Below are 225,235 nucleotides of genomic sequence, written 5' to 3'. Positions count from 1 at the left end.
GCATAGTGCCAGGTGGCGGGCGTGGCGAGGCCGCTGTCGATGGCCGGCGGGTTAGCGCCACAGGCCGTGAGCAACAGGCACACACTGAACGCTGACAGTTGTGGAGTGAGAGATCGTTTATTCACTGGTCAACGCCTTAACCGGATCGAGCCGGGCAGCTTTACGGGCCGGCATGAAGCCGAATACGACGCCGGTAACCAGCGCACAGCCAAACGCGCCGAGCACCGCCACCAGGGAAAACTGCACCGCCACTTCAGCCAGCACCAGCACGCCGCCCACCAGCAATGCCAGGGCAATACCGAACAGGCCGCCGACCACCGAGAGCATCACCGCCTCGGTGAGGAACTGGCGCAGGATGTCGCGCTGGCGCGCCCCGGTGGCCATACGGATGCCGATTTCACGGGTGCGTTCGCGCACGGTCATCAACATGATATTCATCACGCCGATGCCGCCCACCAGCAGGGAGATCGCCGCAATCGAGCCGAGCATCAGCGACAGGGTGTTCTGGGTGCGGGCTTCGGCCTGAATCATCGCGGCATTGTTGGTCAGCTCGTAGTCGCGCTTGCCGTTGTGCAGCTTCAGCATCAACTGGTCGATGGCGCGTTCGGCTTCATGCACCTTGCGTGCATCGGTGGTGGCAATCGCCACGTATTCGGGGTTGTAGCTGCCGAACAGGCGGACACTGGCGGCGCTGTAGGGAATGGCGACACGGTCGTCACTGTCCTTGTTGCCGGAGCTGGAGCCTTTTTCCGCGAGCACGCCGACCACCTGGAAGGGGACGTTCTCGATCAGGATGTACTGGCCGATAGGGCTGGCCACGTCCTTGAACAGTTTTTGGCGGATGCGCGCGCCGATCACGGCGACCGTGGCGGCGGCGCGTTCGTCGGCCTCGGTGAAGTAGCTGCCCTCGACCACCGGCCAGTTGAAGATCTCCGGGAAGTTGGTGTCGTTGCCCCCCACGTAAGCCATGTAGTCGACGTTGCCGAAGCGCACTCCCGCGTCGGTGCCGTTGACCGGCATGATGCGCTTGACCTGAGGCAGCGTCGCCAGGGCCGCGACATCGTTGAGGGACACGATACCCAGCGGCGTACGCGGGTTGGGCGAAGATCCGCTGAGGTAGATGATATTGGAGCCGAATGCGCCCATCTGCGCCATGACCTGGCGCTTGCTGCCTTCGCCCACTGCCAGCATCACCACCACCGACGCGACGCCGATGATGATGCCCAACAGCGTCAGCGCCGTGCGAAAACGGTTGATCCACATCACCCGCCAGGCGGCCTGCACGGCATCCAGCAATTCGGCTTTCCAGGCACCATTGTGCTCGGCGCCGTCGACCAGGCGTTGGCGCAGGTCCACGGCGTGCAAGGCGCCGGCCGCCACGCTGGGTGTGGCCGCGCGGGTGTCAGCCGAATCGCTGATGATCTGGCCGTCGCGAATCTCGATGATGCGGTTGGCTCGCGCTGCCACTTCACGGTCGTGGGTAATCAGAATGACCACATGGCCCTGGCTCGCCAGTTCGTCGAGCAAGGCCATAACCTCGGCGCCGCTATGGCTGTCGAGGGCGCCGGTGGGTTCGTCGGCGAGGATGATATGGCCGCCGTTCATCAGGGCGCGGGCGATGGACACCCGTTGCTGTTGCCCACCCGACAGCTGGTGCGGCCGATTGCCGGTGCGCTCGGCCAGGCCCAGGCGGGTGAGCAGGGCGCTGGCGCGGGCATGGCGTTCGGCGGCGCTGATGCCGGCATAGATCGCCGGCATCTCGACGTTTTCCTGGGCGGAGCCTGAGGGAATCAAGTGGTAGCCCTGGAACACAAAACCGAAGGCTTCGCGGCGTAGCCAGGCCAGTTCGTCGCTGCCCAGGTGGGCGACGTTTTCCCCGGCGAACAGGTAGTCGCCCTCGGTGGGGCGGTCGAGGCAGCCGAGGATGTTCATCAGCGTCGATTTACCCGAGCCCGACGCGCCGACAATGGCGACGAACTCGCCGGCATGGATCGACAGGTCGATGCCGCGCAACACATCGACCTGCGGGCTGTCGCCGCCGCCGTAGGATTTGCGGATGCCTTTGAGTTCAATCAGGGGCGTGGTCATTTCAGCCCCCATGGCTATCAACCGGGCCGATCAACAGGTGGTCGCCCTCGCTCAACCCCTCGAGCACTTCCACCCGCAGGCGGTCGCTGATGCCCAGGCGCACTTCACGGTCTTCGATGGCTCCGTTTTTGGCGACCACCCGGGCGATTTGCGCTGCGGAGCCGGGCACGCTTTGCAAGGCGGCGACGGGTACGGAGAGGGCGTCCTTGACTTGGCTGGCGACGAAAAAGACCTGGGTGGTCATCTCGGCCATCAGCGCGTTGTCGGCGTTGTCCACGTCCAGCAGCACCGTGTACAGCACCACTCGGCCAGTGCCGCTCTTGCTGGTGCTGCTCGGGCTGCCGCTGCCCTGGGTTTCGTTCAAGGGCTTGGGCGGGATCGGCAGGATTTGGCGCACGGTGCTGGTCCAGCGCCGGCTGCCACCGCTCAGGGTGGTGAAATACGCGCTCATGCCGGGTTTGACATGGCCGATGTCGGCTTCGGAGACTTCCGCCCACACCGTCATGGGCGACAGCTTGGCGATGCGCAGGATCAGCGGGGTTTGCTGTTGCGCGTTGAGGGTCTGGCCGACGCGTGCATCCACGGCCACCACGGTACCGGTCATTGGCGCGTAGATGCGCGTGTAGCCCAACTCGGCTTCATCGCTGCGCAGGCTGGCCTGGGCCTGGCGGATCTGTGCCTGGAACATCTGGACCCGCGCCTGGGTCGCGCTGAGTTCCGCCTTGGCGGTCTGCACGTCTTCCTCGCGGGTGGCGTTGCCGGCACTCAGGCGCTGCTGACGCTGGTACTTCTGATGGGCCAGTTGGTGCTGGGCTTTCTGCTCCTGCAACTGGGCCTGCAGGTTTTCGATGGCATAGCGGCTGGCGTCGAGCTTGGCTTTTTGCGTGGCGGGGTCGATCTCCACCAGCAATTGGCCCTCTTGGACCTGGTCACCGGCCTCGACGTGGATTTTGCGGATCTGCCCGGAGGCTTGGGCGCCGACGTCTACGTAACGTCGCGGTTGCAGGGTGCCCAGGGCGGTGACGCTGTTTTCGATGTCGGCGCGGGTCACGGTGACGGTGGCCAGGGCGTCGCGGCCCGGCGTCAGGCCCTGCCAGGTGGCAAACGCAACGATGGGAATCAGGCACGCCACCACAAGCAGGGCGCGTCGGGCAGGTCGAGGGCGTTTCATGGGTAGCTTCCAGCCAGGAAAGTTCGGGGCGCAGTCGCGCAGAGCTGACAGGTAAACGAGGAAAATGCTCCGGAATTTAGGCTGTTACATAAGTAGTTACAGCGCGAATTGCGAAAAAAACCGACCGCTGATGAGAGAGTTCTTTAAAAGTAGATGAGAATTACTATAAATTGCACACACTCAAACTGCCATCATCGGTGATGGCAAAACCGCCAATGATTGCGGGCGCATCCAGGTAAGGGGATGCGCTCTTGGGTTTTTCGCGAGCAAGCTCGCTCCTACAGGGGCCGGGTGTCGTTTGTACCAAGGCCGTGGGGTCAGGAGTCATGTTGGAAAACTACTATCGCGAGCTGGTGTGTTTCCTCAACGCCAAGCTGGGCAACCGTCAGGTGGCCGAAGATGTGGTGCATGACGCTTATGTGCGGGTGCTCGAGCGCGCAAGCGACACCCCGATCGAACAGCCCCGCGCCTTCCTGTACCGCACCGCCTTGAACCTGGTGATCGACGGCCATCGGCGCAACGCCGTGCGCCAAACCGAGCCCCTGGAGGTGCTGGACAGCGAAGAGCGCTTCGCCGCCTGTTCCCCCCACGCCAGCCACGATCAGGGCCAGCGCCTGGAGATGCTCGAGCGCGCCTTGGCCGAGCTGCCGGTGGCCTGTCGCGATAGTTTCCTATTGCGCAAGCTCGAAGGCCTGTCCCATGTGCAAATCGCTGAACGCCTGAACATTTCCCGCAGTCTGGTGGAAAAACACATCGTCAATGCGATGAAGCACTGCCGGGTGCGCATGCGCGAGTGGGAAGCGCACTGATCGGCTGTTAGTTAAATTTTATTTCACTGTCCTCGTTTCCTATCAACACACGGCCTGTTGTTCAGGCCATGAAGGTATTCCCGCCCCACCGCCATGGGGCTTATCCAGAGGACACTGGAATGACACAGGCAATTGCTTCGCCCGCGGTTCATGACCTGATCGGGATCGGTTTCGGCCCTTCGAACCTGGCGCTGGCCATCGCCCTGCAGGAGCGTGAAAAGGCCCAGGGCAAGCTGGACGTGCTGTTTCTCGACAAACAAGCCGACTACCGCTGGCACGGCAATACCCTGGTGACCCAGAGTGAACTGCAGATTTCGTTCCTCAAGGACCTGGTGACCCTGCGCAACCCCACCAGCCCGTACTCCTTCGTCAACTACCTCAAGGCCCACGACCGCCTGGTGGACTTCATCAACCTGGGCACCTTTTACCCTTGCCGCATGGAGTACAACGACTACCTGCGCTGGGTGGCGGGGCAGTTCCAGGCCCAGGCCAACTACGGCGAGGAAGTGCTGGCCATCGAGCCGATCCTGCATCAGCAACAGGTCGAGGCGTTGCGCGTGATCTCCCGTGATGCCCAAGGCGAGCAGCATGTGCGCACCACCCGTTCGGTGGTGGTCAGCGCCGGCGGCACACCGCGCATCCCCGAGGCATTCAAGGCGCTCAAGGGCGATAGCCGGGTGTTTCACCATTCCCAGTACCTGGAGCGCATGGCCAGCCAGCCGTGCGTAGACGGCAAGCCGATGCGCATCGCCGTGATCGGCGGCGGCCAGAGCGCGGCAGAAGCTTTTATCGACCTCAATGACAGCTTCCCGTCGGTGCAGGTCGACATGATCCTGCGCGGTTCGGCGCTCAAACCGGCCGACGACAGCCCGTTCGTCAACGAAGTGTTCTCGCCGGCCTTTACTGACCTGGTGTTCCAGCAAGTCGGTGCCGAGCGTGAGCGTTTGGTCGCCGAATACCAGAACACCAACTACTCGGTAGTGGACCTGGACCTGATCGAGCGAATCTACGGGATTTTCTACCGCCAGAAAGTCTCCGGCATCGCCCGCCAGGCGTTCCGCACCCTGACCGTAGTCGAGAAGGCCACCCCAGGCCCGCTGGGTATCGAACTGGCCCTGCGCAATAGCGCCACCGGCGAAACCAGCCTCAACCATTACGACGCGGTGATCCTCGCCACCGGCTACGAGCGCCAGATGCACCGTGAACTGCTGGCGCCGCTGCAAGCCTACATGGGCGACTTCGAAGTGGCACGCGACTACCGCATCGTCACCGACGAGCGCTGCAAGGCTGGCATCTACATCCAGGGCTTCAGCCAGGCCAGCCATGGCTTGAGCGATACCTTGCTGTCGGTGTTGCCGATTCGGGCGGATGAGATTGCGGCGTCGTTGTATGCGCTGGACCATCATCGTGGCAAGGCGCGTTCGGTGCAGGACTTGCTGCTGGCAACCGCCAGCTGACCGATCCGCTTATTGTGGCGAAGGAGCTTGCTCCCGTTCGGGTGCGTAGCGCCCGCAAGCTTTTGGGGCCGCTTCGCAGCCCAGCGGGAGCAAGCTCCCTCGCCACAAGAGCTCGCTCCTACAGACGGCACTTGTGACAAAGTGTGGCTATTGGTACTGTACAAAAAACCAGTATCGGTAGCCCTCCATGCAGTTGATCGAAAAACTCAGCATCCTCGCCGACGCCGCCAAGTACGACGCGTCCTGCGCCAGCAGTGGCGCGCCCAAGCGCAGTTCCGAGGGCAAGGCGGGGCTGGGTTCCACCAATGGCATGGGCATCTGCCACAGCTACACGCCCGATGGCCGTTGCGTGTCGTTGCTCAAGGTGTTGCTCACCAACTTCTGCCTCTACGACTGCCAATACTGCGTCAACCGCCGCTCCAGCGACGTGCCCCGTGCGCGCTTCAGCCCGGAGGAGGTGGTCACCCTGACCCTGGATTTCTACAAGCGCAATTGCGTCAGTGGGCTGTTCCTCAGTTCCGGCATCATCCGTTCGTCGGACTACACCATGGAGCAACTGGTGCGGGTCGCCAAACTGCTGCGCGAAGAGCATGACTTTCGCGGTTATATCCACCTCAAGACCATCCCCGATGCCGACCCGGCCCTGATCGCCGAGGCTGGCCGTTATGCCGATCGCCTCAGCGTGAATATCGAACTGCCCACCGACGCCAGCCTGCAGACCCTGGCGCCCGAGAAGCAGATCGGCTCGATCAAGCAGGCCATGCAGACCATCTACACCGGCGAACAGACGGTGCTCAACGAACCCCGTGCGCCACGTTTTGCCCCGGCCGGGCAGAGCACGCAGATGATCGTCGGTGCCGACGACACCGACGACAGCACCATCCTGCACGGTGCCGAGGCGTTGTACGGTAATTTCAAGCTGCGCCGCGTGTATTACTCGGCGTTCAGCCCCATCCCCAACAGCCCGAAAAGCGTACCCCTGGCCGCGCCGCCCTTGATGCGCGAGCACCGCTTGTACCAGGCTGATTTCCTGCTGCGCAGCTACGGTTTCAGCGCCAATGAGCTGTTCGCCGGCCCCGGTGACCTGGCACTGGATATCGACCCCAAGCTGGCCTGGGCCCTGGAGCATCGTGAGGTGTTCCCCCTGGACCTGAACCGCGCCGAGCCGACCCTGATCGCACGTATTCCCGGCATCGGCCTGCGCACCACCCAGCGCCTGGTCGACCTGCGCCGTGAACGCAAGATCCGCTTCGAAGACCTGGCGCGCATGCGCTGCGTGCTGGCCAAGGCCAAGCCGTTTTTCATCACCAGCGACTACCACCCGCAGCAGGCCGACAGCACCAGTGTGTTGTTGCGCGAACAATTGCGTGACCGTCCGCAGCCGCAACAGATGGGGCTGTGGGGATGATCAGCCTGGAGTGCGACAACCTGTTCAGTACCTGGCGCGAACAGGCCCGCTGGTTGCTCAGCCATCAGGTCGACCCCAGCCAGGTCAGTTGGGGCGAGGTGCAGGCGGCGGACCTGTTCGCTACCGATGAACTGATCCCACCAGGGATGGGGCCGTTTCAGGCGCGCATACCCAAGGCGTTGTTGCAATTGTTGGAGTCCGCTGCCTGTTATCACGGTGATCAGCGCTGGAGCCTGTTGTATGAAGTGCTGTGGCGGGTCAGCCATGGTGATCGCACGGCCATGCTCGCGGGTGACAAGCTTGGCAGCGAATTGCAGCGGCGCATCAAGCAAGTCAGCCGGGAAGCCCACCACTTGCATGCGTTTGTGCGCTTCATCGCGCTGCCGGACGGGGCCGGGCCGGAACTGCCGGAGTACGTGGCCTGGCATGAGCCGGCCCATGACATTCTCAAGAGCGCCAGCGAGCATTTTATCGGGCGCATGGGCCGCCATCGCTGGATGATCGCCACGCCCCTGGACGGGGTGTATTACGACGGCGAGCAATTGATTCATCAGCGCCAGTGCCCCGAGGCCTGGCAGCAACTGGCACAGAATGTTGAAGATCCCCACAGTGCGATGTGGTTGACCTACTACAGCCACATCTTCAACCCGGCGCGGCTGAACCCCAAGGTGATGGAAGGGCATTTGCCCAGCCGCTTCTGGAAGAATTTGCCGGAGGGCAAGTTGATCCCGGGGCTGATCAGCGAGGCGCGTACGGGCAAGCAGAAGGATGGGCAGGCGAAGCTGGTGGGTGCCAAGCCAGGCAAAAGAATTGCAAACCCGGTCAATGTGGGAGCTGGCTTGCCTGCGATAGCGGTCGACCCGTCAGATGTGGGGTGACTGATTGATCGTTCCCACGCTCTGCGTGGGAATGCCACCCTGGACGCTCCGCGTCTGCTCTTGAAGTTGTGACGCGGAGCGTCATTGGATGCATTCCCACGCAGAGCGTGGGAACGAGCTAGCTGGTTCAGGCCAGTTCGGTCGCGGTGTTCTTGACCACCGCCAACTCCGGATGCGCCACCAGCTTATCAATGTGCAACTCATCATTGTTCAACCAGTTCTCGGTCAGCACCCGGTAATGCTCCATATCCCGGCAGCGCATGCGCAGGCTGTAGTCGAACGGCCCGCTGATCAACTGGCATTCGAATACCTGCGGGCAGGCTTTCACGCAGGCTTCGAAGGCCTTTTGCGCCGAGCGCCCGCTTTGGTTGGACAGGGCCACCAGCACCAGCAGCGACAGCCCCGGTGAGACCATCTGCACATCGATGATCGCCCCATACCCACGGATCACCCCGCGTCGCTCCAGCTTGCGCACCCGCTCCAGGCAGGGCCTGGGGGTGAGGTGCACCAATGACGAGAGCTTTTCGTAGGTGATACGCCCCTGATGCCTGAGTACGTCGATGATCGCTTCGTCGATGCGATCCAGCGTAGGGGAAGAATGGGGTCCGTTGGCCTTGGTATCCATGAGTTCACTTCAAACGGTTAGAAAGAAATTGCTGCAAGCGTTCGCTGGTGGGATGGTCGAGGATCTCGGCGCCGCCGTGTTCTTCGACTTGGCCCTGGTGCAGGAACAGTACTTGGCTGGACACCTGGCGGGCAAAGCCCATTTCGTGGGTGACCATCAGCATGGTACGACCTTCCTCGGCCAACGTCTGTATGACTTTAAGCACTTCTCCTACAAGCTCCGGGTCCAGGGCCGAGGTGGGTTCATCAAACAGGATGATCTCCGGCTCCATCGCCAGCGCTCGCGCAATCGCCACCCGCTGCTGCTGGCCACCGGACAGGAACGCCGGGTATTGGTCCGCCACGCGGCTCGGCAGGCCGACCTTGTCCAGGTACAGCCGCGCACGTTTCTCGGCTTCGGCGGCGCTCACGTTCAGCACCCGGCGCGGGGCCATGGTGATGTTTTCCAGCACGGTCATGTGGCTCCACAGGTTGAAGTGCTGGAACACCATGGCCAGGCGCGTGCGCAGGTTTTGCAGTTGCGCCTGGTGCGGCGCGCGGGTGCCGGCGCGGCCTGGTTGCATTTCGATGCTGATGCCGTCCAGGGTGATCACCCCGGCGTCAGGCTGTTCCAGAAAATTGATGCACCGCAGCATCGTGCTTTTGCCCGAACCGCTGGCGCCGATCAAGCTGATCACATCGCCCTGGCGTGCGTTGAGGGACACGCCCTTGAGCACTTCGTGTTCGCCGTAGCGTTTATGGATACCTTCGACTTGCAGCTTGATGGCCGCCGTGGCGGTGTTGCCGACGGGTACATCCATTGGATAAGCGGCCAGGGCCTGCGCGGACTGATTCATGGGTTAGCCTCGGGTAGGAACAAGAAAGCGCATCCAGCGACGTTCGGCCAGCCTGAACAGGCCCACCAGTGCAAAGGACAGCAGCATGTAGAGCAGGGCGGCGATGCCGAAAGCCTGGAAGGTCAGGAACGTCTCGGCATTCGCATCGCGGGCGACCTTGAGGATGTCGGCGACGGTGGCGGTGAACGCCAGCGACGTGGCGTGCAGCATCAGGATCATTTCATTGCTGTAGGCCGGCAGGGCGCGACGCAATGCGGCGGGCACGATCACAAACAGGTTCAGCCGCCAGCCGTGCAGGCCATAGGCGCGTGCCGCTTCGATCTCGCCATGGGGAATGTTGCGAATTGCCCCGGCGAAGATTTCCACGGTGTAGGCGCAGGTGTTGAGCACAAACGCCAACAGCGTGCAGTTCAGCGCATTGCGGAAAAACTGGTTGAGCAGGGCGTTGTCCTGCACCACTTCCAGGCTGTACAGCCCGGTGTAGCAAATCAACAGTTGGATATACAGCGGCGTGCCGCGGAACAGGTAGGTGTAGACCTCCACCGGCCAGCGCAGCCAGAAATGTTCTGAGACGCGTGCCAGCGCCAGGGGGATCGACAGGCCAAAGCCCAGCACTACCGAAATAATGAACAGCCACAAGGTCATGGCGACACCGGACAGGCCGCTGCCATCGCTGAACAGGTAGGCCAGGCCGTATTGCTGGAACAGTTCGATCATCGCGCCATCCCCTTGATGCCCAGGTTATAGCGCCGTTCCAGGCGCTTGAAGATGCGGTTGGAGAGGGTAGTAATCACCAGGTACACCAGGCCCGCGAGGATCAGGAAGTACAGCGGCTCGCTGGTGGACTTGCCGGCGTTCTGGGCGGCCTTGACCAGGTCTGACAGGCCGATGATCGACACCAGCGCCGTGGACTTGAGCAGCACCAGCCAGTTATTGCCCAGGCCCGGCAGGGCAAAGCGCATCAGTTGCGGGAACAGCACCAGGTGAAAGCGCTGCCAGCGGCTCAGGCCGTAGGCGGTGGCGGCTTCCAGTTGGCCCGCCGGCACGCTGAGGATCGCACCCCGGAAGTTCTCGGTGAAATATGCACCGTAGATAAACCCCAGGGTGATCACCCCGGCGGTAAACGGGTCGATTTCAACGTAGTCCCAGCCGAACGCTTCGGTCAGGTCGTTGAGCCACAGTTGCAGGCTGTAGAAGATCAGCAGGATCAGCACCAGGTCCGGCACGCTGCGGATCAACGTGGTGTAGAGCGTGGCCGGCACGCGCAGCCATTTGACGCTGGAGAGTTTGGCACCCGCGGCGACCAGGCCCAGGGTAAGGCTCAGGGCCAGGGCGAGGAACGCCAGCTTGAGCGTCATCCAGGCACCCTGGGCCAGCATGGGGCCGTAGCCTTGCAGGTTGAGGAGGTCGTTCATGGGGAAGATCTCGAAGGAGTGCACGGATTTACTGTGGGAGCTGGCTTGTTGTGGCGAGGGAGCTTGCTCCCGTTCGACAGTGCAGCTGGAGCCGGATTTTTGGGGGCGCTTCGCACCCCAGCGGGAGCAAGCTCCCTCGCCACAACAAGCCCGCTCCCACAGGGGCACGGGTTGCCGGTTACTCGTTGTAGATGTCCTGATCGCCGAAGTATTTCTTCTGGATCTGGGCGTAGGTGCCATCGGCCTGGACGGCGGCGATGCCCTTGTTGATCAGCTCACGCAACGCCTGGTCGTTCTTGCGCAGGCCCATGGCGATGTCCAGAGGCAGGGTCGGGTCCTTGAAGGCCGGGCCGGTCTTGAAGTCGGCGCCTTCGGGCTTGGACAGGAAGTTGAGCTGGGCTTCGAGCTTGTCCGTCAGGGTGGCGTCGAGGCGGCCGTTTTGCAGGTCGGCGTAGTTCTGTTCCTGGGACTGGTACGCCTTGATCTGTGCACCGAGCTTGGCCAGGTGCGCGCGGGCATAGGCTTCCTGCAACGAGCCTTGCAGCACGCCAACCTGCTTGCCGTTCAGCGACTCGGGGGTGTCACCGAAGGTGGCGTTTTTGCGGGTGATCACCGAGGTGGGGCTGAGGAACAGGCGGTCGGTGAAGTCGATGACTTTCTCGCGGGCCGGAGTCACGGCCATGGAAGACATGATCGCGTCGAACTTGCGCGCACGCAGGGCCGGGATCATGCCGTCGAATTCGTTGTGCACCCAGGTGCATTTCACTTCGAGCTTGGCGCAGATGGCGTTGCCCAGTTCGATATCGAAACCTTGCAGGCTGCCGTCGGCGGCGACGGATTCGAAGGGCGGGTATTCGGGGAACACGCCAAACCGGATTTCTTTCCAGTCCTGGGCGTGGGCAGCAGTGGCGCACAGTGGCAACAGCAACGCAGCGAAGAGTGATCGCAGAGGAGTCATGTGTCGGTCCCTATATTTTGTAATTGATGTCAGGGGCAGTGAATAACTGGGAGCAGAGAATGCTTCATGATGGTGCGTTTTTTGTGTCGTTTACCCCCTGCGCAAAGCGCAAATTGCGCTGTTAATACAGGCAATGCAGCGGAATCGGCTGTGACACCGGCAAAATCGGCTTTCAACCCACCCGAATCTGGCCTGCCCTGGGCGCAAAGCGGCAAGCCAGAGCGGTTTCAGGCGCGCTTTTTATGCTGTACCACAGGTTGCTGGGCCAGGCGTGCAAACAGGTCTTTCGGGTCGGCCAGGTCTGGCACCAGCTCCAGCTCGCTGCCCACATCCAGGGCCTTGGCCACGTCCAGTACATAGCGCAGGGCCGAATAGTCTTCGATAGCAAAACCCACCGAGTCGAACAGGGTGATCTGGCGTTCATTCTCGCGGCCCGGCTGTTGGCCGTTGATCACTTGCCACAGCTCGGTGACCGGCGAATCTTCCGGCATGTGCTGGATTTCGCCTTCGATGCGGCTTTGCGGTTCGTACTCGACGATCACCCTGGCGCGCTCGACGATACGGCGGTCCAGCTCGGTCTTGCCCGGGCAGTCACCGCCCACGGCATTGAGGTGCATGCCTGGCTCGATCATCTCGTCAGTCAGGATGGTGGCGTAGGCCTTGTCTGCAGTCACGGTGGTGACAATGTCCGCGCCTTTGACTGCCTCGGCGACGCTGGCGGCCAGGATCACCTTGATCGCCGGGAACGCCTTGAGGTTGGCGGCGAGCTTGGCGGTGGCCTGGGGGTCGATGTCGAACAAGCGGATTTCAGTAATGCCCAGCATGGCGTGGAAGGCCAGTGCCTGGAATTCGCTTTGGCAGCCGTTGCCGATCAGCGCCATGCTGCGGCTGTTGGCGCGGGCCAGGTAGCGGGCGACCAGGGCCGAGGTGGCAGCGGTGCGGATCGCAGTGGTCAGGGTCATCTCCGCTAGCAGCACCGGTTTGCCGGTATCGACGTCGCCCAAGGCGCCGAATGCCATCACGGTGAGCATGCCGGCCAGGGTGTTTTTCGGGTGGCCGTTGACGTACTTGAAGGCGTACAGCGAAGCGTCGGACACCGGCATCAGCTCGATCACGCCATCCGGTGAGTGGTTGGCCAGGCGCGCGCACTTTTCGAAATCCTGCCAGCGCAGGTAGTCGGCGCGAATGTAGTCGGCCATCTCGGTGATACAGGTTTGCAGGCCTTTTTGCGATACCAGGTAGCTGAGGTCGTTGACGTCGATATAACGGGTCATGGCAGGACTCCTTATTGAAATGAGGGACGGGCCGGCAGATGCACTTCGGCCAGCATGCAGCGGGCACTGCCGCCGCCGATGCGTTCGATGTTGTCGATATTCACCACCACCGGCCGCGTATGGCGTTCCACATGCTGACGCTGCGCCGGATGCAGGGCGCCCCAGGCACTGGCGGACATCACCAGCAATGGCTGGCCGTCCCGGTCGTGGACCTCCAGCATGTTGCCGGCGAAGGCTTCCAACTGGTCGAAGTCCAGGCTGAGGATGTCCTTGCCGGTGTCACGCAGGGAGCGTTCCAGGGCCAGGCGCTCGCTGTCGTCGGGCAGGGCCTGCAGGCACACCACCGCGAGGTCGCGGCCAACGCTCATCATCACGTTGCTGTGGTAGATGGGGGCCTGGTGACGGTCCAGGGCGTGGAACACGCAGAGTTGGTAGTCGAGGCGTTCGGCAAACTGGCGTAGGGCCGCGTGGTGGGTGCGCCCCGAATGGCACGCGTAGCTGATGCGGTGCTGGCGGTCGAGCACCATGCTGCCGGTGCCTTCCAGGAAGATGTTCTGTTGTTCCAGGTGGCTCAGGTCGATGGTGGTGTTGATCGCAAAGCGTTGCTCCAGTACTTGCAGCACGCCCTTGTTGCGCTCCAGTCGGCGGTTCTGGCCTTCCATGGGGTAGAGCACCAGGCTGCCGTCGGCATGGCTGCTCCACCAGTTGTTGGGGAAGATCGAGTCGGGCGTATGAGGCGCCGGCGTGTCCTGCACCACCAGCACCTCCACGCCATGCTGGCGCAGGGTGTCGACATAACCGTCGAACTCCTCCAGCGCTTTGTGCTGTGCACTGAGCGGGTCCAGCGGCGGGCGTTGGAAACGGTTGTTGATCGCGGTATCCGGGTTGAAGGCAAAGCGCGCCGGGCGGATCATCAGGACGGTGTTGGTGGTTTGCATGGGGGCACGGGTCCGTTGGGGATCTTGTGCCGCTATTGTGTGCGTTGCGGGGAAAGGATCCCGGCTGAAACAGCGGGGTGGCTCAGCCAAGAAAGCTGAAAACGGGGGTGGCGCAGCCGAATCGGCTGTCAGATTGAAATACGATCAACCTGTGGGAGCAGGCAAGCCAGCTCCCACATTGGTATTGTGGTGATTGTTATCGTTGTGTCAGCCAGGAGGAACCATGTCTACCGCTGTTCGCCTTGCCCAACCTTCAGATGCCGAGGGCATCAGCCAGGTCATCCTGGCTGCGCTGCACAGCAGCAACGCACGTGATTACCCAGCAGATGTGATTGCGCGGGTTGCCAGCAACTTCACCCCCGACGCGGTAATGGCGTTACTCCAGCGGCGTGTGGTGTTGGTGGCGACTCAGGATCAACTGATCGTTGCTACGGCCGCACTGGACGGCAACGTGGTGCGCTCGGTGTTCGTCAACCCGGCGCTGCAAGGGCAGGGCATTGGCCGATTGTTGATGATCGAGATCGAGCTGCGCGCCCGTGAAGCCGGCGTGACGGTGCTGAGCGTGCCGTCCTCGCTGACGGCGCAAGCCTTCTACGCCAAGCTGGGTTTTCACAACGTGCGTGACGTGTACCACGGCAACGAGCGCACGTTGGTGATGGAAAAGGCGCTGTTGTCCCGCCACCCCATCGGGCCGTATCGCGACCGTCAACACCGTGCCCAGGTGATTGAGTTATGGCAGCAGGCGTTTGGCTATGACACCGCGCATAACCTGCCGAGCCTGGCGATTGATAAGAAACTGGCGGTCAATGACGGGTTGTTCTTCGTTGCCACCGACAACAAAGCCGTGATCGGTACGATCCTCGCCGGCTATGACGGGCATCGTGGCTGGTTGTATTCGGTGGCGGTGCATACCGACTATCGGCGCCATGGCCTGGGGTCGTCGCTGGTGCGCTATGCCGAACAGGCGTTGACAGCGCTGGGTTGCATGAAAATCAACCTGCAGATCACCGGCGGCAATGACGTGGTGGTGGGGTTTTATGAGGCGTTGGGGTATGGGGTGGAGCCGAGGATCAGTATGGGCAAGAAGATTGCCGAGAATATTACGCCACGCTCATGAAGGTGCAGAAACCAGTGTGGGAGCTGGCTTGCCTGCGATAGCGATAGGCCTTTGATCGTTCCCACGCTGCGTGGGAATGCCGCCTGGGATACTCCGCGTCCCGCCGGACAACAGGTGACGCGGAGCGTCAGGGGATTCATTGCATTCCCACGCGGAGCGTGGGAACGATCAAGCGGAGCGTGGGAACGATCAACCAGCCAGCTCCCACGGGGTTTTGTGGTGTCGCTGGCTTTTGTGGCTGTCAGACCTTGACGATCCAACCCGCTGGCGCTTCCACGTCACCGGTCTGCACACCGGTCAGCTCTTTGTAGAGCTTCTGGGTGATCGGGCCGACTTCGGTCTCGCTGTGGAACACGTGCAGCTTGCCGTTGTACTGGATGCCGCCAATAGGCGAGATCACGGCAGCGGTACCGCAGGCGCCGGCTTCCTTGAATTGGTCCAGCTTGTCGATGAACACTTCGCCTTCTACCACTTCCAGGCCCAGGCGGGTCTGGGCCAGTTCGATCAGCGACAGGCGGGTGATGCCTGGCAATACCGAAGGCGACTTCGGCGTGATGAACTGGTTGTCGTGGGTGATGCCGAAGAAGTTGGCCGAGCCGACTTCTTCGATTTTCGAATGGGTCATCGGGTCCAGGTAGATCGCGTCGGCGAAGCCGGATTTCTTCGCTTCCGAACCCGGCATCAGGCTGGCGGCGTAGTTGCCACCAACCTTGGCGGCACCGGTGCCTTGCGGCGCGGCGCGGTCGTAGCCGGAGATCTGGAAGTTGTGCGGCACCAGGCCGCCCTTGAAGTAGGCACCGACCGGGATGCAGAACACCGAGAAGATGAATTCCGGCGCGGTACGCACGCCGATGTTGTCACCGGTGCCGATCACGAACGGGCGCAGGTACAGCGCGCCGCCACTGCCGTACGGCGGGATGAAGCGCTCATTGGCCTTGACCACTTGTTTGCAGGCGTCGATGAACGCGTCGGTCGGCACTTGTGGCATCAGCAGGCGGCCACAGCTGCGCTGCATGCGGGCGGCGTTCTGGTCCGGGCGGAACAGGTTGATCGAGCCGTCCTTGCAACGGTAGGCCTTCAGGCCCTCGAAGCATTGCTGGCCATAATGCAGGGCAGTGGAGCCCTCGCTGATGTGCAGCACATTGTCGTCGGTCAGGGTGCCAGCTTGCCATTCGCCGTTCTTCCAGACCTGGAGAAACCGCTTGTCGGTCTTGATGTAGTCAAAACCCAGCTTGTCCCAATTGATGCTCTCGTTACCCATGACACCCTCTATCTCTGGTCAAGTCGGATTTTTTTCTGGATGGCGCAACAATACTGCATTCTTGGCCGGTGTGGGAGCAGGGCGGTGGACCATTCAACTCTGCATTGGCTGATCCACCGCTATCGCAGGCAAGCCAGCTCCCACACTTGGAACGTATTCCAATGTGGGAGCCGGGCTTGCCCGCGATGGCCTCGCCACGGCTTTACAGGTGCAACGCGTGCCCCAATGCCCGCAGCGCGGCTTCCTGCACCGCTTCACCCAGGGTCGGATGGGCATGGATGGTCCCGGCCACATCCTCCAGGCGCGCGCCCATTTCCAGGCTCAGGCCAAACGCAGTGGACAGTTCCGACACCCCAGCCCCCACCGCTTGCCAGCCAACAATCAAATGATTGTCACGCCGCGCCACCACCCGCACGAAGCCGGCCTTGGACTCCAGCGTCATGGCCCGGCCATTGGCGGCGAACGGGAAGCTCGACACAATGCAATCCAGGCCAGCAGCCTTGGCCTCGTCCGGGGTCTTGCCGACCACCACCAGTTCCGGGTCGGTAAAGCACACCGCCGGAATTGCCGCCGGGTTGAATTCGCGGGCCTTGCCGCTGATCAGTTCGGCAACCATTTCGCCCTGGGCCATGGCCCGGTGCGCCAGCATCGGCTCGCCACTGAGGTCGCCAATGGCGTACACGTTGCGCATGCTGGTCTGGCAGCGGCTGTCGATCTTGATCGCCGCGCCGTTCATGTCCAGGTTCAGCGCTTCGAGGTTCCAGCCTTGGGTGTTGGGTTTGCGCCCCACCGCGACCAGCACCTGGTCGGTGTCCAGCGCCAGGGCGTCGCCATTGGGTGCACGTACTTGCAGCTTGTTGTCGGCAAAGCCGGTGACGCTGTGTTCCAGGTACAGCTTCACGCCGAGTTTCTTCAGGGATTCAGCCACCGGCAGGGTCAGCTCGGCGTCGTAGGCCGGCAGGATGTGCGCCTGGGCCTCGACCACACTGACGTCGGCACCAAGCTTGCGGTAGGCAATCCCCAGTTCCAGGCCGATATAACCACCGCCCACCACGATCAAACGTTTGGGTACATGGGTCGGTGCCAGGGCTTCGGTGGACGAGATAATCGGCCCGCCAATCGGCAGCATCGGCAGGTTGACGCTTGTCGAGCCGGTGGCCAACAGCAGGTGTTCGCACTGGATGCGTTGCTCGCCCGCCTCGACGGTCTTGCCGTCGATGACTTTGGCCCAGCCATGGATCACCTGCACCTTGTGTTTTTTCAGCAGTGCGGCGACGCCGGTGGTCAGGCGGTCAACGATGCCGTCTTTCCATTCCACGCTCTTGCGGATGTCCAAAGTCGGTACATCCACCTCAATGCCCAACTGCGAGCCCTGGCTATGGTGCACGGTTTGCTGGAACTGCTCGGCCACATGGATCAGCGCCTTGGAGGGAATGCAGCCAATGTTCAGGCAGGTGCCGCCCAGTGCTTGGCCTTCCACCAGAATGGTGGGGATGCCCAGTTGGCCTGCGCGAATCGCCGCGACATAACCGCCGGGGCCGCCGCCGATAATCAGCAGCGTGGTGTGCAATGTCTGAGTCATGCCCTTACTCCAGGAACAGGCTGGCGGGTTGTTCGAGCAGGCCGCGAATGGCCTGGATGAATTGCGCCGCGTCCATGCCATCGACCACGCGGTGATCGAAAGAGCTGGAGAGGTTCATCATCTTGCGCACCACAATCTGGCCCTTGATCACCATCGGCCGCTCAACGATGCGGTTGACGCCGACGATGGCCACTTCCGGCAGGTTCAGCACTGGCGTACTGACGATGCCGCCCAGGGCGCCAAGGCTGGTCAGGGTAATGGTCGAACCGGACAGCTCTTCACGGCTGGCCTTGCCTGTGCGTGCGGCATTGGCCAAACGCGCGATTTCTTCGGCAGTGCCCCACAGGCTGCGGGCTTCGGCGTGGCGCACCACCGGCACCATCAGGCCCACGTCGCTCTGGGTGGCGACGCCCACGTGCACGGCACCAAGGCGAGTGATGACCTGGGCTTCGTCGTCGTAACGCGCATTGATCTGCGGGAAGTCGCGCAAGGCTACCACCATGGCCCGCACGATAAACGGCAGCAGGGTCAGCTTGCCGCGTGTCGCACCGTGCTTCTCGTTGAGGTGCACGCGCAACTCGTCGAGGGCGGTGACGTCGATCTCTTCCACGTAGCTGAAATGCGCGGCGCGGCGGGTGGCGTCCTGCATGCGCTGGGCGATCTTGCGGCGCATGCCGATCACCGGGATCTGGTGTTCGTCAGTGCGCTCGGCATGCGGGTTGGCGGCGCTGGCGCCCGTTGTCGGGCCCTGGCGCAAGTAAGCCTCCAGGTCTTCATGCAGAATCCGGCCCGCAGGCCCTGTGCCCTGGACCAGGCGCAGTTGAATCCCGGCATCCAGCGCGTGTTTGCGCACGGCAGGCGAGGCCAACGGGCGTTCGCTGGCTTCACGGGCCACGGGCGCTTGCGGCGCTTTCACTACTGCAGCGGGCTTGCTTTCTACCGGCGCCTGTACCGGTTTGGCTTCGGCCAAAGGTGGCGCGGCCTTCGCCGGCTCGGCAACCTCCGGCATATCCTTGGTATTGCCTGCGCCTTCCACTTCAATGCTGATCAAAATGCTGCCCACTGCCATGACCTCACCCGGCTCGCCGCCGAGGGAAATCACCTTGCCGTGGACCGGCGAGGGAATATCCACCATCGCCTTGTCGGTCATCACATCCGCCAGCACCTGGTCTTCAACCACCAAGTCGCCGACCTTTACATGCCATACCGATAATTCAACTTCCGCGATGCCTTCGCCAATGTCCGGCATCTTGATAACGTGCGTGCCCATTCAGACCTCCATGACCCGTTTCAACGCCGCGCCCACTCGGGACGGCCCTGGGAAATACGCCCACTCCTGCGCGTGCGGGTAGGGAGTGTCCCAACCAGTGACGCGTTCGATCGGCGCTTCCAGGTGGTGGAAGCAATGCTCTTGCACCAGCGAGACCAACTCGGCACCAAAGCCGCAGGTGCGCGTGGCCTCATGCACCACCACGCAACGGCCGGTCTTTTTCACCGACTTGACGATGGTCTCCAGGTCCAGCGGCCACAGGCTGCGCAGGTCAATGACCTCGGCGTCGATGCCGGTTTCTTCAGCGGCGACTTGCGACACATACACGGTGGTGCCATAGGTCAGCACGGTCACGGCCGAGCCTGGGCGCACGATGGCGGCTACGTCCAGGGGCACGGTGTAGTAACCGTCCGGCACCTGGGCTTGGGGGTGTTTGGACCACGGCGTTACCGGGCGGTCGTGGTGGCCATCGAAAGGGCCGTTATACAGGCGCTTGGGTTCGAGGAAGATCACCGGGTCATCGTTTTCGATGGAGGCGATCAGCAGGCCCTTGGCGTCATAGGGGTTGGACGGCATCACCGTGCGCAGGCCGCAGACCTGGGTGAACACCGCTTCGATACTCTGGCTGTGGGTCTGGCCGCCATAGATGCCGCCGCCGCAGGGCATGCGCATGGTCAAGGGCGCAGTGAACTGGCCGGCCGAGCGATAACGCAGGCGTGCCGCTTCGGAAATGATCTGGTCGGTGGCGGGGTAGACGTAGTCGGCGAACTGGATTTCCGCTACCGGGCGCAGGCCGTAAGCGCCCATGCCCACGGCCACGCCGACGATGCCGCTTTCCGAGATCGGCGCGTCAAACACCCGCGAGCTACCGTACTTGGTCTGCAAGCCTTCGGTGCAACGGAACACGCCGCCGAAGTAACCGACGTCCTGGCCGAACACCACCACGTTGTCGTCACGCTCAAGCATCACATCCATGGCCGAGCGCAGGGCCTGGATCATGGTCATGGTGGTGGTGGTCATGGCGGTTTCCAGTTCGATACTGTTGTTGTGGTCGTTCATGTCACACCCCCAGCTCTTGACGCTGGCGCTTCAAGTGCTCCGGCATCTCTTTATAGACATCCTCGAACATGGTCGCGGCGCTTGGAATCTGGCCACCGGCCAGGGTGCCGTACTGTTCGGCTTCTTTCTGCGCCTTGACCACTTCGGCTTCAAGTTCTGCACTGACCGCCGCGTGTTCCTCTTCGGACCACTGGCCAATCTTGATCAGGTGCTGCTTGAGGCGGGCAATCGGATCGCCCAACGGGAAGTGGCTCCAGTCGTCGGCGGGTCGATATTTGGATGGGTCATCGGAGGTGGAATGCGGGCCGGCGCGGTAGGTGACCCACTCGATCAGGGTGGGCCCCAGGTTACGGCGCGCACGTTCGGCGGCCCAGGCCGAGGCGGCGTACACGGCGATAAAGTCATTGCCGTCCACGCGCAGGGAAGCGATGCCGCACCCGACGCCGCGTCCGGCGAAGGTGGTGGCTTCACCGCCAGCGATGGCCTGGAAGGTGGAAATCGCCCACTGGTTGTTGACCACGTTGAGGATCACTGGCGCGCGGTACACGTGGGCGAAGGTGAGGGCGGTGTGGAAGTCCGATTCAGCAGTGGCGCCGTCGCCGATCCAGGCCGAGGCGATCTTGGTATCGCCCTTGATCGCCGAGGCCATGCCCCAACCCACGCCCTGCACGAATTGGGTGGCAAGGTTGCCGGAAATAGTGAAGAAGCCCGCCTCCTTGACCGAATACATGATCGGCAATTGGCGGCCCTTGAGCGGGTCGCGCTCGTTGGACAGCAGTTGGCAGATCAGGTCCACCAGCGGCACCTCGCGGGCCATCAGGATGCTTTGCTGGCGATAGGTGGGGAAGCACATGTCGTCGATATTCAAGGCCAGGGCCTGGGCGCTGCCGATGGCTTCTTCGCCAAGGCTTTGCATGTAGAACGACATTTTTTTCTGACGCTGGGCGACCACCATACGGTTGTCGAAAATGCGCGTCTTGAGCATGGCGCGCATGCCTTTGCGCATGATCTCGGTGGAGACACCTTCGGCCCACGGGCCCAGGGCCTGGCCCTGATCGTCGAGCACACGGATCAGGCCCTTGGCCAGGTCGGCGGTGTCGGCGGGCTCTACGTCGATGGCGGGTTTGCGTACCAGGCCGGCGTCGGTCAAACGCAGGTAGGTGAAGTCGGTCTTGCAGCCTGGGCGACCCGAGGGTTCGGGAACGTGCAGGCGCAGCGGTGCATACGGCTGGGTCATGGCTTTCTACGCTCTATCTTGTGAATTTCTTGTAGTGGGCGCGCTAGCTGACAGTCAGTCTTCGGATAGAAGAAATCTTGTCCTACAACAATCATAGGCGTGGCGTAGAAGAATATTTATCTCTGTTTCATTGCGTCGCCGGCCATTTGCGGATAAAAAAACTGCATAAACATAATAAACAGGTGATTTTGTCTCATGCGCAAACTGGACCGTACCGATATCGGCATTCTCAACGCCCTGCAGGAGAATGCCCGGATCACCAATGCCGACCTGGCCCGCTCGGTCAACCTGTCGCCCACTCCGTGTTTCAACCGGGTCAAGGCGATGGAAGAACTGGGGCTGATTCGTGAGCAGGTCACGCTGCTGGATGCTGATCTGCTGGGGCTGCACGTCAATGTGTTCATCCACGTGAGCCTGGAAAAACAGAACGAGCTGGCGCTGCAGCAATTCGAAGGGGCGATCTCGGATCGGCCTGAGGTGATGGAGTGCTACCTGATGGCCGGCGACCCGGACTATTTGATCCGCGTGTTGGTGCCCACGATCCAGTCCCTGGAGCGCTTTATGATGGACTTTTTGACCAAAGTGCCTGGGGTGGCGAACATTCGCTCCAGCTTTGCCTTGAAGCAGGTGCGCTACAAAACCGCGCTGCCGTTGCCGGCCAACGGCATCAGCCTCGGTTCCTGATTCAACACGGGACAAAATGTGGGGCTTGCCTGTGATGACGGCACCCCGCGATCCAACTGTGGGAGCTGGCTTGCCTGCGATGGCGGCCTGACAGCCGACGACTACCTACCTGACACCCTAACGATCCAACTGTGGGAGCTGGCTTGCCTGCGAAGACGGCCTCACAGTCAATGCAGCTGGATTGTGTACATATCCATTCCTGCGGTAACGGCCACTTAGGGTTCCGCCCTGACGGCGGCTCACTTTCGAAAAGCGCGAAAGTAAGCAAAGCGCTCTTGCCCCACCACTCGGCACCTCGCTTAGGCTCGGTGTGCCCGTAATTCGCCAGTGATTTGGGGGGCCGCCGCCACGCGCCATCCATGGCGCGGGGCGGCTAAACCGGCATCCCTGCCGGTTTACCCCCCAAATCCCTGTCGAATTCCGGCCAGCGTGGTTTAACGGGGCGCCTAAGATCAAAAGCAGATCAAGAGCGGCTCGCTTCGCATCGTGGTTACCGTTGGTCGGTATAGAGCGGTATATCGGGCAAATGGGCCAACTGACCCACCGCTATCGCAGGCAAGCCAGCTCCCACAGCGGATCGGTGCTTCTAAAGTTGGTTGAGGGGGATTTTCAGGTACGTCACGCCGTTCTCTTCTGCCGGCGGCATATTTCCAGCCCGCACATTTACCTGGATCGCCGGAAGCAACAACGTTGGCATGCCCAATCCAGCATCACGCTGGGTGCGCATCTGTACAAACGCCGCTTCATCCACCCCATCATGCACATGAATATTGCCCGCCCGTTGTTCCGCCACGGTGGTCTGGTACCTGGCCTCACGGCCTTCAGGCGGATAGTCATGACACACATACAGCCTGGTATCGGAGGGGAACGCCAACAGCTTGCGCATCGACGCGTACAACTGCCGCGCATCGCCGCCGGGGAAGTCGCAGCGGGCGGTGCCGACGTCGGGCATGAACAGGGTGTCGCCCACCAGGATCAAGCGGCCGTCGATCAAATAGGCCATGTCGGCGGGGGTGTGTCCAGGCACGTGCAACGCCTGGGCCTTCAAGTTGCCGATATGAAAGACTTCATCCGGCGCAAACAGGTGATCGAACTGCGAGCCGTCCACGCGAAATTCCGGCTCGAGGTTGAACAGGTTCTTGAACACGCCCTGCACCTTGCTGATCGACTCGCCTATCGCGATCTTGCCGCCCAAGGTGCGGCGCAGGTAGGGCGCGGCGGACAGGTGGTCGGCATGGGCGTGGGTTTCCAGCAGCCACTGCACGTGCAGGCCATGCTCGCGCACAAAGGCAATCACCTTGTCGGCTTGTGCCGTATCGGTGCGCCCCGAAGCCGGGTCGTAATTGAGCACCGAGTCGACGATGGCGCAGGGGCCGCCATCGGCTTCATAGACGATATAGGTGTAGGTCGACGATGCGTCATCCAGAAAGGCTTGAATCAACGCTGGCATGGCGGCTGTCTCTGCTGAAGAAAAAAGTGGTTACAATCAGTTTACATTTACACATAATGTTTTGAGCTTAAGTGACTTAAAGGACCCGAGGCAAATGGAATCTACGTTGAGTGAGGGCGAGGTCGCCCAGTTGCGTGCATCGGCGTCCAAGGCCTGTGCCTTGCTCAAGGCCCTGGCCAACGAAGATCGCTTGTTGATCCTGTGCCAGTTGACCCAGGGCGAGCGCAACGTCGGCGAGCTGGAAGCCCTGACCGGCGTACGCCAGCCCACCCTGTCACAACAGTTGGGCATCCTGCGCGATGAAGGGCTGGTCGCCACCCGTCGGGAAGGCAAATACATTTTCTACGGGTTGGCCAGCCACGAAGTGATTCAAGTGATGAAAACCCTGTCCGGGCTGTATTGCGGCGCGGTCATCAAAAGCTGGGCGTGACGCCATCCGGCAGCGACCCTTGTGTGCATTGACTCAAAAAGGCAGTAGACAATGACCGAACAACACTGGGGACCCACCATCAGTGGCGATATCGTAGTCATCGGCGGCGGCTCGGCAGGCATCGGCCTGCTGGCCAGCCTGCTCAAGCGCGACCCGCAGCTGAACATCACCCTCATCGAACCTAACGACTACCACTGCTACCAACCGGCCTGGACCCTGGTCGGCGGCGGCGCTTACGACCTGCACAAGACCCGCCGGCCCCTGGCCGATGTGCTGCCCAATGGCGTCAGCTGGGTGCAGGCCGCCGTCAGCGAACTGTTGCCCGATGAAAACACCCTGGTGCTCGACAGCGGCCAGCGCGTCACCTGGAAGAACCTTATCGTCTGCCCTGGCCTGCGCCTGGCCTGGGAAAAAATCGAAGGCCTGCAAGACACCCTTGGCCAGCACGGTGTCACGTCCAACTACAGCTACGAGCATGCCGCGTACACCTGGCAGTTGGTGCAGCAGCTCAAGGGTGGCAAGGCGTTGTTCACCCAGCCGGCGATGCCGATCAAATGTGCCGGCGCGCCGCAAAAAGCCCTGTACCTGTCTTGCGACCACTGGCTCAAGCAGGGCGACCTCAAACACATCGACGTCGAGTTCAACCTGGCCGGTGCGGCGTTGTTCGGTGTGCCAACCTTTGTGCCGCCGCTGATGAAGTACGTCGAAAAATACAACGCTCGCCTGGCGTTCAACTCCAACCTGGTGAAAGTCGACGGCCCGGCGCGCAAAGCCTGGTTTGAAGTCAAAGACGCCGAAGGCAACGCGACGGTCGAAGAGAAAACCTTCGACATGCTCCACGTCGTACCGCCGCAGTTGTCCCCGGACTTTATCCGCCAGAGCCCGCTGGCCGACGCCGCCGGCTGGTGCGAAGTGAACCCCCACAGCCTGCAACACCTGCGCTACCCGCATATCTTCGGCCTGGGCGATGTGTGCGGCACCACCAACGCCAAGACTGCTGCGGCGGTGCGCAAGCAAATCGTGGTGGTGGCCGAAAACCTGCTGGCCCTGCGCAAGCAGGCACCTTTGCCGCTCAAATATGACGGCTATGGTTCCTGCCCACTGACGGTGGAGAAGGGCAAGGTGGTGCTTGCCGAGTTTGGCTACGGCGGCACGTTGCTGCCGACCTTTCCCCTCGATCCCACGCAAGCACGCCGTTCGATGTGGTTCCTCAAGGCCACGCTGCTGCCTTGGTTCTACTGGAATGGCATGCTCAAGGGCCGCGAGTGGCTGACCCGTCTGAGCAAGGTGGACTGAATGCTGCTGGCCAGTGTGTTGGGTGTATTGATGGGCCTGGTCATGGGCCTGACTGGCGCGGGCGGCGGCATCCTTGGGGTGCCGGCGCTGGTGCTGGGGCTGGGCTTGACCATGACCCAGGCCGCGCCGGTGTCGTTGCTGGCGGTGGGCGCAGCGGCAGCGGTTGGTGCCATTGATGGCTTGCGTCATGGCTTGGTGCGTTACCGTGCGGCGTTACTGATCGCCTTGCTTGGCGCGCTGTTTTCGCCGTTGGGCGTGTTTGTCGCCCACCAACTGTCGGAACCGGTGCTGATGGGGCTGTTCAGTGCGCTGATGGTGCTGGTGGCCTGGCGCATGCTGCAACGGGAAAAGCGCGAGGCCGGGCCGAGTGACCATGGTGCGGCGTCGTGGGGCCAGAAAAACTGCATGCTCAACCAGCAGACCGGTCGCCTGGCCTGGACCGCCAAATGCAGCGCCACCCTGGCGGCGTTGGGAGCGGTGACCGGCGCCGTTTCAGGTTTGCTGGGCGTGGGCGGCGGCTTCCTGATCGTGCCGGCGTTCAAGCAACTGACCGACGTGCAGATGCGCGGGATCGTCGCCACGTCGTTAATGGTGGTCAGCCTGCTGTCGCTGATCGGCGTGGCCGGTGCGTTTCATGCGGGCGTGAGCATCGAGCCGGTGGGCTGGGTGTTTATTGGTGCGAGCGTCGTCGGCATGTTGGCGGGAAGGCGGTTGTGTTCGGTGATCCCCGCGCGGGTGTTGCAAGTGGGGTTCGCCAGCCTGTGTGGAGTGGTGGCGATTGGGATGCTAGCCAGCGCGTTGTTCTGACGCTGTACCTGTGCACTGTCACGAAATCTTGTACTTGGTCAGGAACCTCCTCATTGAGCGCTGACACTCAGTGAACGGCCGCAAGCGCCGAAACGCGCTTTTGCCTGGATGATTCTTCGACTATGCACAGGCGCTTTATGACAATTACCGCAGCACATACGCATTTTTCGCTTCCCTTGGCAGCAGCTGAAAAACGGCCACCGCTTGTGGCCGATGACCTTGAACCGTCGTTGACGCCCCAGCGTCCCAGCCAGAATTTGCCATTACCCAACAGTCCTGTCTTCTCACTGGGCCATTTGGGCGGGGCATTATCCTGGCCAAATCCCTTGAGTGCAGACGAGCAGCGGCGCTTGCGCCTTGCGACGATGAATTACGCACACCCTTTGGGCGACCAACCGCTGGTGATGCAAACCAAGGGTGGCGTACTGGAGTTTCTGCGGTATCGCCAGCCGCTGCCGGCAGAAGTGGGGAGCGACCCGGCCAAAATACTCGAAGCGCTGGTCAATTCCCCGCAAGGGCAACGGATGGGCAACGCGCTGCAGCAAACAATGCAGGGCATTGACAGCGAAAGCAGCGCGAGCGATTACCTACTGGCCGCTATCGCACTGCAGATGGACCCTGAGTCGATCACCGCACCCGATTGCAACAGCGTCGCTGGGTTTGATCTGGGCGGTGACACGCATGGGGGACACGACGCAGCCACGGTGGTGGCTGGCTTGGCCGAACATTTGAGTCGTACTGGCAAAACCAGTGCTGCACTGGCAAGTGTCGGCGCGTACCTGTTGCTGGCCAAGTCGGCGCCGCAGTTTCTGATCAAAGACATTCCTGCGACGGTGAAAGTCGGCAGCCAGGCATGGGCCAGCCTGGCGATTGCTGCGATGACGATTGAGGCGCAGACGCCGGGCAAAGTCCCCGGCATGACGTTTGCCCAGGTCATGAGCGAGGCGCAAGAAGCACGGCGGGTTGACCCAGGAGTTACCCAAGCGGCAGAGACGGTGGCATTGCTGGACTGGGCCGTGGCCAGTGGCGTTCTCACAAAAAGACAGAATGGCGACTATCCACCCGCGCAACTTGAATCGGCAAGGGCCGCATTCAACGCCCAGCTGGACACCCGGCTCACTGCCTCCCATGCACTGGATAAGGCATTGCCCACGCGAAAAGAGATCGCCCTGACCAAGCTCAAGGAGCGATTTGGCGACCTTGGCGCGTTTTTCGAGGAGAAAGTATTTGCTGTCGATCAGCACTACGTGAAGATTGAAGGGGGAGGTATTTCGCTCTTGGATGTCGCCATGGACGACTGGCTGGAGTCCCGGCCTTTCAAGGCGCACGAACCCAGCAGCTCACTCAAGGGCAACGACCTGCAAAGGGTACTAACGAGTTTGAACGCCAATCGGCAATTTGGCGTGCCGGCAGAATTCGAACGGCAGTTCAGCCGTGCAATGGAGGAAAAAAAGGCCGCCGTCAATACAACGGTCAGGCACATGATCTCGCAACTGCCCTTACAGGATCGCAAGCATTTCGAGTTTGGAAAGGTCAGTTTTTTCCAGGAAGGCTCATACGTCATGGATGGGCATTTCAATAATACGTATGCTCAAAATGAACCAGGGCTGCTGGTCAAGACCGAGCTGCAAGGCACGTCGCACGCCTACGTCATCGACTTCAATAAAGGCACGATTGAAAAAACGAGCCTTTACAGTACAAAGGTTAAGGAAGACAGGGATGGCAACAAGGTTTCGACGACCAAAGTATTCACGCCCAGCCATAAAGCCGATGATCTGGGACGTGAGCGACCGCTGAATAACGCGCCTTGGGATAGCTTTACCAGCGCTCGATCCCATGGGATTGCCACGGCGTTTGTCGAACACTTGGACCTCGACGATCCCGCTATCAAACAGCAGGTCCGTGGGCAAACCGCCTTGGACAAGGCGAACGCACAGCTGAGCGAGTTTTTGTTGAACCTGATCCCGTTCAGGTCCGCCATTGTCAATTTTCAGAACGGGCAGTATGGCGCGGGTGCTTTTGACCTCTTGCTGGATGTATTCGGTTTTCTTACCGCCGGCACCGCCACCGCAGGAAAGTTGCTCAAGGTCGGCCGTTCTGCGTTGTCTGCCGGGGCCAAGGCATTGCGGGCGGTCAAGGTCATCGGCGTGGCGGCCATTGACGTACTCAACCCCGTCGGCGGGGTGGGCGATTTGCCCAGGTTGGTGGGTAGCGCTGGTCTCTATGTATTGTCCAAAGGCGTCAAGGCCGTCAACAAGCTCAGGGGCGCCACCGGCAGTTATGACGTGTTGAAGGCGATCAGCAAACAGTACGAGGCCGCCGCAACCGGCACCGTGAAGGTGGCAGGCCAGACGGTGGAGGGGGCCGCGGTGCTCAAGGGTGGCAAGTGGTATGCATTCGATGCCGACGCGATGCGGCCTTATGGCGGCCCGCTCGATGAGTTCAAGGCCGCAACCCAGGCTGTCGACGGTGAGGTGGACACTGCGAGCTTCGATGGGCCAAGTGAGCTGAGCCATGAGCTGTTCGGGCACTTCAAAGTGCCTGAATCCAAAATCGCAGGGCTCACACGCAACAGCCAGGGCGTATATGTGGCAGCCGATGGGCACTCCTCGCACATACGCCATACCGACAGCAACGGTGACACAGCGGTGTATGAGGTGCGCCAGGTGTCGCGCACGGAAGACGGCACCGTGCAGGCCCGGGTTTATCACAACAACCGGCAAACCGAGTTGTTGGTCCAGCATGTACAGGGCGACGAATGGCAACGCCTGGGGGCACCCGGCGGCGGGCAGATCACTGCTGAGCACTTGAAGGCCTGGGAGGCCTTGTCGCCGCAGGAGCAGATAAGGCTGACCCGAAAGGGCTTTGCCAAGCAGAATAAACTCACACAGAAAACCTTTGAGTTTTTCGTAAAGCCAGACGGTCAGTTAACCGATAGCGGCGTGCTCGTGCGTGATCGCCCTGCCAACGCATTCACCGCAAAGGTGACCGAAACGCATGTGCGTGAGTGGAAAAACATGACCCAGGCGCAGCGTGACGAAATGACCCAGGAGGGGTTTGCTGTTCTTCATAACCTTCGGCCGGGTACGTTCAAAACGTATGCGCGCAAGGACGGTACCCTGATGACCCGCGGGGAAACGCTGATCAACTCCTCTGTTCCCACCAAAAGTAACCAGATTACCGATGATCATTTACGCCAGTGGGATGAGCTTTTCAGGCAACCAGGCAACTCATTGACGTCAGCGCAGTTCGTGAGCCAGCACGGGCTCAGCCAACGTAGCTGGGCGCAGTACGTCAACGCGGACGGCTCGTTGAAGGGGGCGGGCGCGCAGCGTCTGGAACGCGCACTGCAAAGCGCCGCACGGGCGTCCGCTGTTCAGGCCCAGACCCCCATGGCCGATCATTTGCGCGCTTGGCAGGCGTTATCATTGGAGCAGCAGCAAAGCCTTACCCCCGCAGGCTTCGCCCGGCAGCAACATCTGCACCCGAAAGTGTTCAATCGCTATGTAAAACCAGATGGTCAGTTGACCGCTATCGGCGTGGCGGTGCGCGACCGTGCACCCAATACGCCATTTTATACCGTGACTGAAACCCATATCCGTGATTGGCAAGACATGCCACAGACGGAGCGTGACGAAATGACGCTCGAGGGGTTTGCCGAGCTTTATCACGTTAATCCAGGCTCGTTCAAAACCCATGTGCGGCGAGACGGTACATTGGGGCCGGTCGGTAGAGAACTGATGGACAGGGTGGTCGGTATTGCCCCTAACAAGATTACCGACGACCACCTTCGCCAGTGGAAAGCCTATTTCGAGGACCCGAATAATGCGATCACGCAAGCGCAGTTCACAAGCGAGAACGGGCTCCATCCAGCCACTTGGAGAGACTGGGTCAACGCTGATGGTTCCTTGAAAAAGACCGCCAGCGAACGCCTTGAGCGCGCCGCACTGGGTCCGGTCACCCATGTTCCCAGGGCGCGCATGGAGTTGATCACGGCTGGGCATTTGCGCGAGTGGGAGGCGTTGCCGCCCGCGCAGCAACGAAGCCTTACACGCAGGGGCTTTGCTCGCCAGAAACATCTATCCCCGAGAACCTTTGAGTATTACGTGCAGCCTGACGGCAAACTGAGCCCTGCCGGTGTGACGGTGCGCGACCGCTCTGCCAACATGGCGGCGGGCAGGGTGACCGAAACGCATATCGATAGGTGGCAAAAGCTGACGCAGCAGGCGCGTGAGACCATGACCATGGAGGGGTTCGCCGTTCAGCATAACCTGAGTGTGCATTCGTTCAGAGCGTATGTCCGTCCTGATGGTGGCCTGTCGGCGGCCGGCGAAGCCCTGATGAAGAATGTAACCGATGGCGCCTATCGCAGGATTACCGGTGACCTTTTGCGCCAGTGGCAAGCGCTTGCCGAGAGCGCAGACAACTCCGTCACGCAGGCGCAGTTTGTGCAACAGCACAGGCTTAGTCCAGACCTCTGGAGTAAGTACGTGAGAGCGGACGGCTCGTTTACAGCGAACGCCTCGCAACGTCTGGGACGGTTACAGCAAGGCACTGGGCCGCGCCCCGTTCCTGGGCAATCGGTTACGGATAGTCCACGAAAACGCCCCGCATCAGAGCCCTTGGACCCGCCACCATCAAAGGTCGGCGCCGGCACAACGCAAGGCCTGGAGGCCCCAGCCCCCGCTTCGACAGTCCCGCCCGTGGTGATCAAGGTTGAACCTAGCGATTTCCCGACATTGCCTCGTCATCAGATCGACAACACGCTGCCGATTCTGCAGGACCCGGTGAACCCCAGAATCAGCTTGACCCAATCACTCGAAGGCCCGATCGATGACATCCGCATCTCCCACTGGAATGGCGTGCTCGATGGGCTTGATAGCCCGACTAAGGCGAGGGTTTCAGCACAGATCAAGGCGTCGATCAAAGACTGGCTGCGCACCGAAGGCCAGCATCAGACCCGATTTGACGATGCCCTGGAGGTGGTCACGCCGTTGGACGATGGGGGGCCGGCTCGCGGTGCTTCGGTATGGGCGCGGCGCGATATCCCCCAATTTGAAGTGCTTGGCCCTTATGCAGGCAAATACCATGCAGACGAAGCGTCACTGTTCGAGGAGCAGCGCAAGCAAGGTTCGCGGGCTGTAATGACTTACCTGTTCGGTACGCGCTCGGGTACCCGGACGGTGAGCGGCCTGCACACTGGCAACACCCTGAGCCTGATCAATACCTCGCAACTGGGCGAGGGGCCTGCGTGGATGTCCAACAATGTCGTGTCCATCGCGGTCGGGAAAAACCTGACGTTCTATGTGGCGCTAAAGGACATCAAGAGAGGCGAGGAGCTACTGCTGGACTATGGACCGTTCTATAAGCCGGTGCCTGATATAGCGATCAAGCCGGACCCTGATCGCTGAGTTCAAGCGCTGGGCGAAGGGGCAAGACAAATGATGCCGGGCAGTGGGCGCCATTTGACTGTGCCCCATTGACGATCAATTGCGTCCTCAAGATGGCAACATGAACGCCTCTCAGGTTACTGTTCCTCTGTGTAACGGATTCACCGGCCTTGCACCCCGGCTTACCAAGGTCACCGAATGGATAAATACACCCCCCACACCTGGCAACCCCACGAGCGGCCGAGCCTGCCTGGCTCGCCGTCGACGCCGCTGCATCCTACGCGTAAGCGCTGGCTTTTCGCGCTGGTCGGCGTGCTGGTGGCAATCACCGGCGGCTTGGGTAACGCCCTGGTCATCGCCAACCTGCAATACCTGCAAGGCGCCCTGGGCGCGACCACCGCGGAAATGGCCTGGCTGCCCGCCGCCTATGTAATGACCAACGTGTGCATGAACCTGCTGCTGGTAAAGTTTCGCCAACAGTTCGGCCTGCGCGCGTTTACCGAGGTGTTCCTGGTGCTCTACGCGCTGGTGACCTTCGGCCACTTGTTCGTCAATGACCTCAGTTCGGCGATTGCGGTACGGGCCGCCCATGGCATGGTGGGTGCGGCGCTGAGTTCGTTGGGCTTGTACTACATGATCCAGGCCTTCCCGGCCAAGTGGCGTTTGAAAGCTTTGGTGTTGGGGCTGGGTACCGCGCAGTTGGCGCTGCCCCTGGCGCGGCTGTTTTCCGAAGACTTGCTGCAAATCGCTGAATGGCGCGGGCTGTATTTGTTCGAACTGGGCCTGGCGCTGATCTGCCTGGGCTGCGTGTTCCTGCTCAAGCTGCCGCCGGGCGATCGCTTCAAGACCTTTGAAAAACTCGACTTCCTCACCTTCGCCATCCTCGCCAGCGGCGTGGCGTTGCTCTGTGCGGTGCTGTCCCTTGGGCGCATCGATTGGTGGCTGGAAGCGCCGTGGATCGGCGTGGCCTCCGCCTGTTCCCTGGTGCTGATCATGGCGGGGCTCGCCATCGAGCATAACCGCAGCAACCCGATGCTGATGACGCGCTGGCTGGGCAGCGGCGTGATGATCCGCCTGGCGTTGGCGGTGGTGCTGATTCGCATGGTGCTGTCCGAGCAATCCACCGGTGCGGTGGGGTTCATGCAGATGTTGAACATGAGCTACCAGCAGATGCACACCCTGTACGTGGTGATGCTGGCCGGGGCGATTGCCGGGCTGGTGGTCAGCGCGCTGACGATCAACCCGGCGCATTTGCTGATGCCGCTGATCATTTCCCTGGCGCTGATGGCGACAGGTTCGGTGATGGACAGTTTTTCCAGCAACCTGACCCGCCCGCAGAACCTCTATATCAGCCAGTTCCTGCTAGGCTTCGGCGGTACGTTCTTCCTGGGGCCGACCATGGTGCTGGGCACCAAAAACGTACTGACCAACCCGCGCAACCTGGTGAGCTTCTCGGTGATGTTCGGAATCTGCCAGAACCTTGGCGGCCTGATCGGTGCGGCGTTGCTGGGCACTTTCCAGATCGTGCGCGAGAAGTACCATTCGAGCATGATCGTCGAGCACCTGACCCTGATTGACCCGCTTGTGGCGGCGCGGGTGCAGAGTGGTGGGGCGGCCTATGGCAAGATCGTCGCTGACCCGGAACTGCGTAACCTCATGGGCATCCGCAGCCTGGCCACGGCGGCCACCCGCGAGGCGAACGTCATGGCTTACAACGATGTCTTCATGCTGATCGCGATTATCGCGATCCTGACCATGCTGTGGATCTTCACCCGCAGTCTGTGGTTGATGAGCACCACCAAGGCAATTCCTCCTGTTCAACCCAGCGGCGCAACTTCATGACTGAACCTTCAACCACCACCACGACCGCCATCGCCGCCACGCCGGAAGGCAGCACGCCCCCGGGCGCAGTGCCTACCCAATTGCGGCCCTTGCGCGTGCGCATCATCTCGTCCCTGGGCTTTGCCGCCATCGCCATCATCGGTGTGCTGATCGTGCTGTACGCCTGGCAACTGCCGCCGTTCAGCAGTGCGGTGGAAACCACCGAGAACGCTTTGGTGCGTGGGCAGGTGACGATTATCGGCCCGCAGCTCAGCGGCTATGTGTTCGAAGTGCCGGTGCAGGACTTCCAGTACGTCAAGACCGGCGACCTGCTGGTGCGCCTGGATGACCGTATCTACAAGCAACGCCTCGACCAGGCCCTGGCGCAACTGGCGGTGCAGAAGGCCTCGTTGGCCAACGTGGTGCAGCAACGCAACAGCGCCGAAGCGACCATCAAGCTGCGCCAGGCCGCGCTGGTCGACAGTCAGGCCCAGGCACGCAAGAGCACTGCGGATTTGCGCCGCAATGAAGAACTGATCAGTGACGGTTCGGTGTCCAAACGCGAACTGGACGTGACCCGTGCGGCCAACGCACAGACCATCGCTGCCGTGGCCCAGGCCCAGGCCAGCCTGGAAATCGCCCGCCAGGATTTGCAGACGGTAATCGTCAACCGCGGCTCCCTGGAGGCAGCTGTCGCGAGTGCCGAGGCGGCGGTGGAGTTGGCGCGCATTGACCTGTCCAATACACGCATCACGGCGCCACGGGATGGTCAGCTCGGGCAGATCGGCGTGCGCCTCGGCGCCTACGTCAATTCCGGCGCGCAACTGATGGCGCTGGTGCCCAAGCAGTTGTGGGTGATTGCCAATATGAAAGAAACCCAGATGGACAATGTGCAGGTCGGCCAGCCGGTGACGTTCACCGTGGATGCGCTGAACCACCGCAAATTCCATGGCACGGTGCAGCATATTTCCCCGGCCACCGGTTCCGAGTTCAGCCTGTTGCAGGCGGACAACGCCACCGGCAACTTCGTCAAGATCGCCCAGCGGGTGCCGGTGCGCATCATCGTGGACCCGGACCAGGCCGAGAGTGAGCGCTTGCGGCCGGGGTTGTCGGTGGTGGTGAGTATCGATACGGCAGGGCGCCTGAAAAACAGCCCACCCTGACGTTGACGCATCCTCTGACTGTAGGAGCGAGCTTGCTCGCGAAAAACGTCAACAATAACGCGTGTTTTCTGAATGAACGCGGCGCCTGTGAGTTTTTCGCGAGCAAGCTCGCTCCTACAGTTCAGGCATTTGGAGTGCATTTCAGGTTGAATGCCAGGTGGGTTGACTGGCCTTGCTCCAGCAGCTTAAGGCCAGGCTTGCCCGCCAGGTGATGGGCATTCACCGGATGGCTCACCGGCTCGATGCAGAAAAACTCCAACCCCGGCGGGCAGTACAGCAGGAAGTAATCGGCGCCGCTGGCCTGGCATTCGAGGCAGTAGCCAAGCTCCGGTTGTTCGATCACGCAGTGCCCATCCCAGCCGCAAAAGCCGTTGTCCACCAGCCCCTCTGGCAATCCTTTGAGTTGCCGGAAATCCCAGGCTTCGGTAACAGGTTCCAGCCTCGTGGGCAGCTTGGCTGCATCACTCATCCACACTTGCCTAGCCTTGGCCTGCAGCCGCGTACCCGGCCGGCGCGGCAAGTACGGATGCAAGCCCAGCCCATGCCAGGCGGGTTGCTCGGCCAAGTGAGTTACACACAATTGGATATTCAACTCACCGTTGTTCAAGCGAAACCGCTGGCGGGCGTGATAGGCGAAGGGCGTTTCGCAGCGCAGCTCCAACACCACTTCATGTTCTGACTGGCTTGTCACCTGCCATGCCTGCTGCCAGGCCGAACCGTGAATCGGAAACGGGTCAGTGAGGCTATTGGGTGCCAGTGCCAGCCAGCCATCGGGGTTGTCGAAGCCGCCGTGGGCGATGCGGTTGGACCAGGGCGCTAATGGATAGCAGCCCAGCTTGCCCGGCAGCCCGGTATTGATCGCGTGCTCGTCGCTGTGCCGCAATAGCGGTTGCCCGGTGTCGCGTACCGTCCAGTTGACGAGGCTGCCGCCGATGGCGGGGGCGAGCACCAGATGGGTGAATTGATCTGTAAGCTCAATCACGATTGACCTGCCTAGTGAAGTCAAAACAAACACTGAGGATTCAACTGTGGGAGCTGGCTTGCCTGGCGATAGCGGTGTATCAGTCATGAATGCGTTGACTGACAGATCGCTATCGCAGGCAAGCCAGCTCCCACATTGGTTTGCCTTTACAGCACCAAGTGGGGCAACCACAGCGACAACGCCGGAACGTAGGTCACCGCAATCAGCACCAAGAACAACACCGCATAAAACGGCAGCAGGGCCTTTACGGTTTTCTCGATACTGGTCTTGCCCACCGCCGCGCCGACGAACAGCACCGCGCCCACCGGCGGGGTAATCAGGCCGATACCCAGGTTCACCAGCATGATCATGCCGAAGTGGACCGGGTCGACGCCGATGCCCAGGATCACCGGCATCAGGATAGGCGTGAGGATCAGAATCAGCGGCGCCATGTCCATCACCGTGCCGAGCAACAACAGCATGACGTTGATGCACATCAGGATCACGTAGCGGTTGTCCGACAGGGTCAGGAACAGCGTGGTGATCTTCGCCGGGATCTGCATCAGGGTCATGATGTAGCCGAAGCTGGCGGCGAAAGCGATCAGGATCATCACGATGGAAATGGTGCGCACCGTGCGATGCATCAGCTTGGGCAGCTCGCGCCATTTGTAGTCGCGGTAGATGAACATGGTCACGAAGAATGCCCACAACACCGCAATCGCCGCCGACTCGGTGGCGGTGAAGATGCCCGAGAGGATGCCGCCCAGGATGATCACCATGGCCATCAAGCCCCAGAGCGCATCGGCGGCGATCTTCAGCGCCTGCTTCAAGGGGATGACTTCGCCTTTGGGGTAGTCGCGCTTTTTCGCGAAGATCAGGCAGAGCACCATCAGGCACGCGCTCATTAACAGGCCCGGCACCACACCGGCCATGAACAGCGAGGCGATGGAGACGGTGCCGCCTGCCGCCAGGGAGTACAGCACCGAGTTATGGCTGGGCGGCGTCAGCAGCGCCTGCACCGAACCGCTGACGGTCACGGCGGTGGCGAATTCGCGCGGATAACCCCGCCGTTCCATTTCCGGAATCAGCACCGAACCGACCGAGGCGGTATCGGCCACGGATGAGCCGGAAATCGCGCCAAAAAACGTCGAAGCCATGATGTTGACCAGGGACAACCCGCCACGCACAAAGCCCACCAGCACCCCGGCAAAGGCCACCAGGCGCCGCGACATACCGCCCTCGGCCATGATCGCCCCGGCCAGCACGAAGAACGGAATCGCCATCAGCGAAAACTTGTTCACCCCACCGGCAATCTGAATCATCAGGGCCTGGAACGGGATATCGATCCACCACGCGCCAATCAGCGCCGACAGCCCCAATGCATAGGCCACCGGCATGCCGATCAGAATCAATACAACAAAGCTGCCCAAGAGAATCAATGCGTCCATATCAGGCGGCCCCTTCGTTTTCTTCAACCAGGTCGAAACGCACCACCTTGCGGTTGCTCTGATCACCGAGCAGCAGCTTTTCGACCACGAACACCAGGGTCAGCACGCCGCCAATGGGGATCGGCATATAGGTGATGCCCACGCGCAGGGTAGGGATGGCGCTCATGAATTGGTTCCAGGTGGACAGGCACAGCTTGGTGCCCCAAATCGTCATGAACACGCAGATGGTGCCCATCAGCAGTTGCGAGAGGATGCCGACGAGGCGGCGTTGGGCAGGCGGCAAGCGGTCAGTGATCATCGCTACCGACATGTGCGCACCGGCACGATAACTGGCAGCGGCGCCGATAAAGGTGAACACCAGCATCAGCAGGATGGCGGTGGGCTCCGGCCAGCTGGAACCGGTGCCGAGGGCGTAGCGGGTGAAGATACCCCAGGGAATGATCAAGGCGACCCCCAGGACGGAAAGACCGGCTACCCAGATGCAGGTCATGTAAAGGCGGTCATTGAAGCGCAGCAGTAAAGTCTTCATGGCGTTCACCGTGACCGGGCGCGTCGATGCCGACCGCGCCGGGCCTTATGCAGGGGCAGGGGAGGTTATTGAACCGCGTCGATGCGCTTGATCATGTCCGCATACGGCGCACCGTATTTGGCACGCACCGCCGCAGTGGCCTCATAGAAGGGCTTTTTGTCGACAGTGATGAACTCCACGCCGGCCTTCTTGAGTTTCTCTTCACTGCTGGCGGACTTGGCGTCCCAGAGCACGCGCTCATCAGCCTGGGCGGCCTTGGCGGCGGCCTTGACCATGTCCTGCTGGGCGGGGTCGAGCTTGTTCCAGGTGATTTTCGACATCACGATGGGTTCAGGCAGGATCAGGTGTTCGGTGAGGGTGTAGTACTTGGCGTTCTGGAAGTGGTTGTGTTCCAGCAAGGTCGGCGGGTTGTTTTCCGCGCCGTCGATGACCCCGGTCTGCAGGGCGCTGAAGATCTCGCCGGTGTCCATGGCAATGCCGTTGGCGCCCATGGCGTTGAAGGCTTCGATGAAAATCGGGTTGCCTTGCACGCGGATCTTCATGCCCTTGAGGTCTTCGATCTTGCGCACCGGTTTCTTGGTATAGAGATTGCGCGTGCCGCCATCCATCCAGGCCAGGGCCACCAGGCCGAACTCGGAGTTGGTGATCTTGGCGAGGATCTCGTCGCCAATCTCGCCATCGATGACCTTGCGCATATGCGCCTGGTCGCGGAATACGAACGGCAGGTTGAACACGTTCACGTCCGGCACCACCGGGCCGACGATGCCGAGGCTGACGCGGGTCATTTGCACGGCGCCGACCTGGGCCTGTTCGACCACTTCCTTCTCGGAGCCCAGCACACCGCCGGGGAAATACTTGAAGGTCAGCTCGCCGTTGCTCGCCTTGGTCAGGGCCTTGCCCATGTTTTCTTCTGCGACAACGGTGGGGTAGCCAGCGGGGTGGATGTCGGCGAACTTGATTTCCAGCGCGTGGGCTGCGCTGCTGAGGGTGAAGATTGCAGCGGCGAGCAAGGTGCGTTTGAAGTCCATGGAAGTCACTCCTGTCTTGTTATTGTTGTATTCAAGGCACAGCGATTAAACGATGAAGCGGGGTTCGGGCAGTCCTTGGACGCCGGGGTTGAGGGCGAACACGCCACCAGACAGCGACTGTTCACTCGGGTCGTCGCGGATGGAGGTGACGTACAGAGTGTCCAGGCGGCTGCCACCGAAGGCGCACATGGTGGGTTTTTTCACGGGCACGCTCAGGGAGCGGTCCAGGCGACCGTCCGGGGTGAAACGGTGAACCAACCCGGCGTCGTTGGCGCATATCCAGTATCCGCCCTCGGCGTCCACGGCTGCACCGTCGGGACGCCCGGGGAAGTCGTTCATATCAATGAACAGGCGGCGATTGGACGGCGTGCCGGTCTCGATGTCGTAGTCGAACGCCCAGACCTTTTGTACCTTCGGGTGCGAATCGGAAGCGTACATCGTGCGACCATCGGGGCTGAAGGCCAGGCCGTTGAGGGTGATGAACCCCTCCAGTAGCGCGTGGGGCGCAGCCCCGGACCCATAGCGATAAAGGACGCCTTCGGCGGCATTCAAGCCCATGTCCAGCACCATGCTGCCGGCCCAGAAACGGCCCTGGCGATCGCAGCGGCCATCGTTCAAACGCATGTCCTTGCGCGAATGCTCGATGCTGGCCAGCGGCACGGTGTCGAGGCTGCCGTCGTGGTGGGGCGTGAGTTGGAAGAAGCCGGTTTGCATGCCAGCGACCCAATTGCCTGCCTGGGTGCGCGCAATACAGGCGAGCATCTCTGGGGCTTTCCACGCCGCCAGATGGCCGGTGGCGGCGTTCCAGCGTTGCAGGCCGCCGTTGGGGATATCTACCCAATACAGGGCGTTTTCTTCGGGCACCCACACCGGGCATTCGCCCACCGCATTGCGGGCATCGACAATCAGTTCAGCAGTCATGGTCATTCCCTTGGGTTGCGGGGCACTCAGTCACCGAACGGCCCCGCCGCGCAGAACGCACCGCCCTGGTAGACCTTGGCCGGGTCATCGGCGGCCATGGGCGGTTGGGTTTCGACCTGGGCGCGGAACACTTCGGAGCTGTCTTTGGGGGCAAAGCCCAGGTGCGCGGCGTAGCGGTTGTCCCACCAGGTGTCGAGGTTGGCCGACATGCCGTACACCACGGTATGGCCGACGTTGGGCGTGTACAGCGCGCGTTCGAGCAGTTGGGTCAGGTCGTCGAAACTCAGCCAGGTGTGCATCATCCGGCGGTTCTGCGGTTGCGGGAACGAGGAGCCGATACGGATGCTCACGGTCTCGATGCCATAACGGTCGAAGTAGAAACTGGCCATGTCTTCGCCGTAGGACTTGGACAGGCCGTAGTAACTGTCCGGGCGGCGCGGGGAATGGGCGTCGAGTTGCTCGCCCTGTTTGTAGAAACCGATCACGTGATTGGAGCTGGCGAAGATCACCCGCTTGACCCCGTGGCGGCGGGCCGCTTCGTAGATATGGAAAATGCCGCTGATGTTCGCGCCCAGCACCTCTTCGAACGAGCGCTCCACCGAAACGCCGCCAAAGTGCAGGATGGCGTCGACGCCCTCTACCAACTGATGCACGGCGTGTTTGTCGGCCAGGTCGCAGGTGTGTACCTCTTCGCGAGCGTCAGTGGCGGGGGCCATTTCAGCGATATCCGAAAGGCGCAGCACCTGGGCATAAGGACGCATGCGTTCACGCAGGACTTTGCCCAGGCCGCCGGCGGCACCAGTGAGCAACAGACGGTTGAAGGGAGCGGGGGTGGTGGTGGTCATGGGCCTTCCAGATTTTTGTTGTAGGTTGTCGTATGACTATGGGGAAATAGTGTTAGGGATTCCTGGTGTTGTCAACGTCCTTCCAGGCACATGAGATCAAAGGTGGGAGCTGGCTTGCCTGCGATAGCGGTGAGTCTGAAAAGGATGTGGTAACTGACCCACCGCTATCGCAGGCAAGCCAGCTCCCACATGGATAAGTGGCACCTTAGAGATCGGATTTGCCTTTGCAACTACAACAACGAAATCGGATAGCTGATAAAAATCCGGTTCTCATCGAACTCGTTATTGCTGAAATCCCGACGCATGGTCGAGTTGCGCCACTTCACATTGAGGTTCTTCAGCGCACCGCTCTGCACCGTGTAGGCCAACTCCGACTCACGCCCCCACTCCTTGCCGTCGGTGATCGCCCCGGTGTGTACATTGCTGCCGCTGATATAGCGGTTCATCAGGGTCAGCCCTGGAACGCCGAGCACCACAAAGTTGAAGTCGTGGCGCACCTGCCAGGACTTTTCCTTGGCGTTGTCGTAGCTGGCGTTGTAGCTGTCGTTGGCCAGAGTGCCGCCGCTGGTGCCGTTGATGCGCATCCAGGCGCTGTCGCCGCTGAGTTTTTGCAGGCCAACATAGAAGGTATGGCCGTTGTATCTGGCCGAGAGCAGGGCGAACAGGGTCTTGTTATCGAGGTCGCCGGCCAGGGCGCTGCCGTCTTCCTTGCCGTTGAAGAACCCGAGGTTGGCGCCCAGGGTCCAGTCTCCCAGCGGCTGGCTGTGGGTGAGGTTGAGGTACTGCTGTTGGTAGATATCAGTCAGTTCGGCGTACCACAGGCCGACCTGGGTACGTTTGTCGTTGAAAGTGTATTCGCCGCCGCCGAAGTTGAAACGGTCCGAAGTGAACGCGGCTTTGCCGTTCATGAACATGTCTTCCATGCTCGCGTCGTTGCGCGGGCTGTTGCCGCGAAACTGGCCACCGTAGAGCGTCAGGCCGGCGATTTCATTGGAGGTGACCTGGCCGCCACGAAAGGTCTGGGGCAGGGAGCGGCCATCATCGGAACGCAAGATCGGCAGCACCGGCATCCATTCGCCAACCTTCAACTCGGTCTTCGACAGCCTGGTTTTCAGCGCGACACCCAGGCGCCCGAAATTGTCGGCGGGGCGGCCATCGTCATGCACCGGCAACAGTTGGGTGCCGGCGGTGCCTTTGCCGCCATCAAGCTTTTGCGAATACAGGCCCAGCACGTCAATCCCGAAACCGACCGTGCCCTGGGTAAAGCCGGACTTGGCATCAAGGATAAAATTCTGCGCCCACTCTTCGGCCTTGCCCTGGGGGTTGGTCGGGTTGGTGAAGTTGCGATTGAAGTAGGCATTACGCAGGTTGAGCGTGGCCTTGGCGTCGTCGATAAAGCCTTCGGCGTTGGCACCCAGCGGCAGAGTGACGGCCAGGCTGCCGAGGCCGAGAAGGCCCAGGCGAGTGCAGGAATGACGGGCGGATTGACTCACAGTGAGGCTCCCTTTGTTTTGTTGTTTTTATTATTTGTCATACGTTGTCGTACAACATTGAGCGCGATATTTGCGAGGTTTTGAGGGCGTGTCAAGCGGAAGTTATACGATGACTTGGGTGAAACGATTCAACGCAGCGGCACGGTCGCCCCCTGTAGGAGCGAGCTTGCTCGCGAAAAACGTCAACGATAACGCGTGCTTCCTGAATGAACGCGGCGCCTGTGAGTTTTTCGCGAGCAAGCTCGCTCCTACATTGATTGCACTGCACAAGACTTTTCAGCCAGCCATGACCATCGGCGGCAGGGTGCCAAGCAGGGAAACCGCAGCCACTGCTGCAACGCCCAACAGCCACTCCATCATCACACTGGCTCTCAAACTGCCCAGGCGTTGTTCGCAGCGCTTGATACGCAACCGGTTCAACAGCGCCAACCCCAGCATGCCCAGCACCAGCCCCACCTTGATCAGCAGGATCAAGGCGAAGCCCTCGAACAGCGGCGTGGGCCACAGTTGCCCGGTGAGCACGCGCACGTTGATCAGACCGGTTACCAGCAGGCCGCCGACCAAGCCATATCCCACACCACTGAAGCGACGCAGAATCGGCTCCAGGTGGTGGTCTTGCGCCTGCCGGAGGATCAGCACCAACACCAGCAACCCACCGAGCCAGGCCCCAACGCACAGCAGGTGCACTACCTGGTTAAGGATCAGCAACCGCCCACTCAGCCCATCGAGCATGGCGCCATGGCCTACAGGGGCCAGGGTCGCCAGCAGCAGGGCGAGCAGCGGCAAGCGCAAGGCCGGCCAGGGCTTGATCAGCACGATCACCAGCAGCAGGTTCAGCAGCAGATGCCAGGCCCATACCTGGCCAAAAAAGGTCTTGCCCAGCACCAACTGCACCGTGGCCGGTTGCAGCGCCGACTCCCAACTGCCGGCCATGCTGGCGGTGATCAACAGCAACCACACAACCCCGGTGAACAGCCCCAAGCCGGCCAGGCCACGGGTGATGCGCAGCAATTGCCGGTCCAGTGTCGGCTGCACATGAGCGCCGAGCAGCCAGGGCCTGAATACCCAGGCCCCGAACATTAGCAACACGACGCAAAAGTGCAGGAAGCGGCACAGCACCAGCAGGGTTGCCATGGGTTATTGGCCGACCTTGAAGCTGTAAGTGCCTTCGCTTTTGTGAGTGTCGACGGACACTGCATGCCATTCGACTTTATAGGTGCCGTTTGCCAGCGCAGCGGCAGGCGTGACCACCAGTGTCTTCTTGTCGGCGTCCGGAGTTTCCAGGCCCTTGATGGCGATTTCGGTGCCGTCCTTGCTCAGGGAGACCTTGGTGAAGGTGGCTTCGACGCCTTCGCTGAAGGTCAGACGCAGGTCTTTGGGTGCGGCGACTTTGCTGTCAGCCGCAGGCTCCGCGCTCTTGAGGTGGGCGTGGGCAAACGCCGTGGAGGCGCCCAGCAGGGCAGTGAACAGGACAGCAGCGGTCAGGGACTTCTTGAGCAACATTGTTCAATACCGATCAGAGGATAGGAGCCGGCAGTGTACGAAGTTTCGGCTTGGCCTGTCGCCCCGATCTAGAGCCGGTGGTAGTCTTTAGGCCGTGTTGTTGTCAGGGAGCCCTTATGGGCAATCACAAGATCGGAATTCGTCGGGTCAACGTCGAGAAAATCCTGCTGGCGGCGGAGAAGGTCTTCGCCAACAAAGGCTATGGCAGCACCGCCATGGCAGACATCGCCGAAGAAGCGCAACTGCCGCGCTCCAACCTGCATTACTACTTCACCACCAAAAGCGAGCTGTACAGCGCGGTGCTGTTCGACCTGCTGGAGTTGTGGAAGCAGGACGCCCTGAGCTTTGAAACCTTCGACGACCCTCGCGTGGTGCTCAGCAGCTACATCCGCGCCAAGATGCAGCGCTCGCGCACGCGCCCGTATGGCTCCAAGGTCTGGGCCAATGAAATCATCCACGGCGCGCCCACACTCGGCGAGGCCCTGGATGAAAGCCTGTACGACTGGGCCAAGATGAAGGAAGCGAAGATTCGCCAATGGGTGCAAGACAAACGCATCCTGCCGGTGGAGCCCTCGAGCTTGCTGTACATGATCTGGGCCTCGACCCAGCACTATGCCGACTTCGACCACCAGGTGAAGATTCTGAATGATCACCAGCCGTTGTCGGACAGGCAGTTCGAGAAGGCCATTCAGACCGTGACCGGTGTGATTTTGCGCGGGATTGGGTTGGAGCCTTGAGCTGATCGTTCCCACGCTCCGCGTGGGAATGCCACCCTGGACGCTCCGCGTCCGCTCTTGCCGGCGTGACGCGGAGCGTCACAGGATGCGTTCCCACGCGGAGCGTGGGAACGAGGGGCTAGGGTTACACGGCCTCCCGGTAAGGATTGCGCGGGTCCTGCGTCCAGTTCAAAAACGGCTTGCCGGTATCGATCGGCACCATCTCGATGCAGTCGGCCACCGGGCAAGTGATCTGGCACAGGTTGCAGCCCACGCACTCATCGTCGATCACCTCATACAGATGCGTGCCATCGGCCTGCTTCAAGCTGGCAATGGCCTGGTGCGAGGTGTCCTCGCAGGCAATATGGCAACGACCACAGCCAATGCACGCCTCTTGGTCTATCTTGGCGATGACCTGATAGTTGATGTCCAGGTACTTCCAATCCGTGGTGTTGCCCACCGCCCGCCCGGAAAACGCCTGCAGGTTGGCATGGCCTTGGCTGTCCATCCAGCGCGACAAGCCATCCTTCATTTCTTCAACGATGCGAAACCCATGCAGCATCGCCGCCGTGCACACCTGCACCGCGCCGCAGCCCAGGGCGACGAATTCCGCGGCGTCGCGCCAGGTGCCGATACCGCCGATGCCGCAGATCGGCAGGCCGTTGGTCTGTGGGTCACGGGCGATTTCGGCGACCATGTTCAACGCAATCGGCTTGACCGCCGAGCCGCAGTAACCGCCATGGGTGCTCTGGGTACCGACCACTGGCAGGGCGACCATGCGCTCCAGGTCCACGCTGGTGATGGAGTTGATGGTGTTGATCAGCGACACCGCATCGGCGCCGCCGCGATAGGCCGCCCGCGCCGCCACGCGGATGTCGGTGATGTTCGGCGTGAGCTTGACGATCACCGGCAGCGAACAATACGTCTTGCACCAGCGCGTCACTTGCTCCACGTACTCCGGCACCTGGCCGACGGCGGCGCCCATGCCCCGTTCGGGCATGCCATGAGGGCAGCCGAAGTTCAGTTCGATGCCGTCGCAGCCGGTCGCCTCCACCAAGGGCAGGATGTTTTTCCAGGACGCTTCGACACAAGGCACCATGAGCGAGACGATCAGTGCGCGGTCCGGCCAGTCCTTTTTCACCTGGGTGATTTCCCGCAGGTTGATCTCCAGGGAACGGTCGGTGATCAGTTCGATATTGTTGATGCCCAGCACTTCGCGGTTGGCGCCATAGTGCGCGGAGTAACGCGACGACACGTTCACCGCCGCCGGGTCTTCCCCCAGGGTTTTCCACACGACGCCACCCCAGCCGGCCTCGAAGGCGCGCACCACGTTGTAGGCTTTGTCGGTAGGCGGCGCGGAGGCCAGCCAGAACGGATTGGGCGCTTTGATACCGGCGAATACAATCGAGAGATCGGCCATTACGCAGCCTCCACAGTCAGCATGAGTTGGGCATGCATGGCTTCGGCGGCCCGCTTGCCATGTTGTACCGCCTGAACGGTGAGGTCCTGGCCGAGGCTGACGCAATCGCCGCCGGCATACACCCCTGGGATGCTGGTGCGCAGTTGCTCATCGACGAAGATGCGCTCGCCGACGCGATGCAGTTGCTGGGCCAGCGGATCGTGCAGGGCGTCGTTGTCGAAGCCTTGCCCGATCGCCTTGAAGATCGCGTCGGCGGCCAGTTCGAAGGTTTCCCCGGTAGGCAGCAGGCGACCGTTTTCCAGGCAGGTGCGGGCAAAGCGCATGCCGCGTACGCGGCCTTGGTCATCGAGCAGGACCTCGTCGGGTTGGGCCCAGGTCAACAGCCGTACTTGATTGGCCTTGGCGATGTCCTGTTCGTGGTGGGTTGCGCCCATGTCGACCAGGCCACGGCGGTATACCAGGTTGACATCGCGGGCACCGAGGCGGGCCATCTGCACGGCCATGTCGATGGCGGTGTTGCCGGCGCCGAGCACGATGCAGCGGTCGGCCAGGGGCAGTTGGCTGAGGTCATCGGCCTGGCGCAGTTCGCGGATATAGTCGGTGGCGGCGAGCAGGCCGGGGGCATCCTCAAAGGGCAGGCCCAGCTGTTTGCTGGCAGCGAGACCCAGGCCGAGGAACACCGAATCGAATTGCTGGTGCAGTTCGCTCAAGGTCAGGTTGTCGCCCAGGCGCTGGCCGTGGCGAACCTCGATGCCGCCAATCTGCAGGAGGAAATCCAGTTCCTTCTGGGCGAAGTCGTCCACCAGTTTGTATTTGGCGATTCCGTATTCATTCAGTCCGCCGGCTTTTTCCCGCGCTTCGAAAATCACCACGTCATGACCGTGCAAGGCGGCGCGGTGAGCGCAGGCCAAACCGGCAGGCCCGGCACCGACCACGGCGATGCGCTTGCCAGTGGGCGCGGCGCGTTGGAACGGGTGTTCGCTGAAGTGCGCGTTGTCGATGGCATAGCGTTGCAGCAGGCCGATCAGCACGGGGGCGCATTCTTCGGCGTTATTGCGTACGCACGCTTGCTGGCAAAGGATTTCCGTCGGGCACACCCGTGCGCAACTGCCACCGAGAATGTTGGCTGAGAGGATTTTTTGCGCGGCCCCCTGCACGTTTTCGGTGTGGATATTGCGGATGAACGAGGGGATATCGATCTCGCTGGGGCACGCATTCACACAAGGCGCGTCGTAGCAGTACAGGCAGCGCGAGGCTTCCAGTTGGGCCTGGCGGGCGTTGAGGGGCGGTGCCAGGTCGGTGAACTGGCTGGCGAGGGTGGCCCCGTCTTCGCGGGGGTGGGGGAGGTGGGTCAGGGTCTGGATCACGGTGTTGGCCTCACGGTTATTGAGGTGCTGCCTCTGATGGGCGATCGTTCCCACGCTCTGCGTGGGAAAGCCTCACTGGACGCTCCGCGTCCGCTTTTTTTGGACTCAGCGGTTCACGGCCACTGGCTTGCAAAGCGCTGCCCGCTTGCTCAACTGCTCGAACACCGAGGGATACGCCGGCCGCTGCACATACCGCCCGGCCCCTCGCTCCGCGCGCAGGTCACCATCGGCCCACACCAGCTTGCCCTGGCTGATGGTGTGGCTGGGCACGCCGCGCACGGTCTTGCCTTCGAAGATGTTGAAGTCCACCTGCTGATGGTGGGTCTTGGCGGAAATGGTCCGCGTGCCCTCGGGGTCCCATAGCACCAGGTCGGCATCGGCGCCTACGCGTATCGCGCCTTTGCGTGGGTAGAGGTTGAAGATCTTCGCGGTGTTGGTGGAGGTCAGCGCGACAAATTCCTGCATCGACAGACGCCCGGTATTGACGCCTTCGTGCCACAGCAGCGCCATGCGGTCTTCAATGCCGGCGGTACCGTTGGGGATCTTGCTGAAGTCGTCACGCCCGGCGGCTTTTTGCTCGGCGCAGAAACAGCAGTGGTCGGTGGCGGTGGTGTGCAGGTTGCCCGCTTGCAGGCCATGCCACAGCGCCTCTTGGTGCCCGCGTGGGCGGAATGGCGGGCTCATCACATAGCCGGCGGCGGTCTGCCAGTCGGGGTGCTGGTACACGCTGTCATCGAGCAACAGGTGGCCGGCGAGTACTTCACCGTACACCGCCTGGCCTTTGCCTCGGGCATAGGTGATTTCATCCAGGGCTTCCTTCGTCGACACATGCACCAGGTACAGCGGCGTGCCGATGGTCTCAGCAATTCGGATGGCACGGCTGGCCGCTTCGCCTTCCACCTGGGACGGGCGCGACAGCGGATGGGCCTCCGGCCCGGTGATACCCTGGGCCATCAGCTTGCGTTGCAGGTGGTACACCAGCTCGCCATTTTCGGCATGCACCGTGGGCACCGCGCCGAGTTCCAGGCAGCGTTCGAAACTGGCGACCAAGGTGTCATCGGCAGCCATGATCGCGTTCTTGTAGGCCATGAAATGCTTGAAGCTGTTGATGCCGTGATGGCTGACCAGCTCGGCCATTTCCTCGCGTACCTGCTCGCTCCACCAAGTGATCGCTACATGAAACCCGTAGTCGGCGGCAGACTTTTCGGCCCAGCCGCGCCACTGGTGGAAAGCTTCCATCAGCGATTGCTGTGGGTTGGGAATCACGAAGTCGATGATCGACGTGGTACCACCGGCCAAGCCTGCCGCCGTGCCACTGAAAAAGTCTTCACTGGCCACGGTGCCCATGAAGGGCAGTTGCATATGGGTATGGGGGTCAATGCCGCCTGGCATCAAGTATTGGCCGCTGCCATCGAGTATTTCGCAGCCTGTGGGAATATCCAGATTCGTGCCAATGGCGCGAATGAGACCCTCTGCGCATAACACATCGGCGCGGTAACTTTCATCATGGGTAATAACGGTGGCGCCACGGATCAACAGCGACATGTCGAGTTCCTCACAGGCTTGACCGGCTTGTGCCAGTTCTAAGTGTTGTAATGCTGCGTACCGAGGGTCGGTTAATTCCTGTCATCGGTGACAGGAATAGAAACTAGCCCGAGTTTTTCGAATGAGCAAGAAGATTTTTATCAAGCCTTTAATGTTTTTATCTAATTGATTTATAAGTTAAAAATACTATTTTCACCAAAATGAAGCACGCCCACCCTGTTTTGACGCACTTGACAGGTTCTTGATCTGTTCAATATTTCTTATTGCAAATCAGGCGCTTGAGATATGCCGCTTGACGGCGTCGAGAAATAAAAATAATTGTGATGCACCAGTTTGAGACCTGCAGGTTCTGGCAACTTGCGTATTGTTTAGCCTGACGCGTGCGGCAAGTAGCGCAGGCTCAATTGGAAAGCTGATAAACATCAGCAAGTTATACAAGCGGTGCGGGTTCAGAGGCGGTTGTCGGCACGGTTATTGAGTGCACGGGCAGTTGGCCGGAACCCTGGATGTCATGTTGTTGATGCGGTACTCCGGCCACCTGAACCTAGCGTGCAGGTGAGCAACAATAATTTTAAAAAAACCGTGGAGCGGCCATGCAACAGAACAGATCGCAAGTCATCGAGCGCAACGGCCTGTACGAACTCGACGCCGGCCCCGACGTCCTCGACAGCCCTCGCTACAACCACGATATGGCACCTACCAAAGTGCACGAGCGCACCTGGAACAAATGGCACATCACCGCGCTGTGGGTCGGCATGTCGATCTGCGTGCCCACCTACACCCTAGGCGGGGTGCTCACGGCGTATTTCGGGCTGTCGGTGGGGGAGGCGCTGATGGCGATCCTACTGGCCAATATCGTGGTGTTGATCCCGCTGACCCTCAACGCGTTTCCCGGCACCAAGTACGGCATTCCGTTTCCGGTGCTGTTGCGTTCGTCCTTTGGCATCCTCGGTTCCAACGTACCGTGCCTGATCCGCGCGCTGGTGGCCTGCGGCTGGTTTGGTATCCAGACGATGTTCGGCGGGCTGGCGATCCACCTGTTCCTGGGTTCGATTTTCGACGGCTGGAAAGCCCTCGGCGGTACCGGTGAGGTGATCGGTTTCATGCTGTTCTGGTGCTTGAACCTGTGGGTGGTGCTGCGCGGCGCCGAGTCGATCAAGCGCCTGGAAACCTTGTCGGCGCCGCTGTTGGTCGCCGTAGGAGTTGGTCTGCTGGTATGGGCGATGCCGAACGTGTCCCTCAGCGAGCTGATGGCTATTCCACCCAAGCGCCCCGAAGGCGCCAGCCTCACCGGTTACTTCATGGCGGGGCTTACGGCGATGGTGGGCTTCTGGGCCACCTTGTCACTGAACATTCCCGACTTCAGCCGCTACGCCAACAGCCAGAAAGACCAGATTCTGGGGCAGATCTTCGGCTTGCCGCTGACCATGTTCCTGTTCGCCGCCCTCGGCGTGGTCATGACCGCCGCCTCGGTGAAACTGGTGGGGGTGAGCGTCTCCGATCCGGTGAGCCTGATTGGTCATATCCAGAGCCCGGTGTGGGTGGCCATCGCCATGGCGCTGATCATCGTCGCCACCTTGTCCACCAACACTGCGGCGAACATCGTCTCGCCCACCAACGACTTCCAGAACATCGCGCCCAAGCTGATCAACCGCACTACGGCGGTGATCCTCACCGGCCTGGTAGGGCTGGCGCTGATGGCCCACGAACTGCTGAAAAAACTCGGGCTGATTGTCTCGGACGTCAGCCTGGAAACCGTGTATTCCAATTGGCTGCTGGGCTATTCAAGCCTGCTGGGGCCGATTGCCGGGATCATGGTGGTGGACTATTTCATCACCCGCAGACAACAGTTGGACCTGGCCGGCCTGTACCGCGACGACGTGTACCCGGCCTGGAACTGGAGCGGCTTTATCGCCTTTGGCGTACCGGTGGTGCTGACGCTGCTGTCGCTGGGCAGCGATGCGTTCAGCTGGTTCTACAGCTACGGCTGGTTCACCGGCTCGGCGTTGGGCGGGGTGTTGTATTACGGGCTCAATGCCAAGCGCGCTAGCACTCCACTCACCGCCAAATCCCCGTTGTAAACACGGTTCAGGTGGGAGCTGGCTTGCCTGCGATAGCGGACTATCAGTTAAAGCCGTGTCGGCTGACACACCGCTATCGCAGGCAAGCCAGCTCCCACAGTTGACCGCGTTAATTCATAAGAACCTGTAGCCTGAGGAGACCCCCATGAACGCTGCCCTCGACGTTCTGCAATCGACCCATCAGCACATCAACCGTGACCGTCTGTGGCAGTCGCTGATGGACCTGGCCAAACTCGGCGCCACCCCCAAAGGCGGAGTGTGTCGCCTGGCCCTTACCGACCTCGACCGCAAGGCTCGCGATCTCTTCGTGCAGTGGTGTGAAGCGGCGGGTTGCACCGTGACCATCGACGGCATCGGCAATATCTTCGCGCGCCGTCCCGGCCGCAATCCCGACCTGCCCCCGGTGATGACCGGCAGCCATATCGACACCCAGCCCACCGGCGGCAAGTTCGACGGTTGCTTCGGCGTGCTGGCCGGTGTGGAAGTGCTGCGCACCCTCAACGACCTCAAGGTGGAAACCGAGGCGCCGCTGGAAGTGGTGGTGTGGACCAACGAAGAAGGCTCGCGTTTCCCGCCGTGCATGATGGGCTCAGGGGTGTTTGCCGAGAAGTTCAGCCTCGCCGATACCCTGGCCAAGGTCGATACGGACGGCGTCAGCGTGGGGGATGCGTTGAACGCGATTGGTTATGCCGGAACACGGCCGGTCAGCGGGCATAAGGTCGGCGCGTATTTCGAGGCCCATATCGAACAAGGGCCGATTCTGGAGGATGAACACAAAACCATCGGCGTGGTGCTCGGCGCCCTCGGGCAAAAGTGGTTTGACCTGAAGCTGCGCGGTGTTGAAGCCCATGCCGGCCCTACACCCATGCACTTGCGCAAGGATGCCCTGGTAGGCGCGGCGGCGGTGGTGGCCGCCGTGAACGCTGCGGCGTTGGCGCATCAGCCGCATGCATGCGGCACGGTGGGGTGCCTGCAAGCGTATCCGGGATCGCGCAACGTGATTCCCGGTGAGGTGCGCATGACCCTGGATTTTCGTCATCTGGAACCGGCACGGCTGGACTCGATGATTGCCCAGGTGCGTCAGGTGATCGAGGACACCTGCACCAAACATGGCTTGAGTTTCGACATGCAGCCCACGGCGGACTTCCCGCCGCTGTACTTCGACAAAGACTGCGTGGAGGCGGTGCGCAATGCCGCCAATGGCTTGGGCTTGTCGAACATGGACATCGTCAGCGGGGCAGGGCACGACGCGATCTTCGTGGCTGAGCTGGGCCCGGCGGGGATGATCTTTGTACCGTGTGAAGGCGGCATCAGCCACAACGAAATCGAAAATGCCGCGCCGGATGACCTGGCGGCAGGGTGTGCGGTGTTGTTGCGCGCGATGGTGGCCGCTTCAGCGGCCATTGCCAGCGGCAAGTTAGCCGCCTGAACTGATCGTTCCCACGCTCCGCGTGGGAACGCCGCTCAGGACGCTCTGCGTCCGCCCTTGAAATCGTGACGCGGAGCGTCACAGGGTGCATTCCCACGCAGAGCGTGGGAACGATCAGTCGATCAGTGGCTATTAACCCGGCTGCCAGCCGCCGCCGAGTGCGGTCAAAAGTCCCACGCTCGCCTGCAACTGCCGGGTCTGCACCGCCTGCAACGTTCTCTGTGCCTGCAACGCGGCGGTTTGGGCGGTGACCACGTCCAGGTAACTCACCGCCCCGGCCTGATAGCTGTTCATCGCCAAGGCCTGGGTATGTTGCGCCGCCTCTGCGGCCGCTTGTTCGTCCTCGGCTTGCTGCTGCAAATCCCGCAGTTGCGCGAGGTTATCTTCCACCTCGCGCACGGCTTTCAATACGTGGCTACGGTACTGTGCCGAGGCTTCCTCGAATTCGGCCTTGGCCTGGCGCTCGTCGGCGCTCAAGCGTCCGCCATCGAAGATCGGCAGGTTCATCAGCGGCCCCAGTGCCCAATACCGGTTGCCGGCGGACAGCAGGTTGCCAACGCCTTGGGTCTGTCCGCCCAGCACACCGGTCAAACTGAAATCCGGGAACCACGCCGCCTTGGCCACGCCGATCGTTGCGTTGGCCGCAAACACACGACGTTCAGCTGCGGCAATGTCTGGACGACGCTGCAGCAAGTGGCTGGGCAACTGCGCCGGAATGCTTGGCAACGCCATTAGCTGCGGGCTGGGCGGCAATGAAAAATCACTGGCCGTCACGCCCACCAATTCGCCGATGGCATGCTCGGCGAGGTTGCGCTGGCCACGCACTTCGTCCAGCTGCGCCTTGGCTTCGGCCAGTTGGTTTTGCGCGCGGGTCAGGTCCAGTTCCGACGCAATCTGGCCTTCATAACGGCTGCGGGTCAGTTGCAACGCTTGGCTGAAGTCCTGCAACGACGTGTTGAGGATTCGGCCCTGTGCATCCAGCCCATTGAGCTGCACATACAGGCTCGCCAACTGCTGTTGCAGGCTCAGGCGCACCACCACCAGATCATCAAAGGACGCTTGCGCCTGGGCATCGCCCGCAGCGACCTGGTTGCGGATTCTGCCCCACAGGTCGAGGTCGTAACCCAGGGAGAACCCAGCGGTATTGCTGTTGTACACCGACGGCTGTGTAGTGCCGCGTAGCGGTCGTGAATCCGATTGACGTTGGCGCAGCGGTTGCGCGCTGGCGGTGATTTGCGGGAAAAGGCCCGCGTGCAGTTGACTGGCGTAGGCCTGGGACGCATCGAAATGCGCCAGCGCCGCGGCCAGGTCCGGGTTGGCCTTGAGCAGTTGCTGTTGCAGCGCGTTCAGGCGCGAATCGTTGTAAAGCTGCCACCACTGGGGCGCCAGTTGATCCGACGGTTGCGCGCTGTGCCAGAGGCCATCGCTGGTTTGTTCGCGGTAGTGGGCGGGCAGGTCAATCGACGGCACCGTATAGGTGGGCGCCATCGAGCAACCCTGCAACGCCAGTACCATCAGTGCCGCCAGCGGCTTAAGCCTTGGGCGCATGCGCACCTCCCGAGGCGTCGGCCAGTTGCACCGGGTCGCCTTCGCGCAGGGCGTCGGGCGGGTTGTCGATGATGCGGTCAGCAGGCTTCAGGCCTTGGTCGATCACCAGGCGCTCGCCGAGGTCCAGGCCAATATGAATGTCTTGCAGGTGCACATGGTTGCGACCGTCCAGTACCGCAACCTGGGTGCCCTGGGCGCGGAAGATCAAGGCGCTGGCCGGGATGCTCACGCCATGGGTATCGGCCGGAATCGGCAGGGTGACTTCGGCGTAATCGCCTGGCAGCAGTTCGCCGTTGGGGTTGTCGGCAACGAACTGGGCGAGCAGGGTGCCAGAGCGGCGGTCGATGGCAGTGGAGTCACCGATCAGGCGTGCCTTGAAGTGCTCGCCGGGGTGCTCGGGGACGGTCAGTTCGGCCTCAAGGCCCGTATGAATGACCGCTGCATAGTTCTGCGGCACCGGCACGTACAAGCGCAATTGGTGGGTGTCGGCAATGTTGAACAGTTCCGGATCGCTGGCGTTATCGGCCTTGATCAACTGGCCGATGTCCGTGTTGCGGGCAGTGATGGTGCCAGCGAATGGCGCTCGAAGGGTCTTGTAGCTTTCCAGGGCGCACAGTCGTGCGTAGTCCGCTGCCGCGGCTTCGGTGTTGGCCTTGGCGGCTGCGGCGTTGGAGGTTTTCTCATCGGCGTCCTGGCGCGATACCGAATGGCTGGCCAGCAGGTTTTGCCAGCGGGTCGCCGTGGTGGCTGCCAGGCGTGCATTGGCTTGTTGCTGGATCAGGCGGGCATGGGCCTGGGCCAGTTGTTGGTCGAGGTCTGGGCTGTCGATTTCGGCGAGGATTTGCCCGGCCTTGACCTGGGCACCGATGTCGACTTTCCAGTCCTTCAAGTAGCCGCTGACACGCGCATGGATCGCCGCTTTGCTCCATGCGTCCAGGTGGGCGGGCAGGCGCAGGGTGTCACCGCCGGCGTTTGGCTTGGGTTGGAACACCATTACCTGGGGGACGGCGGCGGCTTCGGTCCAGGCGGTGACCGACTGCTCGTGCAGCGTACGCGCGTGCAGGCCGCTGGCGACTAACAGGGCAGCCAACGTCAGGCCACCGACACCCAGGAGCATCAGACGCTTGCGCGAGGGTTTTTGATCAGGCGACATGGGGCGTTTCTCCAGCAGTTGCGCGAGTAGGATGACGACCGTGGACCTGGCTGAAGACCACGGGAACAAACAACAAAGTGGCGATGGTGGCGAAGACCAGGCCACCGATGACCGCCCGGCCGAGCGGGGCGTTCTGCTCTTCGGAAATGGCCAGGGGCAACATGCCGATGATCATTGCTAGGGCAGTCATGCACACCGGGCGAAAGCGCGTATAGCCGGCTTCCAGCGCGGCTTTCAACGCATCGCCATGTTCGGCCAGGCGCTCACGGCAGAAGCTCACCACCAGGATCGAGTTGGCGGTGGCCACACCCATGCACAAGATGGCGCCGGTGAGTGCTGGCACCGACAACGAGGTGCCACTGAGAAACAGCATCCACACGATGCCCGCCAATGCTGCCGGCAACGCCGTGATGATCACAAAAGGGTCGGCCCATGATTGGAAGTTGACCACGATCAGCAAGTAGATCAGCACCACCGCGCCGAGCAGTCCGAAGCTCAAACCACTGAACGCCTCATGCAGCGCATCGATCTGCCCGTGCAGGCTGATGGTCGCGCCTTTGGGGCGCAGGGACGCAGTGTCATCCAGCACCTTTTGCACATCGCGGGCCACACCGCCGAGGTCGCGGCCTTGCACGTTGGCGTACAGGTCCAGGGTCGGCTGGATGTTGTAGTGGGTCACCACGGCCGGGCTTTGTACCCGGGAGATGGTTGCTACGCCGCCGAGAATTTGCGCCTGCCCATCGGCACCGGTCACTGGCAGCGCTTCCAGGGACGGCAGGCTGTCGAGGCGGTATTGCGGGGTGGCGGCGACGATGGAGTAAGACACGCCGTTGGCCGGGTTGAGCCAGAAGGTCGGCGCGGTTTGCGAGCTGCCGGCGAGGGAGGCGACCATGCTGTTGGTGACGTCACGCTCGGTGATGCCCAGGCCATTGGCGCGCATGCGGTCCACGTTTACTTGCAGCGAGGGGTAGCCGGTGGACTGCTGGATGCGCAGGTCGGCAATCCCCGGTACATGTTGCAAGCGCCGTTCAAGCTCGACGGCATAGGCGCGGTTTTCCGCGTCATTGCGCCCGGAGATTTTGACGTCCAGAGGGGCGGGAGCGCCGAAGTTGAGGATCTGGCTGCTGATGTCGGCGGGCAGGAACGCAAAGTGGCTGCCGGGGAAACTTTGCGGCAGGGCTTCACGCAGTTTTTTCACATAGTCGGCGGTGGGCGCGTGGTGCGTTTTCAAGCTGACTTGAATATCGCCATCTTGCGGGCCGATGGTGCCGCTGCTGCTGTAGGCCATGTCGATGCCGCTGAGCGGAATGCCGATATTGTCGACGATGGTGTCCAGTTCTTCGGCCGGGATGACCTCGCGGATCCGCTCTTCGATGCGGTCGAACGCCGCGGCGCTTTCTTCGATGCGCGTGCCCAGTGGCAAGCGCACATGCAGGGCCAAGGCACCCGCATCGGTGGCCGGGAAAAAGTCCTGGCCCAGGCTCGGCAACAGCAGGAACGACGCGAGTACGCAGGCCAGGAACCCGACAATAAAGCGCTTGCGTGCGCCCAGCGCCAGCGTCAGCAGGCCATGGTAGGTGTCGCGGATATTGGAAAAGTGTCGTTCGAATCCCTGTTGAAAATTCAGCACCGATTGCAGCAACGCATTGCGCGGCCTCACGTGCTGTTCACCCTCGTGGTGATTGATGAATGCATCTTCCGGATGATGCCCCGCGCCTGCCTCCGGCCTATGTGGTTTGAGCAAATACATCGCCAGCGTCGGCACCAGGGTACGCGAGAGAATGAACGAACTGGCCATGGCAAAGATCACCGCCAGCGCCATTGGCCGGAACAGGTAACCGGCGATGCCTTGCAGCAAAAACATCGGCACGAACACGATGCAGATGCACAACAGCGAGACGAAAGCCGGGCCGACGATTTGCGCGGCGCCGTCGAGAATCGCGGCCTTCACCGCCTTGCCTTGCTCCAGGTGCCAGTTGATGTTTTCGATGGTCACCGTGGCGTCGTCCACCAGGATGCCCACCGCCAACGCCAGCCCGCCCAATGTCATCACGTTGAGGGTTTGCCCACTGACGGCCAATAGCGCGATGGCCGACAGCACTGCCAGGGGAATCGACGCGGCGATGATCAAGGTCGAGCGCCAACTGCCGAGAAACAGCAGGATCATCGCACTGGTGAGCAGTGCGGCAATGATGCCTTCCTGGGCCACGCTGCCCACCGATTGCTTGACGAACACCGAGGCATCGCCCAGCAGCGAGGTTTTCAGCGACGGTGGCAAGGTTTCGTTGATGCGCGGCAGCATCTGCCGGATACCGTCGATGATCGACAGCGTGGAGATGCTGCCGTTTTTCAGCGCCGGCATCAGCACGGCGCGATGGCCGTCGACCCGCACGATATTGGTTTGCGGTGGTGAACCGTCGCGCACATGGGCCACTTGGCCGATGGTGATCAGCGCACCGTCGACGGTCTTGATCGGCAAGTCGTTGAGCTCATCAATCGCCTTGGGGCTGTTGTTGAGCAGGATCGTGTATTCGTTGGGGCCGAGCTTGGCGGTGCCCACCGGGATGATCTGGTTCTGCAGCGCCAGGGCGTTGCCCACGTCCTGGGCCGACAAGCCTTTGGCGGCCAGGGCTTGAGGGTCGAGGTCGAGGGTTATCTGCCGTTGCTTGCCACCCATTGGCGTGGGCATGGCCAGGCCGGGCAGGGCGCTCAAGGGCAGGCGGATATTGTTCTGCACCAGGTCGCGAATTTTGGCTTCCGAAAGGCTGGGGCTGGAGAACGCCATTTGCAGGATCGGCACCGTGGAGGCGCTGTAGTTGAGGATCAGCGGCGGTGTGATGCCCGGTGGCATTTGCTTGAGCACGGTTTGTGACACCGCCGTGACCTGGGCATTGGCGGTACGGATATCTACGCCAGGCTGGAAGAAGATCTTGACGATGCCCATGCCGGGCAACGATTGCGACTCGATATGCTCGATGTCGTTGACGGTGGTGCTCAGGGAGCGTTCGTAGGTGTAGATCACCCGGCCGGCCATGGCGTCCGGAGACAGGCCGTTGTACTGCCACACCACGGCGACCACGGGAATGCCGATATCGGGAAAAACATCCGTGGGCGTGCGCAGGGCCGCCATCGGCCCGATGATGCAGATGAATATAGCCAGCACGATGAAGGTGTACGGCTTGTGCAGTGCGGTCTTTACCAGCCCGAGCATGCGTGAGTCTCCGAGAAGAGCAGGATTGCAAACCCCGGCAGTCTTGACCGACCCACCTAACACGCACCTTTCAGCCAGGTGAAGGAAGTTTTAGTCAAGGGCTGAAGATACTTTCATAGGGATTCATTTGTTCCAGGAAGGGCGGCTCATCAAGCTTGTCAGCCATCGGATACGAGCTTTTCATTCATGCCCTTTGGAGCCCTGTCATGTCACTCAAACCACTGTTGTTAGTTCCCGTCCTTGGCTTTGTCTGTTTACTGTCGGCCTGCGCCGGCCCGATCCCCAAGGCGGACCCCAGCGAAGCCTGGATCGGCTTGCAGGAAGAAGCGCCGAATGACCTGATGGCCGAGCGTGTCGATGGCAAGCGGGTGGACGATGGGCGCTATTTTGAGGTGACCCCGGGTGACCATCGCCTGGACGTGACTTTATTTGAAGACGAGCCGGGTGATGACAACCAGCAGGACTGCCAGGGCCGCATCGAGTACAAGCATTTCAAGGCAGGTGAGCACTACACCCTGGTGGAGTCGAGCCTGGGCACCACGGTGCGCGCGTCTCTTGAGGACGGCCACGGCAAGGAAATTGCCGCGACCCAGGACTTCAATTGCATGCCTGGCTAGGCGTGATGCGCCGTCGCCTTGTGCGGTACTGCAGGTGCAGCAGGTTTGACGTGGGGGTGATGATGCCGGCGCGTCACGCGCATGACTCCCCACAGCATGGCGGCGGCGACGGCCAGCCAACCACAGATCAACAGGAAAATCGTTGTCGCAAGGCTCATTCGGGCCTCCTTTCGCCCACTTGGGGCACACACAGTCTTCTCAATGGACAGTCTAGTCAGCTGGCGGTTGCCTGCTATTGACCAATGGTCGAGTCGGTCCAACTTCTTTGCTCTATCAGCGCCGCTTTACTGAGCCAGTGGGCTATACCGGCGGGGCGGGGCGCCCTATGATCGGAGGCCTTTACCGGCAGTTGATCAAGAGAGTGAAAAAATTGCGCTTACGGTCGAACCTTAAAACCTCCTTGCTGCTCGCCGCTGCCCTTGGGCTGGCGGCCTGTGCCAGCAGCACACCATCGAAACTGCCAGGCTTGCCGGAGCGCGTTGAACTCACTGGCGTGCCGACCTTTCGCAGCGAGGCTTATCAGAGCGGTCCTACGGCACTTGCCAGCATGCTGTCGCAACAAGGCATTGTCATGACACCGGGTTTGCTTGATAAACCGCTGCACCTGCCCGGCGCCGAGGCGGACCTTGAGCGCAACATGCAAGTGTTGGCACGTGAATACGGGCTGATGGTGTATCCACTGGAGGCCAAGCTGACCGCCGTGCTGGCGCAGGTGGCGGCGGGTTACCCAGTGATGGCGCGGATCAACGCCAGTTATTGGTCCGGGGCGCGCTATGTCGTGGTGGTGGGGTTCAACCAACAGAAGAGTACGGTGCTGTTGCGCTCTGGCAACGAGCGCCGGCTGATCATGCGCTTCAGCGACTTCGAGTCGGCGTGGGCGAGCGCGGGCCATTGGGCCATTCTGACCCAGCGCCCGAGCCAGTTGCCGGCCAATGTGGACGTGCAGCGCTGGCGCGAAGCGGCCAATGCCACGGCGCAGGCGGGGCAGGAGCAAGCGGCGGCCCAAGCGCTCAAGGTGTTGGCAGAGAAGAAGTGAAGCTCAAATAGTGTGGGAGCGGGCAAGCCCGCTCCCACACTAAAACCGTTGCTTATCGACGCACTTCCGCAGCGGTCGCTCGGTTCTTGAGGTTTTTATCGGCCTTGTAACGCAGCGCCACATCCGGCACTGCGCCGCCTTTGCCGGTCTCGACCCAGCTACGAATACGGCTGGCATCGGCAAAATGGGTGAACTTGCCAAAGGCATCCAGAATCACCAGCGACACCGGGCGATTGCCCATGCTCGTCACCAACACCAGGCAATGGCCGGCCTGGTTGGTGAAGCCGGTCTTGGTCAGCTTGATATCCCAGTTGGCGCGGTTGATCAGGTGATCGGTGTTGGAGAAGCCCAAGGTGTAATTAGGCTTGCGGAACGACACGGTCTTTTCCTTGGTGGTGCTCAACTGGCTCAGCATCGGAAACTTGCGCGCATAGGCCAGCAGCTTGCTCAGGTCGCGGGCGGTCGACACGTTATGGATCGACAGGCCGGTGGGCTCCACGTAGTGGGTGCTGGTCATGCCCAGGGACTTGGCCTTGGCGTTCATCGCGGCAATGAAGGCCGCGTAACCGCCTGGATAGTGGTGGGCGAGGCTGGCGGCGGCGCGGTTTTCCGAAGACATCAGCGCGATCAGCAGCATTTCCTTGCGTGGCATCTGGCTGCCGATCTTCACCCGGGAGAACACGCCTTTCATCTCGGGCGTGTCGGTGATGTTGATGTCGATGTACTCGTCCATATTCTGCTTGGCTTCGAGGACGATCAGGCCAGTCATCAGCTTGCTCACCGAGGCGATAGGTACCACCACGTCAGGGTTGCTGGAATAAATGACTTTATTGGTCTGCAAGTCGACCAGCATGGCGCTGCCGGAGGCGATCTGCAGCTTGGAGGCGTCACGCGGGGCCAGGGTGGATTCGGCGGCGTGGGCGAAGGTGCCTGTTAACGCAAAAAACAGGCTGACAATAGAAAGACGAATTTTCACGCGGATGAACTCGCTAAAAAGTAAGGAAATGCCGTTGTAGAACGGGTCTTAAGACAAATGACGTTACATTTTAGGAGTATGGATGAAGAACTGTCGAATGTTCTTCTAGAACCAGACGAAAGTGCCTAAAAACTAAGAAAAAACGGTTTTTTTACGGGCAATAAAAAGCCCTGCGCTAAGGCAGGGCTTTTTCATCACCTCTGGTTATTAACCGTGCAGCGTTTCCGCTGCATATAAGGTGTTTTCCAGCAAGCAGGCCCGGGTCATCGGCCCGACACCACCGGGGACCGGCGTGATCCAGCCTGCTCGGGGCAGGGCGGTTTCATACACCACGTCGCCCACCAACTTGCCGTCTTCCTGGCGGTTGATACCCACGTCAATAACGATGGCGCCTTCCTTGATCCACTCACCCTTGACCAGGCCCGGCTTGCCGGCGGCGACTACCACCAGGTCGGCACGGCCGACGTGGCCGGCGAGGTCCTTGGTGAAGCGATGGGTGACGGTCACGGTGCAGCCGGCCAGCAGCAGCTCCATGGCCATCGGGCGACCGACGATGTTCGATGCGCCCACCACCACAGCGTCAAGGCCGTACAGGTCGACACCGGTGCTTTCCAGCAGCGTCATGATGCCTTTAGGCGTGCATGGGCGCAGCAGGGGAATGCGTTGGGCCAGGCGGCCGACGTTATAAGGGTGGAAACCGTCGACGTCTTTGTCCGGGCGGATGCGCTCAAGCAGTTTGGAGGCGTCCAAATGCTCTGGCAGCGGCAGTTGCAGGAGGATGCCGTCCATGCCCGGGTCATCGTTGAGGCTGTCAATCAGGTCGGTCAGGGCCTGTTGAGTGGTGTCCGAAGGCAAGTCGTAGGCCTTGGAAATAAAGCCGACCTCTTCACAGTCTTTACGCTTGTGCGAGACATAAACCTGAGAGGCAGGATCGCTGCCGACCAGGATCACCGCGAGGCCAGGCGTGCGCAGGCCTTGCTGGCTGCGCTCGGTGACTCGTTTGGCGATCTGCTGGCGCAGGCTGGCGGCGATTGATTTGCCGTCGATAAGTTGTGCAGTCATTACGCGTGATTAACCATCGAGAGGGGGAAGAAAAGTGCGCGCATTCTCGCATGCCAAGGCGCGAGGGCAAAGGCGCTTGGTCTGCAAATTGCCCTAACCCCTTAAATAAAATCAGTTTTTTTCAAAAAAGATTTGACGGGTTTCCAGGGCATCTATACTATTCGTCGCACTTGTCGGGCACAGCCTAGCACTGGTTAAGAAGGTCGAGCAGAATAGTTGTACTGCAAGGCTGGAAGCACTTAGTTTGTAATCCTCCAAGAGTACAGATTAATAAGGCGCCCGTAGCTCAGCTGGATAGAGCATCCGCCTTCTAAGCGGATGGTCGCAGGTTCGAGTCCTGCCGGGTGCGCCATTAGGCAGCTTTGGCACAAGTAGCGCTATATGGTGGGCGTAGCTCAGTTGGTAGAGCACGGGATTGTGACTCCCGTTGTCGAGGGTTCGATCCCCTTCGTCCACCCCATATTCTGAAAGGCGCCAGATTTAACAGTCTGGCGCCTTTGCTTTAAGAGCTTCAAGCGCGGATGTGGTGGAATTGGTAGACACACTGGATTTAGGTTCCAGCGCCGCGAGGCGTAAGAGTTCGAGTCTCTTCATCCGCACCAATTAAAGCTTTTCCCGGTCGTCAGGCGGGGCAGGGCTCAACAAAGAAGTGGTTTGGTTTCTTTGTTAACGCAATATGGTGGGCGTAGCTCAGTTGGTAGAGCACGGGATTGTGACTCCCGTTGTCGAGGGTTCGATCCCCTTCGTCCACCCCATATTCGAAAGGCGCCAGATTTAACAGTCTGGCGCCTTTTTTGGTTTTGGCGGTTTGAGATTGGGTGGTTGCAGGTGCTGGGCTGCCCCGGCAGGGCGTGTCGTCGTATTTATGTATCTCGATGATGCCGCGTTGCTTGCTCGCCTTGTTCGCAGGGCGGGCCGTCAGGGAGATGAATGGTTGTTCCTTCTATATATAGAGAGGGGCGGCGCAGAGCCCTGGCGCAATTTGGCTGTATTTGTCACCGGGGCGAGGTACTTCAGTGCTTTCGTACCGATAAATTGCCGGCTGTTTTTCGCGGTGTTTTCAGTAGGGTGACTTCTTGAGTTTGACCCACTAGAATGCATGCCCTTGATTGGGGTCGGAAATGGCCGGCTAATGTCTGTGCAACGAGGAATATCCATGCAAGTTTCTGTTGAAAATACTACTGCTCTCGAGCGCCGCCTGAGCATCACCGTGCCGGCAGAGCGTATCGAGACTGCGGTCAACAAGCGTCTGCAGCAGACTGCCCAAAAGGCCAAGATCGCTGGTTTCCGTCCAGGCAAAGTGCCTATGAGCGAAATCAAGCGTCGTTTTGGTGCCGATGCGCGCCAGGAAGCTGTAGGTGACGTGATCCAGGCTTCCTTCTACGAAGCCGTTGTCGAGCAGAAGCTGAACCCTGCTGGCTCGCCTTCGATCGAGCCCAAGTCCCTGGAAGCGGGCAAGGACCTGGAATACGTTGCCGTATTCGAAGTGTTCCCGGAATTTGAAGTGGCCGGTTTCGAAGGTATCGAAATCGAGCGTCTGAGCGCCGAAGTGGCTGATTCGGACCTGGACAACATGCTGGAAATCCTGCGCAAGCAGAACACTCGTTTTGAAGTGGCCGACCGTGCCGCCCAGAACGAAGACCAACTGAACATCGATTTCGTTGGCAAGGTTGACGGCGAAGTCTTCGCTGGCGGCTCCTCCAAGGGTACTCAGCTGGTGCTGGGTTCCAACCGCATGATCCCTGGTTTCGAAGACGGCCTGGTTGGCGCCAAAGCCGGCGAAGAGCGCGTTCTGAACCTGACTTTCCCTGCTGACTACCAGAACCTGGACCTGGCTGGCAAAGCCGCCGAGTTCACCGTTACCGTCAACAGCGTTTCCGAGCCTAAGCTGCCAGAGCTGAACGAAGAGTTCTTCGCCCAGTTCGGCATCAAGGAAACCGGCATCGAAGGCTTCCGCACCGAAGTTCGCAAGAACATGGAGCGTGAGCTGCGCCAGGCTATCAAGTCCAAGGTCAAGAACCAGGTCATGGACGGTCTGCTGGCCGCCAACCCGATCGAAGTGCCTAAGGCCCTGCTGTCCAACGAAGTGGATCGCCTGCGCGTTCAAGCGGTTCAGCAGTTTGGTGGCAACATCAAGCCTGACCAACTGCCGGCCGAGCTGTTCGAAGAGCAAGCCAAGCGCCGCGTTGTGCTGGGCCTGATCGTGGCCGAAGTGGTCAAGCAGTTCGACCTCAAGCCAGACGAAGACCGCGTTCGCGAAATGATCCAGGAAATGGCTTCGGCCTACCAGGAGCCTGAGCAGGTCGTGGCTTGGTACTACAAGAACGAGCAGCAGATGAACGAAGTACGTTCGGTTGTGCTGGAAGAACAAGTTGTGGATACTGTTCTGCAGAAGGCTAAGGTGACCGATAAAGCGGTCTCTTACGAAGAAGCAGTCAAACCGGCGGAAGCAGCACAAGCCGACTGATTGTCCAACTCGTTGGAAATTCAACCATAAGCCAGCCTCGCGCTGGCTTATGCGTTTTCAAGACATGACTATTTGGGAGTAACTGCAGAGCATGTTCCGTAATTCCTATATTCAGCAGAACTCTGATATCCAGGCCGCAGGCGGCCTGGTCCCGATGGTTGTCGAGCAGTCCGCTCGTGGCGAACGCGCCTACGACATCTACTCGCGCCTGCTCAAGGAGCGAGTGATCTTTCTGGTTGGCCCGGTAGAGGACTACATGGCCAACCTGATTTGTGCGCAATTGCTGTTCCTTGAAGCGGAAAACCCGGACAAGGACATCCATCTCTACATCAACTCACCGGGCGGTTCGGTGACTGCGGGCATGTCGATCTACGACACCATGCAGTTCATCAAGCCAAACGTGTCGACCACCTGTATTGGCCAGGCGTGCAGCATGGGCGCCTTCCTGCTGACCGCGGGTGCCGAAGGCAAGCGTTTCTGCCTGCCGAACTCGCGTGTGATGATTCACCAGCCACTGGGCGGTTTCCAGGGCCAGGCGTCGGACATCGAAATCCACGCCAAGGAAATCCTCTTCATTCGTGAGCGTCTCAACACGCTGATGGCCAAGCACAGCGGGCGCACCCTGGAAGAAATCGAGCGCGATACCAACCGTGACAATTTCATGAGCGCTGAAGCCGCCAAGGAATACGGGTTGATCGACGCAGTGATCGACAAGCGCCCCGCTTAATATAAGCCGCTCAAAATAGGGCTGGTCGGCATGTCCGACCACTGGCGGGCTTGAAAAAGCCCGCATAAGCCTTCATCTTGTGTTGCAAGCCTATCGGATTTGGATCGAACGAATGACTGACACCCGCAACGGCGAGGACAACGGCAAGCTGCTCTATTGCTCCTTCTGTGGCAAAAGCCAGCATGAAGTACGCAAATTGATTGCCGGCCCCTCGGTGTTTATCTGCGACGAATGCGTCGACCTGTGCAATGACATCATCCGTGAGGAGGTGCAGGAAGCCCAGGCCGAGAGCAGTGCGCATAAATTACCTTCGCCTAAAGAAATCAGCGGCATCCTTGACCAGTACGTCATTGGTCAAGAGCGTGCAAAGAAGGTTCTGGCCGTAGCGGTGTACAACCACTACAAGCGCTTGAACCAGCGTGACAAGAAAGGTGACGAGGTTGAACTTGGCAAGAGCAACATCTTGCTGATCGGTCCTACAGGCTCGGGTAAAACCCTGCTTGCAGAAACCCTCGCTCGCCTGTTGAACGTTCCGTTCACCATCGCCGACGCCACCACCCTCACCGAGGCTGGCTACGTGGGTGAAGATGTCGAGAACATCATTCAGAAACTGCTGCAGAAGTGCGACTACGACGTAGAGAAGGCCCAGATGGGTATTGTCTACATCGACGAGATCGACAAGATCTCGCGCAAGTCGGACAACCCGTCGATCACCCGGGACGTTTCCGGTGAAGGCGTGCAGCAGGCCCTGTTGAAACTGATCGAAGGCACGGTTGCTTCCGTTCCGCCACAAGGCGGCCGCAAGCACCCGCAGCAGGAATTCCTTCAGGTTGATACGCGCAACATCCTGTTCATTTGTGGCGGTGCGTTCTCCGGTCTGGAGAAGGTGATTCAGCAGCGTTCCACCCGTGGCGGCATTGGTTTCAGTGCGGAAGTGCGTAGCAAGGAAGAAGGCAAGAAGGTGGGCGAGTCCCTGCGTGAAGTCGAGCCTGACGATCTGGTCAAGTTCGGTCTGATCCCGGAATTCGTTGGCCGTCTGCCGGTCCTGGCGACGTTGGACGAGTTGGATGAGGCGGCTTTGATCCAGATCCTCACCGAGCCGAAAAACGCCCTGACCAAGCAATACGGCAAATTGTTCGAGATGGAAGGTGTAGACCTCGAGTTCCGTACCGATGCGCTGAAATCGGTGGCCAAGCGGGCACTGGAGCGCAAGACCGGTGCACGTGGCCTGCGTTCTATTCTCGAAGGCGTGTTGCTCGACACCATGTACGAAATCCCCTCGCAGTCCGAGGTGAGTAAAGTGGTGATCGACGAAAGCGTGATCGAAGGCAAATCCAAGCCACTGTATATCTACGAAAACAGTGAGCCGGCTGCCAAGGCTGCACCCGACGCGTAAGCGTTCAGCAGTTGCGGTACAAGCAAGGGGCCTCTAGGGGCCCCTTGTTTTTTGGGGGCTTTTCTCGGAGCGGTGGTTAAATTCGCGTGTATTCATGCGTTTAACTACTGGCATTGAGCTTGTTTTTTTTGCATGTAACCCCCATCTTGGTTTCAAGCTTATTTTTGAACTGTCATAGAGGCGAAATCATGAAGACAACCATCGAATTGCCTCTCCTGCCGTTGCGTGATGTCGTCGTCTATCCGCACATGGTTATCCCGCTGTTCGTGGGGCGCGAGAAGTCTATCGAAGCCCTCGAGGCCGCGATGACGGGCGACAAGCAAATCCTGCTGTTGGCCCAGAAGAATCCTGCTGATGATGATCCAGGTGAAGATGCCCTGTATCGCGTCGGCACCATTGCCACTGTCCTGCAATTGCTCAAACTGCCCGATGGCACCGTCAAGGTGTTAGTCGAAGGTGAGCAGCGCGGCGCCGTAGAGCGTTTCATGGAGGTGGATGGCCACCTGCGTGCAGAAGTGGCGCTGATCGACGAAGTCGAAGCCCCGGAGCGTGAGTCCGAGGTGTTCGTGCGCAGCCTGCTCTCGCAGTTCGAGCAATATGTCCAACTGGGCAAGAAAGTTCCGGCTGAAGTCCTGTCGTCCCTCAACAGCATTGATGAGCCAAGCCGCCTGGTCGACACCATGGCCGCCCACATGGCGCTGAAGATCGAGCAGAAGCAAGACATCCTCGAAATCATCGACCTGTCGGCCCGTGTCGAACACGTGCTGGCGTTGCTGGATGGCGAAATCGACCTGCTGCAGGTTGAGAAACGCATCCGTGGCCGTGTGAAGAAGCAGATGGAGCGTAGCCAGCGCGAGTACTATCTGAATGAGCAGATGAAGGCCATTCAGAAAGAACTCGGTGACGGCGAGGAGGGCCACAACGAAATCGAAGAGCTGAAGAAGCGTATCGATGCCGCTGGCCTGCCCAAAGACGCCCTGATCAAGGCCACCGCGGAGCTGAACAAGCTCAAGCAGATGTCGCCGATGTCGGCCGAAGCCACCGTGGTGCGCTCGTATATCGACTGGTTGGTGCAAGTGCCGTGGAAGGCCCAGACCAAGGTGCGCCTGGACCTGGCCCGTGCTGAAGAGATCCTCGACGCTGACCATTACGGCCTGGAAGAGGTCAAGGAGCGCATCCTTGAGTACCTCGCCGTGCAAAAGCGCGTGAAAAAAATCCGCGGGCCGGTGTTGTGCCTGGTCGGGCCTCCAGGTGTGGGTAAAACATCCCTGGCGGAATCGATTGCCAGCGCGACTAACCGCAAGTTCGTGCGCATGGCCTTGGGTGGCGTGCGTGACGAAGCGGAAATCCGTGGTCATCGCCGTACCTACATCGGTTCGATGCCAGGAAGATTGATTCAAAAGATGACAAAGGTGGGTGTACGCAACCCGCTGTTCCTGCTCGATGAAATCGACAAAATGGGCAGCGACATGCGTGGCGACCCGGCGTCGGCCTTGCTCGAAGTGCTTGATCCCGAGCAGAACCATAATTTCAACGACCATTACCTGGAAGTCGACTACGACTTGTCTGACGTAATGTTCTTGTGCACCTCCAACTCCATGAACATTCCGCCAGCCTTGCTGGATCGGATGGAGGTGATTCGTCTGCCGGGCTACACCGAAGACGAGAAGATCAACATCGCAGTCAAGTACCTGGCGCCCAAGCAGATTTCGGCCAACGGCCTGAAGAAGGGCGAGATCGAATTCGAGGTCGAGGCGATCCGTGACATCGTGCGCTACTACACCCGCGAGGCCGGTGTACGGGGCCTCGAGCGCCAGATCGCGAAGATCTGCCGCAAGGCGGTGAAGGAGCATGCGCTGGAAAAACGCTTCTCTGTGAAGGTAGTTGCCGATTCCCTGGAACACTTCCTGGGCGTGAAGAAATTCCGCTACGGCCTGGCCGAGCAACAGGATCAGGTCGGCCAGGTGACTGGTTTGGCGTGGACTCAGGTAGGTGGCGAATTGCTCACCATCGAAGCTGCGGTGATTCCGGGCAAAGGCCAATTGATCAAGACCGGCTCCCTGGGTGACGTGATGGTCGAATCCATTACCGCCGCGCAGACCGTGGTGCGCAGCCGCGCCCGCAGCCTGGGCATCCCGCTGGACTTTCACGAGAAGCACGACACCCATATCCACATGCCGGAAGGGGCGACCCCTAAAGACGGCCCTAGCGCTGGCGTAGGCATGTGCACGGCGCTGGTATCAGCGTTGACCGGCATTCCTGTGCGCGCCGATGTGGCGATGACCGGGGAAATTACCCTGCGTGGTCAGGTATTGGCTATCGGTGGTCTGAAAGAAAAATTACTCGCTGCGCACCGGGGTGGAATCAAGACCGTGATCATTCCTGAAGAGAATGTTCGCGACTTGAAGGAAATTCCTGACAATATCAAGCAGGATCTTCAGATTAAACCGGTTAAATGGATTGACGAGGTCCTGCAAATTGCGCTGCAATACGCGCCGGAGCCCTTGCCGGATGTGGTCCCGGAGATAGTCGCGAAGGACGAAAAACGCGAGTCCGATTCCAAGGAAAGAATTAGCACGCATTAATGTGTTGGAGCCTGGGGGGCTTCCTTGACAGCTTTTTAGAGCCCTTGTTATAAAGCGGCTCTTAAGTGTCTGTAGGCCATTCAGCACTGGTTTTGCTTTTTACCAAAAAACTTAGAATCATACTCAATAGATATATAAGGGGACTTAGAGTGAACAAGTCGGAACTGATTGATGCTATCGCTGCATCCGCTGATATCCCGAAAGCTGCTGCTGGCCGTGCGCTGGACGCAGTAATCGAATCCGTCACTGGCGCTCTGAAGGCCGGCGACTCCGTGGTACTGGTAGGCTTCGGTACTTTCTCTGTGACTGACCGCCCAGCTCGCACTGGCCGTAACCCACAGACCGGCAAAGCACTGCAAATCGCTGCTGCCAAGAAACCAGGTTTCAAAGCCGGTAAAGCCCTGAAAGAAGCCGTTAACTAAGCTTCGTTCAAGCCTTTGCTTACCCGGGTCGGACGCAGGTCTGGCCTGGCAGCGGAGCGGTAGCTGACCCACGTATCGGGTCGCCACGCCGGGGGTGCAGATTCGAACCCCCGTCCGCTCCGCCAGTTACGAGAAGGCGCATCCTCGGATGCGCCTTTCTTCTATCCGGACTCTACCCACGCTCCACGGTTGCCTAATTTTTGAAGTTCAACCGTTTCTGGGGGACGCATGCTGCAAAATATCAGGGACAATTCACAAGGCTGGATTGCCAAGACCATTATCGGGATCATCGTCGCTTTGATGGCGTTCACCGGTATCGAAGCCATTTTCCAGGCTTCGGGTAATAACAAGCAGGACGTGGCCAAGGTCAATGGTGAAGAAATCACCCAGACCGAACTGAGCCAGGCCGTCGACATGCAACGTCGCCAGCTGATGCAACAGTTGGGCAAGGATTTCGATGCTTCCCTGCTGGACGAAAAACTGCTGCGCGATGCTGCCCTCAAGGGCCTGATCGACCGCAAGCTGCTGCTGCAAGGTGCTGCCGATTCCAAGTTCGGCTTCTCGGAAGCGGCGCTGGACCAGGTGATCCTGCAGACGCCGGAATTCCAGGTGGACGGCAAGTTCAACGCCGAACGCTTTGACCAGGTGATCCGTCAGCTGGGCTATAGCCGCATGCAATTCCGTCAGATGCTGACCCAGGAAATGCTGATCGGCCAGGTTCGCGCAGGCATCGCCGGCAGCGGTTTTGTGACCGACGCCGAGGTGCTGGCATTTGCCCGTCTGGAAAAACAGACCCGCGACTTCGCTACCGTCAACATCAAGGCTGACCCTGCGGCGGTGAAACTCACCGACGACGAGGTCAAGGCCTACTACGACCAGCACGCCAAAGAGTTCATGACCCCGGACCAAGTGGTCATCGACTATCTGGAGTTGAAGAAGTCTTCCTTCTTCGACCAGGTCAGCGTCAAGGACGATGAGCTGCAGGCTGCCTACGAGAAGGAAACCGCCAACCTCGCTGAACAGCGTCGTGCCGCGCATATCCTGATTGAAGTCAACGACAAGGTCACCGAGGCGCAAGCCAAGGCCAAGATCGAAGACATCCAGGCGCGCCTGGCCAAGGGTGAGAAGTTCGAAGCCCTGGCCAAGGAGTTCTCCCAGGACCCAGGTTCGGCCAACAATGGCGGTGACCTCGGCTTTGCGGGCCCTGGCGTTTATGACCCGGACTTTGAAACCGCGCTGTACGGCTTGAAGCAAGACCAGGTGTCGGCGCCAGTGCGCACTACCTTCGGTTGGCATCTGATCAAGTTGCTGGGCGTTGAAGCGCCTGAGGTGCCATCGTTCGCCAGCCTGAAAGACAAGCTGACCCGCGAGCTCAAGGCACAGCAGGTTGAACAGCGTTTTGTCGAAGCGACCAAGCAATTGGAAGATGCGGCATTCGAAGCCTCTGACCTGGCCCAGCCGGCGTCTGACCTGAAGCTGACCGTCCACACTTCCGCGCCGTTTGGCCGTGAAGGTGGCGAAGGTGTTGCGGCCAACCGTGCCGTGGTCACTGCAGCCTTCAGCCCGGAAGTGCTGGATGAAGGTGCAAACAGCAGCGCTATCGAGCTGGACCCGGAAACCATCATCGTGCTGCGTGCCAAAGAGCATCTCAAGCCGGCCCAGTTGCCGCTGGAGAACGTCGCTGCGGCCATTCGCACCCAGATGACCAAGGAGCGCGCGAGCGCTGCCGCCAAAGCCCATGCCGACGAGTTGATCGCCAGCCTGCGTGATGGCAAGACCGCGCTGGACCAGCCGGTTGACGGCCAGGCCTGGAAGGTGACTGAGGCAGCTACCCGTGGTCAGGACTCCATCGACCCGGCCGTGCTGCAAGCCTTGTTCCGCATGCCCAAGCCTGTGGCCAAGGACAAGCCGACCTTCACCACCGTGACCCTGCGCGATGGCAGCCTGGTGATCGTGCGCTTGAACGGTGTGAACGAAGCTGCGGCCCCTACGGACGAAGAAAAAGCGCAATACCGCCGCTTCCTCGCTTCCCGTATTGGCCAGCAGGACTTCGCGGCCTACCGCAAGCAGCTGGAAACCCAGGCAGACATCAAGAAGTATTGATGCCGGCCTGAATAAAAAAGACCCCGACCTGAAAAGGCCGGGGTCTTTTTTTGCCCTTGATAAAGCGGCTACTCAGTTAAATGGGACTGTCACTGTGGCGAGGGAGCTTGCTCCCGTTGACTGCGCAGCAGTCCCGGCTTTTTAGGGCCGCTTCGCGACCCAGCGGGAGCAAGCTCCCTCGCCACAGGTTGGTGCTCTGCCTCAGATAGGCTTGGCAGCAAACTTGAGCTTGCCCCACGTCAACCCGATCACCGCCGCCAGGGTTGAAGCCGCCAATACGCTCAGCTTCGCAGCCGACAGCAGGGCCGGGTCGGAAAATGCCAGGGACGAGATAAAGATCGACATGGTGAAACCGATCCCCGCCAGCAGGCCGACGAGGCCAACGCCCGTCCAGGTCACACCGTCCGGCAGCTTGCAGATGTTGAGCTTGACCAGCGCCAGGCTCGCCAGCATCACGCCCAGAGGCTTGCCGAGCACCAGGGCGAAGATGACGCCCATGAACACACCGTGGGCCAGCGGGTCATCCAGATTGAAACCGTCCAGGCTCACACCGGCGTTGGCCAATGCAAACAGCGGCATCACGCCGAACGCTACCCACGGGTGCAGCGCCGATTGAACACGCTGCACCGGCGGCAGTATTTCCCGTTGAGCTTCGCGCAATTGCTTGAGGGGCGTGGCGACTTGCTGGGCTCCTTCGGCTGGCTGCGAGAACCGGTCCATCAGCTCGTTGAAGGTGCGTTCGATGGTTTCCAGCGGGCGTTCCCGGGTGGGCTTGGAATTGACGGGGGTCATCAAGCCAAGGATCACCCCGGCGAGCGTTGGGTGCACGCCGGTCTTGAGTAGGCCAAACCACACGATAGCGCCTGGCAGCAGGTAGATCGCCGCCTTGCTGATGCCCATGCGTTGGAACACCAACACCAGGGCCAGCCCGCCGGCAGCAATCACCAAGCCCATGTAGTCGAGGCTGGCGGTGAAAAAGATCGCGATGATCAGAATCGCCACGATGTCATCGATGATCGCCAAGGCCAGCAGCAGGATGCGTACGCCACTCGGAATCGATTTGCCCAGCAGCGCAAGCACACCCACGGCAAAGGCGATGTCGGTCGCGGTGGGGACTGCCCAGCCACTCGCGGCGGCGGTGTCGTGGTTGAGCAGGGTGTAGATGAGTGCGGGCATCAGCACACCGCCCAACGCCGCGCCCAAGGGCAGCGTGGCCAGCTTCAGGTTGGCGAGGGCGCCGTCTTTGATTTCCTGGCGGATCTCGGTACCGACCACCAGAAAGAAAATGGTCATCAGCCCGTCATTCACCAGAAAATGCAGGGAGCGCGACACGCTGTAATCGCCCAGCCCGAGGGTGATGGGCGTGTTCCAGAAATGCTCGTAGGTCGCGGCGGCGGGGCTGTTGGCCCACACCAGCGCGACGATGGCGGCCAGCAGCAGCACGATACCGCTGACGGCTTCGATGTGTGAAAAGCGCTCAAGGGCGGACAGCGCGCCCTCAGTCAAACGCTGGGGGCGGGGGATGGCGGGGTGTTTATCAGGCACGACAAATCTCCATTGGCGGCCCGACCAATGCTTGGCTTTTAACCTGCGCCGTGCTTTATGCAACAACGCACCCAGGGGCGATGATAGGAAGGTGAGGAATAAGTTGTAAACAAACTTGTCATCGCGCGGGCAGCGCTTTACCCCGGATTGCGCCCAGCGCCAACACGATCAATCCTAGAACTGCCCATGGAAATGTCACGACGCCCCAACGTTCGAGCAAGAGCCCGCCCACTAATCCACCTCCGGCGATGCCCAGGTTCCATACCGTGACCAACATCGATTGGGCGGCATCGGCCGAGTTGCCAGCCGACTTGGCCAGCGCGGTTTGCAATAGCGCTGGGAGGCCACCGAAGGCGAGCCCCCACAACGCCACGCTGACGTAAATGGCGACTACGCAGTTGAACCATAGTCCGAGCAGCAGGGCCGCAACGGCGAACATCGCGCAACTGATGAGGGTCAGTAGCCTCAGGTGCCGGTCAATCCAGACGCCTACCAGCCAGATACTCAGCAGGGCCATCAGGCCGAACACCAGCAGCACGCGATCAATCTCGCGGCCGATACCGGCGGGCACCAGCAAAGGGGCGATGTAGGTATAGAGAATGTTATGCGCGAGCACGTAGGTAAAGGTCACCCAGAGCACCGGCCGTATGCCTGGCAACGCCAGTACCTGACGTAAGCCGAGGCGTTTGCTTGGCGGTTCACCGGCAAAATCCGGCAGTTGCCAACGCGCCCATACCAGCAGTAACAGGGTCAGGCCAGTCATGATGGCAAAACTGGCGCGCCATCCGACCAGCGTACCCAGCAGGGTGCCGGCGGGCACGCCGAGGGACAAGGCCAGCGGCGCACCCAGCATGGCCACGGCAATCGCCCGGCCCTGCAGATGAGGTGCGACCATACGACTGGCGTAACCCGCCAGCAAGGCCCACAGCAAGCCCGCGAACACACCGGCGAAAAATCGTGCAGCCAAGGTCAAGCCATAGTGGCTGGAAAAGGCGGTGACACTGTTAACCAATGCAAAGCCGCCGATGGCGATCAACAGCAACGGCCGCCGGCGCCAACCCCGGGTCAGCAATGTCAGCGGGATAGCGGCGAGCAACGAGCCGAGCGCATAGAGCGTTACCAGTTGCCCGACCAGAGCCTGGGAGACCCCGAGCCCAGCACCGATTTGCGGTAACAAACCGGCGGGCATTGCCTCGGTGAGGATGGTGATAAAGCCGGCGCAGGCCAACGCCAGCAAACCGGCCAGTGGCAGGGGGTCAGCGTGGGGGGCTGTATCGATCAATTGGGGGCTGTCGTTCATCGGGGCTCTCCTTGAAAGGGTCAAGGCGCCAGGGTAGGGGGCTGCGAGGCGCGGAAAAACAGGCTAAGGTTCCGAACTTATCGGACGTTGATGTCCGCAATCGGCAAAGGCATCACCATGGACAATCTGGGCAGCCTCTCGGTTTTTGTGCAGGTCGCGCAAACGCTTAGCTTCACCGCTGCGGGCCGTGCACTGGGCGTGTCATCGTCGGCGGTGGGTAAAAGCATTGCGCGAATGGAAGAGCGCCTGGGCGTCAGGTTGTTTCATCGCAGCACCCGCAGCATCACTCTGACCAGCGAGGGCGCGCTCTTCCTGGAACGTTCGCGGCGCATCCTGGCGGAGTTGGAAGCGGCCGAACAGGAATTGACTGAGGTCACTGCCAAGCCTCGCGGCAAGCTGCGGATCAGTGTGCCCCAAGTGCGTGGTTTGTTGATGCCGGTGATCAGCGATTTTATGCGTGCCTACCCGGACATCGAGTTGGATGTGGATTTTTCCGATCGCATGGTGGACGTGATAGAGGAGGGCTTCGACGCGGTGATTCGCACCGGCAAGCCAGAAGATTCGCGCTTGATGGTGCGCCATCTTGGGCATTACCAGTTGGTCCTCGTCGGTACGCCCGGCTACTTCGACCAGCACGGCACCCCCCGTCGGCCCCAGGACCTGAATCATCACGCCTGCCTGCGGCACAAATTCTGCGCCACCGGCAAGCTGGAGCCTTGGCCGCTGCGTCATGTCCCGGGGGCTTCCGAACTGAACCTGCGCGCACCGCTGGTCAGCACCACCATCGAGTCCCTCAATCATGTGGTGCAAGAAGGACTGGGCATTGCGTGCCTGCCGGACTACATGGTCAACCAGGCCGTACAGCATGGGCGTTTGCGACGGGTGCTGGATGAGCACCTCGAACATCGCGGCAGTTTCTGGTTGCTGTGGCCGGCCAGTCGCCATGCTTCGGCCAAGCTGCGGGCCTTTATCGATCATATGTGCGCCGGGCTTTTTCCTACTGACGCCGCTGTCTGAGCTTGAGATGTTTTACCGACAGGAATCGCGCTTCAATGTCGCGTTCTGTTGCACAATACCGTCCGGACCGTTTTCTTCAGGATTTTCAATGTCGACATCATTTCACTTGCGCAATCTCGGGTTGGCGCTGGTGCTGGCGGGCGCCGCGGGCTGCTCGTCACCCAAGACCGCTATCTATGAACATGAGAATTTCGACGATTCCGGTACGTTTTCCCGCGATTACCCGGTCAGCGATGTGGCGGCCTGTGAAGCTGCGCGCCGTGCCCTGCTGAGCCAGGGCTACATCATCACCAGCAGCGATCCGAAGTTGGTGGCCGGCAACAAGAGCTTCCAGCAGACCGGCGAGACCCATCTGCAGATCAGTTTCAATGTGGTGTGCGCTGCTGATGGCAAGGGCAGCAATCACTCGACGATGTTTGCCAACGCCTTGCAGGACCGCTATGCGCTGAAGAAGGTCAACAACTCCGCGAGCCTCGGTGTGGGCGTGCTGGGCTCGGTGTCGATGCCGATTGGCTCCACCGACGACTCGATGGTGAAGGTGGCAAGCGAGACCGTCTCGGCACCGAAGTTCTACGAGCGTTACTTTGCGTTGGTGGACGTGTTCCTGCCGCAGGAAGTAAAGCAGGCCGAGCATATCCCCGAGCAGCCCAAGGCCGACCTCGGCGTGCCCGAGCCCAAGACCGCTCCGGCACCCGAGAAGGTCGAAGCGCCGAAGGATGTGCCTGTAGCGCCTGCCGCTGCAGAGCCGCTTGCGCCACCACCTGAGGCTGCACCGATTGCCCCGGTGACAGAGCCTGCTCCGGTTGCACCGGCGCCGACTGATCCGTCCTTGCCGGCGCCGACGGAAGCGATTCCACCGCTTCCGATGCCTGCGCAGTAACGCAATGCTGTTCTGATGTGGGAGCGGGCTTGCTCGCGAATACGGTGTAACAGTCGCCAAGTGTGTTCAATGACACACCGCTTTCGCGAGCAAACCCGCTCCCACATTTTGATCGAGGTTGCGGTTGAGTTAAATCCAGTGATCGCCGCTACGTTTAATCCTGAAGAGCAGGAATGTCACGACGTCGACATTTTTTCGTCATGACGGCACTTTAGGCTGGGTTCGCAGGTCATTAATCTGCAACCGCTTTCAACACGAAAAGGAGTCCACCATGGACGATTACCAGGAAGAGCTGCTGGAGTATCAGGCATTCGAGCTAGACCCACTGGATCCTGCCGACGATGCCACCGAGCTGTAACACCGACTTCAGGCGGAGTGGCGCTGACTGCGGCGAAATTCCCCTGGGGTCTGGTTGTTCCAGCGTCTGAAGGCCCTTTGGAAGGCTTGGGCCGAAGCAAAACCGAGCAAGTAGGCGATCTCGCCGAACGCCAGTTCCGTATCGCGAATGTAGGTCATGGCCAGGTCGCGACGGGTGTCATTGAGGATCGCGCGAAACTGCGTGCCTTCCTCGGCCAGTTTGCGCCGCAATGTCCAGGTTGGCAGCTTCAAGCGTGCCGCCACTTCCTCCAGGTCGGGTTCCCGGCCGCCATTGAGCATCGGCCCGAGCAACCGGGTAATGCGCTCGCGCAGGCTGCGGGTGCGGGTCAACTGCTCTAATTCCCTTTCACACAGCTGTAGCAACAGGTGCCAGGTGCTTGGGCAATGCTGCGGGTTGCGCAGCGCCAGGGTGGGTTGGCTGAGGCGCAGTTGATTGACCTCGGCGCCGAAGTGGACCACGCCCTCTCCCAGCACCCTGTAATGATCGTGGTAGTCCGGCGCGTCGAATTCGATTTCAATCCGCTGGGCCTGCACCGGCTGTTGGGCCAGGCCAGACAATTGCTGCAGCCAGCCGGCGATGATCGAATCCACCACAAAGCGGTTATAGGCGTTGTAGGGGCTGATGGAATAAAACCTCAGCCACGCGCCTTCGGCGTCTTCATGAAAGCTTGATTGCCCGCGATAGTTGGAGCCGTACAGTGCTTCAAAGCGTGTGAGCGTGCGTGCCGCTTCGCGCACGGTGGGCGCTTGGGCGGCAGTAACGCCGGCAAGACCAGCCTGGCTCAAGCGGCTGAGCTGGCCCATACGCAGGCCCAGGCCGGCGTTGCCGGTCAGTTGGATGGCCGCGTGGCCCAGGCGCATGTAACGCGAGATCGACAAGCGTGCGCCGGCCTCAGCCAGGCGAGCTGGATCGAGGCCGTATTGCAGCAGCAGGGGCTGTGGGTCCAGGCCGTGGCTGTGGATGGCGTCGGCCAGGGTGTGCACGAAGCCCACCGACAGATCCCCCAGGCGCACCGGCTTCACGGCGCTACAGCCAGATATTCAGCAGGCGCGCACCATGGGCGTCGCCATCGGCGAAGACTTGCCCATTGCGACTGAGAAAACTTTGGCCGGCGCTGCCCAGGTCCCAGAATTGTCCGCGCAGAAAGACGCTCATGCCCGCGGTGGCTTCGCTGACAGGCGGCTGGCTGATCAGGGTAAGGCGACGCCAGGCCGCGCCCTCACTGGTTTCTTCAGGCTTGAGGCTCACTTCTGAGGGCGTAGACACACTCTTGAAACCGCGCCACGGACGGTCCCAGGTATCGCGGCCGGTGACAAAAGCGGGTACCGCGATCAATTGCGCGCCTTGCTCGTTGAGCTTGCGGTAGTTGTCCGGGTACCAGCTGTCGCTGCCGACCAGAATGCCCAGGCGCCCGGCGGGGGTATCGACAACGTTGACGACATGCTCATCGCCAGGTTCTATAAAGCCACGTTCATCGTAGATCGGGTAAAGCTGGCGCTGCGGCTGGCCCAGCGGCAAGCCGTCGGCGGCGAACACCACGCTGGCGTTGTACAGCGCGCCGTGGCCGATCTCCAGTTGCCCCTGGATCACGCTCGGGTTGGGCAGGGCGATGGAACCGGCCACCAGGGTCACGCCAAATTCTTTGGCGAGGCCGCCAAACAACACTTGATAGTCGCGGGCCATGGCGGGGGCTTTCATGCGCAGGTACGCATCGTCCATGCGGTTGTCGCCAGTGGCGCTGATCCAGGCTTTGGCAAATTGCAGCGGGTTGCTGATCGACAGCCAGTTCATGGCGTCCTTGAGGTGAGCGGCCTGGTACAGCTCATTCTTTTCTCCGCCGAGCATCAGCCAAGTGCCGATATGTTCCGGCAGCACCACAACGGTCTTGGCATTGATCAACCCAAGGTCCCGGGCATTTTGCAGGTAGGCCGACAGCTTCAGGTGCAGGCGTTCCAGGCTCTGGTAATCGGCAGGGAACAGTTCCGGCTGGATACCCAGCAGGTTGCCCCGGTCGGCTGGTTCGCCCTCGTTGACGGCGAGGGTGATGCGCAGGTCGGACAGGTAATGCGCCACGGGGCGCTCCTGGGTCCAGACCAGATACGCGGCGAGTGAGGCAACCAGGGCCATGATGACGGTGAACGCTAGAAGTTTACGCATGGGGCAACAGACAACAGACCAGGTGCAGGGTTCGCGACTAGGGTAGGGCCCATGGCGTGGCTTGCCAAGGGGCGCTGTGCATTTGGATCAATAACTTGTCAGTTTCAGTCATTGAGCCGTGGTCCACCGCCTCTTAGTCTGTGGGACATAAACCGATGGCACGCCGTTAGAGTGCGCCACGTCCCGTGATGATCCGTTGTGGAGCTGTACCATGACCGCTGCTGCCTACCCGCACCTGCTGGCCCCGTTGGACCTGGGTTTCACCACCTTGCGCAACCGTACCCTGATGGGTTCGATGCACACCGGCCTGGAAGAAAAGCCCGGCGGTTTCGAGCGTATGGCGGCCTATTTTGCCGAGCGCGCCCGTGGCGGCGTAGGCCTGATGGTCACTGGCGGCATTGGCCCCAATGATGAAGGCGGCGTGTACGCCGGTGCAGCCAAGCTGACCACCGAAGAAGAGGCGAGCAAGCACAAGATCGTTACCCAAGCCGTGCACGACGCGGGTGGCAAGATCTGCATGCAGATCCTCCACGCCGGGCGTTACGCCTACAGCCCCAAGCAGGTGGCACCGAGCGCTATCCAGGCGCCGATCAACCCGTTCAAGCCCAAGGAACTGGATGAAGAGGGCATCGAAAAGCAGATCCAGGATTTTGTCACCTGCTCGCTGCTGGCCCAGGTCGCCGAGTATGACGGCGTCGAAATCATGGGTTCCGAAGGCTACTTCATTAACCAGTTCCTCGCTGCCCATACCAACCATCGCACCGACCGTTGGGGCGGCAGCTTTGAAAATCGCATGCGTCTGGCGGTGGAAATCGTGCGCCGCGTACGCGAAGCCGTAGGCCCGAACTTCATTATCATCTTCCGCCTGTCGATGCTCGACCTGGTGGAGGGCGGCAGCGTCTGGGAAGAAATCGTGCAGTTGGCCAAGGCCATTGAACAGGCCGGCGCGACGATCATCAACACCGGTATCGGCTGGCACGAAGCACGTATCCCGACCATCGCCACCAAGGTACCCCGTGGTGCGTTCAGTAAAGTCACGGCCAAATTGCGCGGTTCGGTACAGATTCCGCTGATCACCACCAACCGCATCAACACCCCGGAAATTGCTGAGCAGATCCTGGCCGAAGGCGACGCCGATATGGTCTCGATGGCGCGGCCGTTTCTCGCCGACCCCGAGTTCGTCAACAAGGCCGCCGCCGGGCGCGCCGATGAGATCAATACCTGCATCGGCTGCAACCAGGCCTGCCTGGACCATACCTTTGGCGGCAAGCTCACCACCTGCCTGGTCAACCCGCGGGCGTGCTACGAAACCGAGCTCAATTACTTGCCGGTCAAGCAGATCAAAAAGGTCGCGGTCGTCGGCGCAGGCCCTGCGGGTTTGGCCGCGGCTACCGTCGCCGCAGAGCGCGGGCATCAGGTGACCTTGTTCGACTCCGCCAGCGAGATCGGCGGCCAGTTCAATATCGCCAAGCGCGTGCCGGGCAAGGAAGAGTTCTTCGAGACCCTGCGTTATTTCAAACGCAAATTGCAGACCACCCACGTCGAACTGTGCCTCAACACCCGTGTCGACGTTGCGCAACTGGTAGCGGGCGGTTATGACGAAGTGATCCTGGCCACCGGCATCGCACCGCGTACCCCGGCGATTCCCGGTGTCGACAACGCCAAGGTCCTGAGTTACCTGGACGTGATCCTCGAGCGCAAGCCGGTGGGCAAGCGCGTGGCGGTGATCGGCGCCGGCGGCATCGGTTTTGACGTGTCTGAATTTCTCGTCCACCAAGGCGTATCCACCAGCCTGGATCGTGAGGCGTTCTGGAAAGAATGGGGCATCGACACTCAACTGCAAGCCCGTGGTGGCGTGGCCGGGATCAAACCCGAGCGCCACGCGCCGGCCCGTGAAGTGTTCCTGCTGCAACGCAAGGCTTCCAAAGTGGGCGATGGCCTGGGCAAGACCACCGGCTGGATCCACCGCACCGGTTTGAAGAACAAGCAGGTGCAGATGCTCAACAGCGTCGAGTACTTGAAGATCGACGATGAAGGCTTGCATATCCGCATCGGCGCCGAGGGCGAGCCGCAAGTCCTGGCGGTGGACAATATCGTCATCTGTGCCGGCCAGGACCCGCTGCGCGAATTGCACGACGGCCTAGTCGCCGCCGGCCAGAACGTGCACCTGATCGGCGGCGCTGATGTGGCGGCCGAACTGGACGCCAAGCGCGCCATCAACCAGGGCTCGCGCCTGGCTGCAGAGCTGTAAGGCGCCAAGAGGGGCGGTGTTAGACTACCGCCCTCTTTTCATTCAGATACCTGCCGATGGGCCCTTTCGACTGGCTTCCTCACGCGCCCCTTGAACCCTTGCACCTGGACTGGCTGAACGGAGTCGAGTTGGCCGTGCTGCGCCTGGACTGTATCGACCCGCTGATCAGTGGCAACAAGTGGTTCAAGCTCACCGAGCACCTGGCCCAGGCCCGACACGCTGGAGCCACCGGGGTGATGAGTCTCGGCGGTGCGTACTCCAACCATTTGCATGCGCTGGCGGCGGCGGGCAAGCGCTTTGGTTTCTCCACGGTCGGCCTGCTGCGGGGCCATCCTCAAGACACCCCCACGGTTCTCGACCTCAAAGCGTTTGGCATGCAACTGCATTGGCTCGGTTATGGCGGTTATAGGGCGCGGCATGAAGCGGGTTTCTGGTTGCCTTGGCGCGAGCAGTATCCTGGCTTTCATCCGATACCCGAAGGCGGCGGTGGGCTGGCCGGTGCGCAGGGCTGTGGCGTGTTGGTCGAGCAGGCGCGGGCGCAACTGGACAGCCTCGGTTGGAGCGATTACGACGCCTGGTGGTTGGCGGCGGGTACCGGCACGACACTGGCCGGGCTGGCACTGGCGGAGGCGGGCGCGCATCCGGTATATGGCGCCATGGCGGTGCCGGATGACCACGGTGTGGCGCAGAACGTGAGTGCCATCGTGCAGGACGGTTATACATTGCTGGACGCCAGTCGCGGCGGCTTTGCCAAAGCCGATCCACTGTTGCTCGACTTCATTCAGCGCACCGAACAAGCGTGCGGTCTACCGCTGGAACCGCTTTACACCGGCAAGGCGCTGCTGGCGTTGAAACAGCAGATCGAGGCCGGACGCTTTGCCCCCGGCATGCGCCTGATCTTCATCCATACCGGCGGCCTGCAAGGCCGCCGAGGCTTCAGCGACTGGCGCAAACCTCTTGTGGGAGCTGGCTTGCCTGCGAAAGCGGTCTTGCAGTAAGAGGCACTGTGACTGACACACCGCCTTCGCGGGCAAGCCCGCTCCCACAGGGGAGCTAATTGGCTGGGTTAAAGCCTCCTCCCACCCGGCATCATGCGCAGCGCCGTGTTATCGCGCATCACGTAATGATGAAAGATGCCCGCCAACGCGTGCAGCCCGATCAGCCAATAACCGATCTGCCCAAACAGCACATGCCAGCCTTCAATCTCCTTGGCCAGTGCCTTGTTTTCCCCAATCAACGGCGGCAACTCCATCCCATAGAACATCACCGAGTGCCCTTCGGCGCTGACGATCAACCAGCCGGCAATCGGCATGCCGATCATCAACGCGTACAACGCAGCGTGCATCAGTTTCGCCAGCAGGCTTTGCCATTGCGGCGGCGCCGGCAGGATCTTCGGTGCCACCCCCAGGCTGCGTGCAAACAGGCGTAGCCATACCAGTACAAACACGGTAAGGCCGAGCATGAAGTGCATTTCAACAATCAAGGTGCGCGCACCGCTGCCTTTGGGGAATTGGCCGCGCAGTTCAATGCAGGCGTAGACCACCGCCAGCAGCACCACCATCAACCAGTGCAACGCAATCGACATGGTGCTGTAGCGTGTATCGGAATTTTTCCACGGCATCGCTGTGTTCCTCACTCATCAGGGCATACCTCCATTCTTTCGCGATGGAGTGCATTAACTCTATGCCTGTTTTGAGCGCTGCGCTTGTTGCCAATGCCGTTGTCTTGACCTCGGTCAGTAGGCCTGCGGCATTTCCCCGCGGGCCAGGCGCTGGTTGATTTCATTGATGACCCGTGGCAGATCGGTGATGGTGTCAATCAGGTAGTGTGGACGTGAAGCTTCGAACATCGCTTCGATACGCTGGCGCTCGCTGGCCAGTGTGTCGCTGTCCAGGGCGCAGAATTGCTCGTAGGTCAGGCCCAGCGCGTTGCCCGAGCAGGTCAGCGCCACGGTCCACATCCCGGCACGGCGACCTTCGAGAATGCCCGGCACGGTGTCGTCGACCTTCACGCAGGCCGCCACATCATCAATGCCCAGGGCGATCACGTTGGCCAGCGCCTGGGCCGGCCATGGTCGGCCGTTGGGCACTTCGTCAGTGGCCACGACATGGTCGGCGACGTAGCCATTGGTGGCGGCCAGGGCCACGACCTTGTCCATCACCTGCTTGGGGTAGCCGGAGCAGGAGCCGATCTTGATGCCTTGGCCGCGCAGGGCGGCGATGGTGTCGAGGGCGCCGGGGATCAGGGCCGAGTGCTCGGCAATTTTCTCGATCTGCAGCGGCATGAAGCGCTGGTAGATGGCGGTCACGTCGTCGTCGGTGGGCGTGCGGCCGAACGCCTTGCGGTAGCGTTCGGCAACCTGCGGCTGGTCGCAGAGCGTACGGATATGGTCCCACTTGCCCATGCCCATCGGGCCACGGGCTTCCTCGATCGACACCTGCACGTCGAACTCGGCGAAGGCCTCGACAAAAATCTGCGTGGGGGCGAAGGAGCCGAAATCGACCACGGTGCCGGCCCAGTCGAGGATAACGGCCTGGAGGGTGTTGGGGTTTTGATAGTTCATGGTTCAGATCCTGTGGGGTAATAACATTCATCTATGTAGGAGCTTGCTCGCGAAAAACATCCAGGCGCCGCGTTAACTCAGGATGCCCGCGTTTTCGTTAACGCTCTTCGCGAGCAAGCTCGCTCCTGCACATTTCTTGCAGCACCTCGGCGATGGCCTTGACGGCTGCGCGCATGTCGGCCGCGTCGACATGACCGATGCAGCCCACGCGAAAGGTTTCCACCTGGGTCAATTTGCCCGGGTACAGAATGAAACCCTTGGCCTTGACCCGTTCGTAGAACGCTTTGAACTGATAGCGAGGATCGTCGGGGGCGTGGAAGGTGGCAATGATCGGCGCCTGGATAGCCGCCGGTAGAAAACTGCGCACGCCCAGTTCGGCCATGCCGTCCAGCAAGGCCTGGCAGTTATTTGCATAGCGCTGGTGACGGGCGGGCAGGCCGCCTTCCTCGGCGTACTGCAACAGCGCTTCATGCAGGGCGGCGACCACGTGGGTCGGCGGGGTGAAGCGCCACTGGCCGGTTTTGGTCATGTAGCTGTGCTGGTCGAACAGGTCCATCGCCAGGGAATGGCAGTTGCCCTGTGCCGCGGCCAGTGCGTGTTTTTCCGCAAAGACAAAGCCCATGCCCGGTACGCCTTCCAGGCATTTGCCCGAGGCGGCGATCAGCGCGTCGAAGGGGATTTCGCGGGCATCAATCGGTAGCGCGCCGAAGGAACTCATGGCGTCGATGATCAGGCGCTTGCCGTGGCGTTTGACCACCTCGGCGATCTGCGGCAACGGGTTGAGAATGCCGGTACTGGTTTCGCAATGGATCAGTGCGACATGGGTGATGGCGCTGTCGGCGTGCAACAGACGATCCACATCGGCGGCAGTGGTGGGCTCGTCTTCGGCGGTTTCAAAGGTGCTGAATTCGCGGCCAAGCACCTCGCAGATTTTCGCCAGGCGTTTGCCGTAGGCGCCGTTGATGAGCACCAGCACCTTGCCATTGCGGGGGACCAGGGTGCCGATCGCGGCTTCGACGGCGAAGGTGCCGCTGCCTTGCAACGGCACGCAGTGGTGGCTGTCGGCGCCGTTGAGGATCGCCAGCAACTGGCTGCACACACTGGCTGTGAGCTGGTTGAAGCGGTCGTCCCACGAGCCCCAGTCCGTCATCATCGCTTGGCGGGTGCGGTTCGAGGTGGTCAGGGGGCCGGGGGTCAACAGGATCGGCGCGGCAGTGGGCATGTCAAATCCTCGCAAGGTGTTGGGGTTCAAGCTACGGCGCCTAAATTGCAGTTTGGCTTGTCATCAATCAAATTGTTTGTTGTTATGCGAGCTATCAGTGAGGCCGATAGCTATGAATCTGTTCCAACTGCGTGCATTCGATGCCGTGGCCCGTGAGGGCAGTTTTACCCGCGCGGCGGCTCGGCTGTTTATCAGCCAGCCGGCGGTGACCGGGCATATCAAGGCGCTTGAGGAGCACTACCAGATCCCGCTGTTGCGCCGCACCGCACGTCGGGTGGAATTGACCGAGGAGGGCGCACGCCTGGCGGCCATCACGCGGGCTATCTTCGGGTTGGTCGACGAGGCGCAAACCCTGCTGGAGGCCAACCGCCAGTTGCTCACCGGGCGCCTGGAAGTGGCGGCGGATGGCCCCCACCTGGTGATGCCGATGATCGCCAGCCTGCGTGCGCGCTACCCCGGCATTACCGTGAACCTGCGTTTGGGCAATGCCCAGGAAACCCTGGCGGCGTTGCTGTCCGAACATGCGGATGTGGCGGTGCTCACCGAGGTGGAACCGCGCAATGGCCTGCACTTGCAACCCCTGGGTCAGTCACGGATTTGCGCCTTGGTGCCGGCCGCACACCCGTGGGCCAAGCAGCCCGACGGTATTGAACTGGCGCAGTTGCATGAGGTGATCATGGTGCTGCGCGAGCCCAGTTCCACCACCCGCCGCACCTTTGACGACGCCTGCCTGGCGGCGAATGTGCAGCCCAAAGTGCTGCTGGAACTGGACAGTCGGGAAGCTGTGGCCGAGGCGGTGGCGGCAGAGTTGGGCGTGGGCGTGGTGTCGTCGATGGAGGTCAGCCCGGACCCGCGTGTGCAGGCAGCGCCGATCCTCGGCGATGGCCTGCTGAATCGGCATATGCTCGGCTGCATGGAGCGCCGTCGCTCGCTGCGCTTGATTCAGGCGTTTTTCGAGTTGGCGTGAAGGCTTTCACGCACGATCTCCAGAAAGGTCGCGACCACACGGCGTGAACTCTGCTCTTTCAGGCACACCAGGGTTTCTTTCATGCGTTGGGTGCAATCGCGGATCGGCATGGCGTACACCCGTGCATCGGCACCGAACTCTGCCGCCGACACCACGCCCACGCCAATCCCTACCACCACGGCTTCACGGGCGGCCTCGCGGCCTTCCACCTGGATCGCCGGACGAATGCGCAGGCCGGCCTGGCGCATTTCCTGTTCCAGGGTCTGACGGGTGACCGAGCCGGTTTCCCGCAGTACCAGCGGGGTGTCATCGAGGTCGGCCAGGCAGATCGACTCGCGCCCGGCCCAGGCATGGTCCCGTGCGACAAAAGCCAGCAGTTGGTCGTCCGGCAGCGGCACTGACAACAGGCGCACATCATCGACATCGCACCCCAACAGCGCCAGATCGGCCTGGTAGTTGTAGAGGCGCGACAGTGACTCATCGGTATTGCCCGTTTCGATCTTCACGCTGATCCCAGGGTAGCGCTGGCAGAAGCGCGCAATCTGCGGCAGGACGTGCACGGGCGCATCCACCGCCAAGGTGAGGGTACCGGTGAGCAGGGCGCGCGAATCCTGCAGCAACTCTTCGGCTTCGGCCTCGATCACAAACAGGCGTTGGGTGATACCCAACAGGCGTTCACCCAGATCGGTCAGGCGCACCGAACGCTTGTTGCGGTGAAACAGCAACACGCCGAAGCGCTCTTCAAGTTTGCGCACCTGGTCGGAAATCGCAGGCTGGGTCAGGAACAGCCGTTCTGCGGCCCCGGTAAAACTGCCGTGAATGGCCACCGCATGGAAGGCTTTGAGCTGGGCATGGGAAACCGACATGGTACGTCCTCTTAAAACCTGAGCTTATATTTGAAATACGATAAATCGATTTTACCTATGAGTCAGCCATTGTTTTGATGCACCTCAGCCGCCGTAGGTTGAGTCCTACAACCACGGCGGCCATGGGCGCAGGCACATCGCACCCATCTGACCAATACCGCGCTATCCAAGGCCCGGCATTGCAGTGCTCAACCATAAGAACAACAGGCGTTTTCTTTCGATTCTGCCGGCACACTCACACCTGAGGTCAGAACCACCATGAATATCCCTATGGGTAGTATCAAGCGTTGGCGCGTGCAGATTTTCGCCATTACCTGGCTGGCGTACGCCGCGTTCTATTTCACCCGCAAAGCCTTTTCGGTGGCAAAGCTGGGGATTGGCGACGACCCGAGTTTCCCCCTCGACAAAATGACGATGGCTAACCTGGATGGCCTCTATCTCGCAGCGTATGCGGTGGGCCAGTTCACCTGGGGCATGCTTGCAGACCGCTTCGGGCCACGGGTAGTGGTGCTCGGTGGCTTGTTGATTTCCGCAGGCGCGGCGCTGGTGATGGGCACCTGTGCCACTTTGCCGATTTTTGTCACCTGCATGTTGGTACAGGGCTTGGCCCAGTCCACTGGCTGGTCGGGGTTGTGCAAGAACCTCGGTAGTTTCTTCCCGGCCCAGCAGCGGGGGCGGGTGCTGGGGCTGTGGAGTTCGTGTTATGCATTTGGCGGGTTGGTCGCGTCACCGTTTGCCGGTTGGTGGGCTTATACGCTGATCGGCAGCTGGCATGCGGCGTTTATTTCCAGCGCCGCAGTGGTCGCGGTGGTGGCCGTGCTCTTCTTTATGTTCCAGCGCAATACCCCGCAGGATGTGGGCTTGCCGACAGTCGAGCCCGAGCCGGTGCTGAGCGCCGAGCAGTTGGCCGCCGAACAGCGCGTGAGCGTACTCGAGCCCCTGCGCGCGATCCTGCGCAACCGTACGGTGTTGACCCTGGGGCTGGCTTACTTCCTGCTCAAGCCGGCGCGCTACGCGATTCTGTTGTGGGGGCCGGTGATCGTCTACGAGCAGATGCCGTCGGTGGGCAAGGTCGGTGCCGCCATCGTGCCCACCGCGTTTGAGCTGGTCGGTTTATTGGGGCCGGTGTTGATCGGCCTGGCCTCCGACAAGCTGTTCGGTGCTCGGCGCATGCCCGCCTGCGTGCTCAGCCTGTTGGCGCTGACGGTTGCCCTGGCGTTGTTTATGGGCGCGCTGCACACCGGCAGTGTGGTGCTGGTGATGACGTTGCTGTTTGTCATGGGGCTGACGCTGTATGGGCCGGACTCGATGATCAGCAGCACGGCGGCCATCGACTTCGGCACCGCCAAGGCCGGCGCTACCGCTGCGGGCTTTGTCAACGGCTGCGGTTCGGTGGGAGCGATCCTGGGTGGTTTGCTGCCAGGCTATTTCGATACCGTTACGGTATTTATTGTGTTTGCCGGTGCGGCACTGTTTTCGTCGCTGGTGCTGATGCCCTACTGGAATGCCAGGCCCGCCGTACTGGCCCAGGCCGGGGATTTTGTGCCGGACCGCAATGCGGTGATCAAACCCTTGCGCACCTGAGTACCCTGGCCGGTTTTTTGGTGGAACGAAGCGTTCTCGCGCTATAAACTCTGCCCCCAAAGCGCCGGCCAGTAGACGTTTCGGCGCGATGGAAATAAGAGAGTGAGTCATGGGCGCACAGTGGAAAGTCAAACATAAAGAAGCGGCAGCCAATGCCAAGGGCAAGATTTTCGGCAAGCTGGTGAAAGAAATCACCATCGCCGCCCGCAACGGCGCCGATACCGCGACCAACGCGCACCTGCGCCTGGTGGTGGAACAGGCCAAAAAAGCCTCGATGCCCAAGGAAACCCTGGACCGCGCGATCAAAAAGGGCGCCGGTCTGCTCGGTGAGACCGTGCAATACCACCGCGTGACCTACGAAGGTTTCGCGCCGCACCAGGTGCCTTTGATCGTCGAGTGCGTGACCGACAACATCAACCGCACCGTGGCGGAAATCCGCGTGGCCTTCCGCAAGGGCCAACTGGGCGCTTCCGGTTCGGTGGCCTGGGATTTCAACCATGTGGGCCTGATCGAAGCATCGCCGGACACGCCAGACGCCGATCCAGAAATGGCCGCCATCGAAGCCGGCGCCCAGGACTTTGAAGAGGGTGAAGAAGGCGCCACCTTGTTCATTACCGAAACCACCGACCTGGATGCCGTGCAGAAAGCCTTGCCGGAGCAGGGCTTTACCGTGCTGTCGGCCAAGCTGGGCTATATCTCCAAGAACCCGGTCAGCGGTTTGACCGATGAGCAGATGGCTGAAGTCGAGGCGTTCCTGGAAGGCCTGGACAACCATGATGATGTGCAGGATATGTTTGTCGGCCTGGCGGGCTGATTTCTATCTGAGTACACGCGGGTAATATGTGGGAGCGGGCTTGCTCGCGAATGCGGTGGAACAGCCAATACATCTGTTGACTGTCACACCGCATTCGCGAGCAAGCCCGCTCCCACATGGGTTCAGGGGTGCTGCAGAGATTCCAGCAGGGCCTCGATTTCCTCAAAGCCTGGTCGGGCCAGTACATCCGGCTGACAGCAGCGTTGTTGCAGTGCCTGCAAGCCTTCGTCACTGGCCTCAACCCGCTCCAACAATTCCCCCAGCAACACTCCGAACGCGCGCACTTCAATACGCTGCAGCGCACGGGTTTCCAACGTGTCCGCCGTGGCATGGAAGGAGGCCGCGCCAAAGTCTCCCAGCAAGCAATCACCTTCTGCGTTCCACAAAATATTGTGACCATACAGGTCACCATGGGTAATGCCGTGCCGATGCAGGTGCGCCGCCACCGAAGCAACGCCCCGCGCCATGCGCAGTGCCACGTCCAGGCTGAAACGGATGGTGGGTTCGTAGACATCCCGCGTGCACGACGCCAGGCTCGGCAGGGCTGCGAGGTTGCGGTAACTCGGGTCGATCAGCTCCATCACCAGCGCGGCCTGGTTATCGGGATGGCCGACGACGCGTCCTTCAACCTTGATCAGGCTGGGATGCAGGCCGGCAGCGATGCAGGCTTGCATTTCATGCAGCGGTGAACCGTCGCTGGTGATGGTGCCCTTGTACAGCTTGACCGCGACTGGCAACGCATGGGGTTTCCACAGCGCCTTGCGAATAATCCCCGAAGCGCCTTCGCCCAGGACTTCGCCCATGTCCAGTTCCTGCCAGGCGATGTTCGGCGTCGCCTCGTCAGCGCTTACCTGCACGGCCATTTCCACCGGATTGCCGGCATAGGCCAGCCAGGTCAGGCTCGGCAGGGTCAGCAGCCACTGCGGCAGGTGGGTGAGGCGGTTGGAGGCGATGCGGATCAACTCCAGGTTTTGGCACTGGGCCAGGCTTGGCGGCAGGTCGGTCAACTGGTTACCGGCCAGCATCAGCTTTTGCAGCAAGGGGCGTTCGCCCAGTTCATCGGGCAATTGGCTGATGCAGTTGTCGGTGAGGATTAGCCAGCGCAACTGTGGCGGCAGGGCGGCAGCGGCTACCTGGCTGATCTGGTTGGCCTTGAAGCCGATCATGCTCAGCTTGGCGCACTGGCCCAGGCATTCGGGCAGTTCGGTAAAAGCGTTGTCCGAACAGAACAGCACACGCAGGTTCGTCAGGCGGTGCAGGTCGTCGGGCAGGCTGCTCAGGGCGTTGCCGGTGAGGTTGAGGATTTCCAGCGAGTCGGCCAGTTCGAAGATTTCCCGGGGGAACTCGGTCAGCCCGCAGGCCAGGTCCAGGCGCGTAACGCCAGCCAATTGGCCAGCCTTGAGTTGGGCGAGGGTATTCATGCAGGGCGCAGTGCTCGGAAGGAGGCGTAAAAGGCGCTCATGATAGCGGCTCGGGCGCGGGTTGCGGGCACAGCGTGTGCAATTGGCGCAGGCGGCTGGCGGTGCGGGCGAGGTCGATGGCCTGGCCTTCCAGGCATTTATCCAGGGGCTGGTGACCGATAAGTGTCAGTTGCTTGTCCTGGTCGTAGAGCACGTCTACCAGGTTGATAAAGCGCTGTTGCACGGCGATGGGGCATTCGGCCAGATGCGGCAGGCCGTCGATGATCCAGTGGTCGAAGTCCTGGCACAACAATAGATAATCCATGACCGCCGTGAGCTGTTCGCACAGGTCGTTGAAGGTGAACGCGATGGTTCGTGCCTGGTGGCCTCGGCACTGTAACTGCCGAGTGCCGACCTTCAGGGGGTGCGCCGGGCAATCTTTGGCAGGCAGGCCCAGGCTTTCACGCTGGCCAGCCGTACCTGGCCAGACGTACTGGCCGCCCGTGAAGCGTTGTTGCGCGTGGGCCTGGGCCAGGCTGCGAAAGTCCTGAGGCGCACTGACTTCCAGCACCTCCATGCGCGCGGCGATCAGCTCGATCACCGGCTTGAAGCGTTCGTGGTACAGCGGGTTGGGCAGCAAGCCTTCGGGTGGGTAGTTGGAGGTCACCAGCACCAGCACGCCGCGTTGGAACAGGGCCTTGAACAGGCGGCTGATGAGCATCGCATCGCCGATATCGTGCACATGGAATTCGTCGAAACACAGCACGCGGCAGCCGGTCAGCAACTCGTCCAGAGTGGCGCCCAAGGCATCGTCACGCTCGCGGTGCAGGAACATGCCTTGGTGCAGCCGGGCGAAGAAGGTGTGGAAATGCACGCGCTGCTTCTCGGCGATGGGCAGTGCCTGGAAAAATCCGTCCAGCAGCCAGCTTTTGCCGCGCCCCACCGGGCCGTGCAGGTACAGGCTGCGCGTGGCCTGGCCGTTGAGCAGGTGTTGTGCCTCGTGATTCAGGGCGGTAATCGCCCGGATTTGCCCGTCACTGAGGGTATAGCCCTGTTGTTCGGCCTTTTTTTGAAAATACGCCGGGATAGGCGAGGCGTCCGAGGCGTCGGTTTTTTTACCCAGCAGGCGCTGGAGCAGGGCAAGCACGGCCAAGAATAAACACTCTGTATTACGGTGGTCGCTCACTGTAGGACGCCCGATGCCGTTTGACCAATAGGAAAGGGCCCCAAGCCATGCAAACTGGCACTTTCGCGTTAACTGGCTAACCTCATACACAGTTGTCACCCCTGTATAAGGAATTGGGGCTGTGAAGGGACCGGCGGTATTGGCTGTCATGGGCACGATGCTCTGCAACACGGTGTTTGCTGCGCAACTCCAGGTGGAGGTGCGCATCGACGTGCAGCGGGGTTGCCAGTTGGTGGGCACCACCCGCAATGCGGGCATCGAGCAACTTGGCGTATTGGATTTCGGCAGCGGCCCGCGTCTGGATGACCCGGCCGGCCCCCTGAGTGCGGCCCTGATCAGCCAACGCCAGCCGCGCCTGGAATGTAACCCCGACACGCCTTACCAAGTGCGCGTTGACGGCGGCCTGCATGGCGGCGTCGGCGAAGTACGTTATCTCGCCAATCCGGCGCCCTCCAGTCGGCCCATCCCCTATCGAATCTATGCCGACGCCGCGCGGCTGATCCCCTTGCCAGTGGACGTGCCCATCAGTGGCCGCGTGCCGGACACCGGCTCTGTCGACCTGCCACTGTATGGCCGCATCGAACCGCTCAAAGGCATTCCCGCTGTCGGCCGTTATTCCGACCTGCTCAAGGTCACGGTCACATGGTAAGCCGCTACCTGGCTGTGACGGCCCTGGGTGGCCTGCTGTTGCTGGCGGATGACGCGCAGGCGGCGGTGGTCAACGGCCAGGTCCACGCGCGTTTGGTGATCACCGCCAGTTGCGAAGTGAGCAAAGACGTGGAAACCGCGCCGGTCACGCCTGAGGGCGGCACGGCGCTAATGGATTTCGGCAGCCAGGGGCCGACCTGGAGCAACACGCTGGGCGCGTCGATTTCCGATGCCGACAAGGCGCCGCTGTCGGTGTCCTGCAACCCCTCGGTGGTCAGCAGTTTCACGGTGACCATCGACGGCGGCGCTAATGGCGACGGCACCACGCGGCGCCTGAGCAATGGCCGCCAGACCATTCCTTATCGACTGTCGGCTGATCCCCAGGGGCGCAGTGCCTACAGGATCGGCCAGCAACGCAATTTCGTCGTGACCCAGGGCGCCCAGGTACCGATCCCGGTATTCGGTTCCGTGGTGGCGAATACCAGGGCCCTACCGGCCGGCATCTACACAGACACCCTGACGGTGACTCTGGATTGGTAAACCATGAGGATGGATATCATGCATGTACTTGTATCGCGAATCGGCCTCTGTGCCCTGGGCCTGGGGCTGGCGTCCAGCCTGAACGCGGCGACCACGGTGACCGGGCAGATCAGTTCCAGCCTGACCTTGATCGCCAGTTGCCAGGTCAACGGCTCCGGGGCGGCCACCGGGTTGAATTTCGGTAGCTTGAACTTCGGCACCACCAACAGCCTGTTTACCAATGCCGACGCCCAGTTGCTCGGCGGCACCGGTACCGGCGGCGCGTTGTCGATCCTGTGTTCGGCTGGCACCGCGCCAACGATCAAGGTGCGTGCCGGCGCCCACGACGGTGCTTCCCCCGGTGGCACCCGTGCGCTGGCCGATGGCGTGGGTAACTTCGTGCCCTACGATTTCTACACTGATAGCGGGCGTTCAGCGCTGTTGGCGATTGACGGCGTGGTGACACTCGCCACCAGTACCGGCGTGGCGCAGACCGTCAACCTTTACGGCCGGGCGGTGGGCAAGGCGGGTCTGCCGGCGGGCACCTACACCGACACCGTGGCCGTGGAACTGACGTTCTAACGATGTGGCCCAGGGTGTTGCTCGCCATCGGCCTGGCGATGCCGTTGCCGCTGTCGGCGGTGGTCAACCAGAGCTTTCAGGTGAGTGCGACCATCACGCCGGGCTGTCTGATCGTGGGCGGCGGCGCCAACTACGGCACCTTGGCCTACGGCAGTTATTCGGCCCTGGCCACCAGCACGGTCACAGCGGCTCTCACTGGCGGCGTAACCCTGCAATGCACGCCGGGCGTGGCCCTGAGCATGAGCGTGGATGGCGGCCTGTACAGCAGCACCGGGCGTAACTTGCAGCTCAACAGTGGTAGCGCGCGGGTGGCTTACCAATTGTTTCGCGATGCGGCGTTCAGCCAGAGCCTGGGGATCAACCAGAGCGTCAGCGTGACCTACAGCGATGCGAGCAACATCAGCCTGCCGATTTACGGGCGGGTGGTTTTACCGGGCAATCAGCCTGGGGGGACGTACAGCGACACGCTGCAGGTGCAGCTGACGTGGTAGGGCTAACGGTTTTAAGGAGGGGTGTCATGGGTTGTGCTTTGCGACGGTTATGGACCGCGGGTTTCGCCTTGGGGGCGTTGTGCTCGGCGGGGTTTGTACAGGCGGCCAGTTCGGTGCTGATCTGGCCCATCGACCCGGTGCTGGAGGCTGACCAACAGGCCAGCGCGCTGTGGCTGGAGAACCGTGGCACCGAGACCGCCAACCTGCAGATCCGCGTGTTTGCCTGGAGCCAGAACGGTTTCGACGAGCAGTACCAGAACCAGCGCGATGTGATCGGCAGCCCGCCGGTGGCCAAGATCGAGCCGGGCCAGAAGCAACTGGTGCGCCTGACCCGCACCCGGGAGGTACCGCCGGGGCAGGAGTTGGCCTATCGCATCATCATTGACGAAATCCCCTCGGCGCTGCAGGTGCCAGCACCGCCGGAGGGCAAGAACACGGCAGCGGCGATTCGCTTCCAGATGCGTTATTCGGTGCCGCTGTTTGCCTATGGCGCCGGCCTGTGGAGCAAGGACGACGCTACCCGCCAGCGCGACCCCAAGGGCGCGGGCAAGCCGCAGTTGAGTTGGCAGAAGGTCAACGTGGCAGGGCGCAACTACATCGAGGTGCGCAACCAGGGCGCCGTGCATGCGCGGCTTACCGATGCGTCATTCAAACAGGGCGGGCAGACCCGGCCGTTGGTGGACGGTTTGCTCGGCTATGTGCTGCCGGGCGCGAGCATGCGCTGGCCGGTGCCGGATGCCGTATCGGCCGACCAGCCGTTGCAGGTACGCGTCAACGGCGCGCCGCAACTGGAGAGCCTGGCGCCCACGCGATAGCCGTGATGTAGCGCAACGGGCACACGCCCGGGTTTTAACAGGATGGAGATGTCCATTGAAGGACACAACGCCATGGTGAGTCGTGGTTGGGCTCGGGTTTTATGGCCGTCGGTGGCAGTGGCAAGCGGGCTGTGGGGCGCAGCGATGGCGGGCGACCTGCCGCCGCCGCCCGGCAGCATGGAGGCAGTTGCCGATGCACAGCTGTTTCTGGAACTGGTGGTCAACCAGATGGACACCGGCCGCGTCATCGCGGTCGAGCAGCGCGCCGGCCAGCTGTTTGTGCCGGCCAGCGCGTTGCAGGACGTGGGCATGAAACTGCCCGGTGAGCCCGTCGGCAGTGTGGCCCTGGACCAGGTGCCGGGCCTGCACAGCGACTACGACAGCAACGGCCAGCGCCTGCTGCTGGATGTGCCGCCCTCCTGGCTGCAGGAACAGTTCATCGGCAACCGCAATACCTATCCGCGTACCCAGGCCATGAGCAGCTTCGGCGCCTTGCTCAACTATGACGTGTATTTCAATGACACCGACGATGGCGGCAGTTACCTCGCGGCCTGGAACGAAGTACGGCTGTTCGACACCTGGGGCACCTTGTCCAACACCGGGCAACTGCGCCAGACCCTGTCCGATGGAATCAGCGGCGGCACCCTCAACAATGGTTACCGCCGTTACGACACCACCTGGCGTTTTTCCGACGATGAGCGCCTGCTGACCTACGAGGCCGGCGACGTGATCAGTGGCGCGCTGCCCTGGAGTAGCTCGGTGCGCCTGGGCGGGGTGCAACTTTCCCGGGATTTTGCCGTGCGCCCCGACCTGGTCACGTACCCCTTGCCGCAGTTTGCCGGTGAGGCGGCGGTGCCCTCGTCGGTGGACCTGTTTATCAACGGCTACAAATCCGACAGCGCGCGACTGCAACCCGGCCCCTACACCCTGACCAACATCCCATTCATCAACGGTGCCGGCGAGGCCGTGGTGGTCACCACCGATGCCCTGGGCCGCCAAGTGTCGACCACGGTACCGTTCTACGTCACCAGCACCTTGCTGCAACAAGGCTTGACGGACTTTTCGCTGGCCGCCGGTACCTTGCGCCGTGACTACACCCTACGGGACTTCGGCTACGGACCGGGCGTGGCCAGTGGCACGTTCCGCTATGGCTATTCCGATAACCTGACTCTGGAGAGCCACGCTGAAGCCTCCAGCGACCTGACCCTCGGCGGGCTCGGTGGCAACCTGCGCCTGGGCAACTTCGGCGTGCTCAATACCGCCCTCAGCCAGAGCCAGTTCGACAGCCGCACGGGCCAGCAACTGAGCCTCGGTTACCAGTACAACAGCACGCGCTACAGCTTTATGTACCAACGGGTGGAACGTCGCGACGACTACGCCGACCTGACTCTGGTCGATACCCCATACGCCAGTCTCAGCAAGCGCAGCGAGCAGGTGACCCTGAGCCTCAACCTCCAACGTTTCGGCAGCCTGGGCCTGGGCTATTTCGACGTGCAGGCGGCGGACGACTCGCGCACGCGCCTGCTCAACCTGAGCTGGAGCAAGCCGTTGTGGCGCAACACCAGCTTTTATCTGTCAGCCAACCGCGAAATCGGTGACAGCAACTGGGCCATGCAGGCGCAACTGGTCATCCCGTTCGACCTCAACGGCAGCCTGGCCTTGAGCACCGAGCGCAGCAAGGACGGCGCCAGTCGCCAGCGCATCAACTACAGCCGCGCGGTGCCCAGCGAAGGCGGGGTGGGCTACAACCTCGGCTATGCCCAGGGCGATGCCCCCAGCTATCGACAGGCCGACCTGACCTGGCGCTTGCAGTCGGTGCAGTTGCAGGCCGGCGTGTACGGCAGCAGTGAGGCCATGACGCGCTGGGCCGATGCCAGCGGCTCGCTGGTGTGGATGGGCGGCGAAACCTTTGCCGCCAACCGCATCAATGACGCCTTTGTGGTAGTGAGCACCCAAGGCTTTGCCGGGATTCCGGTGCGCTACGAAAACCAGCTGGTGGGCCAGACCGACCGCAACGGCCATTTGCTGGTGCCGTGGAGCAGTGCCTATTACCGCGGCAAATACGAGATCGACCCCTTGAACCTGCCGGCGAATGTGCAAAGCCCCAATGTTGAGCAGCGCGTATCGGTACGCCGTGGCAGCGGTTACTTGCTGGAATTCCCCCTGCGCCGGGTGCTCGCTGCAAGCATCACTCTGGTGGACCGCCAGCATCAGGAGTTGCCGCTGGGCAGCTTGGTAATGCACGAGCAAAGCAACACCCAGGCGGTGGTCGGCTGGGATGGCCTGGTGTATCTGGAAAACCTCAGCGCGCACAACACCTTGCAGGTCACCCTCGGTGAGGGCCGCACCTGCCAGGCGACATTCGATATTGATGAGCAGCAACAGGACGTGCCCTTGATCGGGCCATTAGTGTGCCAATGAGGCATCGAACAGGGAGTGTTCAGGTGAGGGGCAGCGTAGGGTTATATGGCGTAGGTTTGTTGTTTTGCGGGCAGGCGATGGCGGCGTGTTCGGTGGCGTCCACCGTGCCGGCCAGTTTCGGCTCAATCAGCTCAATGACGGTGCGCACCGCCGCGCAAACCAGCTCTACGACTAATTCGGGGTTGAGTTGCACCTCGGCGTTGATATCGCTGCTGGTGTCCACCGACCACTTTTACGCCACGATCACATCGTCGCAAAGTGGCATGGTCGGGCCGACCGGTGATGTGATCAGCTATACGATTTATGGCAACAACAGCACCAGCTATCCCATCACCCGTGGCAGCCAATTCGATTTCGGCGGCGCTGGCGGCATCGCCCAGAGCATTGGCCTGATCGCAGGGCCCGGCGCGAAAACCGTACCGCTGTACCTGAGCAGCATCACCGGCAGCAACGTCGCCGCCGGGGTGTACACCGAGACATTGAGCATCGCCTGGGTGTGGAACTATTGCTCGGGGATCGGCCTTGGCGGCATTTGCCTGGGACGTGACACTGGCAGTGGCACGGCGTCCCTGACCGTCAGCATGACCGTGACCAACGACTGCCAGATCACCGCCCCGAATATCAGCTTCGGCAGCGCGCCGGTGGTCAGTGGGTTTACCGCGGTGAGCGGGCAGACCATCAACATCGCCTGCACCAAGGGCAGCGCCTATACCGTCGGCTTGAGCGATGGCCAGAACCCGGTGAGTGTCGGCGGCCGGCGACGTATGGTTTCCGGCGGCAATTACCTGGCCTATGACATTTTCAAAAGTGCCGGCACCACGCGCTGGGGCAGTGTCGGCGCGGCGCGGCGGGCCAGCTCCACGGCCGAGGTCAACCCCGGAAACGGCTTGGGCAATGGCAGCCAGGTGTACAACTACAACGCCAAGGTCTACACCGACCAGCCCACACCACCGGCTGGCACCTATCTGGATAATGTGGTGCTGGACGTCGGTTTCTAGAATGGCGTCTGCAACGCGGCGGCCTGATCCACCGGGCTGACCATCGCATAGTTGTAGCCGCCGCCCGACCAGTAGTCGGCCTGCAAGCCATCGGCACTGCGGCTGCCGCGAGGCAGGAAACCGTTGTTCGGGCCCGGCGGGCGGATGTAGAAGCTGATGCGCCGGCCTTGGGCGTCCTGGTACAGCACCATGGCTGCCGCGCCTTGGTCGGTGGTGAGCAGGCGCCCGCTGACCGGCTTGAAACCGGCTTGGCTCAGGTCGGGCAGGCGATGGGCCTGGTTGAAATAACGGTCGAGCCAGGCCTGCATGGTGCCGCGGTCCTGGGCGTTGTAGTCGGCGGGCATGATGCCGTCCTGGGCAAACAGGCGATAGGCCTGCATGGCGTCGGTCATCGGCAACAGCGGCGGCTGGGTGGCTTCACGGGCGTGCCAACCGCCAACCCCGCCGAGGCTCACGGCGATCAGCAACAACGCCGCCGTGGCCAGGTGCCGACGGGACTGTTTCTTGATGCGCTGGCGAATCAGCGCCGGGTCCAGTGCCGGGTTGTGCGGCTGTTGCAGGGCGCCGCTCAATGACGCACGCAGCAGCTGCGCATCCTGTTGCCAGGCCTGTACCTGGGCCGCCACTTCGGGGTGGCTGGCCAGCCAGGTTTCAAGCACACGGCGATCAGTGTCGAGCAATTGGTGATCGACGTAGGCATGTAAATCGCGTTCGCTGGGGGGCAGGCTGATCATTTGAGTCTCCGCAGGGCAGGGCCGGTCATTTCGCCATCGCTGAGTTGACGCAGCGCTTGGCGTGCGCGGGACAGGCGTGACATCACGGTGCCGATGGGCACCTTGAGGATCTCGGCCACTTCCTTGTAGCTCAAGCCCTCGACGGACACCCACAGCAACAGGGCGCGCTGTTCGGTGTTCAGTTGGTCGAAGGCTTGCAGGGTGGATTGGGCCAGCACCGTGCGTTCCACCGAAGGTTGCACGTCATCGCGGCCGGTGAAGAATTCGAGCATGCGTGCATAGCGGCGGTTGCGGCGGTGGGCGTCGAGGAACTGGCGGTAGAGGATCGAAAACAGCCAGGCGCGCAAATCGCCCTCGATACGTTTATCGGCCCAGGCGACGATGGCGCGCTCCAGGGTCGATTGCACCAGGTCATCGGCGCTGCTGCTGTTGCGCGTCAGGGACACGGCAAAACGCCGCAACCTGGGAATGAGTTCACGTAACTGTTCGTCGAGTTCATGCATGGGCGTCTGGCTGGTCACTACGCTGGGACTAGAGAGACGTCCGGCGTTGAAGGTTATTCCCCGTCCCGCAAAATAAATCCAGGGCCTGGGAATAGAGCCAATCGGCGTTCGTCTTAATGCTCCGACCTTATGTTTCAGCCTGAGGCCTCTGGCCCTGGAGTTCCTGCATGGTAGATCACTCATCACCCCCCCGTCCTCCATTGAGCACTGCGAGCCTGATCGCACGACTTGCCGGCATCGGTGCCGTGGTTGCGGTTGTTGCCGGGGCATTTGCCTACGTCAATGGCACGCTCGACCCACAACGCCTGCGGCCAAAAACCTTGGTCAATGCCCTGGAAATCAATAACGGCGTGCATCCGGGCTTTCGCCGTAACCATGCCAAGGGCGTATGCGTGGCGGGTTATTTCGAGAGCAGTACCGAGGCCCGTGCCTATTCCAACGCCCAGGTGTTCAGCGAGGCCAAGACTCCGATCATCGGCCGCTTTGCCTTGCCCAGCGGCAACCCCTACGCGCCGGACAGCAGTGTGCCGATTCGCAGTTTCGCCGTGCAGTTCAGCCAGGCCAACGGCCAGCAATGGCGTACGGGGATGAACAGCATGCCGGTGTTCCCGGTGGGCACGCCCGAGGCGTTCTACCAGTTGCTCAAGGCCGGCGCGCCAGATCCGGCCACCGGCAAGCCGAACCCGTCAAGCATGCCGGCGTTTTTTGTCGCACACCCCGAGACAGCGCCATTCCTGGCCTGGGTCAAGACCGCCAAGCCATCGGCCAGTTATGCGACTGAAACCTATAACGGCATCAACGCGTTTTACCTGGTGGCTGCCGATGGTACGCGCCAGGCCGTGCGTTGGGAGGTGGTGCCCCAGAGCCAGGACGCGGCGGGTGATACCGCACCTGCTGGCAGTGACTTCCTCGAGCAGGACTTGGTGCGACGCCTGGCCGCCGGGCCATTGCGTTGGCAGTTGAACATGACCCTGGCCAACCCCGGCGACCCGCTGGACGACGCAAGCAAGACCTGGACCGGCGCGCACAAGGTCCTCAACGCCGGCACGTTGGTGCTGCAAAGCAGCCAGCCCCAGGCAGACGGTGATTGCCGCGATATCAACTTTGACCCGCTGATTCTGCCCAGTGGTATCCAAGCCTCCAACGACCCCTTGCTGGCCGCCCGTTCGGCCGCGTATGCCAGTTCGTACCTGCGCCGCGCCGGTGAAGTCAGCCCGTTGCACAGCGCCCCTCAGGAGTCGAAGCCATGAATGCTCAACCACGGTTCTTTGCGCCCTTGGCGCGCGTGTTGCACTGGCTGATGGCGTTGATGATCATCGCCATGCTGTTTATCGGCGCGGGTCTGGCGGCGTCGGTGTCGGAGCGCCATGAGTGGCTGATCCACCTGCACAAGCCGCTGGGCATTGCGATTCTGGCGCTGGTGATCGTGCGCCTGGCGGTGCGTTTCTCGACGCGCCAACCGCCGTTGCCAGCGGATTTACCGGTGTGGCAAAGGCTCGCAGCCAAGGCTTCCCATGTGCTGTTGTACGCGTTGATGCTGGTGTTGCCGCTGCTGGGTTGGGCGATGATTTCAGCGGCTGGCGACCCGGTGATGCTCAGCAGTAACCTGCAACTGCCCGCACTGGTGGGGGCGAATGCGCCGTTGTTCGCGCTGTTGCGCAAGGCCCACGGCTACCTGGCCTATCTGCTGTTTCTCACCGTGCTGGTGCATCTGGCGGCCGCGTTGTTCCACGGTTTGATCCGCCGCGATGGTGTCTTGCAAAGCATGACCGGCAGCAAGGATTGACCGCTCTTGTGGCGAGCGAGCTTGCTCGCGCTGGGCTGCGAAGCAGCCCCAAAACAGCCTGCTCGGTGTGTCAGGTGATCCGGCAGTGATTTTCATGGGGCCGCTATGCGGCCCAGCGCGAGCAAGCTCGCTCGCCACAAAAAGCTTGTCACAGGGGGTTAGCGCAGACGCCCGACGATATCAGCGACGCTGCTCAATACGTCCTTGCCCAACTGTTTTGAACGATCGCCTGACCAGCCAGTTCGCAGGTTGGGTGCGTCGTCGTTGTCCTTGAAGGGCATTTCCAGGGTCAGGGACAGGCAGTCGTATTTTTCTCCTACCGCGTTGCAGGCCAGGGTCATGTTGGCTTGGCCGGGCAGGTCGCGGGTGTAGCCGTGGGTGGTCTGGAAGTCTCGTGTCAGGTGGCTCAAATGGCTGCGGAAGTGTTTTTCCAGGGCTTCGATACGCGGGGTGTAGCCAGGGTTGCCTTCGCAGCCGGCGGTGAACACGTAGGGGATTTCTTCATCGCCGTGGATGTCGAGGAACATATCCACGCCGTACTTTTCCATCTGTTGCTGGACGAACAGGACCTCGGGGCTGAGTTCCTGGCTGGCGCTTTGCCAGGCGCGGTTCAGGTCCTGGCCCATGGCGTTGGTGCGCAGGTGGCCGTGGAAGGCGCCATCCGGGTTCATGTTTGGTACCAGGTACAGATCGGCGACGGCCAGCAGTTTTTTCAGTTCGTCGTCGCCGTCCTTTTGCAGGCGCTCAATCACGCCCTCCATAAACCATTCGGCCATGTGTTCCCCGGGGTGCTGCTGGGCGATGATCCACACCTTGCGCCGGCCCTCGATTCCTTTGCCTCGGCGCAGCAGTTGAATATCGCGGCCTTCAGCGCTCTTGCCGGTGGCCAGCAGGGTGACCCCGGCGTACTTCAGGGCTTGCTCGATCAACCAGTCATGGCGTTCACGGCTGTAGGGCTCGAAGTAGGCAAACCAGGCGTGCTTTTCCCGGGTCTGGAGGTTGATGTGCAGGATCTCGCCATCAAAGCGCGTAGGTACCCGGAACCAGTTGATATGGTCGTAGGACGCCACGGCGTTGTAGCCGCTCCAGGCATGCTTGTAGGACGAGCGCCCTGCGTTGCTCAAGCGAAAGGTATGGGTGTGCCCCACGTGCATGCCTTCGGCCTTGAAGTGGAACCATTGGTAGTGATCGCTGCGGGTGTCGGGTTTGATTGCCAGCAACAACTGATAAGCGTCGCTGGCATCCAGGACCTGGATGTTGCCGCTGTCGAAGTCGGTGCTGATCTTGATGGAGGTCAAGGCCACGGTCATAGTCTGGTTGCCTGAATATGAGTGATGTGGCGGCTATCTTACACAGGCGTTCGGTAAAACCTGGATGCAAAAATTGTTGCAGGGGGAGGGGGCGTCATCCGTGACGCCGCCGCAGCTTAGAGTCTATGAGATTGATTCTCAAGCGCTAATTCGCAGAGATACGCGCTAGAGCACTCGGACGACTTTCTTTGGGCGATAGTCTTTTGCTACCATGCGCGCCATCGAGCAACACACAGTCTTCATTAGCCTGAAGCCATGCCAGGAAAACTGGCAAAAAAAAGACCCGGCCAAAGAGCCGGGTCAAAAACCGTGATTAGCCTGATGAGGAGATATTCCAAGAGTCCGACCTAAGGTCTCTTGGTCTATCGACTGATCTCGCGATCAGCTGAGTCCAATAATAATCATTATCATTTGCAAGTCAAATGTTTTTATCCGTGGGATAGAAATATTTTTCTTTCATGCCTGCTAAGCGTTTGCCGCCGCTCTGGGCGCTTGCAACGACCGCTCCACCATCGCCTTCGCCATATCGATCAAATACACCACTGAAAACGCCAGGTCGCGCTGGTTGCCCTGATGGGTGCACGCCGACTCGTAGGCGGTTGCCGCTGCACTGCGCAACAGGTCCGAGGCGTGTATCAGGGCCTCCTCCTGGCTGACTTCGGGTTTGATCGCGAACATGGCCCCGTCCGAATCCGGCGTCGACCGATTTTCTTTCAAGTAGTAGTCCAGTGCGCGCTGGGCCGCGCCACTGTTGCACATGTCGTTTACTTCAGTCAGTTCGGGCGTTGGGTGCGTGCGGGTCGTCATAAGCGGCAATACTCCGGTGGGTGTCGAAATCCTTGGGCTTGATGATAGTACGTATCGTATTCCTGTCGTTTTATGGATTACTACAAACTGTTTATTGCCCGCAAAAACGGGCGCCGTATTGTGATGCGCCATGGATAACTGGATAGCGTTGGTCAAGGCCAACATGAAAGACCGCAAGGTCACGCAGGATGAACTGGCGCGGCGCCTGGGCATGTCCCAGGGCGGCGTCGGCCATTGGCTCAATAAACGCCGTGTGCCGAGCCTGGCGGACATGAACCGTGTGCTCGCCGAACTGGGGTTGGGGTATTTGGAGGTGGCGCTGGAGATTCGTGAACGGGCCGCGCAAGTGCCGGAACTGGACCCCCACTACAATCCGTATTTCCGCTACCCGGTCAGCGACTGGAAGCAGGCCTGCGAGCTGCGTGAGGAGCGTGCGCCTTATAGAACCGAGCGCTACGAATTGACCGATTACCACGCCCGAGGCGAGGCATTCTGGTTGCCGGTGACGGGAGACGCCATGACCGCCCCCACGGGTATGAGTATTGCGGCTGGCATGATGATCCTGGTTGACCCGGCCATCGCACCCGAGCCCGGCAGGCTGGTGGTGGCCCAATGGGCCGGTAACCCCCAGGCCACCTTTCGCCAATTGCAGGAAGAAAGCGGCCAGCACTACCTGGTGCCGCTCAACCCCACTTACCCCAAGGTGCTGCTCAGCGACGGCTGCCGCCTCCTGGGTGTGGTGGTGCAAGCCACGGCGAAGTTCTAGTCGGCTGTTTCCAGCTCCACCAGCGCGCTGCCTTCGGCTACCATTTCACCTTCCTGGCAGAACAGCGCCTTGACTACCCCGGCGTGGGGCGCACGGATGCTGTGTTCCATCTTCATGGCTTCGAGCACCACCAGTTGAGTACCAGCCTCAACGGTTTGGCCCACCTCCACGAGCACCCGCACGATGCTGCCGTTCATGGGGGCGGTGAGGCCGCCCTGATGGGATTGATTGGCCTCGACCGCCGCAATCGGGTCGAACAGGCTGACGGCATGCATCTCGCCGTCCCAACGCAGGTACAGGCTGCCTTCACTGCGCACCGCCAGATGAGCACGGCGCACGCCCTGATGTTCAGTCAGCAACTGTTCGCCGCATAACTGAGACGGTTGCCCGGTCAGTGTCACCAGCCGATCCTGCCCATTGCAGCTCAGGTGCAGCGACACCTCGGCAGGCAGGCCCGCGCGAAAGCCCTGGTGACTTGCCCAAGGCCCGTCACCCACCGGCAAGCTCTGCATAAACGCCGAGCCCGCCGCTTGCCAGAACTCATCGCTCAAGGCTCCTGGCGTCGGCAACAGCTCACCCTGATAGCGCGGGATAAACCCGGTATCCAACTCGGCCGCGGCAAACGCAGGGTGCCCGATGATGCGCCGCAAAAAGCCCAGGTTGGTCTTGAGCCCGCCGACCGCAAACTCATCCAGCATGCTTAATAAGCGCAGGCGCGCCTGTTCGCGGTCTTCACCCCAGGCAATCAACTTGCCGAGCATCGGGTCGTAGAAGGGCGACACGCTGTCGCCTTGCTCGACGCCGCTATCCACCCGGCGTCCAGGGCCCGGGCTGGACTCGCGGTACAGCGCCAGGTGCCCGGTGGCCGGCAGAAAGTCATTGGCCGGGTCTTCGGCATACAGCCGCACTTCAATTGCATGACCGTTCAACGCGACCTGCTCTTGCGTGATCGGCAGCGCCTCGCCCTGGGCAACCCGGATCTGCCAGGCCACCAGGTCGAGGCCGGTAATCGCTTCGGTCACCGGATGCTCCACCTGCAGCCGCGTGTTCATCTCCATGAAGAAAAACTCGCCACGGGCATCCAGCAAAAACTCCACCGTACCTGCGCCGACATACCCGATGGCCTGGGCAGCGCGCACGGCCGCTTCGCCCATGGCCCGGCGCTGCTCGACACTCAAGCCGGGTGCCGGGGCTTCTTCCACGACCTTTTGATGACGACGCTGGATCGAGCAGTCGCGTTCATTGAGGTACAAGCAATGACCCTGCTGGTCGGCAAACACTTGGATCTCGACATGCCGCGGCTTGAGCAGGTATTTCTCCACCAGCATCTGCCCGTTGCCGAACGACGACAGCGCCTCACGCTGGGCGGAAGCCAGGGCTTCGGCCAGTTGGCTGACGTCCTCGACCACTTTCATGCCCTTGCCACCGCCACCCGCCGTGGCCTTGAGCAGCACCGGGTAGCCGATACGCTCACAGGCGGCGCGGAAGGTCTCCAGGTCTTGGGCCTCGCCGTGATAACCCGGCACAAGGGGTACGCCAGCCGTTTCCATCAAGGCCTTGGCCGCGGATTTGCTGCCCATGGCGTCGATGGCCGAGGCGGGCGGGCCGAGGAAGATCAAGCCTGCCGCCTCGATGGCCCGGGCGAAGCCGGCGTTTTCCGAGAGGAAGCCGTAGCCGGGGTGAATCGCCTGGGCGCCGCTGGCGTGGGCGGCGGCAATCAGCTTGTCGATTTGCAGGTAACTATCGGTGGCCTTGCTGCCGCCCAGGTCGACGCGGATATCGGCTTCACGGCTATGGCGGGCATCGCGGTCGATGGCGCTGTGCACAGCCACGGTGGTCAACCCCATGGCCTTGGCGGTACGCATGACCCGGCAGGCGATTTCGCCACGGTTGGCCACCAGAACGGTGTTGAGTGTGCTCATGAACGCGGCTCCTGGGTTTGCCAACTTGGCGCACGTTTTTGCAGAAATGCACGCAAACCTTCCTGGCCCTCGGCGCTCACCCGGATGCGCGCAATGGCGTTTTCGCAATAGCGGCGCAGCGCGGGGGTGAGGGCACCGTTGCCCACTTCCCGCAGCAAATCCTTACTGGCACGCATGGCCGCCGGGCTGTTTTGCAGCAGGTTGGTGACCCACTGGTCCACCTGTTGATCCAGGCTCTCGGCAGGATAACTTTCCGCCAGCAAGCCGATCTCCCGTGCGCGTTGGCCGCCGAACCGCTCGGCTGTGAGTGCATAACGACGGGCAGCGCGTTCGCCGATGGCCTGCACCACGAACGGGCTGATCACCGCCGGCGCCAGGCCGATACGCACTTCCGACAGGCAGAACTGCGCGTCGTCGGCACCGATGGCCATGTCACAGCAGCTGATCAGGCCCAGCGCGCCCCCGTAGGCCGCACCTTGCACCACCGCCAGCGTGGGGATTTTCAGTTTGGACAGGTTGTACATCAGCTCTGCCAGTTCCCGGGCGTCGTCCAGGTTGGTGTGGTAGTCCAGCTCGGCCGATTGCTGCATCCAGGCCAGGTCGGCACCGGCGCTGAAGTGCTTGCCACGCCCGCGCAGTACCAGGAAGCGCAGGGACGGGTCGCCTTGTACGCGGTCAAGAGCCAGGATCAATTCGCGGATCATCTCGGCGTTGAACGCGTTGTTCTTGGCTTCGCGGCTGAGCCACAGCGTGGCAAAGCCACGGCGGTCAGTGATCAGTTCGAGGGTGTTGAAGTCGCTCATGCAAGGAGCTCCATGATAATGAGAGGCCTCCTGTAGGAGCGAGCTTGTTGTGGCGAGCAAGCTTGCTTGCGCTGGGGTGCGCAGCGCCCCCAAAAAAGCCGGGACTGCTGCGCAGTCAGCGGGAGCAAGCTCCCTCGCCACAACAGGCGCGCTCCTACAGGTTACATGCGGAACACGCCGAAGCGGCTCGGCTCGATGGGGGCGTTCAGTGCGGCGGACAAGGCCAGGGCCAGCACGTCACGGGTCTGCAGCGGGTCGATCACGCCGTCATCCCACAAGCGCGCGCTGGAGTAGTAGGGATGGCCCTGGGTTTCATACTGGTCGAGGATCGGCTGCTTGATCGCGGCTTCCTCCTCGGCACTGAAACCGTTGCCGGCGCGCTCAGCCTGTTCGCGCTTGACCTGTGCCAACACCCCGGCGGCCTGTTCGGCCCCCATCACGCCAATGCGTGCGTTGGGCCACATCCACAAAAAGCGCGGGTCGTAGGCGCGGCCACACATCCCATAGTTACCCGCACCAAAGCTGCCACCGATGATCACGGTGAATTTCGGCACCTTGGCGCACGCCACGGCGGTGACCAGCTTGGCGCCGTGCTTGGCAATGCCGCCGGCTTCGTACTTCTGGCCGACCATGAAGCCGGTGATGTTTTGCAGGAACAGCAGTGGAATCCCGCGCTGGCAGGCCAGTTCGATAAAGTGCGCGCCTTTTTGCGCGGCTTCGGCGAAGAGGATGCCGTTGTTGGCCAGGATCGCTATCGGGTAGCCATGCAAGTGCGCAAAGCCGCACACCAGGGTCGTGCCGAACAGGGCCTTGAACTCATCGAACACCGAGCCGTCCACCAGCCGTGCGATGACTTCGCGCACATCAAAGGGTTGCTTGGCATCCGCCGGGATCACGCCGTACAACTCTTCGCTGCTGTACAGCGGCGCCACCGGCGGGCGTTGCAGCAGCTCACCCTGCTTGCGCCAATTGAGGTTGGCCACGCTGCGCCGGGCCAGCGCCAGGGCGTGTTCATCGCTGTCGGCATAGTGGTCGGCCACGCCCGAGACCTTGCAGTGCACATCGGCGCCACCCAGCTCTTCGGCGCTCACCACTTCACCGGTGGCGGCCTTCACCAGCGGCGGGCCGGCAAGGAAGATGGTGGCTTGCTGGCGCACCATGATCGCTTCGTCGGCCATGGCCGGCACGTAGGCGCCGCCGGCGGTGCACGAGCCCATCACCACGGCAATCTGAGGAATGCCCTGGGCGCTCATATTGGCCTGGTTGAAGAAGATCCGCCCGAAATGCTCACGGTCGGGGAACACCTCGTCCTGGCGCGGCAGGTTGGCGCCGCCGGAGTCCACCAGGTAGATACACGGCAGGCGGTTTTGCTCGGCGATGGTCTGGGCGCGCAGGTGTTTTTTAACGGTCAGCGGGTAATAGGAGCCGCCTTTGACCGTGGCATCGTTGGCCACAATCATGCATTCGACGCCTTCCACCCGGCCGATGCCGGCAATCACCCCGGCAGCCGGGACGTCTTCGCCATACACCTGGTGGGCGGCCAGTTGGCTCAGCTCGAGAAACGGCGAACCCGGATCGAGCAGACGGTTGATACGCTCGCGGGGCAACAGCTTGCCGCGTGACGTGTGGCGTTCCTGGGCCTTGGCGCCGCCACCTTGATGGACGTGGGCGAGCAGGCTGTGCAGGGCGTCGACCTGTTCAAGCATCGCCGCGTGGTTGGCGGCGAATTCCGCCGAGCGCGGGTTGAGCTGGGTGTGCAAGGTGGCCATGGGCGTGCTCCTTCAGCGGGTTTCGTTGAACAGTTCGCGACCGATCAACATCCGCCGAATCTCACTGGTGCCCGCACCAATTTCGTAGAGCTTGGCGTCACGCAGCAGGCGCCCGGCGGGGAATTCATTGATATAGCCATTGCCGCCCAGAATCTGGATTGCATCCAGGGCCATTTGCGTGGCGCGCTCGGCGCTGTAGAGGATCACGCCCGCAGCGTCCTTGCGCGTGGTCTCGCCGCGTTCACACGCCTGCGCCACCGCGTAGAGGTAAGCGCGGCTGGCGTTGAGCTGGGTGTACATATCGGCGACCTTGCCCTGGATCAACTGGAATTCGCCGATGCTCTGGCCGAACTGCTTGCGGTCGTGGATGTAGGGCACGATCAAGTCCATGCATGCCTGCATGATCCCGGTAGGGCCACCGGAAAGCACCACGCGCTCGTAGTCCAGGCCGCTCATCAACACTTTCACGCCGCCATTGAGCACGCCGAGGATGTTTTCTTCGGGTACCTCGACGTCGTCGAAAAACAGCTCGCAGGTGTTGGAGCCGCGCATGCCCAGTTTGTCGAATTTGTTGCTGCGGCTGAAGCCTTTCCAGTCGCGCTCGACGATGAAAGCGGTGATGCCGTGGGGGCCTTTTTCCAGGTCGGTCTTGGCGTAGATCACATAGGTGTTGGCGTCCGGGCCGTTGGTGATCCAGGTCTTGCTGCCATTGAGTACGTAATGGTCGCCGCGCTTGTCGGCGCGCAGTTTCATCGACACCACGTCGGAACCGGCATTCGGCTCGCTCATGGCCAGGGCGCCGATGTGCTCGCCGCTGATCAGCTTGGGCAGGTACTTGAGTTTTTGTGCGTGGTTCCCGTTGCGGTTGATCTGGTTGACGCACAGGTTGGAGTGCGCCCCGTAGGACAACGCAACCGAGGCCGAGCCACGGCTGATTTCTTCCATGCTCACCACATGGGCCAGGTAACCGAGGCCGGCACCGCCGTATTCCTCGGGCACGGTGATGCCCAGCAGGCCCATGTCGCCGAACTTGCGCCACAGGTCGGCGGGGAACAGGTTGTCGATGTCGATCTGGGCCGCGCGCGGTGCGATCTCCTTGGCCACGAAGGACTGCACCTGGTCGCGCAGCATGTCGATGGTCTCGCCGAGGGCGAAGTTCAGGGACGGGTAACTCATGGACAGGCACCTTAATGTGAGCTTTGTTGTTGTGTGGGCAGGGCGCGGGAGGAGGGCGCTCACCTTTACGTTAACGTAAGCTTGCGTTGCGGCGCTGTCAATCGTAGTTTACGTATACGTCAACCTACAAAAAAGATAACAGGGGTCGTTATGGATCAACCGAACCAGAGTTACAGCCGTGGCTCCCAGGACAAGGCCTTGCTGGCCATGACCATTGGCCAGGCATTCGATCGCACCGTCGCTCAGCATCCAGATGGCGAAGCCTTGGTGGTGCGTCACCAGCAGCAGCGCTACACTTGGCGGCAGCTGGCCGAGACAGTTGAGCTGCACGCCCGCGCATTCATCGCCCTAGGCATGCAAACCGGCGACCGCCTGGGTATCTGGGCGCCTAACTGTGCCGAGTGGCTGATCTGCCAGGTGGCGAGCGCCAAGCTCGGGGTGATCCTGGTCAATATCAACCCGGCCTATCGCAGCAGCGAGTTGGACTACGTGCTCAAACAATCCGGCTGCCAATGGCTGGTATGCGCCGGTTCGTTCAAAAGCTCCGATTACCACGCCATGCTCCAGGCGTTGAAATCCGAGCTGCGCGGCCTCATCAGCCTAGACCCCAGCCCGCCGCCGGCATTCATGCCCTGGTCGCAGTTGGCGGCGCTTGGCGCAGGCGTGCCGCCCGAGCACCTGCACAGCCGCCAGGCCAGCCTGCATTTCGATCAACCCGTGAATATCCAGTACACCTCCGGCACCACCGGCTTCCCCAAGGGCGCCACCCTCAGTCACCACAACATCCTCAATAACGGTTACATGGTCGGTGAAAGCCTGGGCCTGACGGCAGGGGACCGCCTGGTGATCCCAGTGCCGCTGTACCACTGCTTCGGCATGGTCATGGGCAACCTCGGTTGTATCACTCACGGCACCACCATGATCTACCCCAATGACGGCTTCGACCCGTTGCTGACGCTGAGCGCCGTCGCCGAAGAACAAGCCACCGGCTTATATGGCGTGCCGACCATGTTTATCGCGCTGCTCGATCACCCACGCCGGGCCGAGTTCGAGGTGTCCAGCCTGCGCACCGGGATCATGGCCGGGGCGACATGCCCGATCGAGGTGATGCGTCGGGTCATCCATGAGCTGCACATGGCAGAGGTGCAGATTGCCTATGGCATGACTGAAACCAGCCCGGTGTCGCTGCAGACCGGCGCAGATGACGATATCGAACGGCGTGTCACCACGGTGGGCCGCACCCAACCGCAACTGGAAACCAAGATTGTCGACGAGGCCGGTAACACCGTGGCCCGTGGCGTGATCGGTGAACTGTGCACCCGCGGCTACAGCGTGATGCTGGGTTACTGGAACAACCCTGACGGCACTCGCGAGTCCATCGATGAGGCCGGCTGGATGCACACCGGCGACCTGGCGACCATGGATGAGCAGGGTTACGTGTGCATCGCCGGGCGTAACAAGGACATGATCATTCGCGGTGGCGAGAACGTTTACCCGCGGGAGCTGGAAGAGTTTTTCTTTACTCATCCGGCCGTGGCGGACGTGCAGATCGTTGGCATCCCGGATGAACGTTATGGCGAAGAGATTGTTGCCTGGATCAAGTTTCATCCCGGTCAAGTGGCCAACGAGCTGGAGTTGTTGAGCTGGTGCAAGGACCGCATCGCCCATTTCAAGACGCCCAGGCATTTCAAATTCGTGGATGAGTTTCCGATGACAGTCACGGGCAAGATCCAGAAGTTTCGCATGCGCGAGATTTCCATCCAGGAGCTGCAAGCGCGCTGACAACGTCAACCCCCTGTGGGAGCTGACTTGCCTGCGATGGCGGCCTGACTGCCGGCCCACATCTACCTGATACCCCGCGAACCTGCTGCGCCACCAAAATAGTTAAACCCAGAAAGCACAAAGGGGACCCGAAGGTCCCCTTTAATTTGTCGTTGCGTGCTCTTTTCTTATTATTGAGGGGCGGCCTGTTGTTGTTTTTGGTAGCCGTGGCCCGTACCGCTTTTTTGGCGACCCCCATCCGGGGTCAAGAGCAAACGTATTTTTTTGAACGCTGACCTGCTTCTTCGTAAACGATCCAACCAGTGGGTAGCTACCTGAGGTAGTTTTATTTTTCTCTATCCGGTTGCGGGTTGCGGCATGCCGTACCCTGGGAAGCACATCTTCTCCAAAAAAATCTGTTAGCTGCGTCTCTGCCGTGTTGTTTTTGTTATGTCAGAGTCGTTTCGTCTTATTTTTATTAGGTTTGGCGCTTTTTATTCTTGTTATGCCATAGAGATAGCAGAAGGCGTGCCAACTTTTTAAAAGCCTTTAAAATCAACGAGTTGGTTTTTTGTCAGTATTTTCTTTCAGTTTGCACGGCGGATTTTGTTCCCGCGTTACCCGTTATGCCGGTGTGCGGTAACACATTGTCACAGCTGTGCTACTCACCTGCGTTACGCACCTTCGCCACGCGGGAACCCGTAGGCCGTCCCAGCACCTGGCTGATCTGCTGGCCGGCGCCAATCAAGCGTTCCAGGTCGATACCCGTGTCGATACCCAGGCCGTTGAGCAGGTACAGCACGTCCTCGGTGGCGACGTTACCGCTGGCGCCCTTGGCGTAGGGGCAGCCGCCCAGGCCTGCGATAGAGCTGTCGAACACCGTGATGCCCTCCAGCAGGCTGGCATAGATGTTGGCGATGGCCTGCCCGTAGGTGTCGTGGAAGTGCCCGGCCAGCTTGTCCCGTGGCACTTGCGCGCCGACCACTTCGAACAGGCGCCGGGTAGCGCCCGCCGTGCCGGTACCGATCGTGTCGCCCAAGGACACTTCATAGCAGCCCATGGCATACAGCTCGCGGGCGACGGCCGCCACTTGCTCCGGGGCGATATCGCCTTCATAGGGGCAACCCAGTACACAGGACACATAGCCGCGCACGCTGACGCCGTGCTGCTTGGCGGCGGCCATGATCGGTGCGAAGCGCTCCAGGCTCTCGCTGATGGAACAATTGATATTGCGCTGGGAGAACGCCTCGGACGCCGCCGCGAACACCGCGACTTCCTTGACCCCGGCCGCCAGCGCATCCTCGAACCCGCGCAGGTTCGGTGCCAGTGCGCCATAGGTCACGCCGGGCTTGCGCTGGATCTGCGCAAACACTTCGGCTGAACCTGCCATTTGCGGCACCCATTTGGGCGAGACAAAACTACCGACTTCGATATAGCTCAAGCCAGCGGCGCTCAAGGCGTCTACCAATCGGACTTTATCCGCCACGCTGATGGGCTGGGCTTCGTTCTGCAAACCGTCGCGCGGGCCGACTTCAACCAGGCGTACGTGGGAGGGTAGGGACATGGCGGTTACCTTCTGGTCAATGGCCGGCTTGGCTGATGGTCTGCGCCAGGGCCTGGGTGCAACGCTCTTCAGCGGTGTCCAGTTCCAGCTTCATCTGTTCGATATCCAGCAGTTGCTGTTCCAACTGTTCACGGCGTTCGGCGATCTTGGCCAGCATGCTGTTGAGTTGGATCTGGTTGCCGCCGGTGGGGTCGTAGAGTTCGATCAGTTCGCGGCATTCGGCCAGGGAGAAGCCGATGCGCTTGCCACGCAGGATCAGCTTGAGGCTGACCTTGTCCCGCGCCGAGTAAATGCGCTCCTGGCCCCGACGTTCGGGGGCCAGCAGGCCTTGTTCTTCATAGAAACGAATGGCGCGGGTGGTGATGTCGAGCTCGCGGGCGAGGTCGGAGATGCTGTAGGTGGTGCTCATGGCGGTGCTCAAGGAAGTCTTGGCGCTAAGCTAATTGCAGGTTGACGTAAACGTCAAGGCTGCTGGGCTTTCTTTTCCTGGGCCGTCACCTGCTGGCACAACTCGATCATCTGTTCACGCATCCAGCGGTTCGCCGGGTCCTGATCGGTGCTTTCGTGCCAGTACAAATGGGTTTCCAGCGGCGGCACGCTGTTGACTGGCAGTTGGAACCAGTGCAGTTCATGACGACGGGCGAAACGCTCGGGCACGGTCATCACCATGTCGGTCTGTTGCAACACCTGATAGGCCATCAGGTAGTGCTGGGAACGCAGGGCGATCTTGCGTTGAATGCCCATCTTGCCCAAGGCCAGGTCCACATAGCCCAAACCGTTGCGGCGGCTGGAGATATGGATATGGGTCAGCGACAGGTAATCATCCAGGGTGAATTTATCCTTGCCCGCCATCGGGTGGCCCTTGCGCATGGCGCACACGTAGCGGTCTTCCATCAGCTTGACGTGACGCACCTGCGGGTCGGTATTGAGCGGCGCATCCACGGCAAAATCCAGGCGCCCGGCGGCCAGTTCCTTGGTGGTTTCGCGACGTTTGGACAGGAAACTCTCGATCATCACGGTAGGCGCCAGGCGACGCAGGCGCTGGAACAGCAGCGGCAGGATCACGGCCTCGGTCAGGTCGGTCATGCTGATACGGTAGGTCTTGGCCGCCTGCTGCGGGTTGAAGATGCGGCTTTCCTGCACGGACACGCGCAGCAACGACAACGCATTGCGCACCGGGCCGATGATGTTCTGCGCCATGGGCGTGGGCACCATGCCTTGGGCGGTACGCACGAACAGCGGGTCGTTGAAGGTCTCGCGCAACCGCGCCAGGGCGTTGGACACCGCCGGCTGGGTGATACCCACGATCTGGCCGGCGCGGGTCAGGTTGGCTTCGGTGTAAATCGCGTCGAAGACAATAAAGAGGTTGAGGTCGACCTTGCTCAGATTCATTTCGTTGCGCTCTTATTGTGAGGTGCTCATACACCGATCATATATCGGTGATGAATGTTAATACACGGCGAGAATAGGCTAGGTAAATTATCAGCGCTGTTCTAGCATCGAATGCATGACCTAAACAACCTCTCAAAGAAGGGAGCTGCTCATGGATTTCGCCTATTCGCCCAAGGTTCAGGAACTGCGTGAACGCGTCACTGCGTTCATGGACGCTTATGTCTACCCGGCCGAACCGGTGTTCGAACGCCAAGTCAGCGAAGGTGATCGCTGGCAGCCCACGGCGATCATGGAAGAACTCAAGGCCAAGGCGAAGGCCGAGGGCTTGTGGAACCTGTTTCTGCCGGAATCCGAACTGGGCGCTGGCCTGACCAACCTTGAATACGCACCCTTGGCGGAAATCATGGGCCGCTCGTTGCTCGGCCCGGAGCCATTCAACTGCTCCGCTCCCGACACCGGCAATATGGAAGTGCTGGTGCGCTACGCCAACGAAGAACAGAAACAGCGCTGGCTCGAACCCTTGCTGCGCGGCGAGATTCGTTCCGCCTTTGCCATGACCGAACCGGATGTGGCGTCCTCGGACGCCACCAACATGGCCGCCCGCGCCGAACGCCAGGGCGACGAGTGGGTGATCAACGGCAAGAAGTGGTGGACCTCCGGCGCCTGCGACCCGCGCTGCAAGATCCTGATCTTCATGGGCCTGAGCAACCCCGATGCGCCGCGTCACCAGCAGCACTCGATGATCCTGGTGCCGGTCGATACCCCAGGCGTGAAAATCCTGCGGCCGCTGCCGGTATTCGGCTACGACGATGCGCCCCACGGCCATGCCGAAGTGCTGTTCGACAATGTGCGTGTGCCTTATGAAAACGTGTTGCTGGGCGAAGGCCGTGGCTTCGAGATCGCCCAGGGCCGCCTTGGCCCTGGCCGCATTCACCACTGCATGCGTTCGGTCGGCATGGCCGAACGCGCATTGGAGTTGATGTGCAAACGCTCGGTCAGCCGCACTGCCTTCGGCAAGCCTTTGGCGCGGTTGGGCGGCAATATCGACAAGATCGCCGACTCACGCATGGAAATTGACATGGCCCGCCTGCTGACCTTGAAAGCGGCGTACATGATGGACACCGTGGGTAACAAAGTGGCGAAAAGCGAAATCGCCCAGATCAAGGTGGTGGCGCCGAATGTGGCCTTGAAGGTCATCGACCGCGCGATCCAGATGCACGGCGGCGCCGGGGTGTCCAATGATTTTCCGCTGGCCTATATGTACGCCATGCAACGCACCCTGCGCCTGGCCGACGGCCCGGACGAAGTGCACCGTGCGGCGATTGGCAAGTTCGAGATTGGCAAATATGTGCCTCGGGAATTGATGCGCGGCGGGCAGTAACACTGATGATGATCGTTCCCACGCTCTGCGATCGTTCCCACGCTCTGCGTGGGAGCGCCTCCCGTGACGCTCTGCGTCACCCTTTCAAGAGCGGACGCGGAGCGTCCAGAGCGGCATTCCCACGCGGAGCGTGGGAACGATCTTCAACGATCTTCAGTACACCCAAACCTCCACTCGCCGATTCTTGATCCGGCCTTCATCCGCAGTATTGGCCGCCACCGGCATCTGCGCGCCAAACCCGCGAATATCCTTGAGCACCACGCCGCTCTTGACCAGCTCTCGGCGCACTGCCATCGCCCGCAACTTCGATAGCAGCGCCGCACGTTGCGGATCATTCTTGGTGTCGCCAAACCCCACCAGCGTCACCTGCTTATTCAGCTTGCCGTGGCTTCTGATATAGGCGACCACCCGCTGCACATCCTGGCGCGCCTTATTGTCGAGGCTGGCGCTGCCCTCGTCGAAACGAAAATTCACCGTCAGGCGCTGAGCGTCTCGGGCGATGGCCTGGTAATCGTCGGGCATCGGCGGGCGCGGCGCCACACCGATCGCTTGCACCTGCTGGGCGATGAAGCCATTGGCAGCCACAATCGCCTGGCCCTTGCTGCCTTGGGAAAACTCCACCAACGCCTTGGCCCATGGGTTGCGGGAAGAGGGCGGCAAGTAGAAGAACAGCCGACGTGACAGCGGGTAATCCTCGGTGGCGATCAGGCTGGTCAGCGGCAACATCGGTTGCGAGTCGCCGTCGACAATCGCCACCGCCTTGGCCTGGCGCACAGAGGGCAGGCCGATAAAACCGATGCCCTGGGGGTCCTGGCTCACCGCATCGGAAAGCTGTTCGCTGGATTCAAAGCGCTTGGCCGACGGCGCGAGCGGTTGGCCGCGGCGGCTCAGCACCAGTTCCCGGAAGGTGTCGAAGGTGCCGGATTGATCATCCCGGGCATATAAATGAATGGTCCCGCCTGTACCTCCCAGTGCCTCCCAGGTGCTGACCTCGCCGTTGAAGATTTGCGCCAATTGCTCGGTGTTGAGGCTATTGAGCGGGTTGCGCGGGTTGACGATGATTGCCAGGCCATCAATGGCGATCACATGCTCGGCGCCTGGGGTTTTCAAATCCCCCAGGGGGTCGAGGTCCACCAGCTCGCTGTCATTGATCGGGCGGGACGCGGCGGCGAGGTCGGCGCGATTGTTTTTCAGCGCCGCAAAGCCGGTGCTGGAACCGTGGGCCGCCACCTCGATGGTGACCGTCTGGCCTTGGCGTGTCTTGCCGACCACGCGCTGCTCATTCCCCCCGGCACCCGGTTCAGCACGCACATCCTGCAAGCCCTGATACTCCATCAAGCCTTTGACCAGCGCCGGGCCGAGTGCCGCGCCGATGGTGTTGGAGCCCTGGATGCGCAGGGCCGGGCCTTTGTCGGGAATGGACAGAGGGGCCGCCACGGCGGGGAATGCGATTGCAAAACACAGGAACAGAACGCGCAGCATCATGCCGGCACCTTCTTAGGCCAAAGGGAGTGCCGGAAGATTAAGTCAGTCGGATTGCAGCCATATGACCGACACGGGGCTGGCACCCCTGATCTCCTGTAGGAGCGAGCTTGCTCGCGAAAAACGTCAACGATAACGCGGGCTTCCTGAATAAACGCGGCGCCCTCAAGTTCTTCGCGAGCAAGCTCGCTCCTACAATCAGCTCAGTTCCAACCAGATCGGCGCATGGTCCGACGGTTTCTCCAGCCCACGCAAATCATAGTCCACCCCCGCGTCCTTGACCCGAGGCACCAACCCGGTGGACGCCAAGATCACGTCGATGCGCAGCCCGCGCTTGGGCTCGTCCTCAAAGCCACGGCTGCGGTAATCGAACCAGCTGAAGCGGTCGGTCACATCCGGGTTGAGGTGGCGGAAGCTGTCCACCAGGCCCCAGTTCTTCAAGCGTGCCATCCACTCGCGTTCTTCCGGCAGGAAGCTGCACTTGCCGGTTTTCAGCCAGCGCTTGGCGTTGTCGGCGCCGATGCCGATGTCGCAGTCCTCTGGGGAAATGTTCACGTCGCCCATCACCACCAGCGCCTGGTCATTGCTGAACTGGCTTTCCAGCAATTGCTGCAAGTCTTCATAGAAGCGCTGCTTGGCCGGGAACTTGGTTGGGTGGTCGCGGCTTTCGCCCTGGGGGAAGTAGCCGTTCATGATGGTCACTGGGTGGCCGTTTTCGTCGGCGAAGGTGCCCCAGATAAACCGGCGCTGGGCGTCTTCTTCATCGCTGGCAAAGCCTTTGTGCACGCTCAACGCTTCTTTGCGCGAGAGCAGGGCCACGCCGTAGTGGCCTTTCTGCCCGTGGTAGTACACGTGATAACCCAGGGCCTGCACTTCGGCCAACGGGAACTGATCATCGTGGACCTTGGTTTCCTGCAAACCGATCACGTCCGGTTGATGCTTTTCAATCAGCGCCGCCAACTGATGAGGGCGAGCACGCAGCCCGTTGATATTGAAGGAGACGATTTTCATGGTCGGCAGTCCAGTCTGGCAAAAGGGCGATGCTAGCCGACAAGTCGGATGGGGGCCAGCGTGGCGGCAGGATGAATGCGCTGCTAATGTCTGGGAACGACTGGAGCTGTGCAGGTTCGTACCCATAAGAACGCCATGTTTGAGTGGCGCCCAGGGAGATTGACTGTTATGCCAGACACTTCGACGGCCACTGCCGAAATCCGCCTGCTCAATAGCGGCTACTCCCGTGAAGCGCGATCCCTGCTGTACCAGGCGTATCGCCATGAGCCGACCTTTGCCTACATCTTCGAAGCCGAGCGGGCGGGCTATGAACAGCGAGTACGTGCCACTGTGCGCGAACTGGTCAAGCAGCATTTTTTCCAGAAACTCCCGGCCATCGGCCTGTTCGTCAACGACCGGCTGATCGGCATTGCCCTGATTGCACCGCCCCAGCGGCGCCTGGGCATCACCGAAAGCTGGGCCTGGCAAATCCGCATGTGGCTGAGCACCGGCGTGCGCGGTACGCGGCGTTACCTGGAATACCATCATGCCGTCATGGCGTGCCTGCCCAACACGTCTGTGCATGTGCTGCCGTTGCTGGGTATTCATCCGCAGTTCCAGGGCAAGCACCATGGTGAGCAGTTGCTGGAAGCGGTACACAATTGGTGTGCCGACGACCCGCATTCATCCGGCGTGGTGCTCGACACCGGTAACTCCCGTTATTTGGATTTCTACAAGCGACAGGGCTATGAGGAAATCGGCGAAGTCGCCGTAGGGCCGGTGCGCGAGCATGTGTTTTTCCATCCCAATCCCCAGGCGTTACATCCTGCAACGGCTTGAGACAGAATTATTCAGAAGAATCCGGGTTCATAGTTCCTCTCTCGCTCGTGTAGCATCCGCGCCTATGAAGTTTCCAGGAAGATTTACCAGCGGCTTGATTCTGCTGTTCACGAGCTGCGGCGCATTGGCGCAAAGCGAACTGGACGTGCGGATCAAACCCTCGAACGACGCGCTGAAAGCCAACATCGAAGGCTACATCGGCGGTGTGGGCGATCGTGATGAAGAAGCCTTGCTGCGGTTCAGCCGTGGCGCCGAGGAGCAGGCGCGCAAAGCCGCGCAGGCCCTGGGCTACTATCAGCCGCAGATCAACAGCGAGGTGAAGGGCGGCAAGAACCCGCGCCTGACCCTCACCATCGACCCCGGCGAACCGGTGCACTTGCGCGACGTCACCATAAGGGTCGACGGCCAGGCCGCGAGTCTCAAGACCTTTCGCGTGCCCGCCAGCGACGACCTCAAGCCCGGCGCCGTGCTCAATCACGGCCATTACGAAGACGCCAAGCGCCTGATCCAGAACCAGGCCTCGCGCTACGGGTTTTTCAGCGGGCGCTTCACCAGCCAGAAACTTGCCGTAGACCCTCAAGCGGGCGTGGCCGACATCAAACTCATTTACGACAGCGGCCCACGCTACAGCATGGGCAAGGTCAGCTTCACCGGCGACACGCCCTTTGATGAAGAGCTGTTGCAGCGCATGGTGCCGTTCAAGCCCGGCACACCCTATGATTCCGAACTGGTCGCCGAACTCAACCAGAACCTGCAAGCCAGTGGCTTCTTCGAAGGCGTGCGCGTCGACGCCAGCCCCACCGCCGCCACCGATGATGTGATCCCGGTGGCGGTGCAACTGGACACCCGCAAGCCGCGCACCATGGGCCTGGGCCTGGGTTATTCCACTGACGTCGGCCCACGGGGCAAAGCCAACTGGACGCGCCATTGGGTCAACCCACAGGGCCACAGTTATGGCTGGGAAGCTGAACTGTCGGCGCCACGGCAGAACGTCGGGTTGTGGTACGACATCCCGCTCGACCCGCCGCTCACTGACAAATTGCGCTTTGCTGGCGGCTACCAGAATGAAGAGATCGCTAACACTGACACCCTGAGCAAGCTGCTCACCATCGGCCCCGAATGGCACAGCAAGTTGCCCAGTGGCTGGACGCGGGTGATCTCCCTCAAGTACCAGCGCGAAGAATATCGCCTGGGCAATGACTCGGGCCTGAGTAACCTGCTGATGCCTGGCGTGAGCTATTCCTACCTGCGCAGTGACAACCGCATCGACCCGCACCATGGCTACCGCCTGATGTTCGACACCAAGGTCGCCAAAGAGGGCCTGGGGTCCGACACCAACCTGCTTTACGGCACAGCGACGGTCAAGGGCCTGACCACCTTGTGGGACAACCACCGCTTCCTGGGCCGTGCGCAATTTGGCGGCAGTGCCACCAATGGCTACAAATCCGTGCCTCCTTCCTTGCGCTTCTTCGCCGGTGGTGACCAGAGCGTGCGCGGCTACGAGTACCAGACGCTATCGCCCGAGAACGATCGCGGCGACCGCATCGGCGGCCGCTACATGGTGGCCCTGAGCGCTGAGTATCAATATTCCATCACCGACAAATGGCGTATCGCGACTTTTATCGACCAGGGCAACTCGTTCAACAACCTCGACCTGCCGAGCCTGAAAACCGGCGTGGGCGTCGGCGTGCGCTGGGTATCGCCGGTGGGGCCGATTCGCCTCGACCTGGCCCATGCCCTCGAAGATCCGGGCGGCGTTCGCTTGCACTTTTCCATGGGGCCTGAGCTGTGATGCGTGGTTTGAAAATAGCGGGGCTGGCGTTGGTTGCCATCCTCGTCTTGCTGTTGTTGGCGCTGTGGTCAGTGCTTGGCACCCAGGCGGGCAGTCGCTGGGCCTTGGGCCAGGTACCAGGTTTGAGCGTGGAAAATTTCCAGGGGCGCCTGGGCGGGCAGTGGAGTGCCGATCATTTGCTGTGGCAGCAGGATGGCAGCCGCGTCGAGCTGAATGCACCGACGTTTGACTGGTCACCCGGCTGCCTGCTGCGCATGACCCTGTGCATCAACCGACTGGATGTGGAACAGGTCAGCCTGGAATTCGCCCCCAGTGCCGAAGAGAGCGACAGCGGGCCGATTCAACTGCCCGACCTGAAGCTGCCGGTTTCGCTCCAGTTGGGCGATGTTCGCATTGGCAGCCTGCTGTTCAACGGCAATGAAGAACTCAAGGGCCTGCAACTGGTGGCGCACTGGACTACCGCCGGCCTGCAGATCGACTCGGTGCATCTGCAGCGCGACGATCTGGTACTGGACCTCGCCGGTCTGCTGCAACCCAGCGGCGATTGGCCGTTGAATGCCACCGGTAACCTGAGCTTGCCCTATGCGCCGGGCGGCGCGCCCTGGCGCGTTGCTCTCAAGCTCGACGGCGACTTGCTCAAGACCCTCAAGCTCGACGCCGACAGCAGCGGCTATCTGCCGGCCAAGCTCACTGGTGAGCTGCAACCCCTGGTGGAAAACCTGCCGGCGCAGGTGCACATCACCTCCGAGTCGTTCAAACCCAGCGCAGACCTGCCCGATACCCTGCAACTCAACCAACTGGACTTGAACGCTAAAGGCGACCTGAGCAATGGCTACCAGTTGCTGGGCAAGGCCGTGCTACCGGCCGAAAACGGCCCGGTGGATTTACTGCTCAAGGGCAAGGTTGACGCCAAGGGTGCACAGATTGCCGGCCTGGACCTGACGGCCGGCGACAAGCAAAGCCTCAAGCTCAGTGCCAACCTGGACTGGCAACAAGGCTTCAGCGCGGACGCCAAGATCGACTGGCTGGACTTCCCCTGGCATCGCCTCTATCCGGTCATCGACGAACCGCAAGTGGCCTTGCGCACCTTCAACGGTGAAATCTCCTATAAAGACGGCAACTACCTGGGCAATCTCAAGGCTGACCTCGACGGCCCGGCGGGCAAGTTCAATGTGGTCACCCCCTTCAGTGGCGACCTCAAGCAGGTCTTCCTGCCTGAGCTGAAACTGAGTGCCGGCCAAGGCAAGGCCGAAGGCCACCTGAACCTGCAATTTGCCGACGGCATTGCCTGGGACACCGCCCTGGATCTGTCGGCGCTGAACCCGGCCTACTGGGTCGCAGAGTTGCCCGGCACTCTGGCCGGGCCGCTGCGCAGCAAAGGTGAGTTCAAAAATGAACAGCTCAAGCTCAACGCCGACCTCGACCTCAAGGGTCGCCTGCGCGGGCAAACCGCCGTGCTCGCGGCCAAGGCCGAAGGCGCCGGCGAGCAATGGACCCTCGCCAACCTGGACATCCGCCTGGGCGACAACCGCATCAACGGCAGCGGCAGCCTGCAACAGCGTCTGGCCGGGCAGATCGACATCAAGCTGGCGCGCCTGGCCCAGCTCTGGCCGCAACTGCGTGGGCAAGTCAACGGGCGTGTCGAGGTGGCCGGCACCTTGAAAGCCCCTCAAGGCAAGCTCGACCTCAAGGGTCAGCAACTGGCCTTTGCCGACAACCGTCTGCAAAGCCTCAACCTGGACGCCAACCTCGATAGCGCCCAGCGCGCCAAGCTCGACCTCAAGGCCAACGGCATTCAAAGCGGCGAGACGCAAGTCGGCAACCTCACCGCCAGCGCCCAGGGCGATATCAAGAACCAGAAAGTCCAGCTGGCGCTGACTGGCCCGCTGGTCAAACTGGCCCTGGCCCTGGATGGTAACCTTGACAAAGACAACTGGCGCGGGCGCCTGGCCAGTGGCGACGTGCAAGCCGGTGGCCAGGACTGGCGGCTGCAAGCCCCGGCGAAGATCGAACGCCTGGCCGATGGCAAGCTGACCTTTGGTGCGCACTGCTGGGTCTCCGGTGGCGCCAGCCTGTGTGGGGAAGACCAGCGCCTGATGCCCGAGCCGAAGTTGCGTTACCACCTCAAGCAATTCCCTCTCGACAGCCTCGCGGGGTTCTTGCCCAAAGACTTCGCCTGGCAGGGCAGGCTCAACGCCGATGTGCAACTCGACTTGCCCCAGAGCGGCCCAAAAGGTGTGGTCGCGGTGGACGCCAGTGGCGGCACCTTGCGCGTGCGCGACAAGGGCCAGTGGCTGGATTTCCCCTACGACACCCTGAAGCTGGAAACCACCCTCAATCCCAAGCGCATCGACACCCAGCTAAATTTCCGTGGCGGCAAGCTTGGCCAATTGTTGTTGCAGGCGCAGATCAATCCGCTGCCGAGCAACAAGCCGATCACCGGCAATTTCAGCCTTACGGGTCTGGACCTCGCCGTAGCGCGGCCCTTTGTACCCATGGTGGAAAAACTCAGCGGCAAACTCAACGGCAATGGCCGCATCTCCGGCGGTTTGCTCGCGCCCCTGGTCAACGGCAACCTGAACCTGGTGGACGGCGAAGTCTCCGGGCCGGAACTGCCCATCAGCCTCGAAGGCCTGAACTTGCAGGCGCAAATCGCCGGCGAAAGCGTGCAGCTCAACGGTGGCTGGCGCAGCGGCAAGGCCGGGCACGGCAGCCTCACGGGGCAGATCGACTGGGGCCGTGCCCTGGTGGTCGACCTCAGCCTCAAAGGCTCGCAACTGCCGGTCACCGTGGAGCCCTACGCCAAGCTGGAAGTGGCGCCCGACCTGAAAATCAGCCTCAAGGACGACAAGCTGGCGATCGCCGGGAAGGTCCATATCCCCCGTGGCGACATCACCGTGCGCGAACTGCCGCCTTCGACGGTCAAGGTGTCCGACGACACCGTGATCATCGGCAGCCAGACCGAAGAGGGCAAAGCGCCGATGGCCATGGCCATGGATATCGACGTGGAAGTGGGTGAGGACCAGCTCAACTTCGCCGGCTTCGGCCTCACCGCCAAGGTCCAGGGCCACGTGCACATCGGCGACAACATGGACACCCGTGGCGAGCTGTGGCTCAACGACGGCCGCTACCGCGCCTACGGCCAGCGCCTCAACGTACGTCGCGCACGCCTGTTGTTCGCCGGGCCGCTGGATCAACCGTTCCTGGATATCGAGGCGGTGCGCGTGGTGGTCGAATCGTCCCGCACCGTGACCGCCGGTATTCGCCTGAGCGGCAGCGCTGAACAACCGACCACGCAAATTTTCTCCGAGCCGGCCATGGCCCAGGAAGATGCGTTGTCATACCTGGTGCTGGGCCGTTCGCGCACCAACACTGGCGAAGACAACAACATGCTCGCCGAAGCCGCCCTGGGCCTGGGCTTGATGGGCAGCGCTGGCGTGACTTCGGATATTGCCAATAAGCTGGGGATTCAGGATTTTGATCTGGACACCCAGGGTACGGGTAACAGCACCGCCGTGGTGGCCAGCGGCAAGATCAACGAGAAGCTCAGCTTGCGTTATGGGGTAGGGGTGTTCGAGCCGGCTAACACCATTGCCTTGCGCTACCTGCTGAGCAAGAAGGTGTACTTGGAAGTGGCCACGGGCGTAGCGAGTTCCCTGGATATCTTCTACAAGCGCGATTTCTAAACCTTGCCCGATCAAAAAATGTAGGAGCGAGCTTGCTCGCGAAAAACGTCAACGATAACGCGTGCATCCTGAATGCACGCGGTGCCCGTGAGTTTTTTCGCGAGCAAGCTCGCTCCTACAAAAAGCCTTAACTGGACTCTCGCTGATTTGATTGCTGTCCAAGGCTCTAAGTTACTCAACTACCAAGCAACCTAATTATTCCATTTGACATTCGCTGCCTAAGCAGTAACATCTCGTCACACATTCACTGCCTAGGCAGTAATAAGGTGACTTTCGATGCCTCACTTCACCCCTGACAACTTCCACAACTGCCACCTCGGGCTGTTGCTGGGCCGCGCCGCGATCCTCAAGGACCGCATCATCGACACCCATATGGAACCCCACGGCATCACCGCCGCGCAGTTCAAGGTGTTGATCATCATGGCCCAGTTCGGCGTCGATACCCCGGCGGAGCTGTGCCGCAACCTATCCCTGGATAGCGGTTCGATGACGCGCATGCTCGACCGTCTGGAGCAAAAAGACTTGCTCAGCCGCAAGCGCTCCGAGCTGGATCGCCGCCAGGTGCAGTTGGTGCTGACCGCCGAGGGCCAGCGCCTGGCGGACATGCTGCCGCACATCGGCGCCAAGGCTCTCAACCAGTTGGCCGGTGTGCTTGAGCCGGGCGAGCTGGAAACCCTGGAGCGGATCCTGAAGAAAATGCTGATCGCTGCGGGTGACCCCATTACGATCCAGCGGGTAGGTAGATCATGAACACTCGCGCACTCAGCCTGGTGCTGGCGGCGATGACGTTGGCCGGTTGCGCCAATTACAGCGGCCTCGACACCCAGGGCCAGCGCCTCGACGCCAATACCTTGCACACCGGTAAATCCCTCAGCGGCGTGACGCTGTCGAGCGCCGCCTGGCCGGCCCCCGACTGGTGGAAAAGCCTGGGCGACCCACAGCTTGACGGCCTGATCCAGGAAGCCCTGCAAAACAGCCCCGACATGCAAGTGGCCGACGCTCGTGCGCATCAGGCCGAAGCCGCCGCCTATGCCGCCAACGCCGCGCGTATGCCGACCGTGGATGCCAGCGCCGGCGTGAGCCGTTCGCGCCTGGCCAAGGACCAGGACCCACGCGGGCAGGGCGATGCCTATTCGACGGTGCGCAACATCGGCGCCAGTTTCAACTACAACTTCGACCTGTGGGGCGGCCAGCGCGCCGCCTGGGAAGCGGCGTTGGGCGAGGCCCGTGCTGCCGAAGTCGACCAGCAGGCCGCGCGCCTGACCCTGGCCGCCAACGTGGCCAAGGCCTACAGCGACCTGGGCCAGGCCCATATCGTGCGTGACTTGGCGGTAGATGACCTCAAGCGTACCCGCCAGATGCTCGACCTGAGCAAGCGCCGCCTGAGTTCCGGTATCGACAGCGAGTACCAGTTCCAGCAGACCGAGAGCCTGGAAGCCAGTTCTCAGTCGCAACTGATTGACGCGGAAAAACAACTGCAAAGCGCCAAGATCGCGTTGGCTGTGTTGCTCGGTAAAGGCCCGGACCGTGGCAACGAGTTGGCGCGCCCAGCGGTGCTCAAACCCAGCGCCGTGGCCGTGCCGGCGGTGTTGCCAGCCGAGCTGCTTGGCCGTCGCCCGGACTTGGTCGCTGCACGCTGGCGCGTAGAGGCCGCGAGCAAGAACATCGCTGCCAGCAAGACCCGCTTCTACCCCAACCTCAACCTGAGCGCGAGCGCAGGTGCCGAGTCGTTGCTGGGCGATGCGATGTTCGGTTCGGCCAGCCGCTTCTTCAACTTTGCGCCGACGATTTCGCTGCCGATCTTTGACGGCGGCCGTCTGCGTGCTGATCTCGATGCCCGCGACGCCGACTACGACCTGGCCGTGGCCCAGTACAACAAAACCCTGGTGCAAGCCTTGGGCGATATCGGCAACAGCCTGTCCCAACTGCGCGACACCGGGCGGCAGATCCAGGCCCAGCAACATGCCGCCGACATCGCGCAGCAGTCCTACGACACCGGGGTGCAACGCTACAGCTCAGGCATCGGTAACTACCTGGATGTGCTCAGCATCGAGCAGCAATTGCTGCAGGCCCAGCGTCAGCTGGCCACCCTGAATGCGGCGCAGATCGACCTGTCGATTCAATTGATGCAGGCCCTGGGTGGCGGGTACCACGTCAACAGCGTGGCCGCGACCACCCCAGCTACACGCACGGAATAATTTGAGGTATTTGTCATGGCCACTGCCGACAGCAACAACGCAACCGAACAACCCCAAGACACCAACCCCCGCAAACGCAAAGTGATGCTGATCGGCCTGGCGCTGATCGTCATCCTGAGTGTGGTGGGCGTGTGGGCCTGGTATGAGTTCTACGGGCGCTTCAATGAAAGCACCGACGACGCCTATGTGAACGGCAACGTGGTGGAAATCACCCCGCTGGTCACCGGCACCGTGGTCAGCATTGGCGCCGACGATGGCGACCTGGTCCATGAAGGCCAGGTGCTGATCAACTTCGACCCCAACGACGCCGCCGTCGGCCTGCAGAGTGCCCAGGCCAACCTGGCCCGCACCGTGCGCCAAGTACGCGGCCTGTACAGCAACGTCGATGGCATGAAAGCCCAGGTCAATGCGCAGAAAGCCGATGTGCAAACCGCCCAGGACAACTACAACCGCCGCAAGACCCTGGCCCAGGGCGGCGCGATTTCCCAGGAAGAACTGTCTCACGCTCGCGACAGCCTGACCGCCGCCAAGAACGCCTTGACCAACCTTGAGCAACAACTGAAAACCACCAATGCCCTGGTGGATGACACGGTGATTTCGTCCCATCCCGATGTGCAAGCGGCCGCCGCGCAACTGCGCCAGGCGTACCTGACCAATGCCCGCAGCACCTTGATCGCGCCGGTCACCGGCTATGTGGCCAAGCGCACCGTGCAACTGGGCCAGCGCGTCCAGCCGGGTACCGCGCTGATGGCGGTGATCCCGCTGGACCAGCTGTGGATCGACGCCAACTTCAAGGAAACCCAACTGCGGGATATGCGCATCGGCCAGCCGGTGGATATCGAGTCGGACATCTACGGCAGCGACGTCAAGTACAGCGGCACCGTCGACAGCCTTGGCGCCGGCACGGGCAGCGCGTTCGCCTTGCTGCCCGCGCAGAACGCCACCGGCAACTGGATCAAGATCGTGCAGCGGGTACCGGTGCGCATCCATATCAACGCCGAAGAGCTGGCCAAACACCCGCTGCGAGTGGGCTTGAGCACCGTGGTCAACGTAGACCTGCACGACCAGAGCGGCCCGGTGCTGGCGCAACAGGCGCCGCAAAAAGCCTCGTTCACCACCAACGTGTATGACCGCCAATTGGCCGAGGCCGATGCCATGATCAACCAGTTGATCCATGACAACAGCGTCGCCGCTCCCAAGGCTGCGCAACGCTGATGAGCAATAACGCCTCGTTCACGCCACCCAGCCTGTTGATGGCCACTATTGGCCTGTCGCTGGCGACCTTTATGCAGGTGCTCGACACCACCATCGCCAACGTGGCGTTGCCGACTATCTCCGGCAACCTGGGGGTGAGTTCGGAGCAGGGCACCTGGGTGATCACTTCGTTTGCGGTGAGCAACGCCATCGCCTTGCCGCTCACCGGTTGGTTGAGCCGGCGCTTTGGCGAGGTGAAGCTGTTCTTGTGGGCGACCCTGCTGTTCGTGCTGGCGTCGTTCCTGTGCGGTATCTCTACCTCGATGCCTGAGCTGATCGGCTTTCGGGTGCTGCAAGGCTTGGTCGCCGGGCCGTTGTATCCGATGACCCAAACCTTGTTGATTGCAGTCTACCCGCCGGCCAAGCGCGGCATGGCCCTGGCGTTATTGGCGATGGTCACGGTGGTCGCGCCGATTGCCGGGCCCATCCTCGGCGGCTGGATCACCGACAGCTACAGCTGGCCGTGGATCTTTTTCATCAACGTGCCCATCGGGATTTTTGCGGTGATGGTGGTGCGTGCGCAGCTGAAAAAGCGCCCGGTGGTCACCAGTTACCAGCCGATGGACTACGTTGGGCTGCTGAGCCTGATCGTCGGTGTGGGCGCCTTGCAGATCATCCTCGACAAGGGCAATGACCTGGACTGGTTCGAGTCCAACTTCATCATCATTGGTGCGGCCATTTCGGTGATTGCCCTGGCGGTGTTCGTGATCTGGGAGATGACCGACAAGCACCCGGTGGTCAACCTGCGACTGTTCGCGCACCGTAACTTCCGGATCGGCACCATCGTGTTGATCCTGGGTTATGCGGGCTTTTTCGGCATCAACCTGATCCTGCCGCAGTGGCTGCAAACCCAGATGGGCTACACCGCCACCTGGGCCGGGCTGGCAGTGGCGCCCATCGGCATTTTGCCGGTGCTGATGTCGCCGTTCGTGGGCAAGTACGCGCACAAGTTCGACCTGCGCCTGCTGGCGGGCCTGGCGTTCCTGGCGATTGGCTTGAGCTGCTTTATGCGCGCCGGCTTCACCAACGAAGTGGACTTCACCCACATCGCCATGGTGCAGCTGTTCATGGGCATCGGCGTGGCGCTGTTCTTCATGCCGACCTTGAGCATCCTGATGTCCGACCTGCCGCCGCACCAGATTGCCGACGGCGCGGGGCTTGCGACCTTCCTGCGCACCTTGGGCGGCAGCTTCGCGGCCTCGCTGACAACCTGGATCTGGATTCGCCGGGCCGACCAGCACCATGCCTACATGAGCGAGAACATGACCGTCTACGACTCGACCACCCGCGATGCGTTGCAGGCGCTGGGTGGGGCAGGGCAGAAGGCCTATACCCAACTGGACCAGATTCTCACCAGCCAGGCGTACATGATGTCCACTGTGGATTACTTCACGTTGCTGGGGTGGATGTTCATGGGCTTGATGTTGCTGGTGTGGCTGGCCAAGCCACCGTTCACGGCGAAGGCCGGGCCTGCGGCTTCGGGGCACTGATTGTAAGGTCAGCGCGGTCCCTGTGGGAGCTGGCTTGTGTGGGAGCTGGCTTGCCTGCGATAGCATCACCTCGGTGCATCTGATACACCGAGGTGTCTGCATCGCAGGCAAGCCAGCTCCCACAGGTTGAACGGTGTTGTGTCAGAGGTTCAGGCGCCAGGCAACGCCAACTGCGGGTTGACGAAGTCAAACGCCGCCAGCTGAAATCCTTGCTCATCCACCTGCAGCGCCCACCCTTGCTTGTCCCAGTCCCCCAGCACAATGCGCTTGGCCGCCTGGTCGCCGATCTGCAACTTATGGATGGCGGGGCGGTGGGTATGGCCGTGGACCAGGGTGCGCACGCCGAACTGCTGCATCACCCGTGGCACTTCTTCAGGGGTGACATCGACAATGTCGTTGGCCTTCATGCGCACTTGAGCACTGCTCTCACTGCGCAACTTGCGCGCCAGTTTGTGACGCGTGCCCAAGGGCAGGTGGCGCAGGATAAACAGTACAACCGGGTTACGCAGGATGCGCCGCAGCTTCATATAGCCGAGGTCGCGGGTGCAGAGGCTGTCGCCGTGCATCAACAGCACTGGCTCGCCATACAACTGCACGACCGTCGGGTCCTTGAGCAAGGTAGCGCCTGCCGCTTTGCAGAACGCCTTGCCGATCAGGAAGTCACGGTTGCCGTGCATGATGAAAATCGGGGTGCCGCTGTCGCTCAGCTCACGCAGAGCCGCGCAGATGGAACGCTGGAAGGGGGTCATGCCATCGTCGCCAATCCAGGCTTCGAAGAAGTCCCCCAGAATGTACAACGCCTGGGCGCCACGGGCGCGGCCGTGGAGCAGATCCAGAAACGCCCGGGTGATGTCCGGGCGCTCCTCTTCCAGATGCAAATCTGAAATCAGCAATATCACCCAACGATCTCGGCTTTCTCGACGATCACGTCTTCGGCTGGAACGTCCTGGTGACCGGCCTTGGAGGTGGTCGATACGCCTTTGATCTTGTCGACAACGTCAGTGCCTTCGGTGACTTTACCGAACACCGCGTAGCCCCAACCCTGCACGTTCTTGCCGCTGTGGTTCAGGAAGGCGTTGTCGGCGACGTTGATGAAGAACTGCGCGGAGGCCGAATGCGGCTCCATGGTACGGGCCATGGCGACGGTGTACTTGTCGTTGGAAAGGCCGTTGTCCGCTTCGTTCTGGATGCTTGGACGCTTGTCTTTCTTCTCTTTCATGCCCGGCTCGAAACCGCCGCCCTGGATCATGAAGTTACCGATGACACGGTGGAAAACAGTGTTTTCGTAGTGGCCGGCTTTGACGTATTCGATGAAGTTGGCGACGGTGATCGGCGCTTTCTCGGCGTTCAGCTCGATAACGATGTCACCGTGGTTGGTGGTCAGTTTGACTTGAGTCATGTTCGCTACTCTTTTCAGGGAATTCGTGGGTGTGGGCGCCTGGGCACCTTACCTGTCTGGCTAAACGACGGCCAAGGCGCGCAGTTTAGCGTGCCCTGCGGGAATTTCGAGGTGGTTTTTTACCGCCCGGGCAATTAATTGGCCGCGCTCTGTATGTGTCTTGACTGCTTCGGCTATTATGAGCCCTTTGTTTTATCTGGCCCCACCTGGCCATGCACCTGTCTGTTCAAGGATCCTATGAGCAAGCCCACTGTCGACCCTACCTCGAATACCAAGGCCGGACCTGCCGTCCCGGTCAATTTCCTTCGCCCGATCATCCAGGCGGACCTGGATTCGGGCAAGCACACGCAGATCGTCACCCGTTTCCCACCTGAGCCCAACGGCTACCTGCACATCGGCCACGCCAAGTCGATCTGTGTGAACTTCGGCCTGGCCCAGGAGTTCGGTGGCGTCACGCACCTGCGTTTCGACGACACCAACCCGGCCAAGGAAGACCAGGAATACATCGACGCCATCGAAAGCGACATCAAGTGGCTGGGCTTCGAATGGTCCGGTGAAGTGCGCTATGCCTCCAAGTATTTCGACCAGTTGTTCGACTGGGCCGTCGAGTTGATCAAGGCCGGCAAGGCTTATGTGGACGACCTGACCCCGGAGCAGGCCAAGGAGTACCGTGGCACGCTGACCGAGCCGGGCAAGAACAGCCCGTTCCGCGACCGTTCGGTGGAAGAGAACCTGGACTGGTTCAATCGTATGCGCGCCGGCGAGTTCCCGGACGGCGCCCGCGTGCTGCGCGCCAAGATCGACATGGCCTCGCCGAACATGAACCTGCGCGACCCGATCATGTACCGCATCCGCCACGCCCATCACCACCAGACCGGTGACAAGTGGTGCATCTACCCCAACTACGACTTCACCCACGGTCAGTCGGACGCCATCGAAGGCATCACCCACTCCATCTGCACCCTGGAGTTCGAAAGCCATCGCCCACTGTATGAATGGTTCCTGGACAGCCTGCCGGTCCCGGCGCACCCGCGTCAGTACGAGTTCAGCCGCCTGAACCTGAACTACACCATCACCAGCAAGCGCAAGCTCAAGCAACTGGTCGATGAAAAGCACGTGCATGGCTGGGATGACCCGCGCATGTCGACTCTGTCGGGCTTCCGCCGTCGCGGCTACACCCCGGCGTCGATCCGCAACTTCTGCGACATGGTCGGCACCAACCGCTCCGACGGCGTGGTCGATTTCGGCATGCTGGAATTCAGCATCCGTCAGGACCTCGACGCCAACGCCCCGCGCGCCATGTGCGTGCTGCGCCCGTTGAAAGTCGTGATTACCAACTACCCGGAAGGCCAGGTCGAGAACCTCGAACTGCCGCGTCATCCGCAGAAAGAAGAGCTGGGCGTGCGCAAGTTGCCATTCGCCCGCGAGATCTACATCGACCGTGACGACTTCATGGAAGAGCCGCCCAAGGGCTACAAGCGCCTGGAGCCGAATGGCGAAGTGCGCCTGCGCGGCAGCTACGTGATCCGTGCGGACGAAGCGATCAAGGACGCCGATGGCAACATCGTTGAACTGCGTTGCTCGTACGATCCGGACACCCTGGGCAAGAACCCTGAAGGCCGCAAGGTCAAGGGTGTGGTCCACTGGGTACCGGCCGCTGCCAGCATCGAGTGCGAAGTGCGCCTGTACGATCGTCTGTTCCGCTCGCCGAACCCTGAGAAGGCGGAAGACAGCGCGAGTTTCCTCGACAACATCAACCCTGACTCCCTGCAAGTACTCACTGGTTGTCGTGTCGAGCCATCGCTTGGCGACGCACAGCCGGAAGACCGTTTCCAGTTCGAGCGCGAAGGCTACTTCTGCGCGGATATCAAGGACTCGAAACCTGGTGCTCCGGTATTCAACCGTACCGTGACCTTGCGAGATTCGTGGGGCCAGTGATTTAAGGGAAACATCGTGCTAACGATCTACAACACGCTCAGCAAGACCAAAGAAGTCTTCAAGCCGCTGGACGGCAACAAGGTGCGCATGTACGTGTGCGGCATGACCGTGTACGACTACTGCCACATCGGCCACGGCCGCAGCATGGTTGCCTTCGACCTGGTGACCCGCTGGTTGCGTTTCAGCGGCTATGACTTGACGTACGTGCGCAACATCACCGACATCGACGACAAGATCATCAACCGTGCCAACGAAAACGGCGAGTCGTTCGACGCGCTGACCGAGCGCATGATCGCCGCCATGCACGAGGACGAGGCGCGCCTCAACATCCTCAAGCCGGACATGGAACCGCGTGCCACGGACCACATCCCTGGCATGCACGCGATGATCCAGACCCTGATCGACAAGGGCTACGCCTACGCCCCAGGCAACGGCGACGTGTACTACCGCGTCGCCAAGTTCATGGGCTACGGCAAGCTGTCGCGCAAAAAGATCGAAGACCTGCGCATCGGCGCGCGGATCGAAGTCGACGAAGCCAAGCAGGACCCGCTCGACTTCGTACTGTGGAAAGGTACAAAGCCGGGCGAGCCGAGCTGGGAGTCGCCGTGGGGCGCCGGGCGTCCGGGCTGGCACATCGAATGCTCGGTGATGTCCACCTGCTGCCTGGGCGAGACCTTCGACATTCATGGCGGCGGCAGCGACCTTGAGTTCCCGCACCACGAAAACGAAATCGCCCAGAGCGAAGCCGCCACAGGCAAGACCTACGCCAACGCCTGGATGCACTGCGGCATGATCCGCATCAATGGCGAGAAGATGTCCAAGTCCTTGAACAACTTCTTCACCATCCGCGACGTGCTGGAAAAGTACCACCCGGAAGTGGTGCGTTACCTGCTGGTGTCCAGCCACTACCGCAGCGCCATCAACTACTCGGAAGACAACCTCAAGGACGCCAAGGGCGCCCTGGAGCGTTTCTACCACGCGTTGAAAGGTTTGCCTGCGGTGGCGCCGGCAGGCGGCGAAGCCTTCGTGGCACGCTTTACCGAAGTCATGAACGACGACTTTGGTACGCCGGAAGCCTGCGCGGTATTGTTTGAGATGGTGCGTGAGATCAACCGCTTGCGCGAGACCGATATCGACGCAGCGGCGGGCCTGGCGGCGCGTCTGAAAGAACTGGCCAGCGTGCTGGGCGTGTTGCAGATGGAGGCCGATGACTTCCTCCAAGCCGGCGCTGAAGGGCGTGTGGATGCCGCTGAGGTAGATGCACTGATCCAGGCGCGTCTGGCGGCTCGCACCAATAAAGACTGGGCGGAATCCGACCGTATCCGCGACCAACTGACCGCGATGGGTGTGGTGTTGGAAGACGGCAAGGGTGGGACGACGTGGCGGTTGGCTGACTGACCGTTGATAGCTGCACGCTGAATGAAAAACGCCCTGACTGGTTCGGGGCGTTTTTTTACAAAAAATAGCGATGTCACTTAGCGTTTCCACCACCAGTTCAAGTCGCGTTTAACTGGGAGTGCGAGTGCATGCAGTATGAAGAACGCTAGTGCGATCCAGCCAATGATTGGATAGTTTTCGATGACTTCTGGATGAGTACCGAAGTATAAGTATTTGTCAAATTGAGCGATTTCCATATGTGTCATCATAAAGAAAATATTGACTGCTAAGCTGATATAGATTTTTGTATATCCAAGTCCTTTGCCGGAGAAGATAACTCTAAGCCAGTAAGCGAATAACAGCCCCAGTGGCGAGAGTATTAGAAAAGCCATAATAATCACTTTTTAGACTCTTCATGTAGTTGCTTTAATGTGATTGCATCTGTTGCGGCCTCCGCTGTCAGCGAAGTTGGTGTCATGGTTTTATAGGCTCGTATCCGGTCTGAATCCAAATACCTAAATAAACGCCAAGCATCTGGTTTGTATATATGTCTTACAGTGCTGTAGATAGATAGGCTAATATCAACGGCGCCGTAGGCCATGTTTGCTTCCCGCTCTCCGTGACCGACGGCGGATGCAACTGATTGATATGCTGTACGAACCGGACCGACGGTATCGGATCTACCTGTTACTAGGTTGTGTCCACCTTCATATAAATTATTAGCGCCATGTGCCATTAATGGCACTCCTGCGACGAGGCACAGGGTACCCACCGATGCGTAGCAAATTCCGGCACCAGTAGCTATTTGAAGCGCGCCTGCAACGGCTCCAATTCCATTTCTCCCAATTGCTATTGACTGATCCAGCAAACTACGCTGCTCTTTTTTTATCTCGATCAGCCCCTCTGCGACGGTCTTTTTTCCCTGCTCCACATCGTTAACAATACTGCGAGCGTAATAGGCCACTTCCCGATTGAATATCGAGCGAGTCACACCGTCCTGCAGATGACGAGCGCTGATTGTGCAAGCCTGGCTGGTCAGGTTGCCTGCGGCTTGGCTGACGACCCATAAGTCATAAAAGCTCGGTGTTTGATTTTTGTTCTTTGATTTCATCGCCCGGTTTCCCATGAGCCATAGCCGCTGGTCCCCGCGATGTGATGTGTCCAGATAATTTCCCGATAACGAATCGACAGATGTTCTTGTGCGTCTACATCATTCAGGAGTACGGAATGGGGAACGTCCACGGTCAGGCTGGCAATGATGCAGCCCCTTATATCGACGGTGTAGTATTTTTCGTGCCGACCAAACTGTGAAATTCGATAGAAGTTGATGACGCAGTTCAGTTCTTCTCTGTTGGATAACGCCACGGCCAACAAGGGCGAGGATTTATCAATGTTTTTTGTGATGACCACCGGGCCGTGAGTGGAAGCTCTGACATTGCCGGTGTTGAGCATATTGTGATTGAAGGACATCACCATGATTTCGTCTCGGTGCCCCTCCTGGCACTTGTTGCCGATGGAGTCTTGGGTTGAGCAACCAGCCGAGATCAGGCCTTGAGATTTTCCGTTAATGGACATGTAGCCGTGGTTAGCCATGGACGTTGGCATCCTGATTTATTCGCCATAAACATACAAAAGAATGTAAATAGGAAATATCGGATGTTTCGCCTTTTATCGTGCGAGTAGGATGTAGGATTATTCGATTTTTGTCTGGGATTTCGACTTGGTGCGGGCCGATGATGCTGAGCTGGCGCAATTGGCGGCGCGTATCCGCTCTTTTGCCTGGCGCCAAACCAAATGGTGGGAGCTGGCTTGCCTGCGATAGCGCAGTTTCAGTCAATGATGCTGTAACTGATAAACCGCTATCGCAGGCAAGCCAGCTCCCACATTTTTACTGAATTCGCCTGAAGAGTCAGCGGCGGCTGCTGACTTCGGCGGGCACGTCATCACCGGCCATGCGTTTGCGGAACAGCGCGGTTCGCGCCAGCAGCAGTGTGGCGACCGGCACGGTGATCGCGAGCAAAATCGGAATCAACCAGCCATGCAATACCGGCCCGGACTTGAGCACCGAAAAGTAGATGATTGACGCCAACGCCACGCTCCACGCCCCCAACGTCGAGGCTAGTGCTGGCGGGTGCATGCGTTGGAAAAATTCTTTCATTCGCAGCAAGCCAATCGCGCCAATCAAGGCAAACAGGCCGCTGAGCAACAGCAACGCCGCCACGATAATTTCAACCCATAACGGCATCATTCAATCACCTCGCCACGCAGCAGGAATTTGGCCAGGGCGAACGAGCCGACGAAGCCGAACAGCGCGATCAATAGCGCCGCTTCAAAGTAAGTGTCGCTGGCATAGCGAATACCCAGGGTCAGCATCATCAGCATCGCCAGGATGTACAGGTAGTCCAGCGCCAGTACCCGGTCCTGGGCCGAGGGGCCTTTGAACAGGCGCACCAGGGTCAGCACCATGGCCAGGGAGAACAGGAACAGGCTGAACAGGATCGCATTGGCGAGCAGGGCGCTCATTCGAAGATCTCCATCAGGGGCCGTTCGTAGGCTTGCTTGAATTGCTGGATAAACGAGGCTTCGTCATCCAGGTCGAAAACGTGCAGCAGCAGGATGCTGCGGTCCAGGGCCAGCTCCGACCAGACGGTGCCGGGGGTCACGCTGGTGATCATCGCCAGCACAGCCAGGCCGTTGGCGTCGCGCAGGTCCAGGGGGATCTTGATAAAGCGCGAGCGCGGTGGGCGGGAGCCGCAGGTGAGTACGCCCCATGCCACGTGCAGGTTGGAGATGATCACATCGAGGCCGACCCGGAAAAACAGGCGGATGATCACCCCAGGGCGGCGGATGCGGATCGGCAGCGGGCGCAGCGGCGCCATCATCAGCGGCGCAAGAAAGCCCAACAGTGCGCCCAGCAGCAGGTTGCCGGGGCTGATCGACAAGTTCAGCACCAGCCACAATACCCACAACGCCAACGACAGCCAGGGAGCCGGGAACAGACGCTTCATGGCTGCACCTCCAGGGCGGCGGCCTTGGCTTCAGGGCTCGGCACTGGCCGGGTCGCGAGCACTGCCATCACGTAGTGTTCCGGGTTGTTCAGGCTTTCGGCAGTGGCCTGGGTGTAGCGCATCAGCGCCTCGGCCTTGAAGGTCAGCGCGATGCTCAACCCCAGCAGCAGGAAGATCGGCACACACTCGTAGCGGCGCAGCAGCGGTGATGGGCGTTCTTCCGGGGTCCAGAAGCGCTGGATGCCGAGGCGGGCGAAAGCGATGAGCGAGGCCAGGCCAGAGAGAATCAGCAGCGCCACCAGGCCCCAGGCCGCCGGGCGGATGGACTCGTCCACGGCGTTGCCCAAGCCCAGTGGGTTGATCAGCGCGCTCAACAGGCTGAGCTTGCCGATAAACCCGGACAGCGGCGGCATGCCGATAATCAGCAGCGCGCAGGCGATAAAGCTCAGGCCCAGGAAGGCCATGGTCCAAGGGATGACCTGGCCGATCACCGCTTTTTGCTCATCGTCCAGGTTCACACCCGGGCGCGGATGCAGCGATTCCATGGCTTTGGGCAGCGCATCAATTTCTTCATCCAGCGGCAGGTCGTTGGCCGAACGCGAACGCTCGATCAACTCCGCCAGCAAAAACAATGCACTCAGTGCCAGGGTGGAGCTGACCAGATAGAACAGCGCCCCCGCGGTCAGGCTCGGCTGGGCAAACCCTACCGCTGACAGCAGGATCCCGGCCGACACCAGGATACTCAGGCTGGCCATGCGCTCCAGGCGCTGCGCCGCCACCATCGCCAGCGCCGCGCAAATGATGGTCGCCATGCCTCCGTACACCAGCCAATCCCCGCCAAACAGCGCCGAGGCGCCGGCCTGGCCGGAGAACAGCAGGGTCCACAGGCGCAGCACGGTGTACACGCCGACCTTGGTCATGATCGCGAACATTGCCGCCACCGGCGCGCTGGCCGAGGAATAGGCGGGTGCCAGCCAGAAGTTCAGCGGCCACATGCCGGCCTTGGCCAGGAACGCCGTAGCCAGGATCGCTGCACCGGCATGCAACAGGCCGCGATCGGCCTCCGGCACCAGCGGGATTTTCAACGCCAGGTCGGCGAAGTTCAGCGTGCCGGTGACGCCGTAGATCATCGCCGCGCCGATCAGGAACAGCGACGACGCCAGCAGGTTGATCGCAATGTAATGCAGCCCCGACGACACCCGCGCACGGCCGGAACCGTGCAGCATCAGGCCGTAGGAGGCGGCCAGCAGCACTTCGAAGAACACGAACAGGTTGAACAGGTCGGCGGTGAGGAAGGCGCCATACAGCCCCATCAGTTGGATCTGGAACAGGGCATGGAAGCTGGTGCCCGCACGGTCCCAGCGGGCCATGGCGAACAGCAGCGCGCTGACGCCGATAATCCCGGTCAGCACCAGCATCATCGCCGAGAGTTGGTCCACCACCAACACGATGCCGAACGGCACCTGCCAGTTGCCCGGCAGGTACACGCCAATGGAGCCGGGGCCGCCTTGTTGCGTCCAGTACAACAGCAGGATGGCGACGCCCAGTCCGACGATGCTGGAGCACAGATTGATCCGGGCTTTGAGCGGGCGGCGTTTCTCGCCCAGCATCAGCATCAGCCCGGCGGTGAGCAGCGGCAGCAGGATCGGCGCGACGATCAGTTGATTCATCCACGTCATTCCTTGGGCTCCCGGCCGTCTACATGGTCAGTGCCGGTGAGGCCCCGGGAGGCCAGCAGCACCACCAGGAACAACGCGGTCATGGCGAAGCTGATCACAATGGCCGTGAGCACCAGGGCCTGGGGCAGTGGGTCGGTGTAGTTGAGCAGGTCTTGGGGCAAGCCGTCCTTGATGATCGGCTCCTTGCCGATAAACAGGCTGCCCATGCTGAAGATGAACAGGTTGACGCCGTAGGACAGCAGGCACAAACCCATGACCACCTGGAACGTCCGTGGCCGCAGGATCAACCAGACGCCGGAGGCCGCCAGGACCCCAATGGCTATTGCGATGACTTCTTCCATCAGGCGGCTCCTTCGGTTGCAGCAACCACTTTGGGCTGGTTGCTCGGTTTATGCGCGCGCACCGACTGGTGGCCGAGGGCGGTGAGCATCAACAGGGTCGAGCCCACGACCATGGCGTACACGCCGACGTCAAAGAACAGCGCACTGGCAATATGAATATCGCCCAGTAGCGGCAGGCTGAAATGCCAGGTATGCGTAGTGAGGAACGGGTACCCGGCGAACAGCGCGCCCAGCCCGGTCAAGGTGGCCGACAGCAGGCCGAAGCCCATCCAGCGCATGGGCCGCAGGCTCATCTGCGCCTCGACCCACTGGGTACCGGCGACCATGTATTGCAGGATAAACGCCACCGACATCACCAGCCCGGCGACGAAGCCGCCCCCAGGTTGGTTGTGGCCGCGCATGAACAGATAAAACGACACCACCAGCGCTATCGGCAGCAACAGGCGCACCAGCACCGCCGGCACCATCATAAAGCCCAGGGCGGTGTCGCTGGCCTGGCGCGGGTTGACCAGGTCGGTGGCCACGTCCGGCGCCAGTTGGCGCTGTTGGGGTGGCAACTCCATGCTTTCCTTGGACGGGCGGAAGCGGCGCAGCAAGGCGTACACGGTCAAGGCCACAGCGCCCAGTACGGTGATTTCGCCCAGGGTGTCGAAGCCACGGAAGTCCACCAGCATCACGTTCACCACATTGCTGCCGCCGCCTTCGGGCAGGGCACGGCTTAAGTAGAACGAGGAGATATCGTTGGGCGTCTGGCGGGTCAGCATCGCGTAGGACAACAGCGCCATGCCGCCGCCCACCACGGTGGAGAGCAGCAAGTCACGCAGGCGGCGGATACGCGCCTTGCGCAGCGAGCTGGGCAGGGGTGAGACCTCTTCGATCCGCCTTGGCAGCCAGCGCAGGCCGAGCAGGATCAGCACGGTGGTGACCACTTCCACCACCAATTGGGTGAGGGCCAGGTCCGGTGCCGAGAACCACACGAAGGTGACGCAGGTCATCAGGCCGCACACGCTGACCATGGTCAGGGCCGCCAGCCGGTGGTACTTGGCTTGCCAGGCGGCGCCGAGGGCGCAGGCAATCGCCAGCAACCACAGGGTGACGAAGACGATGGAACCCGGGATTTTCGGGCGGTCGCCCCAGCTGAGGCCACTGTTGATCATCGGGATCATCGCGCCGATCACTGCCAGCAGCACCAACAGGAACAACTGGGTTTGCAGGCGCTTGGTGCTGATGCGTTTCTCGATGCGGCGCACGCCGCGCATCATCACCACCAGGCAGCGCTCGAAACCGCGCTTGCCGTTGAAGTAGCCGATCAGCGGTGGGTATTCGAAGCGGCCACGCTTGAGTTGCTTGCGCAGCATCAGGTACAGCACCACGCCGCCGGTCATTGCCACCAGGCTCATGATCATCGGCGCGTTCCAGCCGTGCCAGATCGCCAGGCTATATTCCGGTAGCGTACCGCCCACCACCGGCAGGGCGGCAGCGGCGAGGATCGAGCCGACCACCTGGGCCGGGAAAATCCCCACCAGCAGACAGGTGAACACCAACAGCTCGACGGGTGCGCGCATCCAGCGCGGCGGCTCGTGGGGCGTGTGCGGCAAGTCGGTGGCGGGCGGGCCGAAGAACACGTCCACGGTAAAACGCAGGGCATAGGCCACGCTGAATGTACCGGCAATGGTCGCGATCACCGGCAGGGCGATTTCCACCCATTGGGTCGACGAGATAAACACGGTTTCGGCAAAGAACATCTCTTTGGACAGGAAGCCATTGAGCAACGGCACCCCGGCCATGGACGCGCTGGCGACCATCGCCAGGGTCGCGGTAAACGGGATCAGGCGCACCAGCCCACTGAGCTTGCGGATATCCCGCGTGCCGCTTTCGTGGTCGATGATGCCCGCCGCCATGAACAGCGAAGCCTTGAAGGTGGCGTGGTTGAGAATGTGGAATACTGCGGCAACTGCGGCCAGTGGGCTGTTGAGGCCCAGCAGCAGGGTGATCAGCCCGAGGTGGCTGATGGTGGAATAGGCCAGCAGGCCCTTGAGATCGTTTTGAAACATGGCGCAGTAAGCGCCGAGGAGGAGAGTGAGGGCGCCGGCACCGCCGACGATCCAGAACCATTCTTCGCTGCCGGACAGCGACGGCCACAGGCGGGCCAGCAGGAACACGCCGGCCTTCACCATCGTCGCCGAGTGCAGGTAAGCCGAAACCGGGGTGGGCGCCGCCATGGCATGGGGCAGCCAGAAATGGAAGGGGAACTGCGCGCTTTTGCTCAAGGCGCCGATCAGCACCAGGGCGAGCATGACCGGGTACAGCGAATGCGCGCGAATCTGATCGCCCGCCGCCAGCACCTGGTCCAGGTCATAGCTGCCGACGATATGCCCCAGCAGCATCACTCCCGCCAACAGGCACAGCCCACCTGCGCCAGTGACCATCAGCGCCATATACGCACCACGTCGCGCATCTGCACGGTGGTGCCAATAGCCGATCAACAGGAACGAGAACAGGCTGGTCAGTTCCCAGAAGAATACGATCTGGATCAGGTTGCCGGAGATCACCAAACCCAGCATGGCGCCCATGAACGCCAGGAAAAATGCAAAGAAACGCGGCACCGGGTCGTCCGGCGACATGTAGTAGCGCGCATACAGCGACACCAGCGTGCCGATGCCCAGCACCAGCATCGAGAACAGCCAGGCAAACCCATCCATGCGCAACACGAAGTTGAGCCCCAGGCTGGGCAACCACATGAATTCTTCGCGGATCACGCCACCGTGGGCGATCTGAGGGTAGAGCAGGGCGACTTGAATAGTACCGACCAGTGCCACAAGGCCGGCCAACAGCGATTCGGTGTTACGTGCGTTATGCGGCAGCAAGGCCGCCAGACAGCTGCCGATAAAAGGCAGAAGCAGTAGAACTATCAGGGACATAGGCTTCTAATCTGCGGGAGTTTGGGATGCATCATACGTGCCGCTTTCACGATCACCAAACGGCAAGATGTGGCAGGATCCTACAAGGTAGGCTGAAACCTCCCATTTGGCACTGTTTCAACTTGCCCTTGAATTAAAATGCAGACCTCTGTGGGAGCCGTTATCTGCAGCGACGCCGTACCTGTGGCGAGGGAGCTTGCTCCCGTGAGGGGCTGACAGTTGACGCTTATCTCCCTGACACCCCACGATCCAATTGTGGGAGCTGGCTTGCCTGCGAAGACGGCCTGACAGCCGACACCTATCTCCCTGACACCCCGTGATCAAACTGTGGGAGAGGGCTTGCTCGCGAAGGCGGTCTGGCAGCCTAGACGGTTGGATTGTGTACATATCCATTGCTGCGGTAACGGCTACTTAGGGTTCCGCCTGACGGCGGCCCACGGATTCAAGCCTGCGTTCGGCCAGCGTGGTTTAACGGGGCGCCTGAGATCAAGATCACAAGCAGATCAAGATCAAGAGCGGCTCGCTTCGCATCGTGGTTACCGTTGATCGCAAACTACCCCTGCCGCTCCTCCTCCAACGCCTCTGCCAACTCAACGGCCTTCTGCCCCTTCGTCTTCAATTCACTCACAATCACCGCCACCACAATCAGCACCGCGCCCAGCATCGCGATCGGTGGGAACCGCTCCCCGGCGATTCGCCCCACAACGCCTGCCCACACCGGCTCACCGGCATAAATCAACGTCGCCCGCGTTGGCGAGACACTCTGCTGTGCCCAGTTCATCGCCACTTGGATCACCGCACTGGTCAAGCCCAGGCCCACGGCACTGAACAGCAACAGCCAAGAAAAGCCCGGCAACGCCTCGCCCATGGGCACCACCATCATGAAGGACAGCACCGAAGCGGTGGCCAGTTGCACCACGGTCACCCGACGAATATCCACCTGGCCGGCAAATGCGCTGATCAAGATGATCTCGGCCGCTATGGCCACTGCACCGATCAAGGTGGCGATTTCACCCGCGCTGAAATTCAGCGAGGCCCCCGCCGGGCCGGTCAACAGCATCAACCCCGCAAACGCCAACATGATGCCGATGCTGGGCATCAAGCCGGGGCGACGGCCAAGCACCAGCCACTGCAACAGCGGTACGAACGGCACATACAAGGCGGTGATAAACGCCGATTGGCTGCTCAAGATGGTTTGCAGGCCAATGGTCTGCAAACCGTAGCCGAACATGATCGCCACCCCGATAAACACCCCGGCCTTCAATTCGAACAGGGTCAGGTCGCGCAGGGTGCGCAAGGAAAAGAACCCCACCACAATCGTCGCTGCCGCGAAGCGCAGCCCCACAAAAAACATCGGCCCGCTGACCGCCATGGCGTGCTGCACCAGCAAAAAGGTGCCGCCCCAGATCATGGTGATCACCACCAGGATGCATTCGGCTTTACTGAAACGATTGAAACGCGAAGGGGAGTTTGGGGCGGTCATGGCGGCTCGGTCTTGCAAGGGGAAAGCACGGACCGCACAATGCGCCGCACGCTGGGCAGTATACTGCGCACACCCACCTATTGAGCAATATAGTGCACAAAGAAAATCCGCAACGGGCTTCGGTCCTGCAGCACGTCAGCCAGAACGTTCGTCGCCTGCGCCATGCCGCCGACTTGAGCCAGACCGCGCTCTCGGAAAAATCCGGTGTCAGCCGGCGCATGCTGGTGGCGATAGAAGCGGGAGAGAAGAACGTCAGCCTGTCGACCCTGGACCGTGTCGCCGAAGCGTTGGACGTGGCGTTCAGTGATCTGATTCAGGCGCCGGATGTGCGCGACCACAGCCGTATCAATGAGCTGGCCTGGGCGGGCGAGATTGTCGGCAGTAAGGCGGTGTTGCTGGCCAAGGCTACGGCACGGCGTGAGGTCGAATTATGGGAGTGGCGGCTGGAGCCCGGTGACCGTTATTGCCCGGACCCTGACTTGGAAGGGTGGAGCGAACAACTGTTTGTGTTCGAGGGCAGCCTGACGCTGGTGATAGGTGATCAGGAAAATCTCATCGAGGCAGGAGAGTTCTTTATGTTCGCCAGCCACCAGCCCCATGCTTATCGCAATGATGGAAATGCGGCGGTACGGTTTGTTCGAAATGTGGTGATTTGAGCAACAATAAGGGCGAACTGGCATGAGTGAATCCACCCGCGTTGCAGATGTACTGATCATCGGCGGTGGCCTGAGCGGCACGATGCTGGCCGTGCAACTGCTTCGCCTGCCGGGCACGCGGCGTATCCTGATAGTCGAACCCCGTGCTGAGTTGGGGCGCGGCGAAGCCTACAGCGCGGTCGAACTGGGCCATACGCTGAACGGCAATGCGGCGCGTATGAGCGTTGACCCGGACAATGCCGACGACCTGACCCAATGGCTCACCGACTACATCAGCGCCGGCGGATGGCCCGAGTCGAACCAACAGCATGTGCCTATCAGCGAGCTGTTCCCGCCACGGGGGCTTTTCGGCTTGTACGCGCAGCAGCGTCTGGCACAAGCCAAGGCGCTTTCTACATCGAGCGTCGAGCACATCCGCGCCGAAGGGGTAGACCTGCAAGTCGATGCCACCTCGGTGTTGTTGACCCTCGATACTGGCGAGCAACTGCGCGGCGCCTGTGCGGTATTGGCCACCGGCATGTTCCCTGCTGCGCGCACTCCGCAGACCGAGTCCACAGGATTGAATGCCGCCGCGTTGGACCCTTGGGATGTACCCGCGATGACCCGGCTCGACCCACAATCGACCGTGCTGATCATCGGCTCGGGCCTGACCATGGTCGATGCCGTGGTCTCCCTGGAACAGGCCGGGCATCGCGGACCTATCGAGGTTTTTTCGCGGCACGGCCTGTTGCCCCATGTACGCCGGCAACCGCCGAGCTGGGACGACTTCCTCGCCGCTGACCACAGCCTGAGCAGCCCCCGACAATTGCTGCGTGAGGTGCGACGCCAATGCCAGCTCGCGTTGGGGCAAGGCACAGACTGGCAGGCGCCGCTGGACACGGTGCGCGGGCATATCGCGCGGCTGTGGAGCCAGGCCAGTGAGGCCCAGAAGCGCCAGTTCGTGCGGCATGTACGGCCTTGGTGGGAAAGCCATCACCACCGTTCGCCGCCCTTGAGTGCGCAGTTGGTAGCGCGGTTGCAGGGGCAAGGGCGGTTGCGGATTCAGGCGGCGTCGTTCAAGGGCTTGGTGCCTTCGCAGAAGGGGGTTGCCATTGCGGTGCGCTACCGTGGCGAGGATGTGATCACCAAGATGTTGGGCGCTGCGCTGATCAATTCCAGCGGCATCGAATACGACTGGCGCCGGGTGGCCCGTCCTTTACCGCGGCAACTGCTCAAGCGCGGGTTGATCCAACCTGGGCCGCTGGCGCTGGGGATTGCGGCGGATGCGACGGGGGCGGTGCGGGATGCCCGCGGCGAGGTCAGCCAGCGACTGTTCGCCATGGGGCCGCCGTTGCGGGGCATGTGGTGGGAGAGTACGGCGGTGACCGATGTGGCGCTGCAGGCCAAGGCACTGGCCGCCAGGCTGACACAGCGCTGAATGTTGGAGCTGGTATTGATTGCCCCAATGCAAGTAACCGGTAATCTTGTGGCGAGGGAGCTTGCTCCCGCTGGAGTGCGAAGCGCTCCCAAGATCTTGGGGCCGCTGCGCAGCCCAGCGGGAGCAAGCTCCCTCGCCACAGTGCAGCGTTCCCACATCTGGATCGAGGGTCAGTGATTGATTCCCCCGATCCTCACCAACCCCGCTTCAAGCCCAAACACCTCAACCCCCTGCGGCGTCGATTGCCCGGTGGTGACTTTTACCCGCTGCACCGGTTTATCCATCGCCGCCCGATACTCCACCGTCATGTCCGCCTGGATCGCCTGGCTGGGAATCACGATCGCCTGGTCATTGTTATAAGTGACAATCGTCAACCGCGCACTCATGCCCAGGCGCACCCGCTGCAACTGCTGGGGCGTCAGGGTGGGGATCGACAAGGTCACCGGAAACTGCGCACTGCCCTGGCTGTCGCTGGCGATGGCCAGGCCGCTGACCACGCTGACTGAACCTGTCAGCCGCTCGCCATCAAAGCCATCGCCCATGACTTCAACGGTCTGGCCCTGACGCAGCTGGTTGATATCCAGCTCTGAGACCTTGGCCACGATTTTCAAGCGTTCGATATTGGCCAGCCCGAACAGCACCTGGCCCTGGCTGACCTTGCTGCCGGCCTGCACCGGCGCGTTGTTATTGCCGCCACCTTGAGCGGTACTGGTGCTGCCGGGCGCCGGTACCACGATGCCGGAGAAGGGCGCCTTGACCTCCTTGCCTTCGAGCAGTGTTTGCAAGGCTTCGTACTTCACCGTGGCATTGGTCAGCTCCATTTCGGCGATCTGCCGATATTCGCCCTGGCCTTGGTCCAGGGCTTGTTGCAGCTCACTGCGCGCCGCCGCCAAGTCCAATTGCTGTTGCTGGGTTTGCTGCTTGAGGTCGTCAAGTTCGTTACGAGGGATGATGCCGCGTTTGAACAGGTTTTCGCTCTCGGTAAGTTTGCGTTGGGTGTTGCCCGCGGTCATTTCAGCGGTGCGTAAACTGCGACGGGCGCGGCTGACGGTGGGGCTGCTGCCCCAGTCCTGCATTTCCTGCACGGTGCGTCGGGCCTTGAGTTGCGCGGAGAGGGCGTCGCGCAGCTGTACTTCAAGCGTCGCCGGGTCCATGCGCAACAGGACTTGGCCGGCCTCAACGCGCTGGCCTTGTTCGACCAGGTTGGCCAGCACATTGCCGTCGAACGGCGCCGTCAGGACGACGGTGGTGTCAGGCTCGATCTTGCCCACCAGCCCGATCTGGTGCACCAACGGGTCGGGCTTTACGGCCAGCCACTGTTCGCCTGTACCCGCCTGCTCAGCCCCGCTGCGTTGACTGAGCAGGGCGGCGGCCGCGCCGGCCAGCAGCAGGAACAAGGCAACGGCCAGCAGGGATTTTTTATTAGTAGTCATTAAGGGCAATTTCCCAACTTTCCAGCGTCATGCCCAGGGTCAGATCAAGCTGGGTCTGGGCGTTCAAATAAGCGATCAGCGCATTGAGCTGGGCGTTTTCGGCGTTGCGCAGGTCGGTCTCGAAGCTCAGCACCTGAAAGTTGGTGGAGCGCCCGGCGCTGAGCTTTTCCCGCTCGATCTCGATCTTGCGCCGCGACAACTCCACGGCGCGCTTGGATATTTCATATTGGCGCCAGCGGGTGCCAAGGTCACGTACCACATTGTTGACGTTGCGCTCCAGCTCCTGGCGGGCGTCGGTAATGCGGATTTCCTGGTCTTCTACATTTACCCGTGCACGCACTTCGGCCTGGCGCGTGCTGATATCGCCAATAGGGATTTGCACTTGCACCCCGGCGTAACTGTCCCAGGTGCGGTTATTGTTATGGCCGTTGTCATTATCGGTGGCGGCGCGTATCTGGTTGGCGCCGGCGACCAGGTCCACCTGCCAGCGCCCGGAATCCTTGGCGATCACCAGGTCGAGGTCGGCCTGTTGGCTACCGAGCAGGGCAGCGAGGTATTCCGGTTGCTGGTTTTGCGCAAGGTTGAAGGCCTGGCGCTTGTCGATCTCCATAGGGGTGGCTTCCAGGGCCTCGGTGGCACGCACCGGTGTCGACAGGTCCAGGGCCAGCAGGCGCAGCAACGCCAGGCGGCTGGTGTCGAGTTGGTTGCGCGCTTCTTCCACGCCTAATTGCTGGGTGGCGATATCGGCTTCGGTCTGCACGATCTCGAATTCGGCCATGCGCCCGGCGCTGATCAGCGCTTTGTTCACCTCCAGTAAAGTATTGGAGCGTTTGAGCGCTTCCTGGACGATCACCAACTGTTCCTGGGCGCGCAACAATTCGCGGTAGGTGGCGATGATCTGGCTGATGGTCTGCGCCACGGTGGCCTTGAGGTTCAGGCGGTTGGCCTGCTCGGCCAGGCGCGACAGGCGCAGCGGTGCGGTGGTGGCATCCCAGCCGGCCCCGCGCATCAGCGGTTGGATGATCGCAAGGTCCAGGCCGTCGCTGCGGTAGCGGCCGGCGCGGTTGGCGTTGTTCAACTGCTGGGTCCAGGCCATGCTCAAGCGCGTGCCGTATTCGCCGAGCAGGCTGCTGGTGGGCGCGACGTTGGCGTTGCGCGCATTGTCTTGGGAGCCACGGGTGCTGCGGTAATAGCTGTTGAGGGTGAGTTTGGGGTTGAACACATCTTCGGCCACGCGCAGGTCGAATTTCTGCGCCACCCGTTGCAGGTAGGCGCTGCGGATCGCCGGGTTATTACGCAGGCCCAGGTACACCGCGTCCCCCAGGGTCATGGTGGTGGTCTGGGCATTCAGCGAGACGCTACGCTCGTAGTCGCTGCGGGTGGTGCTGGGTGCCTGAGGGTTGATCACCACGTCGGCGGCCATGCCCGGCAGGCTGATCAGCATGAGCACTAGCAGGTACTTATTCATCGCGCAGGGCCTCAACCGGCTGCAAGCGTGAGGCCGACACCGCCGGGTAAATGCCAAAGAACAAACCCACCAGCAACGTACTGCCCACGCCCAGGGGCAGGGCAGCCACTGCCAACGCAAAGGCCCAGCCCGACAGCCACGCATACAGCCAGGCAGCGGTCATGCCCAGGACTGCGCCGCACAGCGCACCCACGGCGGTGAGGGTGACCGCTTCGAGCAAAAACAGGTTGCGGATATCCCGCTGGCGCGCGCCCAGGGCCATGCGGATGCCGATCTCACGGCGGCGTTCCGAGACGTTCATCAGCATCACGTTCATCACCCCCACACCACCGCCCACCAGGGAGATCGCGCCGAGGGCCAGGAGTAGATAGGCAAAGGTGCGGCTTTGGCGGGTCATGCCATCGATCATTTGCTGGGGCACCGTGATGTCGACGCTATGGTCGCTGAGCTGGGGTTGCAGCGCGGTGGCGGCGTCCCTGGCGATACGTTCCATGTCCTGTCCCGGCGCTGCGCGAATGATCAGGTTGTTGATCTGCGGGTTGGCGTAGATGCGGCGCATGCCCTCGGCGGGAATAAACAACGATTCGTTGGCTTGCACCGGCATCAGCATGGCCCTGGGCTGGTTGTGCAGGATACCCACCACCAGAAACAGGTAATCGTTGATACGCACACGGTCGCCCAGTTGCAGCGGGTCACCTGGCGCGCCAAGGGCCTGGGCGAGTTGGTCGCCGATCACTCCGTAGGTTTCGTTGGCGTCGAAGGGTGACAAGAAGCGCCCCTCACGCAGCGCCAGGCGCATGGCGTCCTGGATACCCGCAGTACTGCCGACAAAGTTGGCATTGGCGGTCCGCCCATGAAACACAATGGGCCCGCTGAACAGGCTGAGCGCGCCGATATGGGCAATGCCCGGCACTGCCCGCCGTACCGCATCCAGATCGAGCTGGGTGCGCATCGGCACATTGCTGTTGCCCTTGGGCGGGAACTGGGCGATGAGGGTATCGGTACCCATGTCCTTGAAAATCATCGCCGCATCCACCGCCGCGTTGTGGCCGATATTGATCAGCGCCACCACCGAGGAACTGCCGATGACGATCCCCAAGAGCGCCAGGATCGAACGCTTGCCCAGGGTACGCAGGCTGATAAAGGCTTCATGCAGCAGTTGGCTGAGGCTCTGCTCGACCCGCAGGCTCATGGGCGCCCAGCCTCATGCACCACGCCGTTGCGCACCAGGATCTTGCGCTCCAGGCGCTCGGCAATGTGGGGGTCGTGGGTGACGATGATCAGCGTCACCTGTTGCTCGCGGTTGAGGTTCAACAGCAGGTCCATGATCTCTTGGGCGGTAGTGCTGTCGAGGTTGCCGGTGGGTTCGTCGGCCAGGATCACCGAGGGCTTGCCGACCAAGGCGCGGGCAATGGCCACACGTTGGCGCTGCCCACCGGAGAGGTCGGCGGGGCGATGGTGGGCGCGTTCGGCGAGGCCGACTTGTGCGAGCATGCGCTGGGCGTGTTCCACCGATTCATGCCGCGACACGCCGCGATAACTCAAGGGCAGCGCGACGTTGTCCAGGGCACTGAGGCGTGGCAGCAGGTTGAAGCTCTGGAACACGAAGCCGATCTGCTGGTTGCGGATCGCTGCCAGCTCATCGGGGGTGGCGTTGAAAATATCGTGGCCGGCAAAGTGGTACTGGCCGCAGTTGGGCAGGTCCAGCAGGCCGAGGATATTGAGCAGGGTGCTTTTGCCGGAGCCAGAGGCACCGAGAATGCCGCAGCTGTCACCGCTGGCGATGGACAGGCACACGTCATTGAGAATGCTCAATTCTTGCCCGGCGAGCTGATAGCGCTTACCGATGCCTTGCAGGGAAATCAAACCGGGTTGCGCGGGGGTCTGTGTCATCATGACTACGCCTGCAGTCTCGACGGTACCGCCTTGCTCCCCGAAACTCCTTGTAACAAGTTCAGAAGCTGCCTGTAGCCGTCACGGACTGGTTTTATTTCTTGTTTTTAAAATATTGTTTGAATAGTAACTGCCTTCCTGACGCTTCGCCAGCCGTCGAGGTAGAGCGGTTTTACCGGTTGAAACGATTTTCTCAGCGGGTGTCAGAGGTGGGTAAAAACCCTACGATTTGCCTCAAAAGCCCGGATATAAGGGCTTTGCAAGATATGGCGGAGTGTCACTACTTGCTTTCGACGGGCCGCCCCGGTATAAAAAATCAAATTATTTTTTAAAACAATATTTCCGCCGTGGAACCCATATGGTCGCGAAGAAACTCAGCGCTCCAAACGTTACCAAGACTCGACTGCTGGATGCGACAGAGGCTCTTTTCATCAAGTACGGCTATGACGCCGTGTTGCTACGGCAGATAACCGAGCGTGCCCAGGTCAACCTGGCGGCGGTGAACTACCACTTCGGGGACAAGGACTCCCTGATGAAAACCTTGCTGATGCAGCGCCTGGAGCCCCTCAACGAGCAACGCCTGGAACTGCTGGCGCGCTGTGAAGCCGAATCCGATGGCCCGCTCGATTGCGACACACTCCTGGGCGTGCTGTTTGCCCCGGCCATGGGCCTGGAGCGCAGCGACCCGGCCAGCGGGGAAGGGCGTTCGTTCATTCGCTTCCTGGGCCGGGTCTACAGCGACACCTCGCCGTTTATCCAGGAATACCTCAAGGTCCATTACCAGCCGGTGTTCCAGCGCTTCTTCGAGGCCTTCGCCCTGGCCCTGCCGGATTTGCCACGTAATGAACTGGGGGTGCGCCTGCAATTTGCCCTCAAGGCCATTTCGGGCGTCATGGCAGGCACCGAACTGCGCCTGCTGATGAACTCCATGAGCCTGGGCCGCCCGGCCACGGATGCCGAGGTGATGGCCAAGCTGATCACGCTGGTGTCGGCGGCGATTCGGGTGCCGCAGCAAAGCCAGGAAGCCGAAACGGCACTGGCCAAGGTGCTGGAAACCCAGCGCGCCCTACGCGAACACCACGCCCTGTAGGAGCGAGCTTGCTCGCGAAAAACATCAACGATAACGCGAGCATTCTGGCTAACCGCGGCGTCATTGCGTTGTTCGCGAGCAAGCTCGCTGCTACAGAGGTTGGCCCTTTTTCGGAGCCAAAAAACAGGCAAAAAAAAGCCCGCTGGGGCGGCGGGCTTGATATGCAACGTTTGTAACGGATGAGGCTTCACACTACGTCTCGGCTTGTGAATAAAACGTGAAAAATATGTAAGAGAAAGTGTGAATGTGTCGATGTACGTAAAGCTGCTCTCCAGCTGTCGCTAAATCTTCCAGCGTGCGGCACTTTTGCCAAGCCGTTGACGCATCTGATCGACGTTCGCCGCCAGTTGCAGGGTCAACAGGCGATACCCATCCAGCGCGCTGTAAACCGGTGCATCAAGCGCAGGCTCGCTGGCATGGGCGTGACCGGTACGCTCCAATCGCTCCGTCACCCCCGATTTCAACGCGCGTGCCATCCCCACCAACTGCACCCGAATTTGCCGATGCTCGGCTTTCAACATGACTTGCATCCGAGCCGTGGCCTGCTCATCACGCGGGTCTGGCCGGGTATTGCCCAGAATCTCCAGGGTGCTGATGCACAGGCGCAGGTGACGCTGGATCGCGTCCAGTTCAGTCATGGAAATCCGCACTTCCTTGGACACCGACGGCATCAACGAACGCAGTTGCACCATCGCCCCGTTCAAACGGTTGAGCAGCTTGAGGTGTTCATCGTCAGTCACGGACTGGCCATTGATGATCCGGCTATAAATCTGCGCGCAGTCACGCAGGGCGCTGGCCAGGTTGTAGCGCCACGAATACACGGCGTACAACGGCAAGGCAAAGGAAAACGCCAGGGCCAGCACAATGCCGATGAGGATATCGACGGTGCGCCACAGGCCATCGGAGATCGGGTTGTCGCCATGGCCGGCGACGATAAACACCGTGATCGCCGACAGCAGCGCGATATAACCGCCCTTGCCGATGGCGTGATAGGAAAAGAATCCGCACACCACGGACATCAACAGATAGGTGAGCAACGGCAGGCCGAAGTAAGCCTGTTGTACCACCAGCAGCAAGCCGACGCTGGCGCCGATCAAGGTGCCGTAGGCGCGTTCGACGGCTTTCTTGCCGATATTGCCGTGGTGCTGCAACCCGCCGATGACGATCAGCATGGTCACCGACGCCCATTCACCGTGGGGCAGGTTGAGGCCGGTGGTCAGCAGGATGGTTGCCAGCAAACCCACCGATACGCGCGCGGCGTGGATCAGCTTGGCATGGCGAAAGCGGCGGTAGGGGTCGAGCAAGGGGCGCAGCAGGCGCCGGGCAAAGAAGGGCAGGTTCATCAGTCTTAAAATGGCCTCAAATGTATGAATGTGCTTGATCAAATGTGGGAGCTGGCTTGCCTGCGATAGCATCACCGCGACCTGACTGAAAGACCGAGGAGCTGGCATCGCAGGCAAGCCAGCTCCCACACTGACCTGTCTGCACATTGGAACGGGGTTGGCTTCAGAAGATGTAGTCGGTGGTCAGGAAACTCGAATCGCGGTTGCGCAAAATATCGCTGACCAACGCCTTGTTACTCTCCTGGAACTTGGTCGCCACCAAGGTGCGGATCGAGAACACGCGCAAGGCGTCATGCACCGACAACGTGCCCTCGGCCGAGTTCTTGCGCCCGTTGAAGGGGAATGTGTCCGGACCGCGCTGGCATTGGGCATTGATATTGATACGGCCCACCTGGTTGGCGAAGGTGTCCACCAGGCGTCCGACTGCCACGGGGTCGGTGCCGAAGAGGCTCAACTGCTGGCCGAAATCCGAGTCCAGCACGTAGTCGATCACGGTCTCCAGGTCACGATAGGGCACGATCGGCACCACCGGGCCGAATTGCTCTTCGTGGTAGACGCGCATCTGCGGGTTTACCGGGTACAGCACCGCCGGGTAGAAGAACGAACCACGGCTGCTGCCGCCCTCGGGGTTCATGACCTTGGCGCCATGGCGCGCCGCATCGGCCACCAGTTCGCTGAGGTAATCGACCTTGCCCACTTCCGGCAGTGGCGTCAGCGCCACGCCATCCTCCCACGGCATGCCGGGCTTGAGCGTCGCCAGCTTGGCGTTGAATTTCTCGATAAAGCGCTCGACCACGTCTTCATGCACGAACAGGATCTTCAACGCGGTGCAACGCTGGCCGTTGAACGACAGCGAGCCGGTGACCGCTTCGTTCACCGCATTGTCCAGGTCCACTTCGGGCAGCACGATCCCCGGGTTTTTGGCATCCAGGCCCAGCGCAGCACGCAAACGGTGTGGCTTGGGGTGCAGTTTTTTCAAATCACTGGCGGCCTTGTTGGTGCCGATAAATGCAAAGATATCGATCTTGCCGCTGGCCATCAGCGCGCTCACGGTCTCGCGGCCGCTGCCGTAGATCACGTTGATCACCCCGGCCGGGAAGCTGTCGCGGAAGGCTTCCAGCAAAGGGCGGATCAACAGCACACCCAGCTTGGCCGGCTTGAACACCACGGTATTGCCCATGATCAAGGCCGGGATCAGCGTGGTGAAGGTCTCGTTCAACGGGTAGTTGTAAGGCCCCATGCACAACGCCACGCCCAGGGGCACGCGGCGGATCTGGCCGAGGGTGTCCTGCTCCAGTTCAAAACGACTGCTGCGGCGGTCGAGTTCCTTGAGGGCATTGATGGTGTCGGTGATGTAGTCGCAGGTACGGTCGAATTCTTTCTGCGAGTCCTTGAGATTCTTGCCGATCTCCCACATTAGCAGCTTGACCACCGCATCGCGCTGTTCGCGCATGCGCCGCAAAAACGCTTCGACGTGCTGGATACGCTCGACCACGCGCATCGTCGGCCATGCACCCTGGCCACGGTCGTAGGCGCGCACGGCAGCATCCAGGGCGGTGAGGGCGGTGTCGGCATCCAGCAACGGCGTGCTGCCGATGTGTACACGCTCATCACCCAGTTGCACGGGGCTTTGCACGCGGGCGAGCGGGCCGTTCCACACCTGCAACTGGCCATCGACCAGGTATTCACGTTGTTCAATGGGCGCCGCCAGGCGAAATTGCTCGGGAATCTGCGCGGTGGAGGTGGGAAACAGCTGGGCGAGCAGGTTGCTGGTGGTCATGTCGCTACCCCTGGAATAGTTGCAAAACATGACTAGAGAGTCACCCAACAAGCGGCTCTAACGCAAGGCTTGCGCGCATTCTTGTTCGCAGGGTGGTGTACGCCGGGTAAACTGCGCGGCTTTTCAGAAGGAGTTCACATGAGTCAGTACCAGCCGGGCATTCTTGCCGCACCGGTGCCTTTGCAGGCCCGCCATCTGTTTTTTGCCCTGGATTCGTTGCAAGCCGTGCCCGCTGCGCTGGACGCGCTGGTGCAGTTGACGGATGCGGCGGCCGTGGTGGGGTTCGGTGAGCCGCTGGTAAAAGCGCTGGGTGCCCCGATCCCAGGGCTGCGCTCATTCCCGGCCGTTAGCGGCCCTGGCGCGCACAACCCGTCGACTCAGCAGGCGCTGTGGGTATGGTTGCATGGGGTGGATCGCGGTGAGTTGTTGCTGCGCAGCCGTGCCGTGGAAAAAGCGCTGGCTCCGGCGTTTCGCCTGGTGCAATCGACTGAAGGTTTCCGCTACAAGACCGGCTTTGACCTGACCGACTACGAAGACGGCACCGAAAACCCCCACGACGATGCCGCCGTGCAAGCCGCGCTGACCGACACCGGCGCCAGCTTCGCCGCGATCCAGCAATGGCAGCACGACCTCGACGGTTTCGCCGCATTGCCTGCCCAGGAGCGTGACCACATCATTGGCCGCCGCCATGGCGACAACGAAGAACTCGACGACGCCCCGGAATCGGCCCATACCAAGCGCACTGCCCAGGAAAGCTTTACCCCGGAAGCCTTCGTGGTACGTCGTTCGATGCCCTGGGCCGAGAATGGTCAGGCGGGGTTGATGTTCCTCGCGTTTGGTCATTCATTCGATGCGTTTGAAGCGCAGTTACGACGCATGAGTGGGTTGGAAGATGGGATTGTCGATGGCCTGTATCGCATCAGCAAGCCGCTGACCGGAGGCTATTACTGGTGCCCGCCGGTGAGGGAAGGGCGCCTGGACCTGAGTCTGGTTTTTTAACCGCCTTAATGCCTGCTTCCTGAGGTACGCTTCAAGCGCTTTTGAGCGCTTCCAGCCACGCGGGATCGAGCCGGGTTTGTTCGGTGTCGATCCCCGCTGCGTGCATCCTCGCCTTGTGTGCTTCGATTTCGCCGACCAGTTGCGCCTGGGCGCTGGAGTTGGCGTCCAGCTCGTGCATCTGCGTCAGCCCCAAGTGATAGAAGCGCAACAGTTTGATGGCTGCCGGGTCGTTGGCTTGCACCCGCTCGGTGACCTTGTGCGTCACGTTGGTCACGCTCATCAGGCTGCGCTTGAGCTGCCAGCCATACACCGCTGGCGCCAACCAGGCCTGGCTCCAGAACGGGCCACGCACCAGCGCGACCGTGATCAACACGCCGGCGAAGACGCCGCCGACATTGAAGCGAAAATTGTCACCGCCAGGCTCACCGAACAGCATCACCGCCAGGCTCGACAGCAGCATGGCCAAGGCCAGGAACAGCACCGCGACGATCAACGTGCTACGGCGGGTCTGTTGGCGATAGGCAGTGGGGTCGCAGGGTTTGAGTTCGAACATCCGGGGCAGTTCTCCAAAAAGGGCGGTCATCTTCTCACGCCTGGCGCAATGAAGTTGAACGATGGCGCGGGGCGGTTTCTCTAAAATGATGAACCCCTCATGAGGTCAGTCATCATGTCTGAACACAAGCAGCCACCGCCAGGTACACCGGATCCGAACCGTACGCCGGGCGAGGAGGAGCGTGATAACGATGCGTTGCGCCCCAACGATCCCAAAGAGCGCGGTCCGGACAACGATGTCGAGCGCGTAGAAGAAGACCTGGAAAACCTCCACGACAGAGCCCGCCCGCTTTAGCAGGAGAATATGATGAACAAACCTACCGATGGTCCCTCTTCCAACGAACACGCCAGTGGCAAGGATGAACTGGGCTTCGACCCGGACTCGCCGGATGTAGCCGACCCACAGGTCGATCCCATCGGCCCGGCTATTGCGCCGTTGGACAAAAAGGACGACGAGACAGCGAAAAAAAAGCCGCCCTACGATCCGTTGGGCGACTTGAAGCAATGAACCGAGCCCCGCCGTTGTGCGGGGCTTTGTTTACCTGGGCGGCGACCAGCTGACGTCGCTGATACCGTATTTTTCCGCCCAGGGCCGGGTGGTTTTTTTCACCTGTTCGTGACCTACGCGGCCGATGCGGCTGACATGGGCAATGTCGGCATCGACGGCCGCCCAATGCCAGGCCTCGGCGTTGTTCATCACTTCGGCGCGCACCACGAAAGACTTGGGTTTACCGTGTAGCTGATAGTGGACGGTGTAGATTTTTGCGGTACTCATGCTGCCTCCCAATCTTGTTATAGATGGATAGGCCGGCGCTCCAAAAGGTTCATTCAAAATGACAACGCAGGCAGAGGCGCGGCATAGTGACGCTCTTGCCCTGCGCCCAAGGATCGCGCCATGCACACACTCACCGATAGCCGCCTGTACCTGCAACGCCTGGGCTATGCATCGCCACCGCCGCCCACCCTGCAAACCCTGCGAGACTTGCAACTGCGCCATGTGTGCAGCTTTGCCTTTGAAAGCCTGTCGACCTTGATGCATGCACCGGTACCCATCGACCTGCCCAGCGTTGAGCGCAAGGTGCTGCACGAGGGGCGCGGCGGCTATTGCTACGAGTTGAACCAGCTGTTCCTGGCACTCTTGCAGGAACTGGGCTTCGAGGCCCGTGGCATCACCGGGCGTGTGGTGATCGGCGGCCCACCAGACGCCCACACTGGGCGAACCCATCGCTTGAGCCTGGTGACCCTCGACGGCGTGCGCTATATCACCGATGTCGGTTTTGGCGGCATGGTGCCCAGCAGCCCGTTGCAACTGGACAACGACGCACCCCAGCCCACCGCTCATGAGCCTTATCGCCTGACGCTCAAACACGGCAGCTACACGCTGTGGGCGCAGGTGGGCGAGGAGTGGCGTGGCCTGTACGTGTTCGATCTGCAAACCCAGGCCGACATCGACTATGAAATCGGCAACTGGTATGTCTCCACGCACCCAGGCTCCCCGTTTGTAGGGCAGTTGAAAGCCGCGTTGCTTGCGCCTGGCAGGCGCCATACGTTGGCAAACGCCCGCTATGCGGTTCATTACCTGGATCGGCCCAGCGAGAAGCGCAAGCTGGAGAGTGCTGATGAGTTGCTGACGTTATTGCGCGACACCTTCGGCATTTGTTTGCCGGCTCAGCCGCAACTTCGCGAAGCGGTTGAGCACCTGATCAGGGCCGATCTCGAAGAGTATTGAGATAGAGCCTTCGCTGAACCGTTTTTTCTCCGTTTTGGTGCAAATCAGTTCGAACTTTTTGCAAACGCCAAGGTTCGAACCGATTCCTGAATACTTTGCCCACCTTAAAATGGAGATGTAAAACGATGTCCAAACTATTCGGAAAATTCATCAAGAACACCTCGTTGCTGGCCCTGGTGGCTGCGCCTGGCGTGGTGTTCGCAGCACCTTCCACCGACCCGATTTCCACGTTCGGGATCATGGGCAGCTACAACGACTTCAAACTTGAAGGCGGTAGCGAAAGCGACAAGGACCACATGCCCGAAGCCGGCCTGTTCTACAACTTCGGCAACAAGCTCACCGCCGAGTCGGGCTTTATCTACCAGGCCGGTATCGAAGCCAAGTACGGCGAAAAAAGCGATAACAAACTCAAGGAAGGCCAGGCCGACCTCGACCTCGGCTGGCGCGCCGCGCTGGACGCGCGCAACTTCGTCGATGTGATCGTGGGCGGTGGCTACACCTGGACCCGCTACGAGCCGGACACCAATGGCTACGACATGAAGCTCACCAATAAGTCGCCGTTTGCCAAGGCAGCCCTGGGCTACAACCACCAGTTCGATGACATGACCCTGCGCGTTGAAGCCGGCGCCCGTCGCACCATCGACGGTCGCGCCAAGCTCAAGGTGGACGGCGTTGGCAGCGATAGCGTGGACCTCAAGGACCGCACCAACCCTTACGCCGAAGTCAGCCTGCTGATGAACCAGAAGGGCGACCTGCCAGTGATGGCGGGCCTGTACTACACCCGCACCGAGTACAAGCTCGATAACGATTCCTATGTGGCCGACAACACCAAGCTCAAGCGTGATGAGTACGGTTTCAAGGTGGGTATCGCGTTCTGACGCTGTTTGCGCTGCAAAAACGCCCCGAATGCTCGGGGCGTTTTTTTTGCGGCTATTGCCGGTCAGCCCAATGCGGCAAGTTGCGCCACGGTTTCCGGAAAGCGCGCCACTAGTCGTATCAACGTGACAGCCTGCGCATTCGGCTTGGCCCGGCCTTGCTCCCAGTTCTCCAGGGTGCGGGTGTTGGTGCGCAGGTACATGGCGAATACCGAGCGGGACAGGTTGAGTTGCTGGCGTACGGCGATTACCTCGTCAGCGCTGAGTGGCGCCAGCTTGTTGAGGTGCGCTTTGTGGGTGCGCAGGGTGATTTTTCCCTGGCGTTCACCAGCCAGGGCGTCGAAGCCTTCGACCAGTTCGGAAAAGATTTCACGTTTCATGGTGTGTTCTCGCTTTGATTTCCCTGTCTAGCATGTGTTTAAGGGCTTTTTTATGTTGTGGCGTCGGGTCGTTCTGTTCGTGTTTGCCGTACAAAGTGAATAACCAGAATTGCGTACCGCCTGACCACCAGTAGTAAATGACCCGCAGGCCACCGCGCTTGCCTTTGTTTCGTCGCTCATCGACGAAGCGAACCTTTCTCAACCCGCCCGTTCCCTCGATCACGTCTCCCGCTTCTGGGTTTTTCATCAACTCCTGCTGAAAACCGTGAAAAAGCTCATCGCTCAGATAGTCCCTGCGATGCCGTTCGAATGCCGGCAGTTCGATAAATAGAGCATCCATGTTCTGTACGTAGCCTGCGTATAGTTTGGTAGCCCACTCGCTATGGGTCAAGCGCCCAAGCTGTGGGAACTTTCTTAAAACACAAACACCTTAAGGCCGCATCCAACGGGGTAGATGCCGGATGAGGAGGCAGATTGAAGAGGAAATTTCAGCGAGTAGGGAAGGGAAAAAGCAAAGCTACAGAAACGCAAAACGGCGCCCAAAGGCGCCGTTCTGTTTAGTGCATCAACCTAAGCGATCAAACGCCCAGCACCGCGTGCTGCACCAGGGTGAGCAACGGTTGTGGGTACACGCCCAGGAAGAATGCGAGCAGGGCGATGGCCAGCAGCATGACGCCGCCTGCCTTCTGTTCCCAATGCAGCTCGGCATCCACACGGCGCAGGTTTGGCTCGATCAGGTACAGGGTGACCATCACGCGCAGGTAGTAGAACACGCCGATGGCACTGCCCAGTACCAGCGAGGCAACCAGCCACCATTCGTGGGCTTCGACACCGGTCGCGACAATGTAGAACTTGCCGATAAAGCCCGCCGTCAGCGGAATGCCGGCCAACGACAGCATCATCACGGTGAGCACGGCGGTCAGGTACGGACGGCGCCAGAACAGGCCGCGGTATTCGTACAGGGCGTCGGCGTCACGGCCTTTATACGGCGACGACATCAAGGTGATGACGCCGAACGCACCCAGGCTGGTGATCACGTAGGTGACCAGGTACACGCCAATGGCTTCCACGGCCAGGCCTTTGCTCGCCACCAGGGCGATCAGCAGGTAGCCGAAGTGGGCGATGGACGAATAACCCAGTAGACGCTTGAGGTTGTTCTGGGTCAGCGCCAGCAGGTTACCGAACAGGATCGACGCAATGGCGATCACCGTCAGCACGTTGCTCAGCACGCCGGTGTTGGCGGCAGGGGAGATCTGGAACAGACGCACCATCACTGCAAACACGGCCACTTTCGACGCGGTCGCCAGGAACGCGGCCACCGGCGCCGGGGCGCCTTCGTACACGTCGGGGGTCCACAGATGGAACGGCACCAGCGACAGCTTGAATGCCAGGCCGATCAGCATCATCGCCAGGCCCAACTGGGCAATCGGCGCCGGGCTGTTGGTGGCGGCCAGCGCGTGGCCGATACCGGTGAAGCTCAGGCTGCCGGCTTCGGCGTAGAGCAGGGCCATACCGAACAACAGGAACGCGGAACCGGCGGCCGACAGCACCATGTACTTGATGCCGGCTTCCAGGGAGCGCTTGTTGAAGAAGGCGTAGGCCACCAGGCCGTAGGTCGGGATCGACAGCAGTTCCAGGCCGATGAACAGGCCCGCCAGGTGCTGCGCGCTGACCAGCACGATACCGCCGGCCGCAGCCAGCAGGATCAGCAGGTACAGCTCTTCGCGGTTGCCCGGGTAGCCGGTGCCGCCTTCGCCGAGGTAGGCGTGGGCGAGGGTGACGCAGGCCAGGGTCGCCACCAGGATCAGGGCGATGTACAGCAGCGCGAAGTCATCGACCATCATCAATGGCGTGACTGCCAGTGGCGCGACCTTGAGGGCCGGGATGATCGACAGCAGGGCTAGGTTCAACCCGGCGCAGGACAGCAGGAACGTTTGCGAGTGATTGCGGCGCCAGGCGATTGCCAGCATCACCACCACGATGGTGAGGCTGGTAATCAGCAGCGGCGCAAGCGCGATAAAGTGTTGGATCGTGAATTCCATAGCGCTCTTACCGGGCCGAAGCGAGTTGAGAGAAGGCGGTGCCGAACCACTGCTGCACGCCATGCATCGTTGCGGCAGAAGTGTCCAGGAACGGTTGCGGGTACACGCCGATGAAGATCAGCAACACCGCAAGGCCGAGCACCATGATCAGTTCGCGCGCATCCATCCCTTGCAGGACGGTGTCGGACTTGGCTGGGCCGAAATAGGCGCGGTGGATCATGATCAGCGAGTAGACCGAACCGAACACCAGGCCGGAGGTGGCGATGGCGCTGATCCACGGCGTCTGCACAAAGGCACCCATCAGGATCAGGAACTCGCCGATGAAGTTACCGGTACCCGGCAAGCCCAGCGACGCGGCGGCAAAGAACAGGCTGATCGCCGGCAGGTAAGCGATGCGCGACCACACGCCACCCATTTCACGCATGTCACGGGTGTGCAGGCGCTCGTACAGCTGGCCACTCAGGATAAACAGCGCAGCGGCAGAAACACCGTGGGCCAACATCTGGATCACTGCGCCTTGCAACGCCAGCTGGCTGCCGGAGTAGATGCCGATCAGTACGAAACCCATGTGGGAAACGGACGAGAAGGCAATCAGACGCTTGATGTCGGTTTGCGCGAAAGCCAGGAACGCACCGTAGAAGATCCCGATCAGACCCAGGGTCATGGCAATCGGCGCGAATTCGGCCGAAGCATTCGGGAACAGCGGCAGGGCGAAACGCAGCAGGCCGTAGGCAGCGGTCTTCAACAGGATACCGGCCAGGTCCACGGAACCGGCAGTCGGCGCCTGGGCGTGAGCGTCAGGCAACCAGGAGTGGAACGGCACCACCGGCAGCTTCACCGCGAAGGCGATGAAGAAGCCCAGCATCAGCACGTACTCGGTGGTCAGCGACATCTTGGTTTTCAACAGGTCGGCGTAGTTGAAGGTAATCACGCCGGTGTTGTTGAAGTTGACCAGGACCAGACCCAGGATCGCCACCAACATGATCAGGCCGGAAGCCTGGGTGAAGATGAAGAACTTGGTCGCTGCGTAGATCCGGGTTTTCTTGCCGTCCGAAGAGCTGTGACCCCAGAGCGCGATGAGGAAGTACATCGGCACCAGCATCATTTCCCAGAAGAAGAAGAACATGAACAGGTCGAGGGCGAGGAACACGCCGACAACGCCGCCCAGGATCCACATCAGGTTCAGGTGGAAGAAGCCCACGTGACGCTGGATCTCTTTCCAGGAGCAGAGTACCGAGAGGATACCCAGCAGGCCGGTCAGCAGGATCATCAACAGCGACAGGCCGTCGAGGGCCAGGTGCACATTGATGCCGAAGCGCTGGATCCACACGTGCTTGAATTCAAGCGCGAAGGTGGGATCGACACCCGGTGCCGGAGCGAATGAATAGTCACCGTGGGCCCACAGCCAGAGGCCGAGCGCGAGTTCCAGGGACATGGTCAGCAACGCAATCCAGCGGGGGAGGGTGGCGCCGAAGCGTTCACCCATCCAGCAGAGCAGGCCGCCGATAAAGGGGATCAGGATTAGCCAGGGCAGAATCATGACGGGCTCGTTTCCTTTCGCAAGTTCGCAAAGTACGCAGTGCACTTAAACATAGTCAGACCGCTACCACGACGATGGCGCCGATCACCAGAACGGCACCCGCCGCCATGGACGCTGCATACCAACGCAATTGGCCGGTCTCGCTGCGGCTCAGGGCGGTGTGACCGGCCTTGGCGGCACGCGGGATCAAACCGATGGTCTGGTCGAGCGGGTCTTTGCGCAGCACGTGGCTGATCGCAAGGTAAGGTTTGACGAACAGTTTGTCGTAGATCCAATCGAAGCCCCAGGCAGCGAACCACCAGGCCGACAGGAAGCGACCAATGCCACTGTTGGCCACGGCAGTCACGAAGCGACGCTTGCCGAGGAACAGCAGAGCCGCCAGCAGGATACCGGCGATGGCGATGGCGCCCGAGGCGATTTCCAGGCTGTGCTGGGCTTCGCCGCCGGCATGGCCGACGCTTTGTGGCAATACACCGTGCAGTGGCGGGGTGATCATCGCACCGACGAAGGTCGACAGGATGATCAGCACCGACAGTGGCAACCAATGGGAGATGCCGTGGCCTGCGTGCGCTTCGGTCTTGGCTTCACCATGGAAGGTGATGAAGATCAGGCGGAAGGTGTACAGCGAGGTCATGAACGCACCTACCAGGCCTGCGTACAGCAGATTCTGGTTACCGCTGGCGAAAGCTTCCCAGAGGATTTCGTCCTTGGAGTAGAAGCCTGCGGTTACCAGCGGCAGGGCGGCCAGGGCGGCACCACCGACGATGAAGCTGGCGTAGGCCAGTGGCAGTTTCTTCCACAGGCCGCCCATCTTGAAGATGTTCTGCTCGTGGTGGCAGGCCACGATCACCGCACCGGAGGCGAGGAACAGCAGGGCCTTGAAGAACGCGTGGGTCATCAGGTGGAAGATCGCCGCGTCCCAGGCGCCGACGCCCAGGGCCAGGAACATGTAGCCGATCTGGCTCATGGTCGAGTAGGCGAGGATACGCTTGATGTCGGTCTGCACCAGCGCGGCGAAGCCGGCCAGTACCAGGGTCACGCCGCCGACGATACCCACCAGGTGCAGGATGTCCGGCGCCAGGGTGAACAGGCCGTGGGTACGGGCGATCAGGTAGACACCGGCGGTTACCATGGTGGCGGCGTGGATCAGTGCCGATACCGGGGTAGGACCGGCCATTGCATCCGCCAGCCAGGTTTGCAGCGGCAGTTGCGCAGATTTACCCACGGCGCCACCCAGCAGCATCAGGGTAGCCAGGGTGATCCAGAAGTCGCCGACCTGGAATTTCTGCGGTGCCAGCACCAGCAGTTCCTGGATGTTCAGCGTGCCCACCTGTTGGAACAGGATGAACAGGCCGATGGCCATGAACACGTCGCCGATGCGGGTGACGATAAACGCCTTGAGTGCTGCGTTACCGTTGTTGCGATTGCTGTAGTAGAAACCGATCAACAGGTACGAGCACAGGCCCACGCCTTCCCAGCCGAAGTACAGGAACAACAGGTTATCGCCCAGCACCAGGAACAGCATGCTGGCGATAAACAGGTTGGTGTACGAGAAGAAGCGCGAGTAGCCCGCTTCACCGCGCATGTACCAGGACGCGAACAGGTGGATCAGGAAGCCCACACCCACCACCACGCCGAGCATGGTGATCGACAGGCCGTCGATGTAGAGGGCGAAGTTGGGCTTGAAGCCCTCGACCGCCATCCACTGCCACAGCACCAGGGTGTAGTGACCACCTTCGGGCGGCGCCACGTTGAATTGCCAGATGACGTAGGCGGCCACGATGGCCGACAGGCCGATGGAGCCCACGCCGATCAGGGCCGAGAGGTTCTCCGACCAGCGCCCGCGAGAGAACGACAGCAGCAGGAAACCGATCAGGGGGAATACGAAAGTCAGAAAGATCATGTTCATCCGCGCATCTCACTGGCAGCGTCGATATCAAGCGTGTGGAAGCGACGATACAGCTGCAGCAGGATCGCCAGGCCAATACTGGCTTCGGCGGCTGCCAGGCTGATCACCAGGATGAACATCACTTGCCCATCCGGCTGGCCCCAACGTGCGCCTGCCACGATGAACGCCAGTGCCGCAGCGTTCATCATGATTTCCAGGCTCATCAACACGAACAGAATGTTACGGCGAACCATCAGGCCGACCAGGCCAAGGCAGAACAGGATGCCGGCGACCGCCAGACCATGCTCCAAAGGGATAGCAGGCATCGTCATTGCTCCTTGGCTTCGTTGCGGCCCAAGTGGAAGGCAGTGATGGCTGCGGCGAGCAGCAGCATCGAAGCCAGTTCGACCACCAGCAGGTACGGGCCGAACAGGCTGATGCCCACGGCTTTCGCGTCTACGGTGGTGTGGCCGATGGCCTGGCCGCTCTGGTGAGCGAACAGCACATACAGCAGTTCACCCAGCAGCAGGGCTGCGAGGACAACCGGGCCGAGCCAGATGCCGGGCTTGAGCCAGACGCGCTCCTGGGCGACCGAAGCCGGCCCCAGGTTGAGCATCATCACCACAAACACGAACAGCACCATGATGGCGCCGGCGTAGGCGATCACTTCCAGCACACCGGCGAACGGTGCGCCGAGGCTGAAAAAGGTCATGGCCACGGCGATCAGCGAAATGATCAGGTAGAGCAGGGCGTGCACGGGGTTAGTGTTGGTGATCACGCGAAGCGTGGACACCACTGCAATACCCGATGCGAAATAGAAAGCGAATTCCATCTTTCTTCCTTAAGGCAGCAAGCTCTTCACGTTGATCGGCTCGGCTTCGTTTTGTGCGGCGCCTTTTGGCTTACCGGCAACGGCCATACCTGCAACACGATAGAAGTTGTAATCAGGGTTTTTACCGGGACCAGAGATCAAAAGATCTTCTTTCTCGTACACCAGGTCCTGACGTTTGAACTCGGCCATCTCGAAATCCGGCGTCAGCTGGATCGCGGTGGTCGGGCAAGCTTCCTCGCAGAGGCCGCAGAAAATGCAGCGCGAGAAGTTGATGCGGAAGAAGTCCGGGTACCAGCGACCATCTTCGGTTTCAGCTTTCTGCAGGGAAATGCAACCCACCGGGCACGCCACGGCGCACAGGTTGCAGGCTACGCAACGCTCTTCGCCGTCGGGGTCGCGGGTCAGTACGATGCGGCCGCGATAGCGCGGCGGCAGGTACACCGCTTCTTCGGGGTATTGCAGGGTGTCGCGTTTGCGAAAGCCGTGACCGAACACCATCACCAGGCTTCGCAACTGGGTACCGGTACCCTTAACGATGTCGCCAATATATTTGAACATGGGTCAAATCCTCACTGAACCGCGGCAGCGGGCGTGTTCAACAACACGACGGCAGCCGTCACCAGCAAATTGATCAGGGTCAGCGGCAGGCAGAATCTCCAGCTGAAATCCATCACCTGGTCATAGCGCGGGCGCGGAATCGAGGCGCGCAGCAGGATGAACAGCATGATGAAGAACGCGGTCTTCAGGAAGAACCAGAAGAAGGCCAACTGCGGCAGGATGCCGAACGGACCGTGCCAGCCGCCGAAGAACAGCGTGACCAGCAGGGCCGAGATCAAGATGATGCCGATGTACTCACCGACGAAGAACATGCCCCACTTCATACCGGCATATTCAATGTGGTAACCGTCGGCCAGTTCCTGTTCCGCTTCCGGCTGGTCGAAGGGGTGACGGTGAGTCACGGCCACGCCAGCGATGAAGAAGGTGCAGAAGCCGAAGAACTGCGGAATGATGAACCACAGGTTCTGCGCCTGGTACTCGACGATGTCGCGCATGTTGAACGAGCCAACCTGCACCACGATGCCCATCAGTGCCAACCCCATGAACACTTCATAGGATACGGTTTGGGCCGAGGCACGCAAGCTGCCCAGCAGGGCGAACTTGTTGTTGCTCGACCAACCGGCGAACAGCACCGCGTATACCGACAAACCGGCCATGGCGAAGAAGAACAGCAAACCGATGTTCAGGTCCGCCACGCCCCAGGTCGGGGTGATCGGGATGATCGCAAACGCAATCAGCAAGGCGCTCATGGCTACCACCGGTGCCAGGGTGAAGATCACCTTGTCGGCAAACGGCGGGGTCCAGTCTTCCTTGAAGAACATTTTCAGCATGTCGGCAGCGATCTGGAACATGCCGAACGGGCCAACGCGGTTCGGACCGTAACGGTCCTGCCACCAGCCCAGCAGGCGACGTTCGACGAAGCTGAGCAGGGCGCCCGCGACGACCACGGCCAACAGGATCACGATGGCCTTGACCACCGAGATGATCACGTCAATTACTTCCGGCGTGAACCAAGTCATTGCGCTGCCTCCTGCAGACCGTCAACGGTTTTGCCGAAAATGGCAGGCGGAATACCGGCGATGCCTTTAGGCAGTGCAACCAGGCCGGCACCCAACTCATCGTTGATACGCAGCGGCAGACGCAAGGTCTGGCCGGCCACGTTGAGGCTGAGCAGGGCACCGTCGTTGACGCCCAGGCGGTCGGCTTCGGACTTGGCCACGGACACATAGGCGGCAGGAATGCGCTCTTGAACCGGCGCGGCCTTGGAAGAAGTTTCTTCGCTGCCGAACAGGTGGAAGAACGGCACGACTTGCCAAGTGCCCGGCGCCGGGTTGAACGGACGCGGTACCGCAGCGAACCAGTTCAGCGAGTCACCGCTGGTTTCGATCAGGCGAGTGCCCGGGTCGCCAGCGCGGATGTGACCACCGACTTCGTCCTGGAACTTGTTCCAGGCCTGCGGCGAGTTCCAGCCCGGCGACCAGGCAAATGGCACCTGCTGACGCGGTTCGGCCGAACCCGAATAACCTTCCATGGAGAAGGCAAACGCGGTGTCGTTGTCTTGCGGGGTACGTGGCTCGTGCACGCTGATGTCAGCACGCATGGCGGTACGACCGGAGTAACGCAGCGGCTCACGTGCCAGTTTCAGGCCCTTGATGCGGAACGCGGCAGAAGGCGCGGCATCCACGATACGAGCAAGCTGCGGCGCGCTGGCGGCGGTGGCAGCGGTCACGTGGTCGAGTTGGGTCCAGTCGATCGGCTGGTTCAGCAGGGTGGCGCGCAGGGCATGCAGCCAGCGCCAGCCTTCGTGCACCAGGATGCTGGCGTCCATGTACTTCGGATCGAACACCTGGAAGAAGCGCTGGGCGCGGCCTTCCTGGCTGACCAGTGTGCCGTCGCCTTCGGCGAAGGTGGCGGCTGGCAGTACCAGGTCGGCGCGGTCGCTGGTGGCGGTCTTCTGGTGGTCGGCGACGATCAGCACCTTGGCAGCATCCAGTGCCGCGTCAACCTTGGCGGCAGCGGTGCGGGTGTACAGGTCGTTTTCCAGCACCACGATGGCGTCGGCGTTGCCGTCGATCACCGCTTGCAGCGCCGCGTCCACGGACTCGCCACCGAGCATTGCCAGGCCCAGGCTGTTGGCTTCCGGCACCACCAGGCTGATGGAGCCATTTTTGTCGCGCAGCTTAAGGGCCTTGGCGATGTTGGCGGCGGCTTCGATCAGCGCCTTGGAACCCAACGAGGTACCGGCAATGATCAGCGGGCGCTTGGCCGCCAGCAGGGCGTCGGCAATGCGCTGAGCCAACTCGACAGCTTCAGCGTCCAGGCCTTCAACGGCGGGTGCGCTGGCGTCGAGGGCGTGGGCCACGGCGAAACCGAGGCGCGCCAGGTCGTCCGGCGCGGCGTGTACGCATTCTTCAGCGATGTCGTCGAGCTTGGTTTCAGCCAGGGAAGCGATAAACAGCGGGTTCAGCGCGTGCTGACCGATGTTCTTCACGGCAGCGTCGAGCCACGGCTGTACGCGCATGGCGTCGGCCATCTCTTCGGCCTTGCCTTTGACCGCCTGACGCAGCGACAGCGCGATGCGTGCAGCGGTCTGGGTCAGGTCTTCACCAAGTACGAAGATCGCATCGTGGTCTTCGATGTCGCGCATGTTCGGCACTGGCAGCGGGCTGTCGTTCAGCACTTGCAGGACCAGGCGGATGCGCTCCAGCTCGCCCGCTTCGATACCGCAGTAGAAGTGCTCGGCACCTACCAGCTCGCGCAACGCGAAGTTGCTTTCGAGGCTGGCGCGTGGCGAACCAATACCGACGATAGTGCGGCCACGCAGCAGGTCGGCAGCCTTATCCAGCGCGGCGTCCAGGCTCAGCTTGGCGCCATCGGCCAGCAGCGGCTGGCGCGGACGGTCTTCGCGGTTTACGTAGCCATAGCCGAAGCGGCCACGGTCGCACAGGAAGTACTGGTTGACCGAACCGTTGAAGCGGTTTTCGATACGGCGCAATTCACCGTAGCGCTCGCCCGGCGAGATGTTGCAACCGCTGGAGCAGCCATGGCAGATGCTCGGTGCGAACTGCATGTCCCACTTGCGGTTGTAGCGCTCGGAGTGGGTCTTGTCGGTGAACACACCGGTGGGGCAGACCTCGGTGAGGTTGCCGGAGAATTCGCTTTCGAGCACGCCGTCTTCAACGCGACCGAAGTACACGTTGTCGTGGGCGCCGAATACGCCGAGGTCGGTGCCGCCGGCGTAGTCCTTGTAGAAGCGCACGCAGCGGTAGCAGGCGATGCAGCGGTTCATTTCGTGGGAAATGAACGGGCCGAGGTCCTGGTTCTGGTGGGTACGCTTGGTGAAGCGATAGCGGCGCTCGTTGTGGCCGGTCATCACCGTCATGTCTTGCAGGTGGCAGTGACCGCCTTCCTCACAGACCGGGCAGTCGTGGGGGTGGTTGGTCATCAGCCATTCGACAACGCTGGCGCGGAACGCCTTGGACTCTTCATCGTCGATGGAGATCCAGGTGTTGTCGGTGGCTGGGGTCATGCAGGACATGACGATACGACCACGGGTGTCGTTCTCGTCGGTGTATTGCTTGACCGCACACTGGCGACAGGCACCGACGCTACCGAGAGCGGGGTGCCAGCAGAAATACGGGATGTCGAGGCCGAGTGACAGACATGCCTGTAACAGGTTGTCCGCCCCATCGACTTCGAGCGCTTTGCCGTCTACGTGGATAGTGGCCATGGTTCAAAGTTCTTCGTTGGCCCGTTGTCAGCGGGCGTGGCTAATGGAATCTTGTTATTCATGTGCATCTACACAGCCTTTGCGGCGTCAGCACATGAGAAAAGCGAAGGGCACGGACCCTTCGCTTCTTTAAGCTCTACGCACCGACCATGGTCGGTGATACCACCTGAGTGAGTTCGCCCGCGCGTGTTGGCGCGATGCCGGCTTCGAATTCAGGGCGGAAGTATTTGATTGCGCTGCCCAATGGCTCCACGGCGCCCGGTGCGTGAGCGCAGAAGGTCTTGCCTGGGCCAAGGAAACCGACCAGGCCCAGCAGGGTTTCGATGTCACCCTCGCGGCCTTCGCCATTTTCCAGGGCCATCAGCAGCTTGACGCTCCACGGCAAACCGTCGCGGCATGGGGTGCAGAAACCGCAGGACTCGCGGGCAAAGAACTGCTCCATGTTGCGCAGCAACGAGACCATGTTCACCGTATTGTCCACTGCCATCGCCAGGCCGGTACCCATCCGGGTGCCCACCTTGCCGATGCCGCCGGCATACATTTGTGCATCCAGATGCTCAGGCAGCAGGAAACCGGTGCCGGCGCCACCTGGCTGCCAGGCTTTCAAGGTGTAGCCGTCGCGCATGCCGCCGGCGTAGTCCTCGAACAGCTCGCGAGCGGTCACGCCGAACGGCAGCTCCCACAGGCCAGGGTTCTTGACCTTGCCGGAGAAACCCATGAGCTTGGTGCCCATGTCTTCGCTGCCCTCGCGGGCCAGGGATTTGTACCAGTCCACGCCGTCGGCGATGATGGCCGGCACGTTGCACAGGGTCTCGACGTTGTTCACGCAAGTCGGCTTGCCCCACACGCCCACGGCGGCAGGGAAGGGCGGCTTGGAACGCGGGTTGGCGCGGCGGCCTTCGAGGGAGTTGATCAGTGCGGTTTCTTCACCGCAGATATAACGCCCGGCGCCGGTGTGCACGAACAGTTCGAAGTCGAAACCGGAGCCGAGGATGTTCTTGCCCAGCAGGCCGGCTGCCTTGGCTTCTTCCACGGCACGGTTGAGGTGCTTGGCGGCGGTGGTGTACTCGCCACGCAGGAAGATGTAGCCACGGTAGGTTTTCAACGCACGGGCGCTGATCAGCATGCCTTCGATCAGCAGATGGGGCAGTTGCTCCATCAGCATGCGGTCTTTCCAGGTGTTCGGCTCCATTTCATCCGCGTTGCACAGCAGGTAGCGGATATTGATGGATTCGTCTTTGGGCATCAGGCCCCACTTCACGCCGGTGGGGAAGCCTGCACCGCCGCGACCCTTGAGGCCGGCGTCTTTCACGGTCTGGACGATATCGTCCTGGGCCATGTCGGCGAAGGCTTTGCGCGCTGCGGCGTAACCGTTCTTGGCCTGGTATTCGTCAAGCCATACCGGCTCGCCGTCGTCACGCAGGCGCCAAGTCAGCGGGTGAGTCTCGGCCGAACGCTTGATCAGGTTGGCCGGGCCGAAGGAAGTCAGGGTCATGGGTAGCCCTCGAGCAATTGGGTGACGCCAGCGGGCTGCACGTCACCGAATGTGTCGTCGTCGATCATCAACGCCGGCGCCTTGTCGCAGTTGCCCAGGCAGCACACCGGCAGCAGCGTGAAGCGGCCGTCCGGGGTGGTCTGGCCGAGGCCGATGCCCAGCTTGTTCTGGATCTCGCTGACCACCGACTCATGGCCACCGATGTAGCAGACCATGCTGTCGCACACGCGAATGATGTGGCGGCCAACCGGCTGGCGGAAGATCTGGCTGTAGAACGTCGCCACGCCTTCAACGTCACTGGCGGGGATGCCGAGGATCTCGCCGATGGCGTAGAGGGCGCCGTCGGGCACCCAGCCACGTTCCTTCTGGACGATCTTCAGGGCTTCGATAGACGCCGCGCGCGGGTCTTCGTAGTGATGCAGCTCGTGCTCGATGGCCGAGCGCTCGGTTTCACTCAAGGTGAAACGGTCTGTCTGGATAAGCGTGCTGTTCATGCTTAGCGGTCCACGTCGGCCATAACGAAATCGATACTACCCAGGTACGCAATCAAGTCCGCGACCATCTCGCCTTTGATCACCGAAGGGATCTGCTGCAAGTGGGCAAAACTTGGGGTACGAATCCGGGTGCGGTAGCTCATGGTGCCGCCATCGCTCGTCAGGTAATAACTGTTGATACCCTTGGTCGCTTCGATCATCTGGAAGGATTCGTTGGCCGGCATCACCGGGCCCCACGAAACCTGCAGGAAGTGCGTGATCAGGGTTTCGATGTGCTGCAGCGTGCGCTCTTTGGGCGGCGGCGTGGTCAGCGGGTGATCCGCCTTGTACGGGCCGGCCGGCATGTTGCGCATGCACTGCTCGATGATCTTCAGGCTCTGGCGCATTTCTTCGACGCGCACGATGCAACGGTCGTAGGCATCGCCATTGGCCGCCAGCGGTACTTCGAACTCGAAGTTCTCGTAGCCGGAGTACGGGCGCGCTTTACGCAGGTCGAAGTCGCAACCGGTGGAACGCAGGCCGGCACCGGTGACGCCCCATTCCAGGGCCTCTTTGGTGTTGTACTGCGCGACGCCGATGGTGCGGCCTTTGAGGATGCTGTTGTCGAGGGCGGCTTTCTGGTACTCGTCCAGGCGCTTGGGCATCCAGTCGATGAATTCCTTGACCAGGCGTTCCCAGCCGTTCGGCAGGTCGTGGGCCACGCCGCCGATGCGGTACCAGGCCGGGTGCAGGCGGAAACCGGTGATGGCTTCGATGACCTTGTAGGCGCGCTGACGGTCGGTGAAGGTGAAGAACACCGGGGTCATGGCGCCGACGTCCTGGATATAGGTACCCAGGAACAGCAGGTGGCTGGTGATGCGGAAGAACTCGGCCATCATGATGCGGATGGTGTCGACGCGGTCCGGCACCTTGATGCCGGCCAGCTTCTCGACCGAGAGCACGTACGGCAGGTTGTTCATCACGCCGCCGAGGTAGTCGATACGGTCGGTGTACGGGATGAAGCTGTGCCAGGACTGGCGCTCGGCCATCTTCTCGGCGCCACGGTGGTGGTAGCCGATGTCCGGGACGCAGTCGACGATCTCTTCGCCGTCCAGTTGCAGGATGATACGGAAGGCACCGTGAGCCGAAGGGTGGTTCGGGCCCAGGTTGAGGAACATGTAGTCCTCGTTGGTGCCGGAACGCTTCATGCCCCAGTCTTCGGGGCGGAAGCGCGCCGCCTCTTCTTCTAGCTGCTGCTTGGCCAGGTTGAGGCTGAACGGGTCGAATTCGGTGGCGCGGGCAGGGAAGTCCTTGCGCAGCGGGTGACCTTCCCAGGTCGGCGGCATCATGATGCGCGTCAGGTGCGGGTGGCCCGGGAAGTCGATACCGAACATGTCCCAGACTTCACGCTCGTACCAGCTGGCGTTCGGCCAGATACCGGTGACGGTCGGGATGCTCAGGTCGCTCTCGCTCAGCGCGACCTTGATCATCACATCGCTGTTACGTTCCAGCGACATCAGGTGGTAGAACACGGTGAAATCGGCGCCGCTCGGCAGGCCCTGGCGCTTGGTGCGCAGACGCTCGTCCACGCCATGCAGGTCATAGAGCATGACGTACGGCTTGGGCAGGTTGCGCAGGAAGGTCAGGACTTCGACGAGCCTGGCACGCGCCACCCACAGCACCGGCATACCGGTGCGTGTGGCCTGGGCGGTGAAGGCGTCAGGGCCAAAACGGTTATTGAGTTCGACAACCACATCCTGGTCGTCTGCCTTGTAAGGCGGGATGTACAGAGCACTGCCTGTAGTCATGGTTTTTTATCGCTTTCGGTCAACGTAAAGAATGAAGCCAGGTTTTCGTTCTATAAAAGAAGCGGTGCTGGATCAGACTTCGTCGGGGCTGCGCAGGTTGGTGACTGCGATTCGCTGTTCGCGGCGCTGTTCCTTTTGAGACGGCATCTCGGCGCGATAAACGCCTTGATCACCGACCACCCAGGACAGTGGGCGACGCTCCTTGCCAATCGATTCCTGCAACAGCATCAAGCCTTGCAGGAACGCTTCGGGACGGGGCGGGCAGCCAGGCACGTAGACGTCCACGGGCAGGAACTTGTCCACCCCTTGAACGACCGAGTAGATGTCGTACATGCCACCGGAGTTGGCGCACGAACCCATGGAGATAACCCATTTCGGCTCGAGCATTTGCTCATAGAGACGCTGGATGATCGGCGCCATCTTGATAAAGCAGGTCCCGGCGATAACCATGAAATCCGCCTGGCGCGGCGAGGCCCGGATAACTTCGGCGCCGAAGCGTGCGATGTCGTGGGGCGCCGTGAAGGCGGTGGTCATTTCCACGTAGCAGCACGAAAGGCCGAAGTTGTACGGCCACAGGGAGTTTTTACGCCCCCAGTTGACCGCGCCACTCAGCACGTCTTCCAGCTTGCCCATGTAGATGTTTTTGTGGACTTGGTCTTCTAACGGGTCGGAAACGGTTTCTCGTTCGCCGATGGGGTACTGCTCGTTAGGAGCATCCGGGTCGATCCTGGTGAGATTGTATTGCATTGCCAAAGCCTCATTGTTTCAGCTTCGCTTGCCGCTTGCGACGAGCTTCCGGAGCCCAGTCAAGGGCGCCCACTCGGAACAGGTAGACAAGACCTGCCAACAGAATTGCTATGAAAACGAGAGCTTCGACGAATCCGGTCCAGCCGCTTTCGCGGACGGACACAGACCATGCAAAGAGAAAGAGGGCTTCGATATCGAAGATCACGAACAACATCGCGACCAGATAGAATTTGGCTGAGAGCCGCAAGCGGGCGCCACCTGTAGGCAGCATGCCGGATTCGAACGGTTCGTTTTTGCTGCGGCCCCAGGCTTTTGACCCGAGGAGGCTGGACACGCCGAGCATGAAGGCGCAGAGGCCTACAACACCGAGAAGGAAAATGGCAAAGCCCCAGTTGTGGGCCATGAGTCCTGTCGCGTCGGTCATGCTGGAAATCCTTAACAGAGAGCAAAGGTCTCTGAGCTCGAAAAAGTAACGATGCAGTGACGATATGTCGCACTGCAATCAATCGCGGTGATTTTATGGCTAAACACCGGGCAAGTAAAATTCCCAGGGCGAAATTATTCGGTGGAATAAGCACATAGTGCACCTTCTTGGGGCTGTAGCCCTTGTGGTGTGGGCATTAGCGGGCTTTTCATCAATTATGTTTTGTTTAAGCTGTAACGAAGTTTTCGGGTGCCAAATGATAATGAATATTGTTTGCGAGGGGTGTAAGCGAGTGTTTCTCATGTGGCGCGGGAAGTTACCGTTACTTGCTTGAGTGTCGCTTAGTTGTCGCAACGGTTCTTTTAACCGATCGGATGTGCGCGGATACCGCTCTGGATCAATGTTTTTAGTAAAAAACTATGGATAGGGCGCGGTCAATGTGGGAGCTGGCTTGCCTGCGATGGCGGCGGATCAGCTGAAACACCTGCCTCTGACCCACCGCCATCGCAGGCAAGCCAGCCCCCACCATTGATTTTCGGTGATTCCTAGGCAAAAAAAACGCCCCGAACCAGTCGGGGCGTGATTGTTGCGCGGCACTGCTGTTAGGTCTTCCGTGGGGCCGCAGTGGCCGTGTACGCGGTACTTAGTGGAACTGCTCTTCTTCGGTCGAACCGGTCAGCGCGGTCACGGACGAGGTGCCGCCCTGGATCACGGTGGTCATGTCGTCGAAGTAACCGGTGCCCACTTCCTGCTGGTGCGCCACGAAGGTGTAGCCTTTGGCGGCGTCAGCGAATTCCTGCTCCTGCAGCTTCACGTAGGCCGTCATGTCGTTGCGGGCGTAGTCGTGCGCCAGGTTGAACATGCTGTGCCACATGTTGTGAATGCCGGCCAGGGTGATGAACTGGTGCTTGTAGCCCATTGCCGACAGTTCGCGCTGGAACTTGGCGATGGTCGCGTCGTCCAGGTTCTTCTTCCAGTTGAAGGAAGGCGAGCAGTTGTAGGACAGCAGTTGGTCCGGGTATTCCTTCTTGATCGCTTCGGCGAAGCGACGGGCTTCGTCCAGGTCCGGCTTGGCGGTTTCGCACCAGATCAGGTCGGCGTACGGCGCGTAGGCCAGGCCGCGGGCGATTGCCTGGTCGAGGCCGGCGCGCACTTTATAGAAGCCTTCCTGGGTACGCTCGCCGGTAACGAATGGTTGGTCGTACGGGTCGCAGTCCGAGGTCAGCAAGTCTGCCGCGTTGGCGTCGGTACGGGCCAGGATGATGGTCGGTGTGCCGGCAACGTCAGCGGCCAGGCGGGCAGCGGTCAGCTTCTGCACGGCTTCCTGGGTCGGTACCAGTACCTTGCCGCCCATGTGGCCGCATTTCTTCACTGACGCAAGCTGGTCTTCGAAGTGCACGCCGGCAGCGCCTGCTTCGATCATGCTCTTCATCAGCTCGTAGGCGTTGAGTACGCCGCCGAAACCGGCCTCGGCATCAGCCACGATTGGCGCGAAGTAGTCGATGTAGCCTTCATCGCCTGGGTTCTTGCCGGCTTTCCACTGGATCTGGTCGGCACGACGGAACGAGTTGTTGATGCGCTTGACCACGGTTGGCACCGAGTCCACCGGGTACAGCGATTGGTCGGGGTACATGGATTCAGCGGAGTTGTTGTCCGCTGCCACTTGCCAGCCGGACAGGTAGATCGCCTGGATACCGGCTTTTACCTGCTGGACTGCCTGGCCGCCAGTGAGGGCGCCCATGCAGTTGACGAAATCTTTGTCGGGACGGAAAGAAGGCTTGGCACCTTGGGTGACCAGGTTCCACAGCTTCTCGGCGCCGAGTTTTGCAAAGGTGTGCTCAGGTTGGACCGAGCCACGCAGGCGGACGACGTCAGCAGCGGAATAAGCGCGGGTCACGCCTTTCCAGCGTGGGTTTTCAGCCCAGTCTTTTTCAAGGGCTGCAATTTGCTGTTCGCGTGTCAGTGCCATGGGGAAAAACCTCGTCGCGTCTTGTTTGAAGTATCCGTTTGCCAGCCCGGCATTCGTTGCCTGGGTAGGGTTGCTCGCTGACCAGAAGCTTTGGTGTTCAAGTCAAATCTGACGGAGGTAGGCGACGGTATGAACGATGGGGCTCAAGGGGGAGTTGAGCAGGTAAGGGCAAACTGCGAACGGTCTTCGGGCGTCGTGGGCCTTTGTACGATCCATCAGTGTGTAGCCGGGTTACCTGGTTGGCTTCCGTCCCTCGGGACAACTTCGTTCCAGTCGCAACCAACGTCAAACACACCTTGTGGGCGGTACAGACACGAATCGGCTCAGGTGGGTAGCTTAGAGCGGCGATCCGAAGGCCCTTGCCAGGGCCCCTGATTAGCGGGAGCGAGGCCATCATGCCCATGCTTTTTTGGCTCGTCAAATGTTTTGTAGTGCTTTTTTTCAGGCACTACATCTTTAGTCTAATGCGACTTGCCAGTCAGTTTTTGGTGCCTCAGTTCAGGGTGTCGACCTTGACCCGCAAAGTCAGGTCATCGCGGCCCTGAGTAGAGTAGCTGCGGGTTGTAGAGGATTTGTCCGCCTGGGTTTCACGATTGATGCCGGCCAGGGGGATCCATTCGCCCAGGCGGCCGCTGACGGTTGTGTCGGTGCTTTGCACGTTCACTACATCGGGACGTTCCTGGCTCATGCGGTCACGGTTGGTACTGATGGCCAGGTGTACGGTCTCGCCAGTCACGCTGGCGGTCACGTAAAAACCCTGGGTGACGTTGCGATACTGGGTCTGGTTTTGCAGATGGCCATAGCTATCCTGTTGCGTGGTGGTCAGCGGTACGCTCTGGCCGACCTGGATCAGCGCGGGCACGCCTTCGCTGGCCTGGATCTGCTGCACGCCACCGTCGCGGCTGGCAGTGCCGTAGCTGATGATGCGGGTCTGGCTGTCACCGCTGTTCTGTTGGTTGTTCTCGTTGGTATCGACGGTGATCAGCAGGCGTTTGGCCGGTGTATCCAATTGACCGAGCAGTGCGCGCAAGCCCTCGATCCTGGCGGGCTCAGCGTTAACGATAAGCTGGTTGCCGTAGGCGCTGACGGTGCCGTCCTTGCTAATGAAGTTCTGCGCCACGGGAAGCAGGTCGGCGCTGGTGCGGTTGTTCAGGTTGACGACTTCAGTGGCGGCCATGGCGCAAGCGCTGACGGTCATCACGAGGGCGGTGAGCAGGGTGCGTAGGGACATGTCCGTTATCTCTGCGAGTCATTTGCTTGATAGTGCCAGTTTGTCGGCCTGGTGGGTCGCAAGTTGAATCGTAGACGGCAAAATGCCCTGGCAGGCAGGGCATTTTGTGGTGTTGCTGAAATAGCTATCGCAGGCAAGCCAGCTCCCACACTTGAGCGTATTCCAGGGATGTGCTCGGTCAGCTGTGGGAGCTGGCTTGCCTGTGATAAAGGCGATGCGGGCTTGAATCAGCCCTCGCGCACCATATCCACATGCGGAATCCCGACCTCAAGAAACTCATCGCTGACGATCTTGAAACCCAGTCGCTCATAGAACGGTGCCGCATACACCTGCGCACTCAGGAATTGCCTGGTCTGGCCGCGTTTCACGGCCTCGCCAATTACTGCTTCCATCAGCTTGTCGCCGACTTTCAGTCCGCGCCAGTCCTTGAGCACCGATACCCGACCGATCTCGCCGCTGGGCAGCAATCGAGCGGTGCCAATCGGGAAGTCGCCTTCGTATGCAAGAAAATGCATGGCGCCGGCATCGTCCGCGTCCCACTCCAATTCAGGCGGGACCGATTGTTCAGCGATGAATACCGCTTCACGAATGCGCCGAATCTCGTCGATATCCTTTCGCCAGTCCGCGACACTTACGTGAATTTTATTCATCCGCGAACCCCAGGCTGCCTTGCTTGACCAGTTCGCACAGTAGGTCGCGACCGTCTTCGTCGGCCAGCCACTCGCCCAGGTTTTCGCTGTGCAGTGCATCGGCCGAGCACACCAGCTTCAACAGTTCACGCAGTTTGCCCGGCAGGTAACGGCTCTGGCCGCTGGCGAACAGCAGTACGTCGTCATCCACTTCGGACCAGGCCAGGCGTGCGCTCGGATTGCGTACCAGGATCGCGCCGTCTTGCAGGCTGTTGATGAAGTCTTCTTCGCCCAACTCTTCGCCGGCCACCAGTTCCGGGTAGCGTGGCTCGGTCATGAACTGGCCGAACCAGGTCAGCAGCATGCGCTCATCGCTCATGTGCTCGGCGAGCAGGCCCTTGAGGCGGTCCAGTGCGTCGCCCTGGATCTGGTGTGGGTCGCTGACCGGCTGGGCGTCGGCGTCGGTGTAGCGCTCTTCGTCGGTCAGGTACTGGCTGAGGAAGTCGGTGAAGTGGGTCAGCACTTCAGCGGCGCTCGGTGCACGGAAACCTACGGAATAGGTCATGCAGTCGTCTTCGGCAATACCGAAATGGGCCAGGCGCGGGGGCAGGTAGAGCATGTCGCCCGGTTCGAGCACCCATTCGGCGCTTTCTTCGAATTCGGCGAGGATGCGCAGGTCGGCGTGTTGCAGTAACGGGCTTTCGGAATTGCACATCTGGCCGATCTTCCAGTTGCGCTTGCCCTGGGCTTGCAGCAGGAACACATCGTAGTTATCGAAATGCGGACCGACGCTGCCACCCGGCGCGGCGAAGCTGATCATCACATCATCGATACGCCAGCTCGGCAGGAAGCGGAAGTGCTCCAGCAGCTCAGCCACCTCCGGCACGAACTGGTCGACTGCCTGCACCAGCAGGGTCCACTCGCGCTCGGGCAGGGTGCTGAAAGCGTCTTCGGCGAACGGGCCGCGACGCAGTTCCCACGGGCGCTCGCCGTGTTCGATCACCAGGCGCGACTCGACTTCTTCTTCCAGGGCCAGGCCTGCCAGTTCGTCGGCGTCGATCGGGCTTTCGAAGTCAGGGATGGCCTGGCGGATCAGCAGCGGTTTTTTCTGCCAGTAGTCGCGCAGGAATTCCCGTGCCGTGATGCCGCCCAGAAGTTGAAGAGGGATATCAGGATTCATGTGTAACCTATTGAAAAAAAGCACTTTTAAGACAGGAATAAAAACGCCCGGCGCGGCCGGGCGTCTCAAAGGAGCTTGCTTGGATCAGATGCGCTTGGCTTGTTCTATAGCGTTGCCGATGTAGTTGGCCGGGGTGAGCAGTTTCAGCTCGGCCTTGGCTGCGGCTGGCATGTCCAGGCCGTCGATGAAAGTTTGCAGCGCTTCGGGGCTGATGCCCTTGCCGCGCGTCAATTCTTTCAGCTTCTCGTAAGGGTTTTCGATGTTGTAGCGGCGCATCACGGTCTGGATCGGTTCGGCCAATACTTCCCAGCACGCGTCCAGGTCAGCGGCAATCTTCTGCTCGTTGAGCTCCAGCTTGCTGATGCCTTTGAGGCTGGCTTCGTACGCGATCACGCTGTGGGCAAAGCCCACGCCGAGGTTGCGCAGTACGGTGGAGTCAGTCAGGTCGCGCTGCCAGCGGGAGATCGGCAGCTTGCTGGCCAGGTGCTGGAACAGAGCGTTGGCGATGCCCAGGTTGCCTTCGGAGTTTTCGAAGTCGATCGGGTTGACCTTGTGCGGCATGGTCGACGAGCCGATTTCGCCGGCAACGGTGCGCTGCTTGAAGTAGCCCAGGGAGATGTAGCCCCAGATATCGCGATCGAAATCGATCAGGATGGTGTTGAAGCGTGCAATCGCGTCGAACAGCTCGGCGATGTAGTCGTGGGGTTCGATCTGCGTGGTGTAGGGGTTGAAGCCCAGGCCCAATTCGTCTTCGATGAAGGCGCGGGCGTTGGCTTCCCAGTCGATCTCAGGGTAGGCCGACAGGTGGGCGTTGTAGTTGCCTACAGCGCCGTTGATCTTGCCCAGCAATGGCACGGCGGCGACTTGGGCGATCTGGCGCTCCAGGCGGTACACCACGTTGGCCAGTTCTTTGCCCAGGGTGGTCGGCGAGGCCGGCTGGCCGTGGGTGCGCGACAGCATCGGCACGGCAGCGAAACGGATCGCCAGCTCGCGGATGGCTTCGGCGGTCTGGCGCATCAGCGGCAGCATCACGTCATCACGGCCTTCGCGCAGCATCAGGGCGTGGGACAGGTTGTTGATGTCCTCGCTGGTGCAGGCAAAGTGGATGAACTCGCTGACCTGGGCCAGTTCCGGCAGTTGGGCCGCTTGCTCTTTGAGCAGGTATTCGATGGCTTTGACGTCGTGGTTGGTGGTGCGCTCGATCTCTTTCACACGCTCGGCGTGCTCCAGGGAGAAGTTTTCCGCCAGGGTGTTCAATACAGCGTTGGCCTCGGCGGAAAACGCCGGCACTTCGCTGATGGCGGGGTGAGCGGCCAGGCGCTGGAGCCAGCGCACTTCAACCAGGACACGGGCACGGATCAGGCCGTACTCGCTGAAAATAGGGCGCAGGGCCTGGGTTTTGCCGGCGTAGCGGCCGTCAACAGGGGAAACCGCAGTGAGCGAAGAGAGCTGCATGGGGTGTTCTCGGACAGTCGGGCAACGAAATGGGGCGCGTATCATACATGAAAAAATCCGCCGGTCCGTCGCCAACTGACCGGCGTATTACGCGTAATGGCTTGAAAACAGCCTGCTGGTGCGACTTATTCGTTGCGCATCAACGGGTAAAGCTCTTTGAGCAATTTGCGTCGGCTGATCACCAACTGCCAGCGATGACCGCCCAGTTGGCGCCACAAGCGTGCCGAACGAATACCGGCCAGGAGCAGGGCGCGGATTTTCGACGCGTTGTTGGGTTGCTGCAGGTTACGCATGTCGCCATGCACCTGGATGCGCTGGCGCAGGGTGCTCAAGGTGTCCTGGTACAGCGCACCACAGGCGGCGATCACGTTTTCGTGGGCCGGGCCGAAGTGTTCTACCTGGGACTGGATCTGCGGCAGGCGCTTGCCGATGGTGTCCAGCAGGTCGTCGCGCTTGGCCAACTGGCGCTCAAGGCCGAGCATCGACAGGGCATAACGTAGCGGCTCGCGCTGCAAAGTACTGGGGTCGCGCTCCAGGGCGCCGATCAGGGCGCGATAGCCTTCACGCAGGGCCAGGTCGTCGCCGCCGTAAACCTCAAGGGTGTCCTTGGGGTCGCGGATCAGCAGGCTGCCGAGCATGCAGGTCAGGCCGGCTTCAGTGACCTGGCCGGTCTTGGCGATCTTGTCCACCAGTACCGCAGCGAGAAAGACACCGCCAAGGGCTGTCAACTGCTCCTGGGTCGGGCTCATGCCGGGTTGCTCCAGGCTTGCGCAACTTCAATCACGCCGCCGCCCAGGCAGATTTCGCCGTCATAGAACACCACGGACTGGCCAGGGGTGACCGCGCGTTGCGGATCATCGAAGGTGGCACGGTAGCCGGTGGCGGTCTTTTCCAGGGTGCAGGGCTGGTCGCTCTGGCGATAACGCACTTTGGCGGTCAGGCGGCGCGGGGTGCTCAAGTCGATAGGGTTGACCCAATAAATCTCGGAAGCGAGCAGGGCGCCGGAGAACAGTAGCGGATGCTCGTTGCCCTGGCCGACCACCAGCACGTTGTTCTCCAGGTCTTTGACCAGTACGTACCACGGCTCTTCACCGGCGTCCTTCAAACCGCCGATGCCCAAGCCCTGGCGTTGACCGATGGTGTGGTACATCAAGCCATGGTGGCGGCCGATCACTTCACCCTCGGTGGTCTTGATCTCGCCCGGTTGCGCCGGCAGGTATTGCTTGAGGAAATCGCTGAAGCGCCGCTCGCCGATAAAGCAAATGCCGGTGGAGTCTTTCTTCTTGGCGGTGGCCAGGCCGTGCTTCTCGGCAATCTTGCGCACTTCGGGTTTTTCCAGCTCGCCGACCGGGAACAGAGTCTTGGCGATCTGTTCACCGCCCACGGCGTGCAGGAAGTAGCTCTGGTCCTTGTTCGGGTCCAGGCCCTTGAGCAGTTCGGTGCGGCCATCGATATCGCGACGGCGCACGTAGTGGCCGGTAGCTATCAGGTCGGCGCCGAGCATCATAGCGTAGTCGAGGAAGGCCTTGAACTTGATTTCGCGGTTACACAGGATGTCCGGGTTCGGCGTGCGGCCGGCCTTGTATTCGGCCAGGAAGTGCTCGAACACGTTGTCCCAGTACTCGGCGGCGAAGTTGGCGGTGTGCAGCTTGATGCCGATCTTGTCGCACACGGCCTGCGCGTCCGCCAGGTCGTCCATGGCGGTGCAGTATTCGGTTCCATCGTCTTCTTCCCAGTTCTTCATGAACAGGCCTTCCACCTCATAACCCTGCTCCATGAGCAGAACGGCGGAAACGGAAGAATCCACGCCGCCGGACATGCCGACGATGACGCGCTTCTTTTGTGTGTCAGAAGGGGCTGGATCACGCATAGGGTTTCAACGGGTGTCTTGAAAAAGGACGCGATTCTATCAGGCCCGAGCCGCTAAGGCTAAAGAGAAGGGCGGATCAATTCGAGACTGTGCCTGTGGCCGGCCAGATAATCATCGATGCAGCGGATGATCAGCTCGCTGCGCCAGTCGTCGCGCACGGCCATCAGCTCGTCACGGGTCAGCCAGCGGGCGCGCAGGATGCCTTCGTCGAGTTGATATTCCGGGTGGTGTTTCAGTGCCTTGGCGATAAAACAGACCCGTTGGTAGGTCACGCCATTGCTCGGGGCGGTATACAGGTAGATGCCGACGATGCCGGTGGCTTCCACGTCCCAGCCGGTTTCTTCCAGGGTTTCGCGCACGGCGGCTTCGGTCAGGGTTTCATTCGGGTCCAGATGGCCGGCGGGCTGGTTGAGCACGGCGCGGCCGCCCTTGAGTTCTTCGACCATCAGGAAGCGGCCGTTGTCTTCGACGATGGTGGCGACGGTGATGTGAGGTTGCCAGGTCATGGGAAGTCTCTTGGGATGCCCCGCGGTCTTCGGGCAGGATTGCGGGCAATGTGGGAGCTGGCTTGCCTGCGATGACGGTCTACCAGCAAGCTATTCAGTAGCTGACCCACCGCTATCGCAGGCAAGCCAGCTCCCACATTCTATTGGGTTTCTTCAGTTAAATCGGTGGCAGTCCGAAACAGAAACCCCGGCACTGGGCCGGGGCTTCTTCGCATCCTTACAACCTTACTTCAACTTGGCAATCGCCGCATTGAGGGTGTTGCTCGGGCGCATGGCTTTGCTGGTCAGCTCAGGGTTCGGCGCGTAGTAGCCGCCGATGTCCACTGGCTTGCCCTGTACGGCGTTGAGTTCGGCAACGATGGTTGCTTCGTTCTCGGCCAGGGTTTTGGCCAGTTCGCCAAACTGCGCTTGCAGTGCCGTGTCTTCGGTCTGGGCGGCCAGGGCTTGTGCCCAGTACAGCGCCAGGTAGAAGTGGCTGCCGCGGTTGTCGATGTTGCCGACCTTGCGCGATGGCGACTTGTTGTTGTCCAGGAACTGGCCGGTGGCCTGGTCCAGGGTCTTGGACAGTACCAGGGCTTTCGGGTTGTTGTACGTCACACCCAAATGCTCAAGGGACGCGGCCAGGGCCAGGAACTCGCCCAGGGAATCCCAGCGCAGGAAGTTTTCTTCCAGCAGTTGCTGCACGTGCTTTGGAGCCGAACCGCCGGCACCGGTTTCGAACAGGCCACCGCCATTCATCAGCGGCACGATCGACAGCATCTTGGCGCTGGTGCCCAGCTCCATGATCGGGAACAGGTCGGTCAGGTAGTCGCGCAGTACGTTGCCGGTCACCGAGATGGTGTCCAGGCCCTTGCGGGTGCGCTCCAGGGTGAACTTCATCGCATCGACCGGGGCCATGATGCGGATGTCCAGGCCTTCGGTGTTGTGGTCTTTCAGGTAAGCCTGAACTTTCTCGACCACTACGCCATCGTGGGCGCGCTGGGGGTCCAGCCAGAAGATGGCCGGGGTGTTGCTGGCGCGGGCACGGTTGACGGCGAGCTTGACCCAGTCCTGGATCGGAGCGTCTTTGGTCTGGCACATGCGGAAGATGTCGCCAGCTTCGACGTTCTGTTCCATCAGCAGGTTGCCCTGGCTGTCGGTGACGCGGACAACGCCGTCAGCCTTGATCTGGAAGGTCTTGTCGTGGGAGCCGTACTCTTCGGCTTTCTTCGCCATCAGGCCAACGTTTGGCACGCTGCCCATGGTGGTCGGGTCGAAGGCGCCATTGGCCTTGCAGTCTTCGATGACCGCCTGGTAGATGGTGGCGTAGCAGCGATCCGGGATCACAGCCTTGGTGTCGTGCAGCTGGCCGTCGGTGCCCCACATCTTGCCGGAGTCACGGATCATCGCTGGCATCGAGGCGTCGACGATGACGTCGCTTGGCACGTGCAGGTTGGTGATGCCTTTGTCGGAGTTGACCATCGCCAGGGCAGGGCGAACGGCGTAGACCGCCTGGATGTCGGCTTCGATCTGCGCTTGCTGGTCGGCCGGCAGGGCCTTGATGCGGGCGTACAGGTCGCCGATGCCGTTGTTCAGGTTGAAGCCGATCTGCTCCAGCACCGTGGCGTGCTTGGTCAGGGCGTCTTTATAGAACTCGGCAACGATCTGGCCGAACATGATCGGGTCGGAGACCTTCATCATGGTGGCTTTCAAGTGAACCGACAGCAGCACGCCTTGCTTCTTGGCGTCTTCGATTTCAGCGGCGATGAAGCTGCGCAGGGCTTTCTTGCTCAGCACGGCGGTGTCGATGATTTCGCCGGCCTGAACGCTGGTCTTTTCCTTCAGGACGGTGGTGGTGCCGTCCTTTGCGACCAGCGCAATTTTGACCGCGTCAGCGGTTTCGATCTGCACGGCTTTTTCGCTGCCGTAGAAGTCGCCGCTGTTCATGTGGGCAATGTGCGACTTGGAGTCGGCAGCCCAGGCGCCCATCTTGTGCGGGTGCTTGCGTGCATAGTTCTTGACCGACAGCGGTGCGCGACGGTCGGAGTTGCCTTCGCGCAGTACCGGGTTCACGGCGCTGCCCTTGACCTTGTCGTAACGTGCACGGGTTTCTTTTTCCGCGTCGGTGGTTACGGTTTCAGGGTAGTCCGGCAGGGCGTAGCCCTGGGCCTGCAGTTCCTTGATCGCGGCTTGCAGCTGCGGGGTCGAGGCGCTGATGTTGGGAAGCTTGATGATGTTGGCTTCAGGCGTAACGGCCAGGTCGCCCAGTTCGGCGAGGTGGTCCGGGATGGCCTTGGTGCCCAGTTGCTCGGGGAAGCTTGCGAGGATGCGCCCGGCGAGGGAAATGTCGCGGGTTTCCACGGCAATATCAGCGGAAGCGGTGAAGGCCTCTACGATAGGCAGCAGTGAATAGGTGGCGAGGGCTGGGGCTTCGTCGGTGAAGGTGTAGATGATCTTCGAGCGGGTGGGCATATTCGGATTAACTCTCTTCTTTGCTGAAAGCGTGCGCAGAAACTCGAGATGCGCCGGGTAGAGCGCGTTCGTTCAAAGTCATCCATGAGCGAAATGTCGAGGTTTCTTCGCGGTGATGTTGGTTTGCATCAGTCGAGCGTCAAGCGGGTGGGCTATGGTAATAGTCCGGCTTTCTGGCGAAAGGCTACGTGCTAGAGCGGTCCGCCGTCGTGACTCTTTGGTCAGCGGCAGCATTATACATAGGTCGCTATGCTTACGCTGAGCCTTCATACAAAAGGGGGCTCGTCCATTGGTCTAAAGGTCGCAGGTGCGTGGGGTGGTGAGATGTGCTCAAGATTGGCGCTTTTCCCTTTGCTTTCAGGCTTGTAGGCCACCAAATGTGCTGTTTTCGATGCAAATGAGCATGGCGTGAGGTTTCAGTCGCCATTTATCTGGAGTAGGCTCGAACGCAGCCAGATGTTCAATCCATAGATGGAGTTCAGCATGGGATACAAGAAGATTCAGGTTCCGGCAGTCGGCGACAAAATCACCGTCAATGCAGACCATTCTCTCAATGTTCCTGACCAACCGATCATCCCCTACATCGAAGGAGACGGTATTGGCGTCGACATCAGCCCGGTGATGATCAAGGTGGTCGATGCCGCTGTTGAAAAGGCTTACGGCGGCAAGCGCAAAATCTCCTGGATGGAGGTGTACGCTGGTGAAAAGGCCACTCAAGTTTACGACCAGGATACGTGGCTGCCCCAGGAAACCTTAGATGCGGTCAAGGATTACGTGGTGTCCATCAAGGGTCCTCTGACCACGCCGGTCGGTGGCGGCATCCGCTCGCTGAACGTGGCCCTGCGCCAGCAACTTGATCTCTACGTGTGTCTTCGCCCGGTGCGCTGGTTCGAAGGCGTGCCCAGCCCGGTGAAAAAGCCTGGCGACGTGGACATGACCATCTTCCGTGAGAACTCCGAGGATATTTACGCGGGCATCGAATGGAAGGCCGGTTCGCCGGAAGCGATCAAGGTGATCAAGTTCCTCAAGGAAGAAATGGGCGTTACCAAGATCCGTTTCGACCAGGATTGCGGGATTGGCGTCAAGCCGGTCTCCAAAGAGGGTACCAAGCGCTTGGCGCGCAAGGCCCTGCAATATGTGGTGGATAACGACCGCGACTCGCTGACTATCGTGCACAAAGGCAACATCATGAAGTTCACCGAGGGTGCCTTCAAGGAGTGGGCCTATGAGGTGGCGGCTGAAGAGTTCGGTGCGACCTTGCTCGATGGCGGGCCGTGGATGCAGTTCAAGAACCCCAAGACCGGCAAGAATGTGGTGGTCAAAGATGCTATTGCCGACGCCATGCTCCAGCAGATCCTGCTGCGCCCGGCCGAATATGACGTGATCGCCACGCTCAACCTCAATGGTGATTACCTGTCCGACGCCCTGGCGGCGGAAGTGGGCGGTATTGGTATTGCGCCGGGGGCCAACCTGTCGGACACCGTGGCAATGTTTGAAGCCACCCACGGCACTGCGCCTAAATATGCGGGCAAGGATCAGGTCAACCCTGGGTCATTGATCCTGTCTGCGGAAATGATGCTGCGGCATATGGGGTGGGTCGAGGCAGCGGATCTGATCATCAAGGGCACCAATGGCGCGATTTCGGCCAAGACTGTGACTTATGACTTCGAGCGTCTGATGGATGGCGCTACGTTGGTGTCGTCGTCGGGCTTTGGTGACGCGTTGATCAAGCATATGTAAACAGGTAGACAAAACCGGCCGCCCTGATGATTCGGGGCGGCCGGTTTGCTTTCAGTGCTTTGTTCAGAAGCTGGTCAGGCCTGCTTGCTTTTCTTGTCTTGATTTGTGACCGTGCGCCGCGCCGTTTTCTACAGCAGGCGTGGTGGTGATGCCTTTGATATTCACCGCATGCAAGCCCTTTGGGCCCTGGGTAATGTCAAAGGATACCGGTTGACCCGCCTTCAGCGTTTTGTACCCATCCGCCTGGATCGCTGAGAAATGCGCAAAAAGGTCTTCTTGCTTGCCGTCTTCATTAATGAAGCCGTAACCCTTGGCATTGTTGAACCACTTGACCTTACCACTAGCCATTCCCTTATCCCTCTGCACCAGACTCCATCACTGGAGTATCATCCTGTCTATCCGTCCTAACCCGAATAAATAAGGTTGACTGCGCGGACCTTTTTTACCCACTGTGGGCTCTATTTGTTGTAACACCGTTTCGCCGATAGTCAAGGTGACCCAATAGTCAGAGTTGAAATTCTGACAGGTCGCCCCCACCACTGTAATTGAACCACTGACGAACCTTTCTTTCCCATGCATGCAAACAGCCAGATTCGACTAACATTCAATCAGGATCGCCCGGATCAGGAACATGACGACGACGGTTCTGCAGGCATTGCTGTTCAGGAGGCCAAGCCTGCTTTACAGGCGCCGCCGATGTACAAGGTGGTTTTGTTCAATGATGACTACACACCGATGGATTTCGTCGTCGAAGTGCTCGAGGTGTTTTTTAACCTGAACCGCGAGTTGGCGACCAAGGTAATGCTGGCCGTTCACACAGAAGGACGGGCAGTATGTGGAGTGTTTACCCGCGACATCGCCGAGACAAAGGCCATGCAGGTCAACCAGTACGCCAGGGAAAGCCAGCATCCGCTACTCTGTGAAATCGAGAAGGACGGTTAACGCCGACCACTTGGGTATGAGGTGAAGCTATGTTAAACCGCGAGCTCGAAGTCACCCTCAATCTTGCCTTCAAGGAGGCTCGTTCGAAGCGTCATGAATTCATGACCGTCGAACACCTGCTGCTGGCACTTTTGGATAACGAAGCTGCCGCCACCGTTCTACGTGCGTGCGGCGCCAACCTCGACAAGCTCAAGCATGACCTGCAGGAGTTTATCGACTCCACCACGCCACTGATCCCCGTGCATGACGAGGACCGCGAAACCCAGCCAACCCTGGGGTTCCAGCGGGTATTGCAGCGTGCTGTGTTCCACGTACAGAGCTCCGGTAAGCGTGAAGTCACGGGCGCGAATGTGCTTGTGGCAATTTTCAGCGAACAGGAAAGCCAGGCCGTGTTCCTGCTCAAGCAGCAGAGCGTTGCCCGTATTGATGTAGTCAATTACATCGCCCACGGTATCTCTAAAGTGCCTGGGCACGGCGATCATTCCGAGGGTGAGCAGGATATGCAGGACGAGGAGGGTGGTGAGTCTTCTTCCTCGAGCAATCCGCTGGATGCCTATGCCAGCAACCTCAATGAAATGGCGCGCCAGGGGCGGATCGATCCGCTGGTGGGGCGTGAGCATGAGGTTGAGCGTGTAGCGCAGATCCTTGCGCGTCGTCGCAAGAACAACCCGTTGCTGGTGGGCGAGGCGGGCGTGGGTAAGACCGCGATTGCCGAAGGTCTGGCCAAGCGCATTGTCGACAACCAGGTGCCAGACCTGCTGGCCAGCAGTGTCGTCTATTCCCTTGACCTGGGCGCGTTGCTCGCCGGGACCAAGTACCGTGGCGATTTCGAGAAACGCTTCAAGGCGTTGCTCGGTGAGTTGAAAAAGCGTCCACAGGCCATCCTGTTCATCGACGAGATCCATACCATCATTGGCGCCGGTGCAGCTTCCGGTGGGGTGATGGACGCTTCCAACCTGCTCAAGCCGCTGCTGTCCTCGGGTGATATCCGTTGTATTGGTTCGACCACGTTCCAGGAATTCCGCGGCATCTTCGAAAAAGACCGTGCCCTGGCGCGTCGCTTCCAGAAAGTCGACGTGTCCGAGCCGTCGGTTGAAGACACCATCGGTATCCTGCGCGGGCTCAAGGGGCGTTTTGAAGCGCACCATGGCATCGAATACACCGATGAGGCCTTGCGTGCGGCGGCTGAGCTGGCGTCGCGCTACATCAATGACCGGCATATGCCTGACAAGGCCATCGATGTGATCGACGAAGCGGGTGCCTACCAGCGCCTGCAGCCGGTCGAGAAGCGCGTGAAGCGCATCGACGTGCCTCAAGTCGAGGACATCGTGGCCAAGATCGCGCGGATTCCGCCAAAACACGTCACCAGCTCCGACAAGGAGTTGCTGCGTAACCTGGAGCGCGACCTCAAGCTCACTGTGTTTGGCCAGGATGCGGCCATCGACTCGCTGTCCACGGCGATCAAGTTGTCGCGTGCTGGCCTCAAGTCGCCGGACAAGCCAGTCGGTTCGTTCCTGTTCGCAGGCCCGACCGGCGTCGGCAAGACCGAGGCGGCTCGCCAGCTGGCCAAGGCCATGGGCATCGAACTGGTCCGTTTCGACATGTCCGAGTACATGGAGCGCCACACTGTATCGCGCTTGATCGGTGCGCCTCCGGGCTATGTCGGTTTCGACCAGGGCGGCCTGTTGACCGAGGCGATCACCAAGCAGCCACATTGCGTATTGCTGCTCGATGAAATCGAAAAGGCTCACCCGGAAGTCTTCAACCTGCTGTTGCAGGTCATGGACCACGGGACCCTGACCGACAACAACGGGCGCAAGGCAGACTTCCGCAACGTGATCGTGATCATGACCACCAACGCCGGTGCCGAAACCGCGGCGCGAGCTTCGATCGGCTTTACGCATCAGGATCACTCCTCCGATGCCATGGAAGTGATCAAGAAGAGCTTCACGCCGGAGTTCCGCAACCGCCTGGACACCATTATCCAGTTTGGTCGCCTCAGCCATGAGGTCATCAAAAGCGTGGTGGACAAGTTCCTCACCGAGCTTCAAGCGCAGTTGGAAGACAAGCGCGTGCAGCTGGATGTGACGGAAGCGGCCCGCAGTTGGATCGCAGAGGGCGGATACGATGCGGCAATGGGCGCACGCCCAATGGCGCGTCTGATCCAGGACAAGATCAAGCGGCCGCTGGCCGAAGAGATCCTGTTCGGCGAACTCTCCGACCATGGTGGCGTGGTACACATCGACCTGAAGGACGGCGAGCTGACCTTCGAGTTCGAGACCACGGCTGAAATGGCCTGATCGTTAGCTGCAACATTGCAAGAGGCGCCGAAAGGCGCCTTTTTGCTGTCTGAAATACGATTTACGAGACAGTGACCGTCAACTGTGGGAGCTGGCTTGCCTGCGATGGCGGTCCTTCAGTCGCACATCGTTAACTGGCCCACCGCTATCGCAGGCAAGCCAGCTCCCACAGGGTCAAGTGGCGACTGTTAAATCCTGCGCACACAAAAACGCCCGGCATAACCGGGCGTTTTGTATTGACTTGCTTAGCGAGCGCGGTAAGTGATGCGCCCTTTGCTCAAGTCATAGGGCGTCAGCTCGACGCGCACTTTGTCACCGGTAAGAATACGAATGTAGTTCTTGCGCATCTTGCCGGAGATATGCGCGGTTACGACGTGCCCATTTTCCAACTCCACACGAAACATGGTGTTGGGCAGGGTGTCGACGACAGTGCCTTCCATTTCGAAGCTGTCTTCTTTCGACATGCAGTAAAGCCCTCGGTATCCAGTGAATGGCCCGGTGCAACTGCGCCAGGCAAAAGCGGCGTGCATTGTGCCCGAAAAAGGGTCTTCAAGCCAAGGGGTTCTAGTTAAGCGTGACCCATCTTTGATTAATCAGCAGCTCAATGGGTCGATATTGGGTCTTGTAGTTCATCTTTTTGCAGTTCTTGATCCAGTATCCGAGGTACACCGCTTCCAGCTCCAGGTGCAGCGCTTCGCCTATTTGCCAGAGGATGGCGAAGCGCCCGAGGCTGCGGCGTTCTTCGGTCGGTTCATAGAAGGTGTACACCGCCGAGAGGCCGTTGGGCAGTAGGTCGGTCACCGCTACGGCCAGCAGGCGGCCGTCGAGGCGGAACTCGTAGAAACGCGAAAAAGGCAAGTCACGCACCAGGAATGTGGAAAACTGGTCGCGGCTGGGCGGATACATATCGCCGTCGGCATGACGCTGCTCGATATAGCGTTGGTAGAGATCGAAATATTCTTCGCTGTATTGGGGTTTGGTGGCGTGTACTGTCAGGTCAGCGTTGCGCTTGAGAATGCGTTTCTGATTACGGTCGGGCGAAAACTGCGCAACCGGGATACGCGCAGGCACGCACGCGTTGCAGTTCTGGCAATGGGGGCGATACAGGTGATCGCCGCTGCGCCGGAAGCCCATCTCGGACAGGTCGGCATACACATGCACGTCCATGGGCTGGCTGGGATCGAGGAACAGCGTGGTGGCCTGCTCGTCGGGCAGATAGCTGCATGAGTGGGCTTGAGTGGCATAGAACTTCAAGCGCGCCAGCTCGGTCATGATCAACCCTCGGGATAAGCTTTGAAATAAGTGTAAGCCACGTGCGCGAAAGTCGCCTAGGAAACCCACGGCCCAGCGTTGGGTTGGTCCAGATGTTTATGCAGGAAGTCAGCGAAGACGCTGCGGGGTATGCCGCGGGCGCCCAGGCTGTGCAGGTGATCGTTGGGCATCTGGCAATCGATCAGCACAAATCCCCAGGCTTGCAGTTGCCGGGTCAACGTGGCGAAGCCGAATTTGGAGGCGTTGTCGGCGCGGCTGAACATAGACTCGCCAAAAAACAACTGGCCCATCGCCAGGCCATAAAGGCCACCTACCAGTTCGCCCTGGTCCCAGACCTCGACGGAATGCGCATAGCCGCGTTGGTGCAGCTCCAGATAAGCCTTCTGGATACCTTCGGTGATCCAGGTGCCATCGGCGTAGGCACGGGGCGCGGCGCAGGCATGGATGACGGCGGCGAAATCCTGGTCGAAGGTCACGGTATAGCGCTGCTGGCGCAATAATTTGCCCAGGCTGCGGGAAACATGCAGCTCGTCGGGGAAAATCACCGTACGCGGGTCTGGCGACCACCAGAGGATAGGCTGGCCTTCGGAGAACCAGGGGAAGCAGCCATGGCGGTAGGCCTGGATCAGTCGTTCGGCCGACAGGTCGCCACCGGCGGCGAGCAGGCCGTTGGGTTCGCGCATGGCCTTGGCCAAGGGAGGGAACGTCAGGGTGTCGCGTTGTAACCAGGTCAGCATGGCATCCAGGCTTAGGGAAGGGGAGGGGAGTGGCAGGTCATGCACCTGCACCGCAAGCGTTGATTATTGACGACCCTGCGCCATGGGGCCAGCCCGAATAGGCGATTGACGAGGATTAGCATGAACGGGTGTTTCTGCAACTCTGTACACAGGGTGTGGTCGTAATCGGGTCTGGCGCATGCCGGCCATTTGCCAAGCTTGCCTGGATTGCTAAATACAGCTCATAAGCCTTTGTCAGCAAAGGCAATGCATGCTCAAATTGTCCGTGCAGTCAGGTGAAGGGCAAGTGTGTGGCATCGCGCACGCAAACCCGTACAATGCGGCCATTGTGGCGTTATCGCCATTTCACCTATCCGTCACCGGGTGTTAAAAGTAGATTCAGCAACATTCGTTCATTTTTCAACTGCTCCGGATAGAGCAGTCGTGTGTAGTCATTCAACAGATGGACGCGCTAAAGGCGCAGGAATAGACCCGTTTTGAAGAAATCCGCCGCAGCACCTAAAGCAGCAGTCGTACCGGCCTGGCGCCAGCACCTGCATTACCGACTCAAGGAAGGCGCACTGATTGCCATCGGTGCGCTGTGCCTGTTCCTGATGATGGCCTTGCTGACCTATGGCAAGGACGATCCGGGCTGGAGCCATAACAGCAAGATCGATGACGTGCAGAATTTCGGCGGCCCTGTAGGTTCCTACAGCGCCGATATCCTCTTCATGATCCTGGGTTACTTTGCCTACATTTTCCCGCTGTTGCTGGCGATCAAGACCTGGCAGATCTTCCGCCAGCGTCACGAGCCGTGGCAGTGGAGCGGCTGGCTGTTCTCCTGGCGCCTGATCGGCCTGGTGTTCCTGGTGCTGTCGGGCGCTGCGCTGGCGCATATCCACTTCCATGCCCCGACCGGTCTGCCGGCGGGCGCGGGCGGGGCCCTGGGTGAAAGCCTTGGCGACCTGGCGCGCAGGACCCTGAATATCCAGGGCAGCACCCTGATGTTCATCGCGCTGTTCCTGTTCGGCCTCACGGTATTCACCGACCTGTCATGGTTCAAGGTGATGGATGTGACCGGCAAGATCACCCTCGACCTGTTCGAATTGTTCCAGGGCGCCGCCAACCGCTGGTGGGCCGCCCGTGTCGAGCGCAAGCAAATGGTTGCGCAGCTGCGTGAGGTGGACACCCGTGTCAACGAGGTGGTGGCCCCAAGCACGCCGGATCGGCGCGAGCAAGCCAAGGTCAAGGAGCGCTTGATCGAGCGCGAGCAGGCCCTGAGCAAGCACATGTCGGACCGTGAAAAGCAGGTGCCGCCCGTGATCGCCCCGGCACCGCCCAAGGCGCCGGAGCCCAGCCATCGCGTGCAAAAAGAGAAGCAGGCACCGCTGTTCATCGACAGCGCCGTCGAAGGCACCTTGCCGCCGATCTCGATTCTGGACCCGGCCGAAAAGAAACAACTCAACTATTCCCCCGAATCCCTGGCGGCCGTCGGCCACCTGCTGGAAATCAAGCTCAAGGAATTCGGCGTCGAAGTGTCGGTGGACTCGATCCATCCGGGCCCGGTGATCACCCGTTACGAAATCCAACCGGCCGCCGGGGTAAAAGTCAGCCGCATTTCCAACCTGGCCAAAGACTTGGCACGTTCCCTGGCCGTGACCAGCGTGCGCGTGGTGGAAGTGATCCCGGGCAAGACCACCGTGGGTATCGAGATTCCCAACGAAGACCGCCAGATCGTGCGCTTCTCCGAAGTGCTGTCGACGCCGGAATACGACAACTTCAAATCGCCGGTCACCCTGGCGCTCGGCCATGACATCGGCGGCAAGCCGGTGATTACCGACCTGGCGAAAATGCCGCACTTGCTGGTAGCCGGTACCACTGGTTCCGGTAAGTCGGTGGGTGTGAACGCCATGATCCTGTCGATCCTGTTCAAGTCCGGGCCGGATGACGCCAAGCTGATCATGATCGACCCGAAGATGCTGGAACTGTCGATCTACGAAGGCATCCCGCACCTGCTGTGCCCGGTGGTCACCGACATGAAGGACGCCGCCAACGCCCTGCGCTGGAGCGTTGCCGAGATGGAGCGCCGCTACAAGCTCATGGCGAAGATGGGCGTGCGTAACCTGTCGGGCTTCAATGCCAAGGTCAAGGAAGCCCAGGACGCCGGCACACCGCTGACCGACCCGCTGTACAAGCGCGAAAGCATTCACGATGAAGCACCACTGCTGACCAAGCTGCCGACCATCGTGGTGGTGGTCGATGAATTTGCCGACATGATGATGATCGTCGGCAAGAAGGTTGAAGAGCTGATCGCCCGTATCGCCCAGAAGGCACGGGCGGCGGGTATCCACTTGATCCTCGCGACACAGCGGCCGTCGGTGGACGTGATCACCGGCCTGATCAAGGCCAACATTCCGACCCGCATGGCGTTCCAGGTCTCCAGCAAGATCGACTCGCGCACCATCATTGACCAGGGTGGCGCCGAGCAACTGCTGGGCCACGGTGACATGCTCTACATGCCGCCGGGCACCAGCCTGCCGATTCGCGTTCACGGCGCCTTTGTTTCCGATGACGAAGTCCACCGTGTGGTCGAAGCCTGGAAACTGCGCGGCGCGCCCGAGTACAACGACGACATCCTCAACGGCGTCGAAGAAGCCGGCAGCGGCTTTGAAAATGGCGGCGGTGGCGGTGATGACGATGCCGAGACCGACGCTTTGTATGACGAAGCCGTGGCCTTCGTACTGGAAAGCCGCCGTGCGTCGATCTCCGCGGTGCAGCGCAAGCTGAAAATCGGCTACAACCGTGCCGCCCGCATGATCGAAGCCATGGAAATGGCCGGCGTCGTGACCGCAATGAACACCAATGGCTCGCGTGAAGTCATCGCCCCCGGGCAGATGCGCGACTGATTCCGCGCCGCGTGGCAACACGCGGCGTGCCCTGACTACTCAATGAGGACTCCCATGCGCTTTATCCGCATGCTGTTGTTGCCAGCCCTAGCCCTGACCGCTGTTTCGGCTCACGCTGACCCGGCTTCCGTCGCCAGCCTGAAGAACCTGTTGGACAAATCCCAGACCCTCACCGCGCGCTTCTCCCAGCTGACCCTGGATGCCGGCGGCACCCAGTTGCAGGAAACCGCCGGTGAAATGGCCGTGCAGCGCCCAGGGCTGTTCTATTGGCATACCGAAGGCAAGGCGGAGCAGACCATTGTTTCCGACGGCCAGAAAGTCACGCTGTGGGACCCGGACCTGGAACAGGCGACCATCAAGAAGCTCGATCCGCGCCTGAACCAGACCCCGGCACTGCTGCTGTCGGGTGATGTGTCGAAAATCAACGACAGCTTCGACATCACCTCCAAGCAGACCAGCAACGTCATCGAGTTCACCCTCAAGCCAAAATCCAAGGACACGTTGTTTGACACGCTGTCCCTGTCGTTCGGCAACGGCGTGATCAACAACATGCGCCTGGTCGACAGCGTCGGCCAGCGCACCGATATCCTGTTCTCCGGGGTCAAGGCCAACCAGCCGGTGCCCGCGTCCAAGTTCAAGTTCGACATCCCCAAGGGTGCCGACGTGATCCAGGAATAAACTGCCCAGAGGTTTCAAACGCTGCCCATGGATCTGTTTCGAAGTGACCCGATTGCCCAGCCGTTGGCCGCGCGCTTGCGTTCGACCAACCTGGATGAGTACGTCGGTCAGGAACACCTGCTCGCTCGGGGCAAGCCCTTGCGCGAAGCCCTGGAGCAGGGTGCGCTGCATTCGATGATTTTCTGGGGCCCGCCGGGCGTGGGCAAGACCACCCTGGCGCGGTTGTTGGCGAAAGTCTCGGATGCGCACTTTGAAACGGTCTCGGCGGTGCTCGCCGGGGTCAAGGAGATCCGCCAGGCGGTGGAAGTCGCCAAGCAGCAGGCCGGGCAATACGGTAAACGCACTATCCTGTTCGTCGACGAAGTGCATCGCTTCAACAAGTCGCAGCAGGATGCGTTCCTGCCTTATGTCGAGGACGGTACGCTGATCTTTATCGGCGCCACCACCGAAAACCCTTCCTTTGAATTGAACAACGCCTTGTTGTCACGGGCGCGGGTCTATGTGCTCAAGAGCCTGGATGAAGCGGCGATGCGAAAGCTGCTGCACCGTGCCTTGAGCGAAGACAAGGGGCTGGGCAAGCGCCAGCTGAGCCTCAGCGATGAAGGTTTCAAGATTTTGCTGACCGCCGCCGATGGCGACGGGCGCCGCTTTCTCAACCTGCTGGAGAATGCTTCCGACCTGGCCGAAGACGGCGGCGAGATTGGCGTTGACCTGTTGCAAAGCTTGCTCGGTGACACACGCCGGCGTTTCGACAAGGGCGGCGAAGCCTTCTACGACCAGATTTCCGCGCTGCACAAATCCGTACGCGGTTCCAACCCTGATGGCGCGCTGTATTGGTTTGCGCGCATGATCGATGGCGGTTGCGACCCGCTGTACCTGGCGCGTCGTGTGGTGCGCATGGCCAGCGAAGACATCGGCAATGCAGACCCGCGCGCCCTGAGCCTGTGCCTGGCCGCCTGGGAGGTGCAGGAGCGCCTCGGCAGCCCGGAAGGCGAGCTGGCGGTGGCCCAGGCCATCACTTACCTGGCCTGCGCGCCCAAAAGCAACGCGGTGTACATGGGCTTCAAGTCGGCCCTGCGTGCGGCCGCCGAGCATGGTTCCCTCGAAGTGCCGCTGCACCTGCGCAACGCGCCGACCAAGCTGATGAAGCAACTGGGGTATGGCGACGAATACCGTTATGCCCACGATGAGCCGGACGCCTACGCGGCCGGCGAAGACTACTTCCCCGATGAGCTGGAGCCGCAGCCGTTCTACCAGCCAGTGCCCCGTGGCCTGGAGCTGAAGATCGGCGAGAAGCTCAACCACCTGGCCACCCTTGACCGTCTGAGCCCCAGGCAGCGGAGAAAAACATGATTCCTTTAGTGGTCGCCGTCTCGGCGGGAGGTATCGCCGGTACACTGCTGCGCTTCGCCACCGGCAATTGGATCAACGCCAATTGGCCGAAACACTTCTATACGGCGACGCTCGCCGTTAATATCGTGGGCTGCCTGTTGATCGGCGTGTTATACGGCCTGTTTTTGTTACGCCCGGAAGTGCCTGTCGAGGTACGTGCCGGCCTGATGGTTGGCTTTCTTGGCGGCCTGACGACTTTTTCATCCTTTTCACTGGATACCGTGCGCCTGCTGGAAAGCGGGCAAGTGCCGCTGGCGATTGGCTATGCGGCCATCAGCGTATTCGGCGGGCTGCTCGCCACCTGGGCTGGCCTGTCCTTGACCAAACTTTGATAACGAGAGACCGACATGCTCGATTCCAAACTGTTACGTAGCAACCTTCAGGACGTAGCGGACCGCCTGGCATCCCGTGGCTTTGCCTTGGATGTTGCGCGCATCGAAGCGCTGGAAGAACAGCGCAAGACCGTCCAGACCCGCACCGAAGCACTGCAGGCTGAACGTAATGCGCGCTCCAAGTCCATCGGCCAGGCCAAGCAGCGCGGTGAAGACATCGCGCCGTTGATGGCGGATGTCGAGCGCATGGGCACTGAGCTGTCCGACGGCAAAATCGAGCTGGAAGGCATTCAGACCCAATTGGATTCGATCCTGCTGGGCATTCCGAACCTGCCCCACGAATCTGTGCCGGTCGGCGAAGATGAAGACGGCAACGTCGAAGTGCGCCGCTGGGGCACGCCGAAAGCCTTCGATTTCGAGATCAAGGACCACGTCGCCCTGGGCGAATTGACCGGTGGCCTGGATTTTGAAACCGCGGCAAAAATGTCCGGCGCACGCTTTGCCTTGCTGCGCGGCCCGATTGCGCGCATGCACCGTGCACTGGCGCAGTTCATGATCAACCTGCACACCGGCGAACACGGTTATGAAGAGGCCTACACCCCGTACCTGGTTCAGGCGCCGGCGTTGATGGGCACCAGCCAACTGCCGAAATTCGAAGAAGACCTGTTCAAGATCAGCCGCGACGGCGAAGCCGACCTGTACCTGATCCCGACCGCCGAAGTGTCGCTGACCAATATCGTCGCCGGCGAAATCCTCGACGCCAAGCAACTGCCGTTGAAGCTGGTTGCTCACAGCCCGTGCTTCCGTAGCGAAGCCGGCGCCTCGGGTCGCGACACCCGTGGCATGATCCGCCAGCATCAGTTCGACAAGGTTGAAATGGTCCAGGTAGTAGAGCCGTCGACCTCCATGGAGGCCCTGGAAGGCCTGACTGCCAACGCCGAGCGCGTGCTGCAGTTGCTGGAGCTGCCTTACCGCGTACTGGCCCTGTGCACGGGCGACATGGGCTTCAGCGCCGTGAAAACCTACGACCTGGAAGTGTGGGTGCCGAGCCAGGACAAATACCGCGAGATTTCGTCGTGCTCCAACTGCGGTGACTTCCAGGCCCGTCGCATGCAGGCGCGTTTCCGCAACCCGGAAACCGGCAAGCCGGAGCTGGTGCACACCCTCAACGGTTCGGGCCTGGCCGTAGGCCGTACCCTGGTGGCTGTGCTGGAAAACTACCAGCAGGCGGACGGTTCGATCCGTGTACCTGAGGTGCTCAAGCCGTACATGGCGGGCGTTGAGGTCATCCGCTAAATGGAATTTCTGCCGCTGTTTCATAACCTGCGCGGCAGTCGTGTGTTGGTCGTCGGTGGTGGGGAGATTGCCTTGCGCAAATCCCGGCTGCTGGCCGACGCCGGCGCGGTGTTGCGGGTGGTTGCTCCCCAGATCGAAAGCCAGCTGCGTGAGCTGGTGCTGGGCAGTGGCGGGGAACTGATGTTGCGCGGTTATCAGGAGGCCGACCTGGACGGTTGCACCCTGATTATCGCAGCCACCGACGATGAGCCACTGAATGCGCAAGTATCCAGTGATGCCAAGCGTCGCTGCGTGCCGGTCAATGTGGTGGACGCGCCAGCGTTGTGCAGCGTGATCTTCCCGGCAATTGTCGACCGTTCACCCTTGGTGATTGCCGTCTCCAGCGGCGGTGACGCGCCGGTACTGGCACGGCTGATCCGCGCCAAGCTGGAAACCTGGATTCCCTCGACCTACGGTCAATTGGCTGGGCTGGCCGCGCGTTTTCGGGCTCAGGTCAAAGGTTTGTACCCGGATGTGCAGCAACGCCGGGCGTTCTGGGAAGAAGTGTTCCAGGGCCCGATTGCCGACCGCCAGTTGGCCGGGCAGGGCGAGGAGGCCGAGCGCCTGTTGATCGAAAAGGTCAATGGCGCGCCGCCTTACGCGCCCGGTGAGGTGTACCTGGTGGGGGCGGGCCCAGGCGACCCGGATTTGCTGACCTTCCGCGCATTGCGCCTGATGCAGCAAGCCGACGTGGTGCTGTACGACCGTTTGGTTGCACCGGCGATTTTGGAACTGTGCCGTCGTGATGCCGAGCGCGTGTACGTCGGCAAGCGTCGCGCCGATCACGCGGTGCCCCAGGACCAGATCAACCAGCAACTGGTAGACCTGGCCAAGCAAGGCAAGCGCGTGCTGCGCCTCAAGGGGGGGGACCCGTTCATCTTTGGTCGTGGTGGCGAAGAGATCGAAGAGTTGGCGGCCCACGGCATCCCGTTCCAGGTAGTGCCGGGTATTACGGCAGCCAGTGGTTGCGCGGCCTATGCCGGGATTCCGCTGACTCATCGCGACTATGCCCAATCTGTACGTTTTATTACCGGGCACTTGAAGAACGGTACCTCGGACTTGCCTTGGCAAGACCTGGTCGGCCCCTCACAGACCCTGGTGTTCTACATGGGCTTGATTGGCTTGCCTATCATTTGCGAGCAGTTGATCAAGCACGGGCGCGCGTCGGACACCCCAGCGGCGCTGATCCAGCAGGGCACCACGTCCAACCAGCGCGTGTTCACCGGCACCCTGGCCGACCTGCCGCGCATGGTGGCGGAGCATGAGGTGCATGCGCCGACATTAGTGATCGTCGGTGAAGTGGTGGTACTGCGTGAGAAGCTCAAGTGGTTCGAGGGCGCTCAATCCCAAGTCTGAACCGGCTCTTGTGGCGAGGGAGCTTGCTCCCGTTGGAGTGCGAAGAGCTCCCAAAATTTTGGGGCCGCTACGCAGCCCAGCGGGAGCAAGCTCCCTCGCCACAGGAGTTATCAGCCAAAGACACCTTTACCCGGCAACCGCGCCCGATCATGGCTGCTGTCAAACCCCTGCAACGGCCCCTTCGGCACAATCCCCGTCGGGTTGATCGTGCGATGGCTGGCATAGTAATGCCCCTTGATATGCTCGAAATCCACCGTCTCGGCCACGCCTGGCCACTGATACATCTCCCGCAGCCAGTTCGACAAATTTGCATAGTCGGCAATTCGCCGCAGGTTGCATTTGAAGTGGCTGTAGTACACCGCATCAAAACGAATCAGCGTAGTGAACAGCCGCACATCGGCTTCGGTCAGGTACTCGCCGGCCAGATAGCGATGGCTGCCCAGGTGCTGTTCCAAATGATCCAGCTCGGCAAACACATCATCAAACGCACTTTCATACGCTTGTTGTGAGGTGGCGAAACCTGCGCGGTACACGCCGTTGTTCACGGCGGGGTAGATGCGTTCGTTGAGGCTGTCGATGGTCGAATGCAGGGCTTGGGGGTAGAAATCCAGGGTATTGCCGGTCAGCGCATTGAACGCACTGTTGAACATGCGGATGATCTCCGCCGATTCATTGCTGACGATGCGCTTGAGCTTTTTGTCCCACAGCACCGGCACGGTCACGCGCCCGGTATAGTCGGCGGTATCGGCGGTGTAGCGTTGGTGCATGAAGTTGAAACCGTCCAGTTTGTCGCCGCTGGAGCCATGGGCCTTGTCGAAGGTCCAGCCGTTTTCCAGCATCAGCCAACTGACCACCGAGACGTCGATCAGGCTTTCCAGGCCCTTGAGCTTGCGCAGGATCAAGGTGCGGTGCGCCCACGGGCAGGCGAGGGATACATAGAGGTGATAGCGACCGGCCTCGGCCTTGAAGCCGCCTTCACCACTCGGGCCTGGCGCGCCATCGGCGGTCACCCAGTTGCGGCGTTGTGCCTGTTCCCGTTGGAAAGCGCCATCGGCGCTACTTTCGTACCACTGGTCTTTCCACTGTCCTTCGATCAATAAACCCATGACTGGCTCCTTGGCTGATAAGCGTTGGAGCCCAGTCTAAAGGGATGAGTTCGAACTAAAAGCGCAAAGAACCGGCGTGAATGATCGATTAAATCGATTTATCCCGTGCGTCCCAGTACTGCTGGGCCAACTCGAACGCCTGCTGCCGCGGGTGACCAAGGCCGCGCAGGGCCAACGCCATGGTGGCGATCAACGCCAGTTGGGGGTAGCTGTCCTCAACGTCGCCGCGCCACAGTGCTTTTAGGTGCTCGGGCTCAAGCGTTGCCGGCTTTACGTGGCGCTGGACGGAAAGGGCGGGCCACTCTTCGTCCCAGCTCTGGCCGTCGGTGGTGCCATACAGGTGACTGAGGGTGTCGGGGTTGATCTCGATCTCGCCGCCGTCGCCCTTGACCACAATCACGTTGTCACCCAGCAAGCCACTGGCATCGCGATGCACGCCCTGGTAACCGGGGTGGAAAATGCTTTGCAGGCCACAGCGCGCATTCAGCGGGTTGAGCAGGCGCGCCAGAGAGTGGATAGGCGAACGCAGGCCCAGAGTGTTGCGCAGGTCAATCATGCGTTGCAGCTGTGGCGCCCAATCACCCAGCGGGATAAACGCCAGGTTGCCGTGGGCAAAGGCGCTTTCGACCTGTTGCCAATCGCGGCACAGCGGGATCTGCAAGCTGTCCAGCAATTGCTCGGTGTACAACCGCCCCGCAGTGTGGGCGCCGCCGCCGTGCATCAGGATGCGCACGCCGTTCTGTGCCAGGCATTTGGCTGCCAGCAGGAACCACGGCAGGTGGCGCTTTTTACCGGCGTAGGTCGGCCAGTCGATATCGACGTTCAGCGCTGGCGCGTGCAGGCGCTCACGTACGGCTTCGGTGAAACCGGCGAGTTCTTCCGGGCTTTCTTCCTTGTGGCGCAGCAGCATCAGGAAGGCGCCGAGCTGGGTGTCCTCGACCTTTTCCTCGAGCAGCATGCCCATGGCTTCCCGCGCTTCCTCGCGGGTGAGGTTGCGCGCGCCACGCTTGCCTTTGCCGAGGATGCGCACGAACTGCGCAAAGGGGTGCTCTTGGGGTGTTACGAGAGTCAGGGGGGCAAAGTCGGTCATAAGCAATTCGTCGGCCTGGGCAGGCCCGCCAGCTTGGCGGCGAGTTTGGCGGGAGTGCCGTTGAACAGTTTGTTGAGGTGCAGGCTGTTGCCCTTTTCCGGGCCCAGCTTCAAGGCGGTGTACTTGATCAGCGGGCGCGTGGCGGGGGACAGCTGGAACTCGGTGTAGAACTGGCGCAGCAGGGTGAGGATTTCCCAGTGTGCCGGGGTCAGTTCCAAGGCTTCGGCAGCGGCCAGGGCATTCGCCACTTCATCGGACCAGTCGTTGAGGTCGACGAGGTAGCCGTCCTTATCGAGTTCCAGGGTGCGTGCGCCGACGGTCAAGGTGTTCATAGCCAGGTGTTGACCTTGTCGTAGTCGATCGACAGTTGCACGAAGCCTGGGTAATCGACGCTGTCAGCCCAGTCGGGCAGCGGCAGGTTGCGTGCCTGCATGTCTTCGGCCAGCACAAACACCTTTACGCCTTTGGTTTGCAGGGCGGGCGTGTGCAGGCCGTAGGCTCCGTCGCCGCACAGCAGGATTGCGTCCTCGGCGCCACAGATGCGCAGGCAGCTATCGAGGCGGCTGTCGGTAAACGGGGAATGAGACACCACATGTAGAGTCGACATCAGAGGGTAATCACCTGGTCGTAACGGTCAATCAGTTGGGAAATGGCTTGGCTGTCGAGCACCTGTGCGTTGGCGGGTGGCGGCAACCCGCGTGCGGAAAGACTATGGCTGCACGCGAACACGTCATCAATGCCGAACAGGCCCAGGGCCTGCAGGTTGGCACTCAGGTCTTTCTGTTGCACGGCCTTGGCCGCTTGGTTCGGCGCCAGTTGGAACACACCGTCATCCAGGAACAACAGGCCAATGGGCAGATCGAACGCGCCACCGGCCAGCACGATATCCAGTGCTTCCCGCGCACTCGGCCCGGACCACGGGGCCTGGCGGCTGATCACCAACAAGGATCTGGACATGTCACGGCCCTCCAAAACAGATCAGGCGGTCGGCGTCCTGGATCGCGTCATGCAATTGCCCCAGGCCCGACAACGCCCAGGGTGCTTCCAGGTTGATCGCGCTGCGTTGGTAACGCGCAGCTTCTTCCGCATTAAGCACCCCACGGCGCAGCGCGGCGGCGATGCACACCACGCCGTCGAGCTGGTGCTGGCTGACAAACTCGCGCCATTGGCGCGCAAGGTCTTGCTCATCCTGGGGGGCGACGATGTTATTGGACGCGCTGTACACGCCGTCCTGGTAGAAAAACAGCCGCACGATCTCATGCCCGCCAGCCAGCGCCGCCTGTGCGAACAACAGGGCGCGGCGCGAGGAGGGCGCGTGGGCGGCGCTATACAGTGCAATCGCGAACTTCATGGAAGACTCTGCCAACAAACGTCGGCCAATGATAAAGCCGCCGCCGCGAAAAAGCCCGCCGTGATCAAAACGGTCACTGTGGTTGATCGTTCTGACGATTGCCGGCAGGCGCCAGGCTGCCTAGTCTGTGGGTATTCGCAACCCAACTGGAGTCCCCATGTCAGGTCCCTTGGCGTCCCTTAAAGTGCTGGATTTTTCCACCTTGCTGCCCGGCCCGTTTGCCTCCCTGATGCTGGCGGACATGGGCGCCGAGGTGCTGCGTATCGAATCGCCCACGCGGATGGACCTGTTGCGTGTGTTGCCGCCCCATGATCGTGGCACCTCGGCCAGCCACGCCTACCTCAATCGCAACAAGCGTAGCCTGGCCCTGGACCTCAAGCAGGCCGAGGCGCTGGAGATTGTGCGTGAGTTGGTCAAGGGCCATGACATCCTGCTCGAGCAGTTCCGCCCCGGTGTCATGGCGCGCCTGGGCCTGGGCTATGAGGCGCTGAAGGCGATCAACCCGCGGCTGATCTATGTGTCGATCACCGGCTACGGCCAGACCGGCCCCTATAAGGACCGCGCCGGGCACGATATCAACTACCTGGCGTTGGCCGGCGTCGCCAGCCATACCGGGCGCCAGGACACCGGCCCGTTGCCCCTGGGCGTACAACTGGCTGATGTGGCAGGCGGTTCGCTGCATGCCGTGGTGGGCTTGCTGGCGGCGGTAATTGCCAGGCAGCAAAGCGGGGTGGGGCAATACCTGGATGTGAGCATGACCGATTGCTCGTTCAGCCTGAACGCCATGGCTGGGGCCGGTTACCTGGCTTGCGGGGTCGAGCCTGGGTGGGAGAACCATGTGCTCAATGGCGGGAGTTTCTATGACTACTACCGCACACGCGATGGGCGCTGGATGTCGGTGGGCAGTCTGGAGCCGGGGTTTATGCAGCAGTTGTGCACGGCCTTGGGGCGCCCGGAAATGGCGGCACACAGCGTGACGCCCGAACGCCAGGCCGTGCTCAAACAGGCGTTGCAGGTGGAGTTCGAGAAGCGCAGTTTTGACCAGTTGTGTGAGTTGTTTGCCGGAGTGGATGCCTGTGTTGAGCCGGTATTGAGTTTGAGCGAAGCGCTGGAGCATCCCCAGTTGAAGGCGCGGGAGCTGGTCAGCCAGGTGCCCCGGGGTGATGGCTCGACACAAGCGCAATTGGCCTGCCCGCTGAAATTCTCCGAGGGGTTGCCGGCGCCCAGGCATATTGGAGTGGCGGTGGGGGCGCACAGTGATGAGGTGCTGGCGGAGTTGGGGTTCGGTATTGAGCGGATAGAGCAATTGCGGCAGGCCAAGGTTGTAGGTTGACTGAGCCGACGCTTTCGCAGGCAAGCCAGCTCCCACATTTGGGATTGTGTTCACAGATCCAAATGTGGGAGCTGGCTTGCCTGCGAAGAGGCCATTATTCCACCCGAGTTTCCCCGGTGAACACCAGCGTCTGCCGACACCGCCGACACAAATACCGCCGCCCCTGGTTCACCAGCCCATGGCGCTGCGGTGAAAACGGAAAATCACTGTCCGCACACGGGCAGCGGTAAATATAGCGAGTCACCTGTCGGCGCTTGACCTCGTAGGTATGGCAACGGTCGGGCGGCAGTTCGTAAACCCCGCGCATGATCAGCTGCCATTCCTCGCCATGGGGCTGGATACGCTCGCCAAACAATTGGTGGGCAATCAGGTGTGCCACTTCGTGGGCCACGGTCTGCTTGAGAAAGTGTTGGCTGTTTTCACGGTACAACTGAGGGTTGAAGCGCAGCAGGTTCTCGTGCAAATGCGCGACACCGGCTTTCTGGCCCCGCAGCTTGAGGCTGACCTGGGGGCGTTTGAAGCTTCGTTTGAAAAAGGATTCGGCTTGCAGGAAACAATCTTCGACGCGGGTATTGAGTTGCTCGGGCATGCTGTACATATCTCCAGAGACGCCCAGTATGCCGCAAAGCTGGGTGTTTCCGAATCTGTCAGGCGCCGAATGGTCATGCATAACGCACAAAGCCACCTTGCGGTGGCCTTGCCTGCGGGGTTTTTCGTTCAACTGGTGTAGATCGGCCCGACGCCCAGGCCCCAGACGATCACGGTAAAGGCCATGATCGCTACCAGCACCACCAGGCCGACGGCCAATACCGAGCTGGAAAACAGGAAGCCTTCATCCGGGTCGATACTCATGAAGGTCGGCAGCCCCACATACAGCAGGTACACCGTGTAGCAGATCGCCGCCGTGCCCACGACCATGCCCAGCCACATATGCGGGTAGAGCGCCGCCAGCCCGCCGATAAACAAGGGTGTGGCGGTGTAAGTGGCAAATGCCACGCAGCGGGCCATGCTTGGGCTGGCGTCGTAGGTGCGGGCCATCCAGTGAATGAACGCGCCCATCACCGCCACGCCGCACAGCATGGCCGCGTAGGACATGAGAGTCATCCACAGCGCGCTTTCCTGGGTCAGCATCACCGGGGCACGGTTGCCGATGACCCAGCCGACTTGAGTGGTGCCAATAAAGGCTGAAATGGCGGGGATCGCCGCGAGAATCAGGGTATGAGTGAGGTACATGTGGCTGATGCTTTCTTCTTTATCGCCACGGATTTCCCGCCATTCCTGGTCGGGATGGGTAAACAGCCCCACGACGTGATGGATCATGCCAGTCACTCCTGTCGTTATTACCATCGCCCCCCATCGGAGCGCCCACGGGCCATATGGCCTGAAAGGTCTGGATAGATGTGCGACCTCAAGTCGCAGTATAGAAAGGGATGACCGGAATAACCGTAGGGCCTTTAGAGCAAATTGCGCTGTAAACAATCACGCTAATCGCGGTGCGGTCTGTCAGGATTCATGGGATCCAGTGTGGGAGCTGGCTTGCCTGCGATGGCGGCCTGTCCGGACCAGAGATGTTGACTGGCACACAGCTATCGCAGGCAAGCCAGCTCCCACATTGGAACTCGGCGAGTCTTACCGGTAAAATGCTGCGCTTTTCGTCACACACCTTTGCGGATCCAAGCGCCATGGGCACTCTTACAGTCAACCAGAACAAACTGCAAAAACGCCTGCGTCGCCTGGCCGGTGAAGCGGTCGCCGATTTCAACATGATCGAGGATGGCGACAAGGTCATGGTCTGCCTCTCCGGCGGCAAAGACAGCTACACCATGCTCGACGTGTTGCTGCACCTGCAAAAGGTCGCGCCAATCAAGTTCGAGATCGTGGCGGTCAACATGGACCAGAAGCAACCCGGTTTCCCTGAGCATGTGCTGCCGGCCTATCTGAAAGAACTGGGCGTCGAGTATCACATCGTCGAGAAAGACACCTACTCGGTGGTCAAGGAATTGATCCCGGAAGGCAAGACCACCTGCTCGCTGTGCTCGCGCCTGCGCCGTGGCACGCTCTATACCTTTGCCGATGAGATCGGCGCGACCAAGATGGCCCTGGGTCATCACCGCGATGACATCGTCGAAACCTTCTTCCTCAATATGTTCTTCAACGGCTCGCTCAAGGCCATGCCGCCCAAGCTGCGCGCCGACGACGGACGCAACGTAGTGATCCGCCCGCTGGCGTATTGCAACGAGAAGGACATCCAGGCTTACTCCGATTTCAAGCAATTCCCGATCATCCCGTGCAACCTGTGCGGCTCCCAGGAAAACCTGCAGCGCCAGGTGGTCAAGGAGATGCTGGTGGACTGGGAGCGCAAGACCCCTGGGCGTACCGAAAGTATCTTCCGCAGCCTGCAAAACGTGATCCCGTCGCAATTGGCCGACCGCAACCTGTTCGACTTCACCAGCTTGAAAATCGATGAGACCGCCGCATCGCGTTTCGTCAATGTAGTGAACCTCTGAGTCTTCCCGAGGCTCTAGTACACGGCGCTTGCGGGCGCCGTTTTCAATTCGACTGACAGGAGAGGGCATGCGCGATTACAAGTGGCTGCACGAATATTGTCTGAACCGCTTCGGTTCGGCGGCCAAGCTGGAAGCTCATCTGCCGGTGCCCAAGACCCCGGCGCAATTGCGCAAGATAACGGATGACCGTTACCTGTCGACCTTGGCGCTGCGAGTGTTCCGCGCCGGTTTGAAGCACAGCGTGGTCGATGCCAAATGGCCGGCGTTCGAGCAGGTGTTCTTTGGCTTCGACCCGGAAAAAGTCGTGCTGATGGGGGCCGAACACCTGGAACGGCTGATGCAGGACACCCGCATCATCCGCCACCTGGGCAAGCTCAAGAGTGTGCCGCGCAACGCGCAGATGATCCTGGATATCGAGCAGGAGAAAGGCAGCTTCGGCGCGTTTATCGCTGATTGGCCGGTGACCGATATCGTCGGGCTCTGGAAGTACCTGAGCAAGCACGGCCACCAGTTGGGCGGCCTGTCGGCGCCTCGCTTCCTGCGCATGGTCGGCAAGGACACCTTTGTACCGAGCGATGACGTGGTGGCAGCGTTGAATGCGCAGAAGATCGTCGACAAGGCGCCGACCAGCCTGCGCGATTTGGCGACAGTACAGGGTGCCTTCAACCAGTGGCATGCCGAGAGTGGGCGGCCGATGTGTCAGCTGTCGATGATGTTGGCCTATACCGTCAACCATTGATACTGATCGTTCCCACGCTCCGCGTGGGAATGCTGCCCAGGACGCTCTGCGTCCCGGGCCTAGTGCAAGGGTGACGCGGAGCGTCACAGGATGCATTCCCACGCGGAGCGTGGGAACGATCAGCGATCAGTCAATCGGCCAGTCGCCGGTTCAATTGATGCCGCCAACGCACGTACAGTAACGCCGTGCAAAACACCGCCAGGCTCGCCAGCATCTCCAGCGCACCAAACCACTGGCGGTTCGGGTCATACGCCGCCAGTGCGCCCTTGATGAAATACAGGTTCACCGCAAAGCACATCCACGAATGCCCGCGTGCGCTGCCCATCAGCATGCCTGGCGCAAGTATCAGCAGCGGCACCAGCTCGATCAGCAGGATGACCCACGGGCGCGCCCCATGCAGGTCGGCGACCAACAGGTAGTACACGTACAACAAGCCCACCAGGCCCAAGAACGCCAGCAGGCTTAGCGCGCGTGCCACCTTGACCCGTGGCTCCAGCCACTCCCGTGGCGGCAGGACCTTAGGCTTCCTGGCCACGGCCGTTCTCCAACAGCGTGGCGGTCTTGGCCAGGCGCAGGCCCAAGGCCCGGCACAAGGTGATTTCATGTTGATCGAGCATACGCTTGCCGTCTGGCCCGGAATGGTGGCTGGCGCCATACGGCGTGCCGCCGCCCTGGGTGTCGAGCAGCGCCTGCTCGCTGTAGGGCAGGCCGGTGATCAGCATGCCGTGGTGCAGCAGCGGCAGCAGCATCGACATCAGCGTGGTTTCCTGGCCGCCATGCAGGCTGGCGGTGGAGGTGAACACGCCGGCCGGCTTGCCGACCAGAGCGCCGGTGAGCCACAGGTTGCTGGTGCCATCGAGGAAGTACTTGAGCGGCGCGGCCATGTTGCCGAACCGGGTCGGGCTTCCCAGAGCTAGGCCCGAGCAGTGCTTCAGGTCGTCCAGGCTGGCATACAGCGCGCCCTCGTCGGGAATGCTCGGCGCCACCGCTTCGCACTCGGTGGAAATCGCCGGCACGGTGCGCAACCGCGCTTCCATGCCGCCTTGCTCGATACCGCGGGCAATCTGTCGGGCCATCTCGCTCACCGAGCCGCTGCGGCTGTAATACAACACCAGCACATAGGGCGTAGTCACGGCAGGATCTCCAGCACGTTCTCGGGCGGGCGGCCAATGATGGCTTTGTCGGCGGTTTCCAGGATCGGGCGTTCCATCAGCTTGGGATGGGCTGCGATGGCGGCGATCAGTTGGGTGTCGCTGAGGCTGGCGTCGGCCAGGTTCAGGGTTTTGTATTCGTCTTCGCCGGTGCGCAGCAGTTGGCGTGCGCTGATCCCCAGTTTTTTCAGCAGGGCCTCGATTTGCGCGGCATCCAGCGGGGTTTCCAGGTAGCGCACGACGGTCGGGGTGAGGCCGTGGGCTTCCAGCAGTTCCAGCGCACCGCGGGATTTCGAGCAGCGCGGGTTGTGATAAAGCGTCAGATCGGTCATGTGCGGGTCGCATCTTGCGTAAGGTGGCGGGTATTCTACCTGCGCTGGCGCCTGTCCTTAAACCGTAAGAGGCGATAGGCCGCAGCCAACGTTCATTTTTGCGAAGGAATACCCCATGACAAGGCGACTGATCGGTGCATTGGCGATCATCACAACCCTGCTGCTCAGCGGCTGCGGTAACGATTACGGCGTTGACCAATACGGCCAGAAAGTGGCGGCCGAACGCCTGGACAAACAGTGGCTGGTGGTCAACTACTGGGCCGAATGGTGTGGCCCGTGCCGCACGGAAATCCCCGAGCTCAATGCCCTGGCAGAACAGTTGAAAGGCCAGAATGTCGGGGTGTTCGGCGTCAACTTCGACAATGTGCAGGGTGAGGAACTGAAGGCCGCCAGCGACAAGCTGGGGATCAAGTTCACGGTACTGGCCCAGAACCCGGACGGGATCTTCGAGATTCCGCGCAGTGAGGCCTTGCCGGTGACCTACATCATCGACGACAAGGGCAAGGTGCGTGAGCAGTTGATGGGTGAGCAGACAGCGGAAGGGGTGTTGGCCAAGCTCAAGGCCCTGAAAGGCTAGAACTATGGGAGCTGGCTTGTCTGCGATGGCCATGGGTATCTACACAATTTTGGAGTGACGCTGGACCTGTGGCGAGGGAGCTTGCTCCCGTGACGGCTTGACAGCCGACGCTGATCTAACTGAGGCACGGTGATCCAAATGTGGGAGCTGGCTTGCCTGCGAAGGCGGCCTGCCAGCCGACCGGGATATTGGATTTGACCGAGTACATATCCATTATTTAGGTAACGGCCACCGATGGTTCCGCTCTGACAGCGGCTCACTTTTGAAAAGCCGGAATGCCGGCCCAGACAAAAGTAAGCAAAACGCTCTTGCCCCACCACTCGGCACCTCGCTTAGGCTCGGTGTGCCCGTAATCCGCCAGTGATTTGGGGGGCCGCCGCCACGCGCCATCCATGGCGCGGGGTGGCTAAACCGGCATCCCTGCCGGTTTACCCCCCAAATCCCTGTCGAATTCCGGCCAGCGTGGTTTGACGGGGCGCCTGAGATCAAGATCAAAAGCAGATCAAGATCAAGAGCGACTCGCTTCGCATCGTGGTTACCGTCTGCTGTTACAACCCACAAAGTTGTGTAGATACCTATGCTGCGATGGCATCGCTGCGGTGTACCTGATACGCCGCGTCGTCCGCATCGCAGGCAAGCCAGCTCCCACAGAGCCCGAGGACAACGCGTTAATACAGGAGAGTGCGCCTAGGTCAGCCTTCTTCGAGCCACAAACGGATCGGCTTGCCTTCGGCCGGCCAGAACCGCGTCTGCTCGAGCGGCGAGATGTCCCAGCGCTGCACGCCTTGCAGGGCCTGGAAGAAGCGATGCTCTTGCTCCATCAGGGCCTCGGCGCACATTTTTCGAGTGCTGCCGACCGGGCCGAAGCTGAGCTTGTCGCCTTCGACCGTGTACGGCGCAAACCAGTGGTTACAGCCGCCATTGCCATAGGCGCGGCCATCGGCGCCCAGGGTGACGGTAAGGTGCGCGTAGTCCATCAACGGCCGCTCACCGATCCATTCCACGACGTAGCTGTGGTCGCGCTCCAGCTTGGCGCCATCGGCGGCGCAGCCTGCCAGGCCCAGGCCGATTGCGGCGAGCAGCAGCCGGCCTTTCATTGCGCGGCCTGCTGGCATTTCGGGCAACGGTGCTTATCGCCTTCGCTGGCCCAGCCCAGTTCTTTGATACGCGCGTTGGCGGCCGGTTGCAGCGGTGCCTTGGTCAGCTTGGTTTCTACCGCGAATTCAAACTCCAGCACGGCGTCGCAGCTGTCGCAATTGACCTTCCAGGTGTGGATCTCGAGTTCGCCGAACTTCGGCCCTTGGGCCATGGCGACCCACTGGCCCGCCGGGCGGATGGAGTAGCGTGCGTCACCTTCGACGGTGAGTCGCATCGACAGGGTTTTACTGCCGCGCAGGCTGACGATCAGGACGTCGCCATGTTTGATCGAACCACCGTTGCCGGTGACCTGGTAACGGCCCGGCACCAGGGCACGGCATTCGATCAGGGTGTGTTGCGGGCTCAGCAAGCTGAAGCGGAAATCGTGTTCGGCCATGGATCCTCCAAATAGGCGCGGCATCCTATCACGGGTGCCGGCCTATCATGAGCCTGGTATGTGACCGCTGATCATCCCTCGACCAGGTTCTGGGCGCGGCCATCGGCCCACGCGGCAATGTTGGCCAGCGTGGTGCCGGCAATCGCCGCCAGGGCCTCACGGGTGAGGAAGGCCTGGTGCGCGGTGATGATCACGTTGGGGAAGGTCAGCAGGCGGGCGAGCACGTCATCCTGCAGGGGCAGGTCCGAGCGGTCCTCGAAAAACAATTGGGCTTCTTCTTCGTAGACGTCCAACCCCAGATAGCCCAACTGTCCCAGCTTGAGCGCTTCGATCAGTGCCGGCGTATCGACCAGGCCACCACGCCCGGTGTTGATCAGCATCGCACCGGTTTGCATCTGCGCGAGCGAGCGGGCATTGATCAGGTGTTTGCTGTCGGCGGTCAGCGGGCAGTGCAGGCTGATGATTTGTGCCTCGGCCAACAGTTCAGGCAGGCTCACGTAGCGGGCCCCGAGGTCCTGCACCTGTGGGTTGGGGAAGGGGTCGTAGGCCAGCAACTGGCAGCCGAAGCCGGTCATGATCTTGGCGAAGGTCGCGCCGATCTGACCGGTGCCGACCACGCCGACCGTTTTGCCGACCAGATCAAAGCCGGTCAGCCCGTGCAGGCTGAAATCACCGTCGCGGGTACGGTTGTAGGCACGGTGCAGGCGACGGTTGAGGGCCAGGATCAGGGCGACGGCGTGCTCGGCCACCGCGTGGGGCGAATAGGCGGGCACGCGCACGATAGTCAGGCCCAGGCGCTGGGCGGCGGGTAAGTCGACATGGTTGTAGCCCGCCGAGCGCAGGGCAATCAGGCGTGTGCCGCCCTTGGCCAGTTGCTCCAGCACCGGGGCGCTGAGGTCGTCGTTGATAAAGGCGCAGACCACCTCGTGGTGTTCGGCCAGGGCCACGGTATCGAGGTTGAGGCGGGCGGGTTGGAATTGCAGTTCCAGGCCAGCCGGCAGCGGTTCGCCGAGGAAACTCTCGCGGTCGTAGGTTTGGCTGCTGAAGAGAATGACGCGCATTAAGAAGGCTCCCTGCAATTTACACATTGGAATGCTGACTGAATGTGGGAGGGGGCTTGCCCTAATGCCAGTCAGTTAAGCGCAGATCTCCTGTGGGAGCGGGCTTGCTCGCGAAAGCGTTGGGTCAGTCAGCCTCGATGTTTGCTGGGCCGACGCATTCGCGAGCAAGCCCGCTCCCACATTTGACCTTCGCTGCTTTGAACACTTTGTTCGCTTAACTGGCTGGCATTAGGGCAAGCCCCCTTCCACATTGTTGATTCGTTGCCCATGAAACAGGGTCAGGCACTCACTCTGGCTTCACTGGCCAGCCGTGCAATCGCCATGTCCAGTTCGTCCAGCGCGGCCGTGGCCTTGGCGTCATCCTGCTTGAGCAGGGTTTCGGCGCGTTGGCAGGCTGCTCGTAATTGCGGAACACCACAGTAGCGGGTGGCGCCGTGCAAACGGTGCACGCGCTCGATCAAGGCGTGGTTGTCATTGGCTTCGCGGGCGTGGGTAATTGCCAGGCGATCAGCCTCCAGGGAGGCCAGTAGCATGGCGAGCATATCAGCGGCCAGGTCGGCCTTGTTGGCGGCCAGGCGCAGGCCTTCTTCGTGATCGAGTACCAAGAGTTGCACGCCCTGGGCCGCGCCTTCGTGGGTACGCTCCGGGCCTTGGTTACGCAGCGCCAGGCCGGTCCATTTCAATACCACCTGGGCCAACTGCCGTTCGCTGATGGGTTTGGTCAAGTAGTCGTCCATGCCGCTTTGCAGCAGAGCGCGTTTTTCGTTGGCCATGGCGTGGGCCGTGAGGGCCACCACCGGCAGCGGCGTGCCGTGGCGCTCGCTTTCCCACTGGCGGATCGCCTCGGTGCTCTGGCGGCCATCCATGCCGGGCATTTGCACGTCCATCAACACCAAATCGAAAGTTTCCTGCTTCACGGCGTCGACGGCCGCGTAACCGCTCTCCACCGCCTGCACCTTGGCGCCCATGTCTTCCAACAGGGTTTGCACCAGCAACAGGTTGGCCGGGTTGTCGTCCACGCACAGTACTCGAGGCGCACGGCTGGACAACGGCTCACCGGGTTCGCTGCGTGAAGGGCGCGGGCTGATCAGGTCGGCCAGGGAGCGGCGCAGCTTGCGGGTACAGGCAGGCTTGGCCTGCAATTGGCTGTTGGGGTTGGGCACCGATTGGTTGAACAGCATCTGTTCGGTGGTCGGGCACAGCACCAGCACCTTGCAGCCCAGGTGTTCCAGGTCCCACAGGTGTTGATTGAGGCGTTCGGGCGGAATGTCGTTGGCGGTGACGCCGAGCACCGCCAGGCTGATGGCCTGTTCGGTCTGGTGGGCACTGGTGATGCCGTTGGTCAGGCTTTCCAGGGTATTGAACGGCGTGACTTCCAGGCCGCAGTCTTCCAATTGATGTTGCAGGGCCTGGCGCGCCAGTTCGTGGTTTTCCAGCACGGCCACACGACGCCCCAATAGCGGCGCGGCGGGCAGGTCTTCGACGTCGTCACGGGTTTTGGGCAGGTTCAGGCTGATCCAGAATTCCGAACCTTCACCCGGCGTGCTGTCGACGCCGATTTCGCCGCCCATCTGCTCGATCAACCGCTTGGAAATCACCAGGCCCAAACCGGTACCGCCGGGCTGGCGCGACAGCGAATTGTCGGCCTGGCTGAATGCCTGGAACAGGGCGCGCACATCCTGGTTGGACAGGCCAATGCCGGTGTCTTGCACGCTGATGCGCAATTGCACGCTGTCTTCCTGCTCGTCCTCGATCATTGCCCGGGCCACAATGGTGCCTTCGCGGGTGAACTTGATCGCATTGCTGATCAGGTTGGTCAGGATCTGCTTGAGCCGCAGCGGGTCGCCCACCAACGCCAGGGGCGTGTCGCGGTACACCAGGCTTACCAGTTCGAGCTGCTTGGCATGCGCGGCGGGGGCGAGGATGGTCAAGGTGTCTTGCAGCAAGTCGCGCAGGTTGAAAGGCACGCTGTCGAGCACCAGTTTTCCGGCTTCAATCTTCGAGAAATCGAGGATTTCGTTGATGATGCCCAGCAGGTTATCCGCAGATTTTTCGATAGTGCCCAGGTAATCCAGCTGGCGCGGTGATAATTCGCTTTTTTGCAGCAAGTGAGTAAAACCGAGGATGCCGTTGAGCGGTGTGCGGATCTCATGGCTCATGTTGGCCAGGAACTCCGACTTGATACGGCTGGCTTCCAGGGCTTCCTTGCGTGCCAGGTCCAGCTCGATGTTCTGGATCTCGATGGTTTCCAGGTTCTGGCGCACGTCTTCGGTGGCCTGGTCGATGCTGTGTTGCAGCTCTTCCTGGGCATTTTGCAGGGTTTCGGCCATGCGGTTGATGCCAGACGCGAGTTGGTCCAATTCCTGGCTGCCCAAGGGTGGCAAGCGTGTTTCCAGGTTGCCGTCCTTGAGCTGCGCCACCGCTTGCTTGAGCTGGCCAATCGGCGAATTGATGGTACGGCTGATACGCAGGGCGAGGGCGGCGGTGCACATCAGGCCGATGGCGATCAGCAGAAGGCTGGCGAACAGGCTGCGATAGCCGCGCAACAGCATGCCATTGTGGGACAGCTCGACTTCCACCCAACCCAGCAGGCGGTCGGCCTCATCGGGAATCAATTCGCCCGCCAGGTTGCGATGGCGGCCAAACACCGGCAGTAGATAGCGGGTGGCGTCGTTGCCGGAACGCTGTAACAGTTGCGAGCTGTTGCCGGTGGGTGGCTGGTTGAGCATGGTCGGGCCGGCGTGGGCCAGGGACGCGCGGTCTGGCGCCAGGAACGACACGGCGCGCACATCCGGCTGTTCCAGGGACTGGGTGGCGATACGCTCCAGCAGGTCGGTGTCCTTGTGGCCCATGGCTGGGGCCACCAGCGGTGCCAATTGCTCGGCGATCATTTCGCCGCGTTGCAGTAGCTGGGTCTGCAACTCCGACAGCTGCATCCAGGTGAAATAGCCGCCCAACAACAGCGCCATCAGGCTGGTCGGTAATAAGGTCAGCAACAGTACGCGGCCTTTTATCCCCATTCTTCTAAGCACGCCACTCTCCTGCTACCACGTTGTTATCAATCATCCACGCCGGCATCCGGCCAGCGCCACCTGCGCAGTGTAGCCATTTGCGCGGCCTGGAATCTTGCAAATTAATGACATGCGGCAATCTTCGGGCCATTCGGCGCCGGGTGGCGATTGCCTGTGAACGTTTAATCTTGAATAATCAGTGATTGAGAATGACTTGCAGACGCTAATGACTCCCGCAGCAGTTGGCCTACCCAGTATCCTGACCATCGAAGATGACCCTGTGTTGGGCGCCTACGTGCACGAGCAACTGGGCCGCAGTGGTTTCCAGGTGACCTGGTGCCAGAACGGCCAGCAGGGCCTGCAACTGGCCCGCGCCCAGGCCTTCGACCTGGTGCTGATGGATATTCTGCTGCCGGGGCTGGACGGTTTGTCGATCCTCACTCATTTGCGCCAGAGCCACGCCATGCCCGTGATCCTGATGTCAGCCCTGGGCGCTGAAGCCGACCGTATCAGCGGTTTTCGCCTGGGCGCGGACGACTATTTGCCCAAGCCGTTCAGCATGGTTGAACTGTGCGTGCGTATTGAAGCGATCCTGCGCCGCGTTGCCCTGGATCGCCGGCCCGAGCCGACGCGCGCCCCGGCACTTGAAGATGCCCGGGTGCTGCACTTTGATGATGAACGCTGCGATGTGTCCTGCCAGGACCAGTGGGCCGCGCTCACGCGCAGCGAATACCGCCTGCTGGAAACCCTGCACCGCAACGCCGAAGAAGTCCTCAGCAAAGCCTTCCTGTATCAGCAGGTGTTGCAGCGCGGTTATGCGCCCCATGACCGCAGCCTCGACATGCATGTCAGCCAGATCCGCCGCAAGCTCAAGGCCATCGGTTACATCGAGCGTGAAGTACGCACCGTATGGGGCAAGGGCTACGTGCTGAGCGGTCACGATGAAGGGCTTTGAGCGACTGCCCGGCAAGCACTCGTTGTTCTGGAAGCTGGCCTGCCTGTTGATCGCCTTCTGTTTGCTGATGATTTGGCTCAGTTGGTCGTGGGGCCGCTATATGGAACAGCAGAGCGCGTATCTGTCCGACAAGTCGCGGGAGATTCTCAATGGCTATGCCGCGGGTGCCGAACTGGCGTGGAGCACGCAAGGCAGCGCGGGCGTAGATGCCTGGCTGCAGCGGATGGCCGAGCGCGAAAGCACTTGGGTAGGGGTGATCGGTAACGACCTGCAGTCCCTGGGCAGCACGCCCTTGAGTGACAAGGAAAGCCAGCGCCTGACGTTTTTGCGTGGATTGGATTGGCCGGTCAGCCGGCATGTCATTGGTTTGCCCTGGATGAAAGTACCGTTTCCGGTCGATCCTAGCGCGGGGTCGCTGGTGATCGAGCTGCCGCAGCGCTTTATGCCTGGGCGCTATCAACTGTTCTGGCGGGTGGTCACCAATGGTGTGATCCCAGGTCTGTTTACCCTCTTGCTATGCATCGGCCTTTACCGGCTGTTGATCATGCCCCTCAATCAATTGCGCGAGCAGGCCAATGCCTGGCGTGCGGACCAGCTCAATACGCGGATGTCCCTGGATGCCACCAGCCGCCAGGACGAACTGGGCGAGCTGGGCCGCGCCTTTGACCATATGTCCGAACGCTTGCAGGGCACCGTGCGTTTGCAGCAGCAGTTGCTGCGCGATATGTCCCATGAACTGCGCACACCCTTGAGCCGCCTGCGGGTAGCCTGCGACAGCGAGCAAGACCTGGCCAAGCTGCGCGAGCGCCTGGGTCGGGAAATCGACGCCATGCAGCGCCTGGTGGAAGACAGCCTGCAACTGGCCTGGCTCGACAGCGAAACTACACCGTTGCCCCAGGAAGATATTCAGCTCCAGGCCTTGTGGGACATATTGCGCGAGAATGCTTGTTTTGAAAGCGGTTGGTCCGCATCGCGCTTGCCGTGCCTGTTACCCGCGGACAGTTGGGTGCGTGGCAACCTCAATGCACTGGCCCAGGCCTTGGAAAATATCCTGCGCAACGCCATACGCCACTCGCCCCACGACGGCTGCGTGCAACTCGACGGATGTCGGGAGGGGGGCTATTGGCATATCTGGCTGCAGGATCAGGGGGCCGGGATTGCTGAGGATGATCTGGAGCGCATCTTCGCGCCCTTTACCCGCCTGGACGGCTCGCGGCCCGGCGATGGCGGTTTCGGCCTGGGCCTGAGCATTGCCCGCAACGCCGTGCAGCGCCAGGGCGGCCGCTTATGGGCGGAAAATACCGGGCGGGGTCTGCGGGTGCATTTGCGTTTGCTGGCCCGTTAGCGCTCAGCGCCGGCGCAGTTTGCGTTTTTTCCACTGGTGCGCCACCCACCAGCGCCAGTACGCCATGGTCAGGCAATAAGCCAAGGCGCCCAATACCACCCCCAATACCACCGAACCCAGCAGGAATGGCTGCCAAAGAGTGCTCAACTGGCCGCTGATCCATTCCCACGTAAGGTTATCGGGCAAGCTGCGTGGCGGCACATTCATCAGCCAGGCGCCGGTCATATAGGTACAGATGAACACCACCGGCATGGTGATGGGGTTGGTCAACCACACCAGGCTGATGGCGATAGGCATATTGCCGCGCACCGAAATCGCCAGGACCGCGGCAAGCAACATCTGCAATGGAATCGGGATAAACGCCGCAAATAAACCCACCGCCATGGCGCGAGCCACTGAGTGCCGGTTCAGGTGCCAGAGGTTGGGGTCATGCAGCAGCGTGCCAAGAAACTGTAATGACTTGTGTTCCCTGATACTGCTGGGATCGGGCATGTACCGTTTGAATAAGCGCCGGGGCATAAGGGGTCCAGGTCAATTCGAGGGGCAAGTATGCCCGGATTCTATAAACAGAAAATTCAGACTTTGTGACAAAACATCATAGGCGCTGTCGTTCAGCCGGCTAAGACTGAGTGGATCACTGGAAAAGGATGATCCATGAAAACAGGGATGTTGGCGTTGGCGCTGGGGTTGCTGGCGTTGCGGTGGTTACCGGTGTTGCCGCCTGGCGCCGGGTTGTCGGCAATGCTCGTGCTGGCCTTGATACTGTTGCCTTTTCGGTCCTATCCCGTGGCGTTCTTTCTGGTGGGCTTGAGTTGGGCCTGTCTCAGCGCGCAGCGGGCGCTGGATGATCGGCTGCAGCCGGCCCTGGACGGGCAGACTCGCTGGGTGGAGGGGCGTGTGGTGGGCTTGCCTCAGCAGACTGGTACGGGCGTGCGCTTTGAACTGGCCGACGGCCGGTCGCGCAAGATTCGGCTGCCCAAACGTATCCGCGTGTCCTGGCACGGCGGGCCAGTGGTGAACAGCGGTGAACGCTGGCGTCTGGCGTTGACACTCAAGCGGCCTGCGGGCCTGCTCAATTTCCATGGGGTCGACCATGAAGCCTGGCTGCTGGCCCAGCGTATCGGTGCTACTGCAACGGTAAAAGACGGTGAGCGTCTCGCACCGGCCCGCAATGCCTGGCGCGATGCTGTGCGCCAGCGCCTGATGGCGGTGGATGCCCAAGGCCGCGAGGCGGGCTTGGCGGCGCTGGTATTGGGCGACGGTTCCGGCCTGGCGCCTGAGGATTGGCAGGTGTTGCAGGACACGGGCACGGTGCATCTGCTGGTGATTTCCGGGCAGCACATCGGCTTGCTGGCGGGGTTGATCTACGGCTTGGTCGCGATGCTGGCGCGTTATGGTTGCTGGCCCCGAACCTGGCCGTGGCTGCCGTGGGCGTGCGGTCTGGCATTTGGCGCGGCGTTGGGTTATGGGCTGCTGGCCGGGTTCGGCGTGCCGGTGCAACGGGCCTGCATGATGGTTGGCCTGGTGCTGCTGTGGCGTCTGCGTTTCCGCCATTTGGGCGTGTGGTGGCCGTTGCTGCTGGCACTGAACGGCGTGCTGGTACTGGAGCCCTTGGCCAGCCTGCAGGTAGGGTTCTGGTTGTCGTTTGCGGCGGTCGCGGTGTTGCTGTTGGCGTTCGGCGGGCGCCTGGGGCCCTGGAGCGCCTGGCAGGTGTGGACCCGACCCCAGTGGCTGATTGCCATTGGTTTGTTTCCAGTGTTGTTGGTGCTGGGTTTGCCCATCAGCCTCAGCGCACCTGTGGCCAATCTCCTTGCCGTGCCTTGGATCAGCCTGGTAGTGCTGCCTTTGGCGCTGCTGGGCACGGCGCTGCTGTGGGTGCCGCTGGCTGGGGAGGGGTTGCTGTGGCTGGCCGGCGGTGCGCTGGACGGATTGTTTAAAGGCCTGGGGTTGCTGGCCGCGCAATTGCCGGCCTGGGTACCCGCCGAGGTACCTTTGGGGTATTGGTTGGTTAGCCTGGCTGGCGCGGTGATTTTGTTGCTGCCCAAGGGGTTGCCGTTCCGGGTGCTGGGCTGGCCCATGCTGTTGATGGCTGTATTTGCGCCCAGGGAGTGGGTGCCCCACGGGCAGGTAGATGTAGTGCAACTGGACGTCGGCCAGGGGCAGGCACTGATCCTGCGCACCCGTCATCATACGTTGCTCTACGATGCCGGGCCGCGCTCGGGGCCTGTCGACCTGGGCGCGCGCGTCGTGTTGCCGTCGTTGAAAAAGCTCGGGGTAGCCCAGTTGGACATGATGCTGCTCAGCCATGCCGATGCCGATCACGCGGGGGGTGCGGCGGCGGTGGCTCGGGGGGTGCCCGTCAAGCGTGTAGTGGGCGGTGAAACCGAAGGTTTGCCAGACTTTCTTGCCACCCAACCCTGTACCAGCGGCGAACGATGGGAATGGGAGGGTGTGTCATTTCAATTGTGGCAGTGGGCTGATGGGCTTGATGGCAATCCGAGGTCTTGTGTGTTGCAGGTTGAGGCCAATGGAGAACGCCTGCTGCTCACCGGTGACATTGATCGCGCCGCCGAACAGGCTTTTCTGGCCTCTTCGCTGGCGGTCCAGACCGACTGGCTGCAAGCCCCGCACCATGGCAGCCGCAGTTCGTCATCCTGGCCGTTCCTGCAGCGGTTGGCGCCCACATCGGTGTTGATTTCCCGCGGGCGCAGCAATACGTTCGGTCATCCCCATCCGCAGGTCCTGGAGCGCTACCACGTGCTGGGCAGCCGGGTTTACGACAGCGCCGAGCAGGGTGCCGTACGCCTGCGCCTGGGGGCGTTTCTGCCACCGATGGTTGCGCGCAGTCAACGCCGTTTCTGGCGCGAACCGTTACCGTAATCGCGTGTTACCAAAGACCCGAGCCGCAACAGGCGGGTGTGTAGCCGACGAACCCCGCTGTCGAACCTATATGTTAAAGTGGCGCACTTTTTCGAGGGGGCATTCACTGTGTGGGAATTGGTCAAATCCGGCGGCTGGATGATGTTGCCGATCATTCTGAGTTCCATCGCTGCACTCGGCATCGTTGCCGAACGCCTGTGGACCCTGCGCGCCAGTCGCGTCACCCCCGAGCATCTGCTGGGGCAGGTCTGGGGCTGGATCAAGAACAAGCAGCTCGACAAGCAGAAACTCAAGGAGCTGCGCGCCAATTCGCCGCTGGGTGAAATCCTCGCCGCCGGTCTGGCCAATTCCAAGCATGGTCGCGAGATCATGAAGGAGTGCATTGAAGAGGCGGCCGCCCGGGTCATCCATGAACTGGAACGCTACATCAACGCCCTTGGCACCATCGCCGCCATGGCGCCGTTGCTCGGTTTGCTCGGCACAGTACTCGGCATGATCGATATCTTCAGCTCGTTCACAGGCTCGGGCATGACCACCAACGCAGCGGTCCTGGCCGGGGGGATCTCCAAGGCGTTGATCACCACTGCAGCTGGCCTGATGGTGGGTATCCCTTCGGTCTTCTTCCACCGTTTCCTGCTGCGTCGCATTGATGAACTGGTGGTCGGCATGGAGCAGGAAGCCATCAAGCTGGTGGAGGTGGTGCAGGGCGACCGTGATGTAGACCTGGTCGAGGGCAAAGCGTGAAATTTCGCCGCAAGCAACGGGAAAATGTTGATATCAACCTCGCGTCGTTGATCGATGTGGTGTTCATCCTGCTGCTGTTTTTTGTCGTGACAACTACCTTCACCCGCGAAACCCAGTTGCGTGTCGACCTGCCTGAAGCGGTGAGTGGCTCGCCTGCCGAAGACCAGCAAGTCAAGCAACTGGACATCGCTATCAGCGCCGAAGGGGTGTTTTCGGTGAATAACCAGTTGCTGGAGAAAAATGACCTTGCCAGCCTGATGGAGGCGTTGCAGAAGGAGTCTGGTGGCGACACTCAGTTGCCGCTGTCCATCAGCGCTGATGGCAAAACCCCGCACCAGGCCGTGATCACCGCCATGGACGCTGCCGGCAAGCTCGGTTTCAGCCATTTGCGCATGACCACCGTCGAGGCGGCGAGCCCGCCCTGATGGCCATCTCCGACCGTTTACTCAAGGCATGGTACGAAGGTCATCCAGCACTAATGTTGCTGCGACCGCTGGAATCGCTGTATCGCTGCGTGGTTCAACGTAAGCGTGCGCGCTTCGTGGCGGGCGAGGGCGAGATTTATCAGTCGTCTGTGCCCGTGATCGTGGTGGGCAATATTACAGTGGGAGGCACCGGCAAGACGCCTTTGATCCTGTGGTTGATCGAGCACTGCCGACGTAGCGGCTTGCGCGTAGGAGTGGTCAGTCGAGGCTACGGTGCCAAGCCGCCGCAGTTGCCGTGGCGGGTCGAGGCCGGCCACAGTGCCGAGGTGGCCGGTGATGAACCCTTGCTGATCGTGCAGCGCAGCGGTGTACCGCTGATGATCGATCCTGATCGCAGTCGTGCGGTAAAGGCCCTGCTGGCCTGCGAGCCCCTGGACCTGATCCTCTCCGATGACGGCCTGCAGCACTACCGCCTGGCCCGCGATCTTGAACTGGTGCTGATCGATGCCGCCCGTGGCCTCGGTAACCGCCGGTGCCTGCCTGCCGGGCCGTTGCGCGAACCGGTGGAGCGCCTGCAGAGCGTGGACGGGGTGCTTTATAACGGTGCCGTTACAGACCGTGAAAATGGCTTTGCCTTCCGCCTGCAGCCCACAGCGCTGGTCAACCTGCACAGCGGCGAGCGCCAGCCGGTCACCTATTTTCCGCAGGGCCAGCAGGTGCATGCGGTGGCCGGAATAGGCAATCCGCAACGTTTCTTCAATACCCTTGAAACGCTACACTGGCAGGCGATACCCCATGCTTTTGCCGATCACGCGCCCTACAGCGCCGAGGTCTTGAATTTTACCCCGTCATTGCCGCTGGTCATGACCGAAAAGGACGCGGTGAAGTGCCGCGCCTTTGCCCAGCCCGACTGGTGGTACCTTGCGGTGGATGCGGTACCGTCGCCGGCGTTCGTCGCCTGGTTCGACACGCAGTTGATGCGTCTGTTGCCCAACCGTCTTTTGCCTTAAAACGCTTTTTTCCAGGAAACACTCATGGACACCAAACTGCTCGATATCCTCGCTTGCCCGATCTGCAAAGGCCCGCTCAAGCTCAGCGCCGACAAAACCGAGCTGATCAGCAAAGGTGCCGGCCTGGCTTACCCTATCCGCGATGGCATCCCGGTCATGCTCGAAAGCGAAGCCCGCACCCTGACCACCGATGAGCGCCTGGATAAATGACCACCGCCTTTACCGTTGTCATTCCCTCGCGCTATGCCTCGACCCGTCTGCCGGGCAAACCGTTGCAAATGATCGGCACCAAGCCGATGATCCAGCTGGTGTGGGAGCAAGCGTGCAAGAGCAGCGCCGAACGGGTGGTGGTGGCTACCGATGACCCGCGTATCATCGAGGCGTGCAAAGGCTTTGGTGCCGAAGCGGTCCTGACCCGCGAAGACCATAACTCCGGTACTGATCGCCTGGCCGAAGTCGCCACTCAGCTGGGTCTGGCACCCGACGCGATTGTAGTGAACGTGCAAGGCGACGAGCCATTGATACCGCCGGGTGTCATCGATCAGGTCGCTGCCAACCTCGCGGCCCATGGCGAGGCGCGTATGGCGACCCTGGCCGAACCGATCGAAGACATCGAGACGCTGTTCAACCCGAACGTGGTGAAAGTGGTCAGCGACATCAACGGCCTGGCACTGACGTTCAGTCGCTCCACTTTGCCGTGGGCGCGGGATGCCTTTGCCAAGAATCGCGACGTGTTGCCGGAGGGCGTGCCATATCGCCGCCATATCGGCATCTATGCCTACCGCGCCGGTTTCCTGCACGACTTCGTCAGTTGGGGCCCGTGCTGGCTCGAGAATACCGAGTCCCTGGAACAACTGCGTGCCCTGTGGCACGGCGTGCGTATCCACGTGGGCGATGCGTTGGAAGCACCGCCAGCGGGTGTCGATACCCAGGAAGACCTCGAACGCGTCCGTCGCCTGCTGGGCGCCTGATGGAAGTTCTGTTTGTATGCCTGGGCAATATCTGCCGCTCGCCAACCGCTGAAGGCATCTTGCGCCATAAGTTGCGTGAAGCAGGCTTGGCTGGCCAGGTTGAGGTGGCGTCTGCTGGCACCGGAGAATGGCATATTGGCAACCCGCCGGACCAGCGCAGCCAGCGTGCGGCGCTGGCGCGCGGCTATGACTTGTCGGGCCAGCGTGCCCAGCAGGTTTCCCGTGCTGATTTTGCCCGCTATGACCTGATCCTGGCCATGGACAACAGTAACCTGCGCAACCTCAAAGCCATGCAGCCAGGGCAGGGCAAGGCGGAGCTGGATTTGTTCCTGCGTCGCTTTGATGGCGAAGTGGACGAGGTGCCAGACCCTTACTATGAAGGTGAGCAAGGTTTCGAACGGGTCCTTGACCTGATCGAGCGCGCCTGTGACTTATTGGTGATCGAATTGAAGGGGCGGTTATGACCTTGCAAGTGCGTGCGCAGGTATCGCTCAAGCCATTCAACAGCTTTGCCATTGATGTGAGCGCGCAA

General features: G+C 61.0%; 204 protein-coding genes and 4 tRNA genes (2 of these 208 cut by a window edge). 87 read left to right on the top strand and 121 right to left on the bottom strand.

From position 1 onward, the window contains the following. The 3 genes in view from ACP7CZ_RS01930 to ACP7CZ_RS01920 are tightly spaced (at most 1 nt apart) and all read right to left on the bottom strand, a layout consistent with a single transcriptional unit that may run on beyond the window. Nucleotides 1-125, bottom strand: the 5' end (the start) of a protein-coding gene (locus tag ACP7CZ_RS01930) for an efflux transporter outer membrane subunit (protein ID WP_294195963.1). The gene continues 1,288 nt to the left of window position 1, outside the view; the window shows 125 of its 1,413 coding nt (coding positions 1-125); its start codon is at nucleotides 123-125; its stop codon lies off the left edge, out of view. Beyond that, complete coding sequence (locus tag ACP7CZ_RS01925; protein WP_034127982.1) at nucleotides 118-2,088, bottom strand: MacB family efflux pump subunit; 1,971 nt, start codon at nucleotides 2,086-2,088, stop codon at nucleotides 118-120. The genes ACP7CZ_RS01930 and ACP7CZ_RS01925 overlap by 8 nt, the downstream gene beginning before the upstream one ends. A 1-nt stretch (nucleotide 2,089) precedes the next feature. Continuing rightward, a complete protein-coding gene (locus ACP7CZ_RS01920; RefSeq protein ID WP_057974969.1) occupies nucleotides 2,090-3,259 on the bottom strand; it encodes an efflux RND transporter periplasmic adaptor subunit in 1,170 nt (389 codons plus the stop codon). A 326-nt stretch (nucleotides 3,260-3,585) separates the two neighbouring features. Between ACP7CZ_RS01920 and ACP7CZ_RS01915 the strand changes: the two genes are divergently transcribed. The 4 genes from ACP7CZ_RS01915 to ACP7CZ_RS01900 all read left to right on the top strand — a co-directional run bounded on the left by ACP7CZ_RS01915 (nucleotide 3,586) and on the right by ACP7CZ_RS01900 (nucleotide 7,811). Further along, nucleotides 3,586-4,068 carry a sigma-70 family RNA polymerase sigma factor gene (locus tag ACP7CZ_RS01915; RefSeq protein WP_057974968.1) on the top strand — a complete coding sequence of 161 codons (483 nt, stop codon included), beginning with the start codon at nucleotides 3,586-3,588 and terminating at the stop codon, nucleotides 4,066-4,068. Between the two features lie 119 nt (nucleotides 4,069-4,187). Then, nucleotides 4,188-5,525, top strand: a complete 1,338-nt coding sequence (locus tag ACP7CZ_RS01910) for a lysine N(6)-hydroxylase/L-ornithine N(5)-oxygenase family protein (RefSeq protein ID WP_054897439.1) — start codon at nucleotides 4,188-4,190, stop codon at nucleotides 5,523-5,525. A 187-nt stretch (nucleotides 5,526-5,712) separates the two neighbouring features. Then, complete coding sequence (locus tag ACP7CZ_RS01905; protein ID WP_014719028.1) at nucleotides 5,713-6,933, top strand: putative DNA modification/repair radical SAM protein; 1,221 nt, start codon at nucleotides 5,713-5,715, stop codon at nucleotides 6,931-6,933. Then, a complete protein-coding gene (locus ACP7CZ_RS01900) occupies nucleotides 6,930-7,811 on the top strand; it encodes a TIGR03915 family putative DNA repair protein (RefSeq protein WP_054917426.1) in 882 nt (293 codons plus the stop codon). The genes ACP7CZ_RS01905 and ACP7CZ_RS01900 overlap by 4 nt, the downstream gene beginning before the upstream one ends. 127 nt (nucleotides 7,812-7,938) lie before the next feature. Here the strand turns inward: ACP7CZ_RS01900 and ACP7CZ_RS01895 are convergent, their stop codons facing one another. The 7 genes from ACP7CZ_RS01895 to ctlX form a co-directional block, all read right to left on the bottom strand. After that, on the bottom strand, nucleotides 7,939-8,436 hold the full coding sequence (locus ACP7CZ_RS01895) for an Lrp/AsnC family transcriptional regulator (protein ID WP_236456484.1): 498 nt from the start codon (nucleotides 8,434-8,436) through the stop codon (nucleotides 7,939-7,941). 4 nt (nucleotides 8,437-8,440) lie between these two features. Continuing rightward, nucleotides 8,441-9,271, bottom strand: coding sequence for an ABC transporter ATP-binding protein (locus ACP7CZ_RS01890; RefSeq protein WP_294195967.1), 831 nt, complete (start codon nucleotides 9,269-9,271; stop codon nucleotides 8,441-8,443). A 3-nt stretch (nucleotides 9,272-9,274) separates the two neighbouring features. Continuing rightward, nucleotides 9,275-9,988, bottom strand: coding sequence for an ABC transporter permease (locus ACP7CZ_RS01885; protein ID WP_014719024.1), 714 nt, complete (start codon nucleotides 9,986-9,988; stop codon nucleotides 9,275-9,277). Then, complete coding sequence (locus ACP7CZ_RS01880) at nucleotides 9,985-10,686, bottom strand: ABC transporter permease (RefSeq protein ID WP_054897442.1); 702 nt, start codon at nucleotides 10,684-10,686, stop codon at nucleotides 9,985-9,987. The genes ACP7CZ_RS01885 and ACP7CZ_RS01880 overlap by 4 nt, the downstream gene beginning before the upstream one ends. Before the next feature lie 178 nt (nucleotides 10,687-10,864). Then, entirely contained in the window at nucleotides 10,865-11,644 is a 780-nt protein-coding gene (locus ACP7CZ_RS01875; RefSeq protein ID WP_032896457.1) for an ABC transporter substrate-binding protein, read from the bottom strand. 227 nt (nucleotides 11,645-11,871) lie between these two features. Further along, nucleotides 11,872-12,918, bottom strand: coding sequence for an ornithine cyclodeaminase (locus tag ACP7CZ_RS01870; protein WP_034127975.1), 1,047 nt, complete (start codon nucleotides 12,916-12,918; stop codon nucleotides 11,872-11,874). A gap of 11 nt (nucleotides 12,919-12,929) precedes the next feature. After that, nucleotides 12,930-13,856: a citrulline utilization hydrolase CtlX gene (gene ctlX / locus ACP7CZ_RS01865; RefSeq protein ID WP_057974965.1), complete on the bottom strand. Its 927-nt coding sequence runs from the start codon at nucleotides 13,854-13,856 to the stop codon at nucleotides 12,930-12,932. Nucleotides 13,857-14,079: 223 nt separating this feature from the next. Between ctlX and ACP7CZ_RS01860 the strand changes: the two genes are divergently transcribed. Next, complete coding sequence (locus ACP7CZ_RS01860; RefSeq protein WP_072446150.1) at nucleotides 14,080-14,973, top strand: GNAT family acetyltransferase; 894 nt, start codon at nucleotides 14,080-14,082, stop codon at nucleotides 14,971-14,973. A 241-nt stretch (nucleotides 14,974-15,214) separates the two neighbouring features. Here ACP7CZ_RS01860 and ACP7CZ_RS01855 read toward each other — a convergent pair whose 3' ends face one another. The 5 genes from ACP7CZ_RS01855 to ACP7CZ_RS01835 form a co-directional block, all read right to left on the bottom strand. Continuing rightward, nucleotides 15,215-16,234, bottom strand: a complete 1,020-nt coding sequence (locus ACP7CZ_RS01855; RefSeq protein WP_003192309.1) for a branched-chain amino acid aminotransferase — start codon at nucleotides 16,232-16,234, stop codon at nucleotides 15,215-15,217. 202 nt (nucleotides 16,235-16,436) lie between these two features. Further along, complete coding sequence (gene lpdA, locus ACP7CZ_RS01850) at nucleotides 16,437-17,816, bottom strand: dihydrolipoyl dehydrogenase (RefSeq protein ID WP_294195975.1); 1,380 nt, start codon at nucleotides 17,814-17,816, stop codon at nucleotides 16,437-16,439. A gap of 4 nt (nucleotides 17,817-17,820) precedes the next feature. Next, the gene (locus ACP7CZ_RS01845) at nucleotides 17,821-19,086 is read right to left on the bottom strand and encodes a dihydrolipoamide acetyltransferase family protein (protein ID WP_181125297.1); all 1,266 of its coding nucleotides are present in this window, start codon (nucleotides 19,084-19,086) and stop codon (nucleotides 17,821-17,823) included. Then, a complete protein-coding gene (locus tag ACP7CZ_RS01840) occupies nucleotides 19,087-20,145 on the bottom strand; it encodes an alpha-ketoacid dehydrogenase subunit beta (RefSeq protein ID WP_005789444.1) in 1,059 nt (352 codons plus the stop codon). It abuts the gene before it with no gap. Nucleotide 20,146: 1 nt separating this feature from the next. Further along, complete coding sequence (locus ACP7CZ_RS01835) at nucleotides 20,147-21,382, bottom strand: 3-methyl-2-oxobutanoate dehydrogenase (2-methylpropanoyl-transferring) subunit alpha (RefSeq protein WP_054898243.1); 1,236 nt, start codon at nucleotides 21,380-21,382, stop codon at nucleotides 20,147-20,149. Nucleotides 21,383-21,577: 195 nt separating this feature from the next. Here ACP7CZ_RS01835 and bkdR point away from each other — a divergent pair, with 195 nt between their 5' ends. Continuing rightward, the gene (gene bkdR, locus ACP7CZ_RS01830) at nucleotides 21,578-22,066 is read left to right on the top strand and encodes a Bkd operon transcriptional regulator BkdR (protein ID WP_003174877.1); all 489 of its coding nucleotides are present in this window, start codon (nucleotides 21,578-21,580) and stop codon (nucleotides 22,064-22,066) included. 586 nt (nucleotides 22,067-22,652) lie between these two features. On the opposite strand, the gene ACP7CZ_RS01825 is transcribed toward bkdR, so the two are convergent. Further along, nucleotides 22,653-23,516, bottom strand: a complete 864-nt coding sequence (locus ACP7CZ_RS01825) for an MBL fold metallo-hydrolase (protein WP_089042214.1) — start codon at nucleotides 23,514-23,516, stop codon at nucleotides 22,653-22,655. Nucleotides 23,517-23,610: 94 nt separating this feature from the next. On the opposite strand from ACP7CZ_RS01825, the gene ACP7CZ_RS01820 reads away from it, so the two are divergent. The 6 genes from ACP7CZ_RS01820 to ACP7CZ_RS01795 all read left to right on the top strand — a co-directional run bounded on the left by ACP7CZ_RS01820 (nucleotide 23,611) and on the right by ACP7CZ_RS01795 (nucleotide 34,423). After that, on the top strand, nucleotides 23,611-23,946 hold the full coding sequence (locus tag ACP7CZ_RS01820) for an ArsR/SmtB family transcription factor (protein WP_003174875.1): 336 nt from the start codon (nucleotides 23,611-23,613) through the stop codon (nucleotides 23,944-23,946). A gap of 51 nt (nucleotides 23,947-23,997) precedes the next feature. Beyond that, nucleotides 23,998-25,242, top strand: a complete 1,245-nt coding sequence (locus ACP7CZ_RS01815) for an NAD(P)/FAD-dependent oxidoreductase (RefSeq protein WP_054898245.1) — start codon at nucleotides 23,998-24,000, stop codon at nucleotides 25,240-25,242. Beyond that, a complete protein-coding gene (locus ACP7CZ_RS01810; protein WP_054898246.1) occupies nucleotides 25,243-26,049 on the top strand; it encodes a sulfite exporter TauE/SafE family protein in 807 nt (268 codons plus the stop codon). A 137-nt stretch (nucleotides 26,050-26,186) separates the two neighbouring features. Further along, a complete protein-coding gene (locus ACP7CZ_RS01805; RefSeq protein ID WP_294195997.1) occupies nucleotides 26,187-31,460 on the top strand; it encodes an SET domain-containing protein-lysine N-methyltransferase in 5,274 nt (1,757 codons plus the stop codon). Between the two features lie 177 nt (nucleotides 31,461-31,637). Beyond that, complete coding sequence (locus ACP7CZ_RS01800; protein ID WP_034127966.1) at nucleotides 31,638-33,281, top strand: MFS transporter; 1,644 nt, start codon at nucleotides 31,638-31,640, stop codon at nucleotides 33,279-33,281. After that, nucleotides 33,278-34,423 (top strand): HlyD family secretion protein, encoded by a 1,146-nt coding sequence (locus ACP7CZ_RS01795; protein WP_054917397.1) that lies wholly within the window; start codon nucleotides 33,278-33,280, stop codon nucleotides 34,421-34,423. Before ACP7CZ_RS01800 ends, ACP7CZ_RS01795 begins: the two co-directional genes overlap by 4 nt. A 121-nt stretch (nucleotides 34,424-34,544) precedes the next feature. On the opposite strand, the gene ACP7CZ_RS01790 is transcribed toward ACP7CZ_RS01795, so the two are convergent. The 9 genes from ACP7CZ_RS01790 to copC all read right to left on the bottom strand — a co-directional run bounded on the left by ACP7CZ_RS01790 (nucleotide 34,545) and on the right by copC (nucleotide 43,151). Beyond that, nucleotides 34,545-35,405 (bottom strand): aldose 1-epimerase, encoded by an 861-nt coding sequence (locus tag ACP7CZ_RS01790; protein ID WP_294196002.1) that lies wholly within the window; start codon nucleotides 35,403-35,405, stop codon nucleotides 34,545-34,547. Nucleotides 35,406-35,551: 146 nt separating this feature from the next. After that, nucleotides 35,552-36,832: a TRAP transporter large permease gene (locus tag ACP7CZ_RS01785; RefSeq protein ID WP_032903436.1), complete on the bottom strand. Its 1,281-nt coding sequence runs from the start codon at nucleotides 36,830-36,832 to the stop codon at nucleotides 35,552-35,554. A 1-nt stretch (nucleotide 36,833) separates the two neighbouring features. Then, nucleotides 36,834-37,361 carry a TRAP transporter small permease gene (locus ACP7CZ_RS01780; protein ID WP_127880747.1) on the bottom strand — a complete coding sequence of 176 codons (528 nt, stop codon included), beginning with the start codon at nucleotides 37,359-37,361 and terminating at the stop codon, nucleotides 36,834-36,836. Nucleotides 37,362-37,426: 65 nt separating this feature from the next. After that, nucleotides 37,427-38,389 (bottom strand): TRAP transporter substrate-binding protein, encoded by a 963-nt coding sequence (locus ACP7CZ_RS01775; RefSeq protein ID WP_003192291.1) that lies wholly within the window; start codon nucleotides 38,387-38,389, stop codon nucleotides 37,427-37,429. Between the two features lie 45 nt (nucleotides 38,390-38,434). Then, nucleotides 38,435-39,310 carry an SMP-30/gluconolactonase/LRE family protein gene (locus tag ACP7CZ_RS01770; protein ID WP_054898251.1) on the bottom strand — a complete coding sequence of 292 codons (876 nt, stop codon included), beginning with the start codon at nucleotides 39,308-39,310 and terminating at the stop codon, nucleotides 38,435-38,437. A 26-nt stretch (nucleotides 39,311-39,336) separates the two neighbouring features. Continuing rightward, nucleotides 39,337-40,155, bottom strand: a complete 819-nt coding sequence (locus tag ACP7CZ_RS01765; protein ID WP_294196007.1) for an NAD-dependent epimerase/dehydratase family protein — start codon at nucleotides 40,153-40,155, stop codon at nucleotides 39,337-39,339. Nucleotides 40,156-40,385: 230 nt separating this feature from the next. Then, complete coding sequence (locus tag ACP7CZ_RS01760; RefSeq protein ID WP_294196008.1) at nucleotides 40,386-41,648, bottom strand: OprD family porin; 1,263 nt, start codon at nucleotides 41,646-41,648, stop codon at nucleotides 40,386-40,388. Nucleotides 41,649-41,924: 276 nt separating this feature from the next. Beyond that, nucleotides 41,925-42,782 carry a copper homeostasis membrane protein CopD gene (copD, locus tag ACP7CZ_RS01755; RefSeq protein WP_197901297.1) on the bottom strand — a complete coding sequence of 286 codons (858 nt, stop codon included), beginning with the start codon at nucleotides 42,780-42,782 and terminating at the stop codon, nucleotides 41,925-41,927. A gap of 3 nt (nucleotides 42,783-42,785) precedes the next feature. Beyond that, nucleotides 42,786-43,151, bottom strand: coding sequence for a copper homeostasis periplasmic binding protein CopC (gene copC, locus ACP7CZ_RS01750; RefSeq protein ID WP_034127959.1), 366 nt, complete (start codon nucleotides 43,149-43,151; stop codon nucleotides 42,786-42,788). A gap of 116 nt (nucleotides 43,152-43,267) precedes the next feature. Between copC and ACP7CZ_RS01745 the strand changes: the two genes are divergently transcribed. Continuing rightward, nucleotides 43,268-43,888: a TetR/AcrR family transcriptional regulator gene (locus ACP7CZ_RS01745; protein ID WP_014719000.1), complete on the top strand. Its 621-nt coding sequence runs from the start codon at nucleotides 43,268-43,270 to the stop codon at nucleotides 43,886-43,888. Nucleotides 43,889-44,012: 124 nt separating this feature from the next. On the opposite strand, the gene preA is transcribed toward ACP7CZ_RS01745, so the two are convergent. The 3 genes from preA to hydA form a co-directional block, all read right to left on the bottom strand. Then, nucleotides 44,013-45,287, bottom strand: coding sequence for an NAD-dependent dihydropyrimidine dehydrogenase subunit PreA (gene preA / locus ACP7CZ_RS01740; protein WP_034127958.1), 1,275 nt, complete (start codon nucleotides 45,285-45,287; stop codon nucleotides 44,013-44,015). Continuing rightward, on the bottom strand, nucleotides 45,287-46,654 hold the full coding sequence (locus ACP7CZ_RS01735; RefSeq protein WP_197901296.1) for an NAD(P)-dependent oxidoreductase: 1,368 nt from the start codon (nucleotides 46,652-46,654) through the stop codon (nucleotides 45,287-45,289). Before ACP7CZ_RS01735 ends, preA begins: the two co-directional genes overlap by 1 nt. A gap of 105 nt (nucleotides 46,655-46,759) precedes the next feature. Beyond that, nucleotides 46,760-48,199, bottom strand: coding sequence for a dihydropyrimidinase (gene hydA / locus ACP7CZ_RS01730; RefSeq protein ID WP_060765159.1), 1,440 nt, complete (start codon nucleotides 48,197-48,199; stop codon nucleotides 46,760-46,762). 593 nt (nucleotides 48,200-48,792) lie between these two features. Between hydA and ACP7CZ_RS01725 the strand changes: the two genes are divergently transcribed. Then, nucleotides 48,793-50,280, top strand: a complete 1,488-nt coding sequence (locus tag ACP7CZ_RS01725; protein ID WP_181125305.1) for an NCS1 family nucleobase:cation symporter-1 — start codon at nucleotides 48,793-48,795, stop codon at nucleotides 50,278-50,280. A gap of 145 nt (nucleotides 50,281-50,425) precedes the next feature. Then, a complete protein-coding gene (locus ACP7CZ_RS01720) occupies nucleotides 50,426-51,709 on the top strand; it encodes a Zn-dependent hydrolase (protein ID WP_294196021.1) in 1,284 nt (427 codons plus the stop codon). A gap of 132 nt (nucleotides 51,710-51,841) precedes the next feature. Here the strand turns inward: ACP7CZ_RS01720 and ACP7CZ_RS01715 are convergent, their stop codons facing one another. Genes ACP7CZ_RS01715 through ACP7CZ_RS01705 form a run of 3 tightly spaced genes read right to left on the bottom strand, consistent with a single transcriptional unit; the run spans nucleotide 51,842 to nucleotide 57,621 of the window. Continuing rightward, on the bottom strand, nucleotides 51,842-53,257 hold the full coding sequence (locus ACP7CZ_RS01715) for an efflux transporter outer membrane subunit (protein WP_294196023.1): 1,416 nt from the start codon (nucleotides 53,255-53,257) through the stop codon (nucleotides 51,842-51,844). Then, nucleotides 53,241-54,410, bottom strand: a complete 1,170-nt coding sequence (locus ACP7CZ_RS01710; protein WP_034127953.1) for an efflux RND transporter periplasmic adaptor subunit — start codon at nucleotides 54,408-54,410, stop codon at nucleotides 53,241-53,243. Before ACP7CZ_RS01710 ends, ACP7CZ_RS01715 begins: the two co-directional genes overlap by 17 nt. Then, nucleotides 54,400-57,621 carry an efflux RND transporter permease subunit gene (locus ACP7CZ_RS01705; protein WP_294196026.1) on the bottom strand — a complete coding sequence of 1,074 codons (3,222 nt, stop codon included), beginning with the start codon at nucleotides 57,619-57,621 and terminating at the stop codon, nucleotides 54,400-54,402. Before ACP7CZ_RS01705 ends, ACP7CZ_RS01710 begins: the two co-directional genes overlap by 11 nt. 206 nt (nucleotides 57,622-57,827) lie before the next feature. On the opposite strand from ACP7CZ_RS01705, the gene ACP7CZ_RS01700 reads away from it, so the two are divergent. Then, complete coding sequence (locus tag ACP7CZ_RS01700) at nucleotides 57,828-58,238, top strand: hypothetical protein (protein ID WP_034127951.1); 411 nt, start codon at nucleotides 57,828-57,830, stop codon at nucleotides 58,236-58,238. Here the strand turns inward: ACP7CZ_RS01700 and ACP7CZ_RS01695 are convergent. Then, entirely contained in the window at nucleotides 58,235-58,396 is a 162-nt protein-coding gene (locus ACP7CZ_RS01695; protein WP_294196029.1) for a hypothetical protein, read from the bottom strand. The two genes, ACP7CZ_RS01700 and ACP7CZ_RS01695, sit on opposite strands and share 4 nt — an antisense overlap. 212 nt (nucleotides 58,397-58,608) lie before the next feature. Here ACP7CZ_RS01695 and ACP7CZ_RS01690 point away from each other — a divergent pair, with 212 nt between their 5' ends. Beyond that, complete coding sequence (locus ACP7CZ_RS01690) at nucleotides 58,609-59,274, top strand: peptidase C39 family protein (protein WP_057975025.1); 666 nt, start codon at nucleotides 58,609-58,611, stop codon at nucleotides 59,272-59,274. 52 nt (nucleotides 59,275-59,326) lie between these two features. Here the strand turns inward: ACP7CZ_RS01690 and pbpG are convergent, their stop codons facing one another. Continuing rightward, nucleotides 59,327-60,250: a D-alanyl-D-alanine endopeptidase gene (gene pbpG / locus ACP7CZ_RS01685; RefSeq protein WP_236455073.1), complete on the bottom strand. Its 924-nt coding sequence runs from the start codon at nucleotides 60,248-60,250 to the stop codon at nucleotides 59,327-59,329. 207 nt (nucleotides 60,251-60,457) lie between these two features. Beyond that, the gene (gene folD / locus ACP7CZ_RS01680; RefSeq protein ID WP_003192259.1) at nucleotides 60,458-61,312 is read right to left on the bottom strand and encodes a bifunctional methylenetetrahydrofolate dehydrogenase/methenyltetrahydrofolate cyclohydrolase FolD; all 855 of its coding nucleotides are present in this window, start codon (nucleotides 61,310-61,312) and stop codon (nucleotides 60,458-60,460) included. Nucleotides 61,313-61,587: 275 nt separating this feature from the next. Here folD and ACP7CZ_RS01675 point away from each other — a divergent pair. From ACP7CZ_RS01675 to ACP7CZ_RS01630, 10 genes are all read left to right on the top strand, one after another. After that, a tRNA-Arg gene (locus ACP7CZ_RS01675) sits at nucleotides 61,588-61,664 on the top strand. Between the two features lie 32 nt (nucleotides 61,665-61,696). Further along, nucleotides 61,697-61,772, top strand: a tRNA-His gene (locus ACP7CZ_RS01670). A 57-nt stretch (nucleotides 61,773-61,829) separates the two neighbouring features. Next, nucleotides 61,830-61,914, top strand: a tRNA-Leu gene (locus ACP7CZ_RS01665). A gap of 77 nt (nucleotides 61,915-61,991) precedes the next feature. Beyond that, nucleotides 61,992-62,067, top strand: a tRNA-His gene (locus tag ACP7CZ_RS01660). A gap of 401 nt (nucleotides 62,068-62,468) precedes the next feature. Further along, on the top strand, nucleotides 62,469-63,779 hold the full coding sequence (gene tig, locus ACP7CZ_RS01655) for a trigger factor (protein ID WP_034127949.1): 1,311 nt from the start codon (nucleotides 62,469-62,471) through the stop codon (nucleotides 63,777-63,779). Between the two features lie 91 nt (nucleotides 63,780-63,870). Beyond that, entirely contained in the window at nucleotides 63,871-64,506 is a 636-nt protein-coding gene (gene clpP, locus ACP7CZ_RS01650; protein ID WP_003192255.1) for an ATP-dependent Clp endopeptidase proteolytic subunit ClpP, read from the top strand. 112 nt (nucleotides 64,507-64,618) lie between these two features. Continuing rightward, on the top strand, nucleotides 64,619-65,902 hold the full coding sequence (clpX, locus tag ACP7CZ_RS01645; RefSeq protein ID WP_003192254.1) for an ATP-dependent Clp protease ATP-binding subunit ClpX: 1,284 nt from the start codon (nucleotides 64,619-64,621) through the stop codon (nucleotides 65,900-65,902). 188 nt (nucleotides 65,903-66,090) lie between these two features. Beyond that, nucleotides 66,091-68,487: an endopeptidase La gene (lon, locus tag ACP7CZ_RS01640; RefSeq protein WP_294196036.1), complete on the top strand. Its 2,397-nt coding sequence runs from the start codon at nucleotides 66,091-66,093 to the stop codon at nucleotides 68,485-68,487. Nucleotides 68,488-68,636: 149 nt separating this feature from the next. After that, nucleotides 68,637-68,909 (top strand): HU family DNA-binding protein, encoded by a 273-nt coding sequence (locus tag ACP7CZ_RS01635; RefSeq protein ID WP_003174819.1) that lies wholly within the window; start codon nucleotides 68,637-68,639, stop codon nucleotides 68,907-68,909. A 228-nt stretch (nucleotides 68,910-69,137) separates the two neighbouring features. Next, nucleotides 69,138-71,012, top strand: coding sequence for a SurA N-terminal domain-containing protein (locus tag ACP7CZ_RS01630; protein WP_103299422.1), 1,875 nt, complete (start codon nucleotides 69,138-69,140; stop codon nucleotides 71,010-71,012). A gap of 201 nt (nucleotides 71,013-71,213) precedes the next feature. On the opposite strand, the gene nhaA is transcribed toward ACP7CZ_RS01630, so the two are convergent. Continuing rightward, nucleotides 71,214-72,557: a Na+/H+ antiporter NhaA gene (gene nhaA / locus ACP7CZ_RS01625; protein WP_054897258.1), complete on the bottom strand. Its 1,344-nt coding sequence runs from the start codon at nucleotides 72,555-72,557 to the stop codon at nucleotides 71,214-71,216. A gap of 118 nt (nucleotides 72,558-72,675) precedes the next feature. Next, nucleotides 72,676-73,857, bottom strand: coding sequence for an MFS transporter (locus tag ACP7CZ_RS01620; protein WP_054897259.1), 1,182 nt, complete (start codon nucleotides 73,855-73,857; stop codon nucleotides 72,676-72,678). A gap of 117 nt (nucleotides 73,858-73,974) precedes the next feature. Here ACP7CZ_RS01620 and ACP7CZ_RS01615 point away from each other — a divergent pair, with 117 nt between their 5' ends. Continuing rightward, complete coding sequence (locus ACP7CZ_RS01615; RefSeq protein WP_294204152.1) at nucleotides 73,975-74,874, top strand: LysR family transcriptional regulator; 900 nt, start codon at nucleotides 73,975-73,977, stop codon at nucleotides 74,872-74,874. Nucleotides 74,875-74,962: 88 nt separating this feature from the next. After that, nucleotides 74,963-75,754: a DUF2242 domain-containing protein gene (locus tag ACP7CZ_RS01610; RefSeq protein WP_096143795.1), complete on the top strand. Its 792-nt coding sequence runs from the start codon at nucleotides 74,963-74,965 to the stop codon at nucleotides 75,752-75,754. Nucleotides 75,755-76,120: 366 nt separating this feature from the next. Here the strand turns inward: ACP7CZ_RS01610 and ACP7CZ_RS01605 are convergent, their stop codons facing one another. Together ACP7CZ_RS01605 and ACP7CZ_RS01600 are read right to left on the bottom strand one after the other, a co-directional pair. Beyond that, nucleotides 76,121-77,155: an AraC family transcriptional regulator gene (locus ACP7CZ_RS01605; protein WP_294196122.1), complete on the bottom strand. Its 1,035-nt coding sequence runs from the start codon at nucleotides 77,153-77,155 to the stop codon at nucleotides 76,121-76,123. A 4-nt stretch (nucleotides 77,156-77,159) separates the two neighbouring features. Further along, nucleotides 77,160-78,290: a carbon-nitrogen hydrolase family protein gene (locus ACP7CZ_RS01600; protein ID WP_034127941.1), complete on the bottom strand. Its 1,131-nt coding sequence runs from the start codon at nucleotides 78,288-78,290 to the stop codon at nucleotides 77,160-77,162. A 211-nt stretch (nucleotides 78,291-78,501) separates the two neighbouring features. Here ACP7CZ_RS01600 and ACP7CZ_RS01595 point away from each other — a divergent pair, with 211 nt between their 5' ends. Both ACP7CZ_RS01595 and ACP7CZ_RS01590 read left to right on the top strand, forming a co-directional pair. Beyond that, nucleotides 78,502-80,541 (top strand): NADPH-dependent 2,4-dienoyl-CoA reductase, encoded by a 2,040-nt coding sequence (locus tag ACP7CZ_RS01595; RefSeq protein ID WP_034127940.1) that lies wholly within the window; start codon nucleotides 78,502-78,504, stop codon nucleotides 80,539-80,541. A gap of 56 nt (nucleotides 80,542-80,597) precedes the next feature. Continuing rightward, nucleotides 80,598-81,539 (top strand): 1-aminocyclopropane-1-carboxylate deaminase/D-cysteine desulfhydrase, encoded by a 942-nt coding sequence (locus ACP7CZ_RS01590; RefSeq protein ID WP_198862004.1) that lies wholly within the window; start codon nucleotides 80,598-80,600, stop codon nucleotides 81,537-81,539. Nucleotides 81,540-81,607: 68 nt separating this feature from the next. Here ACP7CZ_RS01590 and ACP7CZ_RS01585 read toward each other — a convergent pair whose 3' ends face one another. The 3 genes from ACP7CZ_RS01585 to ACP7CZ_RS01575 form a co-directional block, all read right to left on the bottom strand. Next, the gene (locus ACP7CZ_RS01585) at nucleotides 81,608-82,162 is read right to left on the bottom strand and encodes a cytochrome b (protein ID WP_057974943.1); all 555 of its coding nucleotides are present in this window, start codon (nucleotides 82,160-82,162) and stop codon (nucleotides 81,608-81,610) included. 114 nt (nucleotides 82,163-82,276) lie between these two features. Then, the gene (gene phnX / locus ACP7CZ_RS01580; RefSeq protein WP_054897263.1) at nucleotides 82,277-83,104 is read right to left on the bottom strand and encodes a phosphonoacetaldehyde hydrolase; all 828 of its coding nucleotides are present in this window, start codon (nucleotides 83,102-83,104) and stop codon (nucleotides 82,277-82,279) included. A gap of 97 nt (nucleotides 83,105-83,201) precedes the next feature. Then, complete coding sequence (locus ACP7CZ_RS01575; protein ID WP_294196128.1) at nucleotides 83,202-84,326, bottom strand: 2-aminoethylphosphonate--pyruvate transaminase; 1,125 nt, start codon at nucleotides 84,324-84,326, stop codon at nucleotides 83,202-83,204. Nucleotides 84,327-84,438: 112 nt separating this feature from the next. Here ACP7CZ_RS01575 and ACP7CZ_RS01570 point away from each other — a divergent pair, with 112 nt between their 5' ends. Continuing rightward, nucleotides 84,439-85,293, top strand: a complete 855-nt coding sequence (locus tag ACP7CZ_RS01570; protein ID WP_294196130.1) for a LysR substrate-binding domain-containing protein — start codon at nucleotides 84,439-84,441, stop codon at nucleotides 85,291-85,293. Here the strand turns inward: ACP7CZ_RS01570 and ACP7CZ_RS01565 are convergent. Beyond that, nucleotides 85,269-86,159, bottom strand: coding sequence for a LysR substrate-binding domain-containing protein (locus ACP7CZ_RS01565; RefSeq protein ID WP_294196131.1), 891 nt, complete (start codon nucleotides 86,157-86,159; stop codon nucleotides 85,269-85,271). The two genes, ACP7CZ_RS01570 and ACP7CZ_RS01565, sit on opposite strands and share 25 nt — an antisense overlap. Nucleotides 86,160-86,417: 258 nt before the next feature. Between ACP7CZ_RS01565 and ACP7CZ_RS01560 the strand changes: the two genes are divergently transcribed. After that, a complete protein-coding gene (locus tag ACP7CZ_RS01560) occupies nucleotides 86,418-87,743 on the top strand; it encodes an MFS transporter (RefSeq protein ID WP_294196132.1) in 1,326 nt (441 codons plus the stop codon). 109 nt (nucleotides 87,744-87,852) lie between these two features. Beyond that, complete coding sequence (locus ACP7CZ_RS01555) at nucleotides 87,853-88,557, top strand: YebC/PmpR family DNA-binding transcriptional regulator (RefSeq protein ID WP_003192227.1); 705 nt, start codon at nucleotides 87,853-87,855, stop codon at nucleotides 88,555-88,557. Between the two features lie 122 nt (nucleotides 88,558-88,679). Here the strand turns inward: ACP7CZ_RS01555 and ACP7CZ_RS01550 are convergent, their stop codons facing one another. Continuing rightward, a complete protein-coding gene (locus ACP7CZ_RS01550; RefSeq protein WP_294196135.1) occupies nucleotides 88,680-89,978 on the bottom strand; it encodes a protein kinase in 1,299 nt (432 codons plus the stop codon). A 37-nt stretch (nucleotides 89,979-90,015) separates the two neighbouring features. Continuing rightward, on the bottom strand, nucleotides 90,016-91,110 hold the full coding sequence (gene zapE / locus ACP7CZ_RS01545) for a cell division protein ZapE (RefSeq protein ID WP_294196138.1): 1,095 nt from the start codon (nucleotides 91,108-91,110) through the stop codon (nucleotides 90,016-90,018). Nucleotides 91,111-91,291: 181 nt separating this feature from the next. On the opposite strand from zapE, the gene ACP7CZ_RS01540 reads away from it, so the two are divergent. From ACP7CZ_RS01540 to ACP7CZ_RS01510, 7 genes are all read left to right on the top strand, one after another. After that, nucleotides 91,292-91,792: a Csu type fimbrial protein gene (locus tag ACP7CZ_RS01540; RefSeq protein WP_425049066.1), complete on the top strand. Its 501-nt coding sequence runs from the start codon at nucleotides 91,292-91,294 to the stop codon at nucleotides 91,790-91,792. Further along, nucleotides 91,786-92,331, top strand: coding sequence for a spore coat protein U domain-containing protein (locus tag ACP7CZ_RS01535; RefSeq protein WP_072446082.1), 546 nt, complete (start codon nucleotides 91,786-91,788; stop codon nucleotides 92,329-92,331). The genes ACP7CZ_RS01540 and ACP7CZ_RS01535 overlap by 7 nt, the downstream gene beginning before the upstream one ends. 18 nt (nucleotides 92,332-92,349) lie before the next feature. After that, the gene (locus ACP7CZ_RS01530; protein WP_003192220.1) at nucleotides 92,350-92,892 is read left to right on the top strand and encodes a Csu type fimbrial protein; all 543 of its coding nucleotides are present in this window, start codon (nucleotides 92,350-92,352) and stop codon (nucleotides 92,890-92,892) included. 2 nt (nucleotides 92,893-92,894) lie between these two features. After that, nucleotides 92,895-93,383, top strand: a complete 489-nt coding sequence (locus ACP7CZ_RS01525; protein ID WP_054897269.1) for a Csu type fimbrial protein — start codon at nucleotides 92,895-92,897, stop codon at nucleotides 93,381-93,383. Between the two features lie 26 nt (nucleotides 93,384-93,409). Continuing rightward, nucleotides 93,410-94,198 carry a fimbrial biogenesis chaperone gene (locus ACP7CZ_RS01520; protein WP_054897270.1) on the top strand — a complete coding sequence of 263 codons (789 nt, stop codon included), beginning with the start codon at nucleotides 93,410-93,412 and terminating at the stop codon, nucleotides 94,196-94,198. Nucleotides 94,199-94,270: 72 nt separating this feature from the next. Continuing rightward, a complete protein-coding gene (locus ACP7CZ_RS01515; protein ID WP_294204153.1) occupies nucleotides 94,271-96,619 on the top strand; it encodes a fimbria/pilus outer membrane usher protein in 2,349 nt (782 codons plus the stop codon). Next, nucleotides 96,616-97,617 (top strand): Csu type fimbrial protein, encoded by a 1,002-nt coding sequence (locus ACP7CZ_RS01510; protein ID WP_175550960.1) that lies wholly within the window; start codon nucleotides 96,616-96,618, stop codon nucleotides 97,615-97,617. Before ACP7CZ_RS01515 ends, ACP7CZ_RS01510 begins: the two co-directional genes overlap by 4 nt. Here the strand turns inward: ACP7CZ_RS01510 and ACP7CZ_RS01505 are convergent. Continuing rightward, nucleotides 97,614-98,351 (bottom strand): anti-sigma factor family protein, encoded by a 738-nt coding sequence (locus tag ACP7CZ_RS01505; RefSeq protein ID WP_034127926.1) that lies wholly within the window; start codon nucleotides 98,349-98,351, stop codon nucleotides 97,614-97,616. The two genes, ACP7CZ_RS01510 and ACP7CZ_RS01505, sit on opposite strands and share 4 nt — an antisense overlap. Further along, nucleotides 98,348-98,854, bottom strand: coding sequence for a sigma-70 family RNA polymerase sigma factor (locus ACP7CZ_RS01500; RefSeq protein WP_034127925.1), 507 nt, complete (start codon nucleotides 98,852-98,854; stop codon nucleotides 98,348-98,350). Before ACP7CZ_RS01500 ends, ACP7CZ_RS01505 begins: the two co-directional genes overlap by 4 nt. Before the next feature lie 167 nt (nucleotides 98,855-99,021). Here ACP7CZ_RS01500 and ACP7CZ_RS01495 point away from each other — a divergent pair, with 167 nt between their 5' ends. Both ACP7CZ_RS01495 and ACP7CZ_RS01490 read left to right on the top strand, forming a co-directional pair. After that, nucleotides 99,022-100,104: a catalase family peroxidase gene (locus ACP7CZ_RS01495; protein WP_294196145.1), complete on the top strand. Its 1,083-nt coding sequence runs from the start codon at nucleotides 99,022-99,024 to the stop codon at nucleotides 100,102-100,104. Next, the gene (locus ACP7CZ_RS01490) at nucleotides 100,101-100,640 is read left to right on the top strand and encodes a cytochrome b (RefSeq protein WP_032896571.1); all 540 of its coding nucleotides are present in this window, start codon (nucleotides 100,101-100,103) and stop codon (nucleotides 100,638-100,640) included. The genes ACP7CZ_RS01495 and ACP7CZ_RS01490 overlap by 4 nt, the downstream gene beginning before the upstream one ends. Before the next feature lie 158 nt (nucleotides 100,641-100,798). On the opposite strand, the gene ACP7CZ_RS01485 is transcribed toward ACP7CZ_RS01490, so the two are convergent. Beyond that, nucleotides 100,799-101,950 (bottom strand): M14 family metallopeptidase, encoded by a 1,152-nt coding sequence (locus ACP7CZ_RS01485; protein WP_054897275.1) that lies wholly within the window; start codon nucleotides 101,948-101,950, stop codon nucleotides 100,799-100,801. A gap of 465 nt (nucleotides 101,951-102,415) precedes the next feature. Next, entirely contained in the window at nucleotides 102,416-102,709 is a 294-nt protein-coding gene (locus ACP7CZ_RS01480) for a DUF6124 family protein (protein ID WP_186527194.1), read from the bottom strand. 178 nt (nucleotides 102,710-102,887) lie between these two features. Here ACP7CZ_RS01480 and ACP7CZ_RS01475 point away from each other — a divergent pair, with 178 nt between their 5' ends. Further along, complete coding sequence (locus ACP7CZ_RS01475) at nucleotides 102,888-103,523, top strand: LexA family protein (protein WP_054897276.1); 636 nt, start codon at nucleotides 102,888-102,890, stop codon at nucleotides 103,521-103,523. Here ACP7CZ_RS01475 and ACP7CZ_RS01470 read toward each other — a convergent pair. The 4 genes from ACP7CZ_RS01470 to ACP7CZ_RS01455 form a co-directional block, all read right to left on the bottom strand. Next, nucleotides 103,520-105,445 (bottom strand): acetyl/propionyl/methylcrotonyl-CoA carboxylase subunit alpha, encoded by a 1,926-nt coding sequence (locus ACP7CZ_RS01470; RefSeq protein WP_057974932.1) that lies wholly within the window; start codon nucleotides 105,443-105,445, stop codon nucleotides 103,520-103,522. The genes ACP7CZ_RS01475 and ACP7CZ_RS01470 overlap by 4 nt on opposite strands. Then, on the bottom strand, nucleotides 105,442-106,248 hold the full coding sequence (locus ACP7CZ_RS01465) for a gamma-carboxygeranoyl-CoA hydratase (RefSeq protein WP_034127920.1): 807 nt from the start codon (nucleotides 106,246-106,248) through the stop codon (nucleotides 105,442-105,444). The genes ACP7CZ_RS01470 and ACP7CZ_RS01465 overlap by 4 nt, the downstream gene beginning before the upstream one ends. 161 nt (nucleotides 106,249-106,409) lie before the next feature. After that, nucleotides 106,410-108,017: a carboxyl transferase domain-containing protein gene (locus ACP7CZ_RS01460; protein WP_294196152.1), complete on the bottom strand. Its 1,608-nt coding sequence runs from the start codon at nucleotides 108,015-108,017 to the stop codon at nucleotides 106,410-106,412. Nucleotides 108,018-108,029: 12 nt separating this feature from the next. Next, nucleotides 108,030-109,193, bottom strand: a complete 1,164-nt coding sequence (locus ACP7CZ_RS01455; RefSeq protein ID WP_032896578.1) for an isovaleryl-CoA dehydrogenase — start codon at nucleotides 109,191-109,193, stop codon at nucleotides 108,030-108,032. Between the two features lie 150 nt (nucleotides 109,194-109,343). On the opposite strand from ACP7CZ_RS01455, the gene ACP7CZ_RS01450 reads away from it, so the two are divergent. Next, nucleotides 109,344-110,975 (top strand): AMP-binding protein, encoded by a 1,632-nt coding sequence (locus tag ACP7CZ_RS01450; protein WP_294196156.1) that lies wholly within the window; start codon nucleotides 109,344-109,346, stop codon nucleotides 110,973-110,975. A gap of 640 nt (nucleotides 110,976-111,615) precedes the next feature. Here ACP7CZ_RS01450 and ACP7CZ_RS01445 read toward each other — a convergent pair. The 3 genes from ACP7CZ_RS01445 to ACP7CZ_RS01435 are packed head-to-tail and all read right to left on the bottom strand — an operon-like array spanning nucleotide 111,616 to nucleotide 113,910. Beyond that, nucleotides 111,616-112,518, bottom strand: coding sequence for a hydroxymethylglutaryl-CoA lyase (locus ACP7CZ_RS01445; RefSeq protein ID WP_034127916.1), 903 nt, complete (start codon nucleotides 112,516-112,518; stop codon nucleotides 111,616-111,618). Between the two features lie 16 nt (nucleotides 112,519-112,534). Beyond that, the gene (locus ACP7CZ_RS01440) at nucleotides 112,535-112,927 is read right to left on the bottom strand and encodes a MerR family transcriptional regulator (RefSeq protein WP_003192195.1); all 393 of its coding nucleotides are present in this window, start codon (nucleotides 112,925-112,927) and stop codon (nucleotides 112,535-112,537) included. A gap of 53 nt (nucleotides 112,928-112,980) precedes the next feature. Then, nucleotides 112,981-113,910 carry a LysR family transcriptional regulator gene (locus ACP7CZ_RS01435; RefSeq protein ID WP_034127915.1) on the bottom strand — a complete coding sequence of 310 codons (930 nt, stop codon included), beginning with the start codon at nucleotides 113,908-113,910 and terminating at the stop codon, nucleotides 112,981-112,983. A 151-nt stretch (nucleotides 113,911-114,061) separates the two neighbouring features. Here ACP7CZ_RS01435 and ACP7CZ_RS01430 point away from each other — a divergent pair, with 151 nt between their 5' ends. Then, on the top strand, nucleotides 114,062-115,291 hold the full coding sequence (locus tag ACP7CZ_RS01430) for an acyl-CoA dehydrogenase (RefSeq protein ID WP_034127914.1): 1,230 nt from the start codon (nucleotides 114,062-114,064) through the stop codon (nucleotides 115,289-115,291). A gap of 153 nt (nucleotides 115,292-115,444) precedes the next feature. Here the strand turns inward: ACP7CZ_RS01430 and ACP7CZ_RS01425 are convergent, their stop codons facing one another. Beyond that, nucleotides 115,445-116,776 (bottom strand): phosphate ABC transporter substrate-binding/OmpA family protein, encoded by a 1,332-nt coding sequence (locus ACP7CZ_RS01425; protein WP_294196163.1) that lies wholly within the window; start codon nucleotides 116,774-116,776, stop codon nucleotides 115,445-115,447. 195 nt (nucleotides 116,777-116,971) lie between these two features. After that, nucleotides 116,972-117,784: an exodeoxyribonuclease III gene (gene xthA / locus ACP7CZ_RS01420; protein ID WP_034127912.1), complete on the bottom strand. Its 813-nt coding sequence runs from the start codon at nucleotides 117,782-117,784 to the stop codon at nucleotides 116,972-116,974. A 168-nt stretch (nucleotides 117,785-117,952) separates the two neighbouring features. Between xthA and ACP7CZ_RS01415 the strand changes: the two genes are divergently transcribed. The 7 genes from ACP7CZ_RS01415 (at nucleotide 117,953) to ACP7CZ_RS01385 (ending at nucleotide 129,023) form a co-directional block, all read left to right on the top strand. Next, the gene (locus ACP7CZ_RS01415; protein ID WP_034127911.1) at nucleotides 117,953-118,603 is read left to right on the top strand and encodes a GNAT family N-acetyltransferase; all 651 of its coding nucleotides are present in this window, start codon (nucleotides 117,953-117,955) and stop codon (nucleotides 118,601-118,603) included. 64 nt (nucleotides 118,604-118,667) lie between these two features. Next, the gene (locus tag ACP7CZ_RS01410; protein ID WP_294196165.1) at nucleotides 118,668-120,395 is read left to right on the top strand and encodes an autotransporter assembly complex protein TamA; all 1,728 of its coding nucleotides are present in this window, start codon (nucleotides 118,668-118,670) and stop codon (nucleotides 120,393-120,395) included. Then, nucleotides 120,395-124,081: a translocation/assembly module TamB domain-containing protein gene (locus ACP7CZ_RS01405; RefSeq protein WP_294196167.1), complete on the top strand. Its 3,687-nt coding sequence runs from the start codon at nucleotides 120,395-120,397 to the stop codon at nucleotides 124,079-124,081. The genes ACP7CZ_RS01410 and ACP7CZ_RS01405 overlap by 1 nt, the downstream gene beginning before the upstream one ends. A gap of 276 nt (nucleotides 124,082-124,357) precedes the next feature. Beyond that, entirely contained in the window at nucleotides 124,358-124,831 is a 474-nt protein-coding gene (locus ACP7CZ_RS01400) for a MarR family winged helix-turn-helix transcriptional regulator (protein ID WP_014718945.1), read from the top strand. Further along, complete coding sequence (locus tag ACP7CZ_RS01395) at nucleotides 124,828-126,279, top strand: efflux transporter outer membrane subunit (RefSeq protein ID WP_294196169.1); 1,452 nt, start codon at nucleotides 124,828-124,830, stop codon at nucleotides 126,277-126,279. The genes ACP7CZ_RS01400 and ACP7CZ_RS01395 overlap by 4 nt, the downstream gene beginning before the upstream one ends. 15 nt (nucleotides 126,280-126,294) lie before the next feature. Beyond that, nucleotides 126,295-127,494, top strand: coding sequence for an efflux RND transporter periplasmic adaptor subunit (locus ACP7CZ_RS01390; RefSeq protein ID WP_294196170.1), 1,200 nt, complete (start codon nucleotides 126,295-126,297; stop codon nucleotides 127,492-127,494). Beyond that, complete coding sequence (locus tag ACP7CZ_RS01385) at nucleotides 127,494-129,023, top strand: DHA2 family efflux MFS transporter permease subunit (RefSeq protein ID WP_003192178.1); 1,530 nt, start codon at nucleotides 127,494-127,496, stop codon at nucleotides 129,021-129,023. The genes ACP7CZ_RS01390 and ACP7CZ_RS01385 overlap by 1 nt, the downstream gene beginning before the upstream one ends. Before the next feature lie 149 nt (nucleotides 129,024-129,172). Here ACP7CZ_RS01385 and lpxH read toward each other — a convergent pair whose 3' ends face one another. Continuing rightward, nucleotides 129,173-129,922: a UDP-2,3-diacylglucosamine diphosphatase gene (lpxH, locus tag ACP7CZ_RS01380; RefSeq protein WP_014718941.1), complete on the bottom strand. Its 750-nt coding sequence runs from the start codon at nucleotides 129,920-129,922 to the stop codon at nucleotides 129,173-129,175. Next, nucleotides 129,919-130,422 carry a peptidylprolyl isomerase gene (locus ACP7CZ_RS01375; protein ID WP_003174772.1) on the bottom strand — a complete coding sequence of 168 codons (504 nt, stop codon included), beginning with the start codon at nucleotides 130,420-130,422 and terminating at the stop codon, nucleotides 129,919-129,921. Before ACP7CZ_RS01375 ends, lpxH begins: the two co-directional genes overlap by 4 nt. Before the next feature lie 237 nt (nucleotides 130,423-130,659). Between ACP7CZ_RS01375 and ACP7CZ_RS01370 the strand changes: the two genes are divergently transcribed. After that, nucleotides 130,660-132,360 carry a glutamine--tRNA ligase/YqeY domain fusion protein gene (locus tag ACP7CZ_RS01370; protein WP_252951105.1) on the top strand — a complete coding sequence of 567 codons (1,701 nt, stop codon included), beginning with the start codon at nucleotides 130,660-130,662 and terminating at the stop codon, nucleotides 132,358-132,360. Nucleotides 132,361-132,375: 15 nt separating this feature from the next. Next, nucleotides 132,376-133,758: a cysteine--tRNA ligase gene (gene cysS / locus ACP7CZ_RS01365; protein ID WP_032902823.1), complete on the top strand. Its 1,383-nt coding sequence runs from the start codon at nucleotides 132,376-132,378 to the stop codon at nucleotides 133,756-133,758. Nucleotides 133,759-133,835: 77 nt separating this feature from the next. Here cysS and ACP7CZ_RS01360 read toward each other — a convergent pair whose 3' ends face one another. From ACP7CZ_RS01360 to ACP7CZ_RS01315, 10 genes are all read right to left on the bottom strand, one after another. After that, nucleotides 133,836-134,129, bottom strand: a complete 294-nt coding sequence (locus ACP7CZ_RS01360) for a hypothetical protein (RefSeq protein ID WP_232914648.1) — start codon at nucleotides 134,127-134,129, stop codon at nucleotides 133,836-133,838. A 5-nt stretch (nucleotides 134,130-134,134) separates the two neighbouring features. Beyond that, on the bottom strand, nucleotides 134,135-134,848 hold the full coding sequence (locus ACP7CZ_RS01355) for a DUF4225 domain-containing protein (RefSeq protein ID WP_127880715.1): 714 nt from the start codon (nucleotides 134,846-134,848) through the stop codon (nucleotides 134,135-134,137). Then, nucleotides 134,845-135,330: an Hcp family type VI secretion system effector gene (locus ACP7CZ_RS01350; RefSeq protein ID WP_124412574.1), complete on the bottom strand. Its 486-nt coding sequence runs from the start codon at nucleotides 135,328-135,330 to the stop codon at nucleotides 134,845-134,847. Before ACP7CZ_RS01350 ends, ACP7CZ_RS01355 begins: the two co-directional genes overlap by 4 nt. Nucleotides 135,331-135,646: 316 nt before the next feature. Next, complete coding sequence (locus ACP7CZ_RS01345; protein ID WP_294196182.1) at nucleotides 135,647-135,985, bottom strand: Na+/H+ antiporter subunit G; 339 nt, start codon at nucleotides 135,983-135,985, stop codon at nucleotides 135,647-135,649. Then, the gene (locus ACP7CZ_RS01340) at nucleotides 135,982-136,260 is read right to left on the bottom strand and encodes a K+/H+ antiporter subunit F (RefSeq protein ID WP_003192168.1); all 279 of its coding nucleotides are present in this window, start codon (nucleotides 136,258-136,260) and stop codon (nucleotides 135,982-135,984) included. Before ACP7CZ_RS01340 ends, ACP7CZ_RS01345 begins: the two co-directional genes overlap by 4 nt. Beyond that, nucleotides 136,257-136,745, bottom strand: a complete 489-nt coding sequence (locus ACP7CZ_RS01335; RefSeq protein ID WP_054897285.1) for a Na+/H+ antiporter subunit E — start codon at nucleotides 136,743-136,745, stop codon at nucleotides 136,257-136,259. The genes ACP7CZ_RS01340 and ACP7CZ_RS01335 overlap by 4 nt, the downstream gene beginning before the upstream one ends. Beyond that, complete coding sequence (locus tag ACP7CZ_RS01330) at nucleotides 136,742-138,424, bottom strand: monovalent cation/H+ antiporter subunit D (RefSeq protein ID WP_294196188.1); 1,683 nt, start codon at nucleotides 138,422-138,424, stop codon at nucleotides 136,742-136,744. The genes ACP7CZ_RS01335 and ACP7CZ_RS01330 overlap by 4 nt, the downstream gene beginning before the upstream one ends. Beyond that, entirely contained in the window at nucleotides 138,421-138,765 is a 345-nt protein-coding gene (locus ACP7CZ_RS01325) for a Na+/H+ antiporter subunit C (protein WP_294196190.1), read from the bottom strand. The genes ACP7CZ_RS01330 and ACP7CZ_RS01325 overlap by 4 nt, the downstream gene beginning before the upstream one ends. After that, nucleotides 138,765-141,686, bottom strand: a complete 2,922-nt coding sequence (locus ACP7CZ_RS01320) for a monovalent cation/H+ antiporter subunit A (RefSeq protein ID WP_014718932.1) — start codon at nucleotides 141,684-141,686, stop codon at nucleotides 138,765-138,767. The genes ACP7CZ_RS01325 and ACP7CZ_RS01320 overlap by 1 nt, the downstream gene beginning before the upstream one ends. 553 nt (nucleotides 141,687-142,239) lie before the next feature. After that, nucleotides 142,240-143,169, bottom strand: coding sequence for a DMT family transporter (locus ACP7CZ_RS01315; protein ID WP_054897286.1), 930 nt, complete (start codon nucleotides 143,167-143,169; stop codon nucleotides 142,240-142,242). Nucleotides 143,170-143,261: 92 nt separating this feature from the next. Between ACP7CZ_RS01315 and ACP7CZ_RS01310 the strand changes: the two genes are divergently transcribed. Both ACP7CZ_RS01310 and ACP7CZ_RS01305 read left to right on the top strand, forming a co-directional pair. Continuing rightward, nucleotides 143,262-143,825, top strand: a complete 564-nt coding sequence (locus ACP7CZ_RS01310; RefSeq protein ID WP_054897287.1) for a helix-turn-helix domain-containing protein — start codon at nucleotides 143,262-143,264, stop codon at nucleotides 143,823-143,825. Nucleotides 143,826-143,847: 22 nt separating this feature from the next. Then, complete coding sequence (locus tag ACP7CZ_RS01305) at nucleotides 143,848-145,242, top strand: FAD/NAD(P)-binding protein (protein ID WP_262020361.1); 1,395 nt, start codon at nucleotides 143,848-143,850, stop codon at nucleotides 145,240-145,242. Nucleotides 145,243-145,412: 170 nt separating this feature from the next. On the opposite strand, the gene ACP7CZ_RS01300 is transcribed toward ACP7CZ_RS01305, so the two are convergent. Genes ACP7CZ_RS01300 through ACP7CZ_RS01285 form a run of 4 tightly spaced genes read right to left on the bottom strand, consistent with a single transcriptional unit; the run spans nucleotide 145,413 to nucleotide 150,039 of the window. Further along, on the bottom strand, nucleotides 145,413-146,675 hold the full coding sequence (locus ACP7CZ_RS01300; RefSeq protein WP_262020360.1) for an efflux RND transporter periplasmic adaptor subunit: 1,263 nt from the start codon (nucleotides 146,673-146,675) through the stop codon (nucleotides 145,413-145,415). Then, complete coding sequence (locus ACP7CZ_RS01295) at nucleotides 146,665-148,143, bottom strand: TolC family protein (RefSeq protein WP_198790533.1); 1,479 nt, start codon at nucleotides 148,141-148,143, stop codon at nucleotides 146,665-146,667. The genes ACP7CZ_RS01300 and ACP7CZ_RS01295 overlap by 11 nt, the downstream gene beginning before the upstream one ends. Continuing rightward, nucleotides 148,136-149,335: an ABC transporter permease gene (locus ACP7CZ_RS01290; RefSeq protein ID WP_198790532.1), complete on the bottom strand. Its 1,200-nt coding sequence runs from the start codon at nucleotides 149,333-149,335 to the stop codon at nucleotides 148,136-148,138. The genes ACP7CZ_RS01295 and ACP7CZ_RS01290 overlap by 8 nt, the downstream gene beginning before the upstream one ends. After that, nucleotides 149,332-150,039 carry an ABC transporter ATP-binding protein gene (locus ACP7CZ_RS01285; protein WP_127880712.1) on the bottom strand — a complete coding sequence of 236 codons (708 nt, stop codon included), beginning with the start codon at nucleotides 150,037-150,039 and terminating at the stop codon, nucleotides 149,332-149,334. Before ACP7CZ_RS01285 ends, ACP7CZ_RS01290 begins: the two co-directional genes overlap by 4 nt. Before the next feature lie 355 nt (nucleotides 150,040-150,394). Here ACP7CZ_RS01285 and ACP7CZ_RS01280 point away from each other — a divergent pair, with 355 nt between their 5' ends. Both ACP7CZ_RS01280 and ACP7CZ_RS01275 read left to right on the top strand, forming a co-directional pair. Beyond that, nucleotides 150,395-151,126 (top strand): TetR/AcrR family transcriptional regulator, encoded by a 732-nt coding sequence (locus ACP7CZ_RS01280; protein ID WP_034127895.1) that lies wholly within the window; start codon nucleotides 150,395-150,397, stop codon nucleotides 151,124-151,126. An 8-nt stretch (nucleotides 151,127-151,134) separates the two neighbouring features. Then, on the top strand, nucleotides 151,135-151,302 hold the full coding sequence (locus ACP7CZ_RS01275; protein WP_157717986.1) for a hypothetical protein: 168 nt from the start codon (nucleotides 151,135-151,137) through the stop codon (nucleotides 151,300-151,302). 105 nt (nucleotides 151,303-151,407) lie between these two features. Here ACP7CZ_RS01275 and ACP7CZ_RS01270 read toward each other — a convergent pair whose 3' ends face one another. Beyond that, nucleotides 151,408-152,469: an FUSC family protein gene (locus ACP7CZ_RS01270; protein ID WP_034127894.1), complete on the bottom strand. Its 1,062-nt coding sequence runs from the start codon at nucleotides 152,467-152,469 to the stop codon at nucleotides 151,408-151,410. Nucleotides 152,470-152,632: 163 nt separating this feature from the next. After that, nucleotides 152,633-154,249 (bottom strand): NADP-dependent glyceraldehyde-3-phosphate dehydrogenase, encoded by a 1,617-nt coding sequence (locus ACP7CZ_RS01265; RefSeq protein WP_034127893.1) that lies wholly within the window; start codon nucleotides 154,247-154,249, stop codon nucleotides 152,633-152,635. A gap of 138 nt (nucleotides 154,250-154,387) precedes the next feature. On the opposite strand from ACP7CZ_RS01265, the gene ACP7CZ_RS01260 reads away from it, so the two are divergent. Then, on the top strand, nucleotides 154,388-155,248 hold the full coding sequence (locus ACP7CZ_RS01260; RefSeq protein ID WP_054898718.1) for a Dyp-type peroxidase: 861 nt from the start codon (nucleotides 154,388-154,390) through the stop codon (nucleotides 155,246-155,248). 31 nt (nucleotides 155,249-155,279) lie between these two features. Here the strand turns inward: ACP7CZ_RS01260 and ACP7CZ_RS01255 are convergent, their stop codons facing one another. Continuing rightward, on the bottom strand, nucleotides 155,280-155,801 hold the full coding sequence (locus tag ACP7CZ_RS01255; protein ID WP_426173746.1) for a DUF3087 family protein: 522 nt from the start codon (nucleotides 155,799-155,801) through the stop codon (nucleotides 155,280-155,282). 114 nt (nucleotides 155,802-155,915) lie between these two features. On the opposite strand from ACP7CZ_RS01255, the gene ACP7CZ_RS01250 reads away from it, so the two are divergent. Continuing rightward, nucleotides 155,916-156,095 carry a hypothetical protein gene (locus ACP7CZ_RS01250; RefSeq protein WP_032902836.1) on the top strand — a complete coding sequence of 60 codons (180 nt, stop codon included), beginning with the start codon at nucleotides 155,916-155,918 and terminating at the stop codon, nucleotides 156,093-156,095. Between the two features lie 12 nt (nucleotides 156,096-156,107). Continuing rightward, the gene (locus ACP7CZ_RS01245) at nucleotides 156,108-156,308 is read left to right on the top strand and encodes a DUF6021 family protein (protein ID WP_032902837.1); all 201 of its coding nucleotides are present in this window, start codon (nucleotides 156,108-156,110) and stop codon (nucleotides 156,306-156,308) included. 30 nt (nucleotides 156,309-156,338) lie between these two features. On the opposite strand, the gene ACP7CZ_RS01240 is transcribed toward ACP7CZ_RS01245, so the two are convergent. Further along, nucleotides 156,339-156,575, bottom strand: a complete 237-nt coding sequence (locus tag ACP7CZ_RS01240) for a DUF6555 family protein (protein WP_003192128.1) — start codon at nucleotides 156,573-156,575, stop codon at nucleotides 156,339-156,341. A 120-nt stretch (nucleotides 156,576-156,695) separates the two neighbouring features. Between ACP7CZ_RS01240 and ACP7CZ_RS01235 the strand changes: the two genes are divergently transcribed. Continuing rightward, nucleotides 156,696-157,529, top strand: a complete 834-nt coding sequence (locus tag ACP7CZ_RS01235; protein ID WP_054898719.1) for an arylamine N-acetyltransferase family protein — start codon at nucleotides 156,696-156,698, stop codon at nucleotides 157,527-157,529. Between the two features lie 125 nt (nucleotides 157,530-157,654). Beyond that, on the top strand, nucleotides 157,655-158,407 hold the full coding sequence (locus ACP7CZ_RS01230; RefSeq protein ID WP_072446044.1) for an outer membrane beta-barrel protein: 753 nt from the start codon (nucleotides 157,655-157,657) through the stop codon (nucleotides 158,405-158,407). A gap of 62 nt (nucleotides 158,408-158,469) precedes the next feature. Here ACP7CZ_RS01230 and ACP7CZ_RS01225 read toward each other — a convergent pair whose 3' ends face one another. From ACP7CZ_RS01225 to ACP7CZ_RS01110, 24 genes are all read right to left on the bottom strand, one after another. Further along, nucleotides 158,470-158,784: a helix-turn-helix domain-containing protein gene (locus tag ACP7CZ_RS01225; protein ID WP_089042244.1), complete on the bottom strand. Its 315-nt coding sequence runs from the start codon at nucleotides 158,782-158,784 to the stop codon at nucleotides 158,470-158,472. After that, complete coding sequence (locus ACP7CZ_RS01220; RefSeq protein WP_294196204.1) at nucleotides 158,774-159,124, bottom strand: toxin; 351 nt, start codon at nucleotides 159,122-159,124, stop codon at nucleotides 158,774-158,776. Before ACP7CZ_RS01220 ends, ACP7CZ_RS01225 begins: the two co-directional genes overlap by 11 nt. 238 nt (nucleotides 159,125-159,362) lie before the next feature. After that, complete coding sequence (gene nuoN, locus ACP7CZ_RS01215) at nucleotides 159,363-160,826, bottom strand: NADH-quinone oxidoreductase subunit NuoN (protein ID WP_003174731.1); 1,464 nt, start codon at nucleotides 160,824-160,826, stop codon at nucleotides 159,363-159,365. A 7-nt stretch (nucleotides 160,827-160,833) separates the two neighbouring features. Then, nucleotides 160,834-162,366, bottom strand: a complete 1,533-nt coding sequence (gene nuoM, locus ACP7CZ_RS01210; protein ID WP_014718913.1) for an NADH-quinone oxidoreductase subunit M — start codon at nucleotides 162,364-162,366, stop codon at nucleotides 160,834-160,836. Nucleotides 162,367-162,421: 55 nt separating this feature from the next. After that, the gene (nuoL, locus tag ACP7CZ_RS01205) at nucleotides 162,422-164,275 is read right to left on the bottom strand and encodes an NADH-quinone oxidoreductase subunit L (RefSeq protein WP_014718912.1); all 1,854 of its coding nucleotides are present in this window, start codon (nucleotides 164,273-164,275) and stop codon (nucleotides 162,422-162,424) included. Further along, nucleotides 164,272-164,580 (bottom strand): NADH-quinone oxidoreductase subunit NuoK, encoded by a 309-nt coding sequence (nuoK, locus tag ACP7CZ_RS01200; protein WP_003174727.1) that lies wholly within the window; start codon nucleotides 164,578-164,580, stop codon nucleotides 164,272-164,274. The genes nuoL and nuoK overlap by 4 nt, the downstream gene beginning before the upstream one ends. A 2-nt stretch (nucleotides 164,581-164,582) precedes the next feature. Further along, the gene (gene nuoJ, locus ACP7CZ_RS01195) at nucleotides 164,583-165,086 is read right to left on the bottom strand and encodes an NADH-quinone oxidoreductase subunit J (RefSeq protein ID WP_003174726.1); all 504 of its coding nucleotides are present in this window, start codon (nucleotides 165,084-165,086) and stop codon (nucleotides 164,583-164,585) included. Between the two features lie 9 nt (nucleotides 165,087-165,095). Beyond that, a complete protein-coding gene (gene nuoI / locus ACP7CZ_RS01190; protein ID WP_003174725.1) occupies nucleotides 165,096-165,644 on the bottom strand; it encodes an NADH-quinone oxidoreductase subunit NuoI in 549 nt (182 codons plus the stop codon). Between the two features lie 11 nt (nucleotides 165,645-165,655). Beyond that, complete coding sequence (nuoH, locus tag ACP7CZ_RS01185; RefSeq protein ID WP_003174724.1) at nucleotides 165,656-166,663, bottom strand: NADH-quinone oxidoreductase subunit NuoH; 1,008 nt, start codon at nucleotides 166,661-166,663, stop codon at nucleotides 165,656-165,658. After that, nucleotides 166,660-169,374 (bottom strand): NADH-quinone oxidoreductase subunit NuoG, encoded by a 2,715-nt coding sequence (gene nuoG, locus ACP7CZ_RS01180; RefSeq protein WP_294196261.1) that lies wholly within the window; start codon nucleotides 169,372-169,374, stop codon nucleotides 166,660-166,662. Before nuoG ends, nuoH begins: the two co-directional genes overlap by 4 nt. 136 nt (nucleotides 169,375-169,510) lie before the next feature. Then, nucleotides 169,511-170,869, bottom strand: coding sequence for an NADH-quinone oxidoreductase subunit NuoF (nuoF, locus tag ACP7CZ_RS01175; RefSeq protein WP_057974910.1), 1,359 nt, complete (start codon nucleotides 170,867-170,869; stop codon nucleotides 169,511-169,513). Continuing rightward, nucleotides 170,866-171,363, bottom strand: coding sequence for an NADH-quinone oxidoreductase subunit NuoE (gene nuoE / locus ACP7CZ_RS01170; protein ID WP_003174721.1), 498 nt, complete (start codon nucleotides 171,361-171,363; stop codon nucleotides 170,866-170,868). Before nuoE ends, nuoF begins: the two co-directional genes overlap by 4 nt. Before the next feature lie 2 nt (nucleotides 171,364-171,365). Continuing rightward, the gene (gene nuoC / locus ACP7CZ_RS01165) at nucleotides 171,366-173,150 is read right to left on the bottom strand and encodes an NADH-quinone oxidoreductase subunit C/D (protein WP_003192111.1); all 1,785 of its coding nucleotides are present in this window, start codon (nucleotides 173,148-173,150) and stop codon (nucleotides 171,366-171,368) included. 72 nt (nucleotides 173,151-173,222) lie between these two features. Beyond that, nucleotides 173,223-173,897, bottom strand: coding sequence for a NuoB/complex I 20 kDa subunit family protein (locus ACP7CZ_RS01160; RefSeq protein WP_003174719.1), 675 nt, complete (start codon nucleotides 173,895-173,897; stop codon nucleotides 173,223-173,225). Between the two features lie 10 nt (nucleotides 173,898-173,907). Continuing rightward, nucleotides 173,908-174,321 (bottom strand): NADH-quinone oxidoreductase subunit A, encoded by a 414-nt coding sequence (locus ACP7CZ_RS01155; RefSeq protein WP_003192109.1) that lies wholly within the window; start codon nucleotides 174,319-174,321, stop codon nucleotides 173,908-173,910. Between the two features lie 643 nt (nucleotides 174,322-174,964). Further along, a complete protein-coding gene (gene aceA / locus ACP7CZ_RS01150) occupies nucleotides 174,965-176,290 on the bottom strand; it encodes an isocitrate lyase (protein ID WP_003174717.1) in 1,326 nt (441 codons plus the stop codon). Nucleotides 176,291-176,783: 493 nt separating this feature from the next. Then, entirely contained in the window at nucleotides 176,784-177,521 is a 738-nt protein-coding gene (locus ACP7CZ_RS01145) for a secretin N-terminal domain-containing protein (protein WP_294196273.1), read from the bottom strand. 227 nt (nucleotides 177,522-177,748) lie between these two features. Beyond that, the gene (locus ACP7CZ_RS01140) at nucleotides 177,749-178,171 is read right to left on the bottom strand and encodes a GNAT family N-acetyltransferase (RefSeq protein ID WP_003192105.1); all 423 of its coding nucleotides are present in this window, start codon (nucleotides 178,169-178,171) and stop codon (nucleotides 177,749-177,751) included. Further along, nucleotides 178,164-179,330, bottom strand: a complete 1,167-nt coding sequence (locus tag ACP7CZ_RS01135) for a cupin domain-containing protein (RefSeq protein WP_014718907.1) — start codon at nucleotides 179,328-179,330, stop codon at nucleotides 178,164-178,166. The genes ACP7CZ_RS01140 and ACP7CZ_RS01135 overlap by 8 nt, the downstream gene beginning before the upstream one ends. 84 nt (nucleotides 179,331-179,414) lie before the next feature. Beyond that, the gene (gene purB / locus ACP7CZ_RS01130; RefSeq protein ID WP_294196277.1) at nucleotides 179,415-180,785 is read right to left on the bottom strand and encodes an adenylosuccinate lyase; all 1,371 of its coding nucleotides are present in this window, start codon (nucleotides 180,783-180,785) and stop codon (nucleotides 179,415-179,417) included. Between the two features lie 125 nt (nucleotides 180,786-180,910). Continuing rightward, nucleotides 180,911-181,534, bottom strand: a complete 624-nt coding sequence (gene hflD, locus ACP7CZ_RS01125; RefSeq protein WP_003192101.1) for a high frequency lysogenization protein HflD — start codon at nucleotides 181,532-181,534, stop codon at nucleotides 180,911-180,913. Then, on the bottom strand, nucleotides 181,531-182,655 hold the full coding sequence (mnmA, locus tag ACP7CZ_RS01120) for a tRNA 2-thiouridine(34) synthase MnmA (protein ID WP_034127883.1): 1,125 nt from the start codon (nucleotides 182,653-182,655) through the stop codon (nucleotides 181,531-181,533). The genes hflD and mnmA overlap by 4 nt, the downstream gene beginning before the upstream one ends. A 59-nt stretch (nucleotides 182,656-182,714) precedes the next feature. Further along, on the bottom strand, nucleotides 182,715-183,161 hold the full coding sequence (locus ACP7CZ_RS01115; RefSeq protein WP_294196279.1) for an NUDIX hydrolase: 447 nt from the start codon (nucleotides 183,159-183,161) through the stop codon (nucleotides 182,715-182,717). A 225-nt stretch (nucleotides 183,162-183,386) separates the two neighbouring features. Beyond that, on the bottom strand, nucleotides 183,387-185,612 hold the full coding sequence (locus tag ACP7CZ_RS01110) for an NADP-dependent isocitrate dehydrogenase (protein WP_294196282.1): 2,226 nt from the start codon (nucleotides 185,610-185,612) through the stop codon (nucleotides 183,387-183,389). Between the two features lie 483 nt (nucleotides 185,613-186,095). On the opposite strand from ACP7CZ_RS01110, the gene icd reads away from it, so the two are divergent. Beyond that, on the top strand, nucleotides 186,096-187,352 hold the full coding sequence (gene icd / locus ACP7CZ_RS01105) for an NADP-dependent isocitrate dehydrogenase (protein WP_005789095.1): 1,257 nt from the start codon (nucleotides 186,096-186,098) through the stop codon (nucleotides 187,350-187,352). 63 nt (nucleotides 187,353-187,415) lie between these two features. On the opposite strand, the gene cspD is transcribed toward icd, so the two are convergent. Then, a complete protein-coding gene (gene cspD, locus ACP7CZ_RS01100; protein WP_054899045.1) occupies nucleotides 187,416-187,700 on the bottom strand; it encodes a cold shock domain-containing protein CspD in 285 nt (94 codons plus the stop codon). Nucleotides 187,701-187,925: 225 nt separating this feature from the next. On the opposite strand from cspD, the gene clpS reads away from it, so the two are divergent. Beyond that, the gene (gene clpS / locus ACP7CZ_RS01095; RefSeq protein ID WP_005789091.1) at nucleotides 187,926-188,294 is read left to right on the top strand and encodes an ATP-dependent Clp protease adapter ClpS; all 369 of its coding nucleotides are present in this window, start codon (nucleotides 187,926-187,928) and stop codon (nucleotides 188,292-188,294) included. A gap of 29 nt (nucleotides 188,295-188,323) precedes the next feature. Beyond that, the gene (gene clpA / locus ACP7CZ_RS01090; protein ID WP_003192090.1) at nucleotides 188,324-190,594 is read left to right on the top strand and encodes an ATP-dependent Clp protease ATP-binding subunit ClpA; all 2,271 of its coding nucleotides are present in this window, start codon (nucleotides 188,324-188,326) and stop codon (nucleotides 190,592-190,594) included. A 245-nt stretch (nucleotides 190,595-190,839) separates the two neighbouring features. Here the strand turns inward: clpA and infA are convergent, their stop codons facing one another. The 3 genes from infA to aat all read right to left on the bottom strand — a co-directional run bounded on the left by infA (nucleotide 190,840) and on the right by aat (nucleotide 192,603). Then, nucleotides 190,840-191,058 (bottom strand): translation initiation factor IF-1, encoded by a 219-nt coding sequence (gene infA, locus ACP7CZ_RS01085; RefSeq protein WP_002553999.1) that lies wholly within the window; start codon nucleotides 191,056-191,058, stop codon nucleotides 190,840-190,842. 100 nt (nucleotides 191,059-191,158) lie between these two features. Beyond that, nucleotides 191,159-191,866 carry an arginyltransferase gene (locus ACP7CZ_RS01080; protein ID WP_054899046.1) on the bottom strand — a complete coding sequence of 236 codons (708 nt, stop codon included), beginning with the start codon at nucleotides 191,864-191,866 and terminating at the stop codon, nucleotides 191,159-191,161. A 56-nt stretch (nucleotides 191,867-191,922) separates the two neighbouring features. Beyond that, the gene (gene aat, locus ACP7CZ_RS01075) at nucleotides 191,923-192,603 is read right to left on the bottom strand and encodes a leucyl/phenylalanyl-tRNA--protein transferase (RefSeq protein WP_054899047.1); all 681 of its coding nucleotides are present in this window, start codon (nucleotides 192,601-192,603) and stop codon (nucleotides 191,923-191,925) included. Nucleotides 192,604-193,079: 476 nt separating this feature from the next. Here aat and ftsK point away from each other — a divergent pair, with 476 nt between their 5' ends. Genes ftsK through cysG form a run of 6 tightly spaced genes read left to right on the top strand, consistent with a single transcriptional unit; the run spans nucleotide 193,080 to nucleotide 200,581 of the window. Continuing rightward, on the top strand, nucleotides 193,080-195,488 hold the full coding sequence (gene ftsK / locus ACP7CZ_RS01070; RefSeq protein WP_032896677.1) for a DNA translocase FtsK: 2,409 nt from the start codon (nucleotides 193,080-193,082) through the stop codon (nucleotides 195,486-195,488). A gap of 54 nt (nucleotides 195,489-195,542) precedes the next feature. After that, nucleotides 195,543-196,166 (top strand): outer membrane lipoprotein chaperone LolA, encoded by a 624-nt coding sequence (gene lolA, locus ACP7CZ_RS01065; protein WP_003174700.1) that lies wholly within the window; start codon nucleotides 195,543-195,545, stop codon nucleotides 196,164-196,166. A gap of 27 nt (nucleotides 196,167-196,193) precedes the next feature. After that, nucleotides 196,194-197,519, top strand: a complete 1,326-nt coding sequence (locus ACP7CZ_RS01060) for a replication-associated recombination protein A (protein ID WP_034127878.1) — start codon at nucleotides 196,194-196,196, stop codon at nucleotides 197,517-197,519. Next, nucleotides 197,516-197,890 carry a fluoride efflux transporter CrcB gene (gene crcB / locus ACP7CZ_RS01055; protein ID WP_003192080.1) on the top strand — a complete coding sequence of 125 codons (375 nt, stop codon included), beginning with the start codon at nucleotides 197,516-197,518 and terminating at the stop codon, nucleotides 197,888-197,890. Before ACP7CZ_RS01060 ends, crcB begins: the two co-directional genes overlap by 4 nt. Nucleotides 197,891-197,905: 15 nt before the next feature. Then, the gene (gene serS, locus ACP7CZ_RS01050; protein WP_032896683.1) at nucleotides 197,906-199,186 is read left to right on the top strand and encodes a serine--tRNA ligase; all 1,281 of its coding nucleotides are present in this window, start codon (nucleotides 197,906-197,908) and stop codon (nucleotides 199,184-199,186) included. Then, nucleotides 199,187-200,581: a siroheme synthase CysG gene (cysG, locus tag ACP7CZ_RS01045; protein ID WP_054898296.1), complete on the top strand. Its 1,395-nt coding sequence runs from the start codon at nucleotides 199,187-199,189 to the stop codon at nucleotides 200,579-200,581. It begins immediately after the preceding gene. Between the two features lie 110 nt (nucleotides 200,582-200,691). Here the strand turns inward: cysG and ACP7CZ_RS01040 are convergent, their stop codons facing one another. The 6 genes from ACP7CZ_RS01040 to tusD form a co-directional block, all read right to left on the bottom strand. Then, nucleotides 200,692-201,687 (bottom strand): glutathione S-transferase family protein, encoded by a 996-nt coding sequence (locus ACP7CZ_RS01040; protein ID WP_181124820.1) that lies wholly within the window; start codon nucleotides 201,685-201,687, stop codon nucleotides 200,692-200,694. An 88-nt stretch (nucleotides 201,688-201,775) separates the two neighbouring features. Further along, on the bottom strand, nucleotides 201,776-202,777 hold the full coding sequence (locus ACP7CZ_RS01035; RefSeq protein WP_294204143.1) for a glycosyl transferase family protein: 1,002 nt from the start codon (nucleotides 202,775-202,777) through the stop codon (nucleotides 201,776-201,778). Beyond that, on the bottom strand, nucleotides 202,774-203,109 hold the full coding sequence (locus ACP7CZ_RS01030; RefSeq protein WP_014718893.1) for a TusE/DsrC/DsvC family sulfur relay protein: 336 nt from the start codon (nucleotides 203,107-203,109) through the stop codon (nucleotides 202,774-202,776). Before ACP7CZ_RS01030 ends, ACP7CZ_RS01035 begins: the two co-directional genes overlap by 4 nt. Further along, nucleotides 203,106-203,384, bottom strand: a complete 279-nt coding sequence (tusB, locus tag ACP7CZ_RS01025) for a sulfurtransferase complex subunit TusB (protein WP_054898293.1) — start codon at nucleotides 203,382-203,384, stop codon at nucleotides 203,106-203,108. Before tusB ends, ACP7CZ_RS01030 begins: the two co-directional genes overlap by 4 nt. Further along, nucleotides 203,384-203,734, bottom strand: coding sequence for a sulfurtransferase complex subunit TusC (tusC, locus tag ACP7CZ_RS01020; protein WP_034127870.1), 351 nt, complete (start codon nucleotides 203,732-203,734; stop codon nucleotides 203,384-203,386). The genes tusB and tusC overlap by 1 nt, the downstream gene beginning before the upstream one ends. A 1-nt stretch (nucleotide 203,735) precedes the next feature. Then, entirely contained in the window at nucleotides 203,736-204,128 is a 393-nt protein-coding gene (gene tusD / locus ACP7CZ_RS01015) for a sulfurtransferase complex subunit TusD (protein ID WP_127880698.1), read from the bottom strand. Between the two features lie 157 nt (nucleotides 204,129-204,285). On the opposite strand from tusD, the gene ACP7CZ_RS01010 reads away from it, so the two are divergent. After that, nucleotides 204,286-205,461, top strand: coding sequence for a CaiB/BaiF CoA transferase family protein (locus ACP7CZ_RS01010; RefSeq protein WP_294204146.1), 1,176 nt, complete (start codon nucleotides 204,286-204,288; stop codon nucleotides 205,459-205,461). 94 nt (nucleotides 205,462-205,555) lie between these two features. On the opposite strand, the gene ACP7CZ_RS01005 is transcribed toward ACP7CZ_RS01010, so the two are convergent. After that, on the bottom strand, nucleotides 205,556-206,050 hold the full coding sequence (locus ACP7CZ_RS01005; protein WP_003192067.1) for a SprT family zinc-dependent metalloprotease: 495 nt from the start codon (nucleotides 206,048-206,050) through the stop codon (nucleotides 205,556-205,558). A gap of 128 nt (nucleotides 206,051-206,178) precedes the next feature. Continuing rightward, nucleotides 206,179-206,781, bottom strand: coding sequence for a Yip1 family protein (locus ACP7CZ_RS01000; RefSeq protein ID WP_014718889.1), 603 nt, complete (start codon nucleotides 206,779-206,781; stop codon nucleotides 206,179-206,181). 362 nt (nucleotides 206,782-207,143) lie between these two features. Here ACP7CZ_RS01000 and ttcA point away from each other — a divergent pair, with 362 nt between their 5' ends. Next, a complete protein-coding gene (gene ttcA, locus ACP7CZ_RS00995; protein WP_014718888.1) occupies nucleotides 207,144-207,968 on the top strand; it encodes a tRNA 2-thiocytidine(32) synthetase TtcA in 825 nt (274 codons plus the stop codon). A 67-nt stretch (nucleotides 207,969-208,035) separates the two neighbouring features. Continuing rightward, complete coding sequence (locus ACP7CZ_RS00990) at nucleotides 208,036-208,707, top strand: DNA-3-methyladenine glycosylase I (protein WP_034127867.1); 672 nt, start codon at nucleotides 208,036-208,038, stop codon at nucleotides 208,705-208,707. Between the two features lie 130 nt (nucleotides 208,708-208,837). Here the strand turns inward: ACP7CZ_RS00990 and ACP7CZ_RS00985 are convergent, their stop codons facing one another. The 3 genes from ACP7CZ_RS00985 to arsC are packed head-to-tail and all read right to left on the bottom strand — an operon-like array spanning nucleotide 208,838 to nucleotide 210,190. Continuing rightward, a complete protein-coding gene (locus ACP7CZ_RS00985; protein WP_294204150.1) occupies nucleotides 208,838-209,242 on the bottom strand; it encodes a DUF2069 domain-containing protein in 405 nt (134 codons plus the stop codon). After that, on the bottom strand, nucleotides 209,226-209,840 hold the full coding sequence (gene wrbA, locus ACP7CZ_RS00980; RefSeq protein WP_072446032.1) for an NAD(P)H:quinone oxidoreductase: 615 nt from the start codon (nucleotides 209,838-209,840) through the stop codon (nucleotides 209,226-209,228). Before wrbA ends, ACP7CZ_RS00985 begins: the two co-directional genes overlap by 17 nt. Next, a complete protein-coding gene (gene arsC, locus ACP7CZ_RS00975; protein ID WP_072446030.1) occupies nucleotides 209,837-210,190 on the bottom strand; it encodes an arsenate reductase (glutaredoxin) in 354 nt (117 codons plus the stop codon). Before arsC ends, wrbA begins: the two co-directional genes overlap by 4 nt. Before the next feature lie 115 nt (nucleotides 210,191-210,305). On the opposite strand from arsC, the gene ACP7CZ_RS00970 reads away from it, so the two are divergent. Continuing rightward, nucleotides 210,306-210,767, top strand: coding sequence for a TlpA disulfide reductase family protein (locus tag ACP7CZ_RS00970; protein ID WP_003192057.1), 462 nt, complete (start codon nucleotides 210,306-210,308; stop codon nucleotides 210,765-210,767). Between the two features lie 692 nt (nucleotides 210,768-211,459). Here ACP7CZ_RS00970 and ACP7CZ_RS00965 read toward each other — a convergent pair. The 4 genes from ACP7CZ_RS00965 to ACP7CZ_RS00950 form a co-directional block, all read right to left on the bottom strand. Further along, a complete protein-coding gene (locus ACP7CZ_RS00965) occupies nucleotides 211,460-211,864 on the bottom strand; it encodes an META domain-containing protein (protein ID WP_054898286.1) in 405 nt (134 codons plus the stop codon). Continuing rightward, nucleotides 211,861-212,301 (bottom strand): hypothetical protein, encoded by a 441-nt coding sequence (locus ACP7CZ_RS00960; RefSeq protein ID WP_003192054.1) that lies wholly within the window; start codon nucleotides 212,299-212,301, stop codon nucleotides 211,861-211,863. Before ACP7CZ_RS00960 ends, ACP7CZ_RS00965 begins: the two co-directional genes overlap by 4 nt. Before the next feature lie 71 nt (nucleotides 212,302-212,372). Further along, nucleotides 212,373-213,362 (bottom strand): 2-hydroxyacid dehydrogenase, encoded by a 990-nt coding sequence (locus ACP7CZ_RS00955; protein ID WP_198790525.1) that lies wholly within the window; start codon nucleotides 213,360-213,362, stop codon nucleotides 212,373-212,375. Nucleotides 213,363-213,640: 278 nt separating this feature from the next. Beyond that, nucleotides 213,641-216,394 carry a response regulator gene (locus tag ACP7CZ_RS00950; protein ID WP_426173539.1) on the bottom strand — a complete coding sequence of 918 codons (2,754 nt, stop codon included), beginning with the start codon at nucleotides 216,392-216,394 and terminating at the stop codon, nucleotides 213,641-213,643. A gap of 205 nt (nucleotides 216,395-216,599) precedes the next feature. Here ACP7CZ_RS00950 and ACP7CZ_RS00945 point away from each other — a divergent pair, with 205 nt between their 5' ends. After that, nucleotides 216,600-217,328: a response regulator transcription factor gene (locus ACP7CZ_RS00945; protein ID WP_034127860.1), complete on the top strand. Its 729-nt coding sequence runs from the start codon at nucleotides 216,600-216,602 to the stop codon at nucleotides 217,326-217,328. Continuing rightward, nucleotides 217,315-218,673, top strand: coding sequence for a sensor histidine kinase (locus tag ACP7CZ_RS00940; RefSeq protein WP_294183422.1), 1,359 nt, complete (start codon nucleotides 217,315-217,317; stop codon nucleotides 218,671-218,673). The genes ACP7CZ_RS00945 and ACP7CZ_RS00940 overlap by 14 nt, the downstream gene beginning before the upstream one ends. Nucleotides 218,674-218,676: 3 nt before the next feature. Here the strand turns inward: ACP7CZ_RS00940 and ACP7CZ_RS00935 are convergent, their stop codons facing one another. Next, nucleotides 218,677-219,192, bottom strand: a complete 516-nt coding sequence (locus ACP7CZ_RS00935; RefSeq protein WP_003192045.1) for a DUF2062 domain-containing protein — start codon at nucleotides 219,190-219,192, stop codon at nucleotides 218,677-218,679. A 135-nt stretch (nucleotides 219,193-219,327) separates the two neighbouring features. On the opposite strand from ACP7CZ_RS00935, the gene ACP7CZ_RS00930 reads away from it, so the two are divergent. From ACP7CZ_RS00930 to murB, 8 genes are all read left to right on the top strand, one after another. Continuing rightward, nucleotides 219,328-221,553, top strand: coding sequence for a DNA internalization-related competence protein ComEC/Rec2 (locus ACP7CZ_RS00930; RefSeq protein ID WP_294183420.1), 2,226 nt, complete (start codon nucleotides 219,328-219,330; stop codon nucleotides 221,551-221,553). A gap of 108 nt (nucleotides 221,554-221,661) precedes the next feature. After that, nucleotides 221,662-222,297 (top strand): MotA/TolQ/ExbB proton channel family protein, encoded by a 636-nt coding sequence (locus tag ACP7CZ_RS00925; RefSeq protein WP_034128146.1) that lies wholly within the window; start codon nucleotides 221,662-221,664, stop codon nucleotides 222,295-222,297. Beyond that, nucleotides 222,294-222,722, top strand: a complete 429-nt coding sequence (locus tag ACP7CZ_RS00920; protein ID WP_014718877.1) for an ExbD/TolR family protein — start codon at nucleotides 222,294-222,296, stop codon at nucleotides 222,720-222,722. The genes ACP7CZ_RS00925 and ACP7CZ_RS00920 overlap by 4 nt, the downstream gene beginning before the upstream one ends. Beyond that, nucleotides 222,722-223,732, top strand: a complete 1,011-nt coding sequence (lpxK, locus tag ACP7CZ_RS00915; RefSeq protein ID WP_181124829.1) for a tetraacyldisaccharide 4'-kinase — start codon at nucleotides 222,722-222,724, stop codon at nucleotides 223,730-223,732. The genes ACP7CZ_RS00920 and lpxK overlap by 1 nt, the downstream gene beginning before the upstream one ends. Nucleotides 223,733-223,756: 24 nt before the next feature. Beyond that, complete coding sequence (locus ACP7CZ_RS00910) at nucleotides 223,757-223,942, top strand: Trm112 family protein (RefSeq protein ID WP_003174668.1); 186 nt, start codon at nucleotides 223,757-223,759, stop codon at nucleotides 223,940-223,942. Next, the gene (gene kdsB / locus ACP7CZ_RS00905) at nucleotides 223,939-224,703 is read left to right on the top strand and encodes a 3-deoxy-manno-octulosonate cytidylyltransferase (RefSeq protein WP_054898278.1); all 765 of its coding nucleotides are present in this window, start codon (nucleotides 223,939-223,941) and stop codon (nucleotides 224,701-224,703) included. The genes ACP7CZ_RS00910 and kdsB overlap by 4 nt, the downstream gene beginning before the upstream one ends. Further along, on the top strand, nucleotides 224,703-225,167 hold the full coding sequence (locus ACP7CZ_RS00900; protein ID WP_054917236.1) for a low molecular weight protein-tyrosine-phosphatase: 465 nt from the start codon (nucleotides 224,703-224,705) through the stop codon (nucleotides 225,165-225,167). Before kdsB ends, ACP7CZ_RS00900 begins: the two co-directional genes overlap by 1 nt. After that, on the top strand, nucleotides 225,164-225,235 hold the 5' end (the start) of the coding sequence (gene murB / locus ACP7CZ_RS00895) for a UDP-N-acetylmuramate dehydrogenase (RefSeq protein WP_294183045.1). The gene runs 948 nt beyond the window's last position; 72 of the gene's 1,020 nt are visible here — the first part of the coding sequence; the start codon lies at nucleotides 225,164-225,166; the stop codon falls past the right edge of the window. Before ACP7CZ_RS00900 ends, murB begins: the two co-directional genes overlap by 4 nt.

Origin of the sequence: Pseudomonas sp. DWP2-2 (assembly GCF_049897065.1) — a bacterium.
Classification (GTDB): domain Bacteria; phylum Pseudomonadota; class Gammaproteobacteria; order Pseudomonadales; family Pseudomonadaceae; genus Aquipseudomonas; species Aquipseudomonas paracarnis.
The sequence above is the reverse complement of the archived record's forward strand: the minus strand, read 5'-3'. Positions and strand labels throughout refer to the sequence as shown.

Excerpts from the sequence above, each read along its gene's own strand:
- ACP7CZ_RS01925 (WP_034127982.1), bottom strand. The coding sequence starts at position 2,088 with ATGACCACGCCCCTGATTGAACTCAAAGGCATCCGCAAATCCTACGGC.
- ACP7CZ_RS01920 (WP_057974969.1), bottom strand. The coding sequence starts at position 3,259 with ATGAAACGCCCTCGACCTGCCCGACGCGCCCTGCTTGTGGTGGCGTGC.
- ACP7CZ_RS01915 (WP_057974968.1), top strand. The coding sequence starts at position 3,586 with ATGTTGGAAAACTACTATCGCGAGCTGGTGTGTTTCCTCAACGCCAAG.
- ACP7CZ_RS01910 (WP_054897439.1), top strand. The coding sequence starts at position 4,188 with ATGACACAGGCAATTGCTTCGCCCGCGGTTCATGACCTGATCGGGATC.
- ACP7CZ_RS01905 (WP_014719028.1), top strand. The coding sequence starts at position 5,713 with ATGCAGTTGATCGAAAAACTCAGCATCCTCGCCGACGCCGCCAAGTAC.
- ACP7CZ_RS01900 (WP_054917426.1), top strand. The coding sequence starts at position 6,930 with ATGATCAGCCTGGAGTGCGACAACCTGTTCAGTACCTGGCGCGAACAG.
- ACP7CZ_RS01895 (WP_236456484.1), bottom strand. The coding sequence starts at position 8,436 with ATGGATACCAAGGCCAACGGACCCCATTCTTCCCCTACGCTGGATCGC.
- ACP7CZ_RS01890 (WP_294195967.1), bottom strand. The coding sequence starts at position 9,271 with ATGAATCAGTCCGCGCAGGCCCTGGCCGCTTATCCAATGGATGTACCC.
- ACP7CZ_RS01885 (WP_014719024.1), bottom strand. The coding sequence starts at position 9,988 with ATGATCGAACTGTTCCAGCAATACGGCCTGGCCTACCTGTTCAGCGAT.
- ACP7CZ_RS01880 (WP_054897442.1), bottom strand. The coding sequence starts at position 10,686 with ATGAACGACCTCCTCAACCTGCAAGGCTACGGCCCCATGCTGGCCCAG.
- ACP7CZ_RS01875 (WP_032896457.1), bottom strand. The coding sequence starts at position 11,644 with ATGACTCCTCTGCGATCACTCTTCGCTGCGTTGCTGTTGCCACTGTGC.
- ACP7CZ_RS01870 (WP_034127975.1), bottom strand. The coding sequence starts at position 12,918 with ATGACCCGTTATATCGACGTCAACGACCTCAGCTACCTGGTATCGCAA.
- ctlX (WP_057974965.1), bottom strand. The coding sequence starts at position 13,856 with ATGCAAACCACCAACACCGTCCTGATGATCCGCCCGGCGCGCTTTGCC.
- ACP7CZ_RS01860 (WP_072446150.1), top strand. The coding sequence starts at position 14,080 with ATGTCTACCGCTGTTCGCCTTGCCCAACCTTCAGATGCCGAGGGCATC.
- ACP7CZ_RS01855 (WP_003192309.1), bottom strand. The coding sequence starts at position 16,234 with ATGGGTAACGAGAGCATCAATTGGGACAAGCTGGGTTTTGACTACATC.
- lpdA (WP_294195975.1), bottom strand. The coding sequence starts at position 17,816 with ATGACTCAGACATTGCACACCACGCTGCTGATTATCGGCGGCGGCCCC.
- ACP7CZ_RS01845 (WP_181125297.1), bottom strand. The coding sequence starts at position 19,086 with ATGGGCACGCACGTTATCAAGATGCCGGACATTGGCGAAGGCATCGCG.
- ACP7CZ_RS01840 (WP_005789444.1), bottom strand. The coding sequence starts at position 20,145 with ATGAACGACCACAACAACAGTATCGAACTGGAAACCGCCATGACCACC.
- ACP7CZ_RS01835 (WP_054898243.1), bottom strand. The coding sequence starts at position 21,382 with ATGACCCAGCCGTATGCACCGCTGCGCCTGCACGTTCCCGAACCCTCG.
- bkdR (WP_003174877.1), top strand. The coding sequence starts at position 21,578 with ATGCGCAAACTGGACCGTACCGATATCGGCATTCTCAACGCCCTGCAG.
- ACP7CZ_RS01825 (WP_089042214.1), bottom strand. The coding sequence starts at position 23,516 with ATGCCAGCGTTGATTCAAGCCTTTCTGGATGACGCATCGTCGACCTAC.
- ACP7CZ_RS01820 (WP_003174875.1), top strand. The coding sequence starts at position 23,611 with ATGGAATCTACGTTGAGTGAGGGCGAGGTCGCCCAGTTGCGTGCATCG.
- ACP7CZ_RS01815 (WP_054898245.1), top strand. The coding sequence starts at position 23,998 with ATGACCGAACAACACTGGGGACCCACCATCAGTGGCGATATCGTAGTC.
- ACP7CZ_RS01810 (WP_054898246.1), top strand. The coding sequence starts at position 25,243 with ATGCTGCTGGCCAGTGTGTTGGGTGTATTGATGGGCCTGGTCATGGGC.
- ACP7CZ_RS01805 (WP_294195997.1), top strand. The coding sequence starts at position 26,187 with ATGACAATTACCGCAGCACATACGCATTTTTCGCTTCCCTTGGCAGCA.
- ACP7CZ_RS01800 (WP_034127966.1), top strand. The coding sequence starts at position 31,638 with ATGGATAAATACACCCCCCACACCTGGCAACCCCACGAGCGGCCGAGC.
- ACP7CZ_RS01795 (WP_054917397.1), top strand. The coding sequence starts at position 33,278 with ATGACTGAACCTTCAACCACCACCACGACCGCCATCGCCGCCACGCCG.
- ACP7CZ_RS01785 (WP_032903436.1), bottom strand. The coding sequence starts at position 36,832 with ATGGACGCATTGATTCTCTTGGGCAGCTTTGTTGTATTGATTCTGATC.
- ACP7CZ_RS01780 (WP_127880747.1), bottom strand. The coding sequence starts at position 37,361 with ATGAAGACTTTACTGCTGCGCTTCAATGACCGCCTTTACATGACCTGC.
- ACP7CZ_RS01775 (WP_003192291.1), bottom strand. The coding sequence starts at position 38,389 with ATGGACTTCAAACGCACCTTGCTCGCCGCTGCAATCTTCACCCTCAGC.
- ACP7CZ_RS01770 (WP_054898251.1), bottom strand. The coding sequence starts at position 39,310 with ATGACTGCTGAACTGATTGTCGATGCCCGCAATGCGGTGGGCGAATGC.
- ACP7CZ_RS01765 (WP_294196007.1), bottom strand. The coding sequence starts at position 40,155 with ATGACCACCACCACCCCCGCTCCCTTCAACCGTCTGTTGCTCACTGGT.
- copD (WP_197901297.1), bottom strand. The coding sequence starts at position 42,782 with ATGGCAACCCTGCTGGTGCTGTGCCGCTTCCTGCACTTTTGCGTCGTG.
- copC (WP_034127959.1), bottom strand. The coding sequence starts at position 43,151 with ATGTTGCTCAAGAAGTCCCTGACCGCTGCTGTCCTGTTCACTGCCCTG.
- ACP7CZ_RS01745 (WP_014719000.1), top strand. The coding sequence starts at position 43,268 with ATGGGCAATCACAAGATCGGAATTCGTCGGGTCAACGTCGAGAAAATC.
- preA (WP_034127958.1), bottom strand. The coding sequence starts at position 45,287 with ATGGCCGATCTCTCGATTGTATTCGCCGGTATCAAAGCGCCCAATCCG.
- hydA (WP_060765159.1), bottom strand. The coding sequence starts at position 48,199 with ATGTCGCTGTTGATCCGTGGCGCCACCGTTATTACCCATGATGAAAGT.
- ACP7CZ_RS01725 (WP_181125305.1), top strand. The coding sequence starts at position 48,793 with ATGCAACAGAACAGATCGCAAGTCATCGAGCGCAACGGCCTGTACGAA.
- ACP7CZ_RS01720 (WP_294196021.1), top strand. The coding sequence starts at position 50,426 with ATGAACGCTGCCCTCGACGTTCTGCAATCGACCCATCAGCACATCAAC.
- ACP7CZ_RS01715 (WP_294196023.1), bottom strand. The coding sequence starts at position 53,257 with ATGCGCCCAAGGCTTAAGCCGCTGGCGGCACTGATGGTACTGGCGTTG.
- ACP7CZ_RS01710 (WP_034127953.1), bottom strand. The coding sequence starts at position 54,410 with ATGTCGCCTGATCAAAAACCCTCGCGCAAGCGTCTGATGCTCCTGGGT.
- ACP7CZ_RS01705 (WP_294196026.1), bottom strand. The coding sequence starts at position 57,621 with ATGCTCGGGCTGGTAAAGACCGCACTGCACAAGCCGTACACCTTCATC.
- ACP7CZ_RS01700 (WP_034127951.1), top strand. The coding sequence starts at position 57,828 with ATGTCACTCAAACCACTGTTGTTAGTTCCCGTCCTTGGCTTTGTCTGT.
- ACP7CZ_RS01695 (WP_294196029.1), bottom strand. The coding sequence starts at position 58,396 with ATGAGCCTTGCGACAACGATTTTCCTGTTGATCTGTGGTTGGCTGGCC.
- folD (WP_003192259.1), bottom strand. The coding sequence starts at position 61,312 with ATGACTGCACAACTTATCGACGGCAAATCAATCGCCGCCAGCCTGCGC.
- tig (WP_034127949.1), top strand. The coding sequence starts at position 62,469 with ATGCAAGTTTCTGTTGAAAATACTACTGCTCTCGAGCGCCGCCTGAGC.
- clpP (WP_003192255.1), top strand. The coding sequence starts at position 63,871 with ATGTTCCGTAATTCCTATATTCAGCAGAACTCTGATATCCAGGCCGCA.
- clpX (WP_003192254.1), top strand. The coding sequence starts at position 64,619 with ATGACTGACACCCGCAACGGCGAGGACAACGGCAAGCTGCTCTATTGC.
- lon (WP_294196036.1), top strand. The coding sequence starts at position 66,091 with ATGAAGACAACCATCGAATTGCCTCTCCTGCCGTTGCGTGATGTCGTC.
- ACP7CZ_RS01630 (WP_103299422.1), top strand. The coding sequence starts at position 69,138 with ATGCTGCAAAATATCAGGGACAATTCACAAGGCTGGATTGCCAAGACC.
- ACP7CZ_RS01620 (WP_054897259.1), bottom strand. The coding sequence starts at position 73,857 with ATGAACGACAGCCCCCAATTGATCGATACAGCCCCCCACGCTGACCCC.
- ACP7CZ_RS01615 (WP_294204152.1), top strand. The coding sequence starts at position 73,975 with ATGGACAATCTGGGCAGCCTCTCGGTTTTTGTGCAGGTCGCGCAAACG.
- ACP7CZ_RS01610 (WP_096143795.1), top strand. The coding sequence starts at position 74,963 with ATGTCGACATCATTTCACTTGCGCAATCTCGGGTTGGCGCTGGTGCTG.
- ACP7CZ_RS01600 (WP_034127941.1), bottom strand. The coding sequence starts at position 78,290 with ATGCGTAAACTTCTAGCGTTCACCGTCATCATGGCCCTGGTTGCCTCA.
- ACP7CZ_RS01595 (WP_034127940.1), top strand. The coding sequence starts at position 78,502 with ATGACCGCTGCTGCCTACCCGCACCTGCTGGCCCCGTTGGACCTGGGT.
- ACP7CZ_RS01590 (WP_198862004.1), top strand. The coding sequence starts at position 80,598 with ATGGGCCCTTTCGACTGGCTTCCTCACGCGCCCCTTGAACCCTTGCAC.
- ACP7CZ_RS01585 (WP_057974943.1), bottom strand. The coding sequence starts at position 82,162 with ATGCCGTGGAAAAATTCCGATACACGCTACAGCACCATGTCGATTGCG.
- phnX (WP_054897263.1), bottom strand. The coding sequence starts at position 83,104 with ATGAACTATCAAAACCCCAACACCCTCCAGGCCGTTATCCTCGACTGG.
- ACP7CZ_RS01575 (WP_294196128.1), bottom strand. The coding sequence starts at position 84,326 with ATGCCCACTGCCGCGCCGATCCTGTTGACCCCCGGCCCCCTGACCACC.
- ACP7CZ_RS01570 (WP_294196130.1), top strand. The coding sequence starts at position 84,439 with ATGAATCTGTTCCAACTGCGTGCATTCGATGCCGTGGCCCGTGAGGGC.
- ACP7CZ_RS01565 (WP_294196131.1), bottom strand. The coding sequence starts at position 86,159 with ATGTCGGTTTCCCATGCCCAGCTCAAAGCCTTCCATGCGGTGGCCATT.
- ACP7CZ_RS01560 (WP_294196132.1), top strand. The coding sequence starts at position 86,418 with ATGAATATCCCTATGGGTAGTATCAAGCGTTGGCGCGTGCAGATTTTC.
- ACP7CZ_RS01555 (WP_003192227.1), top strand. The coding sequence starts at position 87,853 with ATGGGCGCACAGTGGAAAGTCAAACATAAAGAAGCGGCAGCCAATGCC.
- ACP7CZ_RS01550 (WP_294196135.1), bottom strand. The coding sequence starts at position 89,978 with ATGAATACCCTCGCCCAACTCAAGGCTGGCCAATTGGCTGGCGTTACG.
- ACP7CZ_RS01540 (WP_425049066.1), top strand. The coding sequence starts at position 91,292 with ATGGGCACGATGCTCTGCAACACGGTGTTTGCTGCGCAACTCCAGGTG.
- ACP7CZ_RS01535 (WP_072446082.1), top strand. The coding sequence starts at position 91,786 with ATGGTAAGCCGCTACCTGGCTGTGACGGCCCTGGGTGGCCTGCTGTTG.
- ACP7CZ_RS01530 (WP_003192220.1), top strand. The coding sequence starts at position 92,350 with ATGCATGTACTTGTATCGCGAATCGGCCTCTGTGCCCTGGGCCTGGGG.
- ACP7CZ_RS01525 (WP_054897269.1), top strand. The coding sequence starts at position 92,895 with ATGTGGCCCAGGGTGTTGCTCGCCATCGGCCTGGCGATGCCGTTGCCG.
- ACP7CZ_RS01520 (WP_054897270.1), top strand. The coding sequence starts at position 93,410 with ATGGGTTGTGCTTTGCGACGGTTATGGACCGCGGGTTTCGCCTTGGGG.
- ACP7CZ_RS01515 (WP_294204153.1), top strand. The coding sequence starts at position 94,271 with ATGGTGAGTCGTGGTTGGGCTCGGGTTTTATGGCCGTCGGTGGCAGTG.
- ACP7CZ_RS01510 (WP_175550960.1), top strand. The coding sequence starts at position 96,616 with ATGAGGCATCGAACAGGGAGTGTTCAGGTGAGGGGCAGCGTAGGGTTA.
- ACP7CZ_RS01505 (WP_034127926.1), bottom strand. The coding sequence starts at position 98,351 with ATGATCAGCCTGCCCCCCAGCGAACGCGATTTACATGCCTACGTCGAT.
- ACP7CZ_RS01500 (WP_034127925.1), bottom strand. The coding sequence starts at position 98,854 with ATGCATGAACTCGACGAACAGTTACGTGAACTCATTCCCAGGTTGCGG.
- ACP7CZ_RS01495 (WP_294196145.1), top strand. The coding sequence starts at position 99,022 with ATGGTAGATCACTCATCACCCCCCCGTCCTCCATTGAGCACTGCGAGC.
- ACP7CZ_RS01490 (WP_032896571.1), top strand. The coding sequence starts at position 100,101 with ATGAATGCTCAACCACGGTTCTTTGCGCCCTTGGCGCGCGTGTTGCAC.
- ACP7CZ_RS01485 (WP_054897275.1), bottom strand. The coding sequence starts at position 101,950 with ATGACCGTGGCCTTGACCTCCATCAAGATCAGCACCGACTTCGACAGC.
- ACP7CZ_RS01480 (WP_186527194.1), bottom strand. The coding sequence starts at position 102,709 with ATGTGCAACAGTGGCGCGGCCCAGCGCGCACTGGACTACTACTTGAAA.
- ACP7CZ_RS01475 (WP_054897276.1), top strand. The coding sequence starts at position 102,888 with ATGGATAACTGGATAGCGTTGGTCAAGGCCAACATGAAAGACCGCAAG.
- ACP7CZ_RS01470 (WP_057974932.1), bottom strand. The coding sequence starts at position 105,445 with ATGAGCACACTCAACACCGTTCTGGTGGCCAACCGTGGCGAAATCGCC.
- ACP7CZ_RS01465 (WP_034127920.1), bottom strand. The coding sequence starts at position 106,248 with ATGAGCGACTTCAACACCCTCGAACTGATCACTGACCGCCGTGGCTTT.
- ACP7CZ_RS01460 (WP_294196152.1), bottom strand. The coding sequence starts at position 108,017 with ATGGCCACCTTGCACACCCAGCTCAACCCGCGCTCGGCGGAATTCGCC.
- ACP7CZ_RS01455 (WP_032896578.1), bottom strand. The coding sequence starts at position 109,193 with ATGAGTTACCCGTCCCTGAACTTCGCCCTCGGCGAGACCATCGACATG.
- ACP7CZ_RS01450 (WP_294196156.1), top strand. The coding sequence starts at position 109,344 with ATGGATCAACCGAACCAGAGTTACAGCCGTGGCTCCCAGGACAAGGCC.
- ACP7CZ_RS01445 (WP_034127916.1), bottom strand. The coding sequence starts at position 112,518 with ATGTCCCTACCCTCCCACGTACGCCTGGTTGAAGTCGGCCCGCGCGAC.
- ACP7CZ_RS01440 (WP_003192195.1), bottom strand. The coding sequence starts at position 112,927 with ATGAGCACCACCTACAGCATCTCCGACCTCGCCCGCGAGCTCGACATC.
- ACP7CZ_RS01435 (WP_034127915.1), bottom strand. The coding sequence starts at position 113,910 with ATGAATCTGAGCAAGGTCGACCTCAACCTCTTTATTGTCTTCGACGCG.
- ACP7CZ_RS01430 (WP_034127914.1), top strand. The coding sequence starts at position 114,062 with ATGGATTTCGCCTATTCGCCCAAGGTTCAGGAACTGCGTGAACGCGTC.
- ACP7CZ_RS01425 (WP_294196163.1), bottom strand. The coding sequence starts at position 116,776 with ATGATGCTGCGCGTTCTGTTCCTGTGTTTTGCAATCGCATTCCCCGCC.
- xthA (WP_034127912.1), bottom strand. The coding sequence starts at position 117,784 with ATGAAAATCGTCTCCTTCAATATCAACGGGCTGCGTGCTCGCCCTCAT.
- ACP7CZ_RS01415 (WP_034127911.1), top strand. The coding sequence starts at position 117,953 with ATGCCAGACACTTCGACGGCCACTGCCGAAATCCGCCTGCTCAATAGC.
- ACP7CZ_RS01410 (WP_294196165.1), top strand. The coding sequence starts at position 118,668 with ATGAAGTTTCCAGGAAGATTTACCAGCGGCTTGATTCTGCTGTTCACG.
- ACP7CZ_RS01405 (WP_294196167.1), top strand. The coding sequence starts at position 120,395 with ATGCGTGGTTTGAAAATAGCGGGGCTGGCGTTGGTTGCCATCCTCGTC.
- ACP7CZ_RS01400 (WP_014718945.1), top strand. The coding sequence starts at position 124,358 with ATGCCTCACTTCACCCCTGACAACTTCCACAACTGCCACCTCGGGCTG.
- ACP7CZ_RS01395 (WP_294196169.1), top strand. The coding sequence starts at position 124,828 with ATGAACACTCGCGCACTCAGCCTGGTGCTGGCGGCGATGACGTTGGCC.
- ACP7CZ_RS01390 (WP_294196170.1), top strand. The coding sequence starts at position 126,295 with ATGGCCACTGCCGACAGCAACAACGCAACCGAACAACCCCAAGACACC.
- ACP7CZ_RS01385 (WP_003192178.1), top strand. The coding sequence starts at position 127,494 with ATGAGCAATAACGCCTCGTTCACGCCACCCAGCCTGTTGATGGCCACT.
- ACP7CZ_RS01375 (WP_003174772.1), bottom strand. The coding sequence starts at position 130,422 with ATGACTCAAGTCAAACTGACCACCAACCACGGTGACATCGTTATCGAG.
- ACP7CZ_RS01370 (WP_252951105.1), top strand. The coding sequence starts at position 130,660 with ATGAGCAAGCCCACTGTCGACCCTACCTCGAATACCAAGGCCGGACCT.
- ACP7CZ_RS01360 (WP_232914648.1), bottom strand. The coding sequence starts at position 134,129 with ATGGCTTTTCTAATACTCTCGCCACTGGGGCTGTTATTCGCTTACTGG.
- ACP7CZ_RS01355 (WP_127880715.1), bottom strand. The coding sequence starts at position 134,848 with ATGAAATCAAAGAACAAAAATCAAACACCGAGCTTTTATGACTTATGG.
- ACP7CZ_RS01350 (WP_124412574.1), bottom strand. The coding sequence starts at position 135,330 with ATGGCTAACCACGGCTACATGTCCATTAACGGAAAATCTCAAGGCCTG.
- ACP7CZ_RS01345 (WP_294196182.1), bottom strand. The coding sequence starts at position 135,985 with ATGATGCCGTTATGGGTTGAAATTATCGTGGCGGCGTTGCTGTTGCTC.
- ACP7CZ_RS01340 (WP_003192168.1), bottom strand. The coding sequence starts at position 136,260 with ATGAGCGCCCTGCTCGCCAATGCGATCCTGTTCAGCCTGTTCCTGTTC.
- ACP7CZ_RS01335 (WP_054897285.1), bottom strand. The coding sequence starts at position 136,745 with ATGAAGCGTCTGTTCCCGGCTCCCTGGCTGTCGTTGGCGTTGTGGGTA.
- ACP7CZ_RS01330 (WP_294196188.1), bottom strand. The coding sequence starts at position 138,424 with ATGACGTGGATGAATCAACTGATCGTCGCGCCGATCCTGCTGCCGCTG.
- ACP7CZ_RS01325 (WP_294196190.1), bottom strand. The coding sequence starts at position 138,765 with ATGGAAGAAGTCATCGCAATAGCCATTGGGGTCCTGGCGGCCTCCGGC.
- ACP7CZ_RS01320 (WP_014718932.1), bottom strand. The coding sequence starts at position 141,686 with ATGTCCCTGATAGTTCTACTGCTTCTGCCTTTTATCGGCAGCTGTCTG.
- ACP7CZ_RS01315 (WP_054897286.1), bottom strand. The coding sequence starts at position 143,169 with ATGACCGCCCCAAACTCCCCTTCGCGTTTCAATCGTTTCAGTAAAGCC.
- ACP7CZ_RS01305 (WP_262020361.1), top strand. The coding sequence starts at position 143,848 with ATGAGTGAATCCACCCGCGTTGCAGATGTACTGATCATCGGCGGTGGC.
- ACP7CZ_RS01300 (WP_262020360.1), bottom strand. The coding sequence starts at position 146,675 with ATGACTACTAATAAAAAATCCCTGCTGGCCGTTGCCTTGTTCCTGCTG.
- ACP7CZ_RS01295 (WP_198790533.1), bottom strand. The coding sequence starts at position 148,143 with ATGAATAAGTACCTGCTAGTGCTCATGCTGATCAGCCTGCCGGGCATG.
- ACP7CZ_RS01290 (WP_198790532.1), bottom strand. The coding sequence starts at position 149,335 with ATGAGCCTGCGGGTCGAGCAGAGCCTCAGCCAACTGCTGCATGAAGCC.
- ACP7CZ_RS01285 (WP_127880712.1), bottom strand. The coding sequence starts at position 150,039 with ATGATGACACAGACCCCCGCGCAACCCGGTTTGATTTCCCTGCAAGGC.
- ACP7CZ_RS01280 (WP_034127895.1), top strand. The coding sequence starts at position 150,395 with ATGGTCGCGAAGAAACTCAGCGCTCCAAACGTTACCAAGACTCGACTG.
- ACP7CZ_RS01270 (WP_034127894.1), bottom strand. The coding sequence starts at position 152,469 with ATGAACCTGCCCTTCTTTGCCCGGCGCCTGCTGCGCCCCTTGCTCGAC.
- ACP7CZ_RS01265 (WP_034127893.1), bottom strand. The coding sequence starts at position 154,249 with ATGACCACCAGCAACCTGCTCGCCCAGCTGTTTCCCACCTCCACCGCG.
- ACP7CZ_RS01260 (WP_054898718.1), top strand. The coding sequence starts at position 154,388 with ATGAGTCAGTACCAGCCGGGCATTCTTGCCGCACCGGTGCCTTTGCAG.
- ACP7CZ_RS01255 (WP_426173746.1), bottom strand. The coding sequence starts at position 155,801 with ATGTTCGAACTCAAACCCTGCGACCCCACTGCCTATCGCCAACAGACC.
- ACP7CZ_RS01250 (WP_032902836.1), top strand. The coding sequence starts at position 155,916 with ATGTCTGAACACAAGCAGCCACCGCCAGGTACACCGGATCCGAACCGT.
- ACP7CZ_RS01245 (WP_032902837.1), top strand. The coding sequence starts at position 156,108 with ATGAACAAACCTACCGATGGTCCCTCTTCCAACGAACACGCCAGTGGC.
- ACP7CZ_RS01240 (WP_003192128.1), bottom strand. The coding sequence starts at position 156,575 with ATGAGTACCGCAAAAATCTACACCGTCCACTATCAGCTACACGGTAAA.
- ACP7CZ_RS01235 (WP_054898719.1), top strand. The coding sequence starts at position 156,696 with ATGCACACACTCACCGATAGCCGCCTGTACCTGCAACGCCTGGGCTAT.
- ACP7CZ_RS01230 (WP_072446044.1), top strand. The coding sequence starts at position 157,655 with ATGTCCAAACTATTCGGAAAATTCATCAAGAACACCTCGTTGCTGGCC.
- ACP7CZ_RS01225 (WP_089042244.1), bottom strand. The coding sequence starts at position 158,784 with ATGAAACGTGAAATCTTTTCCGAACTGGTCGAAGGCTTCGACGCCCTG.
- ACP7CZ_RS01220 (WP_294196204.1), bottom strand. The coding sequence starts at position 159,124 with ATGGATGCTCTATTTATCGAACTGCCGGCATTCGAACGGCATCGCAGG.
- nuoN (WP_003174731.1), bottom strand. The coding sequence starts at position 160,826 with ATGGAATTCACGATCCAACACTTTATCGCGCTTGCGCCGCTGCTGATT.
- nuoM (WP_014718913.1), bottom strand. The coding sequence starts at position 162,366 with ATGATTCTGCCCTGGCTAATCCTGATCCCCTTTATCGGCGGCCTGCTC.
- nuoL (WP_014718912.1), bottom strand. The coding sequence starts at position 164,275 with ATGAACATGATCTTTCTGACTTTCGTATTCCCCCTGATCGGTTTCCTG.
- nuoK (WP_003174727.1), bottom strand. The coding sequence starts at position 164,580 with ATGCCTGCTATCCCTTTGGAGCATGGTCTGGCGGTCGCCGGCATCCTG.
- nuoJ (WP_003174726.1), bottom strand. The coding sequence starts at position 165,086 with ATGGAATTCGCTTTCTATTTCGCATCGGGTATTGCAGTGGTGTCCACG.
- nuoI (WP_003174725.1), bottom strand. The coding sequence starts at position 165,644 with ATGTTCAAATATATTGGCGACATCGTTAAGGGTACCGGTACCCAGTTG.
- nuoH (WP_003174724.1), bottom strand. The coding sequence starts at position 166,663 with ATGACTTGGTTCACGCCGGAAGTAATTGACGTGATCATCTCGGTGGTC.
- nuoG (WP_294196261.1), bottom strand. The coding sequence starts at position 169,374 with ATGGCCACTATCCACGTAGACGGCAAAGCGCTCGAAGTCGATGGGGCG.
- nuoF (WP_057974910.1), bottom strand. The coding sequence starts at position 170,869 with ATGACCCTGACTTCCTTCGGCCCGGCCAACCTGATCAAGCGTTCGGCC.
- nuoE (WP_003174721.1), bottom strand. The coding sequence starts at position 171,363 with ATGAACAGCACGCTTATCCAGACAGACCGTTTCACCTTGAGTGAAACC.
- nuoC (WP_003192111.1), bottom strand. The coding sequence starts at position 173,150 with ATGACTACAGGCAGTGCTCTGTACATCCCGCCTTACAAGGCAGACGAC.
- ACP7CZ_RS01160 (WP_003174719.1), bottom strand. The coding sequence starts at position 173,897 with ATGCAATACAATCTCACCAGGATCGACCCGGATGCTCCTAACGAGCAG.
- ACP7CZ_RS01155 (WP_003192109.1), bottom strand. The coding sequence starts at position 174,321 with ATGACCGACGCGACAGGACTCATGGCCCACAACTGGGGCTTTGCCATT.
- aceA (WP_003174717.1), bottom strand. The coding sequence starts at position 176,290 with ATGGCACTGACACGCGAACAGCAAATTGCAGCCCTTGAAAAAGACTGG.
- ACP7CZ_RS01145 (WP_294196273.1), bottom strand. The coding sequence starts at position 177,521 with ATGTCCCTACGCACCCTGCTCACCGCCCTCGTGATGACCGTCAGCGCT.
- ACP7CZ_RS01140 (WP_003192105.1), bottom strand. The coding sequence starts at position 178,171 with ATGAATAAAATTCACGTAAGTGTCGCGGACTGGCGAAAGGATATCGAC.
- ACP7CZ_RS01135 (WP_014718907.1), bottom strand. The coding sequence starts at position 179,330 with ATGAATCCTGATATCCCTCTTCAACTTCTGGGCGGCATCACGGCACGG.
- purB (WP_294196277.1), bottom strand. The coding sequence starts at position 180,785 with ATGCAGCTCTCTTCGCTCACTGCGGTTTCCCCTGTTGACGGCCGCTAC.
- hflD (WP_003192101.1), bottom strand. The coding sequence starts at position 181,534 with ATGAGCCCGACCCAGGAGCAGTTGACAGCCCTTGGCGGTGTCTTTCTC.
- mnmA (WP_034127883.1), bottom strand. The coding sequence starts at position 182,655 with ATGCGTGATCCAGCCCCTTCTGACACACAAAAGAAGCGCGTCATCGTC.
- ACP7CZ_RS01115 (WP_294196279.1), bottom strand. The coding sequence starts at position 183,161 with ATGACCTGGCAACCTCACATCACCGTCGCCACCATCGTCGAAGACAAC.
- ACP7CZ_RS01110 (WP_294196282.1), bottom strand. The coding sequence starts at position 185,612 with ATGCCCACCCGCTCGAAGATCATCTACACCTTCACCGACGAAGCCCCA.
- icd (WP_005789095.1), top strand. The coding sequence starts at position 186,096 with ATGGGATACAAGAAGATTCAGGTTCCGGCAGTCGGCGACAAAATCACC.
- cspD (WP_054899045.1), bottom strand. The coding sequence starts at position 187,700 with ATGGCTAGTGGTAAGGTCAAGTGGTTCAACAATGCCAAGGGTTACGGC.
- clpS (WP_005789091.1), top strand. The coding sequence starts at position 187,926 with ATGCATGCAAACAGCCAGATTCGACTAACATTCAATCAGGATCGCCCG.
- clpA (WP_003192090.1), top strand. The coding sequence starts at position 188,324 with ATGTTAAACCGCGAGCTCGAAGTCACCCTCAATCTTGCCTTCAAGGAG.
- infA (WP_002553999.1), bottom strand. The coding sequence starts at position 191,058 with ATGTCGAAAGAAGACAGCTTCGAAATGGAAGGCACTGTCGTCGACACC.
- ACP7CZ_RS01080 (WP_054899046.1), bottom strand. The coding sequence starts at position 191,866 with ATGACCGAGCTGGCGCGCTTGAAGTTCTATGCCACTCAAGCCCACTCA.
- aat (WP_054899047.1), bottom strand. The coding sequence starts at position 192,603 with ATGCTGACCTGGTTACAACGCGACACCCTGACGTTCCCTCCCTTGGCC.
- lolA (WP_003174700.1), top strand. The coding sequence starts at position 195,543 with ATGCGCTTTATCCGCATGCTGTTGTTGCCAGCCCTAGCCCTGACCGCT.
- ACP7CZ_RS01060 (WP_034127878.1), top strand. The coding sequence starts at position 196,194 with ATGGATCTGTTTCGAAGTGACCCGATTGCCCAGCCGTTGGCCGCGCGC.
- crcB (WP_003192080.1), top strand. The coding sequence starts at position 197,516 with ATGATTCCTTTAGTGGTCGCCGTCTCGGCGGGAGGTATCGCCGGTACA.
- serS (WP_032896683.1), top strand. The coding sequence starts at position 197,906 with ATGCTCGATTCCAAACTGTTACGTAGCAACCTTCAGGACGTAGCGGAC.
- cysG (WP_054898296.1), top strand. The coding sequence starts at position 199,187 with ATGGAATTTCTGCCGCTGTTTCATAACCTGCGCGGCAGTCGTGTGTTG.
- ACP7CZ_RS01040 (WP_181124820.1), bottom strand. The coding sequence starts at position 201,687 with ATGGGTTTATTGATCGAAGGACAGTGGAAAGACCAGTGGTACGAAAGT.
- ACP7CZ_RS01035 (WP_294204143.1), bottom strand. The coding sequence starts at position 202,777 with ATGACCGACTTTGCCCCCCTGACTCTCGTAACACCCCAAGAGCACCCC.
- ACP7CZ_RS01030 (WP_014718893.1), bottom strand. The coding sequence starts at position 203,109 with ATGAACACCTTGACCGTCGGCGCACGCACCCTGGAACTCGATAAGGAC.
- tusB (WP_054898293.1), bottom strand. The coding sequence starts at position 203,384 with ATGTCGACTCTACATGTGGTGTCTCATTCCCCGTTTACCGACAGCCGC.
- tusC (WP_034127870.1), bottom strand. The coding sequence starts at position 203,734 with ATGTCCAGATCCTTGTTGGTGATCAGCCGCCAGGCCCCGTGGTCCGGG.
- tusD (WP_127880698.1), bottom strand. The coding sequence starts at position 204,128 with ATGAAGTTCGCGATTGCACTGTATAGCGCCGCCCACGCGCCCTCCTCG.
- ACP7CZ_RS01010 (WP_294204146.1), top strand. The coding sequence starts at position 204,286 with ATGTCAGGTCCCTTGGCGTCCCTTAAAGTGCTGGATTTTTCCACCTTG.
- ACP7CZ_RS01005 (WP_003192067.1), bottom strand. The coding sequence starts at position 206,050 with ATGCCCGAGCAACTCAATACCCGCGTCGAAGATTGTTTCCTGCAAGCC.
- ACP7CZ_RS01000 (WP_014718889.1), bottom strand. The coding sequence starts at position 206,781 with ATGATCCATCACGTCGTGGGGCTGTTTACCCATCCCGACCAGGAATGG.
- ttcA (WP_014718888.1), top strand. The coding sequence starts at position 207,144 with ATGGGCACTCTTACAGTCAACCAGAACAAACTGCAAAAACGCCTGCGT.
- ACP7CZ_RS00990 (WP_034127867.1), top strand. The coding sequence starts at position 208,036 with ATGCGCGATTACAAGTGGCTGCACGAATATTGTCTGAACCGCTTCGGT.
- arsC (WP_072446030.1), bottom strand. The coding sequence starts at position 210,190 with ATGACCGATCTGACGCTTTATCACAACCCGCGCTGCTCGAAATCCCGC.
- ACP7CZ_RS00970 (WP_003192057.1), top strand. The coding sequence starts at position 210,306 with ATGACAAGGCGACTGATCGGTGCATTGGCGATCATCACAACCCTGCTG.
- ACP7CZ_RS00965 (WP_054898286.1), bottom strand. The coding sequence starts at position 211,864 with ATGAAAGGCCGGCTGCTGCTCGCCGCAATCGGCCTGGGCCTGGCAGGC.
- ACP7CZ_RS00960 (WP_003192054.1), bottom strand. The coding sequence starts at position 212,301 with ATGGCCGAACACGATTTCCGCTTCAGCTTGCTGAGCCCGCAACACACC.
- ACP7CZ_RS00955 (WP_198790525.1), bottom strand. The coding sequence starts at position 213,362 with ATGCGCGTCATTCTCTTCAGCAGCCAAACCTACGACCGCGAGAGTTTC.
- ACP7CZ_RS00945 (WP_034127860.1), top strand. The coding sequence starts at position 216,600 with ATGACTCCCGCAGCAGTTGGCCTACCCAGTATCCTGACCATCGAAGAT.
- ACP7CZ_RS00940 (WP_294183422.1), top strand. The coding sequence starts at position 217,315 with ATGAAGGGCTTTGAGCGACTGCCCGGCAAGCACTCGTTGTTCTGGAAG.
- ACP7CZ_RS00935 (WP_003192045.1), bottom strand. The coding sequence starts at position 219,192 with ATGCCCCGGCGCTTATTCAAACGGTACATGCCCGATCCCAGCAGTATC.
- ACP7CZ_RS00930 (WP_294183420.1), top strand. The coding sequence starts at position 219,328 with ATGAAAACAGGGATGTTGGCGTTGGCGCTGGGGTTGCTGGCGTTGCGG.
- lpxK (WP_181124829.1), top strand. The coding sequence starts at position 222,722 with ATGGCCATCTCCGACCGTTTACTCAAGGCATGGTACGAAGGTCATCCA.
- ACP7CZ_RS00910 (WP_003174668.1), top strand. The coding sequence starts at position 223,757 with ATGGACACCAAACTGCTCGATATCCTCGCTTGCCCGATCTGCAAAGGC.
- kdsB (WP_054898278.1), top strand. The coding sequence starts at position 223,939 with ATGACCACCGCCTTTACCGTTGTCATTCCCTCGCGCTATGCCTCGACC.
- ACP7CZ_RS00900 (WP_054917236.1), top strand. The coding sequence starts at position 224,703 with ATGGAAGTTCTGTTTGTATGCCTGGGCAATATCTGCCGCTCGCCAACC.